Genomic DNA, 230,686 nt, shown 5'->3' on the forward strand with positions numbered 1-230,686 from the left:
ACAATCCGAAAACCACTTGAGAGCTTCCTTTAGGGCGCATTCAGCAACCGCCAGCGGCGCCCCGCCCTCGTTGTGTCGGTATATAGACCCCACCAACCAAAACTGTCAACACGCCTTTTCCAAAAAAACGCACAAAACAAAACTTTCTCAAATCAGCCAAGCAACCCCTGGGGATAACTCAACCGACACCACACCAAGAAGCCAGCAAATACGGGAATTCTGCTCCCGGACAGGGGAAATGTGACAGTTATAATCCGTTAACCATAAGCTGTTTTCCGGTTCCCCGGCACGGAAATATCCATTTTTTCCGCGATGAAGATGAGCGGGCCGACCAAATGAACCGACTCAGGGCGCGAAAACAAACAGCCCGGCTTGAGACCGGGCTGTTGCATTCAGAACAGGGTGGGCATTTTACCCCTTGTTCTTGTTGTAGACGTCGAAAACCACGGCCGCGAGCAGGACCAGCCCCTTGATCACCTGCTGCCAGTCGATGTTGACGCCCATGATCGACATGCCATTGTTCATGACGCCCATGATAAAGGCGCCGATGACAGCACCCATCACCTGCCCGACGCCGCCCATCGCCGACGCGCCGCCGATGAAGACGGCGGCGATCACATCGAGCTCAAAGCCGAGACCGGCCTTCGGCGTTGCCGTGTTGAGGCGAGCGGCAAAGATCAGCCCGGCCAGCGCGGCCAGAACCCCCATATTGACGAAGGTAAGAAAGGTCAGCCGCTCCGTCTTGATGCCGGACAGCTTTGCCGCCTTCTCGTTGCCGCCCATGGCGTAGATACGCCGCCCGACGGTCATGCGTTTCGTCACGAAAACGAACAGGGCGATCAGCAGCGACATGACGATCAGGACATTCGGCAAGCCCTTATAGGAGGACAGCAGATAAGTCAGGAACAGGATGATGCCGGCGATGATCAGGTTCTTGGCGGCAAACAGAGCAAACGGCTCGCCCTGATAGCCGTGCTTCTCGCGTTTGGCCCGACCGCGCAGGCTGAAATAGATCATCGCCGCCACGAGAAGGATACCGACCAGCATCGAGGTGATGTTGAAACCGGCGCCACCGAAGACGTCGGGAATGAAACCGGAGCTGAGCAACTGGAACTGCGGCGGGAACGGTCCGACGGACTGGCCGCCAAGAAGCCACAGGGCCAGCCCCTTGAAGACGAGCATCCCTGCCAGGGTCACGATGAAGGACGGTATCTTGTGATAGGCGACCCAATAGCCCTGGGCCGCGCCGATGAGACCGCCCATGATCAGGCACAGGATTGTCGCCGGTATATAATGGATATGCCATTGCACCATCATCACGGCGGCAAGCCCGCCGACAAATCCCGAGACCGACCCCACCGACAGATCGATGTGACCGGCGACGATCACCAGCAGCATGCCGAGGGCCATGATGATGATGTAGCTGTTCTGCAGGACGAGGTTGGTCAGGTTGACCGGGCGGAACAGCGTGCCGTTCGTGGTGAACTGGAAGAACAACATGATCAGGATCAGCGCCAGCACCAGCCCGTATTCGCGCAGATTGCCCTTCATGGGCGACCCGTCCGTCTTGGCTTCGGTTTTCGTCGGGGTTGCTGCGGTTTCAACAGTCATGATGTTTTCCCTTCGGCACGGATAATGGCGCGCATGATCTTTTCCTGGCTTGCTTCCTTGGCTGGCATTTCGCCGACGATCCTTCCCTGGTTCATCACATAGATCCGGTCACAGACGCCGAGCAGCTCCGGCATTTCCGACGAGATCATCAGCACGCTTTTGCCCTCGCTCACCAGCTGGTTGATGATGGAATAGATTTCATATTTTGCCCCGACGTCGATCCCGCGGGTCGGCTCGTCCAACATCAGCAGGTCCGGATTGGCAAAAAGCCATTTCGACAGGACAACCTTCTGCTGGTTGCCGCCGGAAAGGTTGCCGGTTTTCTGATAGATGCTGGACGAGCGGATATTGGTTTTGCGGCGGTATTCATTGGCCACTTTCAATTCCGCCATATCGTCCAGCACACCACCATGCGACACAGCGTTGAGGTTGACGATGGTGGTGTTGTGCTTGATGTGGTCGATCAGATTGAGCCCATAGGTCTTGCGATCTTCCGTGACATAGGCGATGCCGTTTTCGACGGCCTTGCCGATGGTCGAGACATCCACCTTCCTGCCCTTGATGAAAACCTCGCCGCTGATCTTGCGGCCATAGGCCTTGCCGAAGACACTCATGGCAAATTCGGTGCGCCCTGCCCCCATCAGCCCGGCGATCCCCACGACCTCGCCTTTGCGAACGTTGAGATTGATGCCGTTGATGACGGTCCGGTCGCTGTGAACGTGATGGTGAACCACCCAGTCCTTCACTTCAAAGACGACGTCGCCAATATCCGGCTCGCGCTGGGGAAAGCGATCCGCCAGCTGGCGCCCGACCATGGAGGTCACGATCCGGTCCTCGGAGATCGCGTCCTTGTCCAGCGTTTCGATCGTCGCCCCGTCGCGCAGCACGGTGATGCGGTCGGCAACCTTGCCGACTTCGTTCAGCTTGTGGGAAATCAGGATCGACGAAATACCCTGCGCCTTGAATTCCAGCAGCAGTTCAAGCAGCGCATCGCTGTCCTTTTCATTCAGACTGGCTGTCGGCTCATCGAGAATGAGCAGTTCGACCTCTTTCGACAGGGCCTTGGCGATTTCCACCAGCTGCTGCTTGCCGACGCCGAGATTGGTGATCAGCGTCTGCGGATCTTCGCGCAGGCCGACCTTCTTGAGCAGCGCGCGCGTGCGGGTTTCCGCAGCATGCCAGTCGATAATGCCGAATTTCGCCGGTTCATTGCCCAGGAAGATGTTCTCGGCAATGGACAGAAGCGGCACAAGCGCCAGCTCCTGATGAATGATGATAATGCCTTTCGCTTCACTGTCGCCGATATCGCGAAAGTGCTGTTCCTGCCCGTTATAGTGAATTTCACCCTCATAGCTGCCATGCGGATAGACACCGCTCAACACTTTCATGAGGGTTGATTTTCCCGCACCGTTCTCGCCGACGAGCGCGTGAATCTCGCCCTTGCGGACATTCAGATTGACATTGTTGAGCGCTTTCACCCCGGGAAAGGTTTTGGTGATATTGTGCATTTCGAGGATAGTATCCATGCAGATCCTCATCGACGCCTGCGAGCAGCATATAGGCTCAGACGGCGTTTCTCTTGGCAAACTTATAGAAACCCAGCGGTCGCACACCAGCGGAATATTCTTGGCAGGTATCACGACCGGCGTAACAACAAACCCTGCGCAATGATGCGCAGGGTTTGCCGGATATCCAAGACTTATTTGATCTGGGCTTCGGTGTAATAACCGCCGCCAATCAGGATTTCCTTCCAGTTGGTCTTGTCCACTTCCACCGGCTTCAGGAGATAGGACGGAACAACCTTGACACCATTGTTGTAGGTCTTGGTGTCGTTGATCTCCGGCTGCTCGCCCTTCAGCACCTTGTCGATGACGTTCGACGTCACCTTGGCCAGTTCACGCGTGTCCTTGTAGATCGTGGAATACTGTTCGCCGGCAATGATCGACTTAACCGAGGGAACTTCGGCATCCTGCCCGGAAACAAACGGGAACGGCTGGTCCTTGGTGCCGTAGCCGACACCGCGCAGCGACGAGAGGATACCGATCGACAGGCCATCATACGGGGACAGAACGGCGTTGACCTTCTTGTCCGTGTAATAGGCGGAAAGGAGATTATCCATGCGGGCCTGGGCGACCGCGCCATCCCAGCGCAGCGTACCGACCTTGTCCATGCCGGTCTGGCCGGACTGGACGACGAGCTTGCCGCTGTCGATCAGAGGCTGAAGCACGGACATGGCGCCATTGTAGAAGAAGAACGCGTTGTTATCGTCGGGTGAGCCGCCGAACAGTTCGATGTTGAACGGGCCCTTTGCTTCGGGAAGACCAAGTGCCTTCACGAGCGATCCGGCCTGCAGGACACCAACCTGAAAATTGTCAAACGTCGTGTAGTAGTCGACATTGCCGGAATCGCGGATCAGGCGATCATAGGAAATGACCTTGATGTTCGCATCATGCGCCTGCTGCAGCACATTGGACAGCGTGGTGCCGTCAATGGCCGCGATGACCAGAACCTTCACGCCCTTGGTGACCATGTTTTCGATCTGGGCAAGCTGGTTTGGAATGTCATCTTCCGCATATTGCAGGTCGGTGGTGTAGCCGCGTTCCTTGAGCGCCTTCACCATATTGTCTCCGTCAGCAATCCAGCGTGCGGAGGATTTCGTCGGCATCGAGATGCCAACGGCGCCCTTGTCCTGAGCAAAACCCTGCGTACCCATCGCAGAAAGCGCGATCAGGCCTGCAGCAACCATCTTAAACATTTTCACTGGTATCCTCCCAATTTCCCTAATGGACGCTATTTTAGTCGAGCATGTTTTCCGGGCGGAATCGTCTTCGTATCAGCCTCCAGCTCCTCCCAGAGCACGATCCTTGCAACACTTATCTCAAAAGTATGACTTTTGGAATAGTCCTTTCGAACCACAGCAAAAAGTCTTTCCCAGCGGGCCACCAGCGCAATCAGAAAACCGGGCTCGCAACCGTTTACATCGATATAATACTATTATAGTATTTTTCAAAAATCACTCGCTAAAAGTCAAGAATGAAGTGAAGCGGCGCTTGCTTCACACGACAATTCCCCGGGAGGACAGACGTGAATTTGGTTCAATTGCTCAATGCCAATGGGAAGCGGCAGGTTGCCGCGCGGGTGGATGATACGTTCCGGCACGTGAAACGGACCCGGTCGGTTCTCGAACTCGCGCACGCCGCCATTGAAGCCAAGACCTCCCTCTCCAGGATCGTCGAAGAGCGCGGGCTGGGCAAAGTGCTCGATATTGAGGCCGCCTATGCCGAAGGACGGTTGCTGTCGCCCGTCGATACGCACGATCCAGCCCACATCCATCTGACGGGAACGGGCCTGACCCATCTTGGATCCGCAGCGACGCGCGATGCCATGCACCGCAAGATCGACGATGCCAAGGAAGAAACCCTGACCGATTCGATGAAGATGTTCCGCATGGGTCTTGAAGGCGGCAAACCCAGAAAAGGACAGACCGGCGTACAGCCGGAATGGTTCTACAAGGGCAACGGCACGATGCTCACCGGGCCGGGGCAGCCGCTTTTGTCTCCAGCCTTTGCCGAAGACGCCGGCGAAGAACCGGAGATTGCCGGTATCTATGTGATCGGTTCCGACGGCACGCCGTTCCGCATCGGCTTTGCACTCGCCAATGAATTCTCCGATCATGTCACCGAGCGCGTCAATTATCTCTTTCTGGCTCACTCCAAACTGCGCCCCTGTTCCCTGGGACCGGAGTTGATCGTCGGTGATCTGCCGGCCGACATTCGCGGCAGTTCGCGTATCCTGCGCAAGGGCAAGACGATCTGGGAAAAGCCTTTCCTGTCCGGTGAAGACAACATGTCCCACACCATTGCCAATCTCGAACATCATCATTTCAAGTATCCGGTTTTCCGCCAGCCCGGCGATGTCCATGTCCACATGTTCGGAACCGCAACGCTGTCCTTCGCCGATGGCATCAAGACAGAGAATGGCGACGTCTTTGAAATCGAAGCCCCCGCCTTCGGCCTACCCTTGCGCAATCCGCTGAAAATACAAAAGCCGGTAAAGGTGAAAGTGGCTACACTTTAAGGTGCAAAACTGCCAGACAGGTCCGCACGCCCTGCCCGCAACAATAATCGGTACAGATGATGACAATGACGCCGTCCGTTTTCGCACGTTATCCCGGCCTGTCCGGCAAGCCAGTTTTCATTTCCGGCGGTGCGACGGGTATCGGCGAGATGATCGTCCGCGCCTTTGCGGCGGAAGGCGCCAGGGTGGGATTTGTTGATCTTGCCGAAGCGGAGGGCAGGAAACTTGCTGACGAACTGAATGCCTCAGGCGGCAACGTAACATTTCGCGCCGCCGACGTGACGGATATTGGTGCCTATCAAAGGACAATTCGCGCAATCGAGGACATCCACGGCGCGACAACGGTTCTCGTGAACAATGCTGCCAATGACACACGCCATGACTGGCGTGAGGTGACACCGGAGTATTTCGATCAGCGCATCGCCGTAAACCTGCGCCATATGTTTTTCGCCATCCAGGCAGTCGCACCGGCAATGATTGCGACCGGCGGCGGTTCCATCATCAATTTCGGCTCCGTCGGCTGGATGATGGCGTCGGGAGGATATCCCGGCTACGCCTCTGCCAAGTCGGCCGTCCACGGCCTCACGCGCTCCTTTGCCCGCGATCTTGGCAAACACGCTATCCGCGTCAACACGCTGGTGCCGGGATGGGTGATGACCCAGCGCCAGCTCGATCTTTGGGTCGACGATGCAGCCAATGCATTGATTGACCGCAGCCAATGCCTGGCTGGACGGGTCATGCCGGATGATATCGCCCGCATGGCGCTGTTTCTCGCATCGGATGATTCCAGAATGTGTTCCGCCCAGAACTTCATCGTCGACGGCGGATGGGTCTAAGGCTCTAGTCCGGGCCCGAGGCTGCGAGGACGCGTTCGGCGCCATCCTGAATGACGCCGCGCATGGCTTCCTTGGCAGCCGCCACGTCCCGGTCCCTGATGGCATCGGCGATGGCCCTGTGCCGTGCAACCGAATGCATGTGACGCTCGGTGTTGGGTATGGGCGAGCTGATTGTGAAGGTTGTCACCAGCGCCACCTCGATGAGGGCACTGATCGAACGCATGAACGGATTGCCGGAGGCTTCCGCAATGGCGATGTGGAACTGGAGGTCGCTATGGACAAAATGGGCTGGCGATTCCCGTGTGCTGCCCATCTGCTCAACCCATTCGTAGAGCTTTGCAAGCTGCGCTTCGGTGCGCCGCAGTGCGGCAAGACCCGCAGCTTCCGGTTCCAGCGCCAGACGCATTTCCACGATGCTCGACAGGAAGGCGGCGCTGGCACCGGCCTCGAAATGCCAGACGAGAATATCCGGATCGAAAAGATTCCAGTTGGAGCGTTCCAGCACGCGGGTGCCGATCTTGGCCTTGGGCTGGATGAGCCCTTTTGCTGCGAGGGTCTTCAACGCCTCGCGCAGAACGGTGCGCGACACGCCAAAGCGCTCGAGTAATTCCGCGTCCCCCGGCAGAATGCTGTTCTCGGGATAGGACCCGTTGACGATCCGCAGGCCAAGATCGCGCATGACGTGGCCGTGATGCGTACGCGAATGACCCGCCGTACGAAAATCATAATTGCTGAGTTCGTTTTCGACCAATTGTATCCCTGTGACTGGCGATTTGCTTCTTGACGCTGAAGCAAATATTGATCGGCTCCACGTGCTTCGTGGACGCAGTCTGCTTCGCCAGTTCCTCCCTGACCACTATTTATAATATTATATGATCAATAACAATTCTCAATCTGAACAACGCACAAATCCGCTGCCGCTTGCCATAGGCGCTACCCTTGAAATCCAGCCGCCCCGCCGGTCAATTGCCCTCCGCTGCGCAGATCGCGCCGGAAGTCCGATGGGGACATGCCGGCAATATTGCGGAACGACTTGTTGAAGGCGCTGAGCGAGCCAAATCCGCTGTCCATCGCGACCTGCAGCACATTCGCCCTGTCCTGCAGCAGCATGGCCTGCGCGTAGGACAGCCTGAGAAGACTCACGTAATTGTTCAATGTCATGCCAGTCGATTTCTTGAACACGCTCATCGCATATTTGGGATGAAGCCCCGCCGACGTGGCTATGTCGATCGAGTCAATATCCTGCAGAAAGTTGCCTGCTATAAAATCACACATCCGCGCAACCGCCCTGGACGACTGCTGACTGGATGGTTCACCAGCAGACATATTCGGGCAATCAGGCACCAGGCGATAAGGCTCGAAGCCAATGCGTTCGATCCGCAGAAGCAGTTCATTGACCGCATGTTCCGCCTTCACCGGATCCCCCGACTGGGCATAACTATACCATCGCGTAAAGTTTTCCCTATCGGCCGTGTCGGTTGCAGCGGTGACAAGGGTTGCACCCTGCATCAATCGGCTCGGTACGCTCTCCGGCAACCGCATGCGAAAGAAATACACGAGCGGCAGATGCGCGCCCGCGTAAATCGAATCGTCGGAGGATTCGTCCATCCGGTGCGGCTGACCGCCCCAGAACAGGCACATGTCACCCGCATTGAGGCGGATTTTGTGATCCTTCATCCGATAATGCACGGAACCGCGAATGACGTAGTTGACCTCGACCTGTGCGTGCCAATGCGGCATGGCCATGATGAGCGGGTGATTGTGAAACATTTGCAGGGCTGTCGGCAACCCTTCGACACTGCTCGCCCCCGGCTGATAGATCGGCCTTTCTCCCATCTTACTTTCCGCCCAATTCATGTTCCCTTTATGAGAGACAGGCGCTCCCTTGCCGCTAGTGTAGCCATGTTCGCAAAGATCGGGCAATTGAAAAGGGAGGATTTTCAATGAGCTTCAAATTTCTTGGCGCGACAGCACTTGTCGCAGCATTGGGCATGGGTTCGGCGACCGCTTCGGCCCAGCCAACCGAAATTACCGTCTGGAGCTGGGATATCGCGGCTTCTTCCCTGAAAGCATCGCTGGAAGGCTTCAACAAGCAGTTTCCGGATATAAAGGTGAATGTTCAGGATCTTGGCAATAACCAGGTCTTTGACAAGACACTCGCAGCCTGTGCGGCAGGCGGGGGTGGCCTGCCGGATATCGTCACGATCGAGAATTACAAGGCCGAGATTTTCTGGAACCGCTTTCCCGATTGCTTCACCAATCTGAAGGAACTTGGCTACACCAGCGACATACAAGCCAAATTCCCGGATTTCAAACGCACCGAGCTGGAAGCCGGCGATGTCCCCTATGCCATGCCATGGGACTCCGGTCCCGTCGCCGTTTTTTACCGGCGCGACTATTACGAAAAGGCCGGCGTGGATCCCAAGAGCATAGTGACCTGGGATGATTTCATCGCCGCTGGCAAGAAAATTGCCGCTGCCAACCCCAGTGTTGTCATGGCTCAGGCGGACTTCAACGGCGACAGCGAATGGTTCCGTATGATCTCCAACGAGCAGGGTTGCGGCTTCTTTTCCGCCGATGGCCAGACCATCACGATCAACCAGCCCGCATGCATTGCCACGCTGGAGAAGATCAAGCAGATGAAGGACGCAGGCACGCTCACAGCGGCCAACTGGGACGAAAAGGTTCAGGCCAATACCGCCGGCACCGTCGCGAGCCAGCTCTATGGCGGCTGGTATGAGGGCACCATCCGCACCAACTCTCCCAAACTTGCTGGCAAATGGGGCGTCTACCTCATGCCAAGTCTTACTCCCAACGGGAGCCATGCGGCCAATGTCGGCGGTTCGTCATTGGCAATCAGCAGCGGCTCGCCGAACAAGGCAGCGGCCTGGACCTATATGAATTACGTCCTCGGCACCGATGAGGGACAGATCACCATGCTCAAGAATTTCGGTCTTGTACCCTCGCTGCTCAGCGCCGAGAAGCAGCCCTTCGTGTCCGAAGCACAGCCCTATTGGGGCGGGCAGGCAATCTGGACCGATATTCTTGGCACATTGCCAAAGATCGTGGCCGGTCGCGGCACCGCGTTTCAAGGTGATGCAAACGGCATCTACAAGGCAACCCAAACCAAATATTTTGCAGGAGGATATCCCGACGCAAAGGCTGCGCTGGATGATGCAGCAAACCAGATTGCATCGGCAACAGGACTGCCAATCGCTCAATGAGCTCGGCACCGGACAGGAGTGGGAGCGCCTGTCCGGCATTCCGTTGGAAGACCTGACTATCCGTCGTGGAGGACAATCGATGCAGCTGCGCAACCGGGCCGCCTATGGGTTCCTTGCCCCCTATCTCATGATTTTTGCGGCCTTCTGGATATGGCCGATCATCAGCTCATTTCTGATGTCGTTTCAGAACACCCGTGTGAACCCCTGGGTTTTCAGCTTTGGCGCCAATTGGGGCCGTCTGTTCAACGATCCCGCCTTCTACAATGCGCTGAAGAACACGATGATCATCCTGACCGTTCAGGTTCCGGTGATGATCACGCTAGCGACAGTCATGGCAGTGCTGCTCAATTCTCCACTCCTGAGAGCACGCGGCCTTTTCCGCTTTGCCTTCTTCGCACCCATCGTGGTCGGTGAAGTCGCCTATGCCGCCGTGTTCCGTCTCATGTTCAATCTTGATTTCGGTGTCATCAACAAACTGCTGAACAGTGTCGGCATAGCTTCGATTTCATGGTTTGCGGACGCCCCCGCGGCCATGGCGCTTCTCATCATCGCAGTGACATGGCGCTGGGCCGGATACAATGCGATCCTCATTCTGGCCGGGCTTCAGTCCATCCCCGGCGACGTCTACGAAGCCGCAACGCTGGATCGCGTGGGCAAGGCCCGGCAGTTCATCTACATCACACTGCCGCTTCTGAAGCCGATCATCCTTTTCTGTGTCATCCTGTCGATCATCGGCTCCATGCAGCTCTTCACCGAGCCGATGCTGATCACCAACCGTGGCGGACCCGGCGGCGGCACGGAAACCCTTGGGCTATTCCTGTACAGGCAAGGCTTCACCTCGCTCAATTTCGGCTACGCTTCGGCGATCGCCTACACCATGGCGGCGCTGGCGGTGCTGATTTCGCTGCTCAATCTTTGGATCGGGAGGGACGAGAAATGAAGTCGCAGTCACGCTCGACCCTGGTCCGCTCGCTGGCATTGCATGGCGTCCTCATCCCGCTGGCGATCATCTGGCTGTTTCCGCTCTGGATGATGTTCGTGTTCGCGACGATGCCGGACTCCGGCATTTTCAGCGCGCAGATCGAACTTCTCCCATCCACGCATTTCCTGGAGAATTTCAGCAATCTGCAGGCGGACACGGATTTCATCCGCGCCCTGACAATCTCCATCGGCGTCGCGATCGTCTACACAATCCTGTCGGTCCTGCTCACCTCCATGGCAGGCTGGGCCCTTGCCCGGTACCAATTCGTCGGCAAGTCGCTGGTCATCGCAATCATTCTCGGCACGATCACCCTGCCCTATTTCGTCGTGGTGATCCCGCAATTCATCATGGTGGCGCGGGAGTTCAAGATGGCGAACACATGGATTGCGCTCATCGTCCCGCCGCTCTTCAATTCGCTGGGCGTGCTGTTCATGCGGCAGGCCTTTTCCATGATGCCGGCTGAACTCTTCGATGCCGCGCGGGTGGAAGGGGTCAAGGAATGGCAGATCTTCCTGCGCATTGCCCTGCCTCTGGCACGGCCTACCATGGCGGCACTCGCGATCATTCTCTTCCTTGCAACCTGGAACAATTACCTCTGGCCGCTGCTGATCAATTCCCGGCCGGGCATGCTGACCGCTCCCGTTGCGCTCGGAACATTGATCGGTCTCACCAAGGTGTCGTGGGGCGGCATCATGGCCGGGGCCGTCATGCTCACGGCCCCGATCCTCGTCATTTTCATTCTTCTGCAGCGCCACTTCATCGCCGGCATCGCCGCCGGCGCCATCAAATAGGGAAACGCCGCATGGCCGAACTTTCACTCAGGAATGTCATCAAACGTTTCGGTTCCTACGAGATCATCCGCAATGCCAGCCTCGATGTGGCCGATGGTGAGTTCGTCGTCTTCGTCGGCCCCTCCGGTTGCGGCAAGTCCACGCTCTTGCGCATGATTGCCGGCCTTGAACACATAACGGACGGCGAAATCCATATCGGTGATACGCTGGTCAATGATGTCGAGCCTGCCGACCGCGGTATCGCCATGGTGTTCCAGTCCTATGCGCTGTACCCGCACATGACGGTCGAGCAGAATCTCGCCTTCGGCCTGCGCATGACCGGCAACCCCAAGGCCGATACGGATCGCCGCGTCCGGAAGGTGGCGGACATTCTTCAGATCAAGGAGCTGATGCAACGCCGCCCGAAGCAGCTGTCAGGCGGACAGCGCCAGCGCGTTGCCATCGGCCGCGCCATCGTCCGCGAACCACGGGTTTTCCTGTTTGATGAACCGCTCTCCAACCTCGATGCGGAGCTGCGGGTGCAGATGCGCGTCGAGATTTCCCGCCTGCACAAGGAACTGGGTACGACCATGATCTACGTGACCCATGACCAGACCGAAGCCATGACGCTGGCAGACAAGATCGTGGTGCTGCGGGGCGGTAATATTGAACAGATCGGCGCACCGCTCGATCTCTACGACAACCCAGCCAACCAGTTTGTGGCCGGTTTCGTTGGGTCGCCGAAAATGAACTTCATGAGCGCCGAGGTTATCGCGGCGAATCCTGACAGCATCACCATCACCCTCGTAAATCAGGGCAAAATCCGTCTCACCCTGCCCATGAACAATCCGCCTCCTGCAATCGGCGATAAGGTGACGCTCGGCGTGCGTCCCGAGCACTTCGCCAAGGCGGGTCAGGGGGATGCCGACATGACCGTCACGGTGGATGTTGCCGAACATCTCGGCAACACCAGTTACATCTACGCCAACGTCGCCGGCGGCGAACAATTGATCATCGAGCGTGAGGAATCGCGCAACGAACTCAAGACGGACACGCTGACCATCGCCATCAAATCCAGCCACGCCCTGCTGTTCGACAGTGCAGGAAACAGGCTTCGATAAACCGGACTTCGCTTTTCCGGTCACACTCCCGGTGGCCGCAACTCACCCAAAGAGGATCAAGCATGACTGACACACCAACGATCCGCTGGGGCATTATCGGCCCCGGCACCATAGCGCGCACCTTTGCCAGTGGCGTTGCCCATTCGGCAACGGGAAAGCTCATCGCGATTGCCTCGCGCAATCCGGACAAGCCGGAACTCGCGGCCCATTTCCCCGGCGCCCGCATCGTCAGTGGCTATGAAGCATTGCTGAATGATCCAGAAATCGACGCCGTCTATATCGCGACGCCGCACACCGGCCATGCCAAATGGGCGATCAAAACCATCCGCGCCGGCAAGCATGTGCTCGTTGAAAAGCCCATTGCTCTCAGCGCCTATGACGCCGATGCGATCTTCCATGAAGCCCGCAAGGCAGGTGTGTTTGCTGGTGAAGCCTTCATGTACCGGGTTCACCCGCAAACCGCCAAACTGATCGAACTCGTCAAAAGCGGTATCATCGGCGATATCCGTATCATCCGATCAAGTTTCGGTTTCAACATGGGCAGCGTCAAACCGGAGCACCGGTTGTTCGCCAATGAGACGGCAGGCGGCGGTATCCTCGACGTCGGCTGCTATCCCGTTTCCATGGCACGGCTGATTGCGGGCAGCGTCGAAGGCAAACCATTTCTCGAACCGGAATCTGTTGCAGGCGCCGCTCATCTTGGCCAGACAGGTGTCGACGAATGGGCGTCTGCCCTGCTTAAATTCCCGAACGGTATTGTTGCCGAGGTCTCCTGCTCGATCATGGCGGAGCAGGACAATACACTTCGTATCATCGGCGCACAGGGCCGCATCGAGGTTGGGGATTTCTGGTATGCCTCCGGTCAACAGGGCGGCACGGGCAAGATCGAGATTTTCCGGCCCGGCGGTGTGCATGAGACTATCGAAGTAGTGGAAGACCGCTGGCTTTATGCCTTTGAGGTGGATGCGGCAGGCAGTGCCATCCGCGAGAAACGGCAGGAATTTGCACCACCCGGCATGAGCTGGGCGGACTCGCTCGGCAATCTGCGGGTGCTGGATCAATGGCGTGCTTCTATCGGACTCGAATACAGCATTGAAAAAGCTGCCAAACGAACAACCACAATCTCCGGCAATGTGCCTGTGCAAGGCAAAAGCGTACCCAAGAGGGCAATCCCGGGTCTTGCGAAACCTGCATCATCCGTGGCGCTCGGATTTGAGTTCTTCCCGAATTTTGCCGCCGGTTCCCTGACCCTGGACGCCTATTACGAGGCAGGCGGCAATCTGTTCGATACGGCCTATATCTATGCCGGGGGAAAGACGGAGGAAATCTTCGGCGACTGGCACACCAGCCGCTCCGTTCCACGGGAGGATATTGTCCTCATCGGCAAGGGGGCCCATTCGCCGCTCTGCTATCCCGATGCCATTGGCAAACAGCTCTCCCGGTCGCTTGACCGCCTGAAGACTGATCATGTCGACGTCTATTTCATGCACCGCGACAACCCCGATATTCCCGTCGGCGAATTTGTCGACGCCATGGATGCCGAGGTTCGGGCAGGCCGGATTCGCGGCCCGTTCGGCGGGTCGAACTGGACGCGGGAACGCATGGACGAGGCTATTGCCTATGCGGCGAAGAACGGCAAGACAGCACCCGGTGCCCTGTCGAACAATTTCTCGCTCGCCGAAATGCTGGACCCGATCTGGGCCGGTTGTGTCGCAGCCTCGGATGAGGATTGGAAAAAGTGGCTGAACGCGAAGCAGATGCCGAACTTTGCCTGGTCAAGCCAGGGGCGCGGCTTCTTTACCGACCGCGCAGGCCGTGACAAGCGGGACGATGAGGAGCTGGTTCGCGTCTGGTATTCCGACAAGAACTTTGGCCGGCGTGATCGCGCCATAGAACTGGCAGGTAAACTCGGCCGTAATCCCATCCACGTGGCTCTCGCCTATGTGCTTGCCCAGCCCTTCCCTGTCATTCCGCTTATCGGCCCCCGGACACTTGGCGAGCTTGAAGACAGCCTTTCGGCACTCGACATCAATCTGACCCCGGATCAGGTGAAATGGCTGGAAGGATAGGCGTGGATGTGGCAAGCAGGAGGATAAAATCAGCAAGGGGGAAGCGATGAAGTATTCGGCATGTATCGAGTGGTTGTTCGCTCCCGAGTCGCCTGATTTCGCCAACCGCATCCGCCTGGCAAGGGATGCCGGGCTTGACGCGGTCGAGTTCTGGAAATGGACGGAAAAGGACATACCGGCGGTCGAAAAAGCGCTGGCTGAGACAAAACTTGCGTTGTCCAGTCTCGTCGCGGAGCCAATGATTCCGCTGACCGATCCTGCGTCCCATGATGCCTTTCTGGTTGGTCTGCGGGCCAGCGCCGAAATGGCGAACCGGCTGGGTGCCAAGGTGCTCATCGCGCAGGCCGGGGATGATCTTCCCGGCCGCACCCGCGCCGAACAACATCAGGCCTTGGTCGATTGCCTGACACAGGCGGCCGATGTGCTGGCTGGAACCGGCGTTGTGCTGGGGCTTGAACCACTCAATACCCTCATTGACCACAAGGGCTATTTTCTTCATTCAACGGTTGAAGGCCTTGATATTATCGATGAAGTAAACCGTCCGGAAATCCGGATTGTCTACGATATCTACCATTCTCTCGTCATGGGAGAAGCGACGGCAGAGGTGCTCAAAGACCGGATCGACCGCGTTGCCCATGTCCATATTGCTGACCATCCCGGCCGCAATGAGCCCGGCAGCGGCACACTGGAATTGTCAAAATCCCTGCATTGGCTGTTTGACAACGGCTACAATGGATTTGTCGGGCTGGAGTACCGGCCAACCGCCGACACACAATCGAGTCTGGAGATGACGTTCCGCACACTTGGCCCACGTTAGAAGCGTGTTTTGCTATTGAAGTGCTGAGGGGGAAGCGGGTAAGCATGGATCGATCCTTGCTTCCTGCCTGCTGGCCATCAACGCATGGTTTTTGGCAACACCAAAGAGCGGATCAGACATGAAGGATGCCGATATCCATGACCGATCCGCGCAAACGTCACACCCTGCCAACCATTGCGGATGTCGCCGAACTGGCGGGTGTCTCCCGCGCCATCGCGTCCCGGGCGCTGTCAAGTGAACCAAGGCCCGTCTCGGCAGACAAACGGGAGCGGGTATTGGCAGCGGCTGCCAAGCTTGGCTTCAAACCCAACCTCCTGGCGCGGAGCCTGACCACGAAGACCGTCAATCTCGTTGCCGTCATCGTCAACCACATCCATGATCTCTCGGACCTTGACCTGTTCGATCTCCTGATCAGCCAGATCCAGTCCATCGGCAAACAGGTGATCTTTGTCCGCGTCGGCTCGGCCGAACGAATAGACGAGTTCCTGCGCAACGGCATTGCCTATCACGTCGATGCAGCCCTCGTGTTTTCGGATTTCGCCGATGCGGAAACGGTGCGGAAAATGTTCCGCAACGACAGCGTCCTGATGCTTAACGGCATGCGGGATGTGAGCTCTCCCGCCATCATTCCCGATGAGCAGGTGGGGATTGCCGCAGCGGTCACTGATGCGCGAAACAAGGGCGTGCGCAGTGCACTCCTCGTGACTGGCCGGTCCGCCTCGCCGGTCGAACAGACGCGCATCGCCGTCTACAAATCGGAACTGCAGCGCCAGGACATCAGGCTGGTCGCAGAACTGCGTGGTGACTATTCCTACCAGAGCGGCCGCCATGTGGCATCCTCGTCCGATTGGCAAACAGCGGACGCGGTGTTCTGCACATCCGACGCGATGGCCATGGGTGTTCTCGATGTGCACCGGAACGACTTTCCGGACAACCGGCCGCGGACATTCCGTCTCTACGGCTTCGACGACGTGACCCTGGCGGAATATGAGGCCTACCCGATTTCATCCATCGGTTACGACAAGGCCGCCTATATCGATGAAATCCTGAAGTTTCTGCGGGAACCAGCCCTGTTCAACGCGGGCGAGAAACTCATCCAGGTGCCGACCTATTTCGTCGCGCGGTCAAGCTCCTGATCGAAAAGCAAAGGCCGGGAACGATGCCCGGCCTTTGACTCGAAGTTACCAGAGCGGCGTCAGCGCCGGCGGGTTGGATTTTTCGCCCCACCACTTCTTGTAATTCGCATCATAGGCGCCGGACTGGATGTAGTCGGAGACGAACATATCAAGCCAGCGGACGAATTCCGGATCGCCCTTGGCAACGGCAATGCCGATCGGATCGTTGGAATAGAGGCCGGGCAAGGTTACCAGATTGTCGTTCTTGGTGGCGAGATAGTCGAGCAGCGACGAATCTTCGATGGCCGCAGCGACGCGCTTCTGCTGCAGGAGCAGCACGCCATCGGGCGAGAAATTGTCGGTATAGACCAGTTCCGCCGTCGGCACGCTCTTCTTCAGGAAGCTTTCGCCTGTCGTGCCGCGGCCGACAACCACCTTCTTGCCGGCCAGATCTTCCAGCTTGGCGATACCCGCATCCTTCTGCACGATGACGCGCAGGCCGGCACGGTTGTAGGGAATCGAGAAATTGACGGTCTTGGCGCGTTCCAGCGTCGCGGAGGTATTGGCCACCACGATATCGAGCTGGCCGGAGACCAGCATGGACACGCGGGCATCGCCGGAAACGTCGGTGAACTCAACGGGAACGCCAAGCTTGGCCGCCAGCATGGTTGCCACATCGACATCATAGCCGACCGGATTGTTCTTGTCGTCGCGGAAACCGATGGGCTCGCCGCCAAGCGACACGCCGATGCGGACCTTTCCCTGCGCGCGAATGTCATCAATCTTCCCGGCATGCGCCACGCCGGTAAAAGCCAGTGCACCGGTCAGCGCGAGCGCCGCCAGTTTTCCAATGAACCGTTTCATGAATGTCCCCTTTGTGTTGTTTGTTGCGGATCATATTTTCGGGCAAGCCGGCGTTCGGGTTCCTCCATCCCGGCTTCCCAGAACCAGTATTTGATTTCATCGTCGCAGCGGAAACTTGCCACATCGTGATTGCCCTTGGCGTCGATGGCATGAATGACGACACCAGCCAAGAATCCCGTGGTCAGCTGTGCGAGGTCTTCCATCGCCATGTCGACCGCTGCGCGCAAGGAATGGCCGAAGCGCATGGCGAGCACGATGCTGCGGGCCGTGCCACAGCGGATGGTCATTTCACCCGTATGGGTGCAGGCGGCGGCACCATAGCGGCTGTCCGCATAGAACCCGGCACCGGCGATGGGCGAATCGCCGAGGCGCCCCGGATATTTCCAGGCCCAGCCGGAGGTGGAGGTGACCGCGTGAATGCCGTTGGCGGAATCCTTCGACAGGAACACCGTGGTATCGCGGACCCGTTCCGGATCGGTAATGGTGCGGCTCAAGGGCGCGAGCGGAATATCTGGAAAGGCTGCCAACTCCTCCGGCGTCAATTCCTTCTGCAGCCGCTCCCACCAGACGCGTTTGCTGTCTTCATATAACGTTTCATCGAGGGGAAAGCCGATTTCCGTGGCAAAACGGCGGGCGCCATCGCCGGTCAGCATGACATGCGGTAATCGTTTCATCACCGCATGCGCGAGCGCGGCGACGGGTAGCGTATCGGGAACCGCGCCGACGGCGCCAACATCCCGCGTCGTGCCATCCATCACACCCGCATCGAACTCCATGCGCCCGAGCATGTTGGGCCAACCGCCGAAGCCGACACTGCGGACCTTCACTTCGCGCTCGACTTCGCTGATACCGGCGACCATGGCGTCAAGGCCGTGCGCCTCCTGCTTGAGGAGCTCGACGCTCCTGGCAAAACCTGGCCAAGCCTCGTTGTTCGCAATCAGGATCATTGTCAGTCTTTACGCATTTTGGAGAGAAACTGGGCGATGCGTGGCTTGGCCATGCCGCCATCGGCTGCAAAGAATTCAGCTGTCGGCAGGTCGACAACGAGCTGTCCCTTGTCGAGAAAGACGATCCGCGACGAGATCGTCCGGGCAAACTCGATTTCATGCGTGACGAAAACCATCGTCGTTCCGTCGTGGGCGAGCTTGGCGAGAATGGCCAGCACATCCGACGTCATCTCGGGATCGAGTGCACTGGTGATTTCATCGAGCAGGAGATAGCGCGGCTTCATGGCCAGCGCCCGGCAGATACCGACACGCTGGCGCTGCCCGCCGGACAGTTGCGCCGGGAAGGCATCGGCACGGGCACTCAGGCCAACGGAGTCCAGAAGCGTACGCGCATCGGCTTCCGCCTGCTTGCGCGGTATTTTCAGCACTTCCACTGGTGCCAGCGCAATGTTCTGCACGGCAGTCATATGCGGGTAGAGATTGAAAAGCTGAAAAACCGTCGCCGACCGTTTGCGGGCTTCCGACAGCTCCTTCGGGCGCGACACGTCGAAATCATCAATGGTGATGCGCCCGCCATCGAGCTTCTCCAGGCCGTTCATGCAGCGGATCAGGGTCGATTTGCCCGAGCCGCTGGAGCCGAGAATGGACACGACTTCACCGCTGTGGACATCAAGGTCTATTCCGTCGAGTACGGCCGCAGAACCAAACGCCTTGCGTACTCCTCTCACGCTGATCATTTCAGAGACCTTTCCATGCAGTGTGTGCCCTCAACCGCTTCTCCAGCTTGGCTCCGCCAAAGGCGACGAGCTTGGCCATGACATAATAAAGCCCGCCCACAACAGCCCAGACGATGAATGGTTTCAGCGTGCGCAGATTGAGAATGTTGCCGATCTTCGTCAGGTCCACCACGCCGATCACCGATATCAGCGATGTCACCTGCAGCTGGTTCACCAGAAGACCGGTTAGCGGACCGATGGCAAACGCCATGGCCTGCGGTGCGATGATGCGGCGAAGGATTTGCCAACGCGACAAACCGAAAACCCGGGCAGCTTCGATCTGGTCGCGGCCGATAGACTCGATCGCCGACACGGCAATGACATAGACAAACGCCGCCGTATTGCCCGACAGCGTGATCACTGCGGCCTCGACCGGCGTTACATTGATCTTGGCAAAAGCAGGCAGGCCGAAGAACACGAGAAACAGCTGGACCAGAACCGGGGAGTTTTTCAGCACTTCCGCGACGACAGCCACAACCTGCGCCAGCACGGGAATGCGATAGAACCGGATGACGGCCCATAGAGAGCCGATGAAAAGGCCGATGATTGTCGTTGCCAGGAAAAGCGCGAGGGAAACACCCAGCCCCTGCGCGAGCAGGACGATGTCATAGGAGGTGAACGCCGTATAACGCATCAGGCGGCCTCTGTCTGATCACGGTTGAGATAGCGATGCAACGCGCCGATGGCGAGCGAGACCAGATAGGTCAGGCAGGCATAGGCGACAAGCAGAACCGCATAGATTTCGAAGGGCCGGAACGTATCCGATGCCACGATCTTGGCCGAACCGGTCAATTCGTTCAGCGTGATCGTCGAGAGGATCGACGATGTCAGGATGAGATTGATGAAAACCGAACCCAGGGGCCGCACCGAGGTCCTCAACGCAATCGGCATGACGATCTTGCGGAAGATCGTCGGCTTGGAAAGTCCGCTGACTTCGGCCGCTTCCAGGATGCCGGGATCGATCGAGAGGATTCCCGACCGGATCACATCCGAGGTAAAAGCGCCGCCCGCGATGGAAAGTGCAATAACACCCGTGGTGAACGCATCGATGTAGATGCCGATCTCCGGCAGGCCGTAAAAGAAAAAGAACAGCTGGACGATGAACGGAATGTTGCGGAACAGATCGACATAGACATAGGCAATGCGGGAGAGAAGCGGCGACGCGGATGTGACCAGTGCTGCAACGACCGTACCAATGCACAGGCTGCCGGCAAGCGCCAGCACGCAAGCCTCAGCTGTCAGGACCGCCCCTTTCACGAGGAAAGGAATGTGCGGTGCCAATATGGTCAGATCAAAGGTCAAACGTCCGTCCAGCACAAAGTGAAACCGGTTTCAGTTTTGCCTATCGCAAGGATGCTGTCAAGCGGTGGCAGCATGAAAAATGAACGCGTGGCTTAGGCGAGGAACTCGGCCCGATGCGGCGAGAAACTGTCGATCAGGCGACCCTTTTCCAGAGCCTTGACCCCATGGACGAGATTGGACGGAACAATGAAACTGCCGCCCTGCTCCAGTACCTGGCTGACGCCATCGATGGTGACTTCGAAGCGTCCTTCTGCAACATAGCTCGCCTGGATGTGCGGATGCGAATGCAGCGAGCCGACCGCATCCTTTTCAAACTGCACTTCCACCAGCATCATTTCCGGCAGATAGGCCATGATGCGGCGGCTGACGCCGGGCTCGGTCCTGGTCCATTCAGCGGAATCTTTTGCAACAAACAAAATATGATCAGCCATGTTCACAATTCCTAGTAGCAAGAGACCGGCAACAGCCGGTCTCGATGATCGGCATTGTGACCAGAAGCAAGAGGCGCGGTCAACCAGCCGACCGCGCCGCTTTCACCTAAGCCGCAAGACGGCGGCGATTGGCGATTTCAGCCAGCTTGAACGCACGCTCGAGGCAATCCGCCTGCTCATTGGCAAACCGGTTCTCGACAATTTCCATGATCAGCATGGTATCCGGCAGGAACGTCAGTTCCTCGAAGATTTCTTCCCAGGGAATGTCGCCCCAACCGATCGGCAGATGCAGGTCGCCAATGCCAAGCGCCGTTGCTTCAGCAGGATGATAGAATTTGGTCATGCTGTTGTAAGGACGGCCAAAGCTGTCATGCACATGCAGATGCCCGGTGACCGGTGCCATCGCCTTGATCTGTTCGCGCCAATCGAGACCAAGCCGCGTGCTCTCGATGTAAGCATGGCTGAAATCGATCAGGCCACACACATTGGCACTGCCGATGGTCCGTACGGTTTCGCCAACCTGTGCCGGTGTCTGGCGGTATTCCGCATCGGTGACCGCGAAAATGTTTTCCAAGGCAATCCGCACGCCGTAACCCTTGGCAACCTCAGCCATTTCGGCAAGCGCATCGCGCTCCATCCGGTCGAGATCGGCAATGTGTGACTGGGCCGGCATTTTGGCACTGCCGCTGTGGTGCACGAGGATGCCCGCTTCAACGCGATTGCACAGTTCCAGCATCGCGCGGACCACGGCCTTCTGATACTCCAGGCGCTCGCGATCCATGAAATTGGAGACGATCTGACCGTGAACACTGTAGCGCAGGTCGAACTGACGGGTGATCGCGGTCAGGCGTTCGGCGCGTCCCGGGATAATCCGGCCGCCCGAAATGATTTCTTCGCCATAAAGCGACAGCTCGGCAGCATTGGCACCGAGACCGGCGATGGTGCGAAGGGCGTCTTCCAGCGTGTCAAAATTGCCCTTGCCGGTGTAGGTGCAAAAGCCAACGGCAGAAATGGTTGAATCCGAACTCATGTTTGATCCTTTCAAGTCGGGTTATGCGGCCACTGTTTTCGGAGTGGGTTGGCGCGTCGCTGCCGGAGCATCATCAAGGCGCAAACCGGTTTCCTGCGAAAACAGGTGAATATGTTCAGAGGGCAACTGCAGACCTGCAACCGCGCCCTGCTCGAAGAACTGATCTTCCTCAACTGACACCGCAAAGCTCAGCCCGTCAATCTCAACGTGAACGATACGGCCGGAGCCGAGCTCTTCGATGAAATCGACGTTGGCCGGAACACTGTTCACGGTACCGGCAGGAACGAGACGGCAATGTTCTGGACGGATTCCGACGGAAACCGCGGTCCCCGCGTTCTGGCCGCCAAGCACCGGATCGATTGCCTGTGCGATGCCGTCCAGCAGCACATGATCGCCGCCGGCAGCGATGGTCGTGTCGAAGAAATTCATCGCCGGCGAGCCGATGAAGGTTCCGACAAATCGCGTGCGCGGACGGTGGTAGATTTCAAGCGGCGTGCCGACCTGTTCCACGTGGCCCTTGTTCATGACGATCAGCTTGTCGGCCAAGGTCATCGCCTCCACCTGATCGTGGGTGACAAACACAGAGGTTGCCGACAGGCGCTTGTGCAGGCGGCGGATTTCCACCCGCATCTGCACGCGCAGCTTGGCATCAAGATTGGACAGCGGTTCGTCGAACAGAAACACCTTCGGTTCGCGGATGATCGCGCGGCCCATGGCAACGCGCTGCCGCTGGCCGCCGGAAAGCTGTGCCGGTTTACGGTCGAGCAGTTCCTCAAGGCCGACGATCTTGGCCGTTTCCGCAATCCGCCGGTCGCGCTCGGCACGCGGAACACCGGCAACCTTCAGGGCATAGCCGATATTGGCGGCAACGTTCATGTGCGGATAGAGCGCGTAGTTCTGGAACACCATCGAGCAACCGCGATCGCGCGGCTCGAGATCGTTGACCACTTTGCCGTCAATGGAAATTTCGCCTGATGTAATCTCTTCAAGACCGGCAATCATGCGCAGCAGCGTAGACTTGCCGCAGCCGGAGGGTCCGAGAATGACGACAAACTCACCGGATTTAAAGTTCAGGTCGACGCCATGCAGGATCTGTGTGCTGCCATAGGTTTTGCGCACATCCTTGATGCCAATTTCAGCCATTGCTACTTCCTTTATTTCTCGGTCGAGACCAGGCCACGGACAAACCAGCGCTGCAGGACGGCAACGACGACCAGGGGTGGCAACATGATGATGAGGGCGCCTGCCATGGAGACATTCCATTCAGGCAAGGCATTGACGGACGGCACCAACGCACGCATGGCGACCATGGCCGTCTGATAGCTGGCATCGGTGGTCATCAGCTTGGGCCAGAGATACTGGTTCCATGCATAGACGAACATGATTGTTGCCAGCGCGAGCATATTGGTGCGCGACAGCGGCAGCAGGATATCGATGAAGAAACGCAGCGGCCGCGCGCCATCCATCTTGGCCGCCTCTGCCAGTTCATCGGGGAGCGTCATGTAGAACTGCCGGTAAAGGAACGTGCCTGTCGCGGTCGCGATCAGCGGCAGGACCAGACCGGAATAAGAGTTGAGCAGGTTCCACTGCAGTGACAATTCGATGCCGGTGACGGTCTGGATGATCCAGCGGACGGGTTGGAACACATCCGAAGCGATGTTGTAGGTCGGGATGACACGCACTTCGAGCGGCAGCATCAGCGTCATGAAAACCATCCAGAAGAAGACGTGACGCAAGGGGCTTTTGAAGTAGACGATGGCAAAGGCGCTGAGCGCCGCCAAGGCGATCTTGCCCGCCATGACCAGCAGCGAGGTGATGAGGCTGTTGAGCAGTGCCGGACCGAGATTGGCACGATCCCAGGCGGAGTGAACATTCTTCAGGAAATCGCCGCCGGGCGTCATGTTGAAGGGCACGGCCGTGACCTCCTGCAGGGACTGGGTGGAGGCCGTGAAAATCATCCAGAACGGCCCGAGAATGAGGATCAGTCCCAGGATCATGATGAGGTAGGTAACGGCGTTGAGTATGGGTGTGCGTTCGATCATCGCCGTAATCCTACTTGTAATGCACGCGCCGCTCGACGAAGCGGAACTGGATGAACGTGAACACCATGATGAGTCCGATCAGGACGAGACTCTGGGCTGCCGCGCCGGAGTAATTCAGGCCGCGGAAGGCTTCGCTGACGATGCGGTAGACCATGACATCGGTTGCCTTGTTGGGTCCGCCTTCGGTGGTCAGGTCGACGATACCGTAGGTATCCGGGCCAACAAAACTCTCGGTCAGATTGAGAACCAGGAGAAAGAACAGGGTTGGTGCCAGGAGTGGAATCTGGATATCGAGCGCACGGCGCACCGGGCCCGAGCCGTCCATGGACGATGCTTCCAGCAGGCTGCGCGGGATGGATTGCAGACCGGCCGTCATGAAGATGAAGTTGTAGCCGATCCATTTCCACGCAAAACAGATGATGATGAGGATCATGGCATGGCTGCCATATTTGGCGGGATTCCACAGATCGGGCGACCAGGTGTTCACCACGGCGATCAGGCCGCTCTCCGGCGCAAAGATGAAGCGGAATGCCAGACCCACCGCCGGTGCGGCAATGGCATAGGGCCAGATGTAAAAGAACCGGAAAAGGCTTGAGCCCTTCAACTGACGATCAACACAGATCGCCAGGATAAAGGCGATGAACATGGACAATCCGGTCGCCGTGAACGCGAAGAACAGGCTCAGCGACACGGAGCGCCAATATTCGCTGTCGGCAAAAACATCGCGAAAATTGTCAAAACCAACGAAGAGACGTTCGCCCGCACCGCCAAAGGCTGGTTCCAGCGTGAAAGCCCAGTTGAAAACCGAAATGGCCGGCCAATAGAAAAAGAACAAAATGAGCAGGAGTTGCGGCAATGCAAAAAGGACGGGCAACCACCAGCTTTTGAAAACAGCGCGCTTGTTCATGACAATATTCAATTCTGCCTATGGGATGAAAAGGAAATGGCCCGGTGCGGTTCCGCTCCGGGCCATTTGAAAGCCTGCATTTAGTTCAGGACTTTTCCGGCATAGGTCTTTTCAAAGCGGCGCAGGATGACATTGCCGCGCTCGACAGCCTGGTCGAGACCGGCCTGCACAGTCAGCTTGCCGAAGAAGATGCCTTCCATCGCATCGGAGATTTCCTTGCGGATCTGCGGGAAACCGCCAAGGCGGATGCCGCGGGTATTGGCGGAGGTCGGGGTGAAGGTCAGGCTGGCTATGGCCTTTTCACGGCCCTTGAAGGCTGGCTGGTCGTAGAAGCCCTTGGCTTTCATGGCTTCAAAGCCCGTCTTGGTGACCGGGATATAGCCGGTGACCGTCGACCACCACTCAACCATGTCCGGCTGGGCGATGAAGTTGAGGAACGCGGCAGCGCCCTTGTATTCAGCTTCGGGGCGGTTGTTGAGAACCCAGAGGGATGCACCACCCACCATCGAATTCTGGCGTGCCGTTCCCTTCCAGACCGGAAGCATGGTCACGTCCCATTTCGTGCCCTGCTTGATAGTCTTGCCGACGGTGCCGTGATCGGCGATCGACGACTGGATCATCTGGCAGGTTTCGGAGGTGAAGGCTGGAACCACATCCATGCCCAGCTGCTTGGTCTTGACCACGAAGAGGCCTTCATCGGTCATCTTCTTGAAGAATGTCAGATGGTCGACCAGCTTGGTCTTGTTGAGGGTAAGTTCCGCATCGAGCCCGTCATAGCCGTTGTTCTTGGTGGCGATGGGCTGGTTGTGAATGGCGGAGAACTGTTCGACCGTCGCCCAGCTGTCAAAACTGAAACCGAACGGGCAGGCATAACCGGCCGCTTTCAGCTTGCGGGCCGCGGCCTCGACGTCTTCCCATGTTTCAGGCGCACCCTGGATGCCAGCCTTGGTGAAGGCATCGACGTTGTAGTAGAACATCGCGGTCGACGAATTGAACGGGAACGAATTCAGCTCGCCCTTTGCCGTCGCATAGTAATTCGCGATACCGGGGAAATAATTGCTCCAGTCGATCTTGTAGCCATTGTCTTCCATCAGCTTCTTGGCCGGAACGAAAGCACCCGACAGCATCAGATCGAGCGTGCCACCGTCAAAGACCTGCACGACGGCCGGATGCTTCTTGGCGCGGTAGGCGGCAATGGCGTTCTGAACGGTTTCGGGATAGCCGTTCTGGCTGGTGCAGACGATTTCGAAATTGGCCTGGGAGTCGTTGAACTTCTTGCAGGCATCCTGCACACGCTCGCCAAGGTCGCCGCTCAGGCCGTACCAGAACTCGAACTTGACCTTCTCGGCCATGGCTGGCGTCGCGCCAAACCCGGCGGCCAGCAGCCCTGCGGCCAGACCAATTTTCACACCAAAACCCTGCATTAAAGCCCCCTGAATACGGCAATTGAGAGAATGAACCCGGGGCAGCTCTGGATAAATTCGGCTGCCTCGCTCGCGTTCAACTCTGGACGGCCTGTGTGAAAGTTTGATCGACCTTAGACGAAACTATTGTGACAATTGCTCAGCCCGGCCGCCAGACGGCAGCCGCGCTGTGGACAGTATCTAGCGTGGGTTGCTTACAGCAAACCACGCGCGGCAAGGTTGCGCATGAGCGCCGCCATGCCGAATGTCCATTCGGGGCACTCCGTCGACAACCGCACGGTATTGGTGAGCGCACCAAGCTGCGGATTCGATATGGTGACCACATCGCCGATCTTGTGGGTAAAGCCCTGCCCGGGCGTATCGCGGTCCTCGACCGGCGCAAACAGCGTTCCCATGAACAGCATGAAGCCATCCGGGTATTGATGATGCCGGCCGGTGGTCTGGGCGACCAGATCCAGCGGATCGCGGCTGATTTCCTTCATCGTGCTGCTGCCTTTCAGCACGTAACCATCCCGGCCTTCGACCATCAGGTCAAGATCGGCATTGCGCACGTCATCGATGGAGTAGGTCGCATCGAACAGCCGGATGAACGGCCCGATCGATGACGAGGCATTGTTGTCCTTTGCCTTGCCGAGCAAAAGGGCGGAGCGGCCTTCGACATCGCGCAGGTTTACGTCATTGCCGAGCGTCGCGCCTTGCACCCTGCCCTTGCTGTTGACGGCGAGCACGATTTCCGGCTCCGGATTGTTCCAGCTTGAGATCGGGTGCAGACCGACCGATGCGCCCCAGCCAACGGAGGAGAGGACCTGCGCCTTGGAGAATACTTCCGCATCAGGCCCGATGCCGACTTCCAGATATTGCGACCAGACACCTTCCTCAATCAGGGCAGCCTTCACCTTGGCAGCCTCCGGCGAACCGGCTTTCAGATCGCGCAGACTGTTGCCGATGATCGGCATGATGCGTTCACGGATCTTCAGCGCCAGCGCCGGATTGCCCGCAGCCTTCTCCTCGATGACCCGCTCGATCATCGAGCGGGCAAAGGTAACACCGCAGGCCTTGACTGCCTGGAGATCACAGGGCGCGAGCAGCCGAAGCCGCGCGGCATCAGCTTCACTTTCGACGGACTGCGCCAGAACCGTATCCAGCGGTCCAAGTTCTTCTCCCGTCTGCGCAGCGACATAGGCGGCAGGCTCGTCCAGTTCCAGCAGGTCACGCATCGTCGCCGTCTGGCGTGAGGTGATGTCAAACAGGACGCCGTCGCGCACCACGACAAGGGCCGGGCCCTGCACATCGGGGCGCCAGACACGGCCAACGAAAGTTCCGGTTCTGTAGGTCTCGGTCGATAGGGTCACGGTGCAGGCTCCCGGGAGAGTGTACTGATACGATGGATTAGTGCGCAGCGTTGCGCTTGCCGCGCCGCATGCCCGTTGCGCCATCAAACAGGTGGCTGTTCGCCGGATCGATCCCGATGTGAATCCGGTCGCCCGATTTGATCGACAGCCGCTCGCGGAAGAGACACATGATTTCCTGATCGCCCAGTTTGCCAACCACCATGATTTCTGAGCCCGTCGGCTCGACGACGCTGACGTCAACAGGGATGCCGCCGGCGGCAATCTTGATGTGCTCCGGCCGCACGCCATAGATCACGTCCGCTGATCCTGTGGTTTGGATGGTCTGCGGCACGGGCAATATGATGCCTTCCAGCGTCGCGAACTGCCCTGCCCCGGCCAGACGACCCTTGACGAAGTTCATCGACGGCGAGCCGATAAACCCGGCGACGAACAAATTGGCGGGATAATCGTAGAGATCGAGCGGCGTACCGATCTGTTCGACCAAACCGTCTTTCATCACGACGATCTTGTCGGCCATGGTCATGGCTTCGATCTGGTCATGCGTCACATAAACAATGGTGGTGCCGAGCCGCTGATGCAGCCCCTTGATCTCACTGCGCATCTGTACGCGCAGTTTCGCATCGAGATTGGAAAGCGGCTCGTCGAACAGGAAGACCTGCGGATCACGGACGATGGCGCGTCCCATGGCCACGCGCTGGCGCTGGCCGCCGGACAATTGCCGCGGGAAACGGTCGAGCAGCTTTTCAAGACCAAGGATTTCCGCCGCCCGGCCGACCCGGCTTTCCTTTTCCTGCTTCGGCGCATTCTTGAGCATGAGCGCGAAACCCATATTGTCGGCCACCGTCATATGCGGATAGAGCGCGTAGTTCTGGAACACCATGGCGATGTCGCGCTCCTTGGCAGGCAGGTCATTGACGACGCGGCTGCCGATGGCAATCTCTCCCGTGGTGATTTCCTCCAGCCCCGCGATCATGCGCAGCAATGTCGATTTCCCGCAGCCTGACGGGCCGACGAGAATGACGAACTCGCCATCTTCAATATCGACGGAGACACCGTGCATCACATTGACGTTGCCGTATTTCTTGGTGACATCCTTGATCGAGACCGAAGCCATCGCGCCCTCCCTGTTCTTGAAAACCTGTTCTAGCCGCCCTTGACGGCACCGGCGGTGAGACCCGCAATGATCTGGCGCTGGGCAAAAACGGTCAGCAGCAGCACCGGCAGTGTAACGACCAGCGCCGCAGCGGCCAGCGGGCCCCAGCTGACCTGCTCGAATGAAAGCATGTTGTAGACCGCGACCGGCAAGGTCCGGGTTTCACGGCTGGCCAGCACGATCCCGAAGACAAAATTGTTCCAGGAGAAGATCACCGCCAGGATCAACGAAACGACAATACCGGGCTTGGCAATGGGCAGCGCCACCTTGACAAAGACCTGCCAGGAGGTTGCGCCATCAATCATGGCAGCCTCTTCCAGTTCCATCGGTGTCGTCTCGAAATAGCCGATCATGATCCAGATCACGATGGGTACGGTCACAACCAGATGGATGATGATCTGCGGCCACAGCGTTCCCAGCAATCCCATCGTCTGGAACAGCAGGAACAGGGGAATAAGATAGGACAGGCCCGGCGTCATGCGCGCGATCATGACGACGATGGCCGCCTTGTCGGCGCGCAGGCGGGCAATGCCATAGCCAGCAGGCACCCCGACGAGCAGGGCCAGCAATGTCGATATGCCCGTCACAATCAGGCTGTTCCAGAAGTAATGCAGGAAATCGTTCGTGGCAAAAATCTGGGTGTAGTTCGACCAGGCAAACCGCTCCGGGATGAAGATCGGCGGATAGGCGCCATTGTCGATCTCGTATTTCAACGACAGCGACAGCATCCAGAGAAAGAAGAAAATGGCGGGCGAAACGATCACGAACACAACGAAAGCGGTGCCCAGTGATTTCAGCGGACTACGGCGGGCCATCGGCGTCTCCCTCAGCTGTTCCATTTGGTCCGCTGGCGCAGATAGAGCAGCGCCATGGACATGGTGATGATGACGACGAAGAAGACCACGGCAATCGCCGAGCCATAGCCGATGTCGTAGTAGGAAAAGGCAACATTGTAGAGATAGATATTGATCGTCTCGGATGCTGTGCCGGGGCCGCCCTGCGTCATGGCAAAGATGATGTCAAAGCTCTTCAGGGCATCGATGGAGCGGATGATGACGGCAACCATCATGAAGGGCAGGATCATCGGCAGCGTGATGTAGCGGAATTTCTGCCAGCCATTGGCGCCATCGATTTCCGCGCTCTCGAAGGGATCGCGCGGCATGGACGCAAGGCCGCCGAGCACGATGAGCATGACAAGCGGTGTCCACTGCCAGGTCTCGACCAGCACCAGCGACGGGATCACGGTGTTCTGGTTGAATATCCATTCCTGCGGCCCGATGCCAACCAGTGACAGGAGGTAGTTGAGAACCCCAAGCTGCGGGTGGTACATCATGGTCCAGACCAGCGCGATGGCCACGGGCGTGGCCATCATCGGCATGACGAAGATGCCGCGCAGCAGGCCGCGCATCGGCAATTTGCTGTCGAAGATCAGAGCCGCAATGGTTCCAAAAAACAACGGCGCGACGACCGATAGAAGCGTATAGAGCACGGTGTGCCCCATCGACTGCCAGAAGCGCGTATCGCCTGCCAGGCGGGTAAAATTCGCGAGCCCGACGAAGCTCTCTTCTCCGCCGAGATGCCACTCATTGACGCTCATCCACAGGGTAAACGCCCAGGGAAACAGAATGACCGCCCCGACAATGACCAGCGCCGGAATGACAAACGGCCAGTAGCTCGGCTTGAGCCGGCGTTTGCCCGTTCTGGCTTTGGTGGTTTGCGCTTCGGTTGTCATGGTCGGGGCGGCGATTGTCATTTGCCCTCGCTGCGCGCAAGGATGGGACGGAACTCTTCCGTTGCCCGCTTCATTTCCGTTGCGGGATCGGCGCCGCCGAGAAGGTTGGTCAGGCCGACACCCATCACGTCGCGGAACTCGGTCACCGGAACGATAACCGGCAGGCAGAGCTGGCTGACCTTAGCCGATGCCGTCAGCACATCAACCCATTCGGACGGCATGGTCACACCCTTGCGGACCTCCGGATCGTTGAGGATCGAATTGCGGAAGGGAACGCCGGAGCCCGTTTGCAGCAGGCGCGCGCCCATCTGCTTCGAAATGGCCCATTGGCAATAGAGGTAAGCCGCTTCCTTCTTCGATGATCCCTCGGTCACGCCGATACCATCACCAAAGGTCGGCGCAGCCTGCACGGCCGGCCCCTTGGGCATGACGCCGTAACCGACCTTGCCGACGACCCGCGACTTCTCCGGATTTTCCAGCGGCGGGGCGAAGCCGATGCCATCCAACCACATGGCAACCTTGCCCTGCAGAAAGTTTGACTGGCATTCGGCCCAGTTGAAACCCGTTACGCCGGGCGGTGCGGACTTTGTCATCAGGCGCTGATAGAGCGTTGCGGCCTGGATTGCTTCCGGCGTGTCGGTCTGGAGATTGCCGTCGTCGATCGTGCTCTTGCCATAACCGAGCATGAGGCTGGCCCAGACAGGCGTATTGGCGTTCTTCATACCGCGGGCAACGAAACCATACGTGCCCTTGCTCGCATCGGTGAGTTTTTCTGCGGCGCTTACAAGCTCATCGAAGGACTTCGGATATTCGATGCCCTTGGCGGCGAAGAGTTCCTTGTTCCAATACAGAATCCAGTAATCCACCGAGAACGGCAGACCGCCGAAACGGCCATTCTTGTCCTTGGCAAAGGCAAGACCCGCTTCGGCAAAATCGCTTTCGACCAATGACGGCTCGGTGAGCGTGGGGTCCTTCAGGAACGGTGTCAGGTCGGCAAGCCAGCCGCCCTTCTCGAACTGCCGCTTCTGCACGTGATAGCTGATATGGATGACATCGAAGCTTGGTTTGCCGGAGGTCAGTTCGATCACGGCTTTCTGGCGCTGCTGCTGTTCCGGCGTCTGCTCGGAATTGACCTTGATTCCAGTCAATTCCTCGAATTCCTTCTGGTACTTTTGCAGAATATCGCCGCGCGGGCTCTTGATCAGGTTCACCTCGAGGGTCGTGCCTGCATATTTCTTCCAGTCGACATTGGCGAATGCCGGCTTTAGGCCGGCAAAGCTTGCCGCGCCAAGTGCTGCTGATCCGGCAAGAAATTGCCGGCGTGTCGGTTGAATCCGTTTCATGCTTATCGTCCTCCCATAATCCATTGCAGCGCCGTAACTCCCATTTCCGGCACCGTTGCGTCTAAACCTTCAGAGCGAGATTCCTTGCATTGTTGATATGCTCGGCAATGGCATCCATCGCCGTTTGCGGGTTGCGGGTCTCGATTGCCGCAATGACCGCCAGATGCTCGCGCATCACCGGAATAACACGGCCGGTGATGCGAAACCGCTCCTGATTGATCAATCGCATCTTGATGGCATTGATCCGATAGGCTTTCGAAATGATCCCATTGCCAAGAGAATCGATGATTGTGTCATGCAGCGACCAATCGATCGCCTGCGCGTGCAGTTCAAGCTCGGGCGTCTCTCCGTCCCTGAGAGCCTTCTCCAAGGTCTCTTCATGTTCGCGCCGCAACCTGGCCAACACCTCATCGGAAGCGGAAACACAGAACAGCGCAATCGCTTCCTTCTCCATGAAGACGCGGAACTGGAAGGCTTCGCGGATCAGATTGATATCGATATGCGCAATCTGTATCCCGCGCTGCGGCACCGTCTTCACCAGCCCCTCAGCTTCGAGACGGGGCACAACTTCACGGATGGCGCCGAGCGGCATGCCGGTCATGGCAACGAGCTGGCGCTGCGACACGAACTGCCCCGGATGAAAGTCACGGGCCAGAAGATGTTCCGTGAAACTCGCATAGGCTTTCTCACGCAATCTTACCGGCTCGCCGCTGTCATCCATGCCTGTTCCTCCTCAGGACGCCTTCACGATTCCCCGTCAGGCGGCCGCCGCGACAAACAGACGATCAAAGACTGCCGTCAGATGCTTGCGATCGCCGTCCGGCAAGGCTTCGAGCGGGCCACGTGTCCGCCGCCAGCCTTCTTCGCCCTGGTGATGGGCAACCATCGCCTTCACAGCCGGAATCACCGGATACTTCACCAGTTCATTGACAGCCGCAACCACCTCTTCATCATCGCGCCCTTCATCGATCATACGCGCCAGACGTTCGGGATAGATATTGGCTAGACCCGAGATGGCACCCTGCCCGCCGAGACGCACGCCCGCAGCAAGGCTGCGTTCATCGCCGATCAGGATGGGAAGGTCATTGTGCCGCGCCAGCATCTTTTCCGTATAGCTCCAGTTGCCGGAAGAATCCTTGACCCCGGCAATCGCACCAGGAAAGGCCTCACGTAACCGGCTAACCAGATCAACTGAAATCTCGACTGCCGTCACCGAGGGCAGATTATACAGAATGATGCCGCGCACATCCGCGCCGATCGCCTTGAACGCCGCCGCATGCCAGTCAAAGAGGCCGTCATCGCTGACATTCTTGAAATAGGACGGTGGCGCCAGGAGAATACCGCGGCATCCCGCATCCAGCGCAAACCGTGCCTGCTCTGCCGCATCGACATGCGAATTGGCCATGACGCCTACGACAATCTGCGACGGCGCGATGCCTGCCGCAATAAATCCCTTGATGACGGCCTGGCGCTCATGGATACCGATAGATGAGCCCTCGCCCGTCGTCCCGAACAGGGTGACGCTGCTGCAGCCGCGCTGCAGACAGGTTTTTGCATGGTGAATTGCCGAGGGCAGATCAATTGCCAGCGCAGCATCAAACGGCATCGTCAATGCCGCAGAAAGTCCAAATCGTTCAACCCGAGACAATGATTTTCCTCCCACCCTCTCAATGCATAAAGACTACTAACATGTTAGTTGATAGTCAACATGCTGTCACATACATTTTTGCGAGTATGGATACAAATGTTATGAATTGAACAGCAAGTGCTCGACTTCGTTCCGCGTCGGTGCACCGGCACGCCCGCCAAACCGGGTGCATTTGATCGCCGCCGCCGCGCTGGCAAAACGCATGATCTCCTCCATGCCATGCCCTTCCGCTAGCGCCAGCGCGAAGGCGCCGTGAAACACATCTCCGGCGGCCAGCGTATCCACGGCATCAACGGCAAAAGCGGGCATATGGTGCACGATCCCCGCCTCGCCGCCCGACCAATAACAGCCCTTGCCGCCGCCGGTGACCGCGACAAAACCGCGATACCGGGCCGCCAAGGCAATGACGGCACGCTCGATATCCGTCTCACCGGTGATGATTTCGGCTGCCGGTTCCGAGGCGACGATATGCGATGCAAGCGGCAGCAGCCGCTCAAGGGTTTCCAACGGCGCAACATCGGCATCGAGCACGCCGTGAATGCCAGCCTCGCGCGCTGCCCGGAGCGCAGTGGCAGCAGCCAGGGGCCAGCGAACGTCGGTCATCACCACATCGAACGCGCCGTCTTCGATAGGCGGGATCTGTTCCGGCGCACTCAACAGGGTCTTGTCATAGAAGGGTACGATCATGCGCTCGCCCGACCTGTCGACAAAGATCGAGGAAAAAGCCGACCGCGCACCTTGGATGCGTCGGACGAAGGTACAGTCGACCCCTTCCTCCGCCAGCTCTGCGACCACGCGATCGCCGATGTGGTCCAGCCCCGCCGACGCCCACAAAGACGCGCTGCCGCCCAGCCTTGCAATGGTTGCCGCCTGGCTCGATGCCATGCCTGCCGCAATCTCCACGGCCTCGTGCGGGATGAACTTGCCGGGACCGGGCGGCAGGGTATCCATCCGGAAGATGGTGTCCATCGTCAGGGCACCAACGCACAGAATCCTTGGCTTCGTATTTGCCGGCATCGTCATACTATCCATATTGGCTGAATCAGCAGAAGGGTCAGGCGATAAGGAAACGTTTCATCGAACAGGTCAAGCCGGGGGAAGCCATGGCGTTTTTCGTGGAACGCCGGGAGAACCGGCGGACCAAACGATTGCCGATTGATCCCGGCAGCCCTATGGTCGCCGTCCGATCAAGTTTGATGAGACCAGTATGACTGCCACAACTGCCCGTATTGCGCGTATCATTGCCACCGAGATCAATGCCCGGCCCGAACAGGCCAATGCAGCGATTGACCTGCTGGACGGCGGTGCGACCGTTCCGTTCATTGCCCGCTACCGCAAAGAGGTGACGGGCGGGCTTGACGATACGCAGCTGCGGCTTCTCGACGAGCGGCTCATTTACCTGCGCGAACTTGACGCCCGGCGCGACACCATCATCGAGTCCATCCGCGGCCAGGGCAAGCTGACCGACGAGCTGGAAACCAAGATTCTGGCGTCCGCAACCAAGGCCGAGCTTGAGGACATTTATCTGCCCTACAAACCCAAGCGGCGCACGCGGGCCGAAATTGCCCGCGAACGCGGATTGGGGCCGCTGGCTGAAACGATTCTCGCCGACCGCCGCACCGTTCCATCCGAACTGGCCCAGACTTTTCTTTCGGCGGATGTACCGGATGTGAAAACGGCGCTGGATGGCGCACGCGATATTCTGGTCGAAACCTTCTCCGAAAATGCCGACCTCGTCGGCCGCCTGCGCAACCACATGAAGGACAAGGCTGTTCTGCGCGCCAAGGTCGCCGACGGCAAGCAGGAAGCGGGCGCGAAATTCTCCGACTATTTCAACCATTTCGAACGCTGGGCGACGATCCCCAGCCACCGCGCCCTCGCCATGCTGCGCGGGCGCAACGAAGACGTGCTTTCCCTCGAGATCGAAGTCGATGCCGACGACACCTCTGCGGTGAAGCCGGTGGAACGCATGATCGCCGGTGCCTATGCAATTTCCCCGAGTGGAACCGCCGCCGACAGCTGGCTGATGGACGTCGTCCGCTGGGCCTGGCGCGCACGGCTGTCGCTCAACCTTTCCATCGACCTGATGACCCAGATGCGTGAAAAGGCGGAGGAAGAGGCGATCCACGTTTTCGCGCGCAACCTGAAAGACCTGCTGCTGGCGGCACCGGCCGGATCGCGCGCAACCATGGGCCTCGATCCCGGCATCCGCACCGGCGTGAAAGTGGCTGTCGTCGATGGCACCGGCAAGGTGCTCGACACGACGACCGTCTATCCCTTTCCGCCGCGCAACGATCTGCGTGGAACCCAGGCCGAACTGGCGCGGCTGGCCGGCAAGCACAAGATCGAGCTGATCGCCATCGGCAACGGCACCGGCAGCCGCGAGACGGAGCGCCTTGTCGCGGACATGCTGGCAGACATGCCCTCGCCCAAGCCGCTGAAAGTGATCGTCAGCGAGGCGGGTGCGTCGGTCTATTCGGCATCGGCAACGGCCGCTGCAGAATTCCCGGATCTCGACGTATCGCTCAGAGGCGCCGTTTCCATCGCCCGGCGCCTGCAGGACCCGCTGGCGGAACTCGTCAAGATCGAACCGAAATCCATCGGCGTCGGCCAGTACCAGCACGACGTCGACCAGTATCGCCTAGCCCGCTCGCTCGACGGTGTTGTCGAAGACGCGGTGAATGCGGTTGGCGTCGACCTCAACACCGCATCGGCGCCACTGCTGGCCCGCATTTCGGGTCTGGGGACCTCGCTGGCAGAAGCCGTGGTCGCTTATCGCAACGACGTCGGTCCGTTCAAAACCCGCCGCGACCTCCTGAAAGTCGCGCGGTTGGGGCCGCGTGCCTTCGAACAATGTGCCGGCTTCCTGCGTATTCCCGACGGCACCGAGCCGCTGGACGCCTCGGCGGTTCACCCGGAAGCTTACGGCGTTGCCAAGAAGATTGTCAGCGCGTGCGGCCGTGATGTGCGTTCGCTCATGAATGACAGCGCCGCCCTGAAGGCGCTCGATCCGCGCCTCTTCGTCGACGAGCGATTCGGCCTGCCGACGGTTCGCGACATCATCGCCGAGCTGGAAAAGCCCGGCCGCGATCCACGACCGCAGTTCAAAACCGCGGCCTTTGCCGATGGTATAGACAACATCAAGGACCTGAAGCCGGGAATGATGCTGGAAGGAACGGTCACCAATGTGGCTGCCTTCGGCGCTTTCGTGGATATCGGCGTGCATCAGGACGGATTGGTGCATCTGTCACAACTGGCAGACCGTTTCGTCAAGGACGCCCACGAGGTCGTCAAGGCGGGCGACGTGGTGAAAGTCCGCGTTGTGGATATCGACGTCAAGCGCAACCGCATCAGCCTGACCATGCGCAAGGACGGTAGCGCCCCTGCCCCAAGGGAGCAAAGGGCTGACAATACCGGCTTCAAGCCGAAACCGGCGGCGCAGGGCAAACCGCAGACATCGACAACACAGGGTGCTTTCGGCGCGGCGCTCGCGGATGCACTTCGGAAGAAATAGTCCCGTCAGTGCATGTCCATCGGCGTCTTATGCGCAGCGATATCGTGCGGCAGGATTGTTTGCCGCTCGATCATGCGATGGACCCGGATATCGCCGCCCCGATGCAACGCGCGGATCCGGTCGCCAACCGCCGCATCCGCCTGCGTTCGCCGTTGGTTGTGGCGGACATATTCGACCCAGGTGGGCGTGTGGTAGGTTTCGGTCCAGATTTCCGGTTTCTCCAGATCGCGCATCAGCGCCCATTGCCCCGCACCGTCACGGATCCGCACACGCCGCCGGTCTGACATCAGCGCGAGGAATTCGGGAATGTCTTCTTCGGCGATCTCGTAGTCGATCATGATGACAATCGGACCGCTGCGCGGCTTCAGGTCAAGCGCCAGCAGCGGCTCGCTGAACCGGTTGAGCGGATCGAGATTGAGCGACTTGAACTCCGGCAGCGCGTAGCGAAGACCGATGACCGCGCCCAGCAGCATCAACACGCCGGAAGCGATCAAAGCCCTGTCCGCGCCATATTGCTCGGCGGCGGCCCCCCAGAGCCAGCTGCCGGCGGCAATACCGGCGAACGTCGTCGTCTGATAGAGCGACAGGGCCCGTCCGACCACCCAGCGCGGCGTCGACAGCTGCACCGTCACATTGAACAGCGAGAGGGCCAGGACCCAGCAGGCCCCGGCCAGCAGCAGGGCGATATTGGTCGGCCACACCGACGTGCTGATCGCCGTCACCGCAGCGCTCACCGCAAACCCCGCGAAGGCATACCGCACGATGGCTTCGCTTGACAGGAATTCGCGCAGCCGCGCACTGAGAAGCGCGCCGCCTATCGCGCCGATTCCAAACGAACCCAGCATGATACCATAGGTCAGCGGTCCACCATGGACGAGATCACGCGCAACGAGCGGCAGGAGCGCCAGAATAGCGCTGGCTGAAAGACCGAAAACAAAGCCGCGAATGACCACCTTGCCAATATTGGGCGACATGGCGACATAGCGCAGGCCCGCCGAAATGGCGCGGCCGAGCGATTCGCGCGGCAAGGGGCTCGGATCGATTTTCGGCTGCCAGCGCATCAGGGCATAGATCACGGCGAAATAGCTGGCCGCGTTGACCGCAAACGTCGCCGCGGCACCGGCAACGGCGACGATGAGACCGCCGATGGCCGGACCGACACTGCGCGTGATATTGAAGCCCATGCTGTTCAGCGCCACCGCATTGGGCAGATCGTCCCGGGGAACCATGTCACCGACCGAGGCCTGCCAGGATGGATTGTTGAGAGCCGTCCCGCAGCCCAGCAGAAAGGTGAATGCCAGGAGAAGCCAGGGGGTGATGAGCCCGAGATAGGCAAAAACCGTTAGAAACGCTGAAACGACCAGCATGAACCACTGCGCCACCAGCATCACCTTGCGCCGGTCGAAATTGTCCGCCAGCGCGCCGGAGACCAGGGAAAAGATCATGATGGGCAGTGCCGTGGAGGCCTGCACAAGCGCCACCATGTTCACCGAATCAGAAATCGATGTCATCATCCATGCGGCACCCACCGCCTGGATCAGCGAGCCGAAATTGGACACCAGGCTCGCGATCCAGATAGTGCGGAACGTGTCGTGCCTGAACGGGGCCAGTGGTGATGATCGGTCCGCCACCTCGTCTGCTTTCTCTTCGCTGTGCGTTGCAAATCACTTTCAGATAGTTATAGGCCTGACGTATCGGATTGCCAGCGGCCAAATGGCTTCGCCGGTATTTTCGATAGCCTGGCAACCAGTTCCAAGGACGAACCGGCCATTTCCGCCCATTGAATTCGTGTATGGAAGATAAAATGCAGCGCACTGCAAAAACCATCCGAACAGGGGTTTTCATCCTGAACGAATTGGACTATATGACCCCGCATCGGCTTAATCAGCCACCGCCCAAAAGCGGTTGTTGGGGAATAGGTTAACGGTAGACCCACGGACTCTGACTCCGTTAGTCCTGGTTCGAATCCAGGTTCCCCAGCCACTTTATTCATTTGCACCCACTATCCTTGAATGTCGCGGCATCGATCATTGTTGACTTTCGATCGTGCGCGGCTGACATCTTACGAGCGTATCCAGCAGCAACAGCTTCAGTGGTTGTGACAGTACAATGAGCAGTCTGAAATTTGGCACAAGCGGCCTTCGCGGCCTTGTAACCGAACTCCCCGATGAGGTCTGCAAAGCCTATACGCTCGCATTCCTGACACACATGCAGAAAGTCAAAGGCGTTGCGTCCGGCAGCCCTTTGCTCGTTGGCTACGATCTGCGTTCCAGCAGTCCGCGCATGGCGGCCGCTTGCATGGCGGCCGCAGAAGCCTTTGGAATGCAGGTGGAAAACTGCGGTCCCTTGCCGACACCGGCACTGGCGTTTCGCGCGCTCAGCCTGAAGGCACCGGCCATCATGGTCACGGGCAGCCATATTCCCGCCGACCGGAATGGCCTGAAGTTCTACCGGCCCGACGGCGAGATCGACAAGGCCGATGAAGCCGGCATCCTGTCCGTCCTCGTCCTGGAGACAAAAGCGCCGGCAGACTCCGACGGACAGGCGGCAATCGTGCCGGATGCGCTGCAAGATTACATCAGGCGAAGCATCTCCGTTCTGAGCCCGGATGCTTTGACCGGCAGGAGAATCGGCGTTTATCAGCACAGCTCCGTTGCGGGCGATCTGATCGTCACCATCCTGCAGAACCTTGGAGCCGATGCCGTGGCGCTTGGGCATTCCACCGTATTCGTGCCCGTTGACACCGAAGCTCTCCGTCCCGAAGATATCGCATTTGCCACCGGTGCCTGTGAAAAGTACAAGCTTGATGCGCTGGTTTCCACCGATGGCGATGCCGACCGGCCGCTTGTTGCCGATGAAAATGGTGTTTTTCTGCGCGGCGACAGTGTCGGCCTTCTGACGGCCCATTTTCTCGATGCGGATGCGGTCGTAACGCCCGTCACCTCCAATACGGCCATTGAGCTGAGCGGTCTCTTCACGAAAGTCTACCGGACACGTGTCGGGTCGCCCTATGTGATCGAAGGCATGGAGCAGGCCCGCAGGGATGGGTTCCGGCGAATCGTCGGTTTTGAAGCCAATGGCGGGGTGCTATTGGGTTCATCCCTCGCCATGAATGGCGGAACATTGGAGGCCTTGCCAACCCGCGATGCCATGCTTCCGATCCTCAGTGTCCTCGGCATGGCAGCCGGCAGGGGTGCTCCGGTGTCAGCACTGCTTCGGGATCTGCCCTCCCGCTTTACGCGCAGCGGCCGGCTCGAGCATATTGGATCGACGGCCAGCGGCCCCTTCCTGCAGGGTTTGCTTGACGGTGCCCGCCGCGACGCCTTCTTCGCGCCGGTCGGCACAATCAGAGAAAGCGACGCCATTGACGGCGTACGTGTCGTCCTTTCGACGGGCGACGTCATTCACTATCGGGCATCGGGCAATGCGCCTGAGCTGCGCTGTTATGCCGAAGCATCCGATGACGGCCGCGCCGAAGATTTGCTTCATTGGGGGTTGGCGCGTGCCCGTGAAATGCTGGGCACGCATTCATAGCCTGGGGCTTTTACCGCTCGCTCGGCTGCAACAACCGTTTGACCGTTGATATGGTCGACTGTTCCCAGGACGGCGCTTTCCAGCCGAATACGGCATGGAATTTTTCCGTGCTGAGACGTGAGTTCAGCGGGCGCCGGGCCTTGGTGGGGTACTCGGACGTCAGGATGTCCTTCACCTCGGCGAACGGGCCCTGCTCATCCCGGCTGGCCTGAAAGATCGCCCGTGCGAAGGTGCTCCAGTTCGTGCTGCCCGTTCCCGCAAGATGATAGACACCGAATGCATCGAATTGCGGGTCCGTACGAAGGCGGTTCGCGGCGTACAGGATGCCGTCGGCAATATCGATGGCCGACGTCGGGTTTCCCCATTGATCGGATACCACCGACAGGCTGTCCCGGCTTGCGGCGAGATGCAGCATGGTTTTGACAAAGTTCTTGCCAAATGGGCTATACACCCACGCCGTGCGCAGGATGAGGTGTTTGCCGTTGGCCTGTGCGACCAAAGCCTCGCCAGCGAGCTTGGTCTGTCCGTAAACGCCGTGCGGCCCTGTCGGGTCATCTTCCGTATAGGCAGTGTCACCTTCGCCAGCGAACACATAATCGGTTGAAAGATGAATAACCGGCGCACCAGCCCGCGCAGCAGCCGCGGCAACAGCGCCAGCACCGGTCGCATTGATGGCATGGGCCAATTCAGGCTCATCCTCCGCCTGATCGACGGCCGTATAGGCTGCAGCAGAAACAACGAGATCTGGCTTTGCTGCGTGTATCGCATCGAAGACAGTATCCGGCCGTGCCAGATCAAAATCCGGCCGTCCGAGGGTCGCCAGTGTCACGTCAGGATAAAGTCCGGCGCGCTCGACCAGACTGCGGACAACCTGCCCGTCCCGGCCCGTTACAACAATTTTCATGCCGTCCCCTTCTTCAGGGAGACAGAGCCGAGCCGTTCACCCGCATAGCTTCCGCTGCGGATCGGCTCCCACCACCACGTATTGTCGAGATACCATTGTATGGTCCGTTCCAAACCGCTATCGAAGGTTTCGGCCGGTTTCCAGCCGAGTTCACGTTCGATCTTCGACGCATCGATGGCATAGCGGCGGTCATGTCCGGGACGGTCGGTCACGAATGTGATGAGATCCCGGTAGCGCGCCCCGCCCTTGCGCGGACGCTTGCTGTCGAGAATATCGCAAATGGTTTCGACGACGCTGAGATTGGTGCGTTCCGCACGGCCGCCGATATTGTAGCTTTCGCCCGGCTTGCCCTTGGTCACCACCAGTTCCAATGCCCTCGCATGATCCTCGACGAACAGCCAATCGCGGACATTTGCGCCTGCGCCATAGACGGGCAAAGGCTTCTCATCGAGCGCATTGAGAATAACAAGCGGAATGAGCTTTTCCGGAAAATGGAAGGGACCATAATTGTTCGAGCAGTTCGACAGAACCACCGGCAGACCATATGTCTCGTGCCACGCGCGGACCAGATGATCCGAGGCTGCCTTTGACGCCGAATAGGGAGACGACGGAGCATAAGGCGTTTCTTCGGTAAAGATGCCGCTGTCGAACGGCAAATCCCCGAAAACCTCGTCCGTGGAAATGTGGTGAAAGCGGAATTCGGACTTGGCGGGTTCGGGCAGATCACGCCAATAGGCCAGCGCCGCATTCAGCATGCGGAATGTACCCACGATATTGGTCTCGATGAACGCCGCAGGGCCGTCAATGGAGCGGTCCACATGGCTCTCGGCCGCCAAATGCATGACCGCTTCGATCTTTTCGGTGCGAAGCACCTCAAGAATGGTGGCGTCATCGCAGATATCAGCCTCGACGAAGCTGTAGTTGGGATAATTCTCGATCTGGCGAAGCGATGCGAGATTGCCCGCATAGGTCAGCTTGTCGACGTTGACGACCTGGTTGCGGGGATTGGACGCGAGATGGCGGCAGACCGCCGATCCGATAAAGCCCGCACCACCCGTGACTAGAATTCTCATGAAAAAGCCTCTCCCTCAGGGAAAAATATCGGAACCGTCAAGCAGCGGCGCTTTCCGGTCTTTGTCGGAAAGCTGAAGCGTGGAAGCCTCCAGCGGCCAGTCAATGCCAATCGAAGGATCGTCAAAGCGGATACCACGGTCGTGTTGCGGCGAGTAATAATCCGTCACCTTGTAAATCACCTCGGTGTTCTCTTCCAAAGTGACGAAACCATGGGCAAAACCCTTCGGGACCAGAATCTGGTTCCATTTGGCTGCCGAGACCTCAAGCGAAACCCATCTTCCGAACGTCGGCGAGCTTTTGCGAATATCGACGACCACATCGAGAATGGAACCCTTGACCACGCGCACCAGCTTGTCCTGTGCGCGCGGCGGGAGCTGATAATGCAGGCCGCGCAACACGCCCTTTGCAGCGGAGAACGAATGATTGTCCTGCACGAACTGCAATGTGATTCCGGCCTCGGCAAAACGCTCCGCATTGTAGGTTTCGGAGAAAAAGCCCCGGTCGTCGCCGAACTTGGGCGGCAAAATCTCAAGAACGCCTTCGAGGGCGAGAGGCCTGACTTCAATCATTCTGTTCCAATCTCCGCAGCGCGCCGCCGCAGATATGCGGCATATTCGGTCTTGCCCATTTTGGCCGCTCTTTCAAGTACCTGATCGGCATTCAACCAGCCCCATTCCAGGCCGATTTCCTCCGGACATGCAATCTTGATGCCCTGCCGGTGTTCGATTGTCCGGACAAATGACGACGCCTCATGCAAGCTGTCATGGGTACCGGTATCGAGCCATGCATAGCCGCGGCCCAGTTGCTGAACCTGCAGTTCCCCGCGCTCCAGATAAATATTGTTGACGCTCGTGATTTCCAACTCTCCGCGCGACGACGGTTCAATCGAGCGCGCAATGTCCACCACATCGTTGCTGTAAAAATACAGCCCCGTCACGGCCCAATGCGACTTGGGGTGCGTCGGCTTTTCTTCAATGGACAATGCCTGACCGGTAACCTTGTCAAAATCCACCACACCATAACGTTGCGGATCGTCGACGTGATAAGCAAACACCATGCCGCCCTTGGTTATCGATGAGGCAACCTGGCACAGCTTGGAGAGGCCATCACCGAAATAGATGTTGTCGCCCAGAATCATCGCAACACTGTCCTGGCCGATGAAGTCGCGCCCGATGATGAACGCTTCGGCCAGACCGTTTGGCTGCGGCTGTTCGGCATAGGAGAAATTGACCCCGAAATCAGCCCCATCTCCAAGCAGTTTCTGGAAGAGCGGCAAATCATGCGGCGTCGAGATGATCAGAATGTCGCGTATTCCGGCGAGCATCAGAACGCTCAGCGGGTAATAAATCATGGGCTTATCATAGATGGGAAGGATTTGCTTCGACACAGCGATCGTTAATGGATAAAGACGTGTACCGCTGCCCCCGGCTAATATAATACCCTTCATGCGATCGCTTCCTTATGTCAATGCTACAGACTGAGCCGATATATAACGCCCTAAGTGGCCACACTTGGTTTCATGCAAAGATGGCGAAATGCGGTTCACCGGTCATTGAAAAACCATTTGGCGACAACAGAAAGACAAGTCAACCGGAAGTAAATGAGAAGACGGCGTGACCCGGATGTTTCCCGCCACGCAACCTATTGTTTTCACGCCATGATCCTGGTTTAGAACCAAATATGCGGTCCAGCTAACACGGAACCTTAAATGCGAATTGAACAGCAGCCAGAAGTCAGCGCGATCATCGTGACCTATAATCCGGATATTGCAGGTCTTGCAGCGCTTCTGAACGCAATCTGTCCGCAAGTCGCCCGTGTCATCGTCGTCGACAACGGTTCGAAAATGAATCTGGAACAATGGTTTGCAAGCCAGAGCAATCAAGCGGAATTTGTACCGCTAGACGCCAATTACGGTATTGCCAAAGCGCAGAATGTCGGGATCGACCGCGCACGCGCATCGGGTTCAAGCTTCGTTCTCCTGCTCGACCAGGACAGCATACCGGCACCAGACATGGTCGCCACGCTGCTGTCGGCGGCAAAGGCCCAGATTGTCAAAGGGGTGAAGCTCGGATGTGTCGGTCCGCGTTATGAGGACTCGCGGCAAAAGAATCCGCCTCCATTCATCAAAACGGAAGGATTGCGGCTTCGGCGGCAGACCTGTGGCACGGCCGATGCGGTCGTCGATGTCGATTATCTCATAGCATCGGGCTGCCTCATTCCGACAGCGACGCTTGATGACGTCGGCGGCATGAAAGAAGAACTGTTCATCGACTATGTCGACATCGAATGGGGCTTGCGGGCGCAACATATGGGATACCAGTCCTTTGGGGTTTGCGCCGCCGAAATGCAGCATGACCTGGGTGACAATCCGATAAAGTTTCGCGGACGGTTCATTCCGGTGCACAGCCCGTTGCGGCACTACTACCATTTCCGCAACGCCATCTGGCTTTACCGGCAGCCGTGGCTGCGCGCCAACTGGAAGATCGTCGATGCGGTGCGTCTCGTCCGGAAATTTGTGTTTTACAGTGTCTTTACAGTGCCAAGACTGCAGCACGCCGGGATGATGACGCTGGGCATTTTTCACGGGCTTTTCGGCCGCATGGGAAAGAAACCGAGCAATGGTTGAACGGAGCCTTGCCGCCACGTCCCCAGACTTCGACCTCACCATAGGGGTGGTCATTTTCAAACCCGAACAGGCCGTGCTCGCGGCCACACTGACGAGCCTTCGGGAAGCCGTGGAGACGATTGCCCCGCTTCGCGCCAAACTCTATGTGATCGACAATTCGCCCGAGCCTGCAGACCACAGCTGGGTGAGAAATCTGCTGCCTGACCTGCCGCTTGAGATCATCGCAGGGCACGGCAATGTCGGCTTTGGTGCGGCCAACAACATGGTTCTGGACAAGGCGGGGAAATTTCACCTCGTATTGAACCCCGATGTGGAAATGGAGCCGGATGCCCTGAAACAGGCATTGACCTTCATGACCGGTGCGCCGGAAACGGGGCTGATCACGCCCAAGGCGTTCAATCCGGACGGGAGCACGCAATATCTCTGCAAGCGCTATCCCGCAGTCTTCGACCTGCTTCTTCGCGGTTTTGCGCCTGCCGGCATCAAGGCAATGTTCCGCCGACGCCTTGAACGGTACGAAATGCGCGACGAAATTGCCAATACCCCGTTCTGGGACCCACCCATCGTCAGCGGATGCTTCATGTTTTTCCGCGGCGATGTTTACAGGCAGCTGGGCGGTTTTGATCCACGCTACCTCCTGTATTTCGAGGATTTCGATATTTCCCTGCGCGTTCGCAAGATAGCACGCATAGCCTATGTGCCCGCGGTCCGGATCGTGCATGAAGGCGGCCGGGCCGCAAGCAAGGGCCTTTGGCACATCCGGCAGTTCCTCCGCTCAGCCTTGATATTCTACAGGACCTATCCGCTGAAGCTTTTCTAGGCGGCTCTACTTGTCGCGGCCGTCAATCTGACGGTTTATTGCCAGGGCGATCAGTGTGCATGCGGCACCCGACAGGAGATAGGCTCCGCTCGCGATGAGACCAAAGCGGCTCGACAGGATCAAGGCGACAAGTGGCGCGAAACCTGCACCGAACAGCCATGCGAGGTCTGTTGTCAGCGCCGACCCCGTATAGCGGTATCGCCTGGAAAAATTCGATGCGACGGATCCGGAAGACTGGCCGAACGACAGGCCAAGAAGCAGGAAGCCGAAGACCATGAAGATGATTTCGCCGATATCGCCGCCGTCAAGCAACTGAGGGGCGAACCCGCTGAACACGGCGATGGCGATAGCTGTAGCGATGAGCAAACGGCTCCGGCCAACGCGATCAGCAATATTTCCGGATGCAAAGATCGCCAACACGCCGACGGCCGCACCGATCGTCTCGATCATGAGGAAGCGCGCCGGTCCCTGGTCCGTGAAGAGAAAGACCCAGGACAGGGGAAACACCGTCACCATATGGAAGAGTGCAAAGCTGGCCAGAGGCGCAAAGGCACCGATGACCACATGGCGGCCCTCTGTCTGCAATGTGTCGCTGACTGTCGTCGGCTGCAATTCCCGGCGCTTGAAGAGCTCGGCATACTGTTCCGTCACGACCATGCGCAGGCGCGCGAACAGCGCCACCACATTGATGGCAAAGGCGACGAAGAAGGGATAACGCCAGCCCCACTCCAGGAAATCCTGCGCGGAAAGGTGCGAGACAAAGAATGCAAACAGGCTGGCCGCGACCATCAGTCCGAGCGGAGCCCCAAGCTGCGGAATCATGGCGTACCAACCGCGGCGGCGTTCCGGCGCATTCAGTGCAAGGAGGGAGGCAAGACCGTCCCATTCACCACCCAGCGCCAGGCCCTGGCCGAGCCGGAAAAGCGCAAGAAGCAGTGCCGATATCCAGCCCACCTGCTCGTAACCCGGCAGAAAGGCAATCGCCACTGTCGAGCTTCCCAGGAGGAACAGGGTAATGGTGAGCTTGACGCCGCGGCCATAGGTGCGGTCGATGGCCATGAAGATCACGGTCCCAAGCGGACGCGCGATGAATGCGAGCGCAAAAATTGCAAAGGAATAGAGCGTGCCCGTCAGCGGATCGACATAGGGAAAGACAAGCTTTGGAAAGACGAGCACGGAGGCGATGGCGTAGACGAAAAAGTCGAAGAATTCCGACGTACGCCCGATGATGACACCGATGGCGATCTCACCGACATTGACGTCCTCGTGGCCATGCAGGCCCTTCACGTCACGTCCGTGCGTCGTCGATGAGGGCACCCCTATTTCCGCGCTCATGTCTCGTTGCGCTCCTCAATCCTGATTTGGCAGCTGCTGACGTCAAGCCGCGTTCACGGCTTATGCTAGCATCTCCTTTATCATTGTGACACATTAGGGAAGGATTGGGCAAATTGTCCAATGTCACTTTGAATGGGGTGCCGTTACGGATGGCGCAAATTAGCGCCGTTATCATGACAGGAACGACCTTGAAACGTTTTCTTGCCGTCGCCATACTTCCATTTCTCACCATGCTGACCGCATGCAATGCCGTCGTCATGAGCCCGTCTGGCGACGTAGCTGCACAGCAGCGGGATCTCATCGTCATCTCGACCATCCTGATGCTGATCATCATCGTACCCGTCATGCTGTTGACGGTGTTTTTCGCATGGCGTTATCGCCAATCCAATACAGAGGCACGTTACGAACCCGATTGGGATCACTCGACGCAACTGGAACTGATCATCTGGGCCGCGCCGCTCCTCATCATCATCTGCCTTGGCGCGCTGACATGGATGGGTACGCATCTGCTTGATCCCTACCGCCCGCTGGATCGCATTGCGCCCGGCAGGCTGGTCGACAAGCAGGTCAAGCCCCTGCAGGTGGAAGTCGTGGCGCTCGACTGGAAGTGGTTGTTCATCTATCCGGAATATGGTGTGGCGACGGTCAACGAACTGGCTGCCCCGGTGGATCGGCCAATCGATTTCCGCCTGACATCGTCGGCGGTCATGAATTCATTCTACATTCCGGCGCTTGCAGGCCAGATCTACACCATGCCGGGTATGCAGACGAAACTCAGCGCCGTCATCAATCACCCCGGCACCTTCGAAGGCTTCTCGGCGAACTATAGCGGCGCGGGTTTCTCGGGCATGAAATTTGCTTTCCTCGGCCTGTCCGATGCCGATTTTGACAAGTGGATGGCCGACGTGAAAGCGCAGGGCGCCAAGCTGGATCGAAACGCCTATCTCGAACTTGAACGGCCCAGCGAAAACGAGCCGGCGCGCCGGTATGGCAGTGTCGAGACACAACTCTTCACCGCCGTGCTCAACCGCTGCGTCGAGCTTGGCAAAATGTGCATGGACGAGATGAGTTCAATCGATGCCAAGGGCGGGCTCGGGCTTGCCGGCATCAACAATGTCCACCCGCTCGAATATGACAAATACAGGCGACGCGGCGCCATTTTTGCGCCGCCGACAACCTATGTCGCACGGATATGCACGACGGAAGAGGAAGAGAGAATGCGTGCGGCCGCACAATCTCCACTGCTGTCACCACGCAACACCTCACCAATACTCGGTGCCGGACTGCCACGCCCAACTGCCCCACTGTTCGGCGCACAGCGCCGTCCATCGAATTCCTGAACGGATTGAGTCCGACATGTTTGATAATCCCGATCTTCTCAAGGCGGTCTTCGGCCGGTTGACCCTGGAATCCTTCCCGTATCATGAGCCGATCCTGGTCGGCACATTTGCCATGGTGGCCCTTGGCGGTTTGGCGCTGGTGGGGCTTCTCACCTATTACCGCCTCTGGGGCTACCTCTGGCGCGAATGGTTCACCAGCATCGACCACAAGCGCATCGGCATCATGTACATGATCCTCGGCATCGTCATGCTGCTGCGCGGCTTTGCCGACGCCATCATGATGCGCCTGCAACAGGCCATGGCCTTCGGCGGCTCCGAGGGCTATCTCCCGGCCCACCACTATGACCAGGTGTTCACCGCCCACGGCGTGATCATGATTTTCTTCGTGGCCATGCCGCTTGTCACCGGTCTGATGAATTTTGTCGTTCCGCTGCAGATCGGCGCGCGTGACGTGTCCTTCCCGTTCCTCAACAATTTCAGTTTCTGGATGACCACGGCCGGGGCGATCCTCGTCATGATGTCGCTGTTTGTCGGGGAATTCGCCAAGACCGGCTGGCTCGCCTATCCCCCGCTTTCCAACATCGGATACAGTCCCGATGTCGGGGTGGACTATTACATATGGGCGCTGCAGATCGCGGGTATCGGCACGCTCCTGTCCGGCGTCAATCTGGTGGCGACCATCGTCAAGATGCGCGCCCCCGGCATGACCATGATGAAGCTGCCGGTCTTTACCTGGACTGCGCTCTGCACCAACGTGCTGATCGTAGCAGCGTTCCCGGTATTGACCGCCGTTCTCGCCCTGCTCAGCCTTGACCGCTATGTCGGCACCAACTTCTTCACCAATGATTTCGGTGGCAACCCGATGATGTATGTGAACCTCATCTGGATTTGGGGTCATCCGGAGGTTTACATTCTCATTCTGCCGGCTTTCGGCATCTTTTCCGAGGTCACTTCCACGTTCTCCGGCAAGCGTCTGTTCGGCTACACGTCGATGGTCTATGCCACGGTCGTCATCACCATCCTCGCCTATCTCGTCTGGCTGCACCACTTCTTCACCATGGGCTCCGGCGCCAGCGTGAATTCCTTCTTCGGCATCACGACGATGATCATCTCGATCCCCACCGGGGCCAAGATATTCAACTGGCTGTTCACGATGTATCGCGGGCGCATCCGGTTCGAATTGCCGATGATGTGGACGATCGCCTTCATGCTGACCTTCGTCATCGGGGGCATGACCGGCGTGCTGCTCGCCGTGCCTCCGGCAGACTTTGTCCTGCACAACAGCCTGTTCCTCGTAGCGCACTTCCACAATGTTATCATCGGCGGCGTGCTGTTCGGCCTGTTTGCCGGCATCAGCTACTGGTTCCCGAAGGCATTCGGCTTCAAGCTCGATCCGTTCTGGGGCAAGATGTCATTCTGGTTCTGGGTCATCGGCTTCTACTTCGCCTTCATGCCGCTCTATGTACTCGGCCTGATGGGTGTGACCCGGCGCCTGCGCGTGTTCAACGATCCGTCCTTGCAGATCTGGTTCGTGATTGCGGCTTTCGGCGCCGTCCTGATCGCCATCGGCATCCTGTCCTTCCTCATCCAGATCTATGTCAGCATCCGCAACCGCGAGAAGCTGGCCGACCTGACAGGCGATCCTTGGGATGGACGCACACTGGAATGGTCGACCTCGTCGCCGCCACCGGCCTATAATTTCGCCTTCACGCCGGTCGTGCATGACCTAGATGCATGGCACGACATGAAACGACGCGGCTACACCCGTCCACTCGAAGGCTTCAAGGCCATCCATATGCCCAGCAACACCGGCACAGGCATCATCCTGGCGGTCCTGAGCATCATCTTTGGCTTTGCCATGATCTGGTACATCTGGTGGCTCGCGGCAGCCAGCTTCATTGCCCTGCTTGCCGTCACCATCGGACATACCTTCAACTACAAGCGCGACTTCCACATACCGGCGGAGGATGTTGTCCGCACGGAGGGTGAGCGAACCGCTCTTCTCGCAGGAGTTGCACGATGAGTTCACCAGCTTCCGCAGTGCACGGGGACGGCGCGGCTCCGACATTCTATCTCGTTGACGAACATGATCATGCCGAAGGCGGCAGCACCATGTTCGGCTTCTGGATTTACCTGATGAGCGACTGCCTCATCTTCGCCGTGCTGTTTGCGACCTATGGCGTGCTTGGCAGCAATTACGCCGCCGGGCCGTCACCCAAGGATCTCTTTGATCTGCCGCTCGTGGCAATCAACACATCGATGCTGCTTTTCTCGTCCATCACCTATGGCTTTGCCATGCTGACGATGGATAAGGGACGCATTGCCGCGACACAGGGATGGCTGGCCTTGACCGGTCTGTTCGGCCTGGCATTCCTTGGCATCGAGCTCTACGAATTCGCGCACATGATCCATGAGGGCGCAACGCCGCAACGGAGTGCGTTCCTGTCATCGTTCTTTACGCTCGTCGGGACACACGGCCTGCACGTCACCGTTGGCCTGGTCTGGCTGGTCACGCTCATGATCCAGGTCAAGCGTTATGGCCTTATCCAGGCAAACAAGCGCCGGTTGATGTGCCTCAGCCTGTTCTGGCACTTCCTCGACGTCATCTGGATCGGCGTCTTCACCTTTGTTTATCTGATGGGAATGTTGCGATGACACCAGCACATACGGATGATCACGGCCACGCGGAAGACGATGGGCACGCCCATGGTTCCCTGCGATCCTATCTGATCGGTTTTGGCCTTTCGGTCATCCTGACAGCCGTTCCCTTCTGGCTGGTCATGACCGGCGCACTGGACTCCAAACAGGCAACCGCATTCGCGATCATGGCTTTGGCCGTGATCCAGATCGTGGTTCATATGGTGTTTTTCCTGCACATGAATGTTCGGTCGGAAAACGGCTGGAACATGATGGCGCTGATCTTCACACTCGTCCTTGTCGTCATCACCCTGACCGGCTCCCTATGGGTCATGTACCACCTCAATACCAACATGATGCCCGGGCATGACATGAGCCAGATACCGTGATGGCAGAATAACTCCGGGACGATGCAATGGATGATGATGGCCATTCTCCAAGCTCCCGGCCCAGAGCTCTGTGGCAACTCGGCCTCCTCGGTCTGATCGGCCTTTCGGGCGTGCTTTTGCTGACAGGACTTGGCGTCTGGCAACTGGAGCGGCGTATCTGGAAGCTCGACCTTATCCAGCGCGTCGAACAACGTATCCACGCACCGGCAGTTCCCGCACCCGGTCCGTCCCAATGGCCTGGGATCGATGACACGGAAGCCTACCGTCATGTCCAGGTCCGCGGGCATTTCCGGGCCGGCCATGACACGCTTGTAAAGGCCGTGACCGAACGCGGCAGCGGTTCCTGGGTCATTTCACCATTCCAGACCGATGATGGTTTCACCGTCCTGATCAATCGAGGCTTTGTACCGGACGATGCTGCGCAGGATTCATGGCAAGTGAGCGATGTGACGGCGCAGTCCGTGACCGGTCTTCTTCGCATGACCGAGCCTGGCGGCGGCTTTCTGCGGCGCAACGACCCCGCTGCCGACCGCTGGTACTCCCGCGATGTCCCTGCCATCGCCACCGCGCGCGCACTCGGAGAGGTAGCCCCCTATTTCATCGACAGGGATGCCGGTACCAACGCGCGGGACCTGCCGATCGGCGGCTTGACGGTTATCCGTTTTCCCAACAATCATCTGGTTTATGCCATAACATGGTTCGCACTTGCGCTCATGCTGGCCGCGGCTTTGATTTATGTTGGACGATATGAATGGCAAGTCCGCAAAACCATGCGATTGAATCAGGCCTGATATGTTGAACCCAGAGGCGAACCGAGTGGATTCGAACCAGATCCGCCAAACTGAAGACGGCCTGATGGCCGGGCTTGGGCCAGCAACGCCTCCGGCTGACTACACCGCCAACTGGAAGAACATGAACCTGCTGGTCCAGCTTCGCTGGATCGCGGTCATCGGGCAGGTCGTGACCATCGCCGTTGTGCATGAATGGCTCAATCTTGAGTTGCCATTGCTGCCGATGTTCCTGGTTCTGGCTGGTTTGATCGGGCTGAATCTCGCCAGTATCGTCTGGCTCCGCAATGACCAGATCACCACGCAGGCTTCCCTGTTCATTGTCCTTGTCTTCGACGTGGCAGCGCTCACGGCGCAGCTCTATTTGAGCGGTGGCGCGACCAATCCATTTATCTTTCTGTATCTGCTGCAGGTCACACTCAGCGCCGTCTTGCTTGACGCACGCTTGACCTCGGCAATCGTCGCTATCGCCGGCATAAGTTTTGCCGGCCTGACGGTGTTCTACGAGCCAATCATTCTGCCCGGTCAAGGCCCCGACGAACTTTTCCGCCTTCACATCATCGGCATGCTCATCTGTTTCGTGCTCGATGCCGCCCTGCTCGTCGTCTTCGTTGCCCGCATCAATCGCAACCTGCGTGAGCGCGACGCCAATCTTGCCGCCCTGAAACAGCATGCGGCGGAAGAAGACCATATCGTCCGCATGGGCCTGCTTGCCTCCGGCGCGGCACACGAACTGGGCACGCCTCTTTCTTCCCTGTCGGTCATCCTCGGAGATTGGCGACGGGTTCCGGCTCTTGCCGCAGATCCCGATCTCGTTCAGGAAATCGATGAAATGCAGGCCGAAGTGCAGCGTTGCAAGGCCATCGTCACGGGCATTCTGCTGGCGGCAGGCGAGGCACGCGGCGAAGCGCCCACGGTGACCACCGTCAATGCCTTCCTGGACGAACTGGTCGCCGAATGGCGGGCGGCGCGGTCCGCAACGACGCTTTCCTACGGAAATGCCTTCGGGCTCAATCTCACCATCGTTTCCGACTCGGCGCTCAAGCAGGTCATCTTCAACGTTCTCGACAATGCATTCGACGCATCGCCGGGATGGGTCGGATTTCTGGCGGAACGCGAGGGTGATATGCTGGTGCTGCGTGTCAACGATGCCGGGCCCGGGTTCCAGCCGGACATATTGGCAAAGTTCGGCAAGCCCTACCAGTCAAGCAAGGGCCGTCTCGGCGGCGGTCTTGGACTGTTTCTGGTCGTCAATGCCGTGCGCAAGCTCGGCGGTGCCGTGCATGCCCGCAACCTGCCGCAGGGCGGCGCGTCCGTGACACTGGAACTGCCGCTTGCCTCGCTGGCCATCGGAGTGCGCGAACATGACAAATGATCGGCTGCTGGTTATCGTCGAGGACGATACGGCGTTTGCCCGAACGCTGAAACGTTCGTTCGAACGGCGCGAATACCGTGTGGTGCTGGCAAGCGGACTGGAAGAACTCCGCGACATCCTGCAAACCCAGTCACCCCACTACGCCATCGTCGATCTGAAACTTTCCGGCGCGTCAGGCCTTACCTGCGTCGAGGCGCTGCACGCCCATAATTCGGAAATGCTGATCGTTGTGCTCACAGGATTCGCCAGCATCGCCACCGCCGTGGAAGCGATCAAGCTCGGCGCCTGTCATTACCTCGCCAAGCCCTCCAATTCCGACGACATCGAAGCGGCTTTCAGCAAGGCCGCAGGCAATACGGAGATCGATCTGACCGCGCGCCCGACATCGATCAAGACGCTGGAATGGGAGCGTATCCACCAGATGCTGGTGGAGACAGACTTCAACATTTCGGAAGCAGCCCGGCGCCTTGGCATGCACCGCCGCACCCTCGCCCGCAAACTGGAGAAACGCCGGGTGAATTGACCCGGCGCTGCTCTTCACCTATCGGCCGGGCTGGTTGCGCAGCTTTTCCGCTTCCGCATAAAAGCGCTTTTCCCATTCCTTGTGATTGTCGAGCCCTTCCCGGATGAACGGGGTGAACACCGCCAGGTTCATCAACATCCAGTTGACGAGATTGGCTGGAAACCGTGTGGGTTTGACGAAATCGACAAAGAGAACGACGCGTGTCTTGTCCGTGTGATTCCACGCCTCATGCTCGTAGGCATCGTCGAAAATCAGCGCCTTGCCTTCGTGCCAATGGCAAATCTGGTCTTTGACGCGAATGGCCAGCCTGTCTGACTGTTCGGGAACGATCATGCCGACATGGAGCCGCAGCACGCCATTATAGGGGCCGCGATGCGGCGGCAAATGCTTGCCGGGCTCGAAAATCGAGAACATGGCCGTCTTCAGATTGGGAATCTTCTGCACGGCCGCCCATGTCTTCGGACAGGCCTGAATGTTCTGTTCCGATTTCACCCCGAAGCCGATCAGGAAGAAAGTCTTCCAGTTCTTGTCGGTCGAGATGGTTTTGACGTCCGTGGAAATCTCCTGGAACGCCGGCAATTCACTCTGCCGGAGAAGGACACGATCAAGTTCGGTGCGGATTTCCGGCCAGGCTTTCTCAATCTCGCTTGACCAGGGAAAGGTTGCATTGTCGTAGACGGGAGGATTGCCGAATTTGGCATATTTGAGATTGAGCCCTTCGGCCCAGGAGACAATGCTCATGAAAAAACGGGTGACCCGGCTCGGGCGATCCATCGGTGCGATACCGGCCGTCGCGAAGGATTGATCCGCATTTCCAGTTTGCAGTTGTCCTGAATCTGTTTCTTTCAATGTTCTGTCAGTCACGATCATCCCAATCATTCATTGGTCTTACCGAAAGTCCACCCGCCATCGCTATCGGAGCGCGGCCGGACATTCGCACCGGCCAGATTATACGATCCAGGCGGAGTTTCTAGGTGCTGCAGCAATAATTGAGAAGCCAACTCACCTTTTTCAAAGGCTTTTTTGGTCATTCCACAGGCGCAATGGGGCCCTTTCCGGTAGCGTTTGGCTAAAAGCCGAGGGTTTGCTGGGCCGGTTCAGGCGGGCCGACATGCACGCCTTCAAGTTCCAGCATGCGGATTTTGGAGGTTGAGCCGCCGGGCGCCGAGAAACCACCCACCTTGCCGCCCGCCGCCAACACCCGGTGGCAGGGGATGATCAGGGCGACCGGATTCTTCGCCATCGCCTGCCCCACGTCCCGTGCGGCTTCCGGACCGGCACCGAGCTCCTTGGCCAATCCGCCATAGGTGACCGTATGACCCCAACCAATCCGCCGGACAGCATCATATATGCGTTTGAAGAACTCATCCTGCCCATCAAGGTCCAGCACGATTCCGGAAAAGTCGGTCTCTTCGCCTTTGAAATAGCGCTTGACCGCCGCAACCGCTTCGGAAATTGCCGGCGTGGGCGCTGCAGGTTCGGCGACTGGCAGGCGCCGGAGCAAAAGCCGCTCCGTTCCCTCCGCACTCCTTGTCGGAAGCTGGAATCGCGTAACACCACGTGTATTCCAGGCAATTCCGCAAAACCCGCCTTCGGTTTCAAAGATATGATAGCTGTGCACTGTCTGACCCATGACATGGCCTCCGTCTTTCACATGTCATGAACATCATCCCGGCGGCCCCGGAATTCAACCCGTTTCTTGCACCGGGAGAATGCTGTTGCCAGCCCATGACACATTCAATGAGCGGGAGCTCCGCTTGCCTGGCCTTTCTTGGTCAGAAGCACGAAGAACGCGGCAATGATCAGCATTGCACCCAGCACAACGAACGTGTCGCTGTAGCCCATGATCAGCGATTGCCTTTTGACCGTCTGGCCAAGCGCAATGATCGCCTGTTCACGCGCCGCAACCGGGTCTGTCACGCCATGCGCCATGAAATAGGCTGTCATCTGATCAAGCCTGCCACGAACTGTTTCACTGAACAGATTGACAGAATTGCCAATGGTGTTGGAATGGAACTGTTCCCGTTTGGTGACGATCGTGGCCAGCATCGCCGTGCCGAATGCACCGCCGAGGTTTCGCAGCATGTTGAAAACACCGGATGCTGCAGCGGACTCATGGCGGGCAACACCAACCATCGCGATGGCCGTCAGCGGTGCCATCACTACAGCCTGCCCGACGGCGCGAACGATGTTGGGCAGCCAGAGCTGATCGCCGGAATAGTTGGCCGACATGTGAATATTCATGAAACAGCTGCCGCCGAACACGCACAAACCGAGAAAGACGATGATGCGCGTATCAAACCGGCCCATCAGCATCGGAACGAACGGTATGATCAAAAGCTGCGGCAAGCCGGTCCAGGCCATGACCGAGCCAATCTGTTCGGAATTGTAGCCCTGCACCTGACCAAGATATTGCGGCAGCAGATATACCGACCCATAGAGACCGAAGCCGACAAGCATGTTGGCAACGGTGCCGAGGCCAAAATTGCGCCGTTTCAACAGACGCAGATTAACGGCCGGGTTCTTCACGGTCAGTTCGATCCAGACAAACAGTGCCAGAAACACCACAGCGATAATCGTCAGGCGAACGATGAAGGGCGAACCCAGCCAATCGTTCTTGTTGCCTTCTTCGAGCACCGTCTGAAGTGCGCCAAGACCGATGGCCATGGCCAGAATGCCGAACCAGTCGCCTTCCCTCAGCAGGCCGAGGTTCATCGGCTGGCGCTCGAGATTGAGATAGAGCGCGGTGACCATGAAGGCGCCGGGAACGAGATTGATAAAGAATATGTACTGCCAGCCGTAATTCTCGGTGAGGTAACCGCCGATGGTTGGACCGATCGCCGGCGCAAAGGTTGCGGTGATGGCAAAAAGAGCCATGCCAACGGAATGCTGTGACCGCGGCAGCTTGGTCAGGATCAGCGTGAACGCCATCGGAATGAGCACGCCGCCGGTAAAACCCTGAATAGCTCTGAGAATGATCATCTCTTCGAGATTGCGCGCAAAGGCGCAAGCCACCGAAAATGCCAGGAACAGCAGGGCATTGACCAGCAGGAAACGCCGGAAGGAAAACACCCGGCTGAGATAGTCGGTCAACGGGATGACAATGATTTCGCCGATGAGATAGGCCGTCGAAATCCACGCGCCATTGTCGACGCCAGTGCCGATACCGCCCTCGATATTGAGGAGCGAGGCATTGGTGATCTGGATATTCAGCACAGCCATGAAGGCGCCGATCAGGCCGGCAAAGACGGTAATCCACGTCTTGAGGCTTGCGGGGCGTTCCTGATCGGCAACGGGTGTGGCAGCAACGGACATTTTCTTCGTCCTATCCGGATTTGCTAGTTGGCGGCCTTGAAGCAGGCAGTCTCGCCGCACTTGGCCGCGCCTTCGGAATCCTTGAGATTGATGGTCGGGGTCACCGACATGCCGGGACGCAACAGGCCGGTGAGCTTGCTGTCATTGTCGAGGACAACCTTGACCGGAATGCGCTGCACGATCTTGGTGAAATTCCCCGTTGCGTTGTCCGGCGGCAGCAAGGCAAATTCCTGGCCGCTGGCCGGTGCAATGCTGTCGACACGCCCCTTCAAGGCGACACCCGGGAAGGTGTCGACGGCGATATCGACAGGCTGGCCTTTTTTCACATCCGTGAGCTGGGTCTCCTTGAAGTTGGCGATGACGTAGACATCGTCAACCGGAACGACCGCCATCAGCTGGGTTCCGGACTGGACATACTGTCCGACGCGCAGGGTGCGATTGCCAACCACGCCATCCACCGGCGAGACGATCGTCGTGTAACCCAGATTGAGCTCGGCCTGATCCTGAACGGCCCTGTCGCGTGCAAGCGCGGCGTTCATCTTCGCCAGTTGGGCTTGCAGCACGCCAACCTGTTTCTGCGCCGAAACAACGGCGCCTTCGTCACGCTGAAGCGTCGCCTTGGCAATATCCAGTTTGGAAACAGCCTGCTGGGCGTTCTGCACGCTTCCCGCGCCTTGCGTTGCAAGGGCACCGTAACGCTCATTGTCCTGCTGGGCGAATTTCAAGCTGGCCTGATCGACCGATACGGTCGACTGCGCCTGGGCAATCGCTGCCTGCTGCTGGTCGAGGCTCGCCACGATGTTCTCTATGTCAGCCTGTGCCGCGGCGACATCAGCCTTCGCCTGCTCAAGCGCAACTACGTAATCGCGGTCATCTATTTTTGCGAGGGGCTGATTGGCACGGACGGGTTGATTGTCCGCCACAAGCACTTCGCGCACATAGCCGGAAACCTTCGGGGCAACGATGGTGGAATCGGCCTTCACATAGGCATCATCGGTTGATTCCTGGAACCGTCCGACGGTCCAGTAGTGCCAGCCGAAATTCGCTCCCAGGCCCACAACGATCACAGCCGCGCCAATCAGCAGCAACTTTCGAACATTGTGCGGCGGCTGCTTATGCGGCGGCTCTATCTTGCCTTCCTGCGGTGCCGACATGGCTTCGTCGGCGCTCAGTGTCTTTTCAACCTTGAGATCGAGGGGTTGCGTGTTTTTGGTCATGGCGAATGCCCTTAGTTGAGGAACTAGATCGGCACGGTTCATTGGGAGAACTCGGGTCGGGGATAAATAAGGAACCCAGCAGTTCCCTAATTATGTCTGGACAATTCCGTTTGCAAGACAGAAAATGCGCAAGCAACTATTTTTGAAGACCGAAAGCAGAAGACTGGTGACAAAACCAACGGATACAATCGAGATCGAGCGGGACAATCAGGACGAAAACACACCAGAGATCAAACGTCCGCGCGGACGGCCGCAAAACCGGTCTGACGCGGAGACGAAACACCTGATCCTGCAGACCGCCACCCAGGTGCTGCTGGAAAACGGCTACACCGCGACCCGGATGGAGACGGTTGCCCGGGAGGCGGGTGTTGCAAAACGGACCATTTACCGTTTCTGGACAACGAAATCCGAACTGCTTGCGGCCATCGTCGCAGAACGCGGCGAGCAGATCGCCAGCAGGGTCGACGCCTTCCTGCAGACGATTCATCCGGAATCACTGGACCATTTGGGACTGAAACACGCACTCGAACATATCCTGAGCGAATTTGCGCACCTTGTCCTATCCGACCAGACCGTCGCATTCTATCGTCTGGTGACGGCCGAAGCCCTGAACTTTCCGGAAGTGGCCAGAGCCTTCTATCGGGAAGGTCCGTCGCGAAGCTCGGCCATGGTTGCCCGGTTTTTGGAACAGCAGGAAAAGCGCGGGCTGATCAAGCTCGATAATTCCAAGATTGCCGCAACGATGCTGCTCGGCATGGTGACCGCAGAACCCTTCCGCATCGCGACACTGGGGCTGGCCAGCGTTCCCGAAGACCGCGAGATCGAAGAGCGCGTGGCCATGGCAGCGGCATTGTTCCTCGAGGGATGCAGCATCAGGCCAGCCAGTTCCGGATAGTTTACTCTTTCTGCAGCCCGAGATAATCCGTGAGTTCGCGTGCCGCGGCACCGCCGGCGCGATTTGCACCGATGGTGGACGCCGAAGGACCGTAACCGACCAGATGAATGCGCGGGTCCTTGGCAACCTGTGTCGCCAGCCTGCCCGACATGATGATGCCGCCATTCTCCTCGCGGATCTGGAGCGGGGCAAGATGATCGAGCGAACTGCGGAACCCCGTGCACCACAAGATGACGTCGGCGCGCTGTTCCCGGCCATCGGACCAGCGTATGCCATTCCGGGTGATCCCGGCAAACATGGGCAGCCGTTTGAGCACACCACGCGCCTGTGCTGCGCGCAGCGCCGGCGTCCACGGAATCCCGGTGACTGAGACCACCGACCCCGGCACCAGCCCGCGTCGCACCCGGTCTTCCACAATCGCCACCGCCGCCCGCCCATCTTCCGGCGTAAATGGTGTATCGCGAAACTGCGGTTCCTGCCGCGTCACCCAGGTTGTTGAGGTGACCCGGGAAATTTCGTCCAGGAGTTGCAGCGCGGAAATGCCGCCACCGACAACAACGACATGCTTTCCGGCAAACTCATCCGCCGTCTTGTAATCATGGGTATGCAGCTGCCGGCCCTCAAAATTTTCCGCCCCCGGATAGGCTGGAATATAGGGCGTCTCCCACGTTCCCGTCGCATTGATGATGCCGCGCGCAGAAAACCCACCCTCTTCGGTCTCGATACGAAAGCGCCCGTTGCGCTCGCACACAACCTTGACCGTCTGCGGCCGGTAGACCGGCAATTCGAACTTGCGTTCATAGGCGGCGTAGTATTGCGGCACCGCTACCGATGCCTTGACTTCGTCACCGGCATCAACCGCCTCGACAAACCGCAGCCCCGGCAGATCGTGAACGCGATTGACCGTCGTCAAAGTCAGGGATGGCCAACGGTACTGCCACGCACCACCGGCACCGGGCGACTTGTCCAGAACCAGGTAATTCTTCCAGGATTTCAGGCCAAGCTGTTGCAGATGATAGGCGGAGGAAAGACCCGCCTGCCCGGCACCGATCACGACAATATCCGCCTTCAACAGCGCGCGCGCGTCGTGTTGTCCCGAAGGAGCATCCGCGCCGTGCACAGGTATGGGAGGGGCCGCTTGATCTGAAGGCATAGCCGATCATAAATTCGATCCGCGCAAATTCAAGTTCCGGCGATTGACTTTTACACCCGACCGGAACCGTGCGCCGGCGCGGGCTTCGTCAGTTGCTCAACCAGTTCGCGCGCATGAGGATGCAGATCCTCAAATCTGCGTGCGCAGATGGCCAGATGCCGCGTGGCCCACCTATCCGTCAGACGCACCGAATGAATGGGCATCGAGCGGCGATATCTCTTCGCTGCAGTCTCCGGGACGATTCCAAACCCGACATCCCGAGCAACCATACGGCAAATGCCTTCAAAGGTCCGCAGACGAATACGGAAGGCAAGAGCATGACCGGCACGTGCTGCGTGATCACCGAGATAATCCTGCAGCGGACTGCCGGCACTCAATCCGACAAATTCCTGCCCGGCGACATCGGCGAATGCGATACGGCTATGCCCCGCCCATCGGCTCGCGCGGGCAACAACCAGGACCAGGCGGTCAATGGCAAAGGGCCGCAATTCCAGACTGCCGTGATCCACCGCATCCGTGATCACACCGATATCGGCGGAACCGCCTGCCACCGCCTTGACGATCTCCGTGCTGAGACGCTCCTTCAAATCGATATCGACATTGGGCCGGACGGCGAGAAAGGCCGCAAGCCTTTCCGGCAGAAATTCCGTCATGGCCGCAGTATTCGCCATCAGACGAATGTGACTTTTCAGGCCCTTCGAGAATTCGCCCAGCTCCCCGCGCATCTGCTCGATCTGCCGCAGGACAATACGGGCATGATGGGCAACCGCATCGCCAGCCGGTGTGGTTGTGACGCCGCGCCGGCCGCGTTCAAGCAGCGGGAGACCGATGACGTCTTCCATGCCACGAAGCCGGGCACTTGCGGATGGCAACGTCATGTTGGCCTGCGTGGCACCATGGGTGATGCTTCCGGCTTCCACAACCAGAAGAAAGAGACGCAGATCAGTCAGGTCGAAACGCATGCATAGGGGTGTAGCACTCAATCTGCCTTCGGCATAGCCTTAGGCAGAGTTCGGTTCTTCCGCATTGTGAACAGTGCCATCCCGCGCAATGCTGGGGCATGTTTGACCTGTCCGCAGCTTCTCTTCTCATGATTGCCCTGACGTTCTTCCTTGCCGGTATGGTCAAGGGTGTGACCGGAATGGGGCTGCCGACCGTCGCCATGGGGATTCTCGGGACCATCATGCCTCCGGCAGGCGCAGCGGCGTTGCTGCTCGTTCCGTCCTTCGTCACCAATGTCCTGCAATTGCTTTCCGGGCCAAGCTTTGCGGTCCTCGCATTGCGGCTGTGGACCATGATGCTCACCATCCTGCTGGGAACCATTGCAGGTGCCTGGCTTATGGCCAATGATACTGCTGGATGGACCACGATGGGTCTCGGCGCTGCCTTGATACTCTATGCGGGTTTCGGTCTTGCAGCCCGCCAGTTGTCGGTTCCGCGCAGCCTGGAACCCTTTCTGTCGCCGCTCGTTGGCATCGTCACGGGCGTCATAACCGGCGCAACAGGCGTTTTCGTCATACCGGCCGTTCCCTACCTGCAGGCGCTGGGTTTGGCCAAGGACGATTTGATCCAGGCGCTTGGCCTGTCCTTTACCGTGTCCACCGTCGCGCTCGCAATCGGGCTGACATCGGGCGGAGCGTTGCAGTTCGATAGCATGAGCACGTCAGCTCTCGCATTGGCACCTGCGCTGTTCGGCATGTGGTGCGGTCAGAAGGTGCGCGATGCCATCAGCCCTGCAACTTTCCGCCGCTGGTTCCTGGTCTGTCTCTTGCTGCTTGGACTGGAGCTGGTTGTGAAGCCGTTGTTCTAACATCCGCCGATATCGATCTTCTGCGCCCCATCTGATCGCTGCCAGGGACGGCTGAAAGCAAAAACCCGTGCTGCGTTCTTCAGCACGGGTTTGAATGGCATCGTTGGGTTCGTCTCGACCAGCCTACTCCTGGCGCTGACCAGTCAGGCTGAGCAGCAGCTGGAAGATGTTGACGAAGTTCAGATAGAGCGAGAAAGCGCCGAAGACCGCGAGCTTCTGCTGCGATTCGGAATCATGGCTCTCGGCATACTGTTCCTTGATCGACTGTGTGTCCCAGGCGGTCAACCCGATGAACACCAGCACACCGGCTACGGATACGATGAACTGCAGCATCGACGAGCCGAGGAAAAGATTGACGAGGCTCGCGATGACCACGCCGATCAGACCCATCATCAGGAAGGAGCTGAACTGCGACAGGTCACGCTTGGTCGTGTACCCGTAGAGGCTGGTTGCGCCAAACATCGTTGCCGCAATGAAGAATGTGCGGGCAATGCTGGTTCCGGTGAAAACAAGGAATACGGATGCCAGGGACAGGCCCATGACCGCGCAGAAGGCCCAGAACATGGCCTGTGCCGACGATGCGGACATGGACTGCATCTTGAACGAGAAAAACATGACGAAGGCCAGCGGCGCCAGCATCACGACCCACTTCAACGGCGTCGAAAAGATAGGCACATAGAGAGCCGGTGTTGAGGCAACGACAAAGGCCACAAGACCGGTCACAACCAGACCAAGGCCCATGTAGTTGTAGATGCGCAGCATATGCTGGCGCAGGCCTTCATCAAAGGCCGCGGATGACTGGCCGCGTGCCGTATCCATCCCATAACGCAGAGGTGTATTCATAAACTCGGTTCCTTTCGGTTCGTTGGATCAGTAAAGGGTTTTGGCAAGGCCCAGCGCAGCCTTTTCCAGATCTGCCGTTGCAGCATCCGAAACGAGCGCATAGGCGACATCGCCAATTTGAAAATAGGCTGCAGACGTGCCGTTCACGCGGAGAGCGCGCGGTTTGACGACATCAAACGCGCCGGGACGCACCGCAAAGAGCGAAATCGGACCGAGGCTGTCGGACCGAATTTCCATTTCGACACTCGGTCCAAAATTGGACGGAAACAGTTGAACGTCATGCACCGTCCACTTCTCAGGCATTGCGGGTATCACGATTCCGGTCGACGCCCGTATCTCCGCGGGGTCGTAGCTGCGGGTTTCCGGCTGCGATACCATTTCGGCACGGAGCGATGATGTCTTGTGCGCCATGATGGCGTCTGAGACGTAGGCCGGCGGCGGCGTGGCGGCGACAACTTTGGAGACGGTCAAAGGACCGAACCCCGCATGTGCCATCCAGCCCAGGGCCAGCAGCACCCCAACCGCCGCAATGCGTTGCAAACCGCCAAACAGCCGGTCCCGCCCGAGACCCCGTTCAAGCCGGTGCGCGAGTTCTGATGTTTCCGGAGACCCGGCCGTATGTCCCTGCGCCAGCGCAAGCCGAAGTTCGTCGCGCGACTGCAGATCGGACATGACACGAGCGGCCTGTTCCGGGTGCTGCGACAGGTAACGTGCAATCTCAATCCGGCGAAGGGTATCGAGCTGGTCGTCTATATAGGCGTCCAGATCCGCTTCGACGACGGGATCGATCGTTTCAGTCATCTCGGCCTCCTACAATTTTCAAATGACCGGCCTTTCCCAATTGCCGGTCGTTTTCGTGGGAACGAAGGGTTGCGCGGGCCCGGCTGATCCGCGACATCAAGGTACCGACCGGGATGTTCAATGTGTTCGCCGCTTCTTCGTAGGAAAGACCTTCCAGCGCAACGAGATGAAGTGCGGACCTCTGCTCTTCAGGAAGAGCAAAAAATGCTTCCCGCACCTGGCCAAGCCGGACGGAATGTTCCTGTGGCGCATCGATGGCCACATCGGCAAGGGAATAGGCAGCTTCCAACGTCCGGGCCTCCACGGCGCTCGACCGCTTGACGTCGATGAACCGGTTGTGAAGGATCGAAAGCAACCACCCCCGAAGCGTATTGCCGTGACGAAACCCGCTTCGCCGCTCATAGGCGCGCAAAAGCGTATCTTGGACGAGATCCTCTGCATCCGCGTCGTTCCGGGTCAGGGAACGGGCATAACGGCGAAGAGAACCAAGCTGTCCAACAACATCAAAACGTGGTTTCGGCGTTTTCATATGGTGTATACGGAGCCCATGCGGTTTTATTCCCGTTACACGAAATTATTTTATTGTAGCACAAACGGATTATCTGGTTTGGGCCGGCGCGAACGGAGCCATCATGCCGAGATACGGCTTGACCAGCGGCGAAGCGTAGCCGCCGCGTTTGCTTGTCGTCAGGCCCAGCGTCACCAGACCTTCCGCGAGCTTGACCGCAGCGCCAACGCCGTCGACAACCGGGACGCCATATTCCTGTTGCAACCGGCGGGCAAGGTCAGCCATCCCTGCGCAACCCAGGACAATGGCTTCAGCCTGATCGTCCCGCAGCGCTTTTTCGATTTCAGCGCGGAGCTTTGTCGCGGCACCGGATGATGGATCATCGAGGGACAATACGGGAATGGCCGCAGCTCTTACGGTGGCGCGGTCCGACATCCCATAGCGATGCACCAGGCCCCTCACCGGCATGATCGAACGCTCAAGGGTTGTCACGATAGAAAAACGCTGCGCGACGAGCGCTGCGGTTGCGACGGCCGCCTCGCAAATGCCGAGTACGGGAATGGATGCCATGGCCCGCGCAGCATCAAGGCCCGTATCATCGAAACAGGCGATGATTGCCGCATCGGCCCCGCTTCTTTCGCCCTCGGCGATCTCCGTGAGCAAGCCGGGGACCGCAAATGCCTCGTCATAGTAGCCCTCGATCGACACTGGCCCCATGCGCGAGGTCCGAGCGCTGATCTCGGTTGCTGGACCAGCCACAGAACGGGCCGCACTCTCGATCGAGTTGGTCATGCTGACGGTGGTATTGGGATTGACGAGCAGAATGCGCATTTGCTGTTTATCCGACATGTGCACGGCGGCGGCCAAGAACGATGATCGCCGTCAGAGCAGCAATGATAACCAGGAATGAGAAGGCCGACGTAACGGTACCCAGCGCATAAAGCACAGGGGTCGTCACATTCGTCGTCATTCCGTAGATCTCGAGCGGCAAAGTGTTGAATGTGCCGGCGGCCATCAACGTACGGGCAAATTCGTCATAGGAAAGCGTAAAGCCAAAGAGCCCGACACCAATCAGGCTCGGAGCAATCATTGGCAGAAGCACGTGGCGAAAGGTCTGCCAGGCATTGGCGCCAAGATCACGCGCCGCCTCTTCATAGACCGGTGAAAAGCGATTGAACACGGCGAACATGATGAGCACACCGAAGGGCAGCGTCCAGGTCAGATGCGCACCGAGCCCGGATGACCACCATGCGGGCCTTATGCCGAGTACCTGAAAAAACAGGCCAATGCCGAGGCTGATCAGAATGGAAGGCACGACAAGACTGGAAATCGCGAGATAGAAGAGCAGCGTCGATCCCCTGAATTTGCGCCGGAATGCCAGACCGGCCAACAGCGAAACCACCACCGTGATGACCGTGGTCATGAGCCCCAGGATCATGGACCGGCGGAATGACCCGCCAAAATCACCGACGGCCTGCTGCTCGAAGAGATTGCTGAACCAATGCAGCGACATTCCATTCATCGGAAAGGTCAACCCTCCGGACGGTCCCTGAAATGACAGAATAAAGATTGTCGTGAGCGGCCCGTAGAGGAAAAGCACGAACAGTGTGAAGAAGAAGGCGAGAATATAGAATTCGCGGGATCTTGTCTCCGAATGCATGTCAGAGTTCCTTGCGAATATCGACGACACGCAGGATCGCGGCAACGATCAACAGCACGACAATCAGGAGAATGACCGCATTGGCGGCGGCGGCAGGATATTGCAGGAGCGAAATCTGGTTTGCCATCATCAGGCCGACGGAGGCGCTTTGTCCGCCCGACATGAAACGCACGGTAATGAAATCACCCATCACCAGCGTGACAACGAAAATCGAACCAATGGCAATGCCGGGCTTGGCCAGCGGTATGATGACATTCGTCAATATCTGAAATCCGGAGGCGCCGGCATCGCGTGCGGCCTCGATGAGCGAGCGATCGATACGCATCAACGTGTTGAAGATGGGCGTGACCATGAAGAGCGTGTAAAGATGCACCATCGCCAGGACGACCGCAAACTCTGAAAACAGCAGAAACTCAAGTGGCTTGGGAACAATGCCAAGCTGGATCAGCGATGAATTGATCAGGCCATTGCGCCCCAGGAACGGCACCCATGAAATCATCCGGATGATGTTCGAGGTAAGGAACGGCACAGTGCAGACAAGAAACAGCACCATCTGCATGGTGGTTGAACGGATATGGAAGGCAAGGAAATAGGCCACCCAGAAACCGATAAGCAAGGTGAGACCCCAGACGATCAGCGTGAACTTGAAGGTGTTCAGATAAATCTTCCACGTGACCCACGAGCCCAGTGTTTCGGTATAATTGAAGGTGACGAAATCCGGATAGATCCGTACGGAGTCATAGTCCCAGAAGCTGACCATGACGATTGTAAGGATCGGCAACAGCAGAAACAGACCGAGGATAAGCGCCAGCGGCATCGCCTGGAGATAGGAGAGCAACGGGAGGATCGACTTGGGCCATATCCTGCGAAATGGCCTGGCGAACTTGTCCGGCTCGTTGGTTGTATCAGCGGAAAGATCTGTTGTTGTCATGGAACGTTCCTCTGGAAGGACAGGCCGCCTTTCCCCCGGGGGAAAAGGCGGCCAAGCTGCACGTCAGGCGGCGATGAACTCGTTCCATTTGCGGACCATGTAACGATCCTCGTCCATGACGGAATTCCAGCATGCAACTGCACCCATGCGGGCTTCGAATGCCCCGCCATCGCGAACTGCCCCCGCCTTCTCCATGACTTTGCCATCGGGAGCAACGATGTCGCCCGCAGCCGGCTTGCCTTCCATCCAATACCCCCATTCATCCGCCGTCATGAAGTTCTTTGCGGTTTCAGGCGCTGCGGAATAATAGCCCTGCCGATTGAGATAGGCGCCCACCCAGCCGGAGAGATACCAGTTGATATATTCATAGGCGGCATCAAGCTCGATGCCGCTCAGGTGCTTGGCGAGACCGAGCCCGCCACCCCAGGCGCGATAGCCCTCCTTCAGCGGCTGATACTTGCAGGCTATGCCCTTGGAGCGGACGGCAGCGACGGCCGGCGACCACATGGACTGGATGACCACCTCACCGGAAGCCATGAGATTCACGCTTTCATCGAATGTCTTCCAGAAGGAGCGGAACTGGCCATCTGTTTTCGCCTTGATGAGGAAGGCAACTGTCTGGTCGATTTCCGCCTTCGTCATATTGCCCTTGTCGCCATACTTGATGGTGCCCATGGATTCGCAGATCATGGCAGCGTCCATGATGCCGATGGACGGAATATTGATGATCGACGCTTTGCCCTTGAAGGCAGGGTCCATGATATCCGCCCAGCTGGTGATGTCGCGGCCGACCAGATCCGGCCGGATACCAAGGGTATCGGCATTGTAGATCGTCGGGATCAGAGTCATCCATTTGGTCGGTTCGGCGGCAAATTTCGTTGAGTCCGCGCTTTCGACAAAGCCCACCGTATGGGGCGCTGTTCCCTGCGCGATCTTGCTTTCCGGAGTCAGTTTGCCGGTTACGAAAAGCGGGGCGATCTTGTCGAAATACTTCATCTTCGACACATCCATCGGCTGCATGACACCCGCTGGAAAGACCTTCTTGGCGATCCAATATTCGATATCGGCGATATCATAGCTGTCCGGCTGTGTGACCGCGCGCTGGGTCACCGCGTCGGAATCGAGCGCCGTTATCTGAAGCGTGAAGCCGAGATCCTCCTTCACCTTGTTGGCAACGTCATTGAGGTTGGAAACGCCTGTTCCGAACTGGCGCAGTGTTACATTCTTGATGTTCTGCGCCCAGATGGTCGGAAAGCCGGTAATGGCGCCGGACCCGGCGACCAGACCTGCAGCCGCGGCGCCTGTCTTCAGAAACGCGCGTCTGTTCAATCCTGCCTTGTGTTTGATTGTATCTGTCATGTTCAGTTCCCCTTTTTTGGTTGTTTCATTCAGGAGTTCAGACGCCCAAGAATGATGGCGTCATTGCTGTCCCAGGCGAGCGGGATGGCTTCACCCACGAAAACAGGCTTTTCATCGAAGGCCTGGTCGCTGACGATGACCGTGAAATCATCGATGCCGGCACCGGCTACCGAGAGCTTTATCGACGCGCCGCGGTATTCGATGTTGGAAACCACGCCGGTAAACCCGAAACCCGCCGCCGGCGCGCCGCTGATACGGACGCGATCGGTGCGGATGGCGATATCGATGGCCGCTCCGGCCTCGGCATGACCTGCGGCGGCGAGCGAAATACCGCCCGGAACATCAAAATGGACAAGGCCCTTCGAACTGTTCGCAACCCGTCCGGAAACCACATTGTGATCGCCCATGAAGCGCGCCACAAAAGCTGTCGCGGGTCGCTCGAACACGGTTCGCGGATGCGCCGCCTGCTCGATCCTGCCATCGTTCATCACAACGATGAGATCCGCCAGCGCCATCGCTTCTTCCTGGCTGTGCGTGACATGGACGAAGGTTATGCCCAGGCTGGTCTGCAGTTTTTTGAGCTCAGCGCGCATGCGTATCTTGAGAAACGGATCGAGAGCGGAAAGCGGTTCGTCAAGCAGGAGCGCTTCCGGGTCAGTGATCAGGGCGCGTGCAAGCGCGACCCGCTGCTGCTGCCCGCCGGAGAGTTGTGCGGGCCGGCGGGTCGCATAGGCGTCCATCTGCATCAGTTTGAGCATGGCCATTGCCTTGGCGCGCCGCTCTTCCTTGCCGACGCCCTTCATCTTCAGGCTGAAGGCGACGTTGTCGATGAGATCGAGATGCGGAAACAGAGCATAGGACTGAAACATCATCGCCGTGCCACGCTTGGCCGGAGGAAAATCCGTCACCACAGTGTTGCCCAGTCGGATATCACCGCTTGAAATCACTTCGTGGCCCGCAATCATCCGCAATGTCGACGTCTTGCCGCAACCGGATGGCCCCAGAAGACAGCAATATGTCCCGGCGGGAATCTTCAGGCTGATCGTGTCCACGGCCGTTGCGGTACCGTAGACTTTCGAAACCGATACGATGTCAATTTCAGCGGCTTTGCTCATGCAGCGTTCCCTTTTCTGCCCACTGGAGCTCTGCATATACCGTGCCAATTCCGAGACTTTTTCCTAAGCCTCTGGAATCCTTGCGCCAATTTCCGCAGGATCAGTTTCCCAGCGCATACCGCAATGCTGCAATGCACAATTTATGTTCAATGTTTTCAATCTTCGGTGAAATTGTATGCAATTTATATTTCCACAGCGTGCAATCTTGGATGCTGGTCTTAGCTGGAAATCGCGCTAAAAGAGACTTGGAAGGCAGGAACCGATGAAGCCAGCAATTGAGACAGTCCCGTTACGCGATGATGCGCAAGATGACCGTTCGCAACTCATTCGTGAGGCGCTTTACAATGCTATCGTCGAGCGAAGGCTGGCCCCGGGCACAAAGCTGATCGAGACCGAGGTGGGCGAGCTTTTCGACGTCAGCCGCACGGTCGTGCGCGCCGCATTGCAGATGCTGGCGTTTGAGGGACTGGTCAAGATCGAGCGCAATCGGGGCGCGTTCATCGCCTATCCCTCACCAGACGAAGCGCGGCAAATCTTTGAATCCCGCCGGGTCATCGAGCCGGAGATTGCCATGCGTGCGGCTGAGCGCATGGTAATCGCTGACATCGACATGTTCCGAAGCCATTTGAGAGAAGAAGAACGGTTGCTTGCGGAGCGAGGACCAAATGCGCGGCGCGCGGCGATCAAAGCTTCTGGCGATTTTCACCTGATGCTCGCGGCGGTTGCCGGAAATCAGATTCTTGAGCGTTTCATGCGGGAACTGATCGCCCGATCATCCCTCGTCATCGCATTATACGGACAATCCGGGGCTTCGAGCTGCGCCAGATCGGAGCATGCGGATATTCTCGGCGCGCTTATCGCACGGGACGGAAAAAAAGCCGCCGGCACGATCCTCCACCACATCGATCACATTGAAGAAGATCTTGATTACAGGGCTGCCGGCAATGCGCCGCTGCGTCAAGCGCTGCGGTTGTAGGTTTCATCCCAAAAGGGAAGGATTTCATATTCCTTCAGTCCTATGCCTTTTGGTTTCGGTGCAGACGCGTTTGATGACGAGCGCAGCCGCAAAACCCAACCCCACCACGCCAAGCACGAGTATGACAGGCATCTGAGCGCCAACAAACCAATAGAAAACGGCGAACAGACCTAACAACGCCAGAAGCGCGACGAGCGCTGAACGCTCCGTACTCACCTTAAATCGGCAACTGCCTATCATGGCCACAATGCCAATCAGGACCGCCCCCATCCCCACGATGAGTGGCAGTGCTGCCATGAGCACTGGCTCGGTTGTTCCGTCCATGCGTATTCCCGTTTCTTGAATTTCTGCATACTGACACCACAATCATAGTCACCTTTCATTGCAACGAAATTACGGTTGCATCCCGGCACGCAATCTATCGTTGAAGAGCGCCGGAAAAGCGCACAATTCAGCGCAATCTCCTGCCAGTCATTCTGCTGGCTGGCCGGAAGCCGTTATGGAAGGCGCAAATTCGACACGGAAGCAGGCGCCAAGCGGTCTCTGCACAATGGTAATATTCCCGCCATGCAGTTCCATGATCTCCTGGACCAGCTTGAGTCCGAGACCGGAACCTTTGGTGCCCTGATGCCGTTTGAAAAACGGCTCGAACACGCGCTCGCGAAGTTCAGCGGGAACGCCCTGCCCTTCATCCGCAACCTCGATCCAGTTTTGCCCGACAATCACCGCGATGGTGCCTGTTCGGCCGCCGTGATCGATGGCATTCTGCACAAGATTGGTCACAACTCTTTCCAAGGCAACGGGATCGCCCTGCACGACCGCATTGGCGGCGGCGGCTTCAAAACCGACTTCATACCCCGCGGTGAATGCCAAAGGCCCCATATCGAGAACGACGCGCTGTGCGAGCTGGATGAGATCAACATCGGTGAAATGGCGCACGTCCTGTTTCAACCGCTGCAGGTCAAGCATTTGTTCCGCCAGAACCGCCAGTCTTGCGGTATCCTCTGTCAGAAGAGATTTGGTCATGCCTTGCGGCAACGATGCGACCCTCGTCTTGAGGATCGCTATGGGCGTGCGCAGTTCGTGCGCGGCGTCGGCGAGAAAACGCTCCTGGCGGTCATAGCCTTCGTCCAGACGACCCAGCGCTCCATTGACCGCGCGCACAAAAGGCGTGACTTCCGAGGGCATGCCAGTCGACGTCAATCGAACCCCGCGTTTTTCGATATCGATTGAATCCGCCTGCGCGGCAGCCTGTTCCAACCCCCGCAGTGATCGCCGCACGACAATGGGCGTTGCTACGAAAGCACCGAGCGCAATGATCCCGAGTATCGGAACGACAAGTTTCAGCAGGATCAGTGAAATTCCCAGAAACACCATGAAGAACGGCGCAAGCGCGGATGATCCCGTCAGTATCTGTACACGGCCAGCGTCGGTCTCGACCCAGCGCATTCGGGCCGTTGGTCTCTCCCGGTCACCGATATTCCAACCGAAACGGGCCTGGCCAATCCGGTCCAGAGCATTTCCTATGCCGGCATATTCCTCCGGGATATCGCCTTCCGTCAGTTGATGCCCCTGCCCATCCCGAATGATGTACCAAAGGTCCGGCACATCTTTTCGCAACGCCCTTATTGCATCCGTATCCTTCAGTATCAGACCACCCTGCGGGTCTCTTCCAATACCCGCTTCGAGAATTTCAACGGTGTTTTCCGTCGAACGGAAGTCGAACAACTGCCCGGAACCGAAAAGCACTGCGATGACAAGAATGAGCACAACGGACTGAACCGCCAGCAACCGCCAGAACAATCGCCGCCTGAGGGATTGCGGGCGCTGCTCCGTCATGACTCCTCCCGCAGGAGATAACCCACCCCGCGAATGACATTGATCACAACCCCAGCCTTCGCATCGGCCAGTTTGCGGCGAAGTCTTGAGACGTGGGAATCGAGTGCGTTCGACTGAATCTCATCGTCAAAGCCGAAGACAGCTTCCATCAGCGCAGGCCGCGGAACCATGCGGCCGACGCGGCGCACCAGGCTTTCAAGCACCAGCATTTCACGCCTTGGCATCTCAAGCCGGCAATTGCCGACGAGAACATCGCGATAGGCCATGTCGAAGCTCAATCGCCCCACCGTGATGATTTGCGACTGCGCCAACCCCGGACGGCGCAGAACCGCCCGCAACCGGGCCAGAAGCTCATCGAAGTCGAATGGTTTGGCCATGTAGTCATCGGCACCGGTCTCGAGGCCGCTGATACGCTCTGGTACCCGCCCCTTGGCCGTCAGAACAATGATGGGCAAGGTGAGACCATTGCTCCGCAATTTTGGAATGAGGCTCAATCCATCCCCATCAGGCAGTTGGCGATCGAGCAGCAGCGCGTCATAAACCCCGTCATTGAGAATGAGCTCGGCATCAAAGAGACTGCCGACATGGTCCATCACCAGATTGTGGCGTGCAAACGCCGCTCTCAGCGCCGAGACCAGTTGCGGTTCGTCCTCAACCAGCAATATACGCATCTGCCACTCCGCCCCCGATTCACCCGACTTTATCGCCACGTCCTTGCATGCGGAAGGTGCCACTCATCCACGCACACGGCGAAAGATCAATCCAACGGCCAGTTCACCCAGAAGAATAGCGCCAACAACAGCTATTCCCATCTGCAGCGGATCACGTTCCGATTGACGCAACAGGAAGCCGAGACCGACCAAGGGCGTATTCCAGACAAAGATGCCGAGAATGGTTGCCGGCAGAAAGCCTTGCAATTTCAATCGCAAGACACCAGCTGGCATTGCCAGGAATATCCTGATGGTCGGAATGGTCTGGGCGACGAGCGTAACCCAGAACTGGTTTGTCTCGTAGGCGTTGGCCATGGCACGGTACCGGGTGACCGGCAGGAAAATATAGCGGCCGAAACGGGCGACAAGCGCATCCGTTCGTTCCTTTCCCGCCAACCGGCCAATGCCATACCAGAACAGGGCACCCAGCGTGGACCCGCACACGGTGGCGAGCACGAGAACAATCAGTTCCGGGAGCCCCGACACATATGTCGCACCGAGAAACACCAGCATGAGATAAGACGGAAGAACCGGGATCAGCTTCTCCGCAAAGGCAAGAGCGACAATGCCAAGCAATCCCATGTCCAGCAGCGATGCATAAAGCGGAGAATCCATCAGCGCGCATTCCCGAGCGAGGGAACCGGATTGCGGGTGATGCGGTAGACCGAAGCCGGCGGGAAATTGCGGAACGTCCAGCCGGTCTTCTCTGCCTTGAGGTCGAGCTTGTGCAGGAGCGGGGGTGACACCGGGCATTTGGGTCCGTAGGTAAACTGGTAAAATCCGCCGTCACGGCGCAACCGGGAAAAACATCCTGCAAGGATCGCCAGCACGATGGCGGGTTTCATCGACAGAAGCGGCAATCCGCTGATGACATTGCCGAAAACCGCGTCTTCAAAGAGGCCGCGCTCCCCGATATGCCGCGCATCCATCTGGTAGAGTTTGGTATCGGGAAATCTTACCTTGAGGAGAGGCACGAACTCAGGCCCATACTCAATCAGCGTGATGTCGCGCTCTGCAATGCCGCGTTTCAGCAGGGCCGACGTGAACACGCCCGTCCCGGGACCAAGCTCCAGAACAGGGCCGTGACACGGCGATATGTGCTCGGTCATCAGAGCCGACAGACTGTTGCTGGATGGTGTTACCGATGCGACGCGTAGGGGTGCGCGCAGCCAGGCACTGAAGAACCGAAGAATATCTGTTTGAGCCATTCAAAATCTCACATGAGGAACGTTGCGGGTTCCACCATGTGCGAGCGCAAACATTGTGACAGTCTGGCATGCCCGGCAAGAATTCACAGGTTCGGCTTGGCGATTCCGGCAGGCCCTGCCGCTGGTCAAATAGCCGCGCCGCCAAGCGAAGAACGCCAATATGCAACACGCTCCTTGAGACGGGCCTGACGGACATAGGCCAGTTTCTCGTCCTCCATTCGTTCGAGTTCCTCGAACACGAAATCGTCCGATGTCCCATGGTTCCAGGCCTGCTGCAGGTCCCGGCACGGATGATTGCCAAGACGAAGCGTAAACCACAGGCGGTTCTGGATCGTATCAAGGTTGGTGCTTTGGCCAATCCAGATTTTGCCCGACGCGAGGCAGCGAACGACATAAATTCCAACGATCGCTTTTCTTTCCTTATAGGCCGCGATCGCCGCCTTTTTGTCCTCGGTCTTCATCCGTCATTCCATTCACAAGAGTTTTCAAGTCATAGCCCCCATAGCAGTCAATCCGAATTTCGTCAATTTATTACCCGGATGATATTGACTTTTCATTTTATAACCCGGATATAAATCAAATATCAATCGAGTACCCGTCATGACCGACCATCTTTCCCGACCCTGCACCGCTTTCGACGGTACAAACCTTCTCTTGTCCGGCCCCCTGGTCGAAGTGGCCTTGGCCGTAAAGAATACTTCCGAAGAAGGCGACACTTCCGGACCTCTCCTCGTCTTTGACGACATGACTGGCCGCGTCGTGGATCTCGATCTGCGCGGTACAAAGACCGACATCATTGCACGGTTGTTGCAGTCGTCGAAGGATGATGACGGTTGGCAAAATGCAAGCCAGCCGTCGCGGGAACCCGAGGATGGCCTGCCCGCACCTGCACCGCGTGGGCGAGGACGGCCAAAACTCGGCGTCATTGCCCGGGAAGTCACACTTCTGCCGCGGCATTGGGAGTGGCTTGCCGAGCAAAGCGGGGGTGCATCCGTTGCGCTCAGGCGGTTGATCGACGAAGCCAGAAAGGCGGGCGGCAGTGAAACCAAAACCCGTGCCGCCCAGGAAGCAGCCTACCACTTCGCATTGGCGATGGCGGGCAATATGCCTGGCTTTGAAGACGCAATCCGGGCTTTGTTTGCCGGCAACCAGACCGCTTTTGTCGAACGGGTCAGCGAATGGCCAACCGACGTGCGCCAGTATGCGATAAAGCTGGCATACGGCAGACAGTAGGCACCACTTTCCGGGCGGGAAGGCGCACGTCGACAAAATATACGACTATCCAACCTATCAGAACTGGAGCGAAATGCCGCTCCGGAAGGGCAGGCTTGTGCCTGACATTTGACATGACCCAACAGAGTATCGCGCCAAGAGCTGCGCGGCCCCTATGGCGCACATTCCTTGCCATCCTCCTGCCGATGATGCTGACCAATGTATTGCAGGCGGCATCAGGCACGATTGACGGAATCTTTCTGGGCCAATTTCTCGGCGTCAAAGCGATTGCAGCTGCATCGGCATTCTTTCCGATCATCCTGTTTTTATTCTCAATCGTTATCGGCCTGAGCAGTGGTGCGACAGTTCTCATCGGTCAAGCCTGGGGGAGCGGCGACCGCGGGAAGGTCCGGACTGTGGCGGGCACGGCTTTGGGAATGATGATCCTTGCGGGTTTCATCGTCAGCATAGTCGGCAGCTTGTTTGCGCAAAAAATCATATCGATGCTTGGGACACCTGCTGACATCCAAGCCGATGCCACGATTTACGCGCGCACAATGCTGGCAGGGATGCCGATCATCTTTACGCTTTGGCTGACAACGTCGATGAGCCGTGGCGTATCCGATGCGGTGACACCATTGTTAGCTCTCTCAATCGCTACAGTCGCTTCTCTTGTCTGCACCCCTGCATTCATTCGTGGCTGGTTTGGCATACCGTCCCTTGGTGTAGCCAGTGCACCCATCTCAGCTTTTGTCGGCGCCATCATTGCGATGCTGTGGCTTGCCGGGCATTGGCGACGCAAGAATCACCCTCTTGCGCCGAATTTCCGAAACCTTTTCCAGATGCGGATCAATCTCCATCTTGCCAAAGCCATCTTGCGCATAGGTCTTCCAATGGCTGTACAGATGCTGACGATGGCGGTAGCTGAGATGGTCCTGCTTGGATTGGTAAACCGGCATGGCGCCAATGCAACAGCAGCTTACGGGGCAATCAATCAGGTGATGCACTGGGTCCAGCTTCCAGTCATGTCGCTTGGCATCACCACGTCGATTTTGACCGCCCACGCCATCGGTGCAGGCCGGGCAGACAGGATCGGTAAAATCCTGCACACCGGCCTATGGCTGAACATCATCACAACGGGTGGCTTCGTCATCTTCGCTTATGCGTTTGCCAACCCGATTATCGGCTTGTTCATAACCGATAGTGAGGTCGTTGCTACAGCAATACAGCTTCTGCACATTGTGCTCTGGAGTCTTCTGGCGGCTGGAGCGACCAGTGTGCTGACCGGCGCGATGCGTGGCAGCGGTACTGTGCTCAATCCGACTGGCCTGTCAATTCTCGCCATCCTGGCAGTGGAAATACCGCTGGCCTACTTCATGAATGCCAAGATCGGGCTGACTGGAATATGGATTGCCTATGCCACGACCTTCGTCACAATACTGCTCTTTCAGATGCTGTACTTCCGTTTTTCATGGCGACGTCACCACATCACACGCCTGGTCTGAATGACCAGGGTTAATCCTGCGGCGCACGCGCTGCGCGTTGCAGGATTTCGACCACCATCTCGGAGGCCTTTTCGAGCGAACGCACCGGCAGAAATTCATAGATCGAATGAAAGTTATGGGCGCCGCAAAACAAATTGGGGCAAGGCAAGCCCTTTTCCGACAGCACTGCGCCGTCATAGCCGCCGCGCATGGGGATCGACTTCGGCGATACGCCAATCGCCCGCATCGCCTCCAGCGCCAGCTGTACCGGATAATGATTGGGGCCCTGCAAACTGTCGGCGACGTTGCGATACATTGGCTGATATGCTGCCGTCACAGTCTGGGCACCGTGGAGTTGATTAAAGCTCTCGACGACGGTGTCGACAAAGTGGCGCCGGTGGTCGAATCCCGCCTGGGTAAAATCACGGATGTCGAGAACGATCCGTGTTTCGGCAACCGTGCCATGGATGGATTTGACCCAATAGTAGCCTTCGCGGTTTTCCGTATATTCCGGTCTTTCACCTGCCGGCAGCATGGCGATGAATTGCTGGGCAAAGAGCACGGCATTGCGCAGCTTGCCCTTGGCCGACATCGGGTGCGCGGTCTGCCCGTGGAAGGTGATGTGGAACTCACCCGCATTCCAGTTCTCGTGCACGATCTCGCCAATCTCGCAGCAATCCAGCGTGTAGGCGAAATCGGCATCGAGGGTTTTGACATCCAGCGCCTTGGCTCCCAGAAGGCCAATTTCCTCGTCCGGGACAAACACGACCTTCACCTCGCCATGTTCAATCCCGGGATTTGACTGAAGCGTCTGCATCGCATGCATGATCTCGGCTATGGCTGACTTGTTATCCGCACCGAGCAAGCTTGTTCCATCGGTAACAATGATCCGGTCACCGGCATAACGCGTCAGCTCGGGAAAATCGCCCGGGCGCATAACGACCTGAAGCTGTTCGTTCAAGACGATATCGCCGCCTTCATACTGTACGATCTGGGCTTTGGTATCCGTATTGTACTCGCTGCTGGTGTCGAGATGGGCAACCCACGCCACGGTTGGAATCGTACGATTCTTGTCGGTTGCATTGCTCGGCAGTGTCCCCACCACGATCGAATGCTCCCGTTCCTCGACATCCAGCCCAAGGTCACGCAACTCTCCAGCCAGCAAGCGCGCCAATACTGATTGACCGGCACTCGAAGGCAAATGACCTGCGCCGGGGACCGTCGTGGTATTGATGCGTGTGTAGTTGAGAAATCGTTCAACAATGTCCATTGCGTTCTCTGCCTCTGATCAAAGATGCTGGTTTCGATGATTCCACTTTTCAGGACAAGCGTTTAGGTGACATATTTGTATTGCATTGCTCCGACCCCTCGCCGATAAATTCCGATCCCATCCATGTGATACGTTGATTCCCAGAAAAGACAGGACGACATGAAACTTCCCGAGAAAATTCTTTCAGCGACTATCCTTGCCCTCGGATTGAGCGGAACAACCATGGCTGTGGCTTCCGCAAAGACATTGATTTATTGCTCGGAAGCCGCGCCAGACGGCTTTGACGCTGCGAGCACCACATCGGGTGCGACATATGACGCCTCCGCCCGCAATGTTTCCAATGGCCTCATCAAGATCAAACGCGGTTCGACCGAACTGGAGCCGGGCCTCGCCGAAAGCTGGGATATTTCCGCCGACGGGAAAGAATACACGTTTCACCTGCGCAAGGGCGTGAAATTCCAGACAACGAGCTATTTTACCCCGACGCGCGATTTCAATGCGGATGACGTCATCTTTACGTTCGACCGTCAGGGGAACAAGGCCAATCCCTACAATGGCAAGGGAGTCTGGCCGCAATACAATTCCTATTCGTTCCCGAGCCTCATCGGCAAGATCGAAAAAGTCGACGAGCATACAGTCAAGTTCGTCCTTACCCGTCCGGAAGCGACGATGCTCGCTTCCCTTTCCCTCACATTCGCAGTCATTCAATCCAAGGAATATGCGGACAAGCTTCTGGCCGAGGGCAAGCAGGACGAATTTGGCCTGTTACCCATCGGAACCGGTCCCTACCAGTTTGTCGATTATCAGCCGGACACGGCCGTTCGCTATACGGCCAATCCCGATTACTGGGGCGGGAAGCAGAAGATCGATAATCTGATCATCGCCGTAACCCCGGATGCCTCAGTCCGCTACCAGAAGCTCAAGGCTGGCGAATGCCATGTCATGGCTTACCCGAACCCGGCCGATCTTGCTGAGATGAAAACCGACCCGGCGATCAACCTCCTGCAAAAGGAAGGCCTGAACATTGCGTTCATGGCCTACAACACGCTGGTCGCGCCTTTCAACGATGTGCGCGTGCGCAAGGCCATCAACATGGCCGTCAACAAGCAGGCGATCATCGACGCGGTCTACGGCTCGACCGGCATGGTTGCCGTCAATGCCATTCCGCCGGGTGTCTGGTCATACAATGCAGCCGTCAAGGACGATGCCTATGATCCCGCCCAGTCGCAGAAACTGCTCGCAGAGGCTGGCGTCAAAGATCTTTCGATGAAAATCTGGGCCATGCCCGTTCAGCGTCCCTACATGCCCAACGCGCGCCGGACCGCCGAAATGATGCAGTCTGACCTGGCAAAAGTTGGCATCAAGGCTGAAATCGTTTCCTATGACTGGACCGAATACCTGAAGCGGTCGCTGGAAAAAGACCGGGACGGCGCGGTCATTCTCGGATGGACGGGCGGCATTGCCGATCCGGACAATTTTCTTGCGGCCCTTCTGGGCTGCCAGGCTATTGGCAGCGGCAATCGCGCCAACTGGTGCAACGAGGACTTTGAAAAACTGATCCAGGCAGCCAAACTGACCACGGACCAGGCCGAGAGAACAAAGCTGTATGAACAGGCTCAGGTCGTGTTCAAGGAGCAGGCACCCTGGCTGACGATTGCCCATCAGATCGTCCAGCAACCGATTAGTGCCAAGGTGAAGGATTTCCGCGTTGATCCATTCGGCGGCAATCTGTTTGAAGATGTCGACATCGACGAATAAGATCGTTAAGCGACGGGGCCGGGACAACGCCCGGCCCCTGCGCAATTCTTTACAGTATCCGAGCATTGTTGATGTCGGTGCGGATGTGGCCAATACTGCGGCTCGGAAACATCATTGAAAGACCTCTAGAGATAAGTTACATTATTCCGATGCCGGGCTTTCACGATGGGGAAGCCTCCAATATCGGCAGGCAGTATTATTTAGGCTGGTGACGATTTTATGCTCTGAAAAACGCATAAATCGTATTTTCGTTCTGGGCTTCTGAGATAACCAGAAATCCGCACACAATATATTTCATACATAAACAAATTTATAAGTTGCCGAGACATGCAGAAAGACCTGAAGCCTTCCCTGATAGTTGCGGTATCCATCTGGTGCATTGCCCTGCTGGTGTACGTTTCCGTGTCGGCCGTCACGATTTTTCGGGACAAGTCGGACATGTTCGCGGCAAAGGCCAATGAGATCACAACCAGTGTTGATCGCCGCATTGCCCAGAATTTTGCTTTCGTCAAATCCCTGGAGGGTTTTTCAACCGTATCCGGTGTTGAATCCATGAAGGTATTCAGCTCGCTGGTTCAGCATATAATGGACGCTTGCCCTCGCATACACCTGATCCATTTGTACGAGCTCCCCAAAGGCGATCACCCCTCTCACGCTACCCTCATGGCCAGTTTTCCCTCGACCACTGACGTTGCGGCAATACCCGCAGTGCTCCCAACGGTCATTAACCAGCCCCGTGGTATGATCCGCGGATTCGCTGATCCACGCTTTCCCGGGCGTTATTTCACGACAGCACATGTTGAAAATGGCAATGCACATTATGCCATTGTCATGCTTCTGGATGTAGCACAAATGATCAAGCCACTCCTGCTGTCCGGCTCACCGGAGGTCGAGTGGATCATTGGCGGCGTCCCTGCCATCCTACTGAATGACGAACAGGATTCGTTTTTCTCCCCCTGGCTTCGGCTCGAAAAAACAATCGTTTCCAGTCTGCACAAAACCGCATCGGAGGACATCACCGACTTCCCCGAAGGGACGGTGTTTCGCATAAGCGAAACTGTTGATCTGAGTGAATTGTTCAATCCGTTGGGACTTGCAGCATATTGCTGTCTTTCCGCCGCAGCGGTCGCGGCAGCCTATCACACCCTTCACCAACGCCGGCTCTCCCAGCGCCTGCGGCAATCGGAGGAAGAAGCACTGGGGCGTGCCGCGAGACTGGAAAAGGAGAACCGTCTGGAGCATGCGGCACGGGTCAATGCCATCGGGGAGCTTGCAGCCGGCATTATCCATGAACTGGCGCAACCTCTCACATCGCTGCTCAGCCAAAGCCAGGCGAGCCTCAAGGTACTCGAGGAAAAAGAACCCCGCACCGGCCTCCTGAAACAGGCAATGGATGCCAACGTCCGGGATGCAAGAAGAGCTGGCCGAATACTCGGAAAGATCCGTGATTACATTGCAAATACAGCCGCAGCTCCTGAAATCACGACGCTTAACAGCGCCATCCTGGAGATTGTCGAGATTCTCAATTTGGAAATCAAACAACGGAACGTTTCGTTGGTGCTTTGTCTTGCAGAGCCTTCGCCCGTTGCAAATATCAATCGGGTAGAGCTTGAACAAGTCGTCCACAATCTCGTCCGCAACTCGATTGAAGCGCTCGGCACATCGGAGCAGCCGCAAAAACGTATAACCATCCACACCGTCGCAGATCACACCGTGAATATCATCCAAGTGTCAGACAACGGGCCCGGTTTGAGCCCGGATACGCTTGCACAGCTCTTTCAGCCCTTCTTCACAACCAAGAGCAGCGGAATGGGATTGGGTCTCTCGCTGTCCCAAAGAATAGTGCAACGCGTCGGTGGGCTGCTCACCGCTTCGAACAAAGATGGCGCGGTCTTCACAATTACCCTGCCAAAAGCGGAGACTCGTCCAGTAACAGCACCTTTCATACCGTTGGTCGCTTTCGACGCAACCAACGGTATGCAACCGGAACATGACATCAAGCATTTCGCCGCCCGCGCCAACAAGCGATATGCCGGATAAAGAACAAAGGGCGTCGATACCCTACTGAACCCGCATTTTCATCTGAACAAATTCAGCCACAGATGTCGTGCCCAGTTTCTCGGAAATATTGGCCCGGTGCGCATCGACCGTCCGCAATGAGATGCTCAATGACGTTGCAATTTCCTTCGAACCCCATCCCCGGCAGACGAGATTGATGATTTCATTTTCGCGCGGGGTCAATGACGCGAACAACGCTTCAGCCTCTCGCTTTTCCAAAACAATCTCGAGAAGCACTTCAGCTTTCCCAAGCGCTTCAAAAAGCTGCTCCGGATCGACAGGCTTGGCCAGGAAATCAACGACACGCGATTGAAACGCCGTGCGGCAACTCCTCAGATCTCCATAGCCGGTAATAATGATGATAGGCCAGTCAATGCCTTTGCCGATCAGTTCCTTCTGCAATTCCAGCCCGTTCAGCTCCGGCATCTGCAAATCCAGAAGCAGGTATCCGGGCGGCAACAGGCTGACCTCACGAAGAAAGGTCAACGGGCCATCAAAGGCAATGACATTGATCCTGTAGGCCTCGAAGAGCAGACAGAGCCCCTCCCGGACGGCAGCATCATCGTCAACGAGATAGACTGGATAGCGCATCAAAACGTGACCTTGTCTGGCGGCAGCAGCAATGGGCAAACGAAAACCCTGCCGTCGAGCAGGCGGAGAATACCCCGCCACACGATCACAGATTCACATGACAATGTATCCGTACTTGTACCTATTCAGGTATCTGCCAGGCGTTCAGATTGAAACAGCCATGGCAACGATGAGCACGGCCAGGGCGAGCGTGAAAACGAGAACCGCCACATCCGCATCGCTGAGTCTGACCTTTGCCGTCCGAAGCGGTGATATTCCCGGCCTGGGCTTGGCCTGACACGCAAGTAGCATGATTGCAATGATAGCCAGAACGTAGGTAAGATCGCGCATTCTATTCAACTATATCTGGTTCATGTCCCTGTTTAAAATAATGAATTCAACATATGAAATCCATTGCAGCACCACACCCAGAATATAAAAATCTCATATAAGTTTTGATGCCCTGGAAATTTCTATGCTCGACTGGGTACAGCGTCGCCCCCCTGATCCTTATACTTTTTTGATATGATTGCCGCGAACACGCAATGGAATTCCTATCGGAAGCGTTGATACGTATTAGCCGTACTCAACACGAGAATTGCGCGAGATGACAGCGACACGGAACAAGATGCCGGCAAAGCCTGCCTCCAGGGGTACGCGCTTTCAATGCCGTCGCGTCCGTTTGCCGCCCGGCAGAGCCAGTTCCTGTCCATGCGCGGCTGGAATGCAGAAGAGGACATCATGAACAGCGACAGTCAAGTTGAACGATTACGGCTAACCGGCGCGATGACAGCGCTCGTCACCCCGTTCAAAGACGGGAATGTCGACTACGACGCGATCGGCGAACTGGCGGAGTGGCACATCCAGTCCGGCATAAGCGCTCTGGTTGCGTGCGGAACTACGGGAGAAGCGTCCACGCTTACCTGGGATGAACGGCTGAGGATCATCAGAACGTGCCTGAAGGTATCGAACGGCCGTGTACCCATCATTGCCGGGACCGGCACGAGCAGTACCGAACTGACCATTGCCCACACATCCGCTGCCCTTTCCTGCGGCGCGGATGCGGCCTTGATCGTCACGCCTTTTTACAACAGGCCCAATCAGGATGGCATTGTTCGTCATTTCGAAGCGATTGCCGCACGCGTTCCGATACCGGTCATTGTCTATAACGTACCGTCCCGGACCGGCGTCGATATCTCCTTGCAGTCCCTCGACCGGTTGTCGCAGATGCCTTCAATCCTTGGCATCAAGGATGCAACCGGCGACGTGAGACGGGTCGAAGAGATGCGCAACACATTCGGAGATCGCTTCATTCTCCTGTCGGGGCATGATGCTTCAGCCCACGCCTTCAACCTTTTGGGCGGCGACGGAATGATTTCGGTCATGGCCAATGTCCTGCCCCACGTTTTTGTCGCCCTGCAAAATGCCTGCATCAAAGGTGATTGGCCAACGGCGAAGTATATTCACCAGAGGCTGAAACCTGTCCTCGAGGCTTTCGAGCTGGATACGAACCCCTGCCCCATCAAGGCCGCACTGAAACACCGGCGCGGCATGCGCGACGAGGTCCGCCTACCCCTCATCACCGTTGCCGATGATGTCGCCGCACAGATTGCATCCGCCCTGGATCACCTTGGAGGTGTTACCGCTCCTGATCACGGCGCCTCGGATGATGCAGCGTTCAATCTCCGGGAAAAATCCCCGGTTCATCCTGCTCCACTCGCATGGCGCGTTTAAAGTCTTTTCCCAATGAAATCACACCAGCCTGGAAGCAAGACATGACGGAAAGCAGCATGCAATATCCCGGCAACTCCAATACCCGCTGCCGTTTCATCGTCGGCCGCAATCTGGATGGCTGCTGGGTCGTTTGCGACAGGCAACGCCTTGTCGGCGGCCTCTTCGCCGACAGGGAGTCCGCCATCCATTTCGCCGTGAGTGAAAGTGAACATGAAGCTGGGGCCGTCTGGTGCGCACAGGACGGCGATTGTCTCATCGCCGATCCCTGGACCGATCTTTCAGTCCATGTCACACCCTTTGACGGCTCGTCGCATCGACAGGGCCGCTATCGCAGATCAGCCTAGATCGATTTTTCTGGATGGGATGGACAGGCGGTCTCTTGGCTGCCTGTCACGCTATATCTGCCAGACACGCGCAAAGCGTCCTTGCGTCCCCGGCTGCTCGCATTTGTTCGAGCACCCCGGGAACTCTCAGTTTTCGCGTAAAATGCGCCAGCACATTCAAGTGCCTGTTTGCTTCAACGTCCGGCGTGATCAGCATGAGAATGACATCCACCGGCAGATCATCAATGGCATCGAACTCGACGGCCCTCTTCAGCCTTGCCAGGCAGGCTCTTGGCTTATCGACCCCTTCCATCCGCGTATGCGGAATCGCAACGCCGTGTCCGATGCCGGTGGAACCGAGGCGTTCGCGCTTTTGCAGCGCAGCCAAGAGAGCCGCAGCCGGAACTCCTGCATCGCTGCTCACAACATCCGCCATGGCATGCAGTGCCTGCGTCTTGGATGACACCTCCAGATCGTACATCACATCATCAAGATTGAGATAATCAGCCAATTTCATTCTCATTTCCAATTGCAAATCCCGGCGTACAAGCACGCGGCAACCCTACTCAACTTCTTTCAGGCGATACCCCACGCCGGTCTCCGTCACGATGTATCGCGGCTGATCCGGCAGTTGCTCAATTTTCTGCCGGAGCTGCCGGATGTAGACGCGCAGATACTGGACATCCGCAGAGCCACCCCACACCTGTGACAGGAGAAAGCGGTGCGTAAGCACCTTGCCGGCGTGCTGCACCAGAACGCGGAGGATATCGTATTCCTTCGGCGACAGCTTCACTTCACTGCCGTTGACCTTCACAATCCGCTTCACCAGATCGACGGACAGACCGCCGGTTTCGAAAACCGGCAACTCCCCCTGCTGCTGCAGGCGATGCCGTAGGGCAACCCGAATGCGTGCGACCAGCTCGTTCATTCCAAACGGCTTGACGACATAATCATCGGCTCCAAGCTCCAGCGCCTCCACTATACCCCGTTCATCTGAACGGCTTGACAGTATGACCACCGGAATATCCGAGCCCTCCTCGCGCCACCGGCGCAGAAGATCGAGACCGGAAACACCGGGAAGACCGAGATCGAGCAAAATCAGGTCGGGCTGATGCGCTTCCGCCCGCTCGGTGGCGCTGGTGGCATTCCCCGCCTCCAGGACATTGTAACCCTGCGTACCAAGGCCGACCCGCAACAGTTTCCGAATGGGTTGCTCATCGTCCACGACAAGGATCCTGACGCTGGAATTTGTCACGGCCTGGCATCCATACTGGGAACGGCCCGGGAAGCCGGCATTCTGATGGTGAAAACTGCCCCTGACCGATCGGTTCTTTGTTCCGCGGTGATTGTGCCGCCCATTGCCTCAATGAATCCGCGGGAAATGGAAAGCCCCAATCCGGTTCCCGCCTTGACCTGATCGCCCTTGCTCACCCGATAGAAACTGTCAAAGACCCGTTCGAGATCCTCAACGGGAATTCCCGGACCTTCGTCCATCACCTGAAGGATGACCGATCCGTCATCCGACCAGGCTTGTATCCGCAGAGCCGAACCGTCGGGGGCATATTTCGCGGCATTGTCCAGCAGATTGAAAAGCACCTGCTCAAACAGGACAGGATCAATCCTCAGCATCGGCAAGTCATCCGGTATCGAGATCTCGATCTTATGGGTTCCAATGATCTTCCTTGCCCGGCTCAGCGCCGAACCGACGATGTCCCCGGCATAGTGATAGGCAAAGTTCGGTTCCATTGCCCCGGACTCAATCCGTGTCATGTCGAGCAGATTGGCAATAAAGCGATTGAGACGTTCGGATTCGTCGATGACTGTCGAGAGAAGATCGGAACGTTCGGCAGCGGCAAGCACGGGAGCGAATTCCTTCAAGGTGCCGGCGGCACCCATGATGGCAGCCAACGGAGTCTTGAGATCATGCGAGATGGACGTCAGCAGGGCTGAGCGGAGACGGTCCGCTTCCGCCGCCAGCTTTGCCTTGTCCACATCAGCCGCTAGTTGTGTTCGCTCAATGCCGACCGCCGCCTGGTCGGCCAGGGCGTCAAGCAGGCGCTGCTGTTCAGGCGTCAGCAAAGGCCCCTTCTTGTCGCTGTCGAGACCGATGACACCAACGGCCATGCGTCCCGTTCGCAAGGGCAGATAAAGCCGCTTTGCGCCCGGCAATGTATCGGCTCCCCTGCCCGCAGCCCGGTTGTTTTCCCACGCCCACCGCGCCGCCGCGATGTCCGCGTCATCCAATGTATCGTCGGGCGGATAGCCGGCCTTCACTTCAATTGAACCTTTCTCCGGCAGAAGAAGCACGACCCGCAGTTTCAGCATGGATGCGATCTGAAAGGCTGTCGCCCACAGGACATCATCGAGCGTGCTCGTTCCCGCCAGCTTCTTGCTGAAAAGATAGAGATCTTCCGTTGTTCTGGCCCGTTGCCGCGCTGCCGCCGCCTGCCGCTGCACCCTCGCCGTCAAGTTGCTGGCAATCACAGCGACACCGAAAAAGAAGCCAAGCGCAATCACGCTTTCCGGGTCACTGATAACCAGGGTGTAAAGGGGATCAAGGAAGAAGAAGTTCAGCACAATGGCGCTCAGCACCGACGCAAACAGGGCCGGCCAAAGCCCAACCGTCACTGCCGAAGCAAGCACGGCCATCAGGAAGACCAGGGCGATATTGCGCACATCCAATATGCGCGACAGCAAAAGACCCACCGCCAGCGCTCCGGCGACATATGCCGTGCTCAGAAGATAGGCCTTGAGCTGGAAACGCCCTTCCGGAATTTCCGACGCCTTCTGACGGGCCGGTTCGCCGTTCTGCTCGTTCCCGGAAATCACATGCACACTGATATTCCCGGCGTGCCGGATAAGATCATGTGAAACCGACCCTTCGAAGAACTCGCGCCAGCGCGGCTTTGTCGGCTTGCCTGTCACAATGTGCGTGACGTTGTTTTCCCGTGCATAGCGGGCAATCTCTTCGGCGGGATCGCGGCCGGGCGTCGTGATCGCATCTCCCCCCAATTGGCTTGCCAGCCGCAAGGTGGAGGCAATGCGATCCTTGTCGTCTTCCGAGAGCCGGGTTGATCCGGGCGTTTCCACATAGAGTGCCGTCCACGGCGCACGCAACCGGTCAGCCAGACGCCGTGCATAGCGGACAAGGGCGGTTCCTCCCTGATGATCATCAATGCACACGACGACGCGATCGCCGGCAGCCCAGGGTCCCGATATCGCGTTCGCCTGCATGTGCGAGAGAAGCTGGTCGTCGACCCGCTGCGCCGTGCGGCGCAAGGCGAGCTCGCGCAGTGCTGTCAGGTTCCCGGGAGAGAAATAGTTCTCTATCGCCCGTTTGGCGGTGTCGGGGACATATACTTTGCCTTCATGCAGGCGCTTGATCAGATCTGCCGGCGTGAGATCGATGATTTCAACATCGTCCGCCTCATCGATGACGGAATCAGGCACAGTTTCCCGCACACGCACATGGGTGATCTGGGCCACGACATCATTCAGACTTTCCACATGCTGAATGTTGAGGGTGGAGTAAACATCAATGTCGTGTCTTAAAATCTCCTGGACATCCAGGTAGCGCTTCGGATGGCGCGAACCAGGCGTATTCGTGTGTGCCAATTCGTCCACGAGAACGAGAGCCGGACGGCGCGCCAGAATCGCGTCAATGTCCATCTCTTCAAGCTGGTGGTCCTTGTAGTTGATACGGGCTTTGGGGAGTACCTCGAAACCTTTGACGAGGGCTTCCGTTTCCTTGCGCCCATGTGTCTCGACCACACCGATAACAACATCGATGCCCTCGGCAATCGCCGCCCGTCCGGACATCAGCATCTCGTAGGTCTTTCCGACCCCCGGCGCTGCCCCCAAAAAAATCTTCAACCGACCGCGGGTCTCTCGCTCGGCATTTTCCAGCAGCGCCTCGGGCGATGGTCTTCGTTCAGTGTCGCGGCCGTCATCAGGCATGTGTCATGACCCCTTCGAAAATACCGGGAACCCGCATCGCACGTTCCCGGTATTTCAGGCTAACCGGCTTATTTCAGACCGTCGAGTGCCTGATTCAACGTCAGCACATTGATAACCGGCTCACCCATGAATCCAAGCTCGCGTGCCTGTATGTTCTGATCCACCAGCTGGCGAATGCGTGCCTCATCGAGACCTCTTGCTTTCGCTACGCGCGGTATCTGGAAATAGGCGGCGGCCGGAGAAAGATGCGGGTCCAGCCCGCTGCCCGACGCCGTAACCAGATCAATGGGGACAGGAGCAGCGCTATTTGTTTCCTTCAGTGCCGCTGCATCTGTCTTGATGCGCTCGATCAGTTTCGGATTTGTCGGTCCGAGATTGGAGCCGCCGGAAGAACTCGCATTGTATCCGTCGCCAGCCGCCGATGGCCTGCCGTGAAAGTACTTGTCAGAGGCAAATGCCTGGCCAATCAATTCGGACCCGATGACAGTTCCGTTCTTCTCGATCAGACTGCCATTGGCCTGGTGCGGAAACAGCAATTGCGAGAGCCCGGTCATACCCAGGGGATAGATGAGACCCGTGATCACTGTAAGGGCGATAACCATGACAATCGCGGGTTTGAGTTGTTTTAACATTGGAATGATCCTTTATGCGAGCCCAAGGCTGGTAATGACCATGTCGATCGCTTTGATGCCGATGAATGGCACGATGACACCGCCCAGGCCGTAAATCAGAAGGTTGCGGCTCAACAGAGCCCCAGCACCGACCGCCCGGTACTTGACGCCCTTGAGCGACAGCGGAATGAGCGCAACGATGATCAGGGCATTGAAAATGATTGCCGACAGAATGGCGCTTTGCGGCGTCTGCAAGCCCATGATGTTGAGTGCGGCGAGCTGCGGATAGAACGCCAGAAACATTGCAGGAATAATGGCGAAGTATTTGGCGATATCGTTGGCGATCGAGAACGTCGTCAGCGCACCGCGCGTCATCAGCAGCTGCTTGCCGATGCCGACGATTTCAATGAGCTTGGTCGGATCGCTGTCGAGATCGACCATGTTGCCCGCTTCACGCGCGGCCACCGTACCGGTATTCATCGCCACACCAACGTCGGCCTGCGCAAGCGCCGGCGCGTCGTTGGTCCCGTCGCCACACATTGCCACGAGCTTGCCCTTGGCCTGTTCGTCGCGGATGAGCGAGAGCTTGTTCTCAGGTGTGGCCTGAGCGAGGAAATCGTCAACGCCGGCTTCCGCCGCAATCGCCGCTGCTGTCAGCGGGTTATCACCCGTGATCATCACAGTCTTGATGCCCATGCGGCGCAGTTCAGAGAAGCGTTCGCGAATCCCGCCCTTGACGATATCCTTCAGGTGAATGACGCCGAGCAGCTTGCCATCGCGTACCACTGCAAGCGGTGTCCCGCCTGCCTTGGCGATCTGATCGGCGATGGACTGCAGCTCGCGCACCAGCTCGGCGCTTGCCCGGACGGTTCCCGTTACAACGGTTGTGGAATTGACATAGGCAAGAACCGCATCGACAGCCCCCTTGCGGATAGACGAGCCATCGATATCCACGCCGCTCATGCGGCTTTGCGCAGTGAACGGCACGAACGTGGCATGTAATGTCGCCATGTCACGCGCACGAATGCCATATTTTTCCTTTGCCAATACGACGATCGAGCGGCCTTCCGGCGTTTCATCGGCCAGGGAGGCAAGCTGCGCCGCATCGGCCAGTTCCTGCTCGGTCACACCGGTCACGGGACTGAATTCCGTAGCCTGGCGATTGCCGAATGTGATCGTACCGGTCTTGTCGAGAAGCAAAGTGTCGACGTCACCGGCGGCCTCGACGGCGCGTCCAGACATGGCAAGAACATTGAACTGGATCAGCCGGTCCATGCCCGCAATGCCGATTGCCGACAGAAGCGCGCCAATCGTGGTCGGGATCAGCGTGACAAACAGAGCGACTAGGACAACCACAGGAATGGCGCCGCCTGCATAGGTTGCAAAGCTTGGGATCGTTGCCGTTGCCAGCACGAAGATCAGGGTCATGCCGGCAAGAAGAATGTTGAGCGCAATTTCGTTGGGTGTTTTCTGCCGTTCCGCGCCTTCGACAAGCGCAATCATCCGGTCTATGAATGTGGAGCCGGCAGCGGCAGTGATACGCACGCGCAGCCAGTCCGACAGGACCTGGGTCCCGCCGGTGACAGCCGAGCGGTCACCGCCGGACTCGCGGATGACCGGAGCGGATTCACCGGTGATGGCAGATTCATTGACCGAGGCGATGCCTTCGATGACTTCACCGTCCGAGGGGATAATATCACCTGCCTCGACCAGCACGATATCGCCGACCTTCAGCTTGGTGCCGGGCACCAGTTTGAAGCTGGTGCGGTCATCGCCGGTGAGAAGCTTGGCCTGCGTTTCCGTGCGCGCCTTGCGCAGTGAATCCGCCTGTGCCTTGCCGCGGCCTTCGGCGACGGCTTCGGCAAAATTGGCGAAAAGCACGGTGAACCAGAGCCAGACGATGATCTGGAATGAAAATCCGAGATCGCGGCCGCCGGTCGCCATGTCCTTGAGGAACAGCACCGTCGTCAGGAACGAGACGACCGCAACCACGAACATGACGGGGTTTTTGATGAGGCTGCGCGGATTAAGCTTTTTGAAAGCTCCTCCGATGGCCGGTATGAGTATGCGAGAGTCCATAAGGCTCGCGGATTTGGACTGGCTCATTTGAGACTCCAGTTTTGAAATTCTTGTAACTGCACGGCGGCGATCATGACGCTGTGACTGTGTGAAGACAGGCGTATGCCGCAAGCCAGACGATCAGCATCACCAGCGTCATGCCAAGGATGATGTCGGAGGCGCGCACGCGCTTGGCTGCCCCTCGCGCCAGCTTGCCGGCGCGAGGATGGACATTGAATTGCAGGTAACCGTGACGCATGACAGGCTCCATCAGAAGGTCTGGCCAAGACCGATGGCGAGGTGCTCGACAATCGGTCCGACAGCCAGGGCCGGGAAGAATGTGAGACCGCCGACGATCAGGATGACGCCAATGAGAAGTCCGACAAACAAACCGCCATGGGTTGGGAAGGTGCCTGCGGATTCCGGAACGGTCTTCTTGACGACCAGCGACCCGGCAATTGCCATGACCGGAATGATCACGAAGAACCGGCCCATGAGCATGCCGATGGCGAGCGTAAGATTATACCAGGTGGTGTTCCCGCTGAGACCGCCGAATGCCGAGCCATTGTTGGCAGCGGCCGACGTATAGGCATACAGGATTTCGGAGAAGCCGTGCGGGCCGGAATTACCGGTTGCAGCCACAGCCGATGGCAGCACGCATGCAATCGCCGTGAAGCCAAGCATGGCAAGCGGCAGGCAAAGCACGCCGAGCATGGCCATCTTCACTTCCTTGGCTTCGATCTTCTTGCCGAGATATTCCGGCGTGCGGCCGACCATCAGTCCGGCAACGAAAACCGCGATCACCACATAGAGCAGAATGCCATAGAGACCGGCACCAACACCGCCGATGATGACCTCTCCCAGCATCATGTTGATCATGGGCAGCATGCCGCCAATGGCCATGAAACTGTCATGCATGGCATTGACCGCGCCGCAGGATGCGGCCGTTGTGATCACGGCGAAAAGCGCCGACAAAGCGATGCCGAAGCGGGTCTCCTTGCCTTCCATATTGCCGCCATCGATCCCAAGCGCATGCACCAGCGGATTGCCGGCAGCCTCCGACCAGTAGCAGGCGGTAACGCCAGCCAGGAAAAGAACCCCCATGGCGGCGAAGAGAGCCCAGCCTTGACGTTGGTTTCCAACCATCCGGCCGAAGACATTGGTCAGCGCGGCACCGATCGCAAAGATCGAGACCATCTGGATGAAGTTCGAGATGGCATCCGGATTTTCAAAGGGATGGGCCGAGTTGGCATTGAAGAAACCGCCGCCATTCGTGCCGAGCATCTTGATCGCCAACTGGGATGCAACGGGGCCGACAGCGATGGTCTGCTTTGCGCCTTCGAGCGTTGTCGCATCCACATAGGTCCCGAGCGTCTGTGGAACACCGAGATACACATAGACAAGCGTCAGAACGATGCAGATGGGGAGCAGGATATAGAGCGTGCTTCGCGTCAGATCGACCCAGAAATTGCCGACGGACTTGCCTGACGTGCGGGCAAACCCGCGAATGAGAGCGATGGCAATCGCAATGCCCGTGGCTGCCGATACGAAGTTCTGAACCGTGAAACCGGCCATCTGAACAAGATAGGACATGGAGCTTTCGCCGCCATAGTTCTGCCAGTTGGTGTTGGTGACAAAGCTGACAGCGCTGTTGAAGGCAAGACCGGGTTCCGTTGCCGTCATGCCAGCGGGATTATAGGGAAGGATTCCCTGGAACCTCTGCAAGGCATAAAGCACAATGAGGCCGCCCAAGCTGAAGAGCAACAATGCAGCCGTATAGGTGGTCCAGTGTTGCTCGTCGCGCTCGCTTGTTCCGGCAATACGATAAAGGCCCCGCTCCACCGGAACGAGGACGGGCGAAAGGAATGTGCGCTCGCCGTTAAAAACACGCGTCATGTAACCGCCAAGCGGTTTCACAAGTAAGATGATGATCCCGCAGTAAACGAGAATCTGTATCCAGCCGTTGAGAGTCATAGGTGTAGCTTTCCAAGCCTGGTGTCAGAGGCGATCAGAAGCGCTCTGGGCGAACCAGCGCGTAAGTGAGATAGGCAAGAAGGAACAAGGTCACTCCACCTCCCAGAATGTAATCGATGGTCATTATCTGATCCTTCCGATTACAAATTTTCACAGGCTTTTGTATAAGCCAGCGAAATGAGAAAGAACAAAACACCTATTCCAAGAACAATAAAGTCCATCTGGAGAACTCCTTATATAGACAGCATCAATATTGCTGATCATTACTCAAAAGTATTTTCAGACAAATTGCTGAGCAAAGGAGTTATGCCGCCTCGGACATAAGAATTCGAGACGGGACACAGAGAGGAGGTATAAGGAAACTATAAGGATTTGAGGGGGAATTGGCTGAATTCCTCGCAACAACGGAACGCACGCCAAGCCGATGGAATAATTTCATAAAAAGCCATAAGCGCCCCAAGACGGAGGCATCTCGGTCAGGAAATCATTTAAATCCCAGATCTGCTCAACGGCCAGCTGCTCAGCAAAATGACGGCGATACCAGCGAGAATGACAGGCCACAACCACGGGAAAATGCCCAATTCCTCGCGATAATCAGCGAGCGCAGATTTTGAACCAATCACCGCCTTCGGCGGTTGTTCAGTACGCATACCATTGTGTAAGTACAGGGCCGTACGAAAGATTCTGGAACGTGGGAATGTCCCCGTGTCCTTTTTAACGATGCGGCTTGTTCCGGAGAACCAGACTGTTGCTAAGATTTTGATCCGCGCCTAAAAGACGCGGATATTTTTCAATTGGATGAGCAGGTCAAATACATAAACAGCCCATAAAGCCATGAAGAGGGTAGCCAAAACGGGCATTGCTGTGATTTGTATTACCTCAAACATCTCGGAGATATTTTCAGACGACAAATACTGAATGATCTAAAGCTGTCCTCAATCAAGGCTCAGACTGCTTTCAAAATCGCGATGAACTCATTACGAGGAAACGGCGTTTCAAAAACTGCCTCAAGTTGCAATTTTATCATGTCCAATTGGGTTAAAGTGTTGACAATCGATTTGAAGCTTAAGGGCGTAAATTGCCAAGCGTGCACGTCAACATATGAACCATTGCTTGAACGCCACTCGACAATCGACGATCGGATTCTTTCAACGTAAGCACTATCCAAGGCAATATCGTCATTGTCATTCTGCCAATGCCTCAAAGGATCGTTGTGCGTCGTTAAAGCCCGATGTTCAATAACACTTTGGGGTGAATGAACTTTTCGTTTCTCAAGATGCGCAGATATGATTTGAGCAATGCTCGATTCTGGTATCTTGTTGTCGAAACAATATCTCTTGTCTGGAATAATCACGTAGTATCTGCCGGCCGGATTGAGCAAGCTTCCTACCTTGTTCAGATGGTCAACAAAATCCGGTTGATGTTCAATACAATGTGCGCTCAGAACAGCATCGAATTTCTTATCCACGACGGACAAATCGCCAATAGGGGATACATAGTCGACAGTTGGAATCGCTTCTGTAGAGTATCCCTCCAGTTCTGCTCGCTCCGTAAGTTCGGCGCTGGTTCGAACGTCAAAATAGGAAACATTGTTTCCGACCAATACAGGTCGAAAATATGGGCCAATCTCCAAGACAAGGCCAACCTTCAACGCCACTTCTTTTAATGTTTCTCTGTAGGCCAACGTAGGATTAGCTACGCCCATGAGGTCCATTGGCTGAGTGTGAGAAATATCAGGGGTTGGTTGGGGTTGAGCGATCGCTGTCGGTGGATTCCAAAGAACTCTTAACTGCCGCTTGATGCGACCGGGTATTCTTGCAGCCAGTGTTTTAATCATGTGCCCCCCATTGCTCGCACGTACACGTATGCACACACTCCTGCAATATCAAATGAAGAACTATTCTCAAAATTAAGGAACCCATCACCTCGGGACGACCATCACGCAATAGGGTAAGAATTGCTCCAAATATCTCAAACGCTGTTGCTTTGACATTACCGCCTCTGCGGCAATCCTCAATAGAGATACGAGAGAACGCTACCGCGAGTCGCAATCCCTGAATTTCAGGCATTCAAAGTGCCGGAACAATACCACCACGTATTATAGGGCGTTCCCATCTTCTGCGGCACTCGCCTTGACTCTTGGCGGCCAGCCAAGAGAAAAATCTTCCCGATCGACTGTCAGATTTGGACTGTATGCGGGATCTTCTTGAAGAATTTTACCCCATCGTTGCTTAATGAATTTTGCTTCACTTGCGAAGCGTTGCTTCTTTTCTGGTGTATCTTCAAGGCCACGTGATGCGGACTCATGATGATAAAGCTCTGCATAGGGCGTCCACACATTGCGATACCCTGCCTCGCGAACGCGAATGCAAAAGTCGACATCGTTAAAAGCCACCTTGAGATTCTCTTCATCCAAACCGCCGACTTCCTGGAAGATATCTTTTCTTATGATCAAACAGGCAGCCGTTACAGCGCTAAGGGTTTGAATAAGCTGCGCACGCCAAAAATAGCCAGGAGCCCCTCGTGGAAGCCCCTTGTGGGAGTGCCCAGCTACTCCACCAAGACCCAATATGACTCCACCGTGCTGAAGTGTATCATCGGGATACCACAAGCGTGCACCAACAGCCCCCACCCCAGGCTGACTGGCTATGCTGATCATTTCACCAAGCCAATCAGCGGAGATGACTTCGATATCATTGTTGATCAGACCGACAAACTCTCCCTTTGCTTCCACTACGGCGCCATTATTCAAAGCGGAATAATTGAATGGTCTCGTATCACGGATAACACGAATCCGATCTTTGTGAGAAATAGCATCAAGATATCTTAGAGTATCCTCATCATCCGAATTGTTGTCGATGATGATTATCTCGTAGTTAGGGTATTCTGTTTTTTCAACTATGCTATCTATACATTGACGCAGCAGTTTTAACCCATTGCGTGTTGGAATTATCAGGCTTACCAGAGGAAGTGGATCTGGCAATTTGTAACGGGCCCGATACATGCCAAAATCCAGCAATTCCGACGTGGCATCAATTCCCATCCGTTGAAAGTGCTCATTGAGAACCTGCTGGCCAACACGAAGTGCATATCCCTTGTTATCGCCCGATTGAGCAGTGCTGTCCGCATGGCTGCGCCAATGATAAAGAACACGCGGAACGTGAATAATTTGATCGGGCTTCAATAGTTCGATAAAGCGCAAGGCAAGATCATAATCTTGAGAGCCTTCTGTGCCTTCTCTGAATCCACCAAGCTGCTTAACCATATCCGCCCGATAAACCCCCAAATGACAAATCATATTGTGCGACAGGAATAAGTCTGGATTCCAGTCGGACTTGAAATACGGACTAAAACGTTTCCCCACTTCATCAATTTTGTCTTCATCCGAGTAGATCAGTTTTGCAGTCGGGTTGCGTTCAAGTGCTTCAAAAATATGGTAAAGGGCCTCGGGCGCCAACACATCGTCTTGGTCCATTAACGCAATCCATTCGCCAGTCGCGAGTTCAAGTGCGCTATTGGAGGCTGCGGAGATGTGGCCATTGGCTTCACGAAAAGTGACCAGTATTCGCTTGTCTAGCGCCGCATATTTGAGAAGTTCTTCACGAACTTTTGGATTTGTAGACTTATCATCCGCGATGCAAAGTTGCCAATTTGGATAAACTTGGTCACGAACCGATTGAACAGCTTCCTGCAACCATGCCAAGTTAGGATTATAGACCGGCATCACAACGGATATTTGAGGTAGTTGCTTCGGCCCTTTCAGAAGCGCTTTGACTTTCGCAGATTCTAACTGATTAAGAGATCCGTAATTATGGAGCCATTCTGAATAATCATTTCCGAATAAAAGACCTCTCGAGCTTGCAATGGAAGCTTCCCTGGTTCTTTGTATCAAACCTGATATACCCTCACGCCGAATTATCCTGATAGCGCGCCCGACCGCTGGTTTCAGGCCACCGCTGCGACCTATCATTCTCGGAAAGGTACCAAATATTCCTACTGTATTACGGATTCTATTGCCAAAAAATCGATAAGGCGCTGTTAATCTCCAGCTCATTGAACGCTGGTACGCGAGAAGTTCATTAGCTTTCCACGAGAGCTGATTTTGAAGCTCACTTTCAAGCCGGCTCGTTTCAGAGAACTTAGATTTTAGCTCAGAAATCTCCCTTCTAAGGGTATCAACGCGATGGTTCAATTCATCGTTCTTTCGCGTCAGTCTGTCGTTCAAACTATGCTTATCTTCTATTTCAATTTCCAAACTCTGGATATGACGAGAACACTCATCTAACTCTTTTACTTTTGCGCCCAGGGCATCTTGTTTGAGAAGAACCGTGGACTCCGCCTGAACCGCAGCACCGAGCCGGGCATAAAATTCTCTGACAGCGCCCGCTCCAGCTTCAGATTTTGTGAGATCAAACATTGCGCGGATGGCAGTTGGCAACTTCTTGCCAACACCCAGAACGCCAAGCCCATGCCCGTGAAAAAATTCAAAAGATGGATAGGCTGGGCGCAACGTTTCCCATAATTTATAGACGCCAAAGCCCCGTTCCCTGACGTTCGTGTCGTGAAAAACGACCACTGCTCGATCAGAAAGCTTCGGCCTCCAAGTTTCGAAATCGTGTTCCACATCCTCAAGAAAGTGGCGCCCGTCGATGTGAAGCAAATCTATCGTCCCGTCGCTGAAATGCGTCGAGGCCTCGTCAAATGTTGACCGCACAAGGTCGGAAAACACTGAATAGTTTTTGTCGTTGTGAGTCCTTACGGTTTCGAATACCGCATCCGAGTATTGGCCGGAATGCTCATCACCCTTCCATGTGTCAACCGCATAGCAGCGTGTGTTGATTTCAAGCCTTTGCACCGCTTGACAGAACGCGAAATAGGAAAAGCCCCCGTGGGTCCCAAGTTCAACAAAAGTCCGTGGTCTGAGCGCGTCGATGAGCCAGAATGCAAAGGGTCCATGCTCCAGCCATGCAGACTCTGCCACAATATTATTCACAGGCCAGAATGAAGCCCGGGAAAGTGCCTTGTCCAAGCCTTGCAACCCAACTGCGATCGAGGCCTCGGCTTTTTGGTTAGAACCATGATTCATGAACCTTGTTTCCTTCTCAAGACGATCGTCCAGTGCCTATTATCTCAACCAATTTCGTTTGGCCGGCTACTTCACCAGAGTCGAGTTCAACATATGTGACTGCTAGCGTTGAAAAGCCGGAGTTGCCATGGCACCCCACGCTCCCCATCCCCGTCCATTGTCTTCCAGCGTTATACTCAGGTCCAATTTTTCGCCTTCCTTGCAAGTGTCAAACGCATTTATCTGCAAATATTGCCATAAATGGGGTGGGAGCGAATCCAACTGTTTTGTATCGGCAAAAATCAGCCTGCCGTTGGTTTTTACAACAAGACTTAATCCCTCGGCTGAAGGTCCGCGCAAGATTGGTACAATAACATTCTGGCACACCGCATCGAGAACATTGTACGTCACGCCACCAACGTCCTCATCGGAAGAAACCCAAGTACCACTAATCTCAGCTCCCTTGTAAGGTGTGCTGATTATGAGCGTTGGCGGTACTCCCGGACTGGCTGCAGCCCCCGAATGTATGACCTCTGTTCGAAGCGGTACGAACTCACCCGGTTGGATCAGAAAAGGTCCCTTGGGTAAAGGCGGCAAATTCAAGCGGCAGGGCGATTCGTCTTCACCAAAAATAGCCAGCAGAGATACGGGGAGAGCTGGGTCGGCAGAAGCCATGTTTACGGGCACGACAAAACCGCGATAGCTGTCGCTTAGTCCAATAGCTTTAACAACATCGGAACGAGGTTGAAGTGGGACCGTGTATCCCAGAACATTCTGACTTGAGTCGACGGCAACTATCCAACTTGGATTTTGCCGTGCAACGTTTGTCACCCAGCCAACCGCTTGCCACCCCGAAGCAGAAAGGCGCTGGACCTTATCGACGGCCCCACGTTCACAAGCTTGAGCCGGTTTATCTGTCCATTTCTTCCACCTCAATGCGGATAGTTCCGGGTTCTCTGCGAATAGATTGAGTTTGGCGTCACGCAGAAAATCAATAGCGGGCCTTATTCGGCCTGGCGTCGGGTATAATTTCAGCAATTGCTCATCAATACCCACACCAGAAGACAGAAAGTATCCAGCCTGGTTTACTGCATTCGCCTGACCGACACTTACAATATTGCCCGGCTTCAAGCTGGTCCATGCTGCAACACTCAAGGCGAGAAGAATGCACAATCCCGATCGAACCTGACGATGTGACGGCCGATGTTCGGATCTGACTGTCACTCGAAAAAGTATAGCAAAAAGTGTCATCCACAATACAAGCATAGGTGTCGCGTAACGTGACGCCAATGCTGCGCCTGTACCCAGCGCGCTCCTCCCCCAGGCCGCGCCAACAGCCGTTGCAAAGAGAAAACTTGCGAGGGTAAAGAGCCCCACAAAAGCCTCATCAAGCGACCGTCTGCGCAGAAACGGTATTAAAATACAAACTACGAATAGAATGCTGTAAGCGCCAAACAACACCAGACCACATATCGCGGCAATACCCCCTCGATTGCTGATGGGGCTACCAAGCATGCCAAAAAAGAAAGACACAAGATTGCCGAGTGTCTTTAGCGCAGGATCTCCGACGGAGGGTGCACCACGTGTCAAAACGACAAACGCACCAATGAACAATGCCGCGACGAATGCATAAAGCACCGTTTTAATCGGCCGGTAGCGGCGAAGAACAAACAGGATGATAATGGAAACAGGCAATGCGATGCCATTGCCCATCGAAAACACACCCAAGCCCGTTGTCACAAGCAATCCAGCGAACCACCAAGGGGATGTGACTTGCTCACGGTCACTTACTTTCAACCCAATAAGACAGCTTATCAGTGTGAAGATCAGCACGAGATAAAACTGAGGTTGGAAGCCCCAGAGCAAATTCTCCCATTGGGCCAGCGAGAATCCGGATGCAGAGAAAAGCAGAAAGAATGGATAGAAATACTTATTCTCTTTGTCATTGACAAACAAAAGCTTGGCCAACAGCCACGCAATACAAAATGTTGCGATGCCAATCGACACAATGAGCGGACCATTTGTTAGACTAAAAAAATAGTAATCGAGAAAGAAAAGCAGCTTTGTCGTTGCAATGACATGCTCGTTATGCGCAGCAAAAAGATACTGGAGCGAGAGTGTGTCTTGCTTTGATTTTGCCAGATCAATCGCAAATTCCCACTGATCCCAAAAAAGGGGCACCATATAGTTCCCGCGCACGAATAAAATGGAATAAATTATTAGTACCAAGGAGATCGAGCAGATCAGCGCCAGGAATATCGCGTTCCTTGTGACCATTCTAAGCATTGATTATTGTCCATCCTTACGGGCGAAAGTAAATGATTTATGCGCGAGGTAGCTGGTAACAACGGGGCTCAGGACGCCGATGATATGGGCCGTCGTGTCCGCGTTCCACGTGTAGTTGATCAGGGGGAAGAACCAGCGGGCCAGACCGACGCTGACGAGCCACACCTGCAGGAGCGACACCAGATTGACCAGACCGAACCGTATGTATTCCTGGCGCACGGAACTGCCCGACTGATCGAAGACGAACAGCTTCATCAAGATATAGGCTGTTGTCATTCCAGCCAGGTAAGCCAGCACGATTGCCGCACTGAACGGCATGATCTGCGACAGGGCAATGCGCGAGACAATGTTCACCGCAGCTGCGATACCACCCGAAATGACAAAACGCAGAAATGGCGAGGCGACGATTGCAGTCGCTCGTTCACGCATCAGACGACCGCCTCGGCCATGGACCTGCCAAAGCGGATGCTCTCCGACACACCCCGGTCTTCGGGATAGTAAAAGCATGTGTCGGCAATCTGCAGACCAGAAATCGGTGTCTGGACCTCCGGCAATTTCTCGTAAAAATTGGGCTCACAGACCGGCTGGGCATACCGAAGACGGCCCACCGTTGCATCGATGAGATCGCTTCCGGTAATGGCCGGATTGATGCGCCGGATGTAGCCGAACGCCTCATCGATGAACTGCTGATCCGTCCACTGCCATTTCGGCTGGCTGGTCGGCATATAGTAGGGCACGTACACAATCGTGTCATCCACCGGACGCAGGTTGGAAAACTCGATGATTCCGGGAATATCAATGTTTTCATCGACGATATTGAGCCAGAAATTCTTCGTGACCGACCGCTTGAGCTTGAACAGCAGGCAGACAACGCCGATGTTGCGGATGGCGTCGTATCGATCCCGCCAGGACTGCGGAAGATCCGGGGCAAGTTTGGACACCAATGGCGTCGGCACCGTAGAAATCACCGCATCGCCGGGGAAAAACCTCCCGCCTGCCGTAACACCAGTGACCTTCCCGTTCTCTGTTTCTATTTTTTCGGCCGGCGCCGCGAGATGCAGCCGCCCGCCTTTTGCTTCAAACGCAGATACCAGTGCCTTGACGAGGGTCTCGCTTCCTCCCTCGATATAGCCCAGCTCCTCCTGAAATATCGAACGACGGGAATTGCCGATGCGCTTGATGCGCGTGGCGATCCAGGATGCGGAGATATCGTCCGACAGCTCGTAGAACTTGAGCTGCATCAGCCGGCGCCAAAGCGTCTCATAGACTTCCTTGCCGGACCCGCGCTCGATCCATTGTTTGGCAGTCAATTTTTCAATGCTGTTGAAGACCTTTGCCTTCGTCGTCAAAAACATCTGCACGCCAGTGCGCAACTTCGCAATGAAGCTCAGGTGCGGGAACATTAGCAGTGAAATGGGGCTTCCCCAAGGATGGACCTTGTCTTTCATGTAATAGGCCATGGAGGTTGGCGTCCAGCGCATCTTGTCGCCGATACCGAGCTCGTTCATCAAGGCGAAGGTCGGCTTGTCGGTTTTGCAGACAAAGTGATAGTACCGCTCGATCGACAATCCATCGAAGTCAAAGTGCGCGGCCATGCCGCCCGGTTTGCTGTCCGCCTCGATCAAATCAACTTCATGACCAAGCGTTACGGCCCGGTGCGCTGCGGCAAGCCCCATCGGGCCAGCACCTATGACAATGATCCTGCTCATGTAAAATCCTCAGAAATCCAGAACGATGCCGGAATAGCGGGCATCAAGATATGTTTCTTCCAGCGCGGTGCGCAGCGGCGTTGCTTTGATGCCGAATATTTCCGGCCAATCGATCACCGGAAATGTCTCCGGTATGACCAGCGCTTCGAGCTGCCGGGTCGTGAACGGCGGATTGCTGTTGAACTTGCCGTACACGAACAACAGCGCCCAGAACAGGTGATAGGGCAGATGAACAATCCTGGCTTTCGGCTTAACCGTGTCATGTATCAGTTGGATGAGATCGCCATAGTGAATCTGCTCCAGCCCCGATATGTCATAAGTTCCTGTTGCGCGGCTGGCTAAACCGGACGCGATGATCGCGGCGAAATCGCCGACATAAAGCGGTTGACGGATAAACTTGCCATCGCCGGGAATGGGAAAGATAGCGGTCCGGTCCATAAACCTGCGCAACCAGCCCAGATGTTTGCGATCGAACCAGCCAAACATCAGCGTCGGGCGCAATATCAGATGCGGAATGTCGCCAACGGTATCGATGAATTTCTCTTGGGCGGTTTTGGAGCGCGTATAGAAATCATCGGCCTGCGAGTGCACGACCGAAGAAGAAATCTGTACGAAATAGGGAATGCTGTGCTTTCGCATGGCCGCGACAATGTTTTCAGTGGCCGTGACATTGTTGTCGGTAAACTCCTGTTCATGGAGACCGCCAATCTGCGCTTGATTGAGCACGAGTGCATCGGCGCCGGCCAGCGCATCCATCCAAGGGCCCGGCTTGGCGAGATCGGCTTCGATTGTCTCGATTTCCGGATGCATCCGCCGCAGCAAAGCGGTGTTTGTCGGGTGCTTATCGATCCCAACGATCTTGATATCCGGGTTCGTTTTCAGCCTGGCGATCAGATTCTGACCAACAAGTCCTGCAGCGCCAGTTATGATAATCCGTCGTGTCATATGCTCATCCGATTGAAAATCACCGTCGGCAGATTGCGGATGATCAGCATGATCAAACGCCAGCGACCGGGGGCGTAGAAAACTGGGCCAGTGCGATCCGCGGCACGCCGTGCCACTCGCGCAATCTGTTCGGGCGTTGCCCACAAGGCGCCTTTGCGGTTCATACCCTCCGTCATGGGCGTGATGGTTGGCCCCGGTTTGACGATGGCAGCGCGTGGACCGTTGCTGGCAAAGCGATGGGAGATACCTTCAACGAGTGTGGCAAGCCCGGCCTTGGCTGCGCCGTAGACATAATTGGCACGTCGCCCCCGATCGCCAGCCACGGATCCCAGAACGACAAGCGAACCCCTCGCCTGCCCTTCAAATACATCGGCGACAGCGAGGCACCATGCGGCAACCGAGTTGAAATTGACCTGCAATATCTCCTCGGCAACGTCCGTGGACTGCTCCGCCTCATCCTGCTCGCCCAGCACGCCATAGGCGATAAGCACATGGTCCACGCCGCCGAGCGTTGCACAGAATTGCGCAAGCGCAGAGCGCACATCCTTTGGCGCTGCCAGATCATAAACGGCAGTCTCGGCGCGGACGGCGCCCCTTACCTTCAAGTCCGCGGCGATAGCGTCGAGCTTGGCTTGTTGCCGCCCGACCAGCAACAGGTCGGCACCTTCGCTTGCGTAGAGGCGAGCCGTCGCTTCAGCAATCGCCGACGTTGCTCCCAATATGATGACACGCACGAAATTATTCCTCTTCTTTACTCGCTTATCCGGCGCCAAAAGGCGGACGAGAATGCTGGATCGACATGCTGTGCAAACGTTTCCCAAGCGGGGTAACCGGCGCGGAACATCGCCGCGGAAATGCGCCCGTCCTTCGCAGGGTATAGCCGTCCGCCGGCTTCGCGCACGATGTCATCGAGACGGCTCAATAAATCAAGGGTCAATTGGCCGCGATTGGGGAAATCAAGGGCAAGCGTTGTACCAGCCTGTGGAAAGGACAAAAGGCCGGGCGATACCTTCTCACCGAACGTCTTGAGCACCGCAAGGAACGAACCTTCACCCGCCTTCGAGATGGCCTTGAGCATTTCCGTGGTTGCATCTCTTGCCGTGACGGGTGGCACAACCGACTGGTATTGGTACATTCCCCGGCGGCCGTATATCCGGTTCCAATGCCCAATGCTGTCGAGCGGGTAGAAATACGGCAGATAAGGGGTGGTCGCCTTGCCTGCCGCACGGCGGCCCTTGTAAAAATACAGGCTGTTGAACAGGCCGATTGACAGATTGTTCAGGACAAACGACGGCATGGAGAAGGGCACCGTTAACTTCGGCTTCTCCACCCTTGCGAGCTTTGTTCCTCTTGGTGCATGCCGCGCACGCGTGAACAAGCCTCTTCCGAGAGCGTTTCCCTTTGCCAGACAGTCCACCCACGCCACCGTGTAGTCGGCACTGCCTTCGCTCTCGGCAGCCACGGCAAAGAATTCATCCACATTGGCAAAGGGAAGCGTTTCAACGTCCATGAGTGCACTGGGGATGCGCATCAGCTCAATTTCAGCCCACGTGATCAGTCCCGTCAGCCCAAGCCCCCCGATCGTCGCAGCGAACAATCCGGTTTGATCATCATCTCTCAGCTCGATCTCGGTGCCATCCGACCGAAGCAGCCCGATTCGGCGCACCCATCTGCCGATCGTTCCGGCAAGATGGTGGTTCTTGCCATGAACATCATTTGCAATGGCCCCGCCCAGGGTTACAAAACGCGTTCCCGGGGTGACCGGCAAAAAAAATCCACGACGAACGAACAGGTCGAGGATATCGGCAAAAGAGATTCCGGCTTCTGCACGCAACAATCCTGTTGCCGGATCAAACGAAATAATCCGGTCAAGCGCAGTCATGTCGACAAGCGCCCCGCCGGGATTCAGTCCGCTGTCACCGTAAGAGCGGCCAAGGCCTATAGCGAGAAGACTGTGGTCGGCATCACGTGCCTCTGCAATACTGCGAGGCAACTGATCCCGCCAATTCGGCCGGCTGACAAAATGCTGCCCCTGCAGGATTCCACCCCACGAGCGGATATCGTCTGTCGAGACAAATGATCTCATAGAGCAGCCACGAAGAGCACCGCGACCAAAAAGCCGAGCACGACACTGGGCTTGTCACGCAAAGCGAAACTGACGGGATCGTCATTCATGCGCCCCCGATGCGCCAGCAGCCAAATCCGACCGACCCAGATCGCAAGAAAAACGGGAATTCCACCGAGCAGATTCGGATGGGAATAAACCGACCCCGGAAGCATCTCCTCAACGATGAACAGGACCATGACCAACAGGGATGCCACGGCGGACGCTATGCCAAACGCGAGGGTTAGCGGTGCGTCCTCGAGCATATAGCCACGGCTGGCGAGGCTGTGAGACCCTGTGGAAGCGGCACGAATAATTTCCGTATGACGCTTGGCAACCGCCAGAGAAAAGAAGAAGAACACTGAAAAGGTCAAAAGCCAGGCGGATGCAGGCAGCCGAAGCAGCGTGATCCCCATGATGAGACGCGTTGTAAACAAAATGCCGATGACCAGCGTATCAAGAATAGGCACGCGCTTGAGGCCAAAGGAGTATGCAAGCGTCAGCACGAGATAGCTTGCCAATGCGAGGGTAAAATAAGGCGTTAGCAGAAGAGAACCGACAAACGCCACGACGAGACCGATGCAGGCCATCGCCAGGCCCGTGGCGATCGGAAGCCGTCCGCTGGCCAGCGCGCGATTGCGCTTCGACCAATGCTGCCGATCAGCACTGAGATCGGCCAAATCATTCAGAAGATAGGTCGAGGATGTGACAATCAAGAGACAGAAAAGACCCAGAACCGTATCGCGAAGAACGGTGAAATCGCCCCAGGCATGCGCCAGAATGAGCGGAACGAAAATCAGAGCGTTCTTCGACCAGTGATGCACCCGCAGGGCTTTGAGACTATCCTTCAAAGTCAGAGGATGGTTGTTGAATTCCGCTTCAATCGGCTTGCCCAGATCACGCGCTGCCTTTGCGACGCCGGTGGAAACGCCTGCCAGGACTATTCCCGCGGCCAATTTCCAAACCGCCAAGTCTGCCCTGCTGTCGCCGACATAGACAAAGCCATCAGGAAAAGTACGCGCCAGATGTTCTGCCTTCACACGCCCCTTCAGATTTGCAGTATCGGAGCCGATGGCGCTCGCAAAAATGCCGATACGCCGCGAAATATTGTCAACCACCGCCTGATTTGCCGCAGAACAGAGATGAATCTCCCGGCCGGCAGCAGCTTGCGCGCGCAACCACTTCACAAGGTCCTCGCGAAGCGGAAGCACCGTTGATGCCAGATCAACCTTTGACGCCAAAGCGGCCTTCAAGGCAGCGCGGCCGCGCAGCATGCTGGGAGCAGCGCGAATAAGCGTCGCGGGTTGGGTGAAAAGAGCTGCGACCACTTGTTCATGCAGCGTGTCAGTCAGGATGAGTGTCTTATCCAGATCAACAACGATGGGACACCGCATCAATTGGACACCGGCGTTTTCTGGAGTGACCTCTCCATTCAATTCGCGATATGCCAATTCCATAACGGGCTATAACTTTCCAAGGTGACGCTGAACTCATAGCCTTCTGGCACAAATGGCTTATCGCCACAAGTCCAGCTTCCTCATGCAGTCTGCATCAGGCCAAGCCGATATTGGGCAAACCATTGCCTCCATCAGACAGGAAAAGCAGTCGCCTTCGGCCTCAGGGTTATCTCAATGCGAGACTGGGAAAGGCTTTATTGCGTTCCCTGAAACCGCGCTGACCAATCAAATCACCTGGGCAGGCTCCTCGTTTAAATTTCGGAATCGAAGATCAAAATCACGCGCGATATCGGAAAGCTTCACCTCGGCAAAACGCGACAGGAGCATTTGTTCCGCCGCGTCGAACGCGTCAGTCAAGGCTGCGTTGACCGATTGCTCCACAAGACAATCCGGATGGTCGATGGCTATGCCGATTGCAAACATTTCCGGTCGCCCCAATGCCTGATGCACGTCAAGCAGCGATATTTCATCAAGCGGGCGCGCCAGTATCCAGCCCCCGCCATGCCCCTTGTCGGAACGGACATAACCGGTATTTCTCAAGCCCGCCATGGTTCGTCGCACCACCACCGGATTGGTGTTCAGCATCTTCGCAATATTGTCGGACGTGATCGAACCGTCATACCGATCCATATGGATCAGGACATGGAGCATTCTCGACAGGCGGCTGTCATGTCTCATACTGGTCATTCTCCTTCTGCATGCATAGCACACGCAAACGATACGTAATAGAATAAGTTACATGACTATTGACGGAAATTTTCACGTAACTTATGTTGTTATTTAATTCAAATTCCGATGCGATCCGACATTGGAGATATCCTGCCTCCCGCAGTGAAGGAGCTTCCATGACCTACGATGCCATTGTTATCGGTGGCAGTTTTGCCGGTCTTTCCGCCGCCATCCAGATTGCCCGTGCTCGCCGGCGCGTGCTCCTGATTGATGCTGGGCTGCCCCGCAACCGCTTCGCCGACGCATCCCATGGTTTTCTGGGCCAGGACGGGAGGCGGCCCCACGATATCATTGGCGATGCGCGGCGGCAGCTTTCCCTCTACCCGACAGTGGAGTTTATCGATAGCGTGGCTGTATCGGCCCGCAAGGTCAGCGACCATTTTGCCGTTGCGTTGGCCGACGGCACCGAAAAACGGGCCATGCGCCTCATTCTGGCAACCGGCGTGAAAGATGATCTGCCTGCAATCCCTGGCCTGCCGGAGCGATGGGGCCTATCGGTTCTTCACTGCCCCTATTGCCATGGCTATGAAGTGGGCGGCCAGGCACTGGGCGTGCTGGCTAATACACCCCTGTCGGCACATCAAGCACTGCTGATATCGGATTGGGGACCAACCACATACTTCACTCAAAATACGTTTGAGCCGGATGCGGAGCACCTATCCAGTCTGGCGGCGAGGAATGTACCGATCGAACGGACACCGGTTGTCGAGCTTCTGGGCAACGCCCCCCGGCTTGAAGCGGTCAGACTCAGTGATGGCAGGGTTGTGCCTGTCGACGCTATTTTCACGGCGCCGAAAACCAGCATGGCCAGCCCGCTGGCGGAACAGCTTGGCTGTGCTTTCGACGATGGTCCGCTTGGTGCATTCATTCGTGTGGACGACTGGATGCAGACAACGGTCAAGGGCGTTTATGCGGCCGGCGATGCCGCCAGTCCCATGACCAATGCAACAATGGCCGCAGCGGCTGGCGTCAAAGCCGGGGTTGGCGCGCATCAGTCGCTCGTCTTCGAAAGATAGAACATATGCGCCTATTGCACCTTATCATGGCGACGGTTTCCGCTTGACTCAGCTGCGCGCGAAGACTCAACTAAGACGAGGAAACCGCTAAGATGGAGCGACGATCATGGATGCCGATGAAGCCATTGCACTGATCTCCGCGTCTGGCATCGAACTCACCGATCGCCGCCGAAATGCCAGCAATGACGGCTGGTCTTTGAGCTTTGCCAACGGATCCGTTGTCGATGTGAAAGACAGCGGTGTGCTGTCGGCATCCGGCAATGGAGCTGCAGAGGTGGCAAGGCTGCTTGACCTGCCCGGACAAGCCTAGAGCTTTGCAGTTTGAACAAAGAAGTCTGTGACGGCTCGGCAGCGTTATTGTTCGGGCGGGATGTAACCATCGGTCAGCGTATTGAGAAAACTGATGACGTCCTGGATCTCGTCCGGCGTGAGAGCCGGCGCCTCCCCGGTATGACGGTCGAAGGGCGGATCCGTGTTCACATTGGCTTTGGCGTCCATCGGCAGATCGTCATATTTGTCAACGCTGCCATCAGACTTGCGTGAATACCAACGCTCTGGCTTGGTTTCGCGCTCGACATAGAACTCCACCGCTTGCTGCAAGGAGTGAAAGACGCCGTTATGAAAGAACGTCTTGCGAAGCGCCACATTGCGCAGTGTGGGCGTGCGGAAAAGACCACAATAGTCCATGCGGTTCAAGTAATCCGTCCGGAGCGGACCACAAAGGCCCAGATCGAAGTAATGAGGGTCCCTGTTTGCCGGAATCCCGGGATTGCGCGGCGCACCCAGGGCAATCAAACCGTAATCGGTAAATTGCGGCGGCGTTCCGTCATTGCCGCGCTGGCTCACATGGCATGACGCGCAATTGCCCTTCGCGGGCGCATTGAACAGATCCAAGCCTCGGGCTTCCTGTGCGGTCAGCACGGCTTTTCCGGCGAGTACCGCATCGTACTTGCTCGTATAGGGGTAAAAGGTGCGGTAGTCCTGTTCGAACACCTCCAGTGCCTTGAGGGCGGTATTGACCAGAACAGACGAGTCTGCCGTGCCTTGCAGACCGGCGACTGCAGCAATCCTGGCGCCATAATCTGCCGCGATTAGCCGCCGGGCAATGTCCTCATCGTTCTTGTTGCCCATTTCGAAATCGGAAAGCAGCGGGATCCTCGCCTGTTGCTGGCCTCGATCGACCCGGCCATCCCAAGTCAGCCCGCCGGTCGGGCCATTGTCGATGCTCTCGTCCGCATCATCTTCCGATTCAAAAAAATGTTCGGTGAAAGGCGGGACAGCCTGCAAATATTTGAGCGATGGCACCGCCCTCACCCCAGGCTGCCGCAGATCGCCGCCGCCGAGTTGAACCGCAAGACCATTGGCGGCGGAAAAGCCGTGGGCCGGATCATGGCAGGACGCACAGGAGAGCTTGCCGGAGCCTGACAAGCCAGGATCGAAAAACAAGGCCTGACCGAGCGCGCCAAGTGCTTTCACCTGCTCGCGCACCTGCGCGCGCGATGGTTCCGGCGCGGCTCTGCCTGAACTTTCCGTGACCGCACTGTGCGCTGCTGCCGCAGCGCCAATCGTCGCGACGATGCAAAGGATCACCGCCCGGTGCTTTGTGCTTGTGTATCCAAGAGGCTTTATGATTAGCTTCCTCCGTCAGATCCCCGGGCACGTTTGGACGGCTTGGGGATATGGTGGAGTAAACTTGAAAAGTTATCAACATATAGCCGACAAGGAGACTGCCAGCATGCGGATAAATATGATTGCGACCGCTTCGGTAATCAGTGCCGCCATGGGTGGGCTCTCTCCCGCATCGGCGGCCGGATACAATGACGGTCATTCCAACTCTCTGAACCTGATCGACACCGTGGTGGTGATCTACGCAGAAAACCGCAGTTTTGATAATCTTTATGGCAGTTTCCCTGGAGCAGACGGTCTGCAGGGGGTTTCGGTCGCAGCGCTCACCCAGCTTGACCGCGACAACACTCCGCTACGTGAATTACCGCCTGTTTGGGGCGGATTGACCGCTAAAGGCGTCACTCCACCGGTCACGCAGGCGGAGACCGAGCACCTTGCCAATCACCCCTATCGGGTCGACGATCCCCAGGGGTTCAATCTCCCCCTCGGCACAATCACCCACGATTTGTGGCACCGGTTCTATCAAAACCAGATGCAGATCAATGGCGGCAAGAACGATAAGTTCGTCGCCTATGCCGATTCCGGCGCAATGGTCATAGGGCTTTGGGACGGTTCGAAGACGGCCATGTGGAAGGTCGCGCAAAAATACACGCTTGCCGATGAATTTTTCATGGGCGGCTTTGGCGGCTCGTTCTTCAATCACCAATGGCTGATATGCGCGTGCGCGCCCTATTACGCCCATGCCGACACCAGCCCGGCCAAGCCTTCTGTCGCCGTGGTGGAACCCGATGGCGTCTCGTTGACGCTCGCTGCCAATTCGCCCAAATCGGCAATCGATGGCATCCCCAAATTTGCCGGCGATGGCAATCTCACCCCGGACTTCTACGCCGTCAACACCATGCAGCCGCCCTATCAGCCGAGCGGCAACACGCCCGCAAAGAATGCCGATGCGGCGACCGCGGACCCTGCAAACCCGACAACCCTCCCGCCGCAGACCGAACCGACGATCGGCGATATGCTCAGCCTGAAGCATATCAGCTGGGCCTGGTATGGCGGTGCGTGGCAGGATGTGCTGGACCACGGCAACAAAACGCCGGTTCCCAATTTTCAGTACCACCATCAGCCGTTCAACTATTATGCGAATTTTGCGCCGGGAACAGCGGCACGCACCGAGCATCTGCTCGATGGCGGCTTGGCCGGATCGCAATTCATCAAGGCAATCGATACGGGCACACTGCCGCAAGTTGCCTTCTACAAACCGCAGGGTGATTTGAACGAACACTCCGGCTATGCGGATATCGAGGCGGGCGATGCGCACATTGCCGACCTCATCGGTCATCTGGAAAAAAGCCCGCAATGGTCGCATATGCTGGTCATCGTCACCTATGATGAAAATGGCGGCATATGGGACCACGCCGCACCGCCGAAAGGCGATCGCTGGGGACCTGGCAGCCGTATCCCGGCCATCATTGTCTCGCCGTTCGCCCGTCGCGGTTTCGTTGATCACACGCCAATGGACACAACCTCAATTCTACGCTTCCTGACCAAGCGTTTCGAATTGCCGACATTGCATGGGATCACGGTCCGTGATGATGCGGTTGCCTCCTACAATCAGCCGCCATTGGGCGACCTGACCAGTGCACTCGACATGACAAACAGCCAGTAAGGCCCTGGAAAGAGACTCAGCCCTGCTGGCTCATGCTGTATTTTATCTGGCGCATCTGGGTGATGACACGCTCCATTTCCTCGTCTGACAGGATCGGCGGTTCACCCAAAGTGAGTGCCTGGACATAGATGCGCGACAGGGTTTCGACTTCGATGGCAAGCCAAAGGGCGGATTCAAGCGTCACCCCCAGGGATATCTGACCATGCTGGCTGAGCAAGCATGCCAGCCTGTCCTCCAGCGCGATGATCGCGTTGTCGGACAGTGCCTGCGTTCCAAAAGTGGCGTAGGGTGCGCAACGGATCGTCGTTCCCCCGGCAATCCCGGTCATGTAATGGAAACTCGGGATTGTCTTGTTGTGGCACGCAAGCGTTGTCGCATAGACCGAGTGACAATGCAGAACCACATTGATATCGGAACGCTTCTGCAGGATATCGCGGTGAAAGCGCCATTCGGACGACGGCCGCCGCCCGACATAACTGCCATCGAAGTGCATCTCGACGAGATCGTCCGGCTGCATGGACTCATAAGGCAAAGACGACGGTGTCACCAGAAACCCGCGCTCCGTGCGCACGGAGAGATTTCCCGACGTTCCCTGATTGATGCCGCTCGAGTTCATTGAGCGGCACGTCGCCACCATTTCCCGGCGAAGATCGATGGTATCTTGTACTGGTGTGATCATTCACGCATCTTCCCGCTGCTCAGGGTCCCTCGACGGATTTATCACCGCCTGCTTTGCGGAAACAAGGCGCTAAGACCTTCCGCCGAGGCTTGGGCAACGCCACGTTCGGTAATCAGCCCGGTTATGAGACGCGCGGGGGTCACATCGAAAGCCGGATTGGCGGTGGGACTGCCCGTCGGGGAAATCTGTACGGAGGCGATTTTACCGTCGGCTGCCAGTCCCTGCACATGAGACACTTCCGCACCGGCGCGTTCTTCAATCGGAATCTCGCTGATCCCGTCATGGACAGTCCAATCGATTGTCGGGGAAGGCAAGGCCACATAGAAGGGAACGTTGTTGTCCTTGGCCGCCAGGGCTTTCAGATAAGTGCCGATCTTGTTGCACACATCGCCGTTGGCCGTCGTCCGATCGGTACCGACAATAACCATGTCCACCTGACCATGCTGCATCAGATGTCCGCCCGCATTGTCTACGATCAGCGTATGCGGCACACCGTGCCCGTTCAGCTCCCATGCCGTCAGTTGCGCGCCTTGGTTGCGTGGACGTGTTTCATCAACATAGACGTGAACGTTGATCCCCTCCTCCGCTGCAACATAGATAGGAGCGGTTGCTGTGCCGTAGTCGACGGTTGCGAGCCAGCCTGCATTGCAATGGGTGAGAATATTGACCGGCTCCCCCGGCTTTTTCCTTGCGGCAATATCGCGAATGATTTCGAGGCCGTGCAACCCGATCTGACGATTGAGCTGTACGTCTTCCTCGGCAATGTCAGCCGCCCGGCGATAGGCCGCCGCCATGCGTTCCTTTTCCGGTAGCGGCAGCAGATATTGGCGCATCGTATCAAGCGCCCAGCGGAGATTGATTGCCGTTGGCCGGGTTTCATGCAGCTTGTCCCACACATCGTGCAGCGCGGCATCAGAGGGATCATCCGCCATGGCGATCGCAACGCCATAGGCCGCCGTCACCCCGATCAATGGTGCGCCGCGCACCCACATCTCGCGGATGGCAATGGCGACATCATCGACCGTTTTCAGTGTCACCACCTTGAATTCATGGGGTAGCCAGCGCTGATCGATGATATCGACCGAGCGACCATCATTGTTAAGCCAGATGGTGTGATAGTGACGGTCTGCGACTTTCACAGGGTAATCTCCTTTTCAAGCCGTTCAACCAAACCGTTGATTTCAGCCAAACTATGGATATGGCGCCGGTTGCAGGCCAGATGGCGACCGAGCTTGAGCGCCTTGGATTCGCATCGCGCTCTCAAGTCCGGATCCTCGATCAGTTCAAAATCGGCGTTGTGGGCAAGGCCGAGAATGCGCCGGTGCATTTCAATTCCGGCGAACCCCAGCATGTCCTGCCAGATGTCATGCAGTACTTCGTTGAGCGCCTGTTCGGCGCCGAGACTGTCATCCTGATCCTCGAACAAGGTGCGTTGATACAAGATGCCGTTGCGTTCGGTACGCCAGAGGTGGGAGAACTCGGAACGGAACGTTTCCCAAATCGTCTCAATGGCTTCAAGCAGGTAACGCCGCATATCGCGACGGTTGTCATCCTGCTCGTGGCCACTCTGCGCCAGATAATTCATCCAGAAATTGGCGAGCAGCATACCGACATCAAAGGCGATGGGCCCGTAAAACGCAAATTCCGGGTCGATGACCCGCGTCTCGGCCGGTGTGACCATCACCGACCCGGTGTGCAGGTCACCGTGCAGCAGGGTCTCGGCCTTCGTGGCGAACAGGTGCTTGAGTCGCTGCGCTTCCACCTTGAGGTCACGGTCGGCGCGCAGTGCAGCGACAAGCCCGTCCAGTTGCGGTGCGGTATGCCGGTTCAACGGGGCGTTGAAATAGGGATCCGAAAAAACCAGGCTCTCGGTGATGTCGCAGAGTTCGACGTTGTCGGCAAAGAGCGCAACGTCCGCCTTGCGCGTCGCCGCTTTCATTGAAAAATCTGAGCCACGGAACAGGGTACGGGCGAGAAACAGACCGAGATCACGGGCCGCATTGGGATACTGGTTGCCTTCAATCAGCCCTCGCCGCAAAATGATATGGGGTGACAGGAATTCCATAACGATGATGGCCTGCTCACCGTCGAAATGGAAAACTTCAGGCACCCTGCCCGGGTCACGGGCCGCCTGTCGTGTCAATGCATGGTATTCGAAGAATGAACGTTTCAACGGCAATGGCCAGCTCTCGCCGACCAGCCGCACATAGGGCAGTGCCTGTTTGACAATTGCACTGCCCGCGCTGCCTTCGACAATGAAGACCAGGTTTAAATTGCCGTCGCCGACTTCACGGACCTTCCAACTCCTCCAGTCTTCACCGAGCCGTTGCAGCAGCATGGTATTTTGACCGAGACGAAGCGGCAGTGTTTCCACATTCAGGGCCTCAAACACAGGCATTTCGATATTCCTCCCTGCTGACAAGAACCATTTTTCAGCTTTCGTGCCCTTGTCCTCCATTTGTTAAGGCAGCAAACTGGCAAATGTCAATGGCCTTGACATTTGATGATGTGGCGTCCTAGCATGCTCGCAAGGGGAGGAGCAGATGGTCGAGGAAACCGTCTTCCGTATTGAAAAATTGCGCAAATCATTTGGTTCAATCCAGGTACTGGATGGGATCGATCTGGAATTGCGCGCAGGAACTGTCACAGTCCTGATGGGTGCCAATGGCGCTGGCAAATCCACGCTTGTCCGGATTATCAGTGGCGTATATGCGCGAACGTCGGGAGCAATCAGCCTCGATGGCCGGGAGTTTTCGCCGGCCTCGCCCGCGGAAGCCATTCGTGCAGGCGTTGTAACGGTTCACCAGAATATCAATGATGGCGTCGTAGCCGATCTGGACGTTGCAACGAACCTGACACTGGATCGATTGAACGGGCGCGAGGCACGGGCAATTTTCAACCCGCGGCGCGTACGGCGGGAGGCGGCAGTCGTCGCCGAGCGCATGGGGCTGCATATCGATCTTGGTGCGATTGTTGCCGATCTGCCGCTGGCGGAACGGCAGATGGTCGCCATTGCCCGGGCCATGGCGCATGAGCCGAAGGTGCTCATTCTCGATGAGCCGACATCGTCCCTGTCGAGCGTGGAAGCAGACCGGCTGTTTGAGGTGATCGACCGTTTGCGCGCCCGTGGTGTGGCAATCCTGTACATATCCCACCGCATGTCCGATATACGCCGGCTGGCAGACATTATTGTAACATTACGTGACGGCCGGATCAGCGGTGTTTTTGATGGCCCCGAGCTGGACTACGGCGGTGCAGTCAACGCCATGCTCGGTCAAAAGATCAGCCTCGGCAACGTCGTCACCAGAGATGCCAGCGCACCGGTTCTGCAGATCGAAAACCTGCGTATTGCTCTGGGAAGCCGGCCATTCTCGCTCACGCTGGGCGACGGCGAGATCGTCGCTGTCACCGGTCTCGTCGGCGTCGGCAAGACGGCCCTTGCCGAGACGCTTTTCGGCGTCCGAAGGCCGATATCGGGCAGCATGCGTCTGGACGGGCGACCCTATGCGCCCCGCACAACCAGACAGGCCATCAATCAGGGTGTTTTCCTTGTCGCCAAGGACCGCGCAGACAGCGGTATCGTGCCGGACTTCAACATATACGAGAATATCAGCCTGCCCTTTCTCAAACGCAGCAGCTTCTTTTCGGTTTCCAACCGGCGGCGGGAAAGGAACAGGGCGCGCGCGCAGATTGCGTCGCTTGGTGTCGTCTGCCGCACCGAGCGGGACGAAATGGACACGCTGTCCGGTGGCAACCAGCAGAAAGTCATGGTTGCCCGCTGGTTGAGCGAGGCATCACGCATGCTCATTCTCGATGAACCGTTTCAGGGCGTCGATATCGCCGCAAGACGGGATATCGGCTCGAAACTTCGCGCCTCCGCCGATGGGCGTGCGACCCTGGTCTTCCTGACCGAGATCGACGAAGCCTTCGAAATTGCGGACCGGATTGTCGTCATGTCGGAACACACACTCGTCGGCGAGCATCGCAACGCCGATGTCAACATCGATAAGCTGCTGGCAGAAATCGCCGGCCAGCACAGAATGGTCATTTGAATGAATACCAATACACCACCGACCTCCGCTATTGCCCCCACTTCAAAGCACGGGACGAAAAACAACGCCCTGCCTGTCCGCGATCTGGCAATCAAATACGGTTTTCTGTCTCTGCTTGCCGGTCTGATCATCTATTTCTGTATCATGACCAACGGGTTTGCGTCGCCGCAAAGCGCGGTGTTCATCCTCCAGTCCGTCTCCATCACCGGCATATTGGCGCTAGGCGTTACGGCAACGCTGGTCGTTGGCGGTTTCGACCTTTCAATCGGATCCGTGGCGACCACCGCCATGATGGCATCGTCCTACGTCATGGTGGTGATGGGCGGAGACGCCCTGACCGCGACGCTCGTCTGTCTTGCCATCGGCATCATCGTTGGGCTGATCAATGGTATATTGATTGTCTATATGCGGGTCCCCGATCTCCTCGCGACCCTGGGCATGATGTTCCTGCTGGTCGGGCTTCAGCGCATTCCAACCGAAGGACGCTCGATCGCCACGGGAATGACCTTGCCGGACGGCAGCGTCGCCAATGGCACGTTCAGCCCGGTTTTCCTCGCGCTGGGCCGTCATCGCTTCGATTTCATCCTGCCAAACCTCCTGCCGGTATCGGTCGTCGTGTTGATCGTCCTGGCCGTGCTGATCTGGTTTTTCCTCGAATACACCCGCTTCGGACGCATGATGTATGCCGTTGGCTCGAACGAGCGCGCGGCCGAACTCGCCGGCGCTCCGGTTAAAGCATACAAGATCAGCGCCTATATCATATCGGGCGTTTTTGCTTCCGTTGGCGGCATATTGCTCGCTGCGCGTCTTGGCCGGGGCGACATCGCATCGGGCAATAATCTGCTGCTGGATTCCGTCGCTGCGGCATTGATCGGCTTTGCCGTGCTGGGCGCTGCAAAACCCAATGCTTTCGGCACCGGTATCGGTGCGCTGTTTGTCGGCGTGCTGCTGCAGGGGCTGACCATGATGAACGCCCCCTACTACACGCAGGATTTCGTCAAGGGCGCGGTGCTGGTGGTCGCACTGGTGTTTACATTTGCACTCTCCAAAAGAGGCAAACGCTGAGCGGGCGGATGCCCCGAGGCAATTGGGACAAGTATAAAAAATCAAAAATGGAGGAAATGAAATGAAGGTGACGCGGAGAATTTTTGCCAAGCTCGGGTTCGGCTTGCTTGGTGCGACCATGTTGGGCGGCGCTGCATTTGCCGATGGCATGCCCGCTCCGTTTGATAATCCCGGCAAGGTCAAGATTGCCCTGGTGCGATACCTTTCGACGGGTGACTTCTTCCAGTCCTATCTTTCCGGCGTCGAGGCGCAGGCAAAGGCGCTTGGCGTCGATCTTCGTGTGCTGGACAGCCGGCAGGATGCTGCCTTGCAGTCTGACATGGTTGACCAGGCGATTGCGCTTGGTGTCAACGGTATCATCATCCAGCACGGTTTGACGGAGTCCATGAAGGATGCTGCGCAACGTGCGGTCGATGCGGGGATCAAGGTCGTCGCGTTCGACGTGAATGTCGGCAACGACAAGATACCGCAAATCGAACAGTCCGATCGCGACCTTGCCCGGCTGGCCCTGGAGCAGGCCGTCAAGGACAATGGCGACAGCTGGAAAGCCGGTTATGTCTATGTCGCAGGGATCGCGCCTCTCGACCGTCGCGACGAGACCTGGAAGGAATTCAAGAAGAAATATTCCGGCATTCATGAAGCCGCCATGTTCGGAACGATGGACAATCCGATCGCCAATTCAGTGGCCAATCAGGCGCGCTCGGTCATCTCCGCCAATCCGGACATTACCGTGATGTTTGCGCCCTATGACGAGTTCGCCAAGGGCGTGAAAATTGCCGTTGACGAGGCCGGGCTTTCCTCCAGTGTCAAAATCTACTCGGCAGATATTTCGACATCAGACATAGCGGCAATGCGTGAACCGGCCAGTGCCTGGACAGCGACCGCTGCGACCAATCCGGCCGTTGTCGGCCAGGTTTCGGTGCGCGCGCTAGCCATGCTGCTTGCCGGTCAGGATCCCGGTCACAACGTCATTGTGCCCCCGACACTGATCACACAAAGCCAGCTCAACAGCGCCGATATCAAGAACATGGAAGAACTGGCGGCCAAATTGCCGCAATTCGCCCATGCGGATGTCGCGGTGCCGGCATGGATGCCGCTTCCCAAGGGCAAATAACAAACGTAAAAGGCGGCCCGAAAGGCCGCCTTTTTGTTGTGCACCAGCACGTCCCGATCAGCGCAGAGCCGCTGCGATATTCCCGCCATCAACGGTCGTCACATCGGCAGTTGTCCGCTCCGCCAGTGCATGGTGCAAAAACGCCTGAGCTACGTCATCGGCGGTGACTTCCAGCCCGAGCAAATTGCCCGCCATGTATTCGCTGGTCGAAAGCCCGCGGGACGCCGAACGGTTCGCAATCATCTCGTCGTTCAACAGGCCGGACCGGATGCGGTCTGCATTGACCGCGTTGGAGCGTATGCCGTCTGCACCATGTTCCAGGGCATACTGGCGCGACAGGAAGAGGGTCGCAGCCTTGGGCAGGCCATAGGCACCAAATTTGGCGCCCGGATTGACCGCCTGCTTGCTGGCATTGAACAGAAGAGCGCCGCCGGTCCGCTGTTGTTTCATGATGCGTACGGCACATTGCGCCACGGTCTGGTGCGCGAAAAAGTTGAGTTCGAAACTCTTGCGCAGCAAATCGTCGTCAAGGGTTGCAATCGGGCTTTCCCATGCGGCCCCCGCATTGGAAACAACGATATCGACGCCGCCATAGGCAGCAACGACAGCCTCGAACGCCGCACGGACGGACGCGGGATCAGTCACATCGCAGGCCAGGCCGATGGAATCATTGCCGGCGGACCGGGCGACGGCCTCCGCCTTTGCCGCGTCGAGATCCAGCACGGCAACGTGAGCGCCCTGCTGGGCGAACAGCCTGGCCGTTGCGGCCCCGATGGCGCCCGCCCCACCCGTCACCAAGGCCACCTGGCCCGTGAGCGGCTTTGCCTTCGCGCTGGCAAGCTTGGCCTGCTCCAGCGACCAGTATTCCAGGTCAAACAGATCGGGCCGGCTCACCGGTTCGAACCGCCCGATGGACTCCGCATCCCGCGCTGCCTCGATCCACATCTCACCGACATCCGCGGCAATTCTGGCATCCTTGAGCGTACGGCCGTGTCCGAACATGCCGAGGCCTGGCACCAGCGTCAGCCGGGGCATCGGATCGAGCATGATCCGCTTTCCGCTGCTGCGCTTATCATTCGTTGTGAAATAGTCGGTATAATCCGCCATATAAGCCGCAACGGCGCGTTCCACCGCCGCCTTGAACGCATCGAGATCACCGCCATCAGGCGCTGGCAGCACCATCGGACCCGTCTTGATCCGTATGGACAAGTCAGGGGTCGACACGCCGCGCTGCGCCATCTCGTGAACAGTAGTCGCATTGACAAACTCGAGGATCGCCGGCGACGAGCGGAATTCGCTGACCATGCGATCAAACTTGCCTTCGCCCCGATTGACGGCGACGGCACCGCGCACGATAGCAGCGATATCACCGGGTTTGGCCAGCGTTTTCGGCAATGCCGCCGGTGTGAACGGGTTCCGCCCCTTGTCGCGTACATAGGTCTCGGCGAGCGAGACATAATGAATCATGCGGTCGTAGGCTTCCCGAGCCGTCGCGCCAAACGTGAAAATGCCGTGCTTGTCGAGAATGAGACCGTCAACGGTGGGATCCGCGTCAAAAACCTCGGCCGCCCGCTTTGCCAGATCAAAACCGGGCATCACATAGGGCACGAAGCCCATTTTGCTGCCAAAGATTTTCTCACTGAGGGCCCGGCTCTCCGCCTGGTCAGCGATAGCGAGAATTGCCGTCGAGTGGGTGTGATCCACAAATTTATGCGGGATGAAGGCATGCAGCAGCGCTTCCACCGAAGGATTTGGCGAAGCCGGATCAATCAGATTTGCCCGTTGCAGGGTGACCATATCCTCGTCCGACAATTTGCTCAGCTTGCGGGCCTTGAGCAGAGGGGCGACCTTGACGGCCGGCAGGCCGGCGGGCTCGATGACACCCATGTCCCAGCCGCTCCCCTTCACGCAGAGCACATCCCACTCGTCACCAATCAGATCCTTGACCGTGGTTTTGACGGAGGTGTTTCCGCCGCCGTGCAACACCAGCTGCGGCACGCTGCCGAGAAGCCGCGTGGTATAGGTTCTCAATGCGAGATCGCGGTTGATACCCTTGGCGGCATAGACCGCCACCATGTCTTCCGCCTCTTTGTCATTCCACAAATTTTTCATGCGAACTCCTCCCGTCCGGCAAATGGTCTCACGGCCTGGCAACGGGCCAGGCGATCCGCCAATGTTTCCAACTGTTGCTATGCTTGTTTGAGCCCGGCGCCCTTGGCGCGCTTGAGCAGGCGTTTCGCCATGGATGCCGTGATCATGAGATGGGACGCGAACCCACCCTTGATTGCTGCCACAAGCGGTTCGTACTTGCTGTCCTCCTGAACCACCAGCATCCTCTTGGGAATTTTCCGGATGGAATCGAGATCCGCAGAAATACAGCGCCGGTTATGGGCGCAGTCCAGCCACTGCCCGTCCACGTCAATCAGTTGCCCGGCAATCACACCCGCAGCGCCGGCCTGCCCGAGTGCATGCATTTCCGCCGCGGTGATCGCGCCGCATTTCACCAGATGGCTGTCATCTTCGATGCCGCCCACGGAATAAAGCGCCAATTGACAGTCCGTGATTGCCAACAACTGCTCCCGGACAACCGGCTCCCGGCGCAGCTCCTCAGCAAGACGTTCAGAGCTGAGCACGAGCGGTGCGTAAAGGTTGATGCCTTCCGCGTTCAACCGGCGGGCAATTTCAGTCGTGCATTGATCCGGGCGATAGGAATACGGCGCCCCGAGATTGCCGCAGAGCTGCACGACCGCCACCCCCTGCAGGTCTGCGTAAGGCATGACGTCGGCGATATGATAGACAGTCCGCCCCCAGGCCACGCCGACACGATCACCTTTGTTGATCAACTCAATGAACGCAGCCGCTGCAACAACGGGCATTTCAACGGATGGATTGAAAGCTTGCCTGTCTTCGGGAATAATCCATACGGTTTCAAGGCCAAGGGCATCCTCGGTTTCGCGCGCAAGAACGTCATCGGAAAACAATTCCGTCGATGTGGAGATGGTGACAATGCCGATTTCGCGCGCACGGCGCAGATACATCGCCACGGACGCGCGGGAAATATCGAGATGCTTGGCCACTTCGTCTTGCCGCAAACCATGGGTATAATAGAGCCAGGCGGCCTTATGGATTATCTGATCGGCGGACCGGACAGGCATTGAAGTTCCTCACAAAATATCGCTGATTAGACAATATTCACGTGATCTGACAAAAGTCAAATAGCAGATCATCTGCTGTCTGCGTTGCGCGCTTTTCTCTTCGCAGTTTTATGGGAAAGTCGCGTTGCCACCCTGGCCCCCGGGTGGCAAATCGATGCGTGAGCGCCTCAGGCGAGCTTTGGTATGGCGTTGAGGAGCGCGCGCGTATAGGCCTCCTGTGGCGCGTCGAATATTTCCTCCGCCGTCCCCACTTCGATGATCTTGCCGCGATACATCACGGCAACCCGGTCGCAGAGATGACGCACGACGGAAAGGTCATGACTGATGAACAGCAGCGTCAGGCCCAATTCTTTGCGCAGTTGCAAAAGAAGGTTGAGAATCTGCGCCTGAATGGAAACGTCGAGCGATGCCACCGGTTCGTCGCAGACAATGACGTCTGGGCGCATGGCCAGCGCGCGGGCGATGGCGATACGCTGGCGCTGACCGCCTGAGAACTGATGCGGATAGCGGTCCGCAAATGCCGGGTCGAGCGAGACAGCCTTCAGCCACTCCGCCACATATGAACGGGCTTCGGCCTTGCTGGTCAGACCATGCGCTATCGGTCCTTCCGCGATGGACTGTCCAATGGTGCGGCGCGGGTCAAGTGACGCAAAGGGATCCTGAAAGATCATCTGGACATTGGTGGTCAGCTTTCTCGGCTGCGGGCCGGCGGACATCACCGGGCTGTTGTTCAGCGTTACCCTGCCTTCCGTCGGCTGATAGATGCCGCAGACAATACGTCCGAGCGTTGATTTGCCCGAACCGGATTCCCCGACCAATCCAAGCGCCTCTCCCTTTGCGATGGTCAGATCAACGTTTTCAACGGCAAGCACTGGCTTCTTTGATTTGAGCAGACCGGCCCGTTCACCCAGCCGCGCCCAGAAACCACGTTTCTGTTCAAACACTTTGACGAGCCCATCCATCGCCACGAAGGACGGATCGGCCATCGTCGCGGCAACGGGATGCGCAGCGCTTTCGCTGTCATTGTCATTGGCGCCAGCACCCAGCCGCTGACCGGGCTTTGACCGCGATGGCAATGCATCGAGCAGTGATTGCGTATAGGGATGGCTTGGCGTGCGCAGGACCTCGGAGGCGAGGCCCGTTTCCACGATCTTGCCCGCCTTCATCACGGCGATGCGCTTCGAGATGGAAGCCACGGTTGCCAGGTCATGGCTGATCCAAATCATGGAAATGCCAAGCTCGGCAACCAGCGACTTTATTTCAACGAGAATTTCCGCCTGGACCGACACGTCAAGCGCCGTGGTTGGTTCGTCGGCAATGACAATTTTGGGCCGGTGCAGCAATGCGATGGCTATGGCAACGCGCTGACGCATGCCGCCGGAGAACTGGTGCGGGTAAAAATCCACCTTCTGTTCAGGATCGACAATGCGAACCTTTCGCAGCGCCTCGACGGCACGAAGGCGCGCATCGGCGTCCGAGATCCGTTCATGCGCCTGCAGCGCCAGGGTCATCTGATCCAATACGGTCAGGACCGGATTGAGTGTCATCATCGGGTCCTGGAAGACCATGGCAATGTCCCGGCCACGGATCTTGCGCAATTCCGGCTCGCTGAGGCCAACAAGCTCGCGACCGTCAAGTTTGATCGAACCGCTGACAATGCGCCCCGGTTTGTCGATGAGACCTATCAGCGAAAAGCCGGTAATGGACTTGCCCGAGCCTGACTCGCCCACCAGTCCCAGAATCTCGCCCTTTTCCAGATGGAGCGAGATGCCGTCGACTGATTTCACGATTCCCGTCCGCGCCTCGAAATAGGTGCAAAGATCAGTCACTTCGAGAAGGGGAGCGGTCATCGTTTCAACCTCGGATTGAGCTGACTCCGCACCTGATCACCGACAAGATTGATCGCCATGATGAGAATGATGAGAGCCACGCCCGGATAGATGGAAATCCAGTATCGGCCGGAGAGAAGATACTGGAAGCCGCCGGAAATCAGCATGCCAAGCGATGGTTCGGTGGGCGGCAGACCGACCCCGAGAAATGACAGGGTTGCCTCTAGCGAAATGGCGCTCGCCACCTGAACGGTTGCCACGACGATAAGCGGCGGCAGCGCATTGGGCAGGATGTGCCGTGTCACCACAAACCAGCCGCTCATGGGTACGGACAGGGCCGCCTCCACATAGTCCTTGTTCCGTTCAACGGCTGCCGCGCCATGGGCAGTGCGCACGAAATAGGCGTATTGCGAAAAGACCAGTGCGACGATCAGCTGCCCCTTGCCCTGCCCGAGGAGCGCCGCCACCACGAAAGCGAGCAGGATCGCCGGGAACGAAAGCTGCAGATCCACCAGCCGCATCACGAGGGCTTCAAAACGGCCGCCCACATAGGCGGCGGTACAACCGACCAGCGCGCCGATTGAAAAGGCTATCGCGCCCGCGAGGAGGCCCATCTCCAGCGAAATGCGCAGGCCGTAGAGGATGGCGGAAAAGAGATCGCGGCCTTGGCTGTCGGTTCCCAGAATGTGGGTATATCCGCCGGTGCCGATGTATCCCGGTGCCCTGCGTGCATCGCGCATCACAAGACTTGAAAGATCGTAGGGGTCCTGCGGCGCAATCAGCGGCGCGAAAACAGCCAGCACTATGACAACGAGCAGTATGATGGCAGCGATGACAGCGACGGGATGACGGACAAACTCTGCCCAGAAATCGGATGAGCTACGGGCTTTTTCAACGGATAGGGTCATTTGCCACCCCCATGGCGCATGCGCGGATCGAGGACGGCATAGGCCAGATCGACAACCAGGTTGATCGTAATGAACATGAGCGAAACCAGCATGAGATAGGCCACCATCACCGGCCGGTCCAGCGACGTGATACTGTCAATGATCAGCTTTCCCAGACCCGGCCACGAATAGATCGTCTCGGTCACGACGGCGAACGCAATGGTCGAGCCCAGTTCCAGTCCGAATACAGTGACGAGCGGAATGGAAATCAACCGCAGCACGTGCCGGCGCAGGATCGTCCACTCATGGATACCTGCCGCCCGGGCGAATTTGATCGTATCGGTCAACATCACTTCCCGCGTGCCCGAGGCCGCCAGCCGTATCATCATCGACATCTTGAACAGGGACAGGTTGACGGCGGGCAGAACGAGGTGGCGCATGCCATCGAACGTCAGGAAGCTGACGGGAACCCCGAAAACGGAAACCGTCTCTCCCCGGCCCCCTGCCGGCATGATGCCCAGTTGCACGGCAAAGACCATGATGAGCATGAGTCCGATCCAGAAGGTGGGAACAGAGAAACCGAGAATGGACAGGGCCATGATCACCTTCGCGGTCCAGCTTTCCGGTTTGTACCCCGCATATATTCCAAGCGGTATGCCGATGAGGCTTGCCAGGAAAACAGCGATAACCGCGAGCTCCATTGTCGCGGGGAAGCGCGAGGCAATCAGCTGGGAAACCGGCATGTTGTAGACGAATGAACGGCCCAGATCGCCATGCAGAAGGTTGCTTGCGAAGTGCAGATACTGCTGCCAGATGGGCAGATCGAGGCCATACTGCGCAATGACGCGATTGCGGATATCCTGGGTTGCATCCGGAGAAATCAGCACGTCGACCGGGTTTCCGATGACGAAGACACCCAGAAAAACCAGCAATGACATGACGAGCATGACCAGTGCCGCCTGCCATAATCGCCTGACAATGAACGCAACCATTCGCTCAACCTTCCCCTGCACATTCGTGCTTGTTTGAATTGGCTGTCACCGGCGGGCTTTCCTGCCTCCGCCGGTGACAACAATCAATGCCAGCCGTTTTCCAGCTCTTCCCGTGTTTCCCCGACGGCAACATCCCAAATCGCCAGCATGTCCGCATCGGGCCGTTCGAACAGTCCGTGGTAGTTGCCCTCGCCCTGAGAAAGCTGTGCCCGCTTGCCGCCGGCGCCGACGCGGGCTAACGCGCCAAAATCAACGCGTTCCTGTGCATGGTCTGGCTGGGCGACACCAGGAAGGCGCGTCCAGGGGAAATTTTCCATCCAGGAGGCGTGCGATGCGCGGTTGTCGATTTCGAGAACCTTGCCCATGGTCTTGGGTGCACGCCACCAATCGTGCATTTTCACACTGGCATCGCGATTGCGATTGAGCCATTCGGAAACAACCGTCGCCGCCGGCGTGTTGCCGCCATGGCCGTTGACAATGAGGATACGGCGAAACCCGCCATGATAGAGGCTATCAAGGACGTCCTCGATCACACCGACATAGGTGCGCAGGCTCAGCGATACGGTTCCCGGAAAATCGGCAAAACTTGAAGCAAGCCCATAGGGCAAGACCGGGAAAACCGGAACGCCAAGCGGCTCTGCTGCATCGACCGATACTTTTTCCGCCAGGATCATGTCGGTCGCGAGACTCAGCCGCGCGTGCTGCTCCACGCTGCCAATGGGCAGGATGCACCGGTCATCCCTGCGGATGCGTTCCTCAACCTGACTCCAGTTCATCGCACTTATGCGCATGCCTCTTACCTCTGCTGATTTCGTCCCCAAGCATAAACACAAGGATCATGCGCATACAAGTTCCAAATGGTACAAAAATTACGTTTGACATACAGCAATAGCGAGATATTTTGTCTCTAATGGAACTTAATGGCGAGGAGCGCGCATGCAGAACCTGATCGATCTCGCGCTGCTGGAGGGCCGTGCCGGACGAACGACAGCGCCGAATGAGAGCATTGCGGAAAGCGATATTCTTTATGCAAAGCTGTGGTCGAACCCCTGTTGGCTTTCCTTCCGCATCAACTATCTGGCACTGCACTACAACAACCCCGTATACGGCACGATCAATGCAGATCATGACCTGCTGCGCCCCGAATTCGTCGTGCTCTATTCGCTGTTTCTGCGGGACCGCACCACGCTTTCGGAAGTGGTGGCCGGTTCCGGTTTTCCAAAGAACACGTTGAGCCGCGCAACCAAGAAGCTCGACCGCCTCAAGCTGGTCCGGCGCGAGGAGGATCTGGGAGATCTTCGCCGCGTCGTCCTGTGCCTGACGCAGGAGGGCCGGGCGATTGTCGAAGCCAAGATGGCGCCCATGATCGACCGGGAACGCATGATGCTGGAGGCACTCAGCCCCGCCGAACGCATGATGCTGTCCGACATCCTCGCCAAAATGGTCATCGCATCGCGCGGCTGGCCCGACACAATTTCTTCCGACGCAACCGCATTCGAAGAATAAAAAAGCAACCTCTGGAATAGGGAACAACAATGCAAAGAAGACTGAGAGCCCTCTTATTGGGAACCGCACTCCTGCTGGGCACGGGCCATGCCATCGCCGCAGACCTTGTCATGGCGATTAAGGCCGGGCCTGCCTCGATGGATCCGCATTTCACCGCCACCGCAGCCAACGCGGAAGCAACCAAACATATTTTCGATACGCTCATCCGCTCGGGCAACAATCTCGAGCTGGAGCCGTCGCTTGCGCTCAGCTGGACAGCCATCGACCAGACGACCTGGGAATTCAAACTGCGTCAGGGCGTCAAGTTTCACGATGGATCAGATTTCACGGCGGAAGATGTGAAATTCTCTATCGAACGCATTCCTCATGTCACCGGCCCCAACCCCGCGACAATCTTTGTGCGCCGGGTCAAATCGGTTGAGGTGGTCGATCCATTCACCGTGCGTGTCAAGACAGAAGGCCCCGCGCCCACCCTGCCGAATGATTTTGTGCGTCTGTTCATCACCTCGCACACGGCAGCCGCCAATTACTCAACGCAGGAAACAGCGGCCGAAGGGTTCAATTCGGGCAAGGCAACCATCGGTACCGGCCCTTACAAGTTCGTTTCCTGGGCTCCGACACAGGATCTGGTTCTCCAGCGCTTCGACGGCTATTGGGGCGGAGCACAGCCCTGGGATCGCGTCATCCGCAAGGAAATCCCCAACGATGCAGCGCGCGTTGCACAGCTGAAGGCAGGACAGGTCGATGTAATTTCGAAAGTGCCCGCCGCGGATGTGCCGGTGCTTGAGCGGGATGCATCGCTTGCCGTGGTCAAGAACGAGAGCATCTATATCAGCTATCTCGAGTTCGATTTCCGCGAGAAAAGCCCGCAGGTCTTCGACAAGAGCGGCGCGAAGCTCGACAAGAATCCCCTGCTCGACCCGCGTGTGCGCGAAGCCATCGATCTCGCACTCGACCGCGAAACCATCGTCGAATTCGCCCTGGAGGGCATGGCTGTCGTGCCAACCCAGTTGGTCACATCGAATATCTTTGGCTATGACAAATCACTCCAGGCACCGGCCTTCGATCTGAAGCGCGCCAAGGAATTGCTGAAGGATGCGGGTTATCCCAACGGCTTCAAGATCACGCTCAGCTATGCCAATGATCGCATGCCAAACGAGCTCGGACCGACGGTCGCGCAGATGCTGGCTGCAATCGGCATCACAGCCGATGTTAATGGCGTGCCTGCGACTGTGTTCAATCCGGCAAAGACCCGGGGCGAGTATTCACTCTATATGGCCAGTTGGGGCACGTTGACGGGCGAAGCAAATTACATGCTCTCGTCGCTGATGCACGCCCACGACACCGCAAAATCGCTGGGCGCATTCAATGTCCGCGGTTATGCCAATCCGCAGATGGACAAGCTGATTGAAGACGCCGGAGCCGAGATGGATACGGACAAGCGCCGCGTCCTTCTGGAAAAGGCCAACAATCTCGTCGCAACGGACCGCCCTGACCTGCCTCTCGCGACTCAGCTCAGCGCCTGGGCCGTGAAGAAGGCCAAGGTTATCCTGACACCCCGGGCTGACGAAGACACGCTGGCGATGAATATCCGTCCGGCGCAGCAATAAGCATCGACGTGAAAGGGCCGGATACTGATCCGGCCCTTTTGTTGTTTCACACGCAGGAAAGACAGATATGACGAACATAGCTCTGGCCATTCACGGCGGTTGCGGCGTGATGGCAAAACTTGATCTGAGCGAGGCTGAGTGGGCCGGCGCCCGCGCCGATCTGGCATCGGCGCTGAAAGCCGGCTGGGCAATTCTGAGTTCCGGCGGCTCCTCGCTCGATGCGGTGGAAGCTGCGGTGGTGGTGATGGAGGACAGCCCGCATTTCAATGCAGGGTATGGCGCCGCGCTTAACGAACACGGTATCCATGAACTGGATGCATCCATCATGGACGGCTCCAGTCTGGCTGCCGGTGCGGTTTGCGCCAGCAGGGCTATCCGCAATCCCATAAGGGCAGCACGCGCAGTCATGGAAAAGGGCGATGCGGTTCTCTTGAATGGAACGGCGGCCGATCGCTTCGCTGAAGTGGCTGGACTGGCCACGGAACCGCAGGCCTATTTCACGACCGAACGCCGCCTCATCGCTCTTGCCGCCATGAAAGCCCATGAGGCCCGGGGCACGTCCGCGCTGGCGAAGGAGGCTGAGAAACACGGCACGGTCGGCGCGGTTGCGCTTGATGCCGCCGGTCATCTCGCAGCAGCGACCTCAACGGGCGGCTACAACAACAAGCCTGATGGCCGTATCGGCGATTCCCCGATCATCGGTGCAGGCACTTATGCGCGGGATGGCATCTGTGCCGTATCCGGTACCGGCAAGGGAGAAGTATTCATCCGTCATGTCGTCGGTCACGAGATCGCAAGCCGGATGGCCTATCTCGGCGAAGACCTCAAGACAGCTTCGGACAAAGTCATCCACGAGGACCTCAAACGGCACAATGCAGGTGCCGGGCTGGTTGCCATAGGTGCCGATGGCTCCATCGTCGCACCGTATAATACCGATGGCATGTTCCGCGGCTGGGTCACCAGCAACGGCGATGTCTTTGTCGGCACGCACGACAAAGTTTTCCAGCTCCCAGGTCTTCCACGCTAAGACCTGGGCGGCATGGTTGACGGCACCTTATGGTTAAAATCGGGATTCAGTCTTTCTTGGTAATTTCCTGTTAGCAATTGCAGCAGTGAAACCGATTGGCCTCGTTCGCGCCATCGACAATTATTTCGAGTACGGGTGCCTATGCGTGTTTCGTGTGTGCTGACAATCATGTTTTCGTGCCTCGTGCTGACGAACTGCCAATCCAGTTCAGGCGTGGACGATGTGCTGGCGCAACGGCCTTCGCAGGAAATGACCAGTTCGGTGGTCCGGCCAAGCCGTTCGGTGACGCGTATCGCTATGGCAACCGTCCCCCCCTCGCCGGTACCCCAGCAGGAAATTCTGGCATGGGCCGGACCCGTCCCGGAATCGGCAGCGATCCTGCCTCCGGCACCATCCCCTGTCATGGCCGCCCCAACCGAAAGGCCGGTCCCCCAGCCAGCCCCCGCAGATCCCATGGTCAAGGCTGCGCCGCAGGCCCGAATGCAGATCTACAGCCGCCGTTTCCGCGATGCCAAACCCATTAATTTTGGGCCGGCATCGCCAAAGAAACTCGCCGTGCACGGGGTTGACGTGTCGCGCTGGCAGGGTGACGTGGATTGGGCGAACCTGCGTATGCAAGGCGCCAATTTCGCCTATATCAAAGCTACCGACGGCGGCGATCATATCGACCCGATGTTCAAGACCAACTGGCGCAAGGCCAAGGAAGCCGGACTGAAGCGGGGCGCCTATCACTTCTTCTACTGGTGCCGCACAGCGGGTGAGCAGGCTGACTGGTTCATCCGCAATGTTCCCCGGGAACCCGGTGCGCTTCCACCTGCGATAGATGTGGAATGGAATGGCGAATCGAGCTGCAAGCGGCGCCCTTCCCGCGCGCAGGTGCTGGAAAAGATGCAGGTCTTCATGGACAAGCTGGAGAAACATTATGGCCAGCGGCCGATCATCTACACCGCCCCGGATTTCTATCGGGACAATCTAAGGGGCGAGCTTGCCGATTATCCCTTCTGGTTGCGTGCGGTCGCCGCTCATCCCTCCAAGGTTTATCCCGGCCGGCGCTGGCTGTTCTGGCAATACTCCGGTTCGGGCCTTTCCCATGGCGTCAGCGGCCGAATTGACCTCAACGTGTTCCACGGCAGTGAGGAGGAATGGCACAACTGGGTGACGGCCCGGGCCGGTTAAGCCCACGCAAGCGCGACGCCAATTACATGCAATTTGCGTCCAGGGTTTAACCTAATTCTGACGAATGGCCGCTATTCAAGGTGTTCCATTCTGAAGGGGGAAACAATGGCGTGGAGACTTATGCTGGCAAGTGCCATACTTGCCATGACACGGACGGTACCGAACGTTTTCACAGGGCCGCGCAGCTCTGGTCTTGTATCGGACAACGCCCTCGAAATGCAGTTGAACCCCGCTCCCATCAATCCCGACTGGATATTGGACGGTAACCCGCAGGCGCGCGCACGCGAACAATCCGCAAGCCGCGACCGGGCGGCCTACACCGCGATATGGGATTGCACCGCCGGAACCTTCCGCTGGTATTTCGGTTGGGACGAAACCGTCTGCATTCTCGAAGGTGAAGTGCACGTCACGGACGCCGAAGGGCTCACCCGAACCTTGCGTGCGGGAGATGTTGCCTACTTTACCGGCGGAACGTGGGCAACCTGGAAGATAGACCGCTATCTGAAGAAGGTCGCGTTCATGCGCCGTACCCTGCCGGCACCGGCATCATTCATCTATCGCGCCAGTGATGCCGCCCGCAGGCGCTGGGGCCGCACCAAAGGCGGCGCGCTGCAATGAGGCAGCCCCTTCCAGCCAAGATTTCCCGATCTATCGCAGCTTGAGATTCTCCCGGGTCAGTTGATCGACGGAGGTGCAGCCCATGAGCTTCATCCCTCGCTCTATCTCGATCTTGAGCTGATCCAGCGCGCGGTCGACACCAGCCTGACCGGCCGCGGCAAGGGGATAAAGGTAATAACGTCCGATCCCGACCGCCTTGGCGCCCATGGACAAGGCCTTGAGCACGTGCGTCCCGCGCTGGATTCCGCCGTCCATGATCACATCGATTTTGTCGCCCACGGCATCAACGATCTCAGCCAGTTGGTCGAATGCGGCGCGCGATCCATCGAGCTGCCTGCCGCCGTGATTGGAGATAATGATACCCGTGCAGCCGATATCGACTGCGCGCCTGGCATCCGCCACCGACATGATGCCCTTCAGGCAGAACTGCCCTGACCAGTGCTGCACCATCTCGGCCACATCATCCCAGGTCATCGAGGGATCCAGCATCTCCGTGAAATACCGGCTGATCGACATGGCGCCGCTGCCCATGTCCACGTGTTCTTCCAGTTGCGGCAGGCTGAAGCGTTCATGCGTGAGATAGTTCAGTGCCCATTGCGGCTTGATGGCAAATTGCAGCATGCCGGCAAGATTGAGCCTGAATGGAATGGAAAAGCCGGTACGCAAATCACGCTCGCGGTTACCCCCGGTAATGCTGTCGACGGTCAGCATCATCACCTCGACGCCAGCGTCCTTGGCTCTCTGCATCATCGCCCGGTTCAGGCCGCGGTCCTTATGAAAGTAAAACTGATAGACCTGCGGGCCGCTATAGGACTTGCGCAGTTTCTCAAGGCTGACTGTACCAAGCGATGAAACACCGAACATCGTTCCATGCCTTGCCGCTGCGGCTGCAACCGCATGCTCTCCCTGATGGTGAAACAGCCGCTGCAAGGCTGTCGGGGAGCAGTAGAAGGGCACGGCAAGCTTTTGTCCCATGACGACAACGGATGTATCGACACTCTTTACCCCGCGCAGCACATTGGGAATGAGATCGCAATGGTCGAAACTTTCCGTATTCCGGCGATAGGTGACTTCATCATCCGCTGCCCCGTCGATATAGTCGAAAATTGGCCCCGGCAGCCGCCGTTTGGCCAAAGTCCTGAAATCGTGGAAATTGTGGCAATCGCTCAGACGCATCATTCAACCCTTGTTTGATTCACGCCTGAGAATAGGCGGGAATTGCTGCGGATGCACTAAGTGTGGCGACAAGACATCATTTTCCAACAGGTATAAGGCTGAGCTTTCATTTCCTTGACGATAACTGTACCGACACGGCGATATTGCCCATGCGTCATTTGTGGCGGCAATATCACTCAGCGTAAAATCTTATGCCTGCCCGGTCGCACTCAACGCCACCGCGAAGACGCCCGAAAAAGCTCGAACCCGAATAATATTCTTCATCTGAATGATCTCTTCTGCTGTCTTCGCCCTTCTGCCAGCAATAGTCGGACTTGCAATCTGTCGAAAAATGGGCTGCCTATACTGAAAATGGAATAAGGAGCGATCCCTTGCAGCGCACTTTTCTCCGGTTGGTCGGTTCCTGCTTGCGGTCGGCGCTTCTTTCCACGGAGACAAGGGGAAATTACTTCCGGTTCACGATTTTTCAAAAGATTTATCTGTCAGTTATATTATCAATAAAGTTCTTGATCTTGGCGTTATATGATATCGTCACACCTGTGATGGGCAGAGGACGGGGGTTCAAAGCAAAAGCAAGTTAGAGTTGCGGGCTTTTCTTTTATGGAAGCTTAGGCTATTCCGCCGTCCATGACTGAAAGGTCAATTGCAGCTACCGCGCACAATCAGCCGATAGACAGTGCTCGCTGAAGAGGCAGCACGGTGTTTTCTGCGGGCATAAGCCCGGCGATGCTCGACCTACGACGAGAGAGTTTGGACATGGACCATGGTGTTGACGGTGCCGGACGCGACAGGGGCGCGGCGGAAAATTCAAGTAACCAGCCTGTAGCAAGGACTGGCTTCGGAAGTATTGATGCGCTTGTAAAAAACGCCTCCGACTCCGGGACGATTGCACGCCCGCAGATTTTGACGGGTGCTGACTTTGCGCAGGAAGGGCGCCCGGGTGAACGGCTTGACCGCTTCTTCGAGGAGCTTGCACAAACCTATGATGCGTCACCTGCGGTTATCTCCGAAGGACGCGTCTGGACCTATCGCGAGCTGAACAGGCGCGCCAATCAGTTCGCCCGCCTCCTGGCGGATCGGGGCGTGCGGCCCGGCGATCGGGTCGGACTCCTGCTCGACCGTTCTGCCGAGACCTACGTTGCATTGCTGGCCGTGATGAAGGCCGGTGCGGCGTTTGTTCCGCTCGCCACCGCCTTTCCCGAAGAGCGGATGAAGCTCATCATCGAAGATGCCAATGTCGGACTGATCATCACCATTGCGGCCTATTCTTCCCGGGTCGAGCCGTTGCCTGTTCCCCATGTGCTGATCGACGGGGCTGCAGCCGAAATCACCGCGAAGCCCGACAAGCCGTTGCCGTTGAATCCTGCAGCCTCCGTGGCCGAGGACATCTGCTATATCCTCTATACCTCGGGCACTACAGGCCGGCCCAAGGGCGTGGCCATCACGCATCAGAGCATCTGCAATTTCGTCCGGGTCGCCGCCGCATCCTACGGCTATCGGCCGGGCGACCGCGTCTATCAGGGCATGACCATCGCCTTCGACTTCTCTGCGGAAGAGATCTGGGTGCCTTTCGCCGCCGGTGCAACGGTGGTGCCCGCGCCGGGACCGCTGACACTGGTTGGCGAGGAACTCGCGGATTTTCTCCGGGCGAATGATGTGACATGCATGGCCTGCAGCCCGACCCTGCTTTCCTCCATCGAGAGCGATGTGCCCAGTCTGCGGGCGCTGCTGGTGGGCGGCGAGGCATGCTCGCACAACCTTGTGGTGCGCTGGTCGAAACCCGGACGGCAAATTCTCAACACCTATGGCCCCACCGAAGCCACCGTTACCGCCACGATGGGCCTGCTCACACCCGACAGGCCCGTGACCATCGGCGCGCCGCTGCCCACTTACTCCATTGTCGTGATCGATCCTTCCGTGTCGGCACTGACCGAGCCCGGTGAGCTTGGCGAAATCGGCATTGCCGGCATCGGTCTTGCGGTGGGCTATCTCAACCGGCCGGACCTGACGGAACAGAAATTCATTCCCGATTTTCTCGACCTGCCGAACAATCCTTCAAAGCGCATCTACCGGACGGGTGATCTTGGCCGGATCAATGACGATGGCGAGATTGAGTATCACGGGCGCATCGACACCCAGGTCAAAATCCGCGGCTACCGCATCGAACTCGGAGAAATCGAAACCGTGCTGCTGGAGCAGCCCGCAATCGCACAGGCCGCCGTCACGACCTGGGAAATTGAACCCGGCCGTGTCGAACTCGTTGCCTATTATGCTCCCAAGAGCGGCATGCCGCCGATCTCCCGCGCCGACATTGCCGGAGAGCTCAAACGGCGCCTGCCCGATTACATGGTGCCATCCTATCTGGAAGAGCTGGCCGCCATCCCGATGACCGTCTCGAACAAGGTGGACTCGCGCCAGCTTCCCAAGCCGACAAGCGTGCGTTTGTCGGCCGAACGAACCATCACCCCGCCCAGCAATGATGACGAACGCTTTTTGGCAGGCGTGCTGGCCGAAGTGCTGAAGTTCGACGAGGTATCCGTGGAGGACAACTTCTTCGACGATCTCGGCGCCAACTCTCTGCTGATGGCCCGTTTCTGCGCGCGCGTTCGCACCCGGAAAGAATGGGCGACGACATCCATGCGGGATATCTATCTCTATCCCACCGTTACCCGCCTTGCGCAGCATCTGCGCATACCCGAGGAGATGGCGACCGCTGTCAACGAGCGCGTTCTTACGCACCGGGCGTCGAACATTGCCTATTGGACCTGCGGAGCGGCGCAGCTGCTTTTCTACGGTCTCTATAGCTACTTTGGACTGTGGGCACTGGACCGCGGACTCAACTGGACCTACGACAAGCTCGACGAGCCGCTGCAACTCTATCTGCGTTGTGTCCTGCTTTCGGGTGGCATCTTCTTTGGAATGTCAGGTGTTGCCATCGTTGCAAAATGGGTGCTTGTGGGGCGCTGGAAACCGGAAGTCTTCCCCATCTGGGGCTGGCGCTATTATCGTTTCTGGGTTCTGCAGACGTTGATCCGCACAGCCCCCGTTGTGCTGTTCCGCGGCAGCCCGCTCTATAATCTTTATCTGCGGCTCCTCGGAGCCAAGCTCGGACGAAACGCAGTCATTGAGTGCCGCACCGTTCCAGTGTGCACAGACCTCATATCCATTGGCGACAATGCGATACTCCGCAAGGAATCGATGATCCTTGGCTATCGAGCCCAAGCCGGCTATATCCAAACGGGATCGCTGACCATCGGTCATGATGCATTTGTCGGCGTGGGCTGCACGCTCGACATCGACACCAAGATGGGCGACCGCTCCCAGCTCGGCCATTCGTCCTCGCTTCAGCGCGGGCAAAGCATCCCCGACGGTATCCGCTGGCACGGATCGCCGGCAGTGCCGACCACCGCTGACTATTGCAAGGTTCGCAACGTCAATCCGTCCAATATCCGGCGCTTCCTCTTTGAAGCCGTTCAACTGGTGGGCTTATTTACCCTCGTCACCCCCATCCCGCTTTTGTTCCACAGCTATTGGCAGAATGTCAGCGACGACTACCAGGAAACCATCGGCATTGTGGCGATCGGCACCACCGTCACGTTATTCGGATATATTGTCGTGGCTTTTTTGGCAGCAACAATCGTGCCTCGCTTGCTCAGTCTGATTTTGAAATCCGGCCGCACCTACACGCTTTACGGGTTCCGGTACTGGTTGCAGACTGTGGTCGAATTCACGAGTAATTCGCGCGTTCTCAATCTCATGTTCGGCGACAGCTCGGCAATCGTCCATTACATGCGCGCCATCGGCTGGAACCTCAACAAGGTGGTGCAGACCGGTTCCAATTTTGGCAGCAACCAGCAGCACGAAAACCCGCTCCTCTGCGAAATCGGCAGCCAAACCATGGTGTCGGATGGGCTTTTCATGATCAACATGCACAAGTCCGCCTCCTCCTTCCGGCTTGAGCATACGAAGATTGGCGAACGCAACTATTTGGGCAACAACATCTACTATCCGCCGGACGGACAGACGGGCGATAACTGCCTGCTTGGCACGAAAGTGATGATTCCCATTGACGGACCGGTCCGTGAGAATGTCGGCCTTCTCGGCTCGCCGTCCTTTGAAATCCCTCGCATGGTCAACCGCGACAAGGAACTTATTGCCGGAATCAGCGAAGAGGATAGGCGCCATCGCCTCAAGTTCAAGAACCGTTACAATGCAATGACAGCGCTGCTGTTTCTGGCGGCGCAATGGGTCATGCTGTTTGTCACATTGGTGATCTGGGACCGCGCGCTCAACTACTATACCGAATGGGCGCAGACCGCGCTCTTCGTCGCCGTGCTCCTGACGTCGCTCATCACCATTCCTTTCTATATTCTGGTGGAGCGGGCAAGCCTCGGTTTCGGCAAGCTGAAGCCGCAGATGACGACGATCTATGACGTTACTTTCTGGCATCACGAACGCCACTGGAAGCTGGCGGATTCGCCCATCATCCGCCTGTTCGCCGGTACGCCATTCCGGCCGATGATCCTGCGCCTGCTGGGCGTCAAGATGGGCAGGAGGGTGTATGACGGCGGCAGCAATCTGACCGAACGTTCGCTGGTGGAAATCGGCGATGACGCCACCCTCAATGAAGGTAGCGTCATTCAGGCCCATTCGCTCGAAGAAGGTGCATTCAAGTCCGATTTTATCCGCATCGGCCGCGGCTGCACGCTCGGACCTGCTGCCTTTATCCATTACGGTGTCGTGATGGGCAACGGCTCGGTCGTGGACGCGGATTCGTTCGTCATGAAGGGCGAAGTGCTGGAGCCCAACTCCATATGGCGGGGTAACCCGGCCAAGCTTCACCGGTTTGTCACGCCTGTTCTGAACAGTGGTGTGAAGACAACCGCTTGACCCTCGCCTTCGCGATGTGGATTGTTGAACTGCTAAACGCTCCTGGGATGCATGCATCCCAGGAGAGATTGTGCCGGAGATAGCATATTGACAGACCGCCACGGGAAGGTTGTTGAGGTCCAGCTCGCCCCCGTCACCGAAGCCGTCAGGGCCCTGGTGACGTCGCTTGAACTTGGTCCAGAGCAGTTGGATTTTGTTGCAAGCAATACGGAATCTCTGGATGAGGCCGCGCTTGATGCGGATGCACGGCCGCGCGTCGTGATGGCCGGGGACCGCGTCGTCGGTTTCCTGATGTACGAGGCGCCCGCAGACGATGACGGGGCGACGATCTACCGCTTTATGATCGATCGTGCCTATCAGGGCAAAGGCTATGGCAAAGCTGCCTTGCGCAAGGTGCTGGACGAAATCAGTGGCCTTGGACACGTGCGGCACGTTTCGATCTGCTATGAACCGGAAAACGAAGGTGCGCGGCACCTCTATCGCGCCGCAGGCTTCGTGGAAGAAGGATTGGACGAAGACGGAGAAATGATCGCCGATCTGGTTCTGCCGACGCAGACAGTTGATCCGTGACATACCCACCCCGCATCTCCGCATCTCCGTCAGCAGAATTAATCCTCCAGGAAGCCATGAATGGCATTGCACCGGAGGGCGTCCGGGTCGGATGCCGGACTATCCGTGACGGCGATGAGGCCTGCCTGCTGCCGCGGGAAGTACACTCCATATCGTCACGCCACCCGGCCAGGCGCCGGGCCAGTGGCGCAGCGCGGCGGGTCGCACATGGATTGCTGGCGGAACATGGCTTGAACGACGTTGCGATCCTGCGCGCGTCGTCCGGTGAGCCGGTATGGCCCACGGGGATGACAGGTTCTCTGGCCCATGACGAGGAAATGGCTGTAGCCGCGGTTGCAGCTCTTTCAGCCAAGATCGGCTCAATCGGCATCGATGTCGAACCTGCCACAGCGCTCCCGGATGATATTTTTGCGCTCGTTGCAACCCGGGACGATGTGACAGGCGCGGTGGAGCCGAGCCTTGCTGGCCGTGTCCTGTTCGCAGCCAAGGAGGCCGTCTACAAGGCTGTGTATCCGCTCGACCATGACATGCTGGACTATCACGATATCGCGGTGGATTTGAACGCAGGCCACGCGATGACCAGCACGGGACGCAGGGTGAGTCTCACATACTGCATTGCGCCAAGAGTGGTCGCCCTCGCCCTTGTTCGCGGCAGTGCTCCGGTCGGGTTCGCCTGACCCGCCCACCCACGCGACCGGACGATTTAGTCGAGTGAACCGGATATCCGTTGGAATTTGACCGCAATCCCCACGTCAGATCACCATCTCGGGTCGCAGTGGCTTGCTGCCGGCTGTCAACCATTTTGCAAAATTGATCATCCGTTTTTCCACGACCACAAATACGGCCCAAGAGACTAAAATGGTGAGAAGAACACACAGACTCATAACAAGCAGGTCGCTCCATTGCCCGTTCAATGGAAAAACCCGGTAGACAAGCGTACAGACGATCCAATGGAACAAGTATATCGAATAGCTGATCTGACCAAGGAACGAGAGGAACGCAACGTTTGGTCGCGCGCTCGAGACCGCAGCAATGAAAACAACCGCCGCGAGCCCATAGGCTCCCAGCACCGGTTGCAATCCGGTGATGACAAAACCATCGTCACGCCCAAGTGAAAAATCTGATATTGCCACTATTGAAGCGAACTGCACACAAAGCAGGCCGATCGCTGCAAGCCCGGCATATCTAACCTTTTCCATGATGGCGAGACGCAGCAGCAAACCGCAGAACAAGAACGACAGATGCAACCCGATATATTGGACGGGAATGTTTGCAGAGAAATAAAGCCGGGCCAAAATCGGCAGAGCTGTCGACGCTACGAGGAGAAGTCCAAACGCAAAGATCGCACGAAAATCAAAGAGCAATCCGGTTGCAAACAATGCGGCAGCCAGGAAATAGAACACAAGCTCGATGAACAATGTCCAGTAAATACTGGACAGCCAGGCTTTCCCGAACAGGGTCGGTGCCATCGTCAAGTTCGCCGTGATCGTCGCAAGGCTCGGCGTGTTCCCATCGTTCCAGTACAATACCGTCAGCGCGGCAATCGCAACCCACAGCGCTGGGTACAGCCGGAACAGGCGCGATATCGCAAATCTCTTGAGAGGCCGATCGCCCCGAATGCTGAACGGGACAACGAAACCACTGATCAGAAAGAATAAAACGACGCCGAACCGTCCTAGGTCGATATTGTCAATCGATTGGCCCGCGAAGCTGAACAAAGCTCCTGGTCTAGCAGCACTACTGCGCAGCATGTCGCCGAACATATGTTGAACCAAAACAGAGAGCGCAGCGACAGCCCGCAGGCCATCGATATGGGATAGTCGGTTTAGAGACATGGTTCATCATTCAGCAGTTAGAGAAAATTGTCAGCCTAAAGCAACGAACCGTTACCCGACCCCCCAACCAACACCGCGTATTCCCCTGAAATTTCGCGTCATGTTGTAGTCTTTGAATATTCTTGTTTCACCCTACCAGCCAGTTGTTACCTATTGCGCCGATAGTTCGGTCAAATTGTCTTAACCTGTTGTAACGAATTTGACAGCGGAGCGCTGAGCATTTGCAGCGAGCTTTTCAAGCGGTGTCAAGCGGTATTGAGCATGATAGCTTATTACGACCGGGTTTGTTCTTGTCGTTGAAACACTAGATCAAGTTCAAATCGCAACAGCGACCGATAAGTCTCCCGCTCCAGCGCAAGCCAAGCATGTCGAGGAAATAATGCCGTGGGTTGCTCCAAAGCCCATCTCATCTCTCTTCATCGCCTTCACTGCCAACGGTCCGCTTTTAGCGAAACTGTACGCGCGCGCCTAACGCGAGAGCGCCTGGCTTGGATAACGCAGTGTCGGATCAAAGGGATTGAGTTTCGCACTGATCGCAGTGGCTTCTGACTTCAAAAGTTCTGTCATCGTAGCGCGGCGCGCATCAGTCAAACGATCGGACAGTGTGCCGATACTAAGAGCGGCGACTGCGCAGCCCCTGTTGTCAATGATAGGCACGCCGAGCCCCGCCATGCCCGCTATCATGTCAAAATTGATGTGCGCAGCCCCCAGACGCCGCACTTCCTCTATCTTGATACGCAGATCAACTTCATCGATCTGCGAACGATCCAGAATGCGTGGCATATTGAACTGAATGATTGCGTCACGCTCCGGTTCCGGCAAAAAAGCCAGGATTGCAATACTTCCTTGGCCGATCCCAAGGGGCACCTTCCCGCCGATATCGCCAGTAAAGGACCGTATTGGAAACGGCCCTTCCACGCGATCGAGGCAGACAGCATCAAAGTTGCTGCGAACGAGAAGAAACACCGTGTCGTTCAGGGTTGCCGAGAGCCGAAGGAGCGACGGCCGTGCAATCTCCAGAATACCGTCGCGGCGGCGTGCCTGAGCCGCCATTGAAAAGAACTCAAGGGACAGGCGGTATAGTTTACTGCCTGGCAATTGCTCGACCAGGCTCTCGGCAACCAGTGATTTCAGCAAGCGGTGGGCCGACGGTTGATTCAACCCGACAGTCAGGGCCAGCTCTTTTAGCCGCATGCCTTCTGCTGGCCCCTGCGAAAGCGCCCTCATGAGGTTTACCGCCTTGTTCAGGCTGGTGCTTGTTTCGATCTGCTGTTTCATTTCCACGACCATTTTTCTGAAAATTGGCACAATAATTTTGTATTTCAGAATTTTTATTAATTTTATTCCAAAATACAATATTTCATTTGATGAGCCCTTCGGATTTGGGTCACTAATAGTGAAACTGCCACAAAGCAACCACGATGGCGGATCTGAATTCAGGGGATTACGGTATGGGATTCTTACACCTCGAACGGGTTTCCAAACTTTACGGAGAGTTTGCTGCCGTTCGTGATTTCGACCTGGAAATCGAAAAAGGCGAGTTCATTTCGCTGCTGGGGCCGTCCGGTTGCGGCAAGACAACAACCCTTCAGATGATCGCCGGACTGGTGGCGCCGACAACCGGCAGAATTGCCCTCGACGGCCGGGATATCACGCGGGAGAAACCGGCCAGACGCGGGCTTGGCGTGGTCTTCCAGAGCTATGCGCTCTTTCCGCACATGACCGTCGCGCAGAATGTCGCCTTCGGACTGGAAATGCGGAAAATTGCAAAGGCCGAGCGTGACAGACAGGTTGCGGAAATCCTTTCGCTGGTTCAACTGACCGCCCTCGCCGATCGCTATCCGCGCGAAATGTCCGGTGGCCAGCGCCAGCGGGTGGCAATTGCCAGGGCGCTCGTGATCAAGCCGCCCGTACTGCTTCTCGATGAACCTCTCTCAAATCTTGACGCCAAACTGCGCGAAGAAATGCAGTTCGAATTGCGCCGCATTCAACGCGTCGTCGGCATTACCACAATCATGGTGACCCACGATCAGGCGGAAGCGTTGTCGATCAGCGATCGCGTCGTAGTGATGGAAGGTGGAAAGATCACACAGGTCGATCATCCCTACAGCCTGTACGAACACCCGAAGAACAATTTTATTTCCTCGTTCGTCGGCAAGTCGAATTTTCTGGCCGCCCGCGCGGTGAAAGAAACCGCTGGTGTATCGCTGCTCGTTGACAACACGGATCTGAAAATACCGGCAACGGGAAACTATCCGGGCGGCGAACTTTGCCTGTCGGTCAGGCCGGAAAAGATCCGCTTGACGGATCCCGCCGGCGGTATGCTGCGTGGATCGATATCGAGCCGTTATTTTCTTGGAAACCAGTGGCTTCTCAGTGTTGCGACGCCAGCGGGCGAAATATCCGTCTCGGTGGCCAATCTGGGCGCTCCGCCGCCATCTGAAGGAGAGGTCACGGGCCTCGCATGGAACATAGAAGAATGCCGGATACTGGCCGCTGAGCAGGAAGGCATTCTGCAATCATGACAGGCGCAGCGACCAGACCATCGCCGCGCCTGCCGGCACCATTCTTTCTTGCTGCACCGGCCACATTGCTGTTCATCGGGCTTATCCTCTTACCCCTCGCATTGACGGCCGTTCTGTCATTCAATGTCTATGACTACAGCAGCGGCGTTCAGAACCGGTACACAACGGCAAACTATCTGACCGTTCTCCAGGATCCCTATTACCTCGCCATATTCTGGCGGACACTGCGTCTTGCCTTGCTCACCACGGTGATCGCGGTCCTCCTGGGGACACCGGAGGCCTATATTCTCACGCGCATGGGCAAGCCGTGGCGCTCGATCTTCCTGCTGGTCATCATCGGGCCGCTTTTGGTGTCTGTCGTTGTCAGGACCTTTGGCTGGAGCATGCTGCTTGGCCGCGATGGTCTCGTCAATCACGCTCTGGCCATGCTCGGTCTCGAACCGGTACAGCTGCTTTATACGGAAACGGCCATCGTCATCGCGCTTGTGCATATCATGCTGCCGTTCATGGTCATTCCCGTGTGGACGGCCTTGCAGAAGCTTGATCCGACGGTTGAAGCCGCAGCATTGTCGCTGGGCGCTTCGCGGTTTACCGCCTTGCGGCGGGTTGTCTTTCCTCAGGCAACGCTCGGCATTCTCTCTGGCAGCCTGATCGTTTTCGGGCTTTCGGCCAGTGCCTTTGCCATTCCGGGCCTGCTTGGCGGTCGGCGGCTCAAAATGGCTGCAACGGTGGTCTACGATGAATATCTGATCGAGCTGAACTGGCCGCTCGGAGCGGCGATTGCGATCATCGTGCTGCTGGCAAATCTTGCGATCATGCTGGCTTACAACCGCATGGTGGAGCGTCAGGCAAAGCGGAGGCTCGGATAACGCCATGCAGAAGAACGGTCTCTTTGCCCTCGCATTTCACAGCCTGATTGTCCTCTTCGTGCTTGCACCCCTGATTGTGGTCTGCCTCGTTGCCTTCACGCCTCAGAACACGCTTTCCCTGCCATGGGATGGCGTGTCCCTGCGGTGGTTTTCGGCGGTCTTCCATCATCCCGACTTCGTCGCTTCATTTTGGAACAGTGCACGCCTGGCACTCTTCTCGGCAACCATCTCTACGACACTCGCCGTACCGTCAGCGCTCGCTATCACCCGGTATTCATTCAGAGGCCGGGACGCGCTCAATGCCCTGTTTCTGTCGCCCCTCATCATTCCGCATCTGGTGATTGGCGTGGCCTTCCTGCGGCTCTTCTCGTTCATCGGCGCAACCGGTTCTTTCGGCTGGCTCGTAGCTGCCCATGTGATGGTGATCATGCCCTATGCCCTTCGCCTGATATTGGCCGCCCTGAACGGCATGGACCTCAGCGCTGAAATGGCGGCGCGTACACTTGGCGCCGGTGAGTGGACCGTGTTCCGGCGGATTACCTTTCCGATGCTCCTGCCCGGCATCAGCGGCGGATGGCTGCTCGCCTTCATCAACAGCTTTGACGAACTGACCATGTCGATCTTCGTGACTGCACCATCAACCGTCACCCTGCCGGTGCGCATGTACATGTATGCGAGCGAGTCGATCGATCCAATGATGGCCGCCGTCTCGACCCTGATGATCGCTTTGACGGGCGTCACCATGATCATACTCGACAGGTTGTTCGGGCTTGATCAACTGCTGGTTGGAAAAGGCTGATGGCGGCACATCATTCCCGGTCGCAGTTTCAGCGCCACTTCCGACGCGATGAAGCGCCCATCCCATTCACGATCGATGGCATTGCATATTCCGGACGGCGCGGCGACACGGTTCTCGTGGCGATCATGTCCGTAACAGATCGCCTGCGCCAGAGCGAGTTCACCAATGAACCGCGTGCAGGGTTCTGTCTTATCGGAGCGTGTCAGGATTGCTTCGTGACCCTTGCCTGCGGAACGCGGGTGCGGGCGTGCACCACGCCTCTCGAGGCGCAGATGGCATTCATAACAAGAGAATCCGGCAATGAATGATACGTCACCCACCGTGATTGTCGGAGCTGGGCCCGCAGGAATCTGCGCCGCAAAAACGCTTGTCGCCGCAGGGTTGCGGCCGATCGTGATCGACGAAGGTTTGCGTGCCGGTGGTCAGATCTATCGCCGTCCGCCCCTCGATGACGGCCGCAGTGCAACAGATCTCTATGGCTCGGAAGCGGCCAAGGCCACGAGACTGCACCGTGAATTCGATGCTCTGCTCCCGTTCATCGATTACCGTCCGCAGACATTGGTCTGGAATATTGCGGACAATCAGCTCCACCTCATGGCCAAGGGAGATCATCAGCAGATCAGCTTTCAAAATCTGATCCTTTCGACTGGCGCCACCGACCGTGTGCTGCCTTTTCCCGGCTGGACTTTGCCGGGCGTCTACACATTGGGCGCAGCCCAGACCGCACTGAAAGCACAGGGCTGCACCATCGGCCAGAAGGTCGTCTTTCTCGGATCGGGCCCGCTTCTCTACCTTGTCGCCTGGCAATATCTGAAGGCCGGCGCCAACGTGGCCGCTGTACTCGACACAGCTCCGTTCACTGCCAAGCTCAATCTTCTCTCCGCATTCCGGTTCGATCCACGTCTCGTGCTCATCGGCATGTCCTATGCGGCAAGGCTCGTTCGCCGCGGCGTAAAGCTTCGCTACAATGTTCGCCCAACGGGTGTGGACGGCTCTCAACATGTCGAGGGGCTGAGTTTTAAATCCGGAGCAAAGACACATTCCATAGCGTGTGACGCAGTTGCGTACGGTTTCGCGCTTCGTCCCGAAACACAATTGGCAGACCTTGCGGGCTGTTCATTCCGCTTTGATGACAGGGATCGTACGTGGTTGCCAGTAACGGATGAGACCGGCCGCACGAACCGCAGGGGCGTTTACCTCGCCGGTGATGGCAGTGGCATTGCCGGTGCCGATGCCGCGGAGATTTCAGGCAAACTCGCCGCCCTCGCCCTGATCCAGGATTCCGGAGCGGCGGCTGATCCCGTGCGAATGTCTGTGCTTGCGGAAGCACGCCGGCGGAAAGCCAAACTGAGGGATGCTCTCGAAAAAGCATTCCCGTTCCCGGAAAACTGGTTTGAACAGGTTCCGGGCGAGACAACACTCTGCCGTTGTGAGGAAATCACCGTTTCCTCCATTGTCGACACGCTGCATGGGAATGATCTTCGTGAGCTCAACCGGCTGAAAGCGCTGAGCCGCGCGGGTATGGGCCGCTGTCAGGGCCGCATGTGCAGCGCGGCTTTGGCTGAAGTTCTTTCATCCACGCAAAAGCTTACTCTAACGGAAATCGGCCGCTTGCGGGCGCAAGCGCCGGTCAAGCCACTGCCGCTGTCTTTGCATGAGGGCGGGGCATGACCCGGCGTCTCTCTGCAGATGTTGCGATCATTGGCGGCGGCCTGGTCGGCAGTTCCGCCGCCCTTGCGCTGCGCTTGGCTGGATTGTCGGTCATCCTCATCGACATGGGCTTTTGCGGGGCGCAGGCAAGCGGCGTCAACTATGGCGGCGTGCGGCGTCAAGGCCGCTCCGTAGCTCAACTCCCGCTCTCACAACGCGCCCACCAGATCTGGCCGAGATTGAAGGAGTTGATCGGGATCGACGGAGAATACCAGCGCAGCGGGCATCTGAAACTCGCACGCACGCCGGAGGACTTCGCAAAGCTCGAACACTACGCGGAAACAGTAAAATCCTTTGGTCTTGATCTCGAACTGTACACCGGCGCGATGGCAAAAGCCCGTTTTCCATGGCTGTCCGGAAACATCGCCGGCGCTTCGCTGTGTCCGGACGACGGACAGGCCAATCCTCGGCTGGTATCGCCAGCCTTTGCCAAGGCAGCACGGGATGCCGGGGCGATTGTCCTTGAACAGACCACTGTCCAAGCGGCTGTGTGCGCAAATGACGGGTTTGCCCTTCAGGCGGGTGCAGACTGTGAAATAACCTGCCGCTTCCTCATCAACAGTGCCGGGGCATGGGCCAACAAAATTGCCGCCGACTTTGCCGAGCCCGTGCCGCTCTCCCGCATATATCCTTCAATGGTCGTGACCGAGCCGCTTGCACCGAGGCTGCCGGTCAGCCTAGGCGAGGAAGGCGGCGGCTTCTACTGCCGGCAGGTGACACGCGGAAACTATATCATGGGCGGCGGGCGTGGTTATGCCCTTGCCGATCCTGATTTTTCCCGTCCATCCACCACGGCTGCGCAATCCGTCATGAAACGGGCCACCACGCTTTTCCCGCATCTTGCCGGCGCGCACGTGATCCGGTTCTGGTCGGGTACAGAAGGCCAACTTCCCGACAACAATCCTGTTATCGGCCCAAGCGGCACGACACCGGGCCTTTTCCATGCATTCGGTTTTTGCGGCGCCGGTTTTCAGGTGGCACCGGCGGTTGGCACCGTCCTGTGTGATCTCGTCACATCTGGCGAAACTGCAACGCCGATCGACGCCTTTTCGATCGAACGCTTCAGAAACATGTCTTCACAACACAACGAGAAAAAGGGAACTCACAATGAAACAGTTGAATAATTGCCTGGTATCCACGATCGCTCTGACAGTCGCAGGATTAGCCGCCTCGCAGGCTCAGGCTGAAACGAAAACGCTCTACGTCGGAATGAATGGTGGAAACTACGAACGCGCATTCTCCCAGGACGTCTTTCCTGAATTCGAAAAGGCCAATGACGTCAAGATCGTCGTCGTGCCCGGAACATCCGCCGATATTCTCGCCAAGGCGACGGCGGCGAAAGATAACCCGCAGATGCATGTCATGTTTCTGGACGACGGCGTCATGGTTCGGGCAATCGGTACCGGGCTTTGCCAGAAACTGCAGCCTTCGCCGGTTCTAGATGACATCACGCCCGGGGCACGCATGAAAGACGACATGGCCGTCGGCATCGATATGGGCATGACGGGTCTTGCCTACAACAAGCAGATGTTCGACCAGAACGGTTGGAGTGCACCCACATCGTGGATGGATCTTGCCGATCCCAAATTCAAGGGCAAGGTGGTCTTCCAGTCGGCTTCCGTCTCGACGTTTGGTCTCCACGCGTTTCTGATGTTCAACCGCATCCAGGGCGGCGATGAGAACAATGTCGAACCGGGATTCGAAAAATTCGCTGATACAATTGGCAAGAATGTCCTGGAATACATCTCCAGCTCGGCAAAAATTTCGGAAATGGTCCAAACCGGCGATGCTGCGATCTTTCCGCTCACGCCGACTGCCGTCAACAATCTGAAGGAGAAGGGTATTCCGGTTGAATATGCCCAGCCAAAGGAGGGATCAGTTGTGCTGACGGTCTCTGAATGTGTGATCGCAAACAACAGCGAGCCGGAACTCAGCCAGAAACTGGCCCAATATCTTCTCTCCGCCGAGGCGCAAGCCAAGGCGCTGGACAAGGGAAACATCGTCCCTTCAAACGTCAAAACCCATGCAGGAACGGCTGGAGGCGAAGAAAAGCTGACTGCCTTTCAGACCTATATGAGCAATGCTAGGGTTGTGGATTGGGACGCAATCAACAAGAACCGGCCCGAATGGAATAACCGCTGGAACCGCAAGATCGAGCGGTAATCCATGGTGGTGGAGCGCAGCATCGATCAAGGCTGCGCTCACCGCTTTGATGGACGAAAGCGCCGTACCGTCAACCCGCCGGCACCACCCGAGCGGCTGCAACTTTTATATCGTCGATCAACCGGCTGACAAACATGTCCTCCATCCGCTCGTGAAGGACGTAAATTCCCACATTGAACCGCTCAAGCACATTCTCGTCTTCGATAATGACGGGATAGACGTCCCGTTGCCTGAACGTGTGTGACATCACTGCCGAGTGACAGAAGACGGCGTCAGTCTCCTTGATGTAATCAAGGCAAGCCGCCAGTGAGTTGGAGGCAAACGCAAACTTGTAGGCATTGGAAGCGACGTCCGCCCGTTCCCTGACATTGTAGCCAAAAAGCCTCAGGTGCCTTGTTTCCGGAGAGTTGCTCACCACAGCCGGATATTCCTCCAATTCGGCCAGTTTCCGCGGTTTGCCGAGCAAAGGATGACCCGCCCGGACAAAATAGCCATTGTGCACCTGTGTCAGCGGGATGAAGGTCGTCCCCGTATCCCGCGCCATACCCTTCACCTCATGGCCGATGAAGAGTGAGGTATCGCCGGAGAGCAGTTGATCCATGCAGCGCAATTGATTGCCGATGCTCACGTAAATCGGCGCATTTGGATTTTTCTGGCGATAATCGAGGATGAGGTCCTTGAGAAAAAGTGACCACCAGGAATAGCCGGTGCCGATATTCAGACCCTGTTCGCGGCGTGCGCGCTGCTCCTCGATGGATGCGATCGTATTGTCGTAGAGGCGGCGCATTACGCGGGTGTTCTCGTACAACGTCTCGCCGTAGCTGGTGAGGGTAATGCCGCGTGATGTGCGTACAAACAGTGGCACGCCAAGGCTATCTTCCAGCTTTTTCATGTTGAACGTCAGCGTGGGCTGGGTCACGAACAATGTGGTTGCCGCCCCGCTGATGGTGCCGGCTTCCGCAATAGCAAGAAACTGCTGGAGTACCTTGTCCATGACATTTGCTCCCTACAAAGACTGGCAGATGGCTGCTGGTTCGTTTGCTTCCGGCGTCAACACGGCGATGACTCTACTTCACGATATAGATTTTATCTATAATACGATGCTCATTTCGTATTTTTCCATAGTCTGGTGAACTGTTACTGTTGCATGCCGTCATCCGGTGAGGAGACCGATGCCGGCTCGTTTCAGTGGGAGGCACTATGAACGGACAAATCGACAGGCGTCATTTTCTCAAGGCGACAAGCGCATGGCTGGCATTGGGAGCCATGGGTAGCCGGATGGCCTTTGCAGAAGGCAGCAATCTGCGTCTCATTTTCTGGGGAAGTCAGACGCGAGCCCAAGTCACCAACGCAGCCGCCGACCTTTACGGAAAAAGAGAGGGCGGCAGCATTCAAAGCGAGTTCCTGTCATGGAACGACTACTGGCCAAAATTGGCCACGCAAACCGCTGGCGGCAACGCGCCGGATGTGCTGCAGATGGATTACCGCTACATCGTCGAGTACGCCGCGCGTCAAGCAATTGCGCCGCTCGACGAGTTCATCGGCAACGCACTCAATCTCGGTCAATTCGACAAGGATCAGCTTGCGGGCGGCTCGGTCGGTGGAAAATTGTATGGCATCAGTCTGGGTGCCAATTCATGCGCCACAATGATCAATACGGATGCTTTCAAGGAAGCAGGCATTGCAGTCCCGACAAACGCCCTCACCTATGACAGTCTCCGCGACATTGGTGCGGCGTTCAAGAAAGCCAATATACGCGGCGGTATCAGGGCGATTGCGGATACATCCGGACTGGAACCAGTTCTCGAGAATTGGCTGCGGCAGCGTGGCAAAGCGCTCTACACGGCAGACGGTAAACTTGCATTTGATGCCGACGATATCGTTCAATGGTTCAAACTGTGGACCGAACTGCGCGAGGCCGGAATCTGCGTGACCGCAGAAGACCAGGCGCTCGACACGGGCTCGCTCGAGACCTCGATGCTTGTGACCGGCAAGGCTGCGATGTTTCCTGCAAATTCCAACCAGCTTGTCGCCCTGCAGGCACTCGTCAAAGACAAGCTCGCACTGTGCGGTTATCCGCGCGTCGCGGCAACCACGGGCGGCGGCCACTACCGGAAGCCCGCCATGCTGTTCTCCGTCGCCGGTTCATCCAAGCAAAAGGCGGCAGCGGCCAAGTTCATCAGCTTTTTCGTCAGCGACCCCGATGCCGCCAAGCTGCTCGGTACAGAGCGCGGTATCCCCTGTTCGGCTGCCGCACGCGAAGCCATTGCAGCAACCCTCAACGAAAACAGCCGTATGGCGCTCGACTTCGTGACCAATCTCGGTGACCTGCTCGGACCAATTCCTCCGTCGCCACCCAAAGCTGCGGGGGAGATCGAACTCTCTGTCCTCAGAACCCTCAGCCAGGAAGTCGCATTCGGGACCAAAACACCAGAAAATGCCGGACCTGAATTTGTTGCGCTTGCCAATGATCTGCTGAGCAGGGGCTGATCATGGATATCACCGCCTCTAATCCAGCTGCCCGCACAAACCGGCGGGCAGCGACAGGAGAGTTTTCACGCGGTTTAGGCTCCAGGGAGCGCTACGGTTATCTGTTCCTGGCTCCCTGGTTCATCGGTTTCTTCGGCCTGTCGGTCGGGCCGATGATCTGGTCCTTCTATCTGTCATTCACAAACTTCGACCTGTTGACCGATCCCAAATGGGTCGGCGCCAGCAATTACATCCGTATGTTCACGACCGATCCGAAGTTCATGACGTCCATGCGTGTCACGCTGTTCTTCGTTGTCCTGTCCGTGCCCTTGAAACTGATCGCGGCTTTGACCGTCGCCCTGCTGCTCAACCGCGGCATGAAAGGCTTGCCGATCTACCGCGCCCTGTTCTACCTGCCGTCGCTTTTGGGAGCCAGCGTGGCAATCGCCATACTGTGGCGGCAGATCTTTGCGGGGAACGGGCTGGTCAACAAGTTTCTGGCGCTCTTCGGAATCGCCGGGCCAAGCTGGATATCCAATCCCTCCTATTCGCTCTGGACGCTCATCATCCTGTCGGTTTGGCAGTTTGGCTCACCGATGATCATTTTTCTCGCCGGCCTGCGGCAAATTCCTGCAGATGTGTACGAGGCTGCCAGCCTTGATGGTGCCGGACGCTGGCGGCAGTTCATCAAGATCACCCTGCCCCTGCTGTCCCCGGTGGTTTTCTTCAACGCGATCATTCAGACCATAGAAGCATTCAAGAATTTTACGCCGGCCTTCATTATCTCCGGCGGCACCGGCAATCCGATCAACTCGACCCTGTTCTATACGCTTTACCTCTATCAGGAGGCGTTCGGCTTCTTCCGCATGGGTTATGCCTCGGCGCTTGCCTGGGTTCTTCTTGCGCTCGTGGCGATCTTCACCGCCTTTGCCTTCCTCACAGCGAAGTATTGGGTGCACTATGACTGACACCGCAAAGCAACCGGCTGTATCGGCAGAAGCGTCGCAGAACGCGCGAAAATATCTGACATTGGGCGCAACGCATATCGTCCTGATCATCGCCTGCGTGGTGATGCTCTATCCGTTGTTGTGGATGCTGTCGGCCTCGTGCCGTCCGGAACAGGAGATCTTCACATCGGTCAGCATCTGGCCGTCATCCTGTCATTTTGATGCCTATGTCCGCGGATGGAACGGACTGAAGGTCGGTTTCGAGACCTTCTTCAAGAACTCGCTCGTTATTGCGCTCTTGTCAGTGGTAGGCAACGTGCTCAGTTGCTCCATGGCGGCTTATGCCTTTGCCCGGTTGGAATTCCGGGGGCGCAGCTTCTGGTTCGCCCTCATGCTGATGACGATGATGCTGCCCTATCAGGTCACGCTCATCCCGCAATATGTGCTGTTCCGGCACCTCGACTGGGTGAATACCATCCTGCCGCTGGTTGTCCCGAAGTTTCTCGCGGCCGACGCATTCTTCATCTTCCTGATGGTGCAGTTCTTCCGCGGGCTGCCGAAGGAGTTGGACGAGGCGGCCATGATGGATGGCTGTTCGCCCTGGCGGATTTACTGGAAGATTATCCTGCCGCTTTCAACGCCGGTGCTGGCAACCGCGGCAATCTTCACCTTCATCTGGACCTGGGACGACTTCGTCGGCCCCCTGATCTATCTCAGCGATATGCGGCAATACACCGTGATGCTGGGGCTTCGCACCTTCACGGACTCAACCGGCATTTCCGACTACGGCAGCCTCTTTGCGATGTCGGTTCTGTCCCTTGTGCCGATCTTCGCCTTTTTCCTCTTCTTCCAGCGCCTTCTGATCGAAGGCATAGCAACCACAGGAATGAAACGATAAGCCATGTCCCATCTGAATTTTGCAGCCATTGGCATCAATCACAGCCATATCTATGGCCAGGTCGAGTGCCTGAAACGAGCAGGCGCACGGCTCGTCTCCTTCCATGCACGGGAAGATGATCTTGCCGCCGCATTTTCCAGCAAATTTCCGGAAGCCATACGCGTTGCCGACCCGCGCGCGATTTTCGACGATCCATCCATCCAGATCATAACGACAGCCGCAATTCCCGCCGAGCGCGCCGCGATATCGATTGCCGCCATGCAGCACGGCAAGGACGTTCTCTCGGACAAGCCGGGAATGACAAGCTTTGAACAGCTGTCGGACATTCGCGCTGTCCAGAAGGCCACCGGGCGAATATACAGTGTCCTGTATTCCGAGCATTTTGAGGTGCCGGCCACGGTCAAGGCGGGCAGCCTTGTCGCTCAAGGAGCGATTGGCGAGGTTATCAACACCGTCGGTCTCGGGCCCCACGCCATCCGCAACAACCACCGGCCTGACTGGTTCTTTGACAGAGCGCAATACGGTGGAATCCTCTGCGATATCGCCAGCCATCAGTTTGAACAGTTTCTGTTCTTTTCCAATGCGATCGACGGGGAAATCATTTCGGCCACCGTTGCCAACCGGGCCAATGCCGGTCGGCCCGGCCTGCAGGACATCGGCGATGTCCACATGAAGACAGAACGCACATCCGGCTATGTCCGCGTTGACTGGTTCACGCCGCAGGGACTTCCCACCTGGGGCGACGGTCGCCTGACCATCCTCGGCACAGAAGGATATATCGAGCTTCGCAAATATATCGACATCAACGGACGTCCTGGAACAGACCACCTCTTCCTGGTCAATGCGGATGGTGTCCAGCACCTGGACTGTATGGCCGTCGACCTGCCTTTTGGGCGGCAATTCCTTGAAGACGTGCGCAACCGGACCGAAACGGCCATGCCACAGGAACGCTGCTTCAACGCTATGAAACTTGCCTTGACCGCTCAGCAACTGGCCGAGCGCGGTACGGAGTGGAAACAATGACACGTCTCAGAACAGTCGCCGTCGTCGGATGCGGTATCGGCAGAAGCCATATTGTCGAGGGCTATGTCCCCAATGCCGACAAATTCAGGCTTCTCGCCATCTGCGATATAAACGAGGAAAAAATGCATGCGCTTGCAGATGAATTCGCCGTCGAACGCCGGATCACTGATTTCGACGAACTGCTGGCCATGGACGATCTGGATATCATCGATATCTGCACGCCGCCGAAACTGCATTTCCCGATGGTCATGAAGGCGCTGAAGGCAGGAAAACACGTCATCTGCGAGAAGCCACTCGTCGGGTCGCTGTCCGAGGTGGATCAGGTTATCGCCCAGGAGAAATTGTCCAAGGGCCGCCTGATGCCGGTGTTCCAGTACCGCTTTGGTGATGGGATCGAGCAGGCAAAGGCCATTATCGACGCCGGCATCGCCGGAAAGCCGTTTATCGGTTCGGTCGAAACATTCTGGACGCGCGGACCGGACTACTACGAGGTGCCATGGCGCGGCAAATGGGCAACGGAACTCGGCGGCGTATTAATGACGCACGCCATTCACCAGCATGATCTGTTCAATTATCTCATGGGGGATATCAAACGTCTGTTTGGCCGGGTCGCCACCAGGGTCAACAAGATCGAGGTGGAGGATTGCGTCACCGCCTCGATCGAACTGACCAACGGCGCGCTTGCCAGTTTCACCGCCACCCTGGGCTCGGCCGATGAAATCACCCGTATCCGTCTCACCTTCGAGCACGTGACGTTTGAAAGCGACCACGAGGCCTACAACCCCGGCGCAAAGCCCTGGGTTATCCTGCCACGGGATCAGGCAACGAAGGACAAGATCGACGCCCTCCTCAAAGACTGGAAGCATGTTCCATCGCGCTTCGAGACACAAATGGCGCGGTTCTTCGATGCGCTTGAGAATGATAGCGTGCTTCCGGTGACAAGCGCCGATTCACGCAGGGCACTCGAACTGGTCACCGCATTCTACTATTCATCACTGACGCACCAGGACGTGGAGCTGCCCATTCCGAACGACCACCCGAACTATGAAAGCTGGGTTCCCGCCGCATTCCGTCAGACTGATGAGGTCCCGCATGGCAACCGCAGTTGAGCTTCAGAATGTTGTAAAGAGCTACGGTAATCTTCAGGTCATCCACGGCGTCAACCTGACGATCGATCCCGGCGAATTCACCGTCTTCGTCGGTCCGTCCGGTTGCGGCAAGTCGACATTGCTGCGGATGATCGCAGGTCTTGAAGCCATCAGCGACGGGGATCTGCTGATTGACGGCGAGCGCATGAATACTGTCACGCCGTCAGAGCGGGGAATTGCGATGGTTTTTCAGTCATACGCGCTTTACCCCCATATGAGCGTCTACAAGAACCTTGCTTTTGGTCTCGAAACCGCGCGGCTGCCGCGGGCTGAAATAGCAAAACGGGTTCAGCGGGCCGCCGAGATTCTGCAAATTGAACCCCTGTTGAACCGCAAGCCGAAGCAGCTCTCCGGCGGGCAGCGTCAGCGTGTTGCCATTGGCCGCGCCATTGTGCGCGAACCGAAAATCTTTCTGTTCGACGAACCTCTTTCAAACCTGGACGCGGAACTGCGGGTTCAGATGCGCGTGGAGATCGCCAAACTCCAGCAGCGACTGGGTAACACGACGATCTACGTCACGCATGACCAGGTCGAGGCGATGACCATGGCGGACAAGATCGTTGTCTTGCGCGATGGCAGGATCGAACAGGTCGGTGCGCCCCTTGATCTGTACAATCATCCGCGCAACCTGTTTGTCGCCGGCTTTATCGGCTCGCCGAAAATGAATTTCCTGCAGATCTCCGCCGCAGAGATCAAGGTCGATGCTGACGCAACTGGATCAGCAGCGGGCGGGCGGGCGGGCATCCCGATGACGCTGGGTATCCGTCCTGAACATATCACCATCGACCCCAATACCGGTGCCTCCCTCGGTCCGTTGAAAGTTGTGCTGGTTGAGAGCCTGGGCGGTCAAACCGTGGTCTACGCAACCGCGGCGAACGGACAAACCATTACGGTTGTTCTCGATGGACAGGTCGCCGTTGGAGAAACGCTGGAGGCCTTTTTCGATCCGGCCAAAGCCCATCTTTTTGCGGCCGATGGCAATGTGGTGGCGGGCGCCCGACTGCCGCAGATCATAAAGCTCGTTTGATGGAAACGGACGGTCTGGCGCGGATGGCCGTCCGGCGTCAGACCGCTTGCCATGCTCCGCTTTGCCGGTATTAATCCGTACATGGCATTCACACTCCGGCAATTGCAATATTTCGTCGCCGTCGCGGAACAGGGCTCGATCACCCGTGCCGCACAGAACCTGTCGATTTCGCAGTCATCCATCACCGAAGCCATCAAGGAGCTGGAAACCGATCTGGACGTCGAGCTGTTCGAGCGCCACCCGCGCGGCTTGCACATCACCTATAACGGCCATCAGTTCCTGCGCCACGCCACCAAGATACTGGCCGATGTTTCCGATGCGCGCCGCTCCTTCTCCGAGGACAGGCCGACCGATGCCGGTAAGCTGCAATTGGGTGTCACCTCGCTCGTCGCCGGTTATGTCCTGTCCGATCTGCTCGCCCGCTATCGCCGTGCGTGCCCGGGAGTGGAGGTCAGCGCCATCGAGGACAATGGCTCTTATCTCGAGCACCTGCTGATCGGCGGCGAGCTCGACGTCGCCGTCATGGTCATTTCCAACCTGCGCGACCGCATGGCCCTGCAGGCGGAAATCATCGAGACCTCGCCCTACCGGCTCTGGCTGCCGCTCGGCCATCCCCTGGTCAGCGCCGATATCATTTCCATCAATGATATCGCCAAGGAACCGCTGATCATGCTGACGGTCGACGAAATCGAGGAGAACACCGGCAAGCTGCTGACAGCACTGGGCGCCCGCCCGCACGTCGCTTTCCGTACCCGGTCCGTCGAAGCGGTCCGCAGCCTCGTGGCAACTGGCGCCGGCATCGCGCTATTGCCAGATCTGGTCTACCGCCCCTGGTCGCTGGAAGGCGACCGCATCGAAAGCCGTGACGTTTCCGGCGCGCTCCCGGTGGTACAGGTGGGCATGGTCTGGCGCAAGGGATCCAGCCTGCCGCAGGCGGCGCGCGACTTTGTCGGCATCGCCGAAGCGCTGCGCAGCGGCCGTACGCGATGATATCGGAAAAACCGATAGCGCCCTTCTGATTAATGAATTTGCGAAAGCGGCAAAAGAGAGGCACTTTTTCTCCCGGGAACACACGCCGCAAAGGCGGCACCACAATCGGGAGACTCGAGATGAAGCAGTTTCTGAAATCCTGCACAGCATTGACCCTTTCGCTTGCCTTCTGCACGCAGGTCATGGCTCAGGAGGCCTTGAAGCAATTGGGCAAGGGCGAAGGCGAACTCTCCATCGTTGCCTGGGCCGGCTATATCGAGCGCGGCGACACCGACAAGGCCTATGACTGGGTTACCGGCTTCGAGAAGGAAACCGGCTGCAAGGTCAGCGTCAAGACAGCCGCCACATCGGACGAGATGGTGGCGCTGATGAACGAAGGCGGCTTCGATCTCGTAACCGCCTCCGGTGACGCCTCGCTGCGCCTCGTGGCCGGCAAACGCGTCCAACCCATCAACACTGATCTTATCCCGAGCTGGAAGACAATCGACAAACGCCTGCAGGATGCTCCTTGGTACACGGTCAAGGGCGTGCATTATGGTGTGCCCTATGTCTGGGGTCCGAACGTCCTGATGTACAATACCGAGGTCTTCAAAGGTAAACCGCCAAAGAGCTGGAACGTTGTCTTTGAGGAAATGACCCTGCCGGACGGCAAGTCCAACAAGGGTCGCGTACAAGCCTATGACGGTCCGATCCATATAGCGGACGCCGCCAACTACCTGATGTTCCATAAGCCGGAACTTGGCATCAAAAGCCCCTATGAGTTGAACGAAGACCAATACAAGGCAGCGCTCGAGCTGTTGCGCGGGCAGCGCAAGCTTGCCGGACGTTACTGGCACGATGCGATGATCCAGGTCGATGACTTCAAGAATGAAGGCGTTGTCGCTTCCGGTTCGTGGCCATTTCAGGTCAATTTGCTGAAGTCGGAAAAGCAACCGGTTGCTTCGAATTTCCCGGAAGAAGGCACAACCGGTTGGGCTGATACGACCATGCTGCATGCGGAAAGCACCCATCCGAACTGCGCCTATATGTGGATGGAACACAGCCTTTCCACAAAGGTGCAGGGCGATGTTTCCGCGTGGTTCGGCGCCAACCCATCCGTCGGTGCAGCCTGCAAAGGCAATGAACTCCTCACGGACGAAGGCTGCGCCACCAACGGCTACAATGATTTTGACAAGATCAAATTCTGGAGGACGCCGGTTGCCAAGTGCGAAAGCCAGAGTGAATGCGTGCCGTATCACCGCTGGGTGTCCGATTATATCGGTGTCATTGGCGGCCGCTGATCCCCGGTATCACGCTGCGGTGTGTGGTTCGCCCCGGCAAGCATGCCTGAAACATGGAGTGAGACATGACAGCTGCTGTCCTGTTTGAAAACGTATCGCGCCATTTCGGAGTGGTCCGCGCCGTCGATGCGGTTGATCTCGCCGTTGCCGAAGGGGAATTCTTTGCCATGCTTGGCCCCTCCGGCTCGGGCAAGACCACCTGTCTGCGCCTGATGGCGGGGTTCGAACAGCCGACCGGTGGCCATATCGAGATTTTCGGCGAGACGGCGGAGGGCGTGCCGCCGTACCGGCGCAATGTGAATACGGTGTTTCAGGATTATGCATTGTTTCCGCATCTGAGCATTCTCGACAATGTCGCCTATGGCCTGATGGTCAAGGGCGTGGCGCGGGAAGAACGGCGCAAGGCTGCGGAAGATGCGCTCGCCATGGTCAAGCTGCCTGGGTACGGCACGCGGCGGCCCGGTCAGCTTTCCGGCGGTCAGCGCCAGCGCGTTGCGCTTGCGCGCGCCCTCGTCAACAAGCCTAAAGTCCTTCTGCTGGACGAGCCATTGGGTGCGCTGGACCTCAAGCTGCGTGAACAAATGCAGGAGGAATTGAAGACCCTGCAGAAATCGCTCGGCATCACCTTCGTACTTGTCACCCATGATCAAGGCGAAGCCCTGTCCATGGCCAACCGCATCGCCGTGTTCAACGAAGGCAGGATCCAGCAACTTGGTACGCCGGAAGATGTCTACAAGCGGCCGAAGACGCGGTTTGTCGCCGATTTCGTCGGCTCGTCCAATATCCTGCAACCGGAATTTGTCACCCAACTTGGCGCGGGTCCGCAACTCGCCAGCCTGCGTCCCGAAGCCATAGAGCTTACCGGCAAGAAAGACGGCCAGCTTTCGCTGTCCGGCATTGTCCTCTCGCGCAGCTTCCTTGGTGCATCGAACCGTATCACCGTCGATGTCAGCGGGACCAAACTTCATGTGACCAGTCCGGCGGCAAGTCCTGTTCCGGAAGAAGGCAGCAAGGTCACATTGAGTTTTGCCCCGGCCGATCTTCATCTTATGGAGGCGGTTTGATGAGCGCCATCACCGGCGAACAGGCCATATCAACGCAAAGGCCCGGTCTCGCCGACCGCATATCGGATTTCTTCTGGAAGCATCCGCATGTTTTCCTGGCAGTGATGCTGGCTCCGCCGCTGCTGTGGCTCGGCATCATCTATTTGGGTTCGTTGCTGGCGCTCCTGTTGCAGAGCTTCTTTTCCATCGATGATTATTCGGGCCTGGTGAATTACGAGTTCACGCTTGCTACCTACGGGCAGTTGCTGAACGAGACCAATCTCGACATCATCATCCGCACCGTGTGCATGGCGGCGATCGTGACCCTGTTTTCCGCACTGATCGCCTTTCCGATCGCTTACTATGCGGCGCGCTATGCCAGGGGAAAATGGAAGGCGCTGTTCTATCTCGGGGTAATGCTGCCGCTGTGGTCGAGCTATCTTGTCAAGATTTACGCGTGGAAACTGATCCTTGCCAAGGAAGGTATTCTGACCTGGCTCCTGACCAAGCTGAACCTGCTCTGGCTGCTGGATGCATGGCTGTCACTCCCGGTGATCGGCGGCAATTCCCTCTCGGTCAGCTATACCGGCACCTTCATCGTCTTCGTCTATGTCTGGATGCCCTTCATGATCCTGCCGATCCAGGCATCGCTGGAGCGCGTACCGGTCAATCTGATCGAGGCCTCCTCCGATCTTGGCAGCACCCCCCAGCAGACATTCCGCCATGTACTGTTTCCGCTGGCTCTGCCCGGCATCGTTGCCGGATCGATCTTCACCTTTTCGCTGACGCTGGGTGACTACATCATTCCGCAGATCATCGGTTCTTCGCGTCTTTTCATCGGCCAGGCCGTCTATGCGCAGCAGGGCACGGCGGGCAACATCCCGCTTGCTGCCGCCTTCACCGTCGTGCCCATCGTCATCATGGGGCTCTATCTCTGGGCCGCCCGCAGAATGGGAGCTTTCGATGCGCTCTGACCGTTCCGCCTCCGCTCCGCTGGGTCTGAAGATTGCCGCTGCCGGCGGGCTGCTCTTCCTGCATCTGCCGATCCTGCTGATTTTTCTCTATGCCTTCACCACGGAAGAAAAGAGCTACCAGTTCCCGCCGCCCGGCCTGACACTGCAATGGTTCGCGGTGACCTGGAACCGGCCCGATGTATGGCAAGCGCTGAGCCTCTCGGTCCGCGTCGCCTCGATCGCCACGGCCATCGCATTGCTGCTTGGCACGCTTTGCGCCGCTGCTGTCAGCCAGACCCGGTTCTTCGGGCGCGAGACGATTTCACTGCTGGTCATCCTGCCGATTGCCCTGCCCGGCATCATCACCGGCATTGCCCTGCGGTCAGCCTTCAGCATGGCGGACATTCCCTTCTCGATCTGGACCATCGTGCTTGGTCACGCCACGTTCTGCGTCGTGGTTGTCTATAACAATGCGGTCGCCCGCTTCCGCCGTGTTTCGGGTTCACTGGTCGAAGCGTCGATGGATCTCGGGGCCAACGGCTTCCAGACATTTCGGTACGTCATCCTGCCCAATATCAGCACGGCACTCCTGGCAGGCGGCATGCTCGCCTTCGCCCTGTCCTTCGACGAAGTCATCGTCACCACATTCACCGGCGGCCAGCAATCCACCCTACCGATCTGGATGCTGCAGGAACTCATCCGCCCGCGCCAGCGGCCCGTCACCAACGTGGTCGCTATGGTCGTCGTGCTGGTGACATTCCTGCCGATCCTTGCCGCCTATTATCTCACACGCGACGGCGACCAGATCGCCGGTTCCGGCAAATAATGCAAAGACTATGGGAGAACGACACATGGATACGCAACTGCTGATCGGGTCGACATTCGTCGCCGGAACCGAGGCCGAGGAACATATCCTCAATCCGAAGACCGGCGCGACAATCATTGATCTTGCCGAAGCCTCCCACAGTCAGATCGATGCAGCTGTCGACGCGGCCGAACGGGCCTTTACTACGTGGTCACTGACGACACCTGCCGAGCGCTCCGGTTATCTCCTGCGGATTGCCGATGCCATTGAAAAACATGCGGATGATTTCGCCGCGCTTGAAGCGCTCAACTGCGGCAAGCCGATCAACGCCGTGCGCAACGACGAGCTTCCGGCCATCATCGATTGCTGGCGGTTCTTTGCCGGAGCCATCCGTTCCATGCAAGCGCCTGTCGCGGGGGAATATCTGCCCGGCCATACCTCAATGGTTCGCCGCGATGCCGTCGGCATTGTCGGATCGATTGCGCCGTGGAATTACCCGCTGATGATGATGGCGTGGAAACTTGCGCCTGCTATTGCAGGTGGCAATACGGTGGTGTTCAAGCCATCCGAACAAACACCGCTGACAGCGCTGAAAATGGCACGGCTTCTGGCGGATATTCTCCCCGAAGGAGTGGTCAACGTCATTCTTGGCCGCGGCGACACGGTCGGCAACGCGCTGATCAACCACCCCAAGATTGGCATGGTGTCCATCACCGGCGATATTGCCACGGGCAAGAAGGTGCTGCAGGCCGCCGCCAAGACGGTCAAGCGGACTCATCTGGAACTGGGCGGCAAGGCGCCTGTCATCGTCTATGACGATGCGGACCTTGGCGCCGTGGTCAACGGTATCCGTACCTTCGGTTATTACAATGCCGGCCAGGATTGTACGGCTGCCTGCCGCATCTATGCGCAGGATGGCATCTACGAGAAACTGGTGGCGGACCTCACCTCTGCCGTCTCCACCATCCGCTTCAATGACGCCGACGATACGGTCAATGAGATCGGACCGCTTATCTCCAGCCGACAGCGCGATCGTGTGGCGAGTTTTGTGGAGCGGGCAACGGAACAGAAGCACATCGAGATTACCACGGGCGGCCATGCGGGCAGCACCAATGGCTTCTTCTTCCAGCCCACCGTCGTTGCCGGTGCGACGCAGGAGGACGAGATTGTCCGCCGCGAGGTGTTCGGTCCGGTGGTTTCCGTCACGCGTTTCCGTGCCGATGATGAGGCGGTAAGATGGGCCAATGACAGCGATTACGGCCTCGCCTCTTCGGTCTGGACGAAAGATATTTCCAAGGCGATGAGAACCGCATCGCGGCTGCAATATGGCTGCACCTGGATCAACACCCACTTCATGCTGACCAATGAAATGCCGCATGGCGGCGTGAAGCAGTCAGGCTATGGCAAGGATATGTCGATCTACGCATTGGAGGATTATACGGCCGTTCGCCATATCATGATCAACCACGGCTGAAGGCCCGTTTCCGGCAGCGCGACGGCGCCAAAGGAATAAAATATCCATAAAACATTGAAATCAGGAATTTATTATTCTAGCCTGATTTTACTGACCTGACTTATCCGTGCGGTAGAATGAACATCCATCTCGAAGTCACAGAAGCCCCCTCGCCAACCGATCTCAAATTCCTGGGAGATCAGCTGACGGCATTCAATGATGGCGACGTCGGGCCGGGCCAAAGAGTGGCCCTTGCGGTCTTTGTGCGCGATGAAGCGGATAGGGTTGTCGGTGGAATATCGGGCTACACCGCGTGGGGATGGCTCTACGTTCAATGGCTGTGGGTTGATGAGAGTTTTCGCGGACAGCACATGGCAGGCAGAATGTTGGATGCCGCAGAACAGGAAGCGGCGGCACGTGGATGCCATGGCGCATATATTGATACGTTCAATCCAAGAGCCGCGAAGACTTACCAGAAGCAGGGATACCAGACCTTTGCTACCCTGCCCGATTTTCCGATGGGGCGTGACCGCATCTTCCTGCAGAAACGGCTCTGACTAGTGGTCCGATTCTGACATTTGCATGCTGCGCGTCATGTCATATGGGATGCGAATGTCAAATTCGTTCCACTAGCCTGCGATGCGTCCGCCGCGCGTGGGCTCGCGAACGCCTGTCGTCGTCGGGAAACTGATCGGCAAGTCCCTGAGAATACGCACCGCAAGAAAACCAAAGCATTCCGCCTCGACCGCGTCGCCGCGCAAACCCAAGGCTTCGGCGGCCAGGACCTCGACGCCGGCGCGATCCGAAAGCATGGCCATGATCGCCGGATTGCGGCGGCCGCCTCCGCAAACCACCAGCCGGCCGGGCCGTTGCGGCAAAAGATCGAGCGCTTTGCCCACGGCAGATGCGGTAAATGCCGACAGAAGTGCCGCCCCATCCCGTGCATTGAGGCCATCGGCCATTTCCGCGCCAAAATCGAAGCGGTCCAATGATTTTGGATAAGGTGTTGTCAGATAAGGATGCTGCAGGAGCCTGGAAAGGCGTTCTTCGTCAACCGTTCCAGCCAAAGCCAGAGCGCCGTCCCGATCCATTTCACCCAGCCCTTTCGCCTTGACGAAATCATTGAGCGGCGCGTTGGCAGGCCCGGTATCGAACGCGACAAAGCCACCATCGCCATCCCACCAGGTAATGTTCGCAACACCGCCCAGGTTCAGCATGGCGGTGTCCTTTCCAACCCCGGCAGCCTGCAGCAGTGCAGCATGATACGCCGCCGACAAAGGAGCGCCCTGCCCGCCCATGCGCATATCAGCCGAGCGGAAATCATAGGCGACCTTCGTTCCAAGAATGGCGCTCATCAGTTCGCCATCGCCGAGCTGGCGGGTCGCGCCAAGACGGCCGCCCTGGGGAGCGCGGTGCAGAACGGTCTGGCCGTGAAACCCGACGATGCCGATGTCGGCCATTGTCAGGCCGGCACCGTTGACCAGATCCTGGACTGCCGCGGATTGCGCGCGCGTCAGTGCCTCTTCGGCTTGCCGGAAGATCACCGGTTCGGGACCGTTGAAATTCCAGACACGGGCCTGGCTCAACGTCTCCTCCAGCAGGCTTCGAACGGATGCGTCGTAGGGGGTCAGCGCGTAAGCGCCGAAGGCATCTATGCGCTCGCCGTCGGTTTTGATCAGGGCAACGTCAATGTTGCCGTCAAGTACGGTACCGGTCATCAGGCCAACGGCCCACATTGGTTCCATGGTTGAATTCCTACTATCCGTTGACGAGATTGCCGACTTCCTGCCGAAGCAAGGTTATTCCACTGTCGAAATGGCGTGTCGGATGAATGCGGTTGGTGAGCAGTGTCCAGGCCCTGCCCTTGTCGAAATCAATCCACAGGCCAGTACCTGTAAAGCCGGTATGACCGATCGTGTTCGCAGAACACAATCCTCCGCCTGACCAGTCCTCATATGGCCGCTCCCACCCATGGGTGCGTTTGGCGGACAGAGGTTTCTTCATGAGCGCAATCGCATGCTCGGACGCTCCTGTTCCATCCAGCAGACCTTGCGCGAAATCCAGAACGGAATGGGCCGTTCCGAACAGCCCGGCATGACCGGCTCCCTGCAAGGCAGCACAATTGTCGTCATGCACTTCGCCCGACAGCACCCGGTGACGCCAGGTGCAGTCCTCGGTGGCCGCCGCAGCATCAGATGCAGCAGAGAACGCAAAGCCTGCTCCTGGGTCCATGTCACGGATGGAGCACTTGGATAGGCGCTCCAACACAAAGCCCAGAAGAATGAAATTGATATCGGAATAGACCGGTTCCCCGGCCTGCCATTCACGTTGCAGGATGAAGCTGCGCAGCAAATCCGGATCGCGGCCATAGGTGTATATCGGGGCAACGGCCGGCAAGGGCGTCTGATGGCCGAGACATTGCCTAAAGGTGATTTTCCGTTCCCAGGCGGTTGCGTCATATTGGCGTAGATCCGGCAGCGCGGAGATGAGCGGTGCGTCGAGATCAATGATGCCCGCTTCCGCCAAAGCAAGGATGCGCGGTGTCGTAAAGATGACCTTGGTCAGCGATGCAAGGTCGAACCACGTGTTGATCCGCATCGGCCTGATACTTGGAATAAGTTGAGCTGAGCCAATCGCCTGGATGATCCGGCGCTGATCCCGATCAACAATGCCGAACACGCCCCCGGGAATGCGGCTCGTTGCTACGGCACTGGCAAGAGGTGCAAAAGCGCGATCGAACAACCGGGAAAGCGCGGCATTGGCGAACTGTTCCGTACGATCAGATGCACTCATGATCTATCCCGCCGTTTGCGTATATGGTGGAGCTTCGGTACGTGCCTTGTGATCGGCACCAAAATGCGTCCAGTCGGCCGGGGCGGGTTCAAAACCCGGCTGGCGCACAAGGGACGGAACCTGCCGCGTATCCAGTTCAAAGTGCTCCTTGCGGCGGCTGACTGTCGGAACGGCGGCAATGAGCCTTTGCGTGTAGGAATGCTGTGGATTTGCCAGCACCGCTGCAGCACGACCGATTTCAACAATCTGTCCGGCATACATGACGGCAATCCTGTGGGCGATCCGCTCGACAACGGCCATGTCATGCGAGATGAACAGATAAGCCAGATTGAATTCCCGTTGCAGGTCGACAAGCAAATCCAATACCTTGGCCTGCACGGACACATCCAAAGCCGAAACCGCTTCATCCAGAACCACAACGGAAGGGTTCAGCATCAGCGCCCGGGCAATGCACAGGCGCTGGCGTTGACCGCCGGAGAATTCATGCGGATAGCGGTCAAGGCTGTTGGACGGCAGGCCGACGCGCTCGATCAGCATGGACATTCTCTCGCGCGTCTGGACATCGAGCCGCCCGCCTGCAGCAATCACCGGCTCCGCAAGAATGCTCGCAATGGAGAGCCGCGGATTGAGCGAAGCATAGGGGTTCTGGAAAACCATCTGCACCGGCCGCTGGCTTCGCCGCGCGGAGGCTTCCTGCCTGTCGGCAGAAAAGGTGCCGCGGGTGGATTTTGTCAGACCCAGAATGGTGCGCGCCGTTGTCGATTTCCCTGAGCCGCTTTCGCCGACAATCGCCAGTGTTTCCCCCGGCATCAGATCAAAATCCACGCCCTCCACCGCGTGAACCGCACCGGCGGGGCGGCGAAAAATGCCTGACGTAACCGGAAACCGCACGGTAAGCCCGTCAACCCTGAGAGCCGGATCGACCGATGCCTCGCTGTTGCGTTTGCCGTCGGTACGCGCTGCCTGCCCGCGGGCGAAATGCGGGACGGCATGCAGGAGATGTTGCGTATAGGGATGTTGCGGGTGATCGAGTATCTGGTTCAACTCCCCTTGTTCCACCGCCTGCCCGTTCTGCATCACCATGACCCTGTCGGCAATTCCCGCGACGAGGCCGATGTCATGCGTGATGAAAATCATCGACATCCCGGTTTCCCGCTTCAATTCTGCGAGAAGCGCCATGATCTGTGCCTGCACGGTGACGTCCAATGCCGTAGTGGGCTCATCGGCAATCAGCAGACGGGAGTTGCACGCCAAAGCCGTTGCTATCATGACGCGCTGGAGCATGCCGCCTGATAGCTGGTTGGGATAATAGCTCAAGCGCCGTAGAGCATCGGGAATCCGCACGCGATCGAGCGCGTCCTTGGCCGCCGCACGCGCCTGCTTTCCGGTCAATCCTCGATGGAGTCGAAAGGATTCTTCAATCTGCGTGCCTATGGAAAGCACGGGATTGAGCGATGTCATCGGCTCCTGAAAAATCATGCCGATTTCAGCGCCGCGCACTTTTGTCAGTTGCGGTTCCGTCGCGGTCGTCAGGTCCAGAATGCTGTTATCGGCCCGTTTCAGCTTTATGGAACCGGAGACGATGCGGCCCCCGCCAAAATCAACGAGCCGATTGATCGAGAGCGCCGTGACGGATTTTCCGGAGCCGCTTTCACCGACGATTGCCAGTGTTTCTCCGGCGGCCACATCAAAGCTTACGCCGCGCACAACCTGATTGACCTCAGGGTCGTGGCCAAAGCCGACGCGCAGATCACGGACAGAGAGCAGCGGGCTCATGGGTTTGACCTCCGCATTCTCGGATCAAGGATATCGCGCAACGCATCGCCAAGCAGGTTGAAACCAAGGATGCTCACCATGATTGCAAGGCCGGGGAAGATCAGCAGCCATGGGGCTGTTTCCATCAGATTGCGGCTGTCGCTCAACATCAGACCGAGCGACGATGCGGGCGGCTGTGTGCCAAGACCAAGGAAACTGAGGCCCGCTTCGGTCAGGAGAGCCCATGCCAGCGCCAGGGTGATCTGAACCGTTAGCGGCGCCACCAGATTGAGCAGGAGATGCCGCGTCAGGATATATGTGCGACTGCTGCCGAACGTGCGCGCCGCGTCAACGAAATCGCGTGCCTTCAGTGACAGCGCCGGCCCGCGCACGACACGGGTGAATATGGGCGTGTAGACAATCCCGATCGCCACAACACTGGTCCAGGTTCCCGGTCCGACAATGGCAACAACCAAAAGGGCGAGAAGAATGGCTGGAAATGCCAGCAACACATCCATCAGGCGCATGATGATGCCATCCAGCCGATGGCCGAACCATGCCGCGGCCAGGCCAAGGACAGTTCCCGCAAGCGATGCAAAGGCAACCGACAGGAAGGCCACCGTAAAGGACTGCCCTACCCCGCGCATGAGACGGCTGGCGACATCGCGACCAAACAGGTCGGTACCCATCCAATAGGTGATGGTGGGGGAATGCAGGCGGTCCAGGCGGTTCTGCATCAACGGGTCATGCGGTGTGAAACCCATAAGGCCGAGCAAGGCGATCACGAGGTAGAGCAGGACGATGGCCCCGCCAATTCTGCCGCTTGTATGTCCAAAAATCGCGCGGAGGATGCGCATCAGCGTTCTCCCAAACGAATGCGGGGATCAAGCGCCGAATATGCGAGGTCGACCAGAAGATTGACGACCATGAAGTTGAAGGCAATGAACAGCACGCTTCCCTGCAACAGGGCATAATCCCGCTGCAATATCGCGTCGAGAACCACGCGCCCCAATCCTGGCAGCGCATAGATCTTCTCGACGAGAACGGCACCGCCCAGCAGATAGCCGAATTCCATGCCGCTGAGAGTGACGACCGGGATGAGTGCATTCGGCAGCGCGTGCCGCCAGATGACACTGCGCGCCGACGCGCCCTTACTGCGTGCGGTCCTCACATAATCATCGCTCAGGACATCGAGCATGGCGGACCGGGATATGCGGGTGACGGAAGCGGCAAATGCCAATCCAAGCGTGATGGCCGGAAAGATCAATTGGCTAAGGTTGCGCAGCGGGTCCTTCCAGAAGGGCGAAAACTCTCCCATTGTCGGCAGCGCGCCGAAGCCGACGGACAGCATGTAGATAATAAGGAGGCCGACAACGAAGCTAGGCGTTGATTGGCCGACCATGGCAAAGATGCGCACCGTCAGGTCGGATGGCCTGCCATTATGGGTTGCGGCGAACACCCCTGCCGGAAGACCGATGGCAAGCGCGATGATCATGGAAAGAAAGGCCAATTCCAAAGTCAGGGGAAAGCGATCAAATATCACGTCGAGCACCGGTTTTCCGTAGGCGACCGAGATACCCAGATCGCCACGGAAAAGCCCGAGCAGCCAGTGCCAGTATTGAACGAGCCAATTCTGGTCGAGGCCGAAATAGGCCGTCAACGCCACGCGTTGTTGCGGCGTCAATAGTCCGGCCTCTGTCCCAAGCATCGCCGTGATGGCATCGCCGGGAACGAGACGGATTGCAACGAACACAAGTATTGAGACGCCGATCAAAACCAGCGGAAACGTCACCAGACGCCGTGTAACATAACCCATCCAGAAACGTCTCCGGGTAAGAAGTGATCGGCAATCCCAGTCCAGCTATTGCTGGACGGTCACCTTGCTGAGACCGAAAAGCGAACCGATGGGCGTTGCAGTGAAGCCCTGGACACTCTTTTGCTGTGCCGTATAGCTGTAGGAGGTATAGAGCCAGATCCAGGGAGACATCTCCGCGAGATGTTTTTCGAAATCACTGAAAATGACCTTGCGTGCTGCGGGATCGGTTTCGGCGCGGCCTTTCTGCATAAGGCTGTCCAGGGTATCGTCGATGTAATTTGCAACCTTTTGCAGGTTTCCGGTCTTGGTCCAGTACCGGCTGTACATTGAATAGGGATCCGCGCTGCCGCCATTCAGGGCAACAGCCATGTCGAAATCGCCTTTCAGCCATCTATCGACATAGACGTTCAGTTCCATGACCTTGATATCGAGTTTGACGCCGATTTCGGCCAGTTGGGATTGGATGACCTGAGCCTCTGCGGCGGCCGTTGGCGGTTCGCCGGTTGCCGCGATGACCGTGGCCGAGAATCCTTTCGCATATCCCGCGTCGGCCATGAGTTTCTTGGCCTTCTCGACATCCCGCTTGTAACAGAACAGGCTGTTGGGATCGGTTGCAAAGGATGGTGTCGTTATCGGGCCTGTCACCTTGCCTTCCCCCAGGGAAGCCGTATCGAGAACTTCCTTCCGGTCGATGGCGCAGGAAATGGCCTGCCGTACCGCAAGCTCGGTCATTGGCTTGCGCGACGGATTAAGCTGCAGCACATGATAGGCAAGCACAGGTGCACGGTTCAGGACCAGTCGCTCTTCCCGTGGAATGAGTGTTGCAATCAGAGGGTCGTTCAGCAGCGCAAAATCGACCTGGCCGGTGCGCATGGCCGCCAGGATCGCAGTTTCGTCGGGAAGAACACTGATATTGATGCCCTCGACACCTGTTGCACCTCCGGCCCACGCCTTGTTGGCAACCAGTATCTCGCGGGAATTCGGATCCCACTTTTCAAGCTTGAAAGGCCCCGAACCTACAGGCGTTGTGCTGATCGCTCCTTTTTCAATTTCACGCGCGGAAATGATCGCCGCGTTCAGATTTGTCATCGCCGTCAGAAGCGGCACATCCGGCTGGGACAGATGAAAAACCACCGTGTGAGGATCAACGGCTTCGATATTGGCAATCGACAAGAAGTTGGCCCGCGCCACCGCACCGGTCGCTTCGTTGAGTATACGCTCAAATGACGCCTTCACATCCGCTGAGGTGACCGGGTCCCCGTTCTGGAATTTTGCATTCGGGTTGAGTTTGAAGGTCAATTCTTTACCGTTGGACGAAAATTGCCAGGAATCGGCAACCGCCGGAACAATCTGCAGATTGGCATCCAGACGCACGAGCGGCTCATAAATGAGCTCAAGCAGCCTTATGGAAGAGAAAGCCGTCTGCTTGTGCGGATCGAGACCCGTCGCGTCCTGCGACCAGGCCATGCGCAGCGTTGCCGCGCTTGCTGGCGAACCCACCACTGTCGCGCCAAGGGCTGCAGCTATTGCAAGACAAGAAACCAGTTTCGCTGTTGAACGCCTTTTCATTTTTCTTTTTCCCTCTGGAGCTATTTTGAGCGGCCTTATGGACGCTTGATTCGTTTTACTTCCTGCTAAACCGTCATGGTCTTACACCGGCTTCGCATTTATCGCCTTTCGCAGAAAACCTCCTGCATCTTTTAACGCCACCCGCGCTTTTTCCACGTCCATTCCCGTTTTGACCATCAATATCGCCAGCTTCACATCATTGCTTGTCTGATCGAGAGCTTGGCGCGCCTGCTCAGTGGTACAACCGGTTGCCTGCATGACAATACGCGACGCCCTGGCCACGAGTTTTTTGTTGCTCGCGTGCACGTCCACCATGAGATTCTGATAGCTCTTTCCAATCCGTATCATGCTAGCCGTCGTCAGCATGTTGAGAATGAGCTTTTGTGCGGTGCCGGATTTCAAGCGGGTTGACCCGGTAAGAACCTCCGGACCGACAACGGGCGAAATCGCGATATCGGCAATTCCGGCAATGATTGAATCCGGGTTGCAGGACAAGGCAATGGTCGAAGCCCCCACCTGTTTGGCGTAATTCAGCCCGCCGATCACGTAGGGCGTGCGTCCGCTGACTGCGATACCAACAACCACGTCCTGTGCCGTCAGCCCAATGTCCCGCAGCGCTCGTTCCCCCTTATGCGGATCGTCCTCAGCGCCTTCTATGGCCCTGATCATCGCCTCGGGACCGCCAGCGATCAGCCCCACCACCACGCCTTCGGGTACGCCGAAGGTTGGCGGACATTCCGAAGCATCCAGAACCCCCAAACGGCCGCTGGTTCCCGCTCCCATATAAATGAGCCTCCCCCCGACTTGGAAGGCAGTGACGACCCGGTCAACCGCCGCTGCGATATGCGGAATAACCTTCTCGACAGCCGATGGCACGCCTTTGTCTTCATCATTGATCTTCTGCAAAATATCGGTAGTTGGCAGAAGATCGATCTGCATCGTCTGCGGATTTCGGCCCTCGGAGACCAGTTTTTCCAACTCGGATATCAACGCTTGCTCAGTCATCGGCCAACTTTCGGGAGAACTGCTTTTAATCAAAATGCGATACCGGCGAAAAGCGATGAGATCGCATCTCACCGGGGTCGTCCGCGCATTGCATGAATTGTCTATTCCGCATTCGGAATGCGGCCGCTCGCTCCCTGCTGCAACAGCTCTCATTCTTTTTATGTTAACTTTTTATGATTTATTATTCCTTATGTCAATATAAAATTGGAATTATATATTCCTAACCAGACGCGTTTATCCATCGGCTGAAACTGGCAGTTCACTTGCCCTCCGCAAACGGACGGCCATGGTTGAGCGTCGCTTACCGACAATGATGATGGGCAGTCGTAGTCTGAAATCTCAGCACGATTTTCTCGCCAGAATGATCGCACCTGAAACCGCATCGCCGTCGGCTGGTTTCAGGCGGCGGCGAATATCCGGAGCCAGCCATGGCTCCAGCGGCGTCGACAGCCCTCCGAGAAGCGTGACGCGGGGCGCACCTTTTTCGATCAGCGCGCGGACGATGGAGTCAATCTGCTCGGCCGCTCCCTGAACCAGACGCCGCCCCACCATGTCACCCTGATCCGCATGGCGCATCACCATGGGTGCGAGCACGGCATAGTCGGTCGCCGTCGCCCGATCCATCCACGCAACCACCTCCACAGGGTCGTTCTGGAACCGCTGCATCACCTCGCCCAGCAATGCACTCTGTTCGTGGCGGCCGTCGAAAGCCCGCAATGCAAGTTGAACGGCCTTCAATCCCAGATCCGCGCCGCTGCCTTCATCGGATATTGGAAAGCCATAACCGCCAACCCGCAGATCGCGCCCTTCGGCAAAACCCAGACCGATGGAACCCGTTCCGGCAATGACAATCGCGCCATCCGCGCCGGAGTGAGCTCCCAGACAGGCGGCAACGCCGTCGCTCGTGAAAGCGATGCTGGCAAACGGATGAGGGATAGCCCGAAGCGCCTCAAGCGCGCCCTTGCGGCCGATGCCGGCAAGACCGATACCGGCATGTATGCGTGCGGTTTCCCGCTCCGTGAAACCGGCTTCCACTATTGCCGAGGTAAAGGCGCTGGCAACGGAAGCCCAGGCCGCGTCCACGCCAAGACGGGTTGTCGCGGGTCCGGAGAGCCCTTGGCCGAGGACCGCACCAAAGCCGTCTTCAATGCGGGCGCGGCAGCCCGTGCCGCCGCCATCGACGCCAAGAAAAAACGGCTTCTCGTGCATGGCGTCACTCATGAGCTGATCCGCTCGATATCTGCGCCGCAGAGCCGAAGCTTGCGATCCAGCTGCTCATAGCCGCGATCAAGGTGATACACCCGGTTGATGATCGTCTCACCTTCACAAACGAGCCCCGCCAGAACGAGCGAGACGGAAGCCCGCAAGTCTGTCGCCATGACCTGCGCGCCGTGCAGCGGTTCCCCGCCGCGCACCAGCGCAGTCGTTCCCTGCAGCGTTATGTTCGCCCCCAGACGCATGAGCTCCGGGACATGCATGAAACGGTTTTCGAATATGGTTTCGCGCAGCAACGATGCGCCCTGACTCCGGCACGTCAATGCCATGAACTGGGCCTGGAGATCCGTGGGGAACCCCGGATAGGGCTCTGTGGTGATGTCAACGGCCTTCAGCGGCCCCTCCCGAGACACAATCAGGCCCCGGTCGCTAGGCCAGACGCTGGCACCTGCCGTTTCAAGCGCTTGCACAACAGAAGCCAGATGCTCCAGACGGGCATGGGTCAGTTCAAGCTGACCGCCGGTGATGGCCGCAGCGATTGCATAGGTGCCGGCCTCTATCCGGTCAGGGATGATAGCATGCCGGGCGGGACGCCACGTCGTATCGCCTTCCACCAGAATGCGATGCGTCCCGGCTCCTTCAATGCGGGCTCCCATCGCATTGAGGCAGGCGGCGAGGTCAACCACTTCCGGTTCGCGTGCAGCATTGAGGATTTCCGTTTCACCTTTTGCTGCGGTGGCCGCCATCATGGCTGTTTCGGTCGCCCCCACGGATGGAGAGCTGAGAACAATGCGGGTTCCCCGCAGCGAACCTTGCACAGATGCAACGATGACGCCGTTCTCGATGGCAATATCGGCCCCAAGCGCGGCAAGTGCACTGACATGCATGTTGACGGGCCGGGCACCAATTGCACACCCGCCCGGCAGCGAAACCCTGGCATGCCCGAAGCGGGCGAGCAGCGGCCCAAGAACCAGTATGGTCGCACGCATTCGCCTGACAGTGTCATAGGATGTTTCCTTCGACACAACAGCGCTTGTATCGATGGTCGCCGCATGCGGCGACCGGTCAATGCGCGCGCCATGGAGTTGCACCACGCCCAGCATGTTCTCCACATCGTTGACAGCTGGCAGATTGGTCAGTTCCAGCGGATAGGGGCTCAATAGCGCGGCGGCGATTTGCGGAAGCGCAGCGTTTTTGGCGCCGGAAATCGTGACGGCACCTTCCAGCCTGTTTCCCCCGATGATCCGTAATCTATCCATGATAACCACTGCCTGATCTGAGGAGCATGAAAACAGAGTGGGCTTCGTTCGACACCCTCTTCACCCACAGGTTGCGTCCGACATAGAAGGCACAACCCTCATGGCGATACACAAAAACTAATTGATCATTCCACGGTGTCAATTGATTTAGGAATATATTATTCTACGTCAGATTATCTGCGGCGCGATGCTTTTATCGGGAACGCTTCTGACGCCATTGCGAGGAGTAGCCAGTGCCTTGAATTGACGGTAGGTATGTAATTTCGGCGAGCCTGAAGGCTCCGATCATTCCAGAGGTCCGCGCTTTGGCGCGAGCAGCCTGAACTGCCAACGCGCAAAGGAACGCATGTCTATACTGCAGAAAATCAATGCACAGTTGGACTCTATGGCGCCTGCCGATCGCCAGATCGGGCAGTTCATCATCGACAATCCGGATCAGATGCTGCGGCTGTCATCGGCTGCTCTGGCCGTGGAGACGGGCCGGAGCCAGTCCAGTGTGGTGAAGTTCAGCCAGAAGCTCGGCTACGCAGGCTATATGGAGCTGAAGCTCGCTGTCAGCGAAGCCAAGGCACAGGAATGGACGGCCCCGGCGGGCATGATCCACGGCACGATCGAAATAGGCGACAGCTATCTCGTCATCCTGCAGAAACTGATCGGCAGCAAACAATTGTCCATGCAACAGACGGTTGCCGTCAACAATGAAAAAGACATCGGCATTGCCTTGGAAATCCTGCGCAAGGCCCGGCGCATTCATATGGCGGGCGTGGGCGCATCGTCACTGGTGGCACGGGATTTTGCCTATAAGCTGATGAAGCTTGGGCGCAATGTGCTGCACGACAGTGACAGCCATGTCCAGATGGCCAACGCATCCACGCTTGGGGCTGATGACGTCTTGTTCGCCCTCTCCTATTCGGGCGACAGTATCGAGACGTTGCGCATTGCCGAGCTTGCCAGCCAGCGCGGCGCAACCGTCATTGCCGTGACCGGGCTGAAGGACAATCCATTGAGCCGCGTGGCGGACATCCGGCTTTACACCTTTGCCGATGAAGAACGCGTTCGCTCTTCATCCATCACCGCAAGAGATGCGCAACTGACGCTGACCGACCTGTTGTTCATCCTGCTCATTCAAGGGCAACCGGATGCCCATGAATATATTCACAACAGCGAAGTTGCAGTCTCCGTTCTGAAAGCTGAACATCTCTAGAAACCCGGGCAGGCAACCCATACCGGCCGCTACCTTGACGGGATGATCACGCCAAATTGCCCACCTGCTCCACGTTGGATGCGGGGGACGGCGATTTGATCCTGGGGAAATCATAGCCATTCACCTTGGACGTCTTGTATCCGGCCCCGACCAGCGCTTCGGCAACCTTGACGGCTGCCGTGACGCCGTCAATGACGGGAATACCGGTCGCGGCGCTGAGCCGGTCGCACAACAAAGACATGCCCGCACAGCCAAGAACGATCGCTTCCGCGCGGTCTTCCAGTTTCGCCTTGCCGATTTCAAGCACGAGAAGACGCTCTGCCTCGACCGGGTCTTCATCCAGTCCCAGCACCGGCAGATTGATGGCGCGAACGTTGCGGCAATGGTGGTTTGCGCCGTAAGCGCTGACCAGATCTTCGATGATCGGGATGGAGCGGGGCAATGTCGTGATCACCGTGAAGCGCCGGCTGATCGTCATCGCGACCTGTATGGCGGCCTGGCAGATGCCGATCACGGGGCCCCGTGCAATCTCGCGTGCCGCATGCAGGCCGGGATCATCGAAGCAGGCAATGACATAGGCATCCACGCCTTGCGCCTGCCCCTTGCGTATTTCGGAAAGCATGGCCGGAACAGCCATGGCCTCGTCGGCCCCGCCCTCGATGCTCACCGGCGTATCCACGGGATTGACCGCGGTGACGCGCGTTGTCGGATAGGCCACCCGGACGGCACTTTCCAGAACCTGGGAAGTCATGGACGCTGTGGAGTTTGGATTGATGAGAAGAATATGCACGGTCGAGTTCCTTCAGCGCCACTTAATCGCGGCGGGATTTGGTAAAATCGGCAATTGGCGGAGGCGCCAGAACGAACTGTCGATCGGATGTGATGTAATTATCGGCGTGGAGACGGGCGATGGGCTGATAAACGTCCGGATTGACGTAGCGCCCCTCCGCGTCAAGGCAATCGCGGCGCACATGCATGTGGACGACCTCGCCAAGGACAAGCACCCGCTTCGGAAATTCGATCAGGCGCTCGACGCGGCATTCCAGGGCGCAGGGAGCCGTGGCAGCATACGTTGCATCGATTTGATTGCATGCGGCCGCCTCAAGACCGGCCATCTCCAGTTCGTCGACCTCGCTGTCGAAACCCAGCCCGCAAATGAGCATCTGCTGCGCCATGCTCATATCCACCATGTTGACGGCAAACTCACCCGTACGGCGGATATTGGCGATCGTGTCTTTCTCTTCCCCCGACGGCCGTGGCTGCACACCGAGGATCAGGATCGGCGGATCATGCGAGAACACGTTGAAGAAGCTCATGGGCGCCGCATTGCTGTGGCCGGCGCTTGAACGGGTCGTTACCAGGGCGATCGGCCGCGGGCCGATAAAATTCGTCAGCAGACGATATCGGCTCTCCGGTTCAAGCTCTGTAAAATCAAACTGCATGCCGACTCTCCCGTTTCGCTATATAGTGTACAATTATTGGGTATTATTGTCTACAATCATGCAGACAAAACGAGTTGACATTTTCCATTTGATCGCGATTGTCTGTCGCAATCGGGAGACAGGTACATGACTGAACAAGCAGGGGCTTCAACACAGCAGATTGTTGAACGGGTATGGCTTTCCATTGCCGAGCGCAGGCTTCGGCCCGGCGTGCAACTTAAGGAAGGGCAACTGGCCGCGATCTTCGACGTCAGTCGTGCCCGCATCCGCCAGGCGTTGGTTGCACTTGAACGGGATGGGCTCGTCACGATCATCCCGAACCGCGGCGCATTTGTCTGCCAACCTTCGGTGGATGAAGCACGGGATGTCTTCTTTGTCCGCCGTGCGGTCGAACGCTGTATTGTCGAGCGGCTTTGCAAATCAATCTCCAAAGTAAATGTCACGCGGCTGCGAACGCATGTTTCCAAAGAGCGCACCGCCAATGCACAGGATAGCACGACCGATATCATCAAGCTGTCAGGCGGCTTCCATCTCTTGCTTGCAGAGGTCGCGAACTCGGACTTTCTTTTCGCCACGATGCGCGATCTGATCGCAAGAAGTTCCCTCATCACTGCGGTCTACCGCAACACCAATCGCTTCAACTGCGGGCCGGACGAACACGCCGAAATTGTCGACGCAATCGCAAATGGCGATCTTTCCAAGGCGACAGGGCTCATGGAGCACCACCTTGAACATGTGGAGGCCGAGCTCGATCTGAGCGAAATCCGTGATCTTGCGCACGATTTGCGTTCCGCGCTGGCCTGAACCGCTGACCGTCATTCTGCTGCAGTTGCAATCTTCTCCTCGACCAGATGGCATGCCACGCGCGTGCCGCCCTGGAGAGTACGAACCTCTGGCACTTCAGCCGAGCAGCGTCCAATGGCAACCGGACACCGCGGGTGGAAAGTACAACCGGATGGTGGCTTGAGCGGGCTCGGCACCTCGCCGCCGCCAACGACCCGGTCCCTGTTCGGCTGCTGCACATTGGGGATCGTCTGCAAGAGAAGCCGCGTATAGGGATGCCGCGGATTGGCAAACAGCTCTTCCGTATCCCCCTCTTCCACGATACGACCGAGATACATCACCGCTATGCGGTCCGACATATGCCTGACAACGCTCATGTCATGGCTGATGAACAGATAGGTAAGACCGAGTTCGTCCTGCAGCTTGCGCATAAGGTTGAGAACCTGCGCCTGCACCGACACATCGAGCGCAGATGTCGGCTCGTCGCATACGAGGAATTCGGGTTCGCTGGCGAGCGCCCGTGCGATTGAAATACGCTGACGCTGACCGCCCGAAAACTCATGCGGATATTTTTCGCCATCCGAAGCCGATAGCCCGACAGTCTCGAGCAGTTCCTCAACGCGTTCGGTGATTTCATTTGACGTTTTGAGCAGCTTCATCTCGCGCAGCGGCTCCGCAACGATGTTCTTCACGCGCCACCGGGGATTGAGCGAGGCATAGGGATCCTGGAAGATCATCTGCACCGAAAGTGGCGCCCCATTGCGTCCTGGTGCAAAGCGAAGTTCGCCACTGCTGGGTTTGTGCAACCCGGTTACAAGACGCGCAACCGTTGATTTGCCGCAGCCGCTTTCTCCCACGATGCTGAGGCATCCACCCGCGGGCACGGTGAAGCTGATGTCATTGACGGCTTGCAGAAGCTGACGCGGTTTGCGCTCGACAACCCGGCTCAGCCACGGTGCCGAGACATCGAATGTCTTGACGAGACGCTCAGCGGTAAAAGCCGGCGTTTTTTGTCCGGTCCCGGTCATGCGGTTCCTCCCGCGTTGAGCCAGCAGGCGCTTGCGCCATCGCCCGCCGGCATGAGTTCAGGTTGCTCTCGAATACAGCGCGGTCCGACCGATTTGCAGCGCGGATTGAAAGCGCACCCATCCGGAATCGCATCGAGCCGGGGCATGGAACCATCGATCTGATTGAGGCGCTCCACGCGGGCGGCAAGTGCCGGAATGGAAGCCATAAGGCCGCGCGTGTAGGGATGCGCCGACGCGTGCAACACCTGATTGACCGAACCAACCTCGATCAACCGGCCCGCATACATGACCGCCACCCTGTCGGCTGCTTCCGCAATGACACCCATATCATGGGTAACCAGCATGACAGCCGTGCGCTTCTCCTTGCAAAGTTTACGCAGCAGCGAAATGATCTGCGCCTGAATGGATACGTCCAGCGCCGTGGTTGGCTCGTCGGCGATCACCAGCTTGGGCGAGGCCGCGAGTGCCAGGGCGATGACCACTCTCTGCCGCATCCCGCCAGAGAACTGGTGCGGATAATGGTTCACCCGCTCATCCGGAGAAGGAATGCCGACCTCTCCGAGTAATTCGATCGCCCGGGCTTTCGCCTGCGATTTGCTCATGTTGAGATGCTGGCGGATTGTCTCACTCAGTTGGGCCCCCACCGTGAACAGCGGATTGAGCGAGGTCAGCGGGTCCTGAAAGATCGCACCGATTTTGCGGCCGCGGATTTTTTCCATCTCATAGTCATCAAGGGTATCAATCCGACGATTCTCGAGCCAGATTTCGCCGCCGCTGATATGGCCGGGGCGCTCAAGCAGACCTTGAATGGCCAGACCGGTCATCGACTTGCCGGCTCCGGATTCGCCGACAACACCAAGGATTTCGCCTGCCCGGATGTCGAGACTCACATCCGAAAGCGCGGCCACTGTTCCGTGGCGTCCGGGGAATTCCACCGTGAGATTGCGAACCTCAAGGATGGGCTGATCCATTGTTTCACCCATGTGCGCTGCTCTCTATTGGATAACTCGGAGGGAATATTTCGGCGACCGATGGATGCGCCCAGCTTCGCTCGGGATATTTGGCAATCAGTCCGTCAAACTGTTTCTGTATGCGTTCCCGGGCAGACATCATGTCGATGCCTGCAACCTCACCGAACAGCATGGAAGGACGCCCGTCGACAAAGGACGCCCGTGTTACCTTGCCGGATCCGCCGGTAACAAGCGTCGTGATCGGATCGATCGATGGCGCCATGATCGCATCGTCAAGGCCGAACACCGCAATATCCGCGCGCGCGCCCGATGAAAGATGGCCAAGGTCCGTTCTGCCAAGCGCTCGCGCACCGCCAAGCGTTGCAGCGTCGAAAAGATCAGCGCTGCGCACCCGGTCCGGCACCCCGTCATTGATACGCGATGTGATTAGGCCGATGAGCAGATTCATCAACATGTCGGCCGGTGCCGTGTCGGTGCCCATCGCAATATTGATCCCGCGGTTGCGGCATGCCGAAAACGAGTTCAGCGTATTGCCGCCACGGGCAGACACCAGCGGACAATGCACAATTGAAACACCGTTGGCCGCATAAAGGCGAAGATCTTCGTCCGTTGCGTTGGTTGCGTGCGGCGCAATCAGCCGCTCGCTCAAAAGTCCCGATTTCGCGAGCCAGACCGGCGCCGTCGAGCCATGCAGCGCACGGACCGTATCGACCTCCATGACGCCTTGCGCCATGTGCAAGCGGATCTTGCAACCGAGTTCGCGTGCTGCAGCGTCGGTGCGTTGCAGCAATCCGGCCGTGCATGTCTCGACGCGGTCGGGCGCAAGCATCCCCCGCACGAGATCTCCGTGACGGCCGGTCTGCCGTTCGATGAAGCGCACGGCGTCTTCCAGGCCGCGGAAGCCGCGCTGCTCATCGAACACCGGGCGTATATCCCCTGGATTTTCAAGGACCATACCGCCCGAGCGGTAGGCGGGACTGAGATAGACCCGCAAGCCGAGGTCTCCAGCCGCATCCGCAGCGGCATCGAACTCGCCAACGGTCTCACCCCACTCGCGATAGAACAGCGACGCGATCGGCGCGGCAGTGGTTATGCCGTTCAGCAGAAGCTGACCGAAGGCAAACCGCTTCTGGAAGGCCAGCTCTTCCGGCGTATACATCTCGTAGGGACCAGCCTCGACATAAGAGCGGGGCCAGACGCGCCCCTTGGCCCAACCCGGATGGTTGTCGATGCCGAGGATCGTCGTGTCGAGATCGGAGAGTGCATCGAGGTCGATGAACCCTGGACTGATCAGCGATCTCCCGAAATCGACACGGCGTGCCACTTCCCCCGGAAAGTGATGTCCGACGAACAGAATTTCGCCGTTCTCGAACACAACTTCTCCTTTATGGACAAGCCTATGGGCCCCATCCCGATGGCCAAGCACCCAATCGGCAGTCAACAGGGTCCGCCCTTCGGGCCTGCGGCCAAGCGTCAGCGTCTCGAATCCGGCTTTTGTCATGGCATGTCCACAATGGCTTGGCCTTGCCGTGCCGTGACACGTCCGCCCTTGATGACCAGCGGACGCGGGGCAATGTCGACAACCGCATGCGCCAGGGTCTCACCCGTCAGAAGGGTCAGGTCGGCCGTACACCCGACTTGCAGACCATAGCCCTCGATCTGCATCACGTCAGCACCACCCTGCGAAACGATATGCAGAACATGTTCAAGTTCGCGGTCTTTCCGCAGCCCGTTTTTCATGCCGATGATCTTGGCACGGTCGAGCATGTCCGGCTGGCCCCACGGCCCCCAGGTGTCGCGAATACCATCGCAGCCGCCGCCGACGCGTATGCCGGCTTCCTTCAGTCGCATGACCGACGGAACCGAAGCAGACGGCGCACCCGTGGTGAGGATCGCCACATCGAGTGCTGCGAGTTCATCCATCAGCTTTCCGACCCGCAGATAGTCGTTCATCCCGAGTGCGAACGCATGGCTAATGGCAACTTTACCCTGCATGCCGTTTGCGCGGATACGCTCAAAAATGAGCTCCATGGTGAATGCGCCGAGATCCCCGACCTCATGCAGATGAATATCGATCGGCCGTTGATGTTTGACGGCAAGCGTGAATATCGTGTCGAGCTGGCCCTTCGGGTCGCGATCTATACCGCAGGGATCGATCCCTCCCAGCACCTCACAGCCTTGCCGCAGTGCCTCGTCAAGCAGGTCGGCGGTGCCGGGCATGACCATGACACCGGATTGGGGGAAGGCAACGATTTCGATATCGATGATGCCGCGCAATTTCTCGCGGGTTTCCCAAACGCCTTCCACGATGGACAGGCCGTGGGTCGGGTCGATATCGACATGGCTGCGGATATGGGTTACACCATGCGCCGCCAGCCCGATCGCATGCCGCATGGACTGCCGGTGCGGATCAATACCGATAGCGCTGCGGTTCTCGCGCTCAAAATCAATGCGCTCGCGCAGTACAGCCGCCCGGTTGTTTTCGTGCCACGGCATGCCCCATGTCGTCTTGTCGAGATGCGTATGGGCATCAATGAGACCCGGAATGACAATGGAATTGCCTCCATCCTCGACCGGCATGCCGGGCTCCGGTGCGAATTGACCGAAACCGGCTATTTTCCCATCCTTGATCAGGACATCACAGCTGTCGCCAGCCATGGGCCGTACATTACGGAGCAATAGATTGGTCATGTGTCATCTACCTCAATTTCGGGTTTAGAGCGTCGCGCAACCAGTCGCCCAGCAGGTTCACCGCAACGACGAGAAGGCAAAGCTGGAGCACGGGAAACAGCACGATCCACCACGAACCGGAAAACAGGAACTGGTTGCCGATGCGGATCAAAGTTCCGAGCGACGGCTGGCTGGGTGGCATACCTATGCCGAGGAAAGACAGCGTCGCCTCAGTCAAAATCGCCATGCCGAAGTTCAATGTCGCTGCCACAAGGACCGGTGTGAGCGTGTTTGGCAGGATATGGTTGGCCATGATCCGGCGAGCCGGTACCTTGATGAGCCTGGCTGCGTGCACATAATCCTTGCCGCTCTCCACAATCGTCTGGGCGCGCACCGTGCGCGCATATTGAACCCATGCCGACAGCGCGATAGCAAACACCAGCACGGCCGAAGCCCCCATTTCCCGAAGGTCCGCGGGAAGCATCTGCCGAACGACCGTCGAAACCAGAATGGCGACGAGAATGGTCGGGATCGAAAGCGTAACATCGCCGATGCGCATCAGAAGGTTATCGACAAAGCCGCCGAAATAACCCGCCACGAGGCCGGCACTCATGCCAATCACAAGGGACAGGGCGACAGACGCTATGCCGATGAAAATGGAGATGCGTGTCCCGTAAAGGATGGCCGAGAGCATATCGCGGCCTTGCGTGTCGGTTCCGAGCAGATAGGGCCATTCGCCGTTTTGCTCCCAGATCGGCGGCAGTTCCGCCTTCCACATGTCCAGCTGCGCCCCGTCATAGGGATTTTGAGCCGCGATCAGCGGCGCAAACAGCGCCGTCAAGATCAGGACAGCTAGAATGACGGCACCCGCGATTGCCACCTTGCTGTGCGTGAATGACCACCAGAGGTCGCTGTTGCGCATGCGCCTGAGTAGCGGCGCGCGTGCAGGCCTTGGCGCTTTCGGTGTCTTCGATACGTCTGTTGTCATCGGACAGGTCCCTGACTCTGGGGCTAGCGTGTGCTGCGCAAACGCGGATCGATGACCGCATAAGCGATATCCACGAGCATATTCAGAACAACGAAAATGAAAGAGATGATGCACAGATAGGCCGCCATCACGGGGATGTCGATGAATGTTACAGCCTGGATGAACAGCATGCCCATACCCGGCCACTGGAACACGGTTTCGGTAATGAGTGCGAAAGCGATCAATGAGCCCACATTCATCGCCGTCATCGTGACAACTGGCATGAGGCAGTTTCTCAGTGCGTGGCGGAAATAGATGCGCCAGCGAGGAATGCCCCTCGCCCGGGCGAATTTAATGTAGTCGGACCGGAGCACTTCCAGCATCTCCGCCCGCACCAGCCGCATGATCAGCGTTATCTGGTAAAGCGACAGCGCGATTGACGGCAGGATGAGGGCGGCTCGCCCCGACGATGTCAGCAACCCGGTCGACCACCAGCCAAGTTTGACGACGTCGCCACGTCCAAATGCCGGCAGCCACCCCATGCTGACCGAGAACACCAGGATCAGCAGGATACCGACGACGAAACTCGGCAACGACACGCCGACAATGGAGAGGAACTGAAGCCCTTCTGTGTACCACTTGCCGCGCTTGATCGCCGTAAGAACGCCAAGAGGAATGCCGAACACCAGTGAAATCAGTGTTGCCACCAGCACCAGTTCCAGGGTTGCGGGAAACCGGTCTGCGATCAGCGTCAGAACATCCTGGCCGTTGCGATAGGAGATACCGAAATTGCCCTCAGCCGCATGGATGACAAAGCGGACATATTGGGTGGGCAGATTATCGTTGAGACCCAGCCGTTCACGCAGATTGTCGCGATCGGCCTGCGTCATCTGTTCATTCGCCATAAGCTCAACCGGATCGCCGGCAAGCCGGAAAATCAGGAAGGCGAGCATGGCCACTGCGAGCATCACCAGGATTGCGTTTGCCAAGCGCCTCACAATAAAAACCAGCATCTGTCGCCTCCCTTAATTCTGTCTGCCTTGAACCCGTCAAGGCAGACCGCCACGTCTACTTGGCAAAATGCGTCAACCAGTGACGGGGCTTGTTGTCGGGCAGTTGAACGATATGATCGATCTTGTCCGTCATCACCCAAGCCATGGGCTGCTGATGCAAGGGAAGCATGATGATCTCATCCTTGACCATCTGCAGGGCCTTGGTCTGCAACGCCAGCCGCTTGTTCCTGTCCATCTCCGTCGAGGCCTGCATGACCAGCTTGTCGATTTCGGGATAGCTCCAGCCGCCCCAATTGAAGACACCGGCATTGTCCGACTTCGTCTCAATCATCTGCAGCAGAATGGAGTAGCTGTCGAGCATCGGCTCGTTCGCCCAACCGATCAGATAGACATCAGCCTTGCCATTGGTCCGTTTGGGCGTTTGTGCCGCCACCGGCGCAATGTCAAGCTGCGGCTTGAAGCCCGCACGGCTCAGCATGTTGACCATGCCCTGGCAGAGCTCTTCCTCGTTGACATAGGCGTCTGTCGTGCACACGAGCGTGAACGCGAAATCCTTTGCCCCAGCCTCTACCAACAGCTTCTTTGACAGTTCCGGATCGTAGGAAACCGGCTTGTCGAGCGCCTCGGTATAGCCCGGAATTTCCGGCGCAATAATCGCACCCGCCGTACGCGATTTACCGCGCATGATCCGCTTCTGGATCAGTTGCGGGTCCAGCGCATGGGCGAATGCCTGCCGGACACGCAGATCATTGAACTTATTGTCATCGCCGTTGGTGAGCTTCGGCTTCCGATTGAACCCCATCATGACCGTCCGCAGATCGGTCCGTTCCATGACCTTGAGTTCGGGTTGGGCCGAGAGGCGCGGCAGGTCCTGGGAGGGCGCGTTATCGGTAAAATTGATCTCCCCCGACAGGAGCGCCGCAACGCGGGTGGCTGCCGATGTGATCGGGGTGAACTCGATACGGTCTATATTGGTTTCGGACTTGTCCCACCAATTCGGATTCTTGACGAGAACCGTCTTGCTGTCCGGCACCCGGCTTTCAATGGTGAAGGGGCCAGTGCCATTGGCATGATAGGTCGCATAGCCCTCGAGCTTTGCGCCGACGTCGGTCGGCTTCAACGAATTGTTCTCCGCAAGCCAAGCGGCGTTGAAAATGTGAATGTTGGTCAGATCGTTGAGCAGAAGCGGGTACGGCCCCGTCAGCTCGATGTCGATCGTATAGTCATCGACCTTTTTTGCCGATTTGTAGGCGGGCAGATTTCCACGCAAGGGCGAGGTCTTGTCACTCACGCGTGTGAGCGACGCCAAGACGTCATCGGCGGTAAAACCTGCGCCATTGTGGAATTTCACACCCTTGCGCAGATGAAACCGCCAGACCGTGTCCGACACCGTCTCCCACGATGTGGCAAGGGCTGGCTCAATTTTCAGCTTGGCGTCGTACCGGACCAGGCCTTCATAGACGTGGTTCAGGAAGGCAAGCGTATAGCTGTCACCGTAGGAATAGGGATCGAGCGAGTATATATCATGGGGCGCGCCCCATTTGAGTGTTGCGGCTTGGCCTGGAAAAATCAGGCTCATTGCCACCGTGGCCGCGAGGCCTAGTTGCTTCAACATTGTGGTTTGCTCCGCTTCTGGACGTTTGCCGCCTCCTTGAACGGAGGTCTTGCCTTGGTTATCAGCCAGCGCCAAAGGCGCTGCAGATCAGTCTGTCATGCGTGTCAGCCAATGCCGCGGCTTGTTGTCGGCCCGGATCACGACATTCTCGATTTTGCTGGTCATGGCCCATGCCATCGGCTGCTGGTGCAGTGGGATCATGATCGCCTGATCCTTCGCAAATTTCAGCGCGGTGTTTTCAATCGCCAGACGCTTGTCGCGGTCCTGCTCCGTGGCGGCCTCTTTGACCATCTTGTCGAGTTCGGGATAGGACCAGCCGCCGTAATTTGCGACGCCATCGGCACCGTGACGGGTGGAAAGCACCTGAACCAGGATCGAGTAGGCATCGAGCGTGGGTTCGTTGGCCCAGCCCACCATGTACACGTCGGATTTACCGCTCGAGCGTTTTGGTGTCTGCACGGCACGCGGGCCGATATCAAGCGTCGGCTTGAAGCCGGCACGCGTCAGCATGTTGACGACACCAGAGCAAACGTCCTCCTCGTTCACACTTTCATCGTTCATGCAAAGATAGGTAAAGGCAAGATCGCTCTTCCCGGCCTCGGCCAGAAGCTTGCGCGACAATTGCGGATCATAGGTTGCAGGCTTGTCCAGCTCTGCGCTGTAGCCCGGTATCTCCGGCGCAACCAAAGCACCGGCGGGATGCGCCAATCCGCGCATGACCTTCTTGTTGATGAGGTCCCGGTCAATTGCATGATCGAACGCCTGCCGCACCCGCAGATCGTTGAATGGATTGTCACGCCCGTCCGTCAGCTTTTCCCGGCGATTGAATGCAATGGAAATGGTTCGCAGATCCGAGCGCTTGTCGACCTTGATGCCCGGCGTCGATTCAAGGCGGCCGATATCCTGGATAGGCGCCGCATCAACCAGATCGACTTCCCCGGACAACAGAGCAGCAACCCGCGTTGCCGCAGATGTAATCGGTGTAAACTCGATGCGATCGATATTGTGCTTCTTCTCGTCCCACCAGCCGTCGTTCACGACAAGGATTGTCTTGCTGTCTGGAACGCGGCTTTCAAGCTTGAAAGGCCCGGTCCCGTTGGTGTGGTAGGTTGTATAGCCTTCGACTTGCGCGCCCACGTCGGTGGGCTTTTCGCTCTTGTTGTCGATCAGCCATTGCGCATTGAACATGAAGATGTTCGTCAGATCATTGAGAAAGAGCGGCGACGGTGCCGAGACTTCAATATCGACCGTATAATTGTCGACCTTTTTCGACCCGACGTAGAGAGGAATGTTGCCCCTGAGCGGCGAGCTCGGATCACTCACACGCTTGAGCGATGCAATGACATCATCAGCATTGAAATCCGCGCCATTATGGAACTTCACGCCCTGGCGGAGCTTGAAACGCCAGTATTTGTTGTCGATCAGCTGCCATTCCGTGGCCAGCGCCGGAACAACCTTGAATTCAGGCGTGTAACGGACCAGGCCTTCATAAATATGATTGAGAAATGCCAGGTTGGATGTCGAGCCGTAGGAATAGGGATCGAGGGAGAATATGTCCCGCTGCCCGGCCCACCGCAGCGTCGCAGCCTCTGCCGCTGTTCCAAACAATAGCAACGATGTCATTGCCACCAAGACGGATTTTCGCAGTCGCGCCATCGGCATTTCCTCCTCATGTGTGCCCCGTCGCTAGGCTTTCCCGCGACTTTTATTTCCCTCCATAGGCCACAAGGATTTGGCTTTGTCAACGATATTGTCGACAATTTTCTCTGTTATTGGCACCAATAAAGTATACAGTTCATGCGCAACCACCGCTGAAATCGCTGGCGCGCAAATTTCGTAAAATCAACGGGCTTGGACAAGTAGGAATGGCGTTGCTGGCCCATATGACGTTTAATGAGTGCGGGATGTCCGGGGGTAACATGATTGAACAAAAGCCGTTGAGCCTGGCGTCGCGGATCGCCTATTTTGTCTCCAGCCTCATGTTCGCGATCTTGATGACCATTGGGTTATCGGTTGTATATCTTGCAGCACTATCCAACCCCGCGGTGAGCAGGATTGATGTTGGTGGCTTTATGGTCGGGATGTTGTTTGTCTGCACGCTGCTCATTGCGGCTTGCTGGCTCGCCTATCTTCCGCTTCGCCGGCATCATGGACTTATCCGAATTGTCACAACTGCCTTCTGTCTTTTGATCGCTATATCCGTCGTTCTCATCGTGTTCATTGACTGGGGTTAAAAATCAGGTTGCAAACGGACGGACCGTCCGCGTTATGGCTCGCGCTTCGGACGTGGCGCTGCTAAAACGCTCACGCTCATTGATTGACAACCGTAGGGGCACTGGAATGAATTCAATGCGTCGCGGTGTGCTCGCGTTTTTGGGTGGCCTCATGATGGGCAAGCCTTCTCTCAGCACGGCGTCCAGCAAGCTTCCGGCATACGCTGCATCGCGCTCCAGCTACACGCCGCGCCATGTGCTTTGTTTTCTTGGCGGTGAGCATGGCCTTCCAGCCCTGGTCGAAAATGCCCGCGCCGCCATAGAGAAACTGGCAGGTGGTTTTATCGCCGATGAAGATGGCTCCCGGAATGAACCTGATGACCGGATGGAGCGATCGTTCAACGTCTGCTGGGATCGCGTCGATCCCGAGGCCTATCAGGACACTGACGAAAAAGCCGTCGCCGGGCACGGGTCTGTCCTCTACGTGCTCGGCCCGTCGATGACGGCGGAAACAACCGTAACGACATCCGCAAAAGCCTTGCAGCTTGTGCAATACATGCTTGATCACGGGGCCATTGCCGTGAAGGGCGAAAGCGCAGGGGTCGCCCATGGCGTGCAGCGATGGAAGGAACTGGCTGAACAGGCCCGCAACGCATCGGCATCTGGTGATGTCATGGCACTCGCAAGAACCTGCCGTCTGGCCTTCGCGCGCCGGCCCATCGGTGACGACGTCGATGGCATGGCCAGCGTCGGGTTCCATTTGGTTGGGTTGCCCGATGTCCTGGTAACCACCGTTCGTCCGGCAGATCAACGGCCGTCAACCAACGCCGAGCAGCTCAAGATTGCGGCTCTGATCGACGATATCGCCGACGAAATGACCCGGGATGGCGTTGAAACCGCCGTAGCGGATCGTCGTGCCGCTCTATCCAGCGATACCCGCTACGAGGAAGACGAGTACAAATTCAATCCGTTCGGGGTTGTGCATATTCAAGTGAACAAGCTTTAGCGAAGCGATATTTGTGAGCCGCCATCGGCACGACGTGATTACCTTCGCCCGGTTGACGGGACATGAGCCTACACCTTTAACGGGAAATTCTTTGCCGGACTGATTGACTTATCACGTGCGCAGGATGACAATTTCAGCCAGGAGGGGTTTTCATGAAATATTGTGTCCTTCTTATCGGCTTTTCAGTCGCTGTCCTTTCCGCAGGCGGAGCGCACTCCCAGGAGGGGGACGCCACGGCGGGCGCAGCCGTTTTCAAAAAATGCGGCATCTGCCATGTGGCGGAGACAGATACGAACAAAGTGGGGCCTTCGTTGAATGGCCTGTTCGGCAGAACAGCCGGAACACATGCAGGTTTCGGTTATTCACCGTCGATGACGGATGCAGGCAAAGCTGGTCTTGTGTGGAATGAGACCTCGCTGCGAGACTATCTGCATGACCCCAAGGCCAAGGTAAAAGGCACGAAAATGGCCTTCCCCGGATTGAAGGACGATGGCGATATCTCCAATCTGATCGCCTATCTGAAACAGTTTTCCAAGTAATTCTTCCTCCCGTTGAGAATGAACGGGTATGAATATCTGGTGAACACCTGAGGAAACACAGCTCATGCGCGCGTCTTTTCTGGCCTGATTGCCTGTCTTATCCGTTCATGAGATAATAGATTTGTCTTTCCCAAGATGCGACCCATGTCCACACCCAGTAAAGGCCGGGAGGGCGGAAAATGGCAGTCGTGGTAATTCTGATCGTCATAGCCGTCGGCTCGGTAGTGTTTCACCTGCTGAGCCCATGGTGGTGGACGCCTATAGCGTCGAACTGGGACTATATCGACAACACCATTATCATAACGTTCTGGATCACCGGGGTCGTTTTCGTCGCCGTGGTTCTATTCATCGCGTTTTGTGTCTACCGTTTCCGGCACAATCCCGGCAAACGCGCCGCATACGAGCCGGAAAACAGGATACTGGAGTTCTGGCTGGCGACCGTGACTGCCGTTGGTGTCGCTGCGATGCTGGCGCCGGGCCTGTTTGTCTGGAACCAATTCATTACGGTTCCGAACGATGCCACGGAAGTGGAAGTGGTTGGGCAACAGTGGTTGTGGAGCTTTCGACTTCCGGGAAAAGATGGGCGGCTGGGAACTTCCGAGACCAGCGATGTCAGTTCGGATAACCCTTTGGGGATCAATAAAAGGGACCCGGCGAGCCTTGATGATATCATCATACAAGGCGGTGAATTGCATTTGCCCGTCGGCAAACCTGTCAAGATGTTGCTGCGCTCCCTCGACGTAGTGCACGATTTTTACGTCCCCGAGTTCCGGGCCAAGATGGATATGATCCCGGGATCGGTGAGCTATTACTGGTTTATCCCGACACGAACGGGAACTTTTGAGGTTCTTTGCGCAGAGCTCTGCGGCGTTGGTCACCCGCAGATGCGCGGGACGGTCGTCGTTGACACCGAGGCAGACTATCAGACGTGGCTGCAGCAGCAGCAGACTTTTTCCCAGATGATGGCATCGGCAGGAGACGTGCAGACGGCAAAATGAGAATGGTCGCCCTCCGGGAGAAGGGGCATTAAAGGTCGGGAGTATAGGGAATGGTCAATATTCCAGCTGGTATCGATGACACGGTTCCGTTAGCGGAAGTCGCCGATGTCGAGCTTTACCACCCGAAGAGCTGGTGGACGACCTATGTCTTCAGTCAGGACGCCAAGGTCATCGCCATCCAGTACTCCGTCACCGCCATATCGATCGGCTTCGTGGCCCTCGTCTTGTCATGGCTCATGCGGATACAGCTCGCCTTTCCCGGCGCGCTTTCCTTCATCGATGCGGAACACTACTACCAGTTCATCACGATGCACGGCATGATCATGGTGATCTATCTCTTGACCGCATTGTTTCTCGGCGGCTTCGGCAATTACCTCATCCCGCTGATGCTGGGTGCCCGGGATATGGTGTTCCCCTATGCAAACATGTTGAGCTACTGGCTTTACCTGCTCGCCGTGCTCGTGCTTGTGGCTGGCTTCTTTGTGCCCGGCGGGCCGACGGGCGCGGGGTGGACGCTTTATCCGCCCCAATCCATTCTTTCCGGCACCCCCGGGGGAAAAGACTGGGGCATCATCCTGATGCTGACCTCGCTCATCCTCTTCATCATTGGCTTCACGATGGGGGGGCTGAATTATGTGGTCACAGTCCTGCAGGGGCGCGCAAGAGGCATGACCCTGATGCGCATGCCCCTGACAATCTGGGGCATATTCACGGCGACCGTTATGGCCTTGCTGGCGTTTCCGGCACTCTTCGTTGCCTCAGTCATGATGTTGTTCGACCGGGTTCTTGGAACCAGCTTCTTCATGCCCGCCATCGTCGAAATGGGTGAGCATCTGAAGAATGGCGGCGGCAGCCCCATCCTCTTCCAGCACCTGTTCTGGTTTTTCGGTCACCCGGAAGTCTACATCGTCGCTCTGCCGGCCTTCGGCATCGTATCGGACCTCATCAGCACGCATGCGCGCAAGAATATATTCGGCTACCGCATGATGGTGTGGGCAATCGTGGGGATCGGTGCGCTCAGTTTCGTGGTTTGGGCACACCACATGTATGTCAGCGGGATGAACCCCAAATTCGGGTTCTTCTTCGCCACGACCACGCTGATTATTGCCGTGCCCACCGCTATCAAGGTCTATAACTGGGTGCTTACTTTGTGGCGGGGTGACATCCATCTGACCTTGCCAATGCTGTTCGCTCTCGGGTTCATGGTCACATTCGTCAACGGCGGATTGACGGGACTATTTCTCGGCAATGTCGTCGTCGACGTCCCGCTGGCCAAGACGCTGTTTGTCGTTGCGCATTTTCACATGGTCATGGGCGTTGCCCCCATTATGGTGGTCTTCGGGGCGATCTATCATTGGTATCCCAAAGTCACCGGGCGAATGCTCGACGAAACACTGGGCAGAGTGCACTTTTTTGTCACCTTCCTTGGGGCCTACGCTATCTTCTTTCCCATGCATTATCTCGGACTGCTGGGCGTGCCACGCCGCTATTCCGAATTGGGCGATACGGCATTCATTCCGCCATCCGTGCAGGCCCTGAATGAATTCATCACGATCATGGCGCTGATCGTCGGGGCAGCACAAATCCTCTTCCTGTTCAACTTGGCCTGGAGCGTGCGCAGGGGCAAGGAGGCTGGCGGCAATCCCTGGCGGGCAACGACGCTCGAATGGCAGACGCCGCAGACACCGCCGGCCCATGGCAATTGGGGCAAGGAGCTGCCCGTGGTCTACCGTTGGGCCTATGATTACAGCGTTCCAGGCGCAGCCCAGGATTTCATTCCGCAGAACCAGCCCAATGGCGACCGAATTTCCAGGGAGCCCGCATCGTGAGCACTATTCTGGTTTTCCTGGCCGGGCTCGCCGTCATCATCACGTGGTGGATGGCGCAGCAGCGCCTGACCTCCAAACCTTGGCTTGAAGTCAATGCAACCAGTGATATTCCAGCATGGACCAGGTCTGCCATCGCCACCGAGAAAATCGGTCTGGGCGTATTCCTGGCCGTTGTCGGCGCCTTGTTCACTCTGTTCATCAGTGCTTACTTCATGCGGATGGGACTGCAGGATTGGTGGGCTATCCCGCTTCCGCGGATACTTTGGCTCAACACGGGCATACTGGTGATAAGCAGCGTCGCACTGCAACGGGCCAAGACTGAAGCCGCACGCAGCAACGACAGCGCCTTGAGGCTTGCCCTTATGACGGCTCTTGCCGCCACCACCGGATTTCTGATCGGACAGTTGTTCGCATGGAAGGAGCTCGTCACTGCCGGCTACGTCATAGCAGACAATCCGGCGAACAGTTTTTTCTACCTGATTACCGGAATGCATGGCCTGCATATTCTTGGCGGACTCTTCGTGCTGAGCCGTACGACGTCCCGGGTATGGCAGGGCGCTCCGCTCCCCAAGGTCCGGCTGAGCATCGAACTGTGCACCATGTACTGGCATTTCATGCTGGTGGTGTGGCTGGTTCTGTTTGCTCTGTTTGCCGGTTGGGCCAATGATTTCATCGCCATCTGCCGCCAAGTGCTCAACTAGGACGTTTGACCCATGTCTCAATCCTCCGCACAAGCAAAACCCGAGATCGCCCTTCCCCGGCCTGCCGGCCTGCGCGGCTTCGCATCTGACTGGGCCTCCGATCAGCGCGCGTTTAAAAACGTCTCCTGGGGCAAGGCCATGATGTGGATCTTTCTGCTCAGCGATACGTTCATCTTCGGGTGTTTTCTGGTCGCCTACATGACGGCGCGGGTGTCAACGGCCATTGCCTGGCCAAACCCCAGCACGGTCTTCGCGCTCAATATCGGCGGCAAGGAAATCCCGCTGATCCTGATCGCCATCATGACCTTTGTCCTCATCAGCAGTTCAGGGACAATGGCTATGGCCGTCAATTATGGTTATCGGCGTGATCGCCGCAAAGCCGCGATCCTCATGCTGATTACAGCATTGTTCGGTGCGATCTTTGTCGGCATGCAGGCTTTCGAATGGACTAAACTGATCACCGAGGGCGTCCGCCCATGGGGAAATCCGTGGGGCGCTGCGCAGTTCGGGTCGACGTTTTTCATGATCACCGGCTTTCACGGCACACATGTCAGCATCGGCGTCATTTTCCTTATCATCATCGCGCGCAAGGTCTGGCGGGGCGATTTTGATACGGAAAGACGCGGCTTTTTCACCAGCCGCAAAGGCAATTACGAGATCGTCGAAATCATGGGCCTGTACTGGCACTTCGTCGATCTCGTCTGGGTTTTCATCTTCGCATTTTTCTATTTGTGGTGAGGATCATGGAACAACCGGTGACACATTCGCAAACACAGGTGCTGACACACACCGACCATCAGCAGCATCCCATCAAGCTTTATCTCGTCGTCTGGGGATTGCTGTTTTTTCTGAGTGTCTGCTCCTACATGGTCGACTATCTCGGGTTCCAGCACTATCTGCGCTGGGGCCTGATCCTGCTTTTCATGATTTTGAAAGCCGGATTGATCGTCGCCATCTTCATGCATATGGCATGGGAACGACTGGCCCTCGTCTATGCCGTGATACTTCCACCGATATTGGTGCTTGTCTTTGTCGCCCTGATGACATCGGAAGCGCACTACACCTTGTTCACACGCATGACGTTCTTTGGCACTGCCCAATAGAACACGGTTTGCGTGGGTGCATCGCGCTTCACGATGCCTCGAGAAAACTTACCGGCGGACCGGACGTTTCTTCACCTCTGCGAGGATGGGCTGGGGTTCCACCACCTTGCGGTAGAGGTGCCAAGTGGCATGGCCGAGCACCGGTATAATGATCGCCAGACCAACAAAGAGCGTCAAAAAGCCGACCACCAGCAATGCCGCAACGATCAATCCCCACAATGCCATCGTCACCGGATTGGCAGCGACTGCCTTTATCGAGGTCACAACAGCGGCGAATGCGCCGACATCCCGGTCAAGCAGGAGCGGGAACGTCACGACGCTTGTGCACAGCACAACTACGGCAAAGACAAAGCCGATCGTATTACCAAGAAGGATCATTCGCTGGCCTTCCGGCGTGTTGAAAACCTGATCGAGGAATGCGCGCACGGAGACCGGTGCTTCGGAACCGAAAAGGCTGGTGTAGAGAGACTGAGCCGTCAGCAGCCAGGCGATGAAAATTGCAAACAGCATGACGCCGACGGCAATGATGGACGGAATGGCAGGCGAACGCCGGACCTCGAATGCGTGACGCCAGGACGTATCGAGATTGAGTTCGCGCCGGCGGCTGATCTCGTAGAGACCCAAAGCGGCAAGAGGACCGATCAGCGCAAAGCCGGACATCAGCGGAAAGACAAGTGGTAACGTGTTGGCGCCCGAGGACCACCGCATGAGGACCACACCGACAATCGGATAGATCAAGCAGAGAAAAACATAATGGGATGGTTTGTCCCAAAAATCATCCAACCCCTCGCGGAGAGCCGCAATGATATCGGATACGCCAATTCGGCGAACATGGGGGTAGACAGGGACCTCGTTTGCACCAGCAATCACATGAAATTGCGCCATGACCAGTTCTCCCAATTCAGTTATGGGCGGCAACGATATACCGATATGCCTTGCATTGGCGGGGCTACCGGATCGAACCTGAACCCTTGTCCAATATACGCCCTCCAACCTCGTTTTGCCAGAGTCCGATCTTTGCGCGGTCCGGCCACGACAGATGATAGACGCGGATAACCGGAGCGGCTGGGACACCCCGGTTATCCGGCGAACGTGGATGCTTACTTGGCGGCGGCTGCCTGTTCGATGAGAGCAGCGACGGCTTCAGGCTTGGAAACATAGACGGCATGGCTGCCGACCGTTTCGACGACGGTGGCATTCGCGCGCTTGGCCATCATGCGCTGGGCTGGCGGCGGGATCATGTGATCGTCCGAGGCAACCAGGTAGAAGCTCGGCTTGCTCTTCCAGGCCGGTTCGGTCACGGCACCGGCAAGGGCTTCGACACCCCAGGGAACCTGCGAGTCAGCCATGAATGCAGCCGTTCCCGCATCAACGTCGGCAGCGAAGGCGGCGGCAAACTTGGCCTTGTCAAGGAACAGATAGCCGTCAACGGGCGGCAGGATCGGCGGCACGGGAGCGCCAGCAGGCGGATTGGCGATCAGGGACGAGACGGACTCGCCTTTGTCGGGTGCAAACGCTGCGATATAAACGACAGCCTTCACCTTTTCATCCGTACCGGCTTCGCTGACAACGACGCCGCCATAGGAATGGCCGACCAGGATTACGGGACCGTCCTGCTGCGCGATGATCCGCTTGGTCACAGCCACGTCATCGGCCAGCGAGGTGGTCGGATTCTGCACGATGCTGACGGTGTAACCATCCTTTTTCAGGATGTTGTAGACGCCCTGCCAACCGGAGCCATCAACGAAGCCACCGTGGACAAGGACGATGTTCTTGGCACCGGTAGGTGCGGCGTGAACGGGGTTCAAAGCAGTTGCGGCCATGGCGAGGGTGGCGGCTGCGGTCAGGATCTTGCTCATGTGCGTATCTCCTTTTGTTTAGTTCGCAATAATCATTATCGCGATAATTAATACATAATCGACAATCCAAACCTTGTAAAGCATTTTCTTTATCGCGATATCATTATTGTGATAAAGGTTATAAACACATTCGAATCAAGGAGACGACAATGGACAACGCCCCCACCCTGCCGCTTGACAGTCAGCTCTGCTTTTCAATCTATTCGGCGTCGATCGCCATCCACCGGGTCTACAAGCCGATGCTCGATGAGCTTGGAGTTACCTATACGCAGTATCTTGTCCTGAGCACCCTGTGGGAACACGACGGCCTGACCATCAGCGCCATTGGCGATCGGCTGGCGCTGGAGCCAAGCACGATCACGCCCGCCGTCAAGCGGCTGGAAAGCGCCGGCTTTCTCGCACGCCGCCGCAGCGTTACCGATGAGCGTCAGGTTGAGGTGCATCTCAGCCCCAAAGGCACTGAGCTTCACGCCAGGACAGGTTGCCTCACGGAGACACTGTTGCGCCGCTCCGGCTTCACCATACCGGAGATGATCGATCTCAACCGCAAGGTCCAGTTGTTGCGCGACGGAATGACAAAGGCATCGGTCTAATGGCCGCATCCGTTGAACGGGAGTGGCTGGATTGTCCACGAGTTGATCAACTCGGTTGACGCCGGTAATGCCACAAACACTGCGGCATCACCGGGAATCCGCCGATTCTACAATGAGAGTTCACGCCGCAATGCTTCGAGCCATTCCATCGCAATCACTCCGTCGTGAATCGTCGGAGCAGCTGTCGAAGCGCCGCCAAGCGCCGATACGACGTCGGCGAGGATTGCGTGATAACCTTTCGGATCCTCGTTCGCTGCTGCGGTGAAATTTGGCTTCCATGTCAGCGTATCCAGGTCGTCGGCGAGCGTCGCGTGGGGATCATCGACCTTGAATGGAGGATTGCGGTTCCAGCGCACCTCGATCACATCATCCACCTCCAGCCGCTGATGATCACTCATCAGTTCGATGCGTTCGACCGGTGTGCCACGCGACTGGATCGTCCCCATCGCAATATTGCCGATGGCTCCGCATTCAAACTCGAAACCCACGTGAAAGAGTACCCTGCCCGGCGTCTTTTCCACCTTCCGTGCGGAAATCGTTCGTATCGGCGACACGAGGAACGATACCAGATCCATGTAGTGCACGCAGTGATGCAAGAAGAAGCCGGTGTAGTCGACATTCCCGGTGAAATAGCCCGGGGCTGTCATGTAATACCCCGTAAGGCCGAGTACAGGCCCGAAACGTCCGGATTGGATGATGTTGTGGGCAATCTTGTTGCCGACGGAATAGCGCTTCATGAAGCCGACCAGCAGCGGCTTTCCGGAGCGTTCGGACGCTGCACGCAATTCACGCGCGCCCTGCGCCGTGCCTGAGGGCGGCTTTTCCATGAACACAGGCAATCCTCGCTCGAGCGCCATTTTGCCGAAGTGCAGGTGCTGCTCCGGCCCCACAGCCATGCCGACGGCATCAATCCCGGACGCACGGATCAACTCCTCGGCATCGCTGGTCAGGCGGGACACGCCGAATTGCCGCCCTGCATCCGCCAGGCGTTTGCCATCGATATCGCACAGCGCAACGATCTCGACATCGTGGCGAACAAGTTGCGGAAGAAGCATCTGGGTTGCGTGAATACCGCAACCGATCCAGCCGATTTTCAATGTCATCGCCGATATTCCGTCAGTGTGAGGTGGGATTTGATAAAGGCCGCACTCGCCGCCAGACGCTCGCTTTCATCCTCATGGGGCGGGCGCCACTGTGCGAAAGGAACGCCGAAACGGTCGTCATTGCGCCGGAACGGTTCCAACGAAACCGGCCCGTTGTAACCGATCTCATGCAGCGCCCGACCGACGGAAACCCAGTCTGTCGATCCGGTCCCCGGAAACCCGCGATGGTTTTCGTTCGCCTGGAAATGCACGAGGTATGCTCCGCCCAGCCGGATGGCTTCGGCAATCGAGGCTTCTTCCATGTGCATATGGAAGGTATCGAGCATCAGCTTGATGGCTGGATGATCGACCGCTTCAAGAAGTTCGATGGCCTGTTGTGTCGTGCACAGCACATCGCTTTCAAACCGGTTGAGCGGTTCAATCGCAAGCAGGACACCTGCACTTGCAGCATGGTTGCCCGCTTCCACCAGACCTTTGACACAGCGCTCCTTACGCGCCAGCCGCTCATCTTCCGGCACCGGCAGAGGAGCGCGTCCGGCAAAGACCAGCGGATTGCCTGTCAACGGCCCGCCGACCACGCGCGCACCAAGCGCTGCCGCGCAGTCTGCTGTGTAGCGCAGATAATCGATCCCGGCGCGATGCGCCTTCTGATCGTCTGACGAGAGGTTACGCTGAAGATTGACGCGCGCTGCAAGCACGACATCGAGCCCTGCATCGTCCAGTGCACGCCTGGCCTCGGCAAGATCGATTTCGCCTGGTTCAGGTACGAGCAATTCGACGAAGTCGAAGCCGAGGTCGCGCATCTTCTTGAACAGGGGAAAATGCGCGGCGGTAAACGGCCTTGCATATTGCATGGAGATCAATCCGATGGGATTCATCATAGGTCCTCTTTGATAAGCTTGGGTCATCCCTTCACCGCACCTTGGGTAAGGCCACCGATGAGACGGCGTTGGACGAGAAGGAAAAGGAGGGTGGCAGGCAGCGCACCGACAACGCCTCCTGCGGCAAGCAGACCCCACTCGATCTGGTACTCACCGATCAGGGTCTGGATCGCTACGGTAACCGGTCGGACATTGCGGCCTCCCAGCGTCAACGCGTAGAGGTACTCGTTCCAGGCGGTGATGAAGATGTAGATACCGGTCGAAATGATGCCGGGCATCGCAAGGGGCAGAACGATGCGCCGCAGGGCCTGCAGCCGCGAACAGCCATCGATCATGGCCGCCTCGTCGAGGCTGCGCGGAATGGCACCGACATAGCTGGTCAGCATCCAGACGGCAAAGGGAATGGCAACCGTCGAATTGGCAAGGATCAGCCCGATATGGGTATCGAGAATACCGATCTTCCGCATGAGGACGAAGAGCGGCAAAATCAGGAGCACGATCGGGAACATGTTGACCAGCAGGAACTGCAGCATGATCAGCTTGCGTCCGGCAAACCGGAAGCGCGACAGTGCATAGGCTGCGGTAACCGAAACGATGAGCCCGAGGACAACGGTGCCGCCGGCGATGATCAGGCTGTCCAGCATGTTGTGAAGAAACGAGGTTTGCCGGAGAAGCCGGGCATAATTGTCGATGCTCCATCCTGATGGTGACAAGGATACACCGGACGCAGACAGCTGCGCGGTCGGCGTCAGCGAGGTGAGGATCATCCAGACAAATGGCCCGATGGCGAGAAGGATGATCAGGACAACAGGAATGTCCGTTGTGAGAATGCGCCGGAGTGTCGAGGGCTTGTTCATCTTTCCACCTCGCGCAGTGTACGGACGATATAGACCGCAACGATCGCCCCGAGCAGAAGCGTGAACGTCACGGCGATCGCGGTCCCGTAACCGAAGTCGAGATTTTGACGCGCCTTGATGAAGGCGTAGAGCGGCAGTGTGTGCGTTGCATAGCCCGGGCCGCCGCCGGTCATTACAAAAATCACGTCCATGGAATTGGCAACCCAGATGATGCGCAGCAATCCTGCGGTTGCGAGCACAGGCGCAATTCCCGGCAGCGTTATGTGGACGAACTGCCGCCAAGGGCTGGCGCCGTCGATAGAGGCGGCTTCATACTGACTTTGCGGAATGCCTTGCAGGCCAGCCAGGATCATCACTGCGAAAAACGGAAAACCCTGCCAGGTCAGCGTCGCGATTACCGCATAGAGCGCGAGGTGGGGATCGGCGAGCCATGGCACCGTCGAATGAATGATGGAGAGATAGAGCAGGATATCGTTGAGCACCCCTGTGGTCGGGTCATAAATCCAGCGCCACATCAAAGCGATGACCACACTTGGCAATGCCCAGGGAATGATGACCAGCGCCCGCGCCAGGCCACGCCAGGGAAATTCACGGTTGAGCAGAAGTGCCGTGACAAGACCAAGCCCCATCTGCAACGGGACCGTCAGACCGATCCAGATTGCCGTGTGGCCAAGCGACGTCCAGAACACCGGATCACGCAGAAGCTTGACATAGTTGCCAAAACCAACGAAGCGATTGGCGTTCGGCTTCCACAAGATGACGTCATAGAAGCTGGTTACAACCGCCTGGAACATCGGAAAAAACACGATGAACAATGTCACCAGCACAGCAGGCGCCAGCAAAGCATAGGGCATCAGCCTGCTGCGGAGCGGGCGCGCCTGCGTGAAATCGTCCGGTGCGGATGGTGCGAGTGTGGACATGGGCTGACTTTCTGGCGGTGCCAATGACGGGAACCTGCACGCGCTATTGCGCGAACAGATTCTCGAGTTGCTCCATCATCTGCTGCGACGTGATCTGGCCGGTCAGCGCCTGCTGCATTGACGTCTGCCACGCGGTGTTGACGAACTCTGCCGTCGCAGTGCTCTGCGGCAAGACGTGTGCAAAGGGCAAGGACTGGACCGTGGCGTCAACAAACCGGCGTTCGTGCAGGGTCCAATGTTCAGCTCCGCTCTTGGTCACGGTCATCTGCCCGGTTGCCTTGTTGAAGGCCACATTGTTCTCAGCTTCCGCCAGGAAGGAAATCCACTTCCACGCAGCGTCCTTTACCTGTGACGATGAAAAGATCGCCAGGGATTCGTCGCCATAGGAGGTCCACTGCTTGCCGCCGCATTTGGGGACAGGAACTGCGGAGACCTTGTCACCAAGCGCTTTAACCAGGTCATTCGACGAGCCGATATGGTGAATGGTCATGGCCGTCTTGCCGGCCTTGAACGCCGCGACAATTTCCTGGAAGCCGTCATTGGGGGCCGATTGCGGGATGACCTTGTCCTTTTGGAACAGATCGATCAGCCACTGGTTGGCGGCAATAGCCGCTGGCGTGGTCAAACCACCCGGTTTGAGTTCCGCCCCTTGCGAAAAGACAAATGCTCCCCACTGATCCCAGCCGCCCTTGCCGCCACGCAGGCCAAAGCCATAGGTGTCAGGTGCCTTGGTCAGCTTTTGCGCTGCCGTGCGAAACTCCTCGCAGGTGGCGGGTGGATTGAGGTTCGCGTCCTTGAACAGATCGGCACGATAATAGAGATAAAGCACGACATACTGGATTGGCAGATAATATTGCTGTCCGTCCGGCCCCTTGTTCAACTCCAGCAGATTGTCCAGCAGGTCGGCTTTGCCCGGCCATGCATTGATACGGTCGCCGAGCGGCTCAAGCGCACCCATTTCCGCCAGTCTTGGCTGCGCGAAAAGCTTGACCATTCCGGCGTCCGGCGCGTTGCCGCCAACCAGCGACGTGTAGAGATTATCGTAATAACTGTTCCATGGAACGTTCTCAGCGTCGATCTTGATATCCGGGTTCTTGGCCTGGAACTTCGCCACAAGATCCGACATCGGATTTTCCGGATTGTCGAAATGATACCAGAATCGTACCGTTTCAGCCGCGTTGGCCGTGCTGATCGCCAAGCCGGTCAGGAATGCGCAGCTGATACCCAGCTTCTTGAGAATGCTCATTGTTTCCTCCACGTTTATTATGCATTTATCGATTGCCGCTGATCATTCCCCGGGCAGCTTCACCAGCCGACTTAAGCGCCTCTCGCGCTGCCGCCAGCTCGTTGGTGTTTTGCAGAAAACCATGCGTGACCCCCGGCACCACTGACAGGGGATCATCGCGGCCGACCGCCTTCAGCCGTTCGGCTAGACGAAGCGTATCGGACAGCAACGGGTCGACCCCGGCAGCCATGAGATAGAGCGACGGCAGGGTACGCAGCGCGTCATCATCGGCCTGAAGCGGAGCAGCCAATGGATTGCGCCGCGCCTGATGATCCGCGCAGTACCAGTCCCAGTAACGCTGCATTTTGCCAAGCGTCAGCCCCGGACCATCGGCAAAACGCCGATAGGACTCCGTATTGAAATCAGCATCAAACGTGCCGTAAAACAACAGTGCGCCAGATGGCAGCGACCGTCCCATCTTCTGTTCGTGCATGATCGCCGCGAGCGCCAGATTTGCACCGGCTGAATCCCCTGAGATGATCAGCGGCCCAGCCGATACGCCTGCCGGAGATGTTGCAGTGAAAGCAGCACGCAGGCAGGCGATAACATCGTGCAGACCCGCAGGAAACGGATATTCCGGGGCAAGACGGTAATCAGGAACCAGCACGGGCATCCTGGTCTCATTGGCAAGAACGCGGGCACATCGTTCATGCGTCTCGGAGCTGCAAAAGGCAAAGCCGCCACCATGAACGAACATGACAGCTCCAGCACCCGCCCCGTGCGGCACCAGAACGCGCAGACGGCAGGCCGAGGAGCCAAGCTCTGCGTCAGCGGCAATAACGACTTCCGTTGCCCCGGCAAGCGGCGGCAGATCGACGTTGTTCCGCTCATTCGCGCGTTCGGATTGCGCCCTGCCCTCGGCGGGCGTCAGCAATGTAGGATCGGATTGCGGTCCCAACACGCGTTCCGCGCGAAGCAGCACCTCACGCATATCCGCCGAAAGCTCATCGCTGAAACCGGGCGTGATGCTCATTGATCCGCGTCCGGGAATACGGTTGGCCCGAAGTCGACGATTGTCACGATATGGTGACGCAACGTCTCCGTTGCGGCAGAAACATCGCCCTCCTCGATGGCTTCTATTATGACGCGATGCCGCAACGCTGTGGCCATAAGATCGCGCGAACCGATACTTCTGGATATCTTGAACCGGTGATTGTGAACGAGGCAGCGATGAAGGATCGGATCGAGCGCCGGAAGATCGGCATCACGAAAGATTCTGCGATGAAAATCCCGGTCAAATGCCGCCAATTGCAGCTCGTCATCGACCTTCGCCGCGTCGACCATATCGTTTGCGATTTCGTTCAGGTCGGCGATCAGCGTGCGGCTCTTGTGGCGCAGAACCCGGATGATGCCGTTGCACTCGATCTGCTGCCTCACCCGGAACATCTCGACCGCTTCATCGACGGTGCAGGCTGACACCAGCGTACCGCGGTGCCCCTGACGCCGCACAAGCCCCTCTTCCTGCAATTGCAACAGCGCTTCCCGAACCTTGCCCTGGCTGCACTGGAAGCGGGCAGCAAGGTCGAGCTCCGTCAGCGGCTCTCCGGCACGCAATTCACCAAGCATGATATCGCGCTTGAGAGAGTCGAACACGGCGGATGCCTTGGAGACGGCCGGATTGCGCGACGGACGGATTGGCTGCGAAGCGATGGGGTCGGACACTGCTGGCTCTCCTGTCAAGTTGCGGACTGCACAAATTATCATTATTGATATTGATATCGATAATGGAAGTCAATAACGTATCGGCAGAGGAGGAACAACACATGACGGCGATCAGTCTGAAGCAGATCAAAAAGCTCTATGGCACGGTTCCCGTGATCCACGGTGTCGACATTGAGATTGCGAGCGGCGAATTTCTGGTTCTCGTTGGTCCATCCGGTTGCGGAAAATCCACCCTGCTACGCATGATCGCCGGACTGGAGGAAATCAGTTCAGGCGAATTGAAGATTGGTGACACGACGGTTAACACCCTGCCGCCGTCGGATCGTGACATAGCCATGGTCTTTCAGGATTACGCGCTCTATCCGCATATGAGCGTTGAGGAGAACATGGCATTTGGACTGAAGATGCGCAGTGAACCCGCCACCGAAATTGACAAGCGCGTCGCAGGCGCGGCGGACATCCTCAAACTCCAGGATTATCTCGAACGGCGTCCAGCACAACTTTCGGGCGGACAGCGTCAGCGTGTCGCCATGGGGCGCGCCATCGTCCGCCGGCCAAAGGCCTTCCTGTTTGACGAGCCGCTATCGAACCTTGACGCGGCGCTGCGCGTCGAGATGCGGCTGGAGATCGCCAAGCTGCATCGCCGGATGCAGGCGACGACGGTCTATGTCACGCACGATCAGGTCGAAGCGATGACATTGGCGGATCGGATCGTGGTGATGAACGCCGGTCATATCGAGCAGATCGGCCAGCCGCTCGACCTTTATCGCAAACCGGCAAGCCTGTTCGTTGCGCGCTTCATCGGCAGCCCGACGATGAATACCTTCCCTGCCCAGGTCATCAAATCCGGCGGTAACCATCTGGTCGTGCAGTTGCCGGCAGGCAAGGCCTCGATCGAGGTCCCGAACAGATCATATGAAACAGCAAAAATGGTTACCTTCGGCATCCGGCCGGAAGATCTTGCGATCTGCGACGCCGCGGAAGCATGGTTCAGCGGCGAACTGGTGGTGGTCGAACGGCTTGGGAGCCAGACCTTCGGTTACCTCGATGCCGGAACGGAGAAATTGATCACCGTCGAATTTCCGAGAACCGCGGACATTCGCGTCGGCGAGCGGATCTCCATCAAGGGTGATGGTTCCCACATCCATCTGTTCGACATCGACAGAGGAAAGCGGATCAATTGACAGGCTGGCGACCCACACTTACTGCGCTTAACAGGGGATGAGGTTCGGGCCAACAATATGGCCCTTGAACCCTGCTTGGGAATCAGCAAAGAATCATAGCCGCACTGTATTGAACAGCCCCGTTTCTGCGGCCTGTATTCATATAATCAAATGGTTTGGAAAACACTGTGAGCAGCAACGCATTCAAGCGGGCGGCGAGTCATTCGGATTCGTTGGCGCACGCAAATGCAGCGGGGTGGGGTCAAGGCTTCTCCACCCTTGTCCGAATTACGCATATGACGCTTCGCCATCCCTGGCAGACGACATTTGCCATCGGAGCCACCGTGATTGCGGCCAGTCTCCAGCTGATGATCCCCAAGCTGCTGGGGCGTGCCATCGACGAGACCCAAACGGCCATGGCTGGAGGAACCGCTGGCACGATTGCGCAGGATGCCCTGCTCGTGACGGCTTTCGTCCTTTTGGCAGTCAGCATTCTGCGCGGCGTCTTCACCATGATTCAGAACTACTATAGCGAAGCCGTGGGCCACCATATGGGTTACGAGTTGCGCCTGGCCTGTTATGAGAAAATCCAGCGGCTCAGTTTCAGTTTTCATGACAGCGTTCACTCAGGCGATCTCATCACGGTCGGCATGCTCGATCTCGAGGGGGTGCGCATGTATTTCTCCACGGCGCTGATACGCACAGTTCTCCTGTCCATTCTGATCGGCATCGGCGCCTATATGCTCTTGTCGACGGATTTCACTTTGGGGCTTGTTGCGTTGAGTTTTGTACCCTTCGTCGCATGGCGCTCGTCGGTTACACAGTTGCGCTTGCGGGCGACATGGCTCGATCTGCAAGAGCGTTTGTCCGTGCTCACAAGGGTCATGGAGGAAAATCTCGGCGGCATTCGCGTGGTGCGCGCATTTGCGGCAAAGGATCATGAGCTGGCAAAGTTTGACAAGGCTTCGCAAACCGCACTCGATCTTGCCCACGAACGTGTCGGCATCCGTGTCAGAAACACCAGCGCCATGACGCTTTCCTTTTTTGCCGCCATGGGCCTCGTGCTGTGGGTTGGTGGCAACAAGGTCGTTGCAGGTGAAATCACCGTGGGAACGCTGACATCGTTCCTGACATTCATGACGATCCTGCAGATGCCCGTGCGCCAGCTTGGCCTGATGGTCAACTCCTATGCCCGTGCCTCCACATGCGGAACACGCATCTTTGCGCTGCTCGACCTTGATGTCGCGATCAAGGACCCGGTAAATGCCAGGGAGCTTGCCATATCGGATGGGCTGTTGCGTTTTGAAGATGTTGGCTTCTCCTATCCGCAGCTCAGCAACCGGCCGGTGTTGCAGCATCTGAGTTTCGAAGCCCGGCGCGGTGAAACCGTTGGCATTGTCGGCAAGCCAGGCAGCGGAAAGAGCACGTTGGCGCACCTCATTCCACGCTTTTATGATGCGACCAGCGGCAGGATCACCATCGACGGACAGGATATTCGCAGCGTGACGCTGGAATCGCTGCGCAGTGCGGTCGCGGTCATTCAGCAAGATGCATTTCTGTTCACGACGACTATCGAGAACAACATCGCCTATGGTGATCCATGGGCGGAAGAGCCGAGAATCGAACGGGCGAGCGAGTCCGCGCAGCTGCATAATTACGTCCTCGGTCTGCCCATGGGCTATGGCACAATCGTCGGTGAACGCGGCGTTTCATTGTCGGGGGGACAGCGGCAGCGCCTTTCGATCGCGCGCACCCTCATGCTCAAGCCGGCGGTCATGGTGTTCGATGATTCAACGGCCGCAATCGATGCCGGTACGGAACAGCGCATCCGCATCGCCATGCGCCGCTACGCCAAGGACCGGGTGACAATCGTTGTGGCGCACCGCCTGAGTTCGTTGATGCATGCCGATCAGATTCTGTTCATCGAGGATGGCCAGATCGTTGAACGCGGAACCCATGAAAGCCTGCTCGCAGCAGGCGGCCGCTACAAAGCACTTTACGATTTGCAGGTTCGCCCCGGTGACGGTCTCGCCGCGATGGAAAAAACGGAGATGGGATCGTGAGCGACGAGAATGAGACGGAGCGCAACGACGTTCGTGACGATGGACGCCGCCCGCCCCGCGCCGTTGTGGGATCGCACCGGATCGAAGAGGAAATGTTCGGCAAGGTTTTCGATGGCAACATCATCAGACGGATCTGGGCGTTCGTGGCACCTTACAAGATGCAGATGCTCATTGCTGTTGGCGCAGTGCTGACGTTTACAGCCACGCAATTGATGATCCCGCTCATCATTCGCTACGCTATCGACCATGGCATTGCGCCAGGCGGCAATCACGCCGCACTTGCCTATGCGATCATTGCATTTGCTCTGGCGATACTTGTCAATTTCGTTGCCAGCTATATCCAGGAAACGGTGGTGGGACGTGTCGCGGAAGACGTCCTGTTTGACATTCGCCGGGCGATGTTCTCGCATCTCCAGCGTGTTTCGCTTTCCTTTATGGACAAGACGGAGGTTGGACGGCTGATGTCGCGGCTACAGGGCGACGTGAACTCGATGCAGGAGTTTCTTGAAACCTCCGTCCTGTCGGTTGGCGATATCACCCTGCTCTTCGGCATTGTCTTCGTCATGCTGTATCTGGATTTTCGCCTCGGTCTTTTGACCCTTGCCGTGCTTCCCATTTTGTTCGTCGTGCGCATTTTCTGGCTGCCCCGCGCCCGGATCGCCTTCATGGCTGCGCATGAAACCAATTCCGTTACCAACGGTGCTCTGGCTGAAACCATCCACGGCGTGCGCGCCGTTCAAAGTATGGGACGCCAGAGGGTCAATTTCATGCTCTACAATGACAAAGCCCATGCCAATCTGATGACGCATCTCAGAGCAGCAAAGTACGCTCAGGTCATGGTGCCGATCGTGGATTCGCTCACCGGCGTCGCCATGGCACTCGTCATCGTCGTCGGCGGCGCACGGGTGCTCAATCAGGCGCTCGACGTGGGTGTCATGGTCGCGTTCCTGTTTTATATCCAGCGCTTCTTCGATCCGATCCGTTCACTGACCCTGCAATATTCGGTGATGCAGCGCGCAATGGCGTCTGGACAGCGGCTGACCGAAGTTCTGGACGTACCGATCAGCATCACCGACGCTCCGGATGCGCGCGTTCTGACGCCGGACACCGATGGATCGGTCGAGTTCCGCAACGTCGTTTTCGGCTATAATCCGAAGCATCCGGTACTGAAAAATGTCAGCTTCAAGGTCAACCCGGGCGAGACCGTGGCGCTTGTTGGCCCCACCGGTTCCGGCAAGTCGAGCGCGATGGCGCTCATTCACCGCTTCTATGATGTCCAGCAGGGACAGGTTCTCGTGGGTGGCCACGACGTGCGGAATCTGACCCAGGATTCCCTCGGTCAGCAGATCGCAATGGTCCTGCAGGAGCCATTTCTGTTCACCGGAACGGTTTTCGAAAATATCCGCTATCACAAGGACAGCGCTTCACTCGACGATGTCATCGAGGCGGCCAAGGCTGTCGGCGCACATGAGTTCATCATGAATCTTGCCGAGGGATACCAGACTGAACTGGGCGAGCGTGGTGGAAATCTTTCGCTTGGCCAGCGCCAGCTGATCAGCTTTGCCCGCGCACTGGTCGCCGATGCCAAGATCCTCGTTCTTGACGAGGCCACGGCAAATATCGACAGCTACACCGAGATGCTCATTCAGAAAGCCCTCGTCAAACTGCTGGAGAACCGCACCGGGCTTGTGATCGCCCACCGCCTTGCCACCATTCGCGAAGCCGATCGCATCATCGTCCTGCAAAATGGACAGATGATCGAGATGGGAGACCATGAGGCCCTTATGGAGAATGGCAAACTCTATGCGCAGCTCTACAATCTCAACTATTCATCCTTCGACGATATTCCAGCCGTCGAACCCGAATGGGGCCAGGCCAAGGATTCCGGCACGTAGCGAATTCACCGCAGATGGGAGTGCCGGCAACACCTATTTCGCCGGCGCCCGTTTGCGGACAGTTCGAGCCTGCGGAACAGGTTTGTCCGGTGACGGTTCCAGGCGCGGCTTGCCGGTGAGCTTCCCCTCGACAAAGGTGAGATAAACGGAGCCGCTCCAACCGTCAGGAACGATCCTCGGGAGTGCCAACGGTTCCAGATGGAGCATCCCGGCAGCCGGGGCATCAAACAAGGCGGCGAGTTTCGAGCCGATAGGCGAACCGATGCCCGTACAGGGGTCGGGACCAATGCGTGCCCGGTAATAGCCATTGTCACCCACAGTGATATCGTTGAAGCACATATGGTTCAGCCAGAGTTTGGGTGTGATAAAACCAAGTTTTCGGCCAAAAGCGGCAAACAGGCCTGCATAGAGAGGTGCCACCGCGCTGGTGCCGCCGACGACCATCGTCTGCCCGTGCACGCAAATCTCATAGCCATTGCGCGGATCGGCATGCGCCGCAACATCAGGCACCATCCGGCCCGGCCCGTGCGGCGCACCGGCCTCCCACGGTTGCGGCGCAAACAATGTCGAGAAGCCGCCGCCCGTCCCATTGCCGTCCGGATTGCCCGGATCTTCATTCCAGACCACTTCACCTGCAGCCGATTTGGAGGTTCCACCGCAGCCAATCACATTCGGGCAGGACGCAGGCATGTCGACATTGGCCGGACTGCTGCCACCATCACTTGAATTATTGTCGCCAGCCGCAGCGAAAATCACCATGCCAGCAGTTGTCGCCGCCTGCGCGGCAGCTTGCATCTGGCTAACCAGGTCCTGGCTGGTGCCCTGTCCGGCCTTGACCCAAAGTGCCTCATCGGCACCCCAGGAAAGCGAGCAGACATCGCAGCCATCGGCTGCCGCCGCCCGCACCGCCGCTGCAATTCCACTGGGTTGAGGCGACGCCCAGTAAACCCGGATCGAAGCGGGCCGGCCGGTTGCCGCATAATAGGACGCGGCCGCGATTTGAATGTCGAGTGCAACCTCGACATCGGCATCACCAGACCGGCCATTGTTCCTATTGGGATTGTTCCCGGCACCGGCAACCGGCACATCAACGATCTGAGGCACAGGCTGCCCCAGCGCTGCAAAATACGCGTCCATGTCGCTCGCCACCCAGCCGCCGCCGAGCTCAACAATGGCAATCACACCGCCGCCGAGAAGGCTTTGCGGCCAGTCATAGGCCTTGCAAAGATCAGGAACGCCCCAGCTTGCCGGTACCGCCTGGCCACGGCCTGTCTTCTGCGCCTCGACAGGATCCCGAAGTTTGAAATAAGGCCTGCAAATGGCAGACTGTTCGCTGCGCAGCGCCCGGGCAATGAAACGGGCCCTTGTGCTGTCGTAGAAAACACTGAGATCAGCTTTCAACGCGGTCCGGGACTCGCCATCAAGATAAATCATGTGCCCCGACGGATAGTTGCGAATAGTCAGATTGGCGCGCACCGACGGATTGGTGAGCGGCATATCCGCCAACGTCAGCGCGGTCTGGAAGAATGGCGTGACGGAATCATAATAGCCATTGGCGGAAAACACCTTGAGGCTGGGATTGAGAGCCATCACTGCCGCCAGATCGCCGGCCGTGTAGAGAACCGGGTTGCCATTGGCATCCTTGCCGCCTCTCTGAGCGCCCGTTGGATCGATGTGGCCGAAATCCCAATTTTGAAATGCCTGATCGTTGAGATCGGCGAAGGGTGACAGAGCCGTGAACTTCAACTCATCGTTCAGATAGGTATTCCACATGGCGGTATAGACGCCGCTCACGGCGGTCATCGTCGGGTCATTGCCGCCGGAATTAGGGTCAATCTGGCCGGCAATTCCCGTATCGATGGCAGTCACCCTTCCATCATAGGCCCCAAGCGCCAGCCCCCGATCCTGCAGGAGGGTCGTCAGGAAGAGAAGATTGGCACCATTGTTCGCCTCGACATTCAAGCTCCAGGACGTGAGGACGACGGGCGAAATGCCGAGATAATCACTCAGTGTCTGCAATGTCGCCGCGTCAAACTTGGGAAAATCCGTCAAAGCCTTTGCATAAGGGCCCTGCGCGAAGGCCTTCACCGTATCCATGAAGGCAGGCAGCGGCGGCCGCACCCCCACATTGACTTTATTATGATACCAGGCGTCTGCCGCCAATGTCGGCAACAGTCCAACCGGATTGCCGGTTTGCGTATAATCGAGGATCGACGACTGCAGCGTCAGGCCGTTGATATCGACACCGTCTTCATGCAGCATCCATGCCAATACACAGGTGCGGGGCGTGCCATAGGATTCGCCAAAGAGGAATTTGGGTGAATTCCATCGATCAAAGGCGGTCAAATAACGCTTGATGAATTGGGCAATCGAGCGCGCGTCCTGATCGACGCCCCAAAAATCCCGGTTCCGGTTCGGCGCAATTGCGCTTGAATAGCCGGTGCCAACGGGATTGATGAACACCAGATCGCTGCGATCCAGCAGACTGTCCGGATTGTCTTCAATGGTGTAGGGAGCGGGCGGCGTAAAATCGGGCATACTGGTCTTGATACGCCGCGGCGCAAACGACCCGAGCAACAGGAACACCGACGAGGACCCCGGCCCGCCATTGTAGAAAAACGTGACCGGGCGCGTCGACGGATCGACGCCATCAGCGGCAAAACTGACGTAGAAGAACGCCGCTGCCGGCTGTGCACTGGATGGATTAACGGTAACCAGATGGCCGGCACGCGCTGTATAGGGAATTGGCTTGCCGCCAATCACGGCCACGTGGTGAGTAACCGCAGCATTCTCTGCCGCACTTGCAACGGAATCATCAGGCCCTGCGCCGTAAGGCGTGGTATCGAGAACGGGTTGGTCTGAGGGGGATTCTTCAACAGATGAAACCTCGGTCATGGATCACACTCCGATACTAGGTAACATTTTCTCTGCTGCCATGATCCTAGACCTCAAGCTTTGCCCTGTAAATCAGATAGGCGCCGCTTTGAGGCGACGCCTATCTTGATCCGGCACCAACCCCGAAGAGCCGATGGCACCGCGTGCCCTGGATTTGCGGGAGGGTGAGCGGTGCTTCTGCCACCGCCCTGTAGAAACGGCCTAGATCAATCCCTCCAGCCGGACATAACTCGCTTCCATGCCGTGCTCCATGCCGCTTGCCAGCATCATCGATCGCGTTTCAGCGTCAGGCAAGGTCATACGCATGGTCATCAGCGTACCGGATCCGTCCGGATCGAACCGCGTTTCCACATGGTTGTCTGGCGTCGTGTGTGGAAGATGCATCCGCTCGATATGAACAATGCGGCTATAAGGCTCCAATTCCAGATATTCGCCTGTCAGATAAAAGCCACTGCCGTCAGGGCCTTTCCATTCAAATCGGATCTTCCCGCCAGGGCGCGCCTCGTTGGTGCAGACGGGCATTGTCCATCCGTCCGGCCCAAGCATCCATCTTTGAATCAGCGTTGGCTCTATGTGTGCACGGTAAACGGCTTGAGGCGGCGCATTGAAATGCCTCGTCACCACAACATGCAGATCGCCCTCGGTCTTGATCGTTAGTTTGCTCATTTCAATTCCTCTCCATTCTCAACCATGTCTGCCAGGACTCCATCGAGCCTGTCGTAGTTCTGAGCCAGCGCATCCCTTAGCATCGCAAGCCATCGATCGACGGTTTCGATCCCGGCGCTCGATAACCGGCACGGCCGCTTCGTGCCTTGAATCCGCCGGACAATCAGCCCGGCATTTTCGAGCACCTTCAAATGCCGAGAAATTGCTGGCTGGGTCATCGCGAAGGGTTCAGCCAACTGCATCACCGTCTCCTCACCATGCGCCAGGCGCGCAAGAATTGCCCGGCGTGTGGGGTCGGCCAGCGCTAAAAATGCAGCATCGAGATTTGTCGCGTCAGTTGAAATGTTCATAACATATTTGTTATATAACATATTCATTATAGTCAATAGGGAGCACACGTCTTGACACCGGATTGGGCATGATGTCCCAGCCTGCGGTCAGACCGCCCATTCCAGATCAGTGGTGAATGCAATTGTCAGCCACCGGTCTGTACTTTCGTCGCCTATGGCTTCGCCGATCTCATCCCGGATAGAATCCCATTCCTCAAGACGCCTTGACGGCCACCCCATAGGGACAATGAAGTACAGCTCAATCTGCTTTCCGCGTCCGACCTTTGCCACATAAGCGCGGTAGGAAACGAAGCCATATCGCTCAACAAAATGTTGCGCGACGGTGTCGACGTGCAATTTCAACGCCGGGGGCGTGATCAGAAAGATATCGGCCAGTGCCTGCCTGATCGTGCCGATGGGAAGTGGAATGATAACGACGCAGACAAGGGCAAGGACTGCCGGATCAATATAGGGGGTGATCCAGTCGAGCCGCGTTCCCTCTATTGCATAACCAACGGAAAATGCCACCAATAGTGCAGCGGTGATGCCTCCGGACATAATCCAGGCCTTGGCGTCCAAAGCGACAAAGTCGGAATGCAGACGTTTATTCATTTTCATTTCAACGACTGCCATGACCGTGCAGGCAATGAGAGCAACGGCGGCATAGAAAATCGCGAAGCTGAACTCGAGATCGCGGCCGCCACTCATCAGGCTGCCGATCGCGTTGATCAATGCATAAATCGCAACGCCCGATAGCATAATGCCGTTGAGGCCAAGCACCATGGGTTCAAGATGCCAAAAACCCATTGTGAACCGTTCCCGGAGTTTTCCGGTCGGAACAGCGGATAATGCGATCAGCCGCGCAACCCCCAGAGCCAGGCCGCTCATCGCGGCATCGGCCAGCATGTAGACACCGTCAAATACGATGGAGAAAGACCCTGCCAGCAAGCCGAATATCACGCCAAAGCCCGCGACACAGATTGTAACAGCTATGGATATGCGAAGAATGCCCTGTTCGCTGTTCAACGGTGGCCTCCGGTCATGAGTGTCGGAATGATATCCCGGCGAACCGTATCACCATCACAAGATGACCGACAAGGATTCCGGGCAGGCAACACACTTGCGGATAAACATTCCGACATAAAACCCGTCCGCGCCCCGCGGGACAACGAGCATCGGCCAATGCCCCGACGCCCCCAATCTAATGCTCGCCCAACTTCTTCAGGTAGATGGAAAGAAGTTGGGTCTGGGACGATATGCCGAGCTTGCGGTAAACATTGCGCCGGTGAACCTTTACAGTACCCATGGTGATCGAAAGCCGCAATCCGATGGATTCTGACGAGTGCCCTTGCAGCACAAGTTCGATGATCGCCGCCTCGCGATCCGTCAGGTTGAGATCGCGCCACACTGTGTCAGCGGCATTTAACTTGTCCTTGCGACGCCCTTTCCTTTGCTTTGCAACGGCTGCGTCAAAGAGAAGGCCGATATCCTGATAATAGTGTTTCACCAGTCGTGCGATCAGCGGCTCAGCCTTGCGCAATAGCGAAAGATCTTGCGTTGCAAAGGGACCGGTTTCTTCGCGCCGCATCAGCGAGAGCACAATTGTCAAGTCCTGCGCGATGGGAACGAAGAAGCCAATTTCCTCGGCAAGTCCTGTCTGAACATAATAGGTGCGATAGTACTCGCTGGAAAAAAAGCGGTCTGGTGCAAGCTCGCGCATGCGCCAGATGCCGGACCTCGCCTCGCGGGCGTTGTGATAGAAGGGATCGAGGAGATAGGGGCCCATTTGATACAGATTGACGAAAATGACCTGCTCCGCCGGATCAAAGGTGCTGTAGAGATCAATGGGGCGTTCATTCCCGCGATAAGCAAACATCACCACGTGATCGAACTTGACGAGCGAGCGCATCATCTGGCGAAAAAGATCGCCAAACTCATGCGATAGCATTGTCGATCTGCCTACAAACCGGCGAAACACATCGAATAGCGTTTCAATATCGACGCTCATCGTGCCGGCCCCTCATCTTTTCATAACCGCAATTGCATATACACCTTACATTGGTATTGACCTGATGAAATACCTCTTTTGGGGTATATACCGCACAGTCACGGATTGGCTACTTTGCTGGTCATGACGGTGGCAAAGGCAGCGCAGACTGACCAATGTAACTTAAAAGCCGCAGGGGACTAATGTGACATCTCATTCAGTGAACGACATCGAATTTCGGTCGGTCAGCAAATCCTATGGCGCCGTGACCGCTGTCTCCGATATTAATCTCCAGGTCCCAAAGGGCGCATTCGTCGCTTTGCTCGGCCCTTCCGGTTGCGGCAAGACGACGTGCCTGCGTATGATTGGCGGTTTCGAACAGCCCACGACGGGCGACGTCCTGATCAACGGCAAACCCATGAACGGTGTCCCGGCCCACCAGCGGCCCGTGAACATGGTGTTTCAGCAATACGCGCTCTTTCCGCATTTCAATGTCGAACAGAATGTCTCCTACGGGCTAAGGCAGGCCCGCCCGAAGATCAGTGCGCCCGAGATATCCCGCCGGGTTGGCGAGGCGCTGGAAATGGTGCGGCTTGGCGGGTTCGGCAAGCGCCGTATCCATGAAATGTCCGGTGGACAGCAGCAGCGCGTGGCCTTGGCGCGCGCATTGGTCAATAAGCCGTCCGTGCTGCTTCTGGACGAACCCCTCGCGGCACTCGACAAGAAATTGCGCACGGCCATGCAGATCGAACTGCAAACATTGCAGCGCGAACTGGGCATCACCTTCGTTCTGGTAACCCATGACCAGGAAGAGGCCCTCTCCATGAGCGACCTTGTCTGTGTGATGAATGCGGGACGCATCGTACAGCTTGCAGCCCCGCAGGAAGTCTATGACAAACCGCGGGATCTCTTTGTTGCCGACTTTGTCGGCAAGACCAATCGAATAGCTGCAACAGTCGAAGCAGATGGTGCCACGCTGCGCCTTGCAGATGGGAGTGCCCTGTCGATAGGGGAAAGGAGCGCACTGCCTCCTGGCGCAGTGACCCTGGCGCTGCGCCCAGAGGCCATCACCTTGCATCGACAGAACCAATCGATCTCGGGCAGGCTTTCAGGGATTGTAACCCATCGCATCTTCCTTGGATCATCGGTTGAATACTCGGTTTCCGTCAACGGGCTTGGCAATTTCCTGATCACCGCCGATCGGCATGTTCTCTCGGAGAGCAGCCTGGTCGAGCCCAATGAAAGGGTTGTGCTGAGCTTCAACCTCGACGCTGCGCATATCTTTCCGGCCTGAATAATATCAAAAAAGGGAACATCTTCATGCCTAAAAACTATAGAGAGAATGCCCCAATAACAGCTGCACAGTTCATGGATGAGTTGCTGCGCCTCAAACGCGGGTCCGTCTCCCGCCGGCACTTCCTGGGCGTTACAGGACTTGGTCTGGCCTCCGCAGTGCTGGCAGGCCAGACCGGCTTGCTCTCGTCTCCGGCCTTCGCCGAGGACCTTGGCAAGCAAATGTCGATCGCCACCTGGCCGAACTATCATGATCCTGCAACGTTTGAAGCTTTCACGGCGAAAACCGGCGTTGCGGTCGAAGTCAATGTTTTTGGTTCGAATGAGGAAATGCTGGCGAAATTGCAGGCCGGAGGCACCGGCTGGGACCTGTTTGTGCCAACCAATTACACCATCTCCACCTATGTAAAGCTTGGCCTGATCGATCCTCTCGATATGTCGAAGCTGACCAATTACAGCCCGGCCACAGAAACGGCGCGCTTCACCGCCGAGGGGACCGTCAGCGGCACGACCTATGCAGTGCCAAAAAACTGGGGCACGACCGGAATTGCCCTCAACTCAAAGAAAATCAAAACACCCGTAGCGAGCTGGAAGGATTTCTTCGAGGTCGCACAAAATGAGGCCGACACGCGCACCATCGTGCATGACTATCAGCTCACGACGATCGGCAGTGCGCTGGTTTCGCTCGGCTACTCCTTCAACTCCGTCAAACCTGACGAACTGGCCAAGGCAGAAGCACTTCTGGTGAAGGTCAAACCGCACCTCTATGCCATCAACAGCGATTATCAGCCGGCCATGCGCGCAGGAGATGCATGGATGACCATGTGCTGGACCAATGATGGGGCGCAGCTCAACCGCGATGTACCGGAAATCAAGTTTGTTCTTGGCAAAGATGGCGGCGAGATCTGGTCGGACTTCTATGCCATCCCCAAAAGCGCCGCGAACAAACCGGCGGGTTACGCCCTGCTGAACTACCTCATGGATCCAGCCAACGCCGTCAAGGAGCATATCGCCAATGGCGCTCCGACAACTGACAGCCGCGTGCTTTCGCTTCTTCCGAAGGAAATTACCTCCAACACCATTGTCTATCCCCCGGATGGGCAACTGACTCCGCTGGAGTTCGGCGCGGCGGTCACGCTCACCGACCCCGCCCGTGCCGAGGTCATGGCGCGCTTCAAGTCAGCCTGACAACACATCTTGTCCTTCTCTCGGCACCCCGTAGTCGAGAGAAGGACGGGCACATCATCCATACAAGAGATATCCGATGGCATTGGCTATAAACACAAAACGAAGGATGGTGACCGCATCGCTTGTCGCACCGGCTGTGGCTTGGCTTTTCATTTTCCTCGTGCTGCCCTTCATTGCCATGCTGGTTTTTTCGGTCGGAGAGCGCGCACCTGAAGGCGGATATCAACCGGCCTTCACATTCGCACAATTTGCCAATCTGCCATCGCGCGCTGCCGCTTTCTGGAATACGCTCTTTCTCGCGCCTGTCGGCGCCTTCATCTGCCTGATTGTCGCTTATCCGGTTGCCTACTATCTCGCAGTCAAGGCCAATCCCCGGTATCGGCTCCTGCTTGTTTCACTGGTCATTGTCCCATTCTGGACCAGCCTTTTGGTGCGCACCTATGCCTGGATGTATATTCTCGGCTCCCGCGGCATTCCCAATCTTCTGAGCATGGTCGGTTTCGACGACGTGCGCATCCTCAACACCCATGGCGCTGTCCTTCTTGGTATCGTTTACGGCTATCTGCCGCTCATGATCATGCCCATCTATGTCAGTCTGGAAAAGCTTGATCGTCGCCTTCTCGAAGCGTCCGCTGATCTGGGTGCCAAACCGGTCTCCACTTTTTTCAGCATCACACTGCCACTCTCCCTGCCCGGGGTGATGACAGGATTGTCGCTCGTCACGATCCTGCTGCTCGGCGAGTATTTGATCCCGCAGCTTCTTGGCGGCGGCAAGGTGTTTTTCATCGGCAATGCCCTCGTCGATCTCTTCCTGCAGTCGCGCAACTGGCCATTCGGATCGGCAATCGCCGTCACATTGGTGATTTCAGTGGTTTTCGTGCTGCTCATTGCCATGCGCATTGCCTGGAAGATCGCGGGAACCAGACAAGTGGACCTCGTTTGATGCGTGCTTTTATTTCGGCAGTCTATGTGTTCCTCTACGCGCCGATCGCGCTTGTGGTGCTGTTTTCCTTCAATGCCGGTCGCAATGCCAGTGAATTCACCGGCTTTTCGACGATGTGGTATGGCAAGGCTCTGGGCAACACGTTTCTCGTTGCCGCATTGCAGAACAGCCTCATCATCGCCCTGACAAGCGCGACACTGGCCGCCATATTCGGCACAATGGCCGCCATCGGGATGGAGCGATTGGGCACGCGCGCACGTGCCGTGCTTGATGGTCTGTTTGCAGCAGCCATCGTCGTGCCGGGCGTGGTGATCGGCATTGCGACACTCGTCGCATTGGTGGAAGTTTTCTCCTTTCTCAATCCGCTGCTCAACGTCATTTGGCCTGGTGCCAATCCGCCGCAGCTTGGGCTTGGCTACGGATCGATTGTCGCCGCGCACGGGCTCTTTTCGATGGCATTGGTGACCATGATCGTGAAGGCGCGCATCGCCAATCTTGGCCGCGACATCGTCGAAGCCTCAAGCGATCTCTACGCAACGCCGCTGACCACTTTTCGATTGGTGGTGCTGCCGCAAATCCTGCCGTCGGTGCTGGCGGGCTTTCTGCTCTCTTTCACATTTTCCTTCGACGATTTCATCATCGCCTTTTTCGTCGCCGGTTCCAAAACGACTTTGCCCATCTATGTCTTCGCGTCCATTCGCCGGGGTGTTACCCCGGAGATAAATGCCATTGCCACGCTGGTTCTGGTCGCCTCGCTGATGATGATCCTGATAGCCCGCATTCTGATGCGTGAGAAAAAAACAACAAACTGACACACAGGAAACCCCATGATCCTCAGAGATCGCGTTGCTATAGTCACCGGAGCCGGCTCCGGAATCGGTGAGGCCGGTGCCGCCATTCTGGCGCGCGAAGGTGCCCATGTAGTCGTCATTGACATCAATGCAGAGAATGCGGAAATCGTCGTGGACCGCATTTGCAAGGCGGGCGGGCACGCGGAAGTTGCTGTTGTCGATGTAACCGATGACGAGGCGCTTGCGGCAAGTATATCTTCAGTGGCCGCCAGGCACGGGCGCATCGATATTTTGCACAATCATGCCGGAGCACAGATTGCCGGCAACCTCGAGCAGGTGCCGGTTGAAGGGTTCGACCGGTCGTGGAGTCTCAATGTACGGGCGCATTTCATGGCCTCCCGTCTTGTCATGCCGGTGATGAAAGCCGCGGGCAAAGGCGTCATACTCAACACATCATCATCGTCCGGCGTCCTCTATGATCGCGAGATGATTGCATACACGACCACCAAACATGCTGTCATCGCGATGACCCGCCAAATGGCCGGCGATTACGCGCGATTTGGAATCCGTGTAAACGCGCTTTGCCCCGGTTGGGTTGATACCCCCTTCAACGAACCTTTCATCGGCCAAATGGGCGGACGTGGTGCAATAGAAGCCTATGTGCAAGAGCAGGTTCCATTGGGGCGCTGGGCACACGTCGAGGAGATAGCCGAATCGATCCTGTTTCTGGTTTCAGATCGTTCGTCCTACATTACCGGGCAAGCGCTCGTGGTGGATGGGGGGGAAACGATCTCCTGAGCCCAGCTCGGTCATCTCTTGAAAAGGGCCGGACCATTGGGTCCGGCCAAGTTGTGAAGGCCCAAGACCTTCTCCCTGGGGTGGGGGATGTCAGCACCCAAGAGGAGTGGTGCCGACATGTCTTCAGTAATGCCCCGCTGAAGCACTTGCAACCCGATTGTCTCCAGCATTCTCACATTATGGGCCGCTTGCCAGCCCCTCGCAGCAGGTTCATTATTTAATGGGGAATCCAGCGCGCGGGATAAAGCGCGGCAGGATCGTACATCCGGGTTCCTGTGAGGTCATATCGATGAACTGCACGGGTTGCGGTTTTGACGTTCAAAGCGGTTTTGCGTTTTGCCCAAAATGTGGCGCGAAACAAGCTAGCGCGTGCCCCAACTGCGAATATCTGTGCCCACCAGACTTCGTGTTCTGCCCAAAATGCGGAGCCCAGATCGCCGATCCGCCGACAATCAGCGGCCTGCAAAGGCCGCGAGAATCGTCCCGCCAAGCCCTCCGGCCCACGCTGGTAAAATCCGAAACCGGTGCGGATCGCCGTACCGTTACCGTGTTGTTTGCCGATCTCTGCGGTTTCACCACATTGAGTGAACAACTCGATCCGGAAGTCATGCAAACGCTCCAAAACGAACTTTTTGAAGAGCTGACGGCGGCTGTACAGGGCTTCGGGGGCTTTGTCGACAAATTCATTGGCGATGCGCTGCTCGCATTGTTCGGTGCACCGGTCGCACATGAAGACGACCCTGAGCGAGCACTCCAAGCGGCGCTGGACATGGTCAGCCGGGCCGCAATGGTAGGAAAACGCTGGCAAACACGCTCGCATTCGCCCCTGATTCTGCATGTTGGTATCAATACAGGCCCGGTCGTTGCCGGCGGCTTTGGTGCGGGCATCGCCAAATCCTATTCAGTGACGGGCGATACGGTGAACAGCGCACAACGGCTGCAGTCGATGGCGAAACCGGGTGAGATCCTCGTTGGGCCGCTGACCTATCGCCTCACACGACATGCATTCTCTTATGATTCCCTTGGTGACCAGGCCTTGCGTGGCAAGGTTGGCAGCGTTCTCGTACATCGGCTGATGGGAGCACTCGAGGAGCCCCGCACCGCGCGGGGCCTCGAAACACTCGGCCTGAGTGCGCCACTGGTCGGGCGTGAAAAGGAACTTGCCCGTATGCTTGGCTGTCTTGATCTGGCAGCCGCTGGTCGAGCCCAACTGGTACGGCTGATCGGCGAGGCAGGCATTGGGAAATCACGCCTGACCGAGGAATTCCTGGCAAACACGCGTGATGATCCTCGTTTCACCAATGTTGTGGTCCGGCGAGCCATCTGTTCACCGCTCGGCGAGCCGTCATATGGCACACTCGCTGCTGTGTTGCGCAGTGCCTATGAAATCAACGCCAATGATTCACCGGAGAAAACAAAGGATTTGCTCGCCGCCGGGCTGAGCGACCTTGGCCTTGCCGCCGGCGAAGTGAAGCAATTGATGCCGCTTCTGCTTTACGTTATCGGTCTTGGCGAATCCGATGATGTGCTGCATCAGGTTGAACCCGAGCAATTGCGCCGGCAGATCTTCTATGCAATCCGCACTATTTTCGAGCAGCGCCTGGCGCGTTCGCCCCTGCTGCTTGTCGTCGAAGACCTCCATTGGGCTGATACCGCATCGCTCGAAGCATTGCGCTTTTTGATGGACCGTCTGGAGCGTAGCCGCTTCATGCTGCTGACGACCCATCGGCCTGCGTTTGATACGGATATGCTGGATTCAAGCCGTATCAGCTTGACGGCGCTGCGCCTCCCTCCTTTGCATGCCAATGATGGTCGAAAAATGCTCAGTGCATTCTTCGGTCATGGCCCCGGCGGATTGCCAGCCGATCTGTGCAACAGCATTGTCGATCGCGCCAACGGCAATCCTCTGTTCATCGAGGAAATTGTGCGTCATTTCATCGAGGTTGGGGCTGTGCAAAGGGACAACCGGCATTGGCGGGTGGCAAACAGGGAGGCAGCTGCCGACATTCCCGTCGGGATACAGGCAATGTTGCTCGCCCGAATGGACAGGCTGCCGCCGGAAGTGCGCAGATTGGCCCAGGAGGCCGCAGTTATCGGGCCGCGTTTCGACGCGGAATTATTGAAGACCATTTCGGCAGCCCCGGCAAACGTCGAAGCGGGGCTCGATCTCCTTTGCGATGCTGAAATCATCGAGGAAATCCCCGGTGCAAACCCGGTATCGGCGCCAGGTTATCGCTTCATCCAGACGCTGCTTCACGATGTGATTTACCACAATCTCCTGTTGCAACGACGCATTGAGATGCATGAGCTCATCGGTGATACATTGGAACGATTGTATGGAGACGATCCAGAACGTCTCGAAGATCTGGCAATGTTGGGTCACCATTTCAGCCAAACCGCCGCCACGACGAAAGGTGCGCACTACCTGATGGCAGCGGGCGATCGGGCACGCAAGACATACGCCAACGATGACGCGGTCCGTCTCTACAGGCAGGCACTGGATGCCCTGTCGAATACTGGCGACCACGGACCGGAATCGCTGCTCTTACGCGAACGCATTGCAGATCTCTGCGGACCCGCAGGTCAGCGCGATGTCGCCGATGAGCAATACCAAACCGTCCTTAATATTCATCGCGCCAAGGGTGATCTCGCCGCTACCGCAAGAATATTGCGCAAGCTTGGGCGATTGCTTTGGGACTCCGGCAAACGCGATCAAGCCGAGACACGCTATGCCGAGGCAGCAGCACTGCTTGAAGGGATAGATCCGCTGATCGAGCATGCGCATCTCTCGCAGGAACGCGGCCGCCTTGCATTTCGCACTGGCGACCACACGGCCGCTGTGCGGTGGGCGGATGAAGCACTGCGTTTTGTTCAAACCATGGCACCCGAAACCGGCGCCGAAAGTGACATCGAAACTGCTCGGGTCACGGCCGAAGCGCTGAACACCAAAGGGGTGGCGCTTGCACGGCTTGGCCGGAGCCAGGAGGCGGTGAGCGAGGTGGAGCATAGTGTCAAGGTCGCTGAAGATGCAGGCCTTCTAAGTGCCGCCTGTCGCGGCTACACCAATCTGTCGGTGCTCTATACCATGGTCAATCCGGAACGCGCGATCCGGGTGTGCCAGCGCGGGCTCGGGGTGGCGCGCCGCATCGGCGATCTGGGCTTTCAGGCGCGTCTTCTTGCCAATCTTGCCGTGGCCTACTGCACCTTTACCGACCGGTGCATCAGCGAGGGCGTGCCAGCGGCCGAAAAGGCAATCGAGATCGATCGGGCGCTGGATCAGCGCGACCATCTCTCGGTTCCCCTCATCGTGCTCGGACAAATTCATCAGTGCCATGATCAACCGGAACTGGCGCGTGAATGTTACAATGAGGCCCTCGACGTAGCACGCGAAATCGGTGAACCACAATTGCTGTTTCCGTGTTATGATGGGTTGGCGACGCTCAATCTCGACCTCGATGATTTGGCCGAGGCGGAGCGATATTTCGCCATGGCGCAAGAGGTCTGCGCACAGCATGGGCTCGACCCCGAAGCGCTTGTCGTATTGCCATTTCTCGATTAGCCGAGTGGAAGGGGATGACTCATATGTCGGAGCCTCATATCAAAGGACCGTTACAGCCGGGCGACCGGGCACCCAATGTTGTGCTTGACGCGATTACCCGCCAGGGCAAAGTCGCAATCGATGATTTTCGCGGCCGCAAACCGGTATTGGTAGGCCTGTTTCGCGGTTTGCATTGCCCGTTCTGCCGGCGCCAGATCACAGCCATGTCGCAGCTTGAAGGCGCCCTGCGCGAGAAAGGCATTGACAGTCTGACTGTGGTGAACACGCCAATCGACCGCGCCCGGCTCTATTTCAGATATCACCCATTGCCCAACCTTTTGGCTGCATCCGACCCGGAACGGATCTCGCACCGGGCATTCGGCCTGCCCAATGTCGAATTCACCGAAGCTGAAAGCGATTGGCCACGCAAGATCAGCGCAGAGGCCGTCACGAATATGCGCATTGAGATGCCGGGCGAATTACCCGAACCGATGAATGCAATGGCAGCGGTCGAGTTTCTCGACAAATTGGATGGATACGAATTTTCCGAAGCCGACCGCCAGATGATCGCAACCGGTGAAGGTCAGCTTGTGGGAGAGTTTCTGCTCGATCGTGACGGTATCGTGCGCTGGAGCTTTACCGAAGTACCCGAAGGTGGCCGTTACATGTTTGGGGTACCGGCACCGCAGGAACTGATGTCCGCCGCTTCGCAGATCGCGGGGTAGAGCGACGCTGTTCTGCCTGCAAGGCAGGCCCGGCGCCGGATGAACTGTCAAATATCCGTTGGAGAACAAAGAACAAAATAAAACAATAATGAGGAGGAGAAAATGACGGACGTTAAATGGACTCTCGTGGGCCGTGAATTCGTACACTGCAACTGCGCCTATGGTTGCCCCTGTCAGTTCAACGCTTTGCCTACCCGGGGGGATTGCTGCGCGGTTGCAGCCCTTACGATCGAAGAAGGCCATCACGGAACCACCAAACTGGACGGGTTGAAATGCGCCATGATCGTGGCCTGGCCAGGAGCGATCCATGAGGGCAAGGGCCAAGCCGTGCCGATCGTCGACGAGCGCGCTTCGGCGGAGCAGCGGGAAGCGCTGTTGCGCATCATGAGCGGGTTGGATACCGATCCCGGCGCGACTTTCTTCCAGGTCTTTTCGACGACGTTCGAGAAAGTCCACGACCCGGTCTTTGCAAAAATAGATTTTGAAGTCGATGTGAATGGCCGTGCGGCGCACTTGAACGTTCCGGGATGGATCGAGGCTCGCGGCGAGCCGATCCTCAACCCCGTCACGGGCCAGACCCATCGGGCGCGCATCAATCTGCCAAACGGTTTTGAATATGACACATGCGAAGTGGGGCGCGGATGGGCCGAGACGCAAGGTCCCCTGAAGCTGTCTATTCCCAACTCTCATGCGCAGTTCGCCAGACTGCACCTGACCCAGAGTGGTGTCGTGCATTGAGTGCCACGGGCGCCACAGCGCTCGAAGCGGTACTTCGACGCGATCGATTGATCGTCGCCGCATCCCTTGCCGTGCTCACGATGATCGCCTGGGCCTATGTTCTCTGGCTCGCGCGTAGCATGAACAGCGATGGCATGGCAATGCAGGGCATGGACGCGGCTTCCGTCGATGTGATGATGATGTCCGGGTTTCGGTCGTGGAGCACGACCGAATTTGCCGTCACGATGTTGATGTGGGTGGTCATGATGATCGGCATGATGACCCCCTCCGCCGCACCGATGATTTTGCTCTATGCGCGGGTCGGCCGTCACGGCGAGGTGCAGGGCAAGCCATTGGCTGCAACGGGATTTTTCGTTGCCGGCTATTTTCTGGCCTGGACGGCTTTCGCCTGTGCGGCGACCCTTGGTCAATGGGCACTGGAGAGCACCTTGCTGCTTACCCCCATGATGACGAGCGCGAGCGGAATTTTCAGTGGGGTTACGCTCATCGCAGTCGGGCTGTTTCAGTGGACGCCCCTGAAGGATGTTTGCCTCCGACAATGTCAGGCGCCCGTCATGTTCATTCATCTGCACGGCGGGTTCCGGCGTGACCCGTTGGGCTCCGTTGCCCTTGGATTTCGCCACGGCATCTATTGCATTGGATGCTGCTGGGCGTTGATGGGTTTGCTCTTCATCGGCGGGGTGATGAATGTCCTGTGGATTGCGGCCGTCGCAATCTTTGTCCTTGCCGAAAAGCTTGTGGCAAGGGGACGCTGGTTTTCCCGCCTGTCCGGCGTCGGGTTGTGCCTGGCTGGGTTGTGGTTGCTGGGAGCAACGATCCTCTGATTTGTCCGGCGCCATGGAATATTGGAAAATGCACTCTTGCTCGAAACCGGCTCTCAATCGTAGGTAAGCGACCAGCCTGGAGCCCGCAGCCAGCAGCGTTCAGTTGGTATGTCGTCGGTGCGATAGAGGCGAGCGACCCGCTTATAGTCGCCGCTCTCAAAGGCTCTCGCGAGCGCCTTTTCTGATGCTGCATCGCGCATCCCCTCGCATGGGAAGATCGCTACCGGCGATATCCACTTGGCCCAAAACGTCTCTGCTTCGCGCGTTATCAGAAAGACGGCACCATGGAGTTGTATTTTGCTCCAATCGCTGCTGAAGCCCTTTTCGGTCGTGAGCGGAAGGATCAGCCTTCCGCCTTCCTTGAGGCGGTCGAGCCAGATATCTGCGGGCTTGGTAGCCCCCGCGTTGATATAGATCAAGTCGGCGGATTCGAAGTCAACTTTGCTTCCATCGCCCTGTATCACGCAAACGTTCGAATACCCGGCTAGGTTTGCGCGGGCCCTTTCAGCAAGTTCCGGGTCATATTCAATCGCGGTCACCTTGCCGGATGGACCAACGAGTTGCGCCATAATCGCCGAATAATAGCCAACGCCCGCCCCCACATGCACGATGTGTTCGCCTTCTCGCGACGTGCTCTGTGAAAGAAGGAAAGCATGCAGCGAGGGTTGCCCGTTGTTGATATGCCGTTCAGGCAGAATTCCGACAAGACTGTCGGTGTAGAGATAAACCGGATCGGCAGTGGGCGTCGGAGTATAGGCTTCCTGCCAACGCAGGACGGGCCACGGTCCCGGCCCCAGATAATCCTCTCGCGGCACGGTCGCAAATGCGTCCTCTACGGGTTCGTCAGCGATCCCTGCAGCTGCTGCGATCTGCATCGCATAGGCGCGCCGTACTATCTTCAGCTCGTCAGGTGTCATGAGCAAAATACCCCGTTGATTGGAAGAGTAATCCTAACGAGCAACATTCCCAAATCAATGACGTTGCGTGAGTTAGACTTTGGCCTTGATACAACTGGTTCGGCAGATCGACGCCCGCGTCGTCGATCTGTTTACCAATCGACAGCCAGCATATCAATTCGATGAAAAATAATGTGGTTTCCGTAGCTTGCAATCCATTTGAGATGATGGAAGTCTTTAAAAAAACACAAGCATGACGGGAACCGTGCTTCATGATTCCACCAAAACTGGTCGCTGCAGACAGCATTTTGCACAATGGTAACATCTGGTGCGGATACGAAGAAGGCGTCGTTGAAGCGCTGGCGATATGGCAAGGCAAGATCCTTGCAACAGGCTCATCCGCTGAAATGCTGGAACTGCAAGGCGCGCATACAAAGCTTGTCGATCTCCACGGAGCATTCGCAACGCCCGGCCTTAACGATGCGCATCTGCATTTGATTTCTACCGGCTTAACACTCCAATGGATCGATGCAACGCCGGCTAAGCTTCCAACACTTGAAGCTCTGCTTGACGCAATCGGAGCCAAAGCTGCCAGCCTTCCCAAGGGCGAATGGATTCTGGCGCGCGGCTATGACCAGACCAAGCTAGATACGGGCCGCCACCCATTGAAATCGGAGCTGGATCAGGTGGCGCCCGACCATCCGGTCATGCTGACACGTGCCTGTGGCCATATTTCAATCTTCAATTCCGTAGCTTTCGCCAAGGCGGGTGTCGACGAAGCCTATGCCGCTCCGTCGGGTGGCATGATCGAGCAGAGAAATGGCGTCTTGACCGGTATGGTCGCTGAAAATGCCCAAGACGTTCTGCGTGCCGCCATTCCAGATCCCGATGAAAACCAATTGATCGAAGCGATCGAAGCAGCCGGGAAAATGCTGCTCTCCTATGGCATCACGTCGGTCATGGATGCTGCAGTAGGGCACCTTGCCGGCTTTAACGAAATTCGCGCCTATCAGATTGCCCGGCGTGACAATCGGCTACCGGTTCGCAGCTGGTTGGTTTTGCTTGGCGACCCCGGCAAATCGATTGTGCCCGACTGTTATCGCGCCGGACTTGTCTCGGGGGTTGGCGATGACATGCTGACCATTGGCGCCGTCAAGATTTTCCTGGACGGTTCGGCGGGCGGGCGTACGGCCTGGATGTCCAAGCCCTATCTCGGGGACGATAACAATACCGGCATTCAGATGCTGCCAGATGCTGAACTGCAGGATCTTGTCATGGATACCCATAACAAGGGTTACCAACTTGCCTGCCATGCCATCGGCGATCAGGCCATAGAACAGCTGATTACGGCTTACGAGAAGGCACTTGCTGCCACACCTGATCCAAACCGTCGCCACCGGATCGAACATTGCGGATTTTCAACCTCCTCACAGCATGATCGCATGCAGAACGCAGGCATCTATCCCTGCCCCCAGCAGGTTTTCATCTATGATTTCGGTGATGCCTATATTTCGGTTCTGGGCGATGAACGCAGCCGCTCCAGCTATCCGTTGAAGACGTGGGCCGATCTCGGTTTCAAGCCTGCCACAGGCAGCGACAGCCCGGTCTGTCATCCCGACCCGTTTCCGAATTTGTATACGATGCTGACGCGCAAAACCTGGAAAGGGACGGTGATGGATGCCGCGCAATCCGTTTCCATCGAAGATGCGCTGCGCGTTTATACCGAATACGGGGCTTTCTCCCAAAAACAGGAACACATCAAGGGTCGTTTGGTCCCCGGGCAGGTTGCTGATATCGCGATCTTCTCACGCAATCTGTTGACCGCGACACCGGAAGAAATCCTGCACGAAACCCAGTGCAATATGACCTTGAGAGGCGGGGAGATCGTTTTCACGCGAGACTAGAACCTACCAATACCGTGCATAATCATAACAGGGGAAAACACTCAATGTACAAACGGTTCGTGCTCCAATCAACTCTGGCAGCCGTGCTGCTTGCCGGTGTGGCGATGTCGGCATCCGCGGAAGAACCACGCAAAGGCGGCACGATTAATTTCGTTGCTCCCTATGGTTCGAGCTTCGGCACGCTTGATAACCAGGCGAGCCCGGCAACACAGGATGAGTTTGTCACCAAGGCCATTCACAGACGACTTTATGCCTGGGACGGCAATGCCAACAAGCCGGTGCTGGATCTGGCAACCGATGTCAGTGCTTCGGCTGATCGGCTGACTTACACGTTCAAGCTGCGTCAGGACGCGTTTTTCCACAATGACAAGAAGATGACTGCCGATGATATCATCGACAGCTACAAGCGCATCATGACGCCCGGCAAGGCCTATACGGGCGCGCGGTACATCGGCACAATCAAGGGTGCAAGTGACTATTCCGACGGCAAGGCCAAGGATATTGCCGGCTTGAAGAAGATCGACGATTACACGCTGGAAATCACTTTCAATGAACCCGTCAATCCGGCGTTCCAGCTCATGCAGCCAAGCACGGTGATCTATCCGTCAGGCGAAGCCGACAAGGACAGTTTCAAGAGCCATCCGATCGGCCTTGGACCTTATAAGTTCGCTGAATATATTCCGGGCTCACGTCTGACCGTTGAAAAATGGGACAAGTTCTACGGAGCTGACAAGCCGCATGCCGATAAGATCAACATCATGATCATGGGCGAAGCCTCGGCGCGCGACGTCGCTTTCCGCAACAAGGAGGTCGATGTCTCGGTGCTCGGACCGGCGCAGTATGTTGCCTATAAGAATGATCCGGAACTGTCGAAGAATATCTTGGAAGTGGCCGAGGTCTATACGCGTCTCGTCGGCTTCAACGTAGATTTCAAGCCGTTTCAGGATAAGCGGGTCCGCCAGGCCATCAACTATGCGATCGATTCCGATCTGATCATCAAGCGTCTGGGTAAGGATAAGGCCTATCGCGCAGTGAGCTGGTTGCCGCTTTCCTCGCCCGCCTTCGATAAAGCCGCCAAACCCTATCCTTATGATCCCGAGAAAGCCAAGGCGCTTTTGAAGGAAGCCGGCTATCCCGATGGATTTGAGTTTGAACTGACAGCCACCCAGAACGAAAGCTGGGGTTTGACCATCGTCGAAGCGATTATTCCGATGCTCGACAAAGTCGGCATCAAAGTCAAAGCCAAGCCGGTTGAAGCGGCTGTTTTGTCCGAGGTGGTTCCAGCCGGTGATTTCCAGGCCTTCATGTGGTCCCTGGAAAGCGGTCCTGATCCAATGACGGCGATGCAGTGCTTCTATTCAAAGACCTCACAGTCAGCCTGCAATTATTACAAGTTCAACAACAAGGACTTTGACAAACTGTATGAGGCAGCATTGAGCGCGCCGACGGAAGAGCAGAAGAATGATCTTTTGCGCCAGGCGAATAATCTGCTGCAGGATGAGGCCCCCGGCTGGTTCTTCAACTACAACAAGGCAGTTATGGCCTATCAGCCCTGGCTGCATGGTTTGCAGCCAAACTCGGCGGAGCTTGCCATCCAGTCTTATGAACAACTCTGGGTAGGCGACGGCGCCCCATCGGGCCGCTGAAGCGACGGTGCCTGCCCGCCGTCAACGACATGACGGCGGGTCAGCCTTTTCATCTCGCGTGAAGCGCTGTGCACGCATCCTCATCTCCCAACATCAAGCGGCGCGAGGAGCGTATCGGGGCCACTATACCGGACAAGGCAGACGCGACCGCCATCCGAACGAAAGGACATGGATCCGTTGCTTCGATTTATCATTCGGCGAGTTCTGCAGATGATACCGACCATTCTGGCGGTATCTTTGCTGATCTTTGTGATTTTCAGCGTGATACCGGGCAGCTTCACATCAAGCCTGATCGCTGATGGCAAGGGTCGCAATGATCCGAAAGTCGTCGAACAGATGAACAAGGAATTCGGGCTGGACAAGCCCGTCTACCAACGGTTCGGTAGCTACGTCGTCAATCTCGCGCAACTCGATCTCGGACAGTCTTTCCGTACGCGCCAACCCGTCACCCACATGTTGCTGGAGCGGGCATGGCCAACCATGAAACTGGCCATCGCTGCAATGGCGATCGCCATCCTCATTGGCGTGCCGCTTGGATTCGTCGCGGCGCTCAAACCGGGGAGCCTTCTGGACACGGCCACAATGATTGCAGCCGTTTCGGGCCTGTCGCTACCGCAGTTCTGGTTGGGGCTGCTGGCTATGTATGTCTTTGCACTCACATTGGGCTGGCTGCCGAGTTTCGGATATGGCGATGGCGGAATACGCAATCTGATCCTGCCGGCCGTGACGCTCAGCGTGGCGCCTCTGGCGCTGCTTGCCCGGACCACGCGGGCGGCGGTTCTCGACGTGATGAGCGCAGACTTCATTCGCACCGCCCGCTCGAAGGGCATGAATGCCTATCGTCTCGTCACATGGCACCTGATGCGCAATGCGCTCGTGTTGATCATCACCACGGTTGGACTGCAATTCGGCTCTTTGATGGGACAGGCCGTGGTGATCGAGAAGCTTTTCTCATGGCCTGGCCTTGGCTCCCTTCTCGTCGACAGTGTTTCCATGCGGGACATACCGGTGGTGCAGGGTGCCATCCTCATGATTGTATTGTGGTTTTTGATCATCAATACGGTTGTCGATGTTCTTTACGCG

At 57.4% G+C, this 230,686-nt stretch carries 209 protein-coding genes and 1 tRNA gene (1 of these 210 cut by a window edge); 91 read left to right on the forward strand and 119 right to left on the reverse strand.

Features of this window, described 5'->3' with window-relative positions; translation table 11 throughout:
- Positions 1-411: 411 nt before the first annotated feature.
- Together mmsB and mmsA are read right to left on the reverse strand one after the other, a co-directional pair.
- On the reverse strand, positions 412-1,611 hold the full coding sequence (gene mmsB / locus ACP7B1_RS12285) for a multiple monosaccharide ABC transporter permease (protein WP_346304881.1): 1,200 nt from the start codon (positions 1,609-1,611) through the stop codon (positions 412-414).
- Positions 1,608-3,137: a multiple monosaccharide ABC transporter ATP-binding protein gene (gene mmsA, locus ACP7B1_RS12290; RefSeq protein WP_426136941.1), complete on the reverse strand. Its 1,530-nt coding sequence runs from the start codon at positions 3,135-3,137 to the stop codon at positions 1,608-1,610. Before mmsA ends, mmsB begins: the two co-directional genes overlap by 4 nt.
- On the opposite strand from mmsA, the gene ACP7B1_RS12295 reads away from it, so the two are divergent.
- Positions 3,136-3,282: a hypothetical protein gene (locus ACP7B1_RS12295; protein WP_346304882.1), complete on the forward strand. Its 147-nt coding sequence runs from the start codon at positions 3,136-3,138 to the stop codon at positions 3,280-3,282. The two genes, mmsA and ACP7B1_RS12295, sit on opposite strands and share 2 nt — an antisense overlap.
- 28 nt (positions 3,283-3,310) lie before the next feature.
- Here ACP7B1_RS12295 and chvE read toward each other — a convergent pair whose 3' ends face one another.
- Complete coding sequence (gene chvE, locus ACP7B1_RS12300; protein ID WP_288191311.1) at positions 3,311-4,366, reverse strand: multiple monosaccharide ABC transporter substrate-binding protein; 1,056 nt, start codon at positions 4,364-4,366, stop codon at positions 3,311-3,313.
- Between the two features lie 329 nt (positions 4,367-4,695).
- Here chvE and araD1 point away from each other — a divergent pair, with 329 nt between their 5' ends.
- Together araD1 and ACP7B1_RS12310 are read left to right on the forward strand one after the other, a co-directional pair.
- The gene (gene araD1 / locus ACP7B1_RS12305; RefSeq protein ID WP_346304883.1) at positions 4,696-5,688 is read left to right on the forward strand and encodes an AraD1 family protein; all 993 of its coding nucleotides are present in this window, start codon (positions 4,696-4,698) and stop codon (positions 5,686-5,688) included.
- Positions 5,689-5,753: 65 nt separating this feature from the next.
- Positions 5,754-6,524 carry an SDR family oxidoreductase gene (locus ACP7B1_RS12310; RefSeq protein WP_346304884.1) on the forward strand — a complete coding sequence of 257 codons (771 nt, stop codon included), beginning with the start codon at positions 5,754-5,756 and terminating at the stop codon, positions 6,522-6,524.
- Between the two features lie 4 nt (positions 6,525-6,528).
- Here the strand turns inward: ACP7B1_RS12310 and ACP7B1_RS12315 are convergent, their stop codons facing one another.
- A complete protein-coding gene (locus tag ACP7B1_RS12315; protein WP_346304924.1) occupies positions 6,529-7,203 on the reverse strand; it encodes a FadR/GntR family transcriptional regulator in 675 nt (224 codons plus the stop codon).
- 254 nt (positions 7,204-7,457) lie between these two features.
- Complete coding sequence (locus tag ACP7B1_RS12320; protein ID WP_346304885.1) at positions 7,458-8,381, reverse strand: helix-turn-helix domain-containing protein; 924 nt, start codon at positions 8,379-8,381, stop codon at positions 7,458-7,460.
- An 86-nt stretch (positions 8,382-8,467) separates the two neighbouring features.
- On the opposite strand from ACP7B1_RS12320, the gene ACP7B1_RS12325 reads away from it, so the two are divergent.
- The 7 genes from ACP7B1_RS12325 (at position 8,468) to ACP7B1_RS12355 (ending at position 16,643) form a co-directional block, all read left to right on the forward strand.
- On the forward strand, positions 8,468-9,748 hold the full coding sequence (locus ACP7B1_RS12325; protein WP_346304886.1) for an ABC transporter substrate-binding protein: 1,281 nt from the start codon (positions 8,468-8,470) through the stop codon (positions 9,746-9,748).
- A gap of 79 nt (positions 9,749-9,827) precedes the next feature.
- A complete protein-coding gene (locus ACP7B1_RS12330) occupies positions 9,828-10,688 on the forward strand; it encodes a carbohydrate ABC transporter permease (protein ID WP_346304925.1) in 861 nt (286 codons plus the stop codon).
- Positions 10,685-11,521 (forward strand): carbohydrate ABC transporter permease, encoded by an 837-nt coding sequence (locus tag ACP7B1_RS12335; RefSeq protein ID WP_346304887.1) that lies wholly within the window; start codon positions 10,685-10,687, stop codon positions 11,519-11,521. Before ACP7B1_RS12330 ends, ACP7B1_RS12335 begins: the two co-directional genes overlap by 4 nt.
- Positions 11,522-11,532: 11 nt before the next feature.
- Positions 11,533-12,621, forward strand: a complete 1,089-nt coding sequence (locus ACP7B1_RS12340; protein ID WP_346304888.1) for a sn-glycerol-3-phosphate ABC transporter ATP-binding protein UgpC — start codon at positions 11,533-11,535, stop codon at positions 12,619-12,621.
- A 62-nt stretch (positions 12,622-12,683) separates the two neighbouring features.
- Positions 12,684-14,690 (forward strand): aldo/keto reductase, encoded by a 2,007-nt coding sequence (locus ACP7B1_RS12345; RefSeq protein ID WP_426136942.1) that lies wholly within the window; start codon positions 12,684-12,686, stop codon positions 14,688-14,690.
- A gap of 46 nt (positions 14,691-14,736) precedes the next feature.
- The gene (locus ACP7B1_RS12350) at positions 14,737-15,507 is read left to right on the forward strand and encodes a TIM barrel protein (protein WP_223614167.1); all 771 of its coding nucleotides are present in this window, start codon (positions 14,737-14,739) and stop codon (positions 15,505-15,507) included.
- A 137-nt stretch (positions 15,508-15,644) separates the two neighbouring features.
- A complete protein-coding gene (locus tag ACP7B1_RS12355; RefSeq protein ID WP_346304890.1) occupies positions 15,645-16,643 on the forward strand; it encodes a LacI family DNA-binding transcriptional regulator in 999 nt (332 codons plus the stop codon).
- Positions 16,644-16,688: 45 nt separating this feature from the next.
- Here the strand turns inward: ACP7B1_RS12355 and ACP7B1_RS12360 are convergent, their stop codons facing one another.
- The 19 genes from ACP7B1_RS12360 to ACP7B1_RS12450 form a co-directional block, all read right to left on the reverse strand.
- Entirely contained in the window at positions 16,689-17,486 is a 798-nt protein-coding gene (locus ACP7B1_RS12360; protein WP_223614169.1) for a transporter substrate-binding domain-containing protein, read from the reverse strand.
- Complete coding sequence (locus ACP7B1_RS12365; RefSeq protein ID WP_346304891.1) at positions 17,483-18,433, reverse strand: isoaspartyl peptidase/L-asparaginase; 951 nt, start codon at positions 18,431-18,433, stop codon at positions 17,483-17,485. Before ACP7B1_RS12365 ends, ACP7B1_RS12360 begins: the two co-directional genes overlap by 4 nt.
- A 2-nt stretch (positions 18,434-18,435) precedes the next feature.
- On the reverse strand, positions 18,436-19,170 hold the full coding sequence (locus ACP7B1_RS12370) for an amino acid ABC transporter ATP-binding protein (protein ID WP_346304892.1): 735 nt from the start codon (positions 19,168-19,170) through the stop codon (positions 18,436-18,438).
- A gap of 1 nt (position 19,171) precedes the next feature.
- Positions 19,172-19,843 carry an amino acid ABC transporter permease gene (locus ACP7B1_RS12375; RefSeq protein WP_346304893.1) on the reverse strand — a complete coding sequence of 224 codons (672 nt, stop codon included), beginning with the start codon at positions 19,841-19,843 and terminating at the stop codon, positions 19,172-19,174.
- Complete coding sequence (locus ACP7B1_RS12380) at positions 19,843-20,511, reverse strand: amino acid ABC transporter permease (RefSeq protein ID WP_130272359.1); 669 nt, start codon at positions 20,509-20,511, stop codon at positions 19,843-19,845. The genes ACP7B1_RS12375 and ACP7B1_RS12380 overlap by 1 nt, the downstream gene beginning before the upstream one ends.
- A 92-nt stretch (positions 20,512-20,603) precedes the next feature.
- Positions 20,604-20,942 (reverse strand): cupin domain-containing protein, encoded by a 339-nt coding sequence (locus ACP7B1_RS12385; RefSeq protein ID WP_346304894.1) that lies wholly within the window; start codon positions 20,940-20,942, stop codon positions 20,604-20,606.
- Between the two features lie 106 nt (positions 20,943-21,048).
- Complete coding sequence (locus ACP7B1_RS12390; protein WP_346304895.1) at positions 21,049-21,972, reverse strand: sugar phosphate isomerase/epimerase family protein; 924 nt, start codon at positions 21,970-21,972, stop codon at positions 21,049-21,051.
- Between the two features lie 21 nt (positions 21,973-21,993).
- Complete coding sequence (locus tag ACP7B1_RS12395) at positions 21,994-23,115, reverse strand: sn-glycerol-3-phosphate import ATP-binding protein UgpC (protein WP_346304896.1); 1,122 nt, start codon at positions 23,113-23,115, stop codon at positions 21,994-21,996.
- A gap of 11 nt (positions 23,116-23,126) precedes the next feature.
- The gene (locus ACP7B1_RS12400; protein WP_346304897.1) at positions 23,127-24,014 is read right to left on the reverse strand and encodes an ABC transporter permease subunit; all 888 of its coding nucleotides are present in this window, start codon (positions 24,012-24,014) and stop codon (positions 23,127-23,129) included.
- A gap of 10 nt (positions 24,015-24,024) precedes the next feature.
- Entirely contained in the window at positions 24,025-24,921 is an 897-nt protein-coding gene (locus tag ACP7B1_RS12405) for a carbohydrate ABC transporter permease (RefSeq protein ID WP_346304898.1), read from the reverse strand.
- A gap of 80 nt (positions 24,922-25,001) precedes the next feature.
- Positions 25,002-26,345 (reverse strand): extracellular solute-binding protein, encoded by a 1,344-nt coding sequence (locus ACP7B1_RS12410; RefSeq protein ID WP_426136943.1) that lies wholly within the window; start codon positions 26,343-26,345, stop codon positions 25,002-25,004.
- Between the two features lie 194 nt (positions 26,346-26,539).
- Positions 26,540-27,697: a fumarylacetoacetate hydrolase family protein gene (locus tag ACP7B1_RS12415; protein WP_346304900.1), complete on the reverse strand. Its 1,158-nt coding sequence runs from the start codon at positions 27,695-27,697 to the stop codon at positions 26,540-26,542.
- Positions 27,698-27,734: 37 nt separating this feature from the next.
- On the reverse strand, positions 27,735-28,811 hold the full coding sequence (locus ACP7B1_RS12420; RefSeq protein WP_426136944.1) for an ABC transporter ATP-binding protein: 1,077 nt from the start codon (positions 28,809-28,811) through the stop codon (positions 27,735-27,737).
- Positions 28,812-28,840: 29 nt separating this feature from the next.
- Entirely contained in the window at positions 28,841-29,665 is an 825-nt protein-coding gene (locus ACP7B1_RS12425) for a carbohydrate ABC transporter permease (RefSeq protein ID WP_112522346.1), read from the reverse strand.
- Positions 29,666-29,676: 11 nt separating this feature from the next.
- Positions 29,677-30,603, reverse strand: coding sequence for a carbohydrate ABC transporter permease (locus ACP7B1_RS12430; RefSeq protein ID WP_426136945.1), 927 nt, complete (start codon positions 30,601-30,603; stop codon positions 29,677-29,679).
- A complete protein-coding gene (locus tag ACP7B1_RS12435; protein WP_346304903.1) occupies positions 30,600-31,925 on the reverse strand; it encodes an ABC transporter substrate-binding protein in 1,326 nt (441 codons plus the stop codon). The genes ACP7B1_RS12430 and ACP7B1_RS12435 overlap by 4 nt, the downstream gene beginning before the upstream one ends.
- Positions 31,926-31,986: 61 nt before the next feature.
- On the reverse strand, positions 31,987-32,646 hold the full coding sequence (locus ACP7B1_RS12440) for a GntR family transcriptional regulator (protein WP_288191334.1): 660 nt from the start codon (positions 32,644-32,646) through the stop codon (positions 31,987-31,989).
- 36 nt (positions 32,647-32,682) lie between these two features.
- Positions 32,683-33,573, reverse strand: coding sequence for a dihydrodipicolinate synthase family protein (locus ACP7B1_RS12445; protein ID WP_346304904.1), 891 nt, complete (start codon positions 33,571-33,573; stop codon positions 32,683-32,685).
- 99 nt (positions 33,574-33,672) lie between these two features.
- Complete coding sequence (locus ACP7B1_RS12450; RefSeq protein ID WP_426136946.1) at positions 33,673-34,596, reverse strand: sugar kinase; 924 nt, start codon at positions 34,594-34,596, stop codon at positions 33,673-33,675.
- Between the two features lie 184 nt (positions 34,597-34,780).
- Between ACP7B1_RS12450 and ACP7B1_RS12455 the strand changes: the two genes are divergently transcribed.
- The gene (locus tag ACP7B1_RS12455; RefSeq protein ID WP_346304906.1) at positions 34,781-37,087 is read left to right on the forward strand and encodes a Tex family protein; all 2,307 of its coding nucleotides are present in this window, start codon (positions 34,781-34,783) and stop codon (positions 37,085-37,087) included.
- A 5-nt stretch (positions 37,088-37,092) separates the two neighbouring features.
- Here ACP7B1_RS12455 and ACP7B1_RS12460 read toward each other — a convergent pair whose 3' ends face one another.
- Entirely contained in the window at positions 37,093-38,718 is a 1,626-nt protein-coding gene (locus ACP7B1_RS12460) for an MFS transporter (protein ID WP_346304907.1), read from the reverse strand.
- 278 nt (positions 38,719-38,996) lie between these two features.
- On the opposite strand from ACP7B1_RS12460, the gene ACP7B1_RS12465 reads away from it, so the two are divergent.
- Both ACP7B1_RS12465 and ACP7B1_RS12470 read left to right on the forward strand, forming a co-directional pair.
- Positions 38,997-39,070, forward strand: a tRNA-Gln gene (locus ACP7B1_RS12465).
- Positions 39,071-39,196: 126 nt separating this feature from the next.
- Positions 39,197-40,621, forward strand: coding sequence for a phosphomannomutase (locus ACP7B1_RS12470; RefSeq protein ID WP_346304908.1), 1,425 nt, complete (start codon positions 39,197-39,199; stop codon positions 40,619-40,621).
- Positions 40,622-40,631: 10 nt separating this feature from the next.
- On the opposite strand, the gene rfbD is transcribed toward ACP7B1_RS12470, so the two are convergent.
- The 4 genes from rfbD to rfbA are packed head-to-tail and all read right to left on the reverse strand — an operon-like array spanning position 40,632 to position 44,046.
- Positions 40,632-41,525 (reverse strand): dTDP-4-dehydrorhamnose reductase, encoded by an 894-nt coding sequence (gene rfbD, locus ACP7B1_RS12475; RefSeq protein WP_346304909.1) that lies wholly within the window; start codon positions 41,523-41,525, stop codon positions 40,632-40,634.
- Positions 41,522-42,598 (reverse strand): dTDP-glucose 4,6-dehydratase, encoded by a 1,077-nt coding sequence (gene rfbB / locus ACP7B1_RS12480; protein WP_346304910.1) that lies wholly within the window; start codon positions 42,596-42,598, stop codon positions 41,522-41,524. The genes rfbD and rfbB overlap by 4 nt, the downstream gene beginning before the upstream one ends.
- A gap of 15 nt (positions 42,599-42,613) precedes the next feature.
- A complete protein-coding gene (rfbC, locus tag ACP7B1_RS12485; protein WP_346304911.1) occupies positions 42,614-43,168 on the reverse strand; it encodes a dTDP-4-dehydrorhamnose 3,5-epimerase in 555 nt (184 codons plus the stop codon).
- Positions 43,165-44,046 carry a glucose-1-phosphate thymidylyltransferase RfbA gene (rfbA, locus tag ACP7B1_RS12490; protein ID WP_346304912.1) on the reverse strand — a complete coding sequence of 294 codons (882 nt, stop codon included), beginning with the start codon at positions 44,044-44,046 and terminating at the stop codon, positions 43,165-43,167. The genes rfbC and rfbA overlap by 4 nt, the downstream gene beginning before the upstream one ends.
- A 261-nt stretch (positions 44,047-44,307) precedes the next feature.
- On the opposite strand from rfbA, the gene ACP7B1_RS12495 reads away from it, so the two are divergent.
- Together ACP7B1_RS12495 and ACP7B1_RS12500 are read left to right on the forward strand one after the other, a co-directional pair.
- Positions 44,308-45,225 carry a glycosyltransferase family 2 protein gene (locus tag ACP7B1_RS12495; protein ID WP_346304913.1) on the forward strand — a complete coding sequence of 306 codons (918 nt, stop codon included), beginning with the start codon at positions 44,308-44,310 and terminating at the stop codon, positions 45,223-45,225.
- Positions 45,218-46,045: a glycosyltransferase family 2 protein gene (locus tag ACP7B1_RS12500; RefSeq protein WP_346304914.1), complete on the forward strand. Its 828-nt coding sequence runs from the start codon at positions 45,218-45,220 to the stop codon at positions 46,043-46,045. Before ACP7B1_RS12495 ends, ACP7B1_RS12500 begins: the two co-directional genes overlap by 8 nt.
- Positions 46,046-46,051: 6 nt before the next feature.
- Here the strand turns inward: ACP7B1_RS12500 and ACP7B1_RS12505 are convergent, their stop codons facing one another.
- A complete protein-coding gene (locus tag ACP7B1_RS12505; RefSeq protein ID WP_288191346.1) occupies positions 46,052-47,380 on the reverse strand; it encodes an MFS transporter in 1,329 nt (442 codons plus the stop codon).
- A gap of 188 nt (positions 47,381-47,568) precedes the next feature.
- On the opposite strand from ACP7B1_RS12505, the gene cyoA reads away from it, so the two are divergent.
- From cyoA to ACP7B1_RS12540, 7 genes are all read left to right on the forward strand, one after another.
- On the forward strand, positions 47,569-48,720 hold the full coding sequence (cyoA, locus tag ACP7B1_RS12510; protein WP_403182756.1) for a ubiquinol oxidase subunit II: 1,152 nt from the start codon (positions 47,569-47,571) through the stop codon (positions 48,718-48,720).
- 16 nt (positions 48,721-48,736) lie between these two features.
- Positions 48,737-50,743, forward strand: a complete 2,007-nt coding sequence (gene cyoB / locus ACP7B1_RS12515; protein WP_346304916.1) for a cytochrome o ubiquinol oxidase subunit I — start codon at positions 48,737-48,739, stop codon at positions 50,741-50,743.
- Complete coding sequence (gene cyoC / locus ACP7B1_RS12520) at positions 50,740-51,375, forward strand: cytochrome o ubiquinol oxidase subunit III (protein WP_346304917.1); 636 nt, start codon at positions 50,740-50,742, stop codon at positions 51,373-51,375. Before cyoB ends, cyoC begins: the two co-directional genes overlap by 4 nt.
- A complete protein-coding gene (gene cyoD, locus ACP7B1_RS12525) occupies positions 51,372-51,746 on the forward strand; it encodes a cytochrome o ubiquinol oxidase subunit IV (protein WP_346304918.1) in 375 nt (124 codons plus the stop codon). The genes cyoC and cyoD overlap by 4 nt, the downstream gene beginning before the upstream one ends.
- A gap of 26 nt (positions 51,747-51,772) precedes the next feature.
- Entirely contained in the window at positions 51,773-52,537 is a 765-nt protein-coding gene (locus tag ACP7B1_RS12530; protein WP_346304919.1) for an SURF1 family protein, read from the forward strand.
- A gap of 64 nt (positions 52,538-52,601) precedes the next feature.
- A complete protein-coding gene (locus tag ACP7B1_RS12535; protein ID WP_346304927.1) occupies positions 52,602-53,909 on the forward strand; it encodes an ATP-binding protein in 1,308 nt (435 codons plus the stop codon).
- Complete coding sequence (locus ACP7B1_RS12540) at positions 53,899-54,432, forward strand: response regulator transcription factor (protein WP_346304920.1); 534 nt, start codon at positions 53,899-53,901, stop codon at positions 54,430-54,432. The genes ACP7B1_RS12535 and ACP7B1_RS12540 overlap by 11 nt, the downstream gene beginning before the upstream one ends.
- 18 nt (positions 54,433-54,450) lie before the next feature.
- Here the strand turns inward: ACP7B1_RS12540 and ACP7B1_RS12545 are convergent, their stop codons facing one another.
- The 4 genes from ACP7B1_RS12545 to ACP7B1_RS12560 all read right to left on the reverse strand — a co-directional run bounded on the left by ACP7B1_RS12545 (position 54,451) and on the right by ACP7B1_RS12560 (position 58,964).
- A complete protein-coding gene (locus ACP7B1_RS12545; protein ID WP_346304921.1) occupies positions 54,451-55,302 on the reverse strand; it encodes an aspartyl/asparaginyl beta-hydroxylase domain-containing protein in 852 nt (283 codons plus the stop codon).
- A 199-nt stretch (positions 55,303-55,501) separates the two neighbouring features.
- Positions 55,502-56,065: a methylated-DNA--[protein]-cysteine S-methyltransferase gene (locus ACP7B1_RS12550; protein WP_346304922.1), complete on the reverse strand. Its 564-nt coding sequence runs from the start codon at positions 56,063-56,065 to the stop codon at positions 55,502-55,504.
- Between the two features lie 104 nt (positions 56,066-56,169).
- A complete protein-coding gene (locus ACP7B1_RS12555) occupies positions 56,170-57,747 on the reverse strand; it encodes a DHA2 family efflux MFS transporter permease subunit (RefSeq protein WP_426136947.1) in 1,578 nt (525 codons plus the stop codon).
- Between the two features lie 23 nt (positions 57,748-57,770).
- On the reverse strand, positions 57,771-58,964 hold the full coding sequence (locus tag ACP7B1_RS12560) for an HlyD family secretion protein (RefSeq protein ID WP_426136948.1): 1,194 nt from the start codon (positions 58,962-58,964) through the stop codon (positions 57,771-57,773).
- Between the two features lie 166 nt (positions 58,965-59,130).
- Here ACP7B1_RS12560 and ACP7B1_RS12565 point away from each other — a divergent pair, with 166 nt between their 5' ends.
- Positions 59,131-59,859 (forward strand): TetR/AcrR family transcriptional regulator, encoded by a 729-nt coding sequence (locus ACP7B1_RS12565; protein ID WP_346306796.1) that lies wholly within the window; start codon positions 59,131-59,133, stop codon positions 59,857-59,859.
- 1 nt (position 59,860) lies between these two features.
- On the opposite strand, the gene ACP7B1_RS12570 is transcribed toward ACP7B1_RS12565, so the two are convergent.
- Together ACP7B1_RS12570 and ACP7B1_RS12575 are read right to left on the reverse strand one after the other, a co-directional pair.
- The gene (locus ACP7B1_RS12570; protein WP_346306795.1) at positions 59,861-61,012 is read right to left on the reverse strand and encodes an NAD(P)-binding domain-containing protein; all 1,152 of its coding nucleotides are present in this window, start codon (positions 61,010-61,012) and stop codon (positions 59,861-59,863) included.
- 50 nt (positions 61,013-61,062) lie between these two features.
- Positions 61,063-61,995, reverse strand: coding sequence for a LysR family transcriptional regulator (locus ACP7B1_RS12575; protein WP_346306794.1), 933 nt, complete (start codon positions 61,993-61,995; stop codon positions 61,063-61,065).
- Between the two features lie 77 nt (positions 61,996-62,072).
- Between ACP7B1_RS12575 and ACP7B1_RS12580 the strand changes: the two genes are divergently transcribed.
- Entirely contained in the window at positions 62,073-62,822 is a 750-nt protein-coding gene (locus ACP7B1_RS12580; RefSeq protein ID WP_346306793.1) for a sulfite exporter TauE/SafE family protein, read from the forward strand.
- Positions 62,823-62,945: 123 nt separating this feature from the next.
- Here the strand turns inward: ACP7B1_RS12580 and ACP7B1_RS12585 are convergent, their stop codons facing one another.
- From ACP7B1_RS12585 to ACP7B1_RS12620, 8 genes are all read right to left on the reverse strand, one after another.
- Positions 62,946-63,665, reverse strand: a complete 720-nt coding sequence (locus tag ACP7B1_RS12585) for a Bax inhibitor-1/YccA family protein (protein WP_346306792.1) — start codon at positions 63,663-63,665, stop codon at positions 62,946-62,948.
- A gap of 27 nt (positions 63,666-63,692) precedes the next feature.
- Positions 63,693-64,466: an anti-sigma factor gene (locus ACP7B1_RS12590; protein WP_346306791.1), complete on the reverse strand. Its 774-nt coding sequence runs from the start codon at positions 64,464-64,466 to the stop codon at positions 63,693-63,695.
- A complete protein-coding gene (locus tag ACP7B1_RS12595) occupies positions 64,459-64,995 on the reverse strand; it encodes a sigma-70 family RNA polymerase sigma factor (RefSeq protein ID WP_346306790.1) in 537 nt (178 codons plus the stop codon). The genes ACP7B1_RS12590 and ACP7B1_RS12595 overlap by 8 nt, the downstream gene beginning before the upstream one ends.
- Before the next feature lie 69 nt (positions 64,996-65,064).
- Positions 65,065-65,805, reverse strand: a complete 741-nt coding sequence (locus ACP7B1_RS12600) for an aspartate/glutamate racemase family protein (protein WP_346306789.1) — start codon at positions 65,803-65,805, stop codon at positions 65,065-65,067.
- Positions 65,806-65,812: 7 nt separating this feature from the next.
- Positions 65,813-66,634: an ABC transporter permease gene (locus tag ACP7B1_RS12605; protein ID WP_346306788.1), complete on the reverse strand. Its 822-nt coding sequence runs from the start codon at positions 66,632-66,634 to the stop codon at positions 65,813-65,815.
- A 1-nt stretch (position 66,635) separates the two neighbouring features.
- Positions 66,636-67,565 (reverse strand): ABC transporter permease, encoded by a 930-nt coding sequence (locus ACP7B1_RS12610; protein ID WP_426136949.1) that lies wholly within the window; start codon positions 67,563-67,565, stop codon positions 66,636-66,638.
- Between the two features lie 63 nt (positions 67,566-67,628).
- A complete protein-coding gene (locus tag ACP7B1_RS12615) occupies positions 67,629-68,924 on the reverse strand; it encodes a PotD/PotF family extracellular solute-binding protein (protein WP_346306787.1) in 1,296 nt (431 codons plus the stop codon).
- Between the two features lie 29 nt (positions 68,925-68,953).
- Positions 68,954-70,039, reverse strand: a complete 1,086-nt coding sequence (locus ACP7B1_RS12620) for an ABC transporter ATP-binding protein (RefSeq protein WP_346306786.1) — start codon at positions 70,037-70,039, stop codon at positions 68,954-68,956.
- A gap of 262 nt (positions 70,040-70,301) precedes the next feature.
- Between ACP7B1_RS12620 and ACP7B1_RS12625 the strand changes: the two genes are divergently transcribed.
- The gene (locus ACP7B1_RS12625) at positions 70,302-71,015 is read left to right on the forward strand and encodes a GntR family transcriptional regulator (protein ID WP_346306785.1); all 714 of its coding nucleotides are present in this window, start codon (positions 70,302-70,304) and stop codon (positions 71,013-71,015) included.
- A gap of 24 nt (positions 71,016-71,039) precedes the next feature.
- Here the strand turns inward: ACP7B1_RS12625 and ACP7B1_RS12630 are convergent, their stop codons facing one another.
- From ACP7B1_RS12630 to ACP7B1_RS12655, 6 genes are all read right to left on the reverse strand, one after another.
- Complete coding sequence (locus ACP7B1_RS12630; RefSeq protein ID WP_346306784.1) at positions 71,040-71,339, reverse strand: hypothetical protein; 300 nt, start codon at positions 71,337-71,339, stop codon at positions 71,040-71,042.
- A 147-nt stretch (positions 71,340-71,486) separates the two neighbouring features.
- Positions 71,487-72,854 carry a sensor histidine kinase gene (locus tag ACP7B1_RS12635; RefSeq protein ID WP_346306783.1) on the reverse strand — a complete coding sequence of 456 codons (1,368 nt, stop codon included), beginning with the start codon at positions 72,852-72,854 and terminating at the stop codon, positions 71,487-71,489.
- Positions 72,851-73,525 (reverse strand): response regulator transcription factor, encoded by a 675-nt coding sequence (locus ACP7B1_RS12640; protein ID WP_346306782.1) that lies wholly within the window; start codon positions 73,523-73,525, stop codon positions 72,851-72,853. The genes ACP7B1_RS12635 and ACP7B1_RS12640 overlap by 4 nt, the downstream gene beginning before the upstream one ends.
- Positions 73,526-73,588: 63 nt before the next feature.
- Positions 73,589-74,179, reverse strand: a complete 591-nt coding sequence (locus ACP7B1_RS12645; protein ID WP_346306781.1) for a DedA family protein — start codon at positions 74,177-74,179, stop codon at positions 73,589-73,591.
- Positions 74,179-74,772, reverse strand: coding sequence for a class I SAM-dependent methyltransferase (locus tag ACP7B1_RS12650; protein WP_346306780.1), 594 nt, complete (start codon positions 74,770-74,772; stop codon positions 74,179-74,181). The genes ACP7B1_RS12645 and ACP7B1_RS12650 overlap by 1 nt, the downstream gene beginning before the upstream one ends.
- 125 nt (positions 74,773-74,897) lie before the next feature.
- Positions 74,898-75,233: a GIY-YIG nuclease family protein gene (locus tag ACP7B1_RS12655; protein ID WP_346306779.1), complete on the reverse strand. Its 336-nt coding sequence runs from the start codon at positions 75,231-75,233 to the stop codon at positions 74,898-74,900.
- Between the two features lie 139 nt (positions 75,234-75,372).
- On the opposite strand from ACP7B1_RS12655, the gene ACP7B1_RS12660 reads away from it, so the two are divergent.
- Together ACP7B1_RS12660 and ACP7B1_RS12665 are read left to right on the forward strand one after the other, a co-directional pair.
- Positions 75,373-76,005: a DUF2239 family protein gene (locus ACP7B1_RS12660; RefSeq protein ID WP_346306778.1), complete on the forward strand. Its 633-nt coding sequence runs from the start codon at positions 75,373-75,375 to the stop codon at positions 76,003-76,005.
- A gap of 113 nt (positions 76,006-76,118) precedes the next feature.
- Positions 76,119-77,489 (forward strand): MATE family efflux transporter, encoded by a 1,371-nt coding sequence (locus tag ACP7B1_RS12665; protein ID WP_346306777.1) that lies wholly within the window; start codon positions 76,119-76,121, stop codon positions 77,487-77,489.
- A gap of 10 nt (positions 77,490-77,499) precedes the next feature.
- Here ACP7B1_RS12665 and pepT read toward each other — a convergent pair whose 3' ends face one another.
- Positions 77,500-78,738, reverse strand: coding sequence for a peptidase T (gene pepT, locus ACP7B1_RS12670; protein ID WP_346306776.1), 1,239 nt, complete (start codon positions 78,736-78,738; stop codon positions 77,500-77,502).
- A gap of 159 nt (positions 78,739-78,897) precedes the next feature.
- Here pepT and ACP7B1_RS12675 point away from each other — a divergent pair, with 159 nt between their 5' ends.
- Together ACP7B1_RS12675 and ACP7B1_RS12680 are read left to right on the forward strand one after the other, a co-directional pair.
- Positions 78,898-80,496 (forward strand): ABC transporter substrate-binding protein, encoded by a 1,599-nt coding sequence (locus tag ACP7B1_RS12675; RefSeq protein ID WP_346306775.1) that lies wholly within the window; start codon positions 78,898-78,900, stop codon positions 80,494-80,496.
- 327 nt (positions 80,497-80,823) lie between these two features.
- Complete coding sequence (locus ACP7B1_RS12680) at positions 80,824-82,536, forward strand: sensor histidine kinase (protein WP_346306774.1); 1,713 nt, start codon at positions 80,824-80,826, stop codon at positions 82,534-82,536.
- Between the two features lie 21 nt (positions 82,537-82,557).
- Here the strand turns inward: ACP7B1_RS12680 and ACP7B1_RS12685 are convergent, their stop codons facing one another.
- Together ACP7B1_RS12685 and ACP7B1_RS12690 are read right to left on the reverse strand one after the other, a co-directional pair.
- Positions 82,558-83,184, reverse strand: a complete 627-nt coding sequence (locus tag ACP7B1_RS12685; protein ID WP_346306773.1) for a response regulator transcription factor — start codon at positions 83,182-83,184, stop codon at positions 82,558-82,560.
- Positions 83,185-83,289: 105 nt separating this feature from the next.
- On the reverse strand, positions 83,290-83,475 hold the full coding sequence (locus ACP7B1_RS12690; protein ID WP_346306772.1) for a hypothetical protein: 186 nt from the start codon (positions 83,473-83,475) through the stop codon (positions 83,290-83,292).
- A 315-nt stretch (positions 83,476-83,790) separates the two neighbouring features.
- On the opposite strand from ACP7B1_RS12690, the gene dapA reads away from it, so the two are divergent.
- Together dapA and ACP7B1_RS12700 are read left to right on the forward strand one after the other, a co-directional pair.
- On the forward strand, positions 83,791-84,858 hold the full coding sequence (gene dapA, locus ACP7B1_RS12695) for a 4-hydroxy-tetrahydrodipicolinate synthase (protein ID WP_346306771.1): 1,068 nt from the start codon (positions 83,791-83,793) through the stop codon (positions 84,856-84,858).
- Positions 84,859-84,899: 41 nt separating this feature from the next.
- Positions 84,900-85,202, forward strand: a complete 303-nt coding sequence (locus ACP7B1_RS12700; protein ID WP_346306770.1) for a hypothetical protein — start codon at positions 84,900-84,902, stop codon at positions 85,200-85,202.
- Between the two features lie 46 nt (positions 85,203-85,248).
- Here the strand turns inward: ACP7B1_RS12700 and ACP7B1_RS12705 are convergent, their stop codons facing one another.
- From ACP7B1_RS12705 to ACP7B1_RS12790, 18 genes are all read right to left on the reverse strand, one after another.
- Positions 85,249-85,698, reverse strand: coding sequence for a PTS sugar transporter subunit IIA (locus tag ACP7B1_RS12705; RefSeq protein WP_346306769.1), 450 nt, complete (start codon positions 85,696-85,698; stop codon positions 85,249-85,251).
- A 45-nt stretch (positions 85,699-85,743) separates the two neighbouring features.
- Positions 85,744-86,436, reverse strand: a complete 693-nt coding sequence (locus tag ACP7B1_RS12710; protein ID WP_346306768.1) for a response regulator transcription factor — start codon at positions 86,434-86,436, stop codon at positions 85,744-85,746.
- Positions 86,433-89,138, reverse strand: a complete 2,706-nt coding sequence (locus tag ACP7B1_RS12715; protein ID WP_346306767.1) for a sensor histidine kinase KdpD — start codon at positions 89,136-89,138, stop codon at positions 86,433-86,435. The genes ACP7B1_RS12710 and ACP7B1_RS12715 overlap by 4 nt, the downstream gene beginning before the upstream one ends.
- 68 nt (positions 89,139-89,206) lie before the next feature.
- Positions 89,207-89,770 (reverse strand): potassium-transporting ATPase subunit KdpC, encoded by a 564-nt coding sequence (gene kdpC / locus ACP7B1_RS12720; protein WP_346306766.1) that lies wholly within the window; start codon positions 89,768-89,770, stop codon positions 89,207-89,209.
- Positions 89,771-89,782: 12 nt separating this feature from the next.
- A complete protein-coding gene (kdpB, locus tag ACP7B1_RS12725; RefSeq protein WP_346306765.1) occupies positions 89,783-91,855 on the reverse strand; it encodes a potassium-transporting ATPase subunit KdpB in 2,073 nt (690 codons plus the stop codon).
- Positions 91,856-91,898: 43 nt separating this feature from the next.
- Entirely contained in the window at positions 91,899-92,066 is a 168-nt protein-coding gene (locus ACP7B1_RS12730; protein WP_223614240.1) for a hypothetical protein, read from the reverse strand.
- A gap of 11 nt (positions 92,067-92,077) precedes the next feature.
- Entirely contained in the window at positions 92,078-93,781 is a 1,704-nt protein-coding gene (gene kdpA, locus ACP7B1_RS12735) for a potassium-transporting ATPase subunit KdpA (RefSeq protein ID WP_346306764.1), read from the reverse strand.
- 34 nt (positions 93,782-93,815) lie between these two features.
- Complete coding sequence (locus tag ACP7B1_RS12740) at positions 93,816-93,905, reverse strand: K(+)-transporting ATPase subunit F (protein ID WP_163593559.1); 90 nt, start codon at positions 93,903-93,905, stop codon at positions 93,816-93,818.
- Positions 93,906-94,727: 822 nt separating this feature from the next.
- Positions 94,728-95,618 (reverse strand): methyltransferase domain-containing protein, encoded by an 891-nt coding sequence (locus tag ACP7B1_RS12745; protein ID WP_229490902.1) that lies wholly within the window; start codon positions 95,616-95,618, stop codon positions 94,728-94,730.
- A 261-nt stretch (positions 95,619-95,879) separates the two neighbouring features.
- Entirely contained in the window at positions 95,880-98,867 is a 2,988-nt protein-coding gene (locus ACP7B1_RS12750; RefSeq protein ID WP_229490900.1) for a glycosyltransferase, read from the reverse strand.
- 102 nt (positions 98,868-98,969) lie between these two features.
- Positions 98,970-101,132 (reverse strand): hypothetical protein, encoded by a 2,163-nt coding sequence (locus ACP7B1_RS12755; protein WP_229490899.1) that lies wholly within the window; start codon positions 101,130-101,132, stop codon positions 98,970-98,972.
- Between the two features lie 3 nt (positions 101,133-101,135).
- Positions 101,136-101,561, reverse strand: coding sequence for a GtrA family protein (locus tag ACP7B1_RS12760; protein WP_229490898.1), 426 nt, complete (start codon positions 101,559-101,561; stop codon positions 101,136-101,138).
- Complete coding sequence (locus tag ACP7B1_RS12765) at positions 101,561-102,841, reverse strand: NAD(P)/FAD-dependent oxidoreductase (protein ID WP_229490896.1); 1,281 nt, start codon at positions 102,839-102,841, stop codon at positions 101,561-101,563. The genes ACP7B1_RS12760 and ACP7B1_RS12765 overlap by 1 nt, the downstream gene beginning before the upstream one ends.
- A gap of 9 nt (positions 102,842-102,850) precedes the next feature.
- The gene (locus ACP7B1_RS12770; protein WP_229490894.1) at positions 102,851-103,786 is read right to left on the reverse strand and encodes an NAD-dependent epimerase/dehydratase family protein; all 936 of its coding nucleotides are present in this window, start codon (positions 103,784-103,786) and stop codon (positions 102,851-102,853) included.
- Positions 103,783-104,520, reverse strand: coding sequence for an SDR family NAD(P)-dependent oxidoreductase (locus tag ACP7B1_RS12775; protein ID WP_346306763.1), 738 nt, complete (start codon positions 104,518-104,520; stop codon positions 103,783-103,785). Before ACP7B1_RS12775 ends, ACP7B1_RS12770 begins: the two co-directional genes overlap by 4 nt.
- A 17-nt stretch (positions 104,521-104,537) precedes the next feature.
- Complete coding sequence (locus tag ACP7B1_RS12780; RefSeq protein WP_346306762.1) at positions 104,538-105,872, reverse strand: FAD-binding oxidoreductase; 1,335 nt, start codon at positions 105,870-105,872, stop codon at positions 104,538-104,540.
- On the reverse strand, positions 105,869-107,347 hold the full coding sequence (locus tag ACP7B1_RS12785; protein ID WP_426136950.1) for a UbiA family prenyltransferase: 1,479 nt from the start codon (positions 107,345-107,347) through the stop codon (positions 105,869-105,871). The genes ACP7B1_RS12780 and ACP7B1_RS12785 overlap by 4 nt, the downstream gene beginning before the upstream one ends.
- A gap of 225 nt (positions 107,348-107,572) precedes the next feature.
- Positions 107,573-108,025, reverse strand: coding sequence for an Rrf2 family transcriptional regulator (locus tag ACP7B1_RS12790; protein ID WP_346306798.1), 453 nt, complete (start codon positions 108,023-108,025; stop codon positions 107,573-107,575).
- A 167-nt stretch (positions 108,026-108,192) separates the two neighbouring features.
- Here ACP7B1_RS12790 and ACP7B1_RS12795 point away from each other — a divergent pair, with 167 nt between their 5' ends.
- Together ACP7B1_RS12795 and ACP7B1_RS12800 are read left to right on the forward strand one after the other, a co-directional pair.
- Complete coding sequence (locus ACP7B1_RS12795; RefSeq protein ID WP_346306760.1) at positions 108,193-109,092, forward strand: NAD(P)/FAD-dependent oxidoreductase; 900 nt, start codon at positions 108,193-108,195, stop codon at positions 109,090-109,092.
- A gap of 106 nt (positions 109,093-109,198) precedes the next feature.
- Positions 109,199-109,402, forward strand: a complete 204-nt coding sequence (locus ACP7B1_RS12800) for a hypothetical protein (RefSeq protein ID WP_346306759.1) — start codon at positions 109,199-109,201, stop codon at positions 109,400-109,402.
- A 44-nt stretch (positions 109,403-109,446) separates the two neighbouring features.
- On the opposite strand, the gene ACP7B1_RS12805 is transcribed toward ACP7B1_RS12800, so the two are convergent.
- The gene (locus ACP7B1_RS12805; RefSeq protein ID WP_426136951.1) at positions 109,447-110,682 is read right to left on the reverse strand and encodes a cytochrome-c peroxidase; all 1,236 of its coding nucleotides are present in this window, start codon (positions 110,680-110,682) and stop codon (positions 109,447-109,449) included.
- Positions 110,683-110,827: 145 nt separating this feature from the next.
- Here ACP7B1_RS12805 and ACP7B1_RS12810 point away from each other — a divergent pair, with 145 nt between their 5' ends.
- A complete protein-coding gene (locus ACP7B1_RS12810) occupies positions 110,828-112,384 on the forward strand; it encodes an acid phosphatase (protein ID WP_346306757.1) in 1,557 nt (518 codons plus the stop codon).
- A 16-nt stretch (positions 112,385-112,400) separates the two neighbouring features.
- Here the strand turns inward: ACP7B1_RS12810 and ACP7B1_RS12815 are convergent, their stop codons facing one another.
- From ACP7B1_RS12815 to mtnK, 3 genes are read right to left on the reverse strand one after another with little or no spacing between them, the layout of a single operon-like run.
- Positions 112,401-113,063 carry a class II aldolase/adducin family protein gene (locus ACP7B1_RS12815; RefSeq protein ID WP_346306756.1) on the reverse strand — a complete coding sequence of 221 codons (663 nt, stop codon included), beginning with the start codon at positions 113,061-113,063 and terminating at the stop codon, positions 112,401-112,403.
- Positions 113,064-113,104: 41 nt separating this feature from the next.
- The gene (mtnA, locus tag ACP7B1_RS12820) at positions 113,105-114,202 is read right to left on the reverse strand and encodes an S-methyl-5-thioribose-1-phosphate isomerase (protein ID WP_346306755.1); all 1,098 of its coding nucleotides are present in this window, start codon (positions 114,200-114,202) and stop codon (positions 113,105-113,107) included.
- The gene (mtnK, locus tag ACP7B1_RS12825) at positions 114,199-115,467 is read right to left on the reverse strand and encodes an S-methyl-5-thioribose kinase (RefSeq protein ID WP_346306797.1); all 1,269 of its coding nucleotides are present in this window, start codon (positions 115,465-115,467) and stop codon (positions 114,199-114,201) included. The genes mtnA and mtnK overlap by 4 nt, the downstream gene beginning before the upstream one ends.
- Before the next feature lie 139 nt (positions 115,468-115,606).
- On the opposite strand from mtnK, the gene ACP7B1_RS12830 reads away from it, so the two are divergent.
- From ACP7B1_RS12830 to ACP7B1_RS12840, 3 genes are all read left to right on the forward strand, one after another.
- Positions 115,607-117,115 carry a sugar ABC transporter ATP-binding protein gene (locus ACP7B1_RS12830; protein ID WP_346306754.1) on the forward strand — a complete coding sequence of 503 codons (1,509 nt, stop codon included), beginning with the start codon at positions 115,607-115,609 and terminating at the stop codon, positions 117,113-117,115.
- A gap of 69 nt (positions 117,116-117,184) precedes the next feature.
- On the forward strand, positions 117,185-118,180 hold the full coding sequence (locus ACP7B1_RS12835; protein WP_426137040.1) for an ABC transporter permease: 996 nt from the start codon (positions 117,185-117,187) through the stop codon (positions 118,178-118,180).
- Between the two features lie 61 nt (positions 118,181-118,241).
- The gene (locus tag ACP7B1_RS12840) at positions 118,242-119,294 is read left to right on the forward strand and encodes a substrate-binding domain-containing protein (protein WP_288191400.1); all 1,053 of its coding nucleotides are present in this window, start codon (positions 118,242-118,244) and stop codon (positions 119,292-119,294) included.
- 57 nt (positions 119,295-119,351) lie between these two features.
- Here ACP7B1_RS12840 and ACP7B1_RS12845 read toward each other — a convergent pair whose 3' ends face one another.
- The 6 genes from ACP7B1_RS12845 to ACP7B1_RS12870 form a co-directional block, all read right to left on the reverse strand.
- Positions 119,352-121,406, reverse strand: coding sequence for a bifunctional aldolase/short-chain dehydrogenase (locus tag ACP7B1_RS12845; RefSeq protein WP_346308224.1), 2,055 nt, complete (start codon positions 121,404-121,406; stop codon positions 119,352-119,354).
- Between the two features lie 77 nt (positions 121,407-121,483).
- Positions 121,484-122,449, reverse strand: a complete 966-nt coding sequence (locus ACP7B1_RS12850) for a sugar-binding transcriptional regulator (RefSeq protein WP_346308225.1) — start codon at positions 122,447-122,449, stop codon at positions 121,484-121,486.
- 167 nt (positions 122,450-122,616) lie between these two features.
- Complete coding sequence (locus tag ACP7B1_RS12855) at positions 122,617-124,299, reverse strand: dipeptide ABC transporter ATP-binding protein (protein WP_426136952.1); 1,683 nt, start codon at positions 124,297-124,299, stop codon at positions 122,617-122,619.
- Positions 124,296-125,186: an ABC transporter permease gene (locus tag ACP7B1_RS12860; protein WP_346308227.1), complete on the reverse strand. Its 891-nt coding sequence runs from the start codon at positions 125,184-125,186 to the stop codon at positions 124,296-124,298. The genes ACP7B1_RS12855 and ACP7B1_RS12860 overlap by 4 nt, the downstream gene beginning before the upstream one ends.
- The gene (locus ACP7B1_RS12865; RefSeq protein WP_346308228.1) at positions 125,183-126,157 is read right to left on the reverse strand and encodes an ABC transporter permease; all 975 of its coding nucleotides are present in this window, start codon (positions 126,155-126,157) and stop codon (positions 125,183-125,185) included. Before ACP7B1_RS12865 ends, ACP7B1_RS12860 begins: the two co-directional genes overlap by 4 nt.
- Positions 126,158-126,240: 83 nt before the next feature.
- Entirely contained in the window at positions 126,241-126,948 is a 708-nt protein-coding gene (locus ACP7B1_RS12870) for a creatininase family protein (protein ID WP_346308229.1), read from the reverse strand.
- A gap of 145 nt (positions 126,949-127,093) precedes the next feature.
- Here ACP7B1_RS12870 and ACP7B1_RS12875 point away from each other — a divergent pair, with 145 nt between their 5' ends.
- The 5 genes from ACP7B1_RS12875 to ACP7B1_RS12895 all read left to right on the forward strand — a co-directional run bounded on the left by ACP7B1_RS12875 (position 127,094) and on the right by ACP7B1_RS12895 (position 132,094).
- Entirely contained in the window at positions 127,094-127,663 is a 570-nt protein-coding gene (locus tag ACP7B1_RS12875) for a MarR family winged helix-turn-helix transcriptional regulator (RefSeq protein ID WP_346308230.1), read from the forward strand.
- Between the two features lie 29 nt (positions 127,664-127,692).
- Complete coding sequence (locus ACP7B1_RS12880) at positions 127,693-129,273, forward strand: ABC transporter substrate-binding protein (protein WP_346308231.1); 1,581 nt, start codon at positions 127,693-127,695, stop codon at positions 129,271-129,273.
- Positions 129,274-129,340: 67 nt separating this feature from the next.
- On the forward strand, positions 129,341-130,300 hold the full coding sequence (locus ACP7B1_RS12885; RefSeq protein WP_346308232.1) for an isoaspartyl peptidase/L-asparaginase: 960 nt from the start codon (positions 129,341-129,343) through the stop codon (positions 130,298-130,300).
- Positions 130,301-130,441: 141 nt separating this feature from the next.
- Entirely contained in the window at positions 130,442-131,476 is a 1,035-nt protein-coding gene (locus ACP7B1_RS12890; RefSeq protein WP_346308233.1) for a glycoside hydrolase family 25 protein, read from the forward strand.
- A 105-nt stretch (positions 131,477-131,581) separates the two neighbouring features.
- Complete coding sequence (locus ACP7B1_RS12895) at positions 131,582-132,094, forward strand: cupin domain-containing protein (RefSeq protein ID WP_346308234.1); 513 nt, start codon at positions 131,582-131,584, stop codon at positions 132,092-132,094.
- 30 nt (positions 132,095-132,124) lie between these two features.
- On the opposite strand, the gene ACP7B1_RS12900 is transcribed toward ACP7B1_RS12895, so the two are convergent.
- The gene (locus tag ACP7B1_RS12900; RefSeq protein WP_346308271.1) at positions 132,125-133,270 is read right to left on the reverse strand and encodes an alpha-hydroxy acid oxidase; all 1,146 of its coding nucleotides are present in this window, start codon (positions 133,268-133,270) and stop codon (positions 132,125-132,127) included.
- A gap of 756 nt (positions 133,271-134,026) precedes the next feature.
- Here ACP7B1_RS12900 and ACP7B1_RS12905 point away from each other — a divergent pair.
- The 3 genes from ACP7B1_RS12905 (at position 134,027) to ACP7B1_RS12915 (ending at position 139,407) form a co-directional block, all read left to right on the forward strand.
- Positions 134,027-138,160, forward strand: a complete 4,134-nt coding sequence (locus tag ACP7B1_RS12905; RefSeq protein ID WP_346308235.1) for a Pls/PosA family non-ribosomal peptide synthetase — start codon at positions 134,027-134,029, stop codon at positions 138,158-138,160.
- Positions 138,161-138,247: 87 nt separating this feature from the next.
- On the forward strand, positions 138,248-138,730 hold the full coding sequence (locus tag ACP7B1_RS12910; protein ID WP_346308236.1) for a GNAT family N-acetyltransferase: 483 nt from the start codon (positions 138,248-138,250) through the stop codon (positions 138,728-138,730).
- 56 nt (positions 138,731-138,786) lie between these two features.
- Positions 138,787-139,407, forward strand: a complete 621-nt coding sequence (locus tag ACP7B1_RS12915; protein ID WP_346308237.1) for a 4'-phosphopantetheinyl transferase superfamily protein — start codon at positions 138,787-138,789, stop codon at positions 139,405-139,407.
- A 75-nt stretch (positions 139,408-139,482) separates the two neighbouring features.
- On the opposite strand, the gene ACP7B1_RS12920 is transcribed toward ACP7B1_RS12915, so the two are convergent.
- Positions 139,483-140,565, reverse strand: coding sequence for an acyltransferase family protein (locus ACP7B1_RS12920; RefSeq protein WP_426136953.1), 1,083 nt, complete (start codon positions 140,563-140,565; stop codon positions 139,483-139,485).
- Between the two features lie 468 nt (positions 140,566-141,033).
- Positions 141,034-141,843, reverse strand: coding sequence for an IclR family transcriptional regulator (locus tag ACP7B1_RS12925; protein ID WP_346308272.1), 810 nt, complete (start codon positions 141,841-141,843; stop codon positions 141,034-141,036).
- Positions 141,844-142,016: 173 nt separating this feature from the next.
- Between ACP7B1_RS12925 and ACP7B1_RS12930 the strand changes: the two genes are divergently transcribed.
- From ACP7B1_RS12930 to ACP7B1_RS12960, 7 genes are read left to right on the forward strand one after another with little or no spacing between them, the layout of a single operon-like run.
- Positions 142,017-143,090, forward strand: coding sequence for an ABC transporter ATP-binding protein (locus tag ACP7B1_RS12930; RefSeq protein WP_426136954.1), 1,074 nt, complete (start codon positions 142,017-142,019; stop codon positions 143,088-143,090).
- Positions 143,087-143,959, forward strand: a complete 873-nt coding sequence (locus ACP7B1_RS12935; protein ID WP_346308240.1) for an ABC transporter permease — start codon at positions 143,087-143,089, stop codon at positions 143,957-143,959. The genes ACP7B1_RS12930 and ACP7B1_RS12935 overlap by 4 nt, the downstream gene beginning before the upstream one ends.
- A 4-nt stretch (positions 143,960-143,963) precedes the next feature.
- Positions 143,964-144,758: an ABC transporter permease gene (locus tag ACP7B1_RS12940; RefSeq protein WP_426136955.1), complete on the forward strand. Its 795-nt coding sequence runs from the start codon at positions 143,964-143,966 to the stop codon at positions 144,756-144,758.
- On the forward strand, positions 144,758-145,066 hold the full coding sequence (locus ACP7B1_RS12945) for a (2Fe-2S)-binding protein (RefSeq protein ID WP_346308242.1): 309 nt from the start codon (positions 144,758-144,760) through the stop codon (positions 145,064-145,066). Before ACP7B1_RS12940 ends, ACP7B1_RS12945 begins: the two co-directional genes overlap by 1 nt.
- The gene (locus ACP7B1_RS12950; RefSeq protein WP_346308243.1) at positions 145,059-146,429 is read left to right on the forward strand and encodes an FAD/NAD(P)-binding oxidoreductase; all 1,371 of its coding nucleotides are present in this window, start codon (positions 145,059-145,061) and stop codon (positions 146,427-146,429) included. Before ACP7B1_RS12945 ends, ACP7B1_RS12950 begins: the two co-directional genes overlap by 8 nt.
- Positions 146,426-147,592 carry an FAD-dependent oxidoreductase gene (locus ACP7B1_RS12955; RefSeq protein WP_346308244.1) on the forward strand — a complete coding sequence of 389 codons (1,167 nt, stop codon included), beginning with the start codon at positions 146,426-146,428 and terminating at the stop codon, positions 147,590-147,592. The genes ACP7B1_RS12950 and ACP7B1_RS12955 overlap by 4 nt, the downstream gene beginning before the upstream one ends.
- Positions 147,576-148,631, forward strand: a complete 1,056-nt coding sequence (locus ACP7B1_RS12960; protein ID WP_346308245.1) for a polyamine ABC transporter substrate-binding protein — start codon at positions 147,576-147,578, stop codon at positions 148,629-148,631. Before ACP7B1_RS12955 ends, ACP7B1_RS12960 begins: the two co-directional genes overlap by 17 nt.
- A 70-nt stretch (positions 148,632-148,701) precedes the next feature.
- Here the strand turns inward: ACP7B1_RS12960 and ACP7B1_RS12965 are convergent, their stop codons facing one another.
- Positions 148,702-149,625 (reverse strand): LysR family transcriptional regulator, encoded by a 924-nt coding sequence (locus ACP7B1_RS12965; RefSeq protein ID WP_346308246.1) that lies wholly within the window; start codon positions 149,623-149,625, stop codon positions 148,702-148,704.
- A 206-nt stretch (positions 149,626-149,831) separates the two neighbouring features.
- Here ACP7B1_RS12965 and ACP7B1_RS12970 point away from each other — a divergent pair, with 206 nt between their 5' ends.
- The 13 genes from ACP7B1_RS12970 to ACP7B1_RS13030 all read left to right on the forward strand — a co-directional run bounded on the left by ACP7B1_RS12970 (position 149,832) and on the right by ACP7B1_RS13030 (position 163,224).
- Positions 149,832-151,121, forward strand: a complete 1,290-nt coding sequence (locus tag ACP7B1_RS12970; protein ID WP_346308247.1) for an ABC transporter substrate-binding protein — start codon at positions 149,832-149,834, stop codon at positions 151,119-151,121.
- Positions 151,122-151,123: 2 nt separating this feature from the next.
- Positions 151,124-152,068 (forward strand): sugar ABC transporter permease, encoded by a 945-nt coding sequence (locus tag ACP7B1_RS12975; protein WP_346308248.1) that lies wholly within the window; start codon positions 151,124-151,126, stop codon positions 152,066-152,068.
- Positions 152,069-152,171: 103 nt separating this feature from the next.
- Entirely contained in the window at positions 152,172-152,945 is a 774-nt protein-coding gene (locus ACP7B1_RS12980; RefSeq protein WP_403183652.1) for a carbohydrate ABC transporter permease, read from the forward strand.
- Positions 152,946-152,948: 3 nt separating this feature from the next.
- Positions 152,949-153,968, forward strand: coding sequence for a Gfo/Idh/MocA family oxidoreductase (locus ACP7B1_RS12985; RefSeq protein ID WP_346308250.1), 1,020 nt, complete (start codon positions 152,949-152,951; stop codon positions 153,966-153,968).
- Positions 153,965-155,077: a Gfo/Idh/MocA family oxidoreductase gene (locus ACP7B1_RS12990; RefSeq protein ID WP_346308251.1), complete on the forward strand. Its 1,113-nt coding sequence runs from the start codon at positions 153,965-153,967 to the stop codon at positions 155,075-155,077. The genes ACP7B1_RS12985 and ACP7B1_RS12990 overlap by 4 nt, the downstream gene beginning before the upstream one ends.
- Positions 155,061-156,143, forward strand: coding sequence for a sn-glycerol-3-phosphate ABC transporter ATP-binding protein UgpC (locus ACP7B1_RS12995; protein ID WP_346308252.1), 1,083 nt, complete (start codon positions 155,061-155,063; stop codon positions 156,141-156,143). Before ACP7B1_RS12990 ends, ACP7B1_RS12995 begins: the two co-directional genes overlap by 17 nt.
- 81 nt (positions 156,144-156,224) lie before the next feature.
- Positions 156,225-157,133 (forward strand): LysR family transcriptional regulator, encoded by a 909-nt coding sequence (locus tag ACP7B1_RS13000; protein WP_346308253.1) that lies wholly within the window; start codon positions 156,225-156,227, stop codon positions 157,131-157,133.
- A gap of 119 nt (positions 157,134-157,252) precedes the next feature.
- Entirely contained in the window at positions 157,253-158,413 is a 1,161-nt protein-coding gene (locus ACP7B1_RS13005) for an ABC transporter substrate-binding protein (RefSeq protein WP_346308254.1), read from the forward strand.
- A gap of 65 nt (positions 158,414-158,478) precedes the next feature.
- Entirely contained in the window at positions 158,479-159,477 is a 999-nt protein-coding gene (locus tag ACP7B1_RS13010) for an ABC transporter ATP-binding protein (RefSeq protein ID WP_346308255.1), read from the forward strand.
- Positions 159,477-160,430, forward strand: coding sequence for an ABC transporter permease (locus tag ACP7B1_RS13015; RefSeq protein WP_346308256.1), 954 nt, complete (start codon positions 159,477-159,479; stop codon positions 160,428-160,430). The genes ACP7B1_RS13010 and ACP7B1_RS13015 overlap by 1 nt, the downstream gene beginning before the upstream one ends.
- On the forward strand, positions 160,420-161,235 hold the full coding sequence (locus tag ACP7B1_RS13020; RefSeq protein WP_346308257.1) for an ABC transporter permease: 816 nt from the start codon (positions 160,420-160,422) through the stop codon (positions 161,233-161,235). Before ACP7B1_RS13015 ends, ACP7B1_RS13020 begins: the two co-directional genes overlap by 11 nt.
- Positions 161,236-161,260: 25 nt before the next feature.
- Complete coding sequence (locus ACP7B1_RS13025) at positions 161,261-162,688, forward strand: gamma-aminobutyraldehyde dehydrogenase (RefSeq protein ID WP_346308258.1); 1,428 nt, start codon at positions 161,261-161,263, stop codon at positions 162,686-162,688.
- A 116-nt stretch (positions 162,689-162,804) separates the two neighbouring features.
- Positions 162,805-163,224: a GNAT family N-acetyltransferase gene (locus tag ACP7B1_RS13030; protein WP_346308259.1), complete on the forward strand. Its 420-nt coding sequence runs from the start codon at positions 162,805-162,807 to the stop codon at positions 163,222-163,224.
- Between the two features lie 72 nt (positions 163,225-163,296).
- On the opposite strand, the gene ACP7B1_RS13035 is transcribed toward ACP7B1_RS13030, so the two are convergent.
- The 9 genes from ACP7B1_RS13035 to murA all read right to left on the reverse strand — a co-directional run bounded on the left by ACP7B1_RS13035 (position 163,297) and on the right by murA (position 174,079).
- Entirely contained in the window at positions 163,297-164,412 is a 1,116-nt protein-coding gene (locus ACP7B1_RS13035; RefSeq protein ID WP_346308260.1) for an anhydro-N-acetylmuramic acid kinase, read from the reverse strand.
- 13 nt (positions 164,413-164,425) lie between these two features.
- A complete protein-coding gene (locus ACP7B1_RS13040) occupies positions 164,426-165,460 on the reverse strand; it encodes a serine hydrolase domain-containing protein (RefSeq protein ID WP_426136956.1) in 1,035 nt (344 codons plus the stop codon).
- A 3-nt stretch (positions 165,461-165,463) separates the two neighbouring features.
- Complete coding sequence (locus ACP7B1_RS13045; protein WP_426136957.1) at positions 165,464-167,236, reverse strand: dipeptide ABC transporter ATP-binding protein; 1,773 nt, start codon at positions 167,234-167,236, stop codon at positions 165,464-165,466.
- The gene (locus ACP7B1_RS13050; RefSeq protein WP_346308263.1) at positions 167,233-168,072 is read right to left on the reverse strand and encodes an ABC transporter permease; all 840 of its coding nucleotides are present in this window, start codon (positions 168,070-168,072) and stop codon (positions 167,233-167,235) included. The genes ACP7B1_RS13045 and ACP7B1_RS13050 overlap by 4 nt, the downstream gene beginning before the upstream one ends.
- Positions 168,072-169,031: an ABC transporter permease gene (locus ACP7B1_RS13055; RefSeq protein ID WP_346308264.1), complete on the reverse strand. Its 960-nt coding sequence runs from the start codon at positions 169,029-169,031 to the stop codon at positions 168,072-168,074. Before ACP7B1_RS13055 ends, ACP7B1_RS13050 begins: the two co-directional genes overlap by 1 nt.
- 45 nt (positions 169,032-169,076) lie before the next feature.
- The gene (locus ACP7B1_RS13060; protein WP_346308265.1) at positions 169,077-170,600 is read right to left on the reverse strand and encodes an ABC transporter substrate-binding protein; all 1,524 of its coding nucleotides are present in this window, start codon (positions 170,598-170,600) and stop codon (positions 169,077-169,079) included.
- An 81-nt stretch (positions 170,601-170,681) separates the two neighbouring features.
- Positions 170,682-171,605: an N-acetylmuramic acid 6-phosphate etherase gene (gene murQ, locus ACP7B1_RS13065; protein WP_346308266.1), complete on the reverse strand. Its 924-nt coding sequence runs from the start codon at positions 171,603-171,605 to the stop codon at positions 170,682-170,684.
- 339 nt (positions 171,606-171,944) lie between these two features.
- A complete protein-coding gene (locus tag ACP7B1_RS13070; RefSeq protein WP_346308267.1) occupies positions 171,945-172,826 on the reverse strand; it encodes an N-acetylglucosamine kinase in 882 nt (293 codons plus the stop codon).
- Positions 172,823-174,079, reverse strand: a complete 1,257-nt coding sequence (gene murA / locus ACP7B1_RS13075) for a UDP-N-acetylglucosamine 1-carboxyvinyltransferase (protein ID WP_346308268.1) — start codon at positions 174,077-174,079, stop codon at positions 172,823-172,825. Before murA ends, ACP7B1_RS13070 begins: the two co-directional genes overlap by 4 nt.
- Positions 174,080-174,425: 346 nt before the next feature.
- Here murA and ACP7B1_RS13080 point away from each other — a divergent pair, with 346 nt between their 5' ends.
- Positions 174,426-175,283 (forward strand): MurR/RpiR family transcriptional regulator, encoded by an 858-nt coding sequence (locus ACP7B1_RS13080; protein ID WP_288191445.1) that lies wholly within the window; start codon positions 174,426-174,428, stop codon positions 175,281-175,283.
- A 46-nt stretch (positions 175,284-175,329) separates the two neighbouring features.
- Here ACP7B1_RS13080 and ACP7B1_RS13085 read toward each other — a convergent pair whose 3' ends face one another.
- Together ACP7B1_RS13085 and ACP7B1_RS13090 are read right to left on the reverse strand one after the other, a co-directional pair.
- On the reverse strand, positions 175,330-176,073 hold the full coding sequence (locus ACP7B1_RS13085) for an aspartate/glutamate racemase family protein (RefSeq protein ID WP_288191447.1): 744 nt from the start codon (positions 176,071-176,073) through the stop codon (positions 175,330-175,332).
- Between the two features lie 22 nt (positions 176,074-176,095).
- Positions 176,096-176,725 (reverse strand): flavin reductase family protein, encoded by a 630-nt coding sequence (locus ACP7B1_RS13090; protein ID WP_288191449.1) that lies wholly within the window; start codon positions 176,723-176,725, stop codon positions 176,096-176,098.
- Positions 176,726-176,851: 126 nt separating this feature from the next.
- Between ACP7B1_RS13090 and ACP7B1_RS13095 the strand changes: the two genes are divergently transcribed.
- Positions 176,852-177,529 carry a GntR family transcriptional regulator gene (locus tag ACP7B1_RS13095; protein ID WP_346308269.1) on the forward strand — a complete coding sequence of 226 codons (678 nt, stop codon included), beginning with the start codon at positions 176,852-176,854 and terminating at the stop codon, positions 177,527-177,529.
- Between the two features lie 11 nt (positions 177,530-177,540).
- Here the strand turns inward: ACP7B1_RS13095 and ACP7B1_RS13100 are convergent, their stop codons facing one another.
- The 8 genes from ACP7B1_RS13100 to ACP7B1_RS13135 form a co-directional block, all read right to left on the reverse strand.
- Positions 177,541-178,536, reverse strand: a complete 996-nt coding sequence (locus ACP7B1_RS13100) for an ABC transporter ATP-binding protein (RefSeq protein ID WP_426136958.1) — start codon at positions 178,534-178,536, stop codon at positions 177,541-177,543.
- Positions 178,533-179,507 (reverse strand): ABC transporter ATP-binding protein, encoded by a 975-nt coding sequence (locus ACP7B1_RS13105; protein WP_374042630.1) that lies wholly within the window; start codon positions 179,505-179,507, stop codon positions 178,533-178,535. Before ACP7B1_RS13105 ends, ACP7B1_RS13100 begins: the two co-directional genes overlap by 4 nt.
- Before the next feature lie 4 nt (positions 179,508-179,511).
- Complete coding sequence (locus tag ACP7B1_RS13110) at positions 179,512-181,008, reverse strand: amidohydrolase family protein (protein WP_346308323.1); 1,497 nt, start codon at positions 181,006-181,008, stop codon at positions 179,512-179,514.
- Positions 181,005-182,198 carry an amidohydrolase family protein gene (locus ACP7B1_RS13115; RefSeq protein ID WP_346308322.1) on the reverse strand — a complete coding sequence of 398 codons (1,194 nt, stop codon included), beginning with the start codon at positions 182,196-182,198 and terminating at the stop codon, positions 181,005-181,007. The genes ACP7B1_RS13110 and ACP7B1_RS13115 overlap by 4 nt, the downstream gene beginning before the upstream one ends.
- Before the next feature lie 7 nt (positions 182,199-182,205).
- Entirely contained in the window at positions 182,206-183,165 is a 960-nt protein-coding gene (locus ACP7B1_RS13120) for an ABC transporter permease (RefSeq protein WP_346308321.1), read from the reverse strand.
- Between the two features lie 23 nt (positions 183,166-183,188).
- Positions 183,189-184,157: an ABC transporter permease gene (locus ACP7B1_RS13125; protein ID WP_223614328.1), complete on the reverse strand. Its 969-nt coding sequence runs from the start codon at positions 184,155-184,157 to the stop codon at positions 183,189-183,191.
- Between the two features lie 55 nt (positions 184,158-184,212).
- Positions 184,213-185,772: an ABC transporter substrate-binding protein gene (locus ACP7B1_RS13130; RefSeq protein ID WP_346308320.1), complete on the reverse strand. Its 1,560-nt coding sequence runs from the start codon at positions 185,770-185,772 to the stop codon at positions 184,213-184,215.
- An 87-nt stretch (positions 185,773-185,859) separates the two neighbouring features.
- The gene (locus tag ACP7B1_RS13135) at positions 185,860-187,428 is read right to left on the reverse strand and encodes an ABC transporter substrate-binding protein (protein ID WP_403183056.1); all 1,569 of its coding nucleotides are present in this window, start codon (positions 187,426-187,428) and stop codon (positions 185,860-185,862) included.
- Positions 187,429-187,637: 209 nt separating this feature from the next.
- Here ACP7B1_RS13135 and ACP7B1_RS13140 point away from each other — a divergent pair, with 209 nt between their 5' ends.
- The 8 genes from ACP7B1_RS13140 to ACP7B1_RS13175 all read left to right on the forward strand — a co-directional run bounded on the left by ACP7B1_RS13140 (position 187,638) and on the right by ACP7B1_RS13175 (position 194,161).
- A complete protein-coding gene (locus ACP7B1_RS13140; protein WP_346308318.1) occupies positions 187,638-188,006 on the forward strand; it encodes a hypothetical protein in 369 nt (122 codons plus the stop codon).
- Positions 188,007-188,112: 106 nt separating this feature from the next.
- Positions 188,113-188,991: a hypothetical protein gene (locus ACP7B1_RS13145; protein WP_346308325.1), complete on the forward strand. Its 879-nt coding sequence runs from the start codon at positions 188,113-188,115 to the stop codon at positions 188,989-188,991.
- A gap of 152 nt (positions 188,992-189,143) precedes the next feature.
- Entirely contained in the window at positions 189,144-189,530 is a 387-nt protein-coding gene (locus ACP7B1_RS13150) for a cytochrome c family protein (protein WP_346308317.1), read from the forward strand.
- Positions 189,531-189,709: 179 nt separating this feature from the next.
- On the forward strand, positions 189,710-190,528 hold the full coding sequence (locus ACP7B1_RS13155) for a cytochrome c oxidase subunit II (RefSeq protein WP_346308316.1): 819 nt from the start codon (positions 189,710-189,712) through the stop codon (positions 190,526-190,528).
- Between the two features lie 50 nt (positions 190,529-190,578).
- Complete coding sequence (ctaD, locus tag ACP7B1_RS13160; protein ID WP_346308315.1) at positions 190,579-192,357, forward strand: cytochrome c oxidase subunit I; 1,779 nt, start codon at positions 190,579-190,581, stop codon at positions 192,355-192,357.
- Positions 192,354-193,058: a cytochrome c oxidase subunit 3 gene (locus tag ACP7B1_RS13165; RefSeq protein ID WP_288191504.1), complete on the forward strand. Its 705-nt coding sequence runs from the start codon at positions 192,354-192,356 to the stop codon at positions 193,056-193,058. The genes ctaD and ACP7B1_RS13165 overlap by 4 nt, the downstream gene beginning before the upstream one ends.
- A gap of 12 nt (positions 193,059-193,070) precedes the next feature.
- Complete coding sequence (locus tag ACP7B1_RS13170) at positions 193,071-193,796, forward strand: heme-copper oxidase subunit III family protein (RefSeq protein WP_288191505.1); 726 nt, start codon at positions 193,071-193,073, stop codon at positions 193,794-193,796.
- 5 nt (positions 193,797-193,801) lie between these two features.
- Positions 193,802-194,161 carry a cytochrome C oxidase subunit IV family protein gene (locus ACP7B1_RS13175; protein ID WP_346308314.1) on the forward strand — a complete coding sequence of 120 codons (360 nt, stop codon included), beginning with the start codon at positions 193,802-193,804 and terminating at the stop codon, positions 194,159-194,161.
- Positions 194,162-194,209: 48 nt separating this feature from the next.
- On the opposite strand, the gene ACP7B1_RS13180 is transcribed toward ACP7B1_RS13175, so the two are convergent.
- Together ACP7B1_RS13180 and ACP7B1_RS13185 are read right to left on the reverse strand one after the other, a co-directional pair.
- Positions 194,210-195,046, reverse strand: coding sequence for a DUF2189 domain-containing protein (locus ACP7B1_RS13180; RefSeq protein ID WP_346308313.1), 837 nt, complete (start codon positions 195,044-195,046; stop codon positions 194,210-194,212).
- Between the two features lie 215 nt (positions 195,047-195,261).
- Positions 195,262-196,020, reverse strand: coding sequence for an alpha/beta hydrolase (locus ACP7B1_RS13185; RefSeq protein ID WP_426136959.1), 759 nt, complete (start codon positions 196,018-196,020; stop codon positions 195,262-195,264).
- Positions 196,021-196,169: 149 nt separating this feature from the next.
- Between ACP7B1_RS13185 and ACP7B1_RS13190 the strand changes: the two genes are divergently transcribed.
- Positions 196,170-196,613 carry a MarR family transcriptional regulator gene (locus tag ACP7B1_RS13190; RefSeq protein ID WP_346308312.1) on the forward strand — a complete coding sequence of 148 codons (444 nt, stop codon included), beginning with the start codon at positions 196,170-196,172 and terminating at the stop codon, positions 196,611-196,613.
- 107 nt (positions 196,614-196,720) lie between these two features.
- On the opposite strand, the gene ACP7B1_RS13195 is transcribed toward ACP7B1_RS13190, so the two are convergent.
- The 7 genes from ACP7B1_RS13195 to ACP7B1_RS13225 are packed head-to-tail and all read right to left on the reverse strand — an operon-like array spanning position 196,721 to position 203,321.
- The gene (locus ACP7B1_RS13195; protein WP_426136960.1) at positions 196,721-197,716 is read right to left on the reverse strand and encodes a Gfo/Idh/MocA family protein; all 996 of its coding nucleotides are present in this window, start codon (positions 197,714-197,716) and stop codon (positions 196,721-196,723) included.
- Positions 197,713-198,594, reverse strand: coding sequence for a sugar phosphate isomerase/epimerase family protein (locus tag ACP7B1_RS13200; RefSeq protein ID WP_346308137.1), 882 nt, complete (start codon positions 198,592-198,594; stop codon positions 197,713-197,715). The genes ACP7B1_RS13195 and ACP7B1_RS13200 overlap by 4 nt, the downstream gene beginning before the upstream one ends.
- Before the next feature lie 26 nt (positions 198,595-198,620).
- Complete coding sequence (locus ACP7B1_RS13205) at positions 198,621-199,454, reverse strand: carbohydrate ABC transporter permease (protein WP_346308085.1); 834 nt, start codon at positions 199,452-199,454, stop codon at positions 198,621-198,623.
- The gene (locus ACP7B1_RS13210) at positions 199,451-200,374 is read right to left on the reverse strand and encodes a carbohydrate ABC transporter permease (protein WP_223614399.1); all 924 of its coding nucleotides are present in this window, start codon (positions 200,372-200,374) and stop codon (positions 199,451-199,453) included. Before ACP7B1_RS13210 ends, ACP7B1_RS13205 begins: the two co-directional genes overlap by 4 nt.
- Positions 200,375-200,417: 43 nt before the next feature.
- Positions 200,418-201,620 carry a sugar ABC transporter substrate-binding protein gene (locus ACP7B1_RS13215; protein ID WP_346308086.1) on the reverse strand — a complete coding sequence of 401 codons (1,203 nt, stop codon included), beginning with the start codon at positions 201,618-201,620 and terminating at the stop codon, positions 200,418-200,420.
- Between the two features lie 25 nt (positions 201,621-201,645).
- Positions 201,646-202,632, reverse strand: coding sequence for an alpha/beta hydrolase (locus ACP7B1_RS13220; protein WP_346308087.1), 987 nt, complete (start codon positions 202,630-202,632; stop codon positions 201,646-201,648).
- Positions 202,629-203,321, reverse strand: coding sequence for a GntR family transcriptional regulator (locus ACP7B1_RS13225; RefSeq protein ID WP_346308088.1), 693 nt, complete (start codon positions 203,319-203,321; stop codon positions 202,629-202,631). The genes ACP7B1_RS13220 and ACP7B1_RS13225 overlap by 4 nt, the downstream gene beginning before the upstream one ends.
- Before the next feature lie 101 nt (positions 203,322-203,422).
- Here ACP7B1_RS13225 and ACP7B1_RS13230 point away from each other — a divergent pair, with 101 nt between their 5' ends.
- The 3 genes from ACP7B1_RS13230 (at position 203,423) to ACP7B1_RS13240 (ending at position 208,442) form a co-directional block, all read left to right on the forward strand.
- A complete protein-coding gene (locus tag ACP7B1_RS13230; protein ID WP_346308089.1) occupies positions 203,423-204,505 on the forward strand; it encodes a sn-glycerol-3-phosphate ABC transporter ATP-binding protein UgpC in 1,083 nt (360 codons plus the stop codon).
- Positions 204,506-204,672: 167 nt separating this feature from the next.
- Positions 204,673-206,547, forward strand: coding sequence for an ABC transporter ATP-binding protein (locus tag ACP7B1_RS13235; RefSeq protein WP_346308090.1), 1,875 nt, complete (start codon positions 204,673-204,675; stop codon positions 206,545-206,547).
- Complete coding sequence (locus ACP7B1_RS13240) at positions 206,544-208,442, forward strand: ABC transporter ATP-binding protein (protein ID WP_403183108.1); 1,899 nt, start codon at positions 206,544-206,546, stop codon at positions 208,440-208,442. Before ACP7B1_RS13235 ends, ACP7B1_RS13240 begins: the two co-directional genes overlap by 4 nt.
- A gap of 33 nt (positions 208,443-208,475) precedes the next feature.
- On the opposite strand, the gene ACP7B1_RS13245 is transcribed toward ACP7B1_RS13240, so the two are convergent.
- The 5 genes from ACP7B1_RS13245 to ACP7B1_RS13265 form a co-directional block, all read right to left on the reverse strand.
- Positions 208,476-211,337: a S10 family serine carboxypeptidase-like protein gene (locus ACP7B1_RS13245; protein WP_426136961.1), complete on the reverse strand. Its 2,862-nt coding sequence runs from the start codon at positions 211,335-211,337 to the stop codon at positions 208,476-208,478.
- Between the two features lie 201 nt (positions 211,338-211,538).
- On the reverse strand, positions 211,539-212,003 hold the full coding sequence (locus ACP7B1_RS13250; protein WP_346308093.1) for an SRPBCC domain-containing protein: 465 nt from the start codon (positions 212,001-212,003) through the stop codon (positions 211,539-211,541).
- Positions 212,000-212,353, reverse strand: a complete 354-nt coding sequence (locus ACP7B1_RS13255) for an ArsR/SmtB family transcription factor (RefSeq protein ID WP_346308094.1) — start codon at positions 212,351-212,353, stop codon at positions 212,000-212,002. Before ACP7B1_RS13255 ends, ACP7B1_RS13250 begins: the two co-directional genes overlap by 4 nt.
- A gap of 87 nt (positions 212,354-212,440) precedes the next feature.
- Positions 212,441-213,358: a cation diffusion facilitator family transporter gene (locus tag ACP7B1_RS13260; RefSeq protein WP_346308095.1), complete on the reverse strand. Its 918-nt coding sequence runs from the start codon at positions 213,356-213,358 to the stop codon at positions 212,441-212,443.
- 175 nt (positions 213,359-213,533) lie between these two features.
- The gene (locus ACP7B1_RS13265; protein ID WP_346308096.1) at positions 213,534-214,340 is read right to left on the reverse strand and encodes a helix-turn-helix transcriptional regulator; all 807 of its coding nucleotides are present in this window, start codon (positions 214,338-214,340) and stop codon (positions 213,534-213,536) included.
- A 184-nt stretch (positions 214,341-214,524) separates the two neighbouring features.
- Here ACP7B1_RS13265 and ACP7B1_RS13270 point away from each other — a divergent pair, with 184 nt between their 5' ends.
- The 9 genes from ACP7B1_RS13270 to ACP7B1_RS13310 all read left to right on the forward strand — a co-directional run bounded on the left by ACP7B1_RS13270 (position 214,525) and on the right by ACP7B1_RS13310 (position 225,157).
- Positions 214,525-215,613 (forward strand): ABC transporter ATP-binding protein, encoded by a 1,089-nt coding sequence (locus ACP7B1_RS13270; protein WP_346308097.1) that lies wholly within the window; start codon positions 214,525-214,527, stop codon positions 215,611-215,613.
- Positions 215,614-215,639: 26 nt separating this feature from the next.
- Positions 215,640-216,800, forward strand: a complete 1,161-nt coding sequence (locus tag ACP7B1_RS13275; protein WP_346308098.1) for a polyamine ABC transporter substrate-binding protein — start codon at positions 215,640-215,642, stop codon at positions 216,798-216,800.
- A gap of 76 nt (positions 216,801-216,876) precedes the next feature.
- Positions 216,877-217,743, forward strand: a complete 867-nt coding sequence (locus ACP7B1_RS13280; RefSeq protein WP_346308099.1) for an ABC transporter permease — start codon at positions 216,877-216,879, stop codon at positions 217,741-217,743.
- On the forward strand, positions 217,743-218,555 hold the full coding sequence (locus tag ACP7B1_RS13285; RefSeq protein ID WP_346308100.1) for an ABC transporter permease: 813 nt from the start codon (positions 217,743-217,745) through the stop codon (positions 218,553-218,555). The genes ACP7B1_RS13280 and ACP7B1_RS13285 overlap by 1 nt, the downstream gene beginning before the upstream one ends.
- 15 nt (positions 218,556-218,570) lie before the next feature.
- On the forward strand, positions 218,571-219,332 hold the full coding sequence (locus tag ACP7B1_RS13290; RefSeq protein ID WP_346308101.1) for an SDR family oxidoreductase: 762 nt from the start codon (positions 218,571-218,573) through the stop codon (positions 219,330-219,332).
- A 289-nt stretch (positions 219,333-219,621) separates the two neighbouring features.
- Entirely contained in the window at positions 219,622-222,891 is a 3,270-nt protein-coding gene (locus tag ACP7B1_RS13295; protein ID WP_426136962.1) for an adenylate/guanylate cyclase domain-containing protein, read from the forward strand.
- A gap of 23 nt (positions 222,892-222,914) precedes the next feature.
- Positions 222,915-223,595 carry a peroxiredoxin-like family protein gene (locus tag ACP7B1_RS13300; protein WP_346308103.1) on the forward strand — a complete coding sequence of 227 codons (681 nt, stop codon included), beginning with the start codon at positions 222,915-222,917 and terminating at the stop codon, positions 223,593-223,595.
- 102 nt (positions 223,596-223,697) lie between these two features.
- The gene (locus tag ACP7B1_RS13305; protein ID WP_346308104.1) at positions 223,698-224,333 is read left to right on the forward strand and encodes a DUF1326 domain-containing protein; all 636 of its coding nucleotides are present in this window, start codon (positions 223,698-223,700) and stop codon (positions 224,331-224,333) included.
- Positions 224,330-225,157, forward strand: coding sequence for a DUF2182 domain-containing protein (locus ACP7B1_RS13310; protein ID WP_346308105.1), 828 nt, complete (start codon positions 224,330-224,332; stop codon positions 225,155-225,157). Before ACP7B1_RS13305 ends, ACP7B1_RS13310 begins: the two co-directional genes overlap by 4 nt.
- A 53-nt stretch (positions 225,158-225,210) precedes the next feature.
- Here the strand turns inward: ACP7B1_RS13310 and ACP7B1_RS13315 are convergent, their stop codons facing one another.
- Positions 225,211-226,074 (reverse strand): protein-L-isoaspartate O-methyltransferase family protein, encoded by an 864-nt coding sequence (locus tag ACP7B1_RS13315; RefSeq protein ID WP_346308106.1) that lies wholly within the window; start codon positions 226,072-226,074, stop codon positions 225,211-225,213.
- Positions 226,075-226,325: 251 nt separating this feature from the next.
- Here ACP7B1_RS13315 and ACP7B1_RS13320 point away from each other — a divergent pair, with 251 nt between their 5' ends.
- From ACP7B1_RS13320 to ACP7B1_RS13330, 3 genes are all read left to right on the forward strand, one after another.
- On the forward strand, positions 226,326-227,957 hold the full coding sequence (locus ACP7B1_RS13320; RefSeq protein WP_346308107.1) for an amidohydrolase: 1,632 nt from the start codon (positions 226,326-226,328) through the stop codon (positions 227,955-227,957).
- Between the two features lie 44 nt (positions 227,958-228,001).
- A complete protein-coding gene (locus ACP7B1_RS13325; protein WP_426136963.1) occupies positions 228,002-229,603 on the forward strand; it encodes an ABC transporter substrate-binding protein in 1,602 nt (533 codons plus the stop codon).
- Between the two features lie 177 nt (positions 229,604-229,780).
- Positions 229,781-230,686: the 5' portion of an ABC transporter permease gene (locus ACP7B1_RS13330; RefSeq protein ID WP_346308138.1), read on the forward strand. It continues 30 nt past the right edge of the window; only the first 906 of its 936 coding nucleotides appear in the window; it begins with the start codon at positions 229,781-229,783; its stop codon lies off the right edge, out of view.

The organism is Phyllobacterium sp. SL163, from assembly GCF_049896885.1.
GTDB lineage: Bacteria > Pseudomonadota > Alphaproteobacteria > Rhizobiales > Rhizobiaceae > Phyllobacterium > Phyllobacterium calauticae.

Bases quoted from the DNA above. Each gene is read 5' to 3' on its own strand.
- ACP7B1_RS12570 (WP_346306795.1), bottom strand. From the start codon at position 61,012: ATGCCTTCAGATCAAGCGGCCCCTCCCATACCTGTGCACGGCGCGGAT.
- ACP7B1_RS12930 (WP_426136954.1), top strand. From the start codon at position 142,017: ATGGGATTCTTACACCTCGAACGGGTTTCCAAACTTTACGGAGAGTTT.
- ACP7B1_RS13170 (WP_288191505.1), top strand. From the start codon at position 193,071: ATGTCTCAATCCTCCGCACAAGCAAAACCCGAGATCGCCCTTCCCCGG.
- mmsB (WP_346304881.1), bottom strand. From the start codon at position 1,611: ATGACTGTTGAAACCGCAGCAACCCCGACGAAAACCGAAGCCAAGACG.
- ACP7B1_RS13320 (WP_346308107.1), top strand. From the start codon at position 226,326: ATGATTCCACCAAAACTGGTCGCTGCAGACAGCATTTTGCACAATGGT.
- ACP7B1_RS13205 (WP_346308085.1), bottom strand. From the start codon at position 199,454: ATGAACAAGCCCTCGACACTCCGGCGCATTCTCACAACGGACATTCCT.
- ACP7B1_RS12740 (WP_163593559.1), bottom strand. From the start codon at position 93,905: ATGACCATCGATTACATTCTGGGAGGTGGAGTGACCTTGTTCCTTCTT.
- ACP7B1_RS13030 (WP_346308259.1), top strand. From the start codon at position 162,805: ATGAACATCCATCTCGAAGTCACAGAAGCCCCCTCGCCAACCGATCTC.
- ACP7B1_RS12395 (WP_346304896.1), bottom strand. From the start codon at position 23,115: ATGGCTGAAATTGGCATCAAGGATGTGCGCAAAACCTATGGCAGCACA.
- ACP7B1_RS12995 (WP_346308252.1), top strand. From the start codon at position 155,061: ATGGCAACCGCAGTTGAGCTTCAGAATGTTGTAAAGAGCTACGGTAAT.
- ACP7B1_RS12620 (WP_346306786.1), bottom strand. From the start codon at position 70,039: ATGAGCAAAGCCGCTGAAATTGACATCGTATCGGTTTCGAAAGTCTAC.
- ACP7B1_RS13265 (WP_346308096.1), bottom strand. From the start codon at position 214,340: ATGAGCGTCGATATTGAAACGCTATTCGATGTGTTTCGCCGGTTTGTA.
- ACP7B1_RS13280 (WP_346308099.1), top strand. From the start codon at position 216,877: ATGGCATTGGCTATAAACACAAAACGAAGGATGGTGACCGCATCGCTT.
- ACP7B1_RS12970 (WP_346308247.1), top strand. From the start codon at position 149,832: ATGAACGGACAAATCGACAGGCGTCATTTTCTCAAGGCGACAAGCGCA.
- ACP7B1_RS12370 (WP_346304892.1), bottom strand. From the start codon at position 19,170: ATGATCAGCGTGAGAGGAGTACGCAAGGCGTTTGGTTCTGCGGCCGTA.
- ACP7B1_RS12810 (WP_346306757.1), top strand. From the start codon at position 110,828: ATGCGGATAAATATGATTGCGACCGCTTCGGTAATCAGTGCCGCCATG.
- ACP7B1_RS12450 (WP_426136946.1), bottom strand. From the start codon at position 34,596: ATGACGATGCCGGCAAATACGAAGCCAAGGATTCTGTGCGTTGGTGCC.
- ACP7B1_RS13250 (WP_346308093.1), bottom strand. From the start codon at position 212,003: ATGAGCAAACTAACGATCAAGACCGAGGGCGATCTGCATGTTGTGGTG.
- ACP7B1_RS12410 (WP_426136943.1), bottom strand. From the start codon at position 26,345: ATGCAGGGTTTTGGTGTGAAAATTGGTCTGGCCGCAGGGCTGCTGGCC.
- rfbA (WP_346304912.1), bottom strand. From the start codon at position 44,046: ATGAAGGGTATTATATTAGCCGGGGGCAGCGGTACACGTCTTTATCCA.
- ACP7B1_RS13190 (WP_346308312.1), top strand. From the start codon at position 196,170: ATGGACAACGCCCCCACCCTGCCGCTTGACAGTCAGCTCTGCTTTTCA.
- ACP7B1_RS13140 (WP_346308318.1), top strand. From the start codon at position 187,638: ATGGCGTTGCTGGCCCATATGACGTTTAATGAGTGCGGGATGTCCGGG.
- murQ (WP_346308266.1), bottom strand. From the start codon at position 171,605: ATGACTGAGCAAGCGTTGATATCCGAGTTGGAAAAACTGGTCTCCGAG.
- ACP7B1_RS12920 (WP_426136953.1), bottom strand. From the start codon at position 140,565: ATGTCTCTAAACCGACTATCCCATATCGATGGCCTGCGGGCTGTCGCT.
- ACP7B1_RS12600 (WP_346306789.1), bottom strand. From the start codon at position 65,805: ATGCGCATTCTGCTCGTCAATCCCAATACCACCGTCAGCATGACCAAC.
- cyoC (WP_346304917.1), top strand. From the start codon at position 50,740: ATGAGTTCACCAGCTTCCGCAGTGCACGGGGACGGCGCGGCTCCGACA.
- ACP7B1_RS13005 (WP_346308254.1), top strand. From the start codon at position 157,253: ATGAAGCAGTTTCTGAAATCCTGCACAGCATTGACCCTTTCGCTTGCC.
- ACP7B1_RS13100 (WP_426136958.1), bottom strand. From the start codon at position 178,536: ATGACCGGGACCGGACAAAAAACGCCGGCTTTTACCGCTGAGCGTCTC.
- ACP7B1_RS12895 (WP_346308234.1), top strand. From the start codon at position 131,582: ATGGCGTGGAGACTTATGCTGGCAAGTGCCATACTTGCCATGACACGG.
- ACP7B1_RS12965 (WP_346308246.1), bottom strand. From the start codon at position 149,625: ATGGACAAGGTACTCCAGCAGTTTCTTGCTATTGCGGAAGCCGGCACC.
- ACP7B1_RS13010 (WP_346308255.1), top strand. From the start codon at position 158,479: ATGACAGCTGCTGTCCTGTTTGAAAACGTATCGCGCCATTTCGGAGTG.
- ACP7B1_RS13150 (WP_346308317.1), top strand. From the start codon at position 189,144: ATGAAATATTGTGTCCTTCTTATCGGCTTTTCAGTCGCTGTCCTTTCC.
- ACP7B1_RS12650 (WP_346306780.1), bottom strand. From the start codon at position 74,772: ATGGCTCAAACAGATATTCTTCGGTTCTTCAGTGCCTGGCTGCGCGCA.
- ACP7B1_RS12885 (WP_346308232.1), top strand. From the start codon at position 129,341: ATGACGAACATAGCTCTGGCCATTCACGGCGGTTGCGGCGTGATGGCA.
- ACP7B1_RS12915 (WP_346308237.1), top strand. From the start codon at position 138,787: ATGAATGGCATTGCACCGGAGGGCGTCCGGGTCGGATGCCGGACTATC.
- ACP7B1_RS12385 (WP_346304894.1), bottom strand. From the start codon at position 20,942: ATGGCTGATCATATTTTGTTTGTTGCAAAAGATTCCGCTGAATGGACC.
- ACP7B1_RS12860 (WP_346308227.1), bottom strand. From the start codon at position 125,186: ATGACCCTATCCGTTGAAAAAGCCCGTAGCTCATCCGATTTCTGGGCA.
- ACP7B1_RS12800 (WP_346306759.1), top strand. From the start codon at position 109,199: ATGGATGCCGATGAAGCCATTGCACTGATCTCCGCGTCTGGCATCGAA.
- ACP7B1_RS13210 (WP_223614399.1), bottom strand. From the start codon at position 200,374: ATGTCCACACTCGCACCATCCGCACCGGACGATTTCACGCAGGCGCGC.
- rfbB (WP_346304910.1), bottom strand. From the start codon at position 42,598: ATGAGAATTCTAGTCACGGGTGGTGCGGGCTTTATCGGATCGGCGGTC.
- ACP7B1_RS13055 (WP_346308264.1), bottom strand. From the start codon at position 169,031: ATGGGTTATGTTACACGGCGTCTGGTGACGTTTCCGCTGGTTTTGATC.
- ACP7B1_RS12560 (WP_426136948.1), bottom strand. From the start codon at position 58,964: ATGACCAAAAACACGCAACCCCTCGATCTCAAGGTTGAAAAGACACTG.
- ACP7B1_RS13125 (WP_223614328.1), bottom strand. From the start codon at position 184,157: ATGCTGGTTTTTATTGTGAGGCGCTTGGCAAACGCAATCCTGGTGATG.
- ACP7B1_RS12660 (WP_346306778.1), top strand. From the start codon at position 75,373: ATGACCGACCATCTTTCCCGACCCTGCACCGCTTTCGACGGTACAAAC.
- ACP7B1_RS12540 (WP_346304920.1), top strand. From the start codon at position 53,899: ATGACAAATGATCGGCTGCTGGTTATCGTCGAGGACGATACGGCGTTT.
- ACP7B1_RS12615 (WP_346306787.1), bottom strand. From the start codon at position 68,924: ATGACAGATACAATCAAACACAAGGCAGGATTGAACAGACGCGCGTTT.
- ACP7B1_RS12730 (WP_223614240.1), bottom strand. From the start codon at position 92,066: ATGCGTCACGGTTACCTGCAATTCAATGTCCATCCTCGCGCCGGCAAG.
- ACP7B1_RS12675 (WP_346306775.1), top strand. From the start codon at position 78,898: ATGAAACTTCCCGAGAAAATTCTTTCAGCGACTATCCTTGCCCTCGGA.
- ACP7B1_RS12760 (WP_229490898.1), bottom strand. From the start codon at position 101,561: ATGCGTGAACGAGCGACTGCAATCGTCGCCTCGCCATTTCTGCGTTTT.
- ACP7B1_RS12320 (WP_346304885.1), bottom strand. From the start codon at position 8,381: ATGAATTGGGCGGAAAGTAAGATGGGAGAAAGGCCGATCTATCAGCCG.
- ACP7B1_RS12815 (WP_346306756.1), bottom strand. From the start codon at position 113,063: ATGATCACACCAGTACAAGATACCATCGATCTTCGCCGGGAAATGGTG.
- ACP7B1_RS12420 (WP_426136944.1), bottom strand. From the start codon at position 28,811: ATGGCTTCGGTCTCGATCAAGGATGTCACCAAGAAATACGGCAACGTC.
- ACP7B1_RS12590 (WP_346306791.1), bottom strand. From the start codon at position 64,466: ATGACTGAAACGATCGATCCCGTCGTCGAAGCGGATCTGGACGCCTAT.
- ACP7B1_RS12530 (WP_346304919.1), top strand. From the start codon at position 51,773: ATGGATGATGATGGCCATTCTCCAAGCTCCCGGCCCAGAGCTCTGTGG.
- ACP7B1_RS12625 (WP_346306785.1), top strand. From the start codon at position 70,302: ATGAAGCCAGCAATTGAGACAGTCCCGTTACGCGATGATGCGCAAGAT.
- cyoB (WP_346304916.1), top strand. From the start codon at position 48,737: ATGTTTGATAATCCCGATCTTCTCAAGGCGGTCTTCGGCCGGTTGACC.
- pepT (WP_346306776.1), bottom strand. From the start codon at position 78,738: ATGGACATTGTTGAACGATTTCTCAACTACACACGCATCAATACCACG.
- ACP7B1_RS12750 (WP_229490900.1), bottom strand. From the start codon at position 98,867: ATGAATCATGGTTCTAACCAAAAAGCCGAGGCCTCGATCGCAGTTGGG.
- ACP7B1_RS12360 (WP_223614169.1), bottom strand. From the start codon at position 17,486: ATGAAACGGTTCATTGGAAAACTGGCGGCGCTCGCGCTGACCGGTGCA.
- ACP7B1_RS12945 (WP_346308242.1), top strand. From the start codon at position 144,758: ATGGCGGCACATCATTCCCGGTCGCAGTTTCAGCGCCACTTCCGACGC.
- ACP7B1_RS12900 (WP_346308271.1), bottom strand. From the start codon at position 133,270: ATGCGTCTGAGCGATTGCCACAATTTCCACGATTTCAGGACTTTGGCC.
- ACP7B1_RS13035 (WP_346308260.1), bottom strand. From the start codon at position 164,412: ATGGAACCAATGTGGGCCGTTGGCCTGATGACCGGTACCGTACTTGAC.
- ACP7B1_RS12790 (WP_346306798.1), bottom strand. From the start codon at position 108,025: ATGAGACATGACAGCCGCCTGTCGAGAATGCTCCATGTCCTGATCCAT.
- ACP7B1_RS12955 (WP_346308244.1), top strand. From the start codon at position 146,426: ATGACCCGGCGTCTCTCTGCAGATGTTGCGATCATTGGCGGCGGCCTG.
- ACP7B1_RS12430 (WP_426136945.1), bottom strand. From the start codon at position 30,603: ATGACAATCGCCGCCCCGACCATGACAACCGAAGCGCAAACCACCAAA.
- ACP7B1_RS12555 (WP_426136947.1), bottom strand. From the start codon at position 57,747: ATGTCCGTTGCTGCCACACCCGTTGCCGATCAGGAACGCCCCGCAAGC.
- ACP7B1_RS13175 (WP_346308314.1), top strand. From the start codon at position 193,802: ATGGAACAACCGGTGACACATTCGCAAACACAGGTGCTGACACACACC.
- ctaD (WP_346308315.1), top strand. From the start codon at position 190,579: ATGGTCAATATTCCAGCTGGTATCGATGACACGGTTCCGTTAGCGGAA.
- ACP7B1_RS13135 (WP_403183056.1), bottom strand. From the start codon at position 187,428: ATGGCGCGACTGCGAAAATCCGTCTTGGTGGCAATGACATCGTTGCTA.
- ACP7B1_RS13025 (WP_346308258.1), top strand. From the start codon at position 161,261: ATGGATACGCAACTGCTGATCGGGTCGACATTCGTCGCCGGAACCGAG.
- ACP7B1_RS12990 (WP_346308251.1), top strand. From the start codon at position 153,965: ATGACACGTCTCAGAACAGTCGCCGTCGTCGGATGCGGTATCGGCAGA.
- ACP7B1_RS12335 (WP_346304887.1), top strand. From the start codon at position 10,685: ATGAAGTCGCAGTCACGCTCGACCCTGGTCCGCTCGCTGGCATTGCAT.
- ACP7B1_RS13105 (WP_374042630.1), bottom strand. From the start codon at position 179,507: ATGGATCAGCCCATCCTTGAGGTTCGCAATCTCACGGTGGAATTCCCC.
- ACP7B1_RS12455 (WP_346304906.1), top strand. From the start codon at position 34,781: ATGACTGCCACAACTGCCCGTATTGCGCGTATCATTGCCACCGAGATC.
- ACP7B1_RS12935 (WP_346308240.1), top strand. From the start codon at position 143,087: ATGACAGGCGCAGCGACCAGACCATCGCCGCGCCTGCCGGCACCATTC.
- ACP7B1_RS12315 (WP_346304924.1), bottom strand. From the start codon at position 7,203: ATGCGCGATCTTGGCCTGCGGATCGTCAACGGGTCCTATCCCGAGAAC.
- rfbD (WP_346304909.1), bottom strand. From the start codon at position 41,525: ATGAAAATTGTTGTAACGGGCCGGGACGGGCAGGTTGTCCGCAGTCTG.
- ACP7B1_RS13115 (WP_346308322.1), bottom strand. From the start codon at position 182,198: ATGACCAATCTATTGCTCCGTAATGTACGGCCCATGGCTGGCGACAGC.
- ACP7B1_RS12405 (WP_346304898.1), bottom strand. From the start codon at position 24,921: ATGAACAAGCGCGCTGTTTTCAAAAGCTGGTGGTTGCCCGTCCTTTTT.
- ACP7B1_RS12640 (WP_346306782.1), bottom strand. From the start codon at position 73,525: ATGCGTATATTGCTGGTTGAGGACGAACCGCAACTGGTCTCGGCGCTG.
- ACP7B1_RS13215 (WP_346308086.1), bottom strand. From the start codon at position 201,620: ATGAGCATTCTCAAGAAGCTGGGTATCAGCTGCGCATTCCTGACCGGC.
- ACP7B1_RS12495 (WP_346304913.1), top strand. From the start codon at position 44,308: ATGCGAATTGAACAGCAGCCAGAAGTCAGCGCGATCATCGTGACCTAT.
- ACP7B1_RS12295 (WP_346304882.1), top strand. From the start codon at position 3,136: ATGCAGATCCTCATCGACGCCTGCGAGCAGCATATAGGCTCAGACGGC.
- ACP7B1_RS13060 (WP_346308265.1), bottom strand. From the start codon at position 170,600: ATGAAAAGGCGTTCAACAGCGAAACTGGTTTCTTGTCTTGCAATAGCT.
- ACP7B1_RS12500 (WP_346304914.1), top strand. From the start codon at position 45,218: ATGGTTGAACGGAGCCTTGCCGCCACGTCCCCAGACTTCGACCTCACC.
- ACP7B1_RS12940 (WP_426136955.1), top strand. From the start codon at position 143,964: ATGCAGAAGAACGGTCTCTTTGCCCTCGCATTTCACAGCCTGATTGTC.
- ACP7B1_RS12645 (WP_346306781.1), bottom strand. From the start codon at position 74,179: ATGGATTCTCCGCTTTATGCATCGCTGCTGGACATGGGATTGCTTGGC.
- ACP7B1_RS13315 (WP_346308106.1), bottom strand. From the start codon at position 226,074: ATGACACCTGACGAGCTGAAGATAGTACGGCGCGCCTATGCGATGCAG.
- ACP7B1_RS12585 (WP_346306792.1), bottom strand. From the start codon at position 63,665: ATGAATACACCTCTGCGTTATGGGATGGATACGGCACGCGGCCAGTCA.
- ACP7B1_RS12690 (WP_346306772.1), bottom strand. From the start codon at position 83,475: ATGCGCGATCTTACCTACGTTCTGGCTATCATTGCAATCATGCTACTT.
- ACP7B1_RS12470 (WP_346304908.1), top strand. From the start codon at position 39,197: ATGAGCAGTCTGAAATTTGGCACAAGCGGCCTTCGCGGCCTTGTAACC.
- ACP7B1_RS12925 (WP_346308272.1), bottom strand. From the start codon at position 141,843: ATGAAACAGCAGATCGAAACAAGCACCAGCCTGAACAAGGCGGTAAAC.
- ACP7B1_RS12880 (WP_346308231.1), top strand. From the start codon at position 127,693: ATGCAAAGAAGACTGAGAGCCCTCTTATTGGGAACCGCACTCCTGCTG.
- ACP7B1_RS12550 (WP_346304922.1), bottom strand. From the start codon at position 56,065: ATGGGTCAGACAGTGCACAGCTATCATATCTTTGAAACCGAAGGCGGG.
- ACP7B1_RS13110 (WP_346308323.1), bottom strand. From the start codon at position 181,008: ATGACAAAAGCCGGATTCGAGACGCTGACGCTTGGCCGCAGGCCCGAA.
- ACP7B1_RS12580 (WP_346306793.1), top strand. From the start codon at position 62,073: ATGTTTGACCTGTCCGCAGCTTCTCTTCTCATGATTGCCCTGACGTTC.
- ACP7B1_RS12700 (WP_346306770.1), top strand. From the start codon at position 84,900: ATGACGGAAAGCAGCATGCAATATCCCGGCAACTCCAATACCCGCTGC.
- chvE (WP_288191311.1), bottom strand. From the start codon at position 4,366: ATGTTTAAGATGGTTGCTGCAGGCCTGATCGCGCTTTCTGCGATGGGT.
- ACP7B1_RS12595 (WP_346306790.1), bottom strand. From the start codon at position 64,995: ATGAAAACGCCGAAACCACGTTTTGATGTTGTTGGACAGCTTGGTTCT.
- ACP7B1_RS12630 (WP_346306784.1), bottom strand. From the start codon at position 71,339: ATGGACGGAACAACCGAGCCAGTGCTCATGGCAGCACTGCCACTCATC.
- ACP7B1_RS12745 (WP_229490902.1), bottom strand. From the start codon at position 95,618: ATGATTAAAACACTGGCTGCAAGAATACCCGGTCGCATCAAGCGGCAG.
- ACP7B1_RS12780 (WP_346306762.1), bottom strand. From the start codon at position 105,872: ATGAGATCATTTGTCTCGACAGACGATATCCGCTCGTGGGGTGGAATC.
- ACP7B1_RS12705 (WP_346306769.1), bottom strand. From the start codon at position 85,698: ATGAAATTGGCTGATTATCTCAATCTTGATGATGTGATGTACGATCTG.
- ACP7B1_RS13300 (WP_346308103.1), top strand. From the start codon at position 222,915: ATGTCGGAGCCTCATATCAAAGGACCGTTACAGCCGGGCGACCGGGCA.
- ACP7B1_RS12390 (WP_346304895.1), bottom strand. From the start codon at position 21,972: ATGAGTTCGGATTCAACCATTTCTGCCGTTGGCTTTTGCACCTACACC.
- cyoD (WP_346304918.1), top strand. From the start codon at position 51,372: ATGACACCAGCACATACGGATGATCACGGCCACGCGGAAGACGATGGG.
- ACP7B1_RS12770 (WP_229490894.1), bottom strand. From the start codon at position 103,786: ATGACACGACGGATTATCATAACTGGCGCTGCAGGACTTGTTGGTCAG.
- ACP7B1_RS12535 (WP_346304927.1), top strand. From the start codon at position 52,602: ATGGCCGGGCTTGGGCCAGCAACGCCTCCGGCTGACTACACCGCCAAC.
- ACP7B1_RS12665 (WP_346306777.1), top strand. From the start codon at position 76,119: ATGACCCAACAGAGTATCGCGCCAAGAGCTGCGCGGCCCCTATGGCGC.
- ACP7B1_RS12440 (WP_288191334.1), bottom strand. From the start codon at position 32,646: ATGGATGACAGCGGCGAGCCGGTAAGATTGCGTGAGAAAGCCTATGCG.
- ACP7B1_RS12605 (WP_346306788.1), bottom strand. From the start codon at position 66,634: ATGCATTCGGAGACAAGATCCCGCGAATTCTATATTCTCGCCTTCTTC.
- ACP7B1_RS12905 (WP_346308235.1), top strand. From the start codon at position 134,027: ATGGACCATGGTGTTGACGGTGCCGGACGCGACAGGGGCGCGGCGGAA.
- ACP7B1_RS13195 (WP_426136960.1), bottom strand. From the start codon at position 197,716: ATGACATTGAAAATCGGCTGGATCGGTTGCGGTATTCACGCAACCCAG.
- ACP7B1_RS13325 (WP_426136963.1), top strand. From the start codon at position 228,002: ATGTACAAACGGTTCGTGCTCCAATCAACTCTGGCAGCCGTGCTGCTT.
- ACP7B1_RS12355 (WP_346304890.1), top strand. From the start codon at position 15,645: ATGACCGATCCGCGCAAACGTCACACCCTGCCAACCATTGCGGATGTC.
- ACP7B1_RS13155 (WP_346308316.1), top strand. From the start codon at position 189,710: ATGGCAGTCGTGGTAATTCTGATCGTCATAGCCGTCGGCTCGGTAGTG.
- ACP7B1_RS12855 (WP_426136952.1), bottom strand. From the start codon at position 124,299: ATGACCGCTCCCCTTCTCGAAGTGACTGATCTTTGCACCTATTTCGAG.
- ACP7B1_RS12980 (WP_403183652.1), top strand. From the start codon at position 152,172: ATGCTCTATCCGTTGTTGTGGATGCTGTCGGCCTCGTGCCGTCCGGAA.
- ACP7B1_RS12610 (WP_426136949.1), bottom strand. From the start codon at position 67,565: ATGACAACAACAGATCTTTCCGCTGATACAACCAACGAGCCGGACAAG.
- kdpB (WP_346306765.1), bottom strand. From the start codon at position 91,855: ATGAGCCAGTCCAAATCCGCGAGCCTTATGGACTCTCGCATACTCATA.
- ACP7B1_RS12340 (WP_346304888.1), top strand. From the start codon at position 11,533: ATGGCCGAACTTTCACTCAGGAATGTCATCAAACGTTTCGGTTCCTAC.
- ACP7B1_RS12850 (WP_346308225.1), bottom strand. From the start codon at position 122,449: ATGCCTGTCCGGTCCGCCGATCAGATAATCCATAAGGCCGCCTGGCTC.
- ACP7B1_RS12325 (WP_346304886.1), top strand. From the start codon at position 8,468: ATGAGCTTCAAATTTCTTGGCGCGACAGCACTTGTCGCAGCATTGGGC.
- ACP7B1_RS13120 (WP_346308321.1), bottom strand. From the start codon at position 183,165: ATGACAACAGACGTATCGAAGACACCGAAAGCGCCAAGGCCTGCACGC.
- ACP7B1_RS12350 (WP_223614167.1), top strand. From the start codon at position 14,737: ATGAAGTATTCGGCATGTATCGAGTGGTTGTTCGCTCCCGAGTCGCCT.
- ACP7B1_RS13050 (WP_346308263.1), bottom strand. From the start codon at position 168,072: ATGCGCATCCTCCGCGCGATTTTTGGACATACAAGCGGCAGAATTGGC.
- ACP7B1_RS13040 (WP_426136956.1), bottom strand. From the start codon at position 165,460: ATGAGTGCATCTGATCGTACGGAACAGTTCGCCAATGCCGCGCTTTCC.
- ACP7B1_RS12865 (WP_346308228.1), bottom strand. From the start codon at position 126,157: ATGGTTGCGTTCATTGTCAGGCGATTATGGCAGGCGGCACTGGTCATG.
- ACP7B1_RS13305 (WP_346308104.1), top strand. From the start codon at position 223,698: ATGACGGACGTTAAATGGACTCTCGTGGGCCGTGAATTCGTACACTGC.
- ACP7B1_RS13255 (WP_346308094.1), bottom strand. From the start codon at position 212,353: ATGAACATTTCAACTGACGCGACAAATCTCGATGCTGCATTTTTAGCG.
- ACP7B1_RS12375 (WP_346304893.1), bottom strand. From the start codon at position 19,843: ATGCGTTATACGGCGTTCACCTCCTATGACATCGTCCTGCTCGCGCAG.
- ACP7B1_RS13290 (WP_346308101.1), top strand. From the start codon at position 218,571: ATGATCCTCAGAGATCGCGTTGCTATAGTCACCGGAGCCGGCTCCGGA.
- ACP7B1_RS12545 (WP_346304921.1), bottom strand. From the start codon at position 55,302: ATGATCGTGACTGACAGAACATTGAAAGAAACAGATTCAGGACAACTG.
- ACP7B1_RS12830 (WP_346306754.1), top strand. From the start codon at position 115,607: ATGGTCGAGGAAACCGTCTTCCGTATTGAAAAATTGCGCAAATCATTT.
- ACP7B1_RS13015 (WP_346308256.1), top strand. From the start codon at position 159,477: ATGAGCGCCATCACCGGCGAACAGGCCATATCAACGCAAAGGCCCGGT.
- mmsA (WP_426136941.1), bottom strand. From the start codon at position 3,137: ATGGATACTATCCTCGAAATGCACAATATCACCAAAACCTTTCCCGGG.
- ACP7B1_RS12635 (WP_346306783.1), bottom strand. From the start codon at position 72,854: ATGACGGAGCAGCGCCCGCAATCCCTCAGGCGGCGATTGTTCTGGCGG.
- ACP7B1_RS12870 (WP_346308229.1), bottom strand. From the start codon at position 126,948: ATGCGCATAAGTGCGATGAACTGGAGTCAGGTTGAGGAACGCATCCGC.
- rfbC (WP_346304911.1), bottom strand. From the start codon at position 43,168: ATGATTGAAGTCAGGCCTCTCGCCCTCGAAGGCGTTCTTGAGATTTTG.
- ACP7B1_RS12655 (WP_346306779.1), bottom strand. From the start codon at position 75,233: ATGAAGACCGAGGACAAAAAGGCGGCGATCGCGGCCTATAAGGAAAGA.
- ACP7B1_RS12755 (WP_229490899.1), bottom strand. From the start codon at position 101,132: ATGCTTAGAATGGTCACAAGGAACGCGATATTCCTGGCGCTGATCTGC.
- ACP7B1_RS13000 (WP_346308253.1), top strand. From the start codon at position 156,225: ATGGCATTCACACTCCGGCAATTGCAATATTTCGTCGCCGTCGCGGAA.
- ACP7B1_RS13220 (WP_346308087.1), bottom strand. From the start codon at position 202,632: ATGAGCATCACGCCCGGTTTCAGCGATGAGCTTTCGGCGGATATGCGT.
- ACP7B1_RS12975 (WP_346308248.1), top strand. From the start codon at position 151,124: ATGGATATCACCGCCTCTAATCCAGCTGCCCGCACAAACCGGCGGGCA.
- ACP7B1_RS13245 (WP_426136961.1), bottom strand. From the start codon at position 211,337: ATGACCGAGGTTTCATCTGTTGAAGAATCCCCCTCAGACCAACCCGTT.
- ACP7B1_RS13200 (WP_346308137.1), bottom strand. From the start codon at position 198,594: ATGAATCCCATCGGATTGATCTCCATGCAATATGCAAGGCCGTTTACC.
- ACP7B1_RS12785 (WP_426136950.1), bottom strand. From the start codon at position 107,347: ATGGAATTGGCATATCGCGAATTGAATGGAGAGGTCACTCCAGAAAAC.
- ACP7B1_RS12960 (WP_346308245.1), top strand. From the start codon at position 147,576: ATGAAACAGTTGAATAATTGCCTGGTATCCACGATCGCTCTGACAGTC.
- ACP7B1_RS12330 (WP_346304925.1), top strand. From the start codon at position 9,828: ATGCAGCTGCGCAACCGGGCCGCCTATGGGTTCCTTGCCCCCTATCTC.
- ACP7B1_RS13095 (WP_346308269.1), top strand. From the start codon at position 176,852: ATGACTGAACAAGCAGGGGCTTCAACACAGCAGATTGTTGAACGGGTA.
- ACP7B1_RS12795 (WP_346306760.1), top strand. From the start codon at position 108,193: ATGACCTACGATGCCATTGTTATCGGTGGCAGTTTTGCCGGTCTTTCC.
- ACP7B1_RS13285 (WP_346308100.1), top strand. From the start codon at position 217,743: ATGCGTGCTTTTATTTCGGCAGTCTATGTGTTCCTCTACGCGCCGATC.
- ACP7B1_RS12715 (WP_346306767.1), bottom strand. From the start codon at position 89,138: ATGCCTGATGACGGCCGCGACACTGAACGAAGACCATCGCCCGAGGCG.
- ACP7B1_RS12400 (WP_346304897.1), bottom strand. From the start codon at position 24,014: ATGATCGAACGCACACCCATACTCAACGCCGTTACCTACCTCATCATG.
- ACP7B1_RS13070 (WP_346308267.1), bottom strand. From the start codon at position 172,826: ATGAGTGACGCCATGCACGAGAAGCCGTTTTTTCTTGGCGTCGATGGC.
- ACP7B1_RS12310 (WP_346304884.1), top strand. From the start codon at position 5,754: ATGACGCCGTCCGTTTTCGCACGTTATCCCGGCCTGTCCGGCAAGCCA.
- ACP7B1_RS12435 (WP_346304903.1), bottom strand. From the start codon at position 31,925: ATGAAACGGATTCAACCGACACGCCGGCAATTTCTTGCCGGATCAGCA.
- ACP7B1_RS12840 (WP_288191400.1), top strand. From the start codon at position 118,242: ATGAAGGTGACGCGGAGAATTTTTGCCAAGCTCGGGTTCGGCTTGCTT.
- ACP7B1_RS12765 (WP_229490896.1), bottom strand. From the start codon at position 102,841: ATGAGCAGGATCATTGTCATAGGTGCTGGCCCGATGGGGCTTGCCGCA.
- ACP7B1_RS12365 (WP_346304891.1), bottom strand. From the start codon at position 18,433: ATGATCCTGATTGCGAACAACGAGGCTTGGCCAGGTTTTGCCAGGAGC.
- ACP7B1_RS12875 (WP_346308230.1), top strand. From the start codon at position 127,094: ATGCAGAACCTGATCGATCTCGCGCTGCTGGAGGGCCGTGCCGGACGA.
- ACP7B1_RS12505 (WP_288191346.1), bottom strand. From the start codon at position 47,380: ATGAGCGCGGAAATAGGGGTGCCCTCATCGACGACGCACGGACGTGAC.
- ACP7B1_RS12950 (WP_346308243.1), top strand. From the start codon at position 145,059: ATGAATGATACGTCACCCACCGTGATTGTCGGAGCTGGGCCCGCAGGA.
- ACP7B1_RS13295 (WP_426136962.1), top strand. From the start codon at position 219,622: ATGAACTGCACGGGTTGCGGTTTTGACGTTCAAAGCGGTTTTGCGTTT.
- ACP7B1_RS13230 (WP_346308089.1), top strand. From the start codon at position 203,423: ATGACGGCGATCAGTCTGAAGCAGATCAAAAAGCTCTATGGCACGGTT.
- kdpC (WP_346306766.1), bottom strand. From the start codon at position 89,770: ATGTTAAAACAACTCAAACCCGCGATTGTCATGGTTATCGCCCTTACA.
- ACP7B1_RS13130 (WP_346308320.1), bottom strand. From the start codon at position 185,772: ATGTTGAAGCAACTAGGCCTCGCGGCCACGGTGGCAATGAGCCTGATT.
- ACP7B1_RS13275 (WP_346308098.1), top strand. From the start codon at position 215,640: ATGCCTAAAAACTATAGAGAGAATGCCCCAATAACAGCTGCACAGTTC.
- ACP7B1_RS12345 (WP_426136942.1), top strand. From the start codon at position 12,684: ATGACTGACACACCAACGATCCGCTGGGGCATTATCGGCCCCGGCACC.
- ACP7B1_RS13090 (WP_288191449.1), bottom strand. From the start codon at position 176,725: ATGCAGTTTGATTTTACAGAGCTTGAACCGGAGAGCCGATATCGTCTG.
- ACP7B1_RS13020 (WP_346308257.1), top strand. From the start codon at position 160,420: ATGCGCTCTGACCGTTCCGCCTCCGCTCCGCTGGGTCTGAAGATTGCC.
- ACP7B1_RS12985 (WP_346308250.1), top strand. From the start codon at position 152,949: ATGTCCCATCTGAATTTTGCAGCCATTGGCATCAATCACAGCCATATC.
- murA (WP_346308268.1), bottom strand. From the start codon at position 174,079: ATGGATAGATTACGGATCATCGGGGGAAACAGGCTGGAAGGTGCCGTC.
- ACP7B1_RS12890 (WP_346308233.1), top strand. From the start codon at position 130,442: ATGCGTGTTTCGTGTGTGCTGACAATCATGTTTTCGTGCCTCGTGCTG.
- ACP7B1_RS12845 (WP_346308224.1), bottom strand. From the start codon at position 121,406: ATGAAAAATTTGTGGAATGACAAAGAGGCGGAAGACATGGTGGCGGTC.
- kdpA (WP_346306764.1), bottom strand. From the start codon at position 93,781: ATGACTCTCAACGGCTGGATACAGATTCTCGTTTACTGCGGGATCATC.
- ACP7B1_RS13145 (WP_346308325.1), top strand. From the start codon at position 188,113: ATGAATTCAATGCGTCGCGGTGTGCTCGCGTTTTTGGGTGGCCTCATG.
- ACP7B1_RS13045 (WP_426136957.1), bottom strand. From the start codon at position 167,236: ATGAGCCCGCTGCTCTCTGTCCGTGATCTGCGCGTCGGCTTTGGCCAC.
- ACP7B1_RS13080 (WP_288191445.1), top strand. From the start codon at position 174,426: ATGTCTATACTGCAGAAAATCAATGCACAGTTGGACTCTATGGCGCCT.
- dapA (WP_346306771.1), top strand. From the start codon at position 83,791: ATGCCGTCGCGTCCGTTTGCCGCCCGGCAGAGCCAGTTCCTGTCCATG.
- ACP7B1_RS12425 (WP_112522346.1), bottom strand. From the start codon at position 29,665: ATGGCCCGCCGTAGTCCGCTGAAATCACTGGGCACCGCTTTCGTTGTG.
- ACP7B1_RS12680 (WP_346306774.1), top strand. From the start codon at position 80,824: ATGCAGAAAGACCTGAAGCCTTCCCTGATAGTTGCGGTATCCATCTGG.
- ACP7B1_RS13180 (WP_346308313.1), bottom strand. From the start codon at position 195,046: ATGGCGCAATTTCATGTGATTGCTGGTGCAAACGAGGTCCCTGTCTAC.
- ACP7B1_RS13185 (WP_426136959.1), bottom strand. From the start codon at position 196,020: ATGAGCAAGATCCTGACCGCAGCCGCCACCCTCGCCATGGCCGCAACT.